Source organism: Streptomyces longisporus (assembly GCF_039532765.1).
GTDB lineage: Bacteria > Actinomycetota > Actinomycetes > Streptomycetales > Streptomycetaceae > Streptomyces > Streptomyces longisporus.
In genome coordinates this window covers 1-228490 of the sequence record NZ_BAAASG010000002.1, presented here as the reverse complement: position 1 = coordinate 228490, position 228490 = coordinate 1, and the positions used below count along the sequence as shown (strand labels likewise).

Sequence of the window (228490 nt, the reverse complement as noted above, 5' to 3'; positions counted from 1 at the left end):
CGTACTGGTCGCCTACGGAACGACGAACGGATCGACCGCGCAGATCGCCGAGGCCGTGGCCGAGGTCCTGCGCAAGGAGGGACTGACGGCCACCGCACTGCCGGCCGGGGCCGTCGTCGACCTGACGGGGTACGACGCCGTCGTGGTCGGCGGCGGGCTGTACGCCGGACGCTGGCACAAGGACGCCCGCCGGTTCGTGCGCCGGCACCGCCGCGCACTGGCCGAGCGCCCGCTGTGGTTCTTCAGCAGCGGCCCGCTCGACGCCTCGGCGTCGGAGCGGGACATCCCGCCCGTGCCGGGTGTGCGCCGCGCGATGACCCGGCTCGACGTCAGGGGACATGTCACCTTCGGCGGCTGCCTGCAGGAGGGCGCCAAGGGCCGGATCGCCAAGATGATCGTGCGTAACGGAAAAGGTGGGGACTTCCGCAACTTCCCGGAGATCGAGGCATGGTCGGCGCGTGTCGCCGGCGAACTGGTGGCGGAAGGGGCGAAGAGCTGAACGGCGGCCGACGCATGGAATGCGATGCGGGCAGCTGAGGGGCACGGCCTCGTGGCGCGTGGCCGGCGCGAGTCGCGCACCATCAGGTCAAGCGTCCCGGACTCTTGACTCGGTAGGTGCCCGCACCCATCCTCGTCCCATGTCTTGCGCGGGTCATGACAACCTTATGGATTGGTCAACCGCGCGATCCCGCCGACCGAGGGACGTGGGCCGTGACGCCGACTCGACGCTCGTACCGCAGACGCAAGAACGTCACCGTGCTGTCGCTGCTTCTCTTCCTCCTGACCCTGACCTTCGGCCCCACGCCGAGTTCCGCGGCCGCAGACGACTGGTGGATCCCGGCCTCGCCCCCGGCCCCGGACGCCCAGATCAACGTCACCGGTGAGCCCTTCACCGGCACCGATTCCGCGGGCGACGTACGCGGATTCGTCGACGCGCACAACCACCTGTTCTCCAACGAGGCCTTCGGCGGGCGGTTGATCTGCGGGAAGGTGTTCTCCGAGGCCGGGGTCGCCGACGCGCTCAAGGACTGTCCCGAGCACTACCCCGACGGCTCCCTCGCGGTCTTCGACTACGTCACCCACGGCGGCGACGGCAGGCACGACCCGGTCGGCTGGCCGACCTTCAAGGACTGGCCGGCGTACGACTCGATGACCCATCAGGCGAACTACTACGCCTGGCTGGAGCGGGCCTGGCGCGGCGGGCAGCGGGTGCTCGTCAACGACCTCGTCACCAACGGCATGATCTGCTCGGTCTACCCGTTCAAGGACCGCAGCTGCGACGAGATGACCTCCATCCGGCTGCAGGCGAAGCTCACGTACCAACTGCAGGACTACATCGACAAGATGTACGGCGGCCCCGGCAAGGGCTGGTTCCGCATCGTCACCGACAGCGCACAGGCCCGTGAGGTGATCAAGCAGGGCAAGCTGGCCGTCGTCCTCGGCGTGGAGACCTCCGAGCCGTTCGGCTGCAAGCAGATCCTCGACATCCCGCAGTGCAGCAAGGCCGACATCGACAAGGGGCTCGACGAGCTGTACGGGCTCGGGGTGCGCTCGATGTTCCTGTGCCACAAGTTCGACAACGCCCTGTGCGGCATCCGCTTCGACTCGGGCGGCCTCGGAACCGCCATCAACGTCGGCCAGTTCCTGTCCACCGGCACCTTCTGGCAGACCGAGAAGTGCACCGGCCCCCAGCACGACAACCCCATCGGCACCGCCTCCTCCGCCGCGGCGAAGGACCTGCCGAAGGGCGTGGACATCCCCTCGTACGACTCCGACGCCCAGTGCAACAAACGCGGCCTCACCGACCTCGGCGCCTACGCCGTGCGCGGCATGATGAAACGCAAGATGATGCTGGAGATCGACCACATGAGCGTCAAGGCGGTCGGCCAGGCACTGGACATCTTCGAGGCCGCGTCCTACCCCGGCGTGCTCTCCTCGCACAGCTGGATGGACCTGAACTGGACGGAGCGCGTCTACTCCCTCGGCGGCTTCGTCGCCCAGTACATGCACGGCTCCCAGGGGTTCGTCGCGGAGGCCGCCCGCACCAAGGCGCTGCGCGACAAGTACCACGTGGGCTACGGCTACGGCACCGACTTCAACGGCATCGGCGACCACCCGGCCCCGCGCGGCGCCGACGCCCCGAACAAGGTTACGTACCCCTTCAAGAGCGCCGACGGTGGCTCGGTCATCGACCGGCAGACCACCGGTGAGCGCACCTTCGACTTCAACACCGACGGCGCAGCCCACGTCGGCATGATCCCCGACTGGATCGAGGACATCCGTCTCAACGGCGGCCAGGGCGTGGTGAACGACCTGATGCGGGGTGCCGAGTCCTACCTCGACACTTGGGGAGCGACCGAGCAGCACCAGGCGTCGGTCGACCTCGCCAAGGGCGCGGCGGCCACCGCCAGTTCGTCCGAGTGGAACCCGTTCACCAGCTACCAGCCGGCCCGGGTCGTCGACGGTGACGACGGCACCCGCTGGGCCAGCGACTGGAGCGACGACCAGTGGTGGCAGGTGGACCTCGGCGCAACCCACCGGGTCGGCCGGGTCACGCTGGCCTGGGAGCGCGCCTACGGCAAGTCGTACCGCATCGAACTGTCCACCGACGGCACCGAATGGCAGACCGTCTGGTCCACCACCTCCGGCGACGGCGGCCTGGACACCGCGCGCTTCACCGGCACACCGGCCCGCTACGTCCGCATCCACGGCCTGCAGCGCGGCACCGGCTGGGGATACTCGCTGTACGAAGTGGGCGTCCACAGCGCCTGAGGTCCCTCACCACCCCCGAGGACACACATGGCACGCATGCCGTCGGCCGAGCGGCGCAGACAGCTGACGGAAGCGGCGATCAGGGCGATGGCCCGGGACGGCGTCGCCAGGACGACGACCCGGTCCATCGCCGCCGAGGCGGGCGTGTCCCTGAGCGTCTTCCACTACTGCTTCGACTCCAAGCAGGCCCTGGTCGAGGCCGTCATCACCGCCCTCACCGACCACTCGGTGACCGTGGTGAAGCAGGCCCTTCGGCCCAGGGCCACCCTCGTGGAGACCGTCCGGGCCGGCTTCCAGGCCTACTGGGACCACGTCCGCTCCCACCCCGAGGAGCACATGCTCACCTACGAACTCACCCAGTACGCGCTGCGCGAGCCGGGTTTCGAGCACCTGGCGCGACGGCAGTACGAGCTCTACGGCGCCGCCTACACCGAGCTCATCGACGGGTTGCGCCGCACCATGGATCTCCAACTCGCGGTCCCGGCAACGGTGCTGGCCCGCTACCTGGCCGCCATGACCGACGGTCTGACGCTCAACTACCTCGTCCTCGGCGACGAGTCGGCCTGGACCGACATCCTCGACACGGTCACCACCCACATCGCGAACCTCGTCCACGACGACGCCGGCCGGTCCTAGCCTCAGCAGATCCGGGGCAGCTGCTCGCCCAGCGGCATGTCCACGATGCGCCGGGCGCCGACCAGCGTCCGCAGGGTGACCCGCCCGCGCGGCCCCTCCCGCAGCACCTCGCCGATCCGCACCGCCTGCGCCCCCTCCGGCAGCGACCGCAGGGCGGCCAGCGCCCCTTCGGCCGCGCCGGCGTCGACGAAGGCGACCAGGCAGCCCTCGTTGGCGACGACCAGAGGGTCCAGCCCGAGCAGGTCGCAGGCGGAGGCCACCGCCTCCGGCACCGGGACGGCATTCTCCTCGATCTCCACGGCGACGGACGAGTCCCGGGCGATCTCGTTCAGTGCGGCGGCCAGCCCGCCCCTGGTCGGGTCGCGCAGCACATGGATCGCGGCGCCCAGCGGCGCCAGGGCGCCGACCAGCCGGTGCAACGGCCGTGTGTCGGAGGCGATGTCGCTCTCGAAGCCGAGCCCCTCCCGGGTGCTGAGCACGGTCGTCCCGTGCAGCCCGACCGGCCCCGACAGCAGCACCACATCACCCGGGCGGCCCGACGCGGCCGACGGGCATAGCAGTTCGTGCCGCTGCCCGACGCCCGTGGTGTTGATGAACAGCCGGTCGGCCGCACCACGGCCCACGACCTTGGTGTCCCCGGTGATGACGGGCACGCCCACGTCCTGCGCCGCCTTGCCCAAGGAGGCCATGACGGAGCGCAGTTCGGCCAAGGGCAGGCCCTCCTCGACGATGAGGGACACGGACAGCGCGAGCGGCCGGGCGCCCCGCATGGCGAGGTCGTTGACCGTGCCGTGCACGGCGAGGGAGCCGATGTCCCCGCCGGGGAAGGACAGCGGGCTGACGACGAAGCTGTCGGTGCTCATCACCAGGCCGGGATGGCCGGGCAGCAGCGCGGCATCCTCCAGAGGGCCCGTGCCGCCCACGGCGGGCAGGACGAGCCGGTCGAGCAGCTCCGCCGTCAGGCGTCCGCCGGCGCCGTGGCCCAGCAGGACGACCTCGTCCTCGTGGTTCGGGGTGGGGCACTGGATGCTCATGCCGTGCTCCTCGTCGCAGTGCGTCCGGCCGCGTGGAAGGCGGCGCAGGTGCCCTCGGACGACACCATCGGCGCGCCCAGGGGGTGGCGGGGGGTGCAGCGGGTGCCGTAAGCGGCGCAGTCGGTGGGCAGCCTGGCCCCGGTGAGGATGGCGCCCGCGATGCACTCCGCGTCCTCGACGGGGCACAGCCCGCCCACGTCGAAGCGGTGGGCGGCGTCGAACTGCCGGTACTGTTCGGCGAGTTCGAGACCGCTGTCGGGCAGTGCCCCGATACCACGCCAGGCGCGGTCGGTGACCCGGAAGACCGCCCGGACGGCGTCCTGGGCGTCGGTGTTGCCGGAACGGCGCACGGCGCGCACGTACTGGTTCTCCACCTCGGCCCGGCCGGCCTCCAGCTGTCGTACGGCCATCAGGATGCCCTCGAGCAGGTCCAGCGGCTCGAAGCCGGTGACCACGATCGGCACCCGGTAGCGGGCGGCGATCGGCTCGTACTCGGTCCAGCCCATGACCGCGCACACATGCCCCGCCGCCAGGAACGCCTGCACCTCGCAGTCGGGGTCGTCGAGCAGCGCCGTCATGGCGGGCGGCACGAGGACATGGCTGACCAGCATCGAGAAGTTCGTCAGCCCGAGGTGGGCCGCATGCAGTACGGCCATCGCATTGGCCGGCGCGGTCGTCTCGAAGCCGACCGCGAGGAACACCACCTCCCGGTCGGGCCGGTCGGCGGCCAGGCGCACCGCGTCCATCGGGGCGTACACCACCCGTACGTCCGCGCCCCGCGCCCGCAGCGACAGCAGGTCGGTGTCCGTGCCGGGCACGCGCAGCATGTCGCCGAAGCTGGTGAGGATCACGCCGGGCCGGGCGGCGATCGCCATGGCCCGGTCCAGCGTCTCCAGCGGGGTCACGCAGACCGGACAGCCGGGCCCGTGGATCATCCGCATCCCGGCGGGCAGCAGCTCGTCGATGCCCTGGCGCACCAGCGTGTGCGTCTGCCCGCCGCACACCTCCATGATCCGCCAGGGCCGGGTGGCGGTCTGCCGCAGCTCGTCCAGCAGCCGCCGGGCGAGGACGGGATCGCGGTATTCGTCGAGGTACTTCATCGGCCCTCCGCGTGCGTCATCGATGCGAGAGATCGAGCCGGATGTCCACGACCCCCTCCACCGCCCGCACCGCCCGCGCCACCACGGGCACGAGCATCCGGTCGGGCAGACGGCCGCCGAGCGTGACCACGCCCTCCTTCACGCTCACGGTCAGGGGGGTGAGGACCGGGAGCTGGCCCAGCACGCTGTGCCGGATCTCGTCGGCGATCTCCTCGTCGTCCCGGAGGAAGACCTTGAGCAGATCACTACGGCTGACCACGCCCTGGAGCAGGCCGACCCCGTCCACGACGGGCAGCCGCTTGACATGCCGGCGGGCCATGATCCGGGCGGCCTCGGCCAGCGAGGCGTCGGCGTGCACGGTCACGGCCGGGGTGCTCATCAGCTCGCCCGCGGTGATCGCGCCGGCCTTCCTCCGGACTTCCGGATCACCCTCCTCGGTGTCCCGGAACTCCTCCTTGGCCATCAGATCGGCCTCGGAGACCACCCCCACGACCCGGCCCTCGCCCGCCAGGACCGGCAGGGCGCTGACCTTCCACTGGTCGAGCAGTTCGACGATCTCCTTGAAGGGCGCCTCACTGCCGACGGCGACGACGGTGTGCGTCATCACATCGCTCACGGTGTACGGAGATTCAGGCATCGCAGCCTCCCGAAATGTCGTGCGGGGTGTCCGATGAGGTACGGACGACCGTCAGGTCGAGGAAGTGGGTGGAGCACGAGATGCACGGGTCGTGATTGCGGATCGCCCGCTCGCACAAGGCCGTCAACTCGGCGTCGTCCGGGTCGCGTTCGCCGATCGCCCGCTGGGTCAGCCGACGCAGGTCGTCCTCGATCGCGCCCTGGTTCTGTGCCGTCGGCGGCACCAGCAGCGCACTGGTCACCAGACCGTCCGCGTCCAGTTCGTAGCGGTGATAGAGGAGTCCGCGGGGCGCCTCGGTGGCGCCGTGGCCGACGCCCGCGACCGGAGGTACGTCCGTGTACGGCTGTGAGGGCGGCTCGTAGGCGTCGATGATCCGCAGCGCCTCCGCGACGGCGTACACGCTCTCCACCGCCCGCACCAGGATCGACCGGAACGGATTGCGGCACACCGCGCCCTCGCGCGGATCGCCCAGCCCCGCCTCGACGGCCGCCTCCAGCGCCACCGGCGACAGCCGTGCACCGCCGATCGCGAACCGGGCGAGCGAGCCGGTGAGATGCAGCCGGCCGTCCAGTCGCGAGTGCAGCGCCGTGGAGTGCTCCACATGGGTCTCGGTGACATGCCCGGTGAACTCCCGCACGGGGAAGGAAGCGGTGGAGCCGTCCGCGCGCAGCACCGTCGGCGTACCGCCTTCGATGGCATAGGTGTCCGGGGCGGCCAGCGCCAGCAGGTCGGCCTCGACCTCGGCATCCGGGAACTCGAAGCCGGCCACCCAGCGCACGGTCTCCCACGCATCGTCCAGCGCCTGCTTCAACTGCTCGGCGAGCGGCCTCAGTTCGGCACGCGTCGGCACCCGGTGGAAGCCGCCCAGCCGTACGTTGACGGGGTGCACGGCCCGCCCGCCGATCAGCTCCATCAGGGAGTTGCCCGCCTTCTTGAGCCTGAGTCCGCGCTCGACGTCCGCCCGGTGGGTGCGGGCCAGCTCGATCGCGCTCGCACGGCCCAGGAAGTCCGGGGCGTGCAGCAGATAGATGTGCAGGACCTGGCTCTCGATCCACTCCCCGCAGTACAGCAGCCGGCGCAGGTCCCGGATCACCGGGTCGACCGTCACCCCGCACGCGTCCTCGATCGCCGCGCACGCGCTCATCTGATAGGCCACCGGGCAGATCCCGCACACCCGCGCCGTGATGTCCGGCGGCTCGGTGTACGAACGCCCGCGCAGGAACGCCTCGAAGAAGCGCGGCGGTTCGTAGATCTCCAGCCGTGCGTCGGTGACCGTGCCGTCGTGGACGTTCAGACGCAGGGCGCCCTCGCCCTCGACCCGGGACAGCGAGCCGACGTGCAGGACACGGGATCCGCGGTGCGTCACTTGCCCAACTCCTCTTCGAAAGCCGCCGTGTTGAAGGTGTGCAGGAACCGCTCCACGTCGTCCTCGTCGAGGCCGTCGCGGCGCAGCAGCGGGATCAGCGCGGGCAGGTTCACCGACCCGGACGGGCCGAAGCAGCCGAAGCAGCCGCGGTGGTAGGCCGGGCAGAGCGCACCGCACCCGGCGTGCGTGACCGGACCGAGGCACGGCGTGCCGTGGGCGACCGTCACACAGACCGTGCCGCGCCGCTTGCACTCGAAGCACACGCTGTGGTTCGGCACGTCCGGCCTGCGGCCGGCGAGGAACGCGGTGATCACCTCGATGAGCTGCCTGCGGTCGATCGGGCAGCCGCGCAGCTCGAAGTCGACGTCCACATGGGCCGAGACGGGGGTGGAGGTGGCGAGGGTGGAGATGTACTCGGGGTGTGCGTAGACCGTGCGCCGGAACTCGTCGACGTCCGCGAAGTTCCTCAGAGCCTGGATGCCGCCGGCCGTGGCGCACGCCCCGATGGTCACCAGGTGGCGCGAGGCGGCGCGGATCGCCCGGATCCGCCCGGCGTCCTCGGCCGTGGTGATCGAGCCCTCGACGAGGGAGAGGTCGTAGGGGCCCTCTTCCACCGCGCTGGAGGCCTCCAGGAAGTGCGAGATGTCCACCTCGCCCGCCAGCGCCAGGAGTTCGTCCTCGCAGTCCAGCAGGGTGAGCTGGCAGCCGTCGCAGGAGGCCAGCTTGAACACCGCGAGCCGGGGCCTTGTCCTGGTGGCGGTCATCTCACAACTCCCTTACGGAGAGAAGGGGTTCCGCGCATCCCCAGTCCACGACGGGACCCGCCCGGCACACCAGCAGGGGACCGAGCTGGCAATGGCCGCAGTGCCCGGTCGCGCACCGCATGTTCCGCTCCAGCGAGACCTGGATGCGGTCGCGGGGCACACCGCGGTGGGCGAGTTCGCGGGCTGTGGCCCGGATCATCGGCTCGGGACCGCACACGTACGCCGTCGTCTCCTGCGGCTCGAACTGCGCCCGCCCGAGCAGCTGGGTGACCACGCCGACGTCGCCCCGCCAGTCGACCTCGGGCCGGTCCACCGTGACGCCGGTGTACGCGGTGGCCCAACTGACCACCTCCGCCCGGGCGATCAGGTCGCTCGGGGTGCGCGCACCGATCAGGACGTTCACACGCCCGTACGCGGCCGGCTCGGCCAGCACCGCCAGGATCAGCGGCCGCAGCGGCGCGAAACCGATGCCGCCCGCCACGACCACGACGTCACGTCCGCGCGCCCGCGCCGACTCCCAGCCGGTGCCGTAGGGGCCGCGGATGCCGAGGACATCACCCACCCGGGCCGCGCACAGCCCGTCGGAGACCGCGCCCACCGAGCGGATCGTGTGCGCGAGGCCGCCGGTGGCCTGCACGGAGCTGACGGACACCGGAATCTCGCCACGCCCGAAGGAGTGCACCATCGCGAACTGCCCCGGCAGGAAGTCGGGGAGTGGGGTGGCCACCGGTTCGAACCGGAGCGTGACCGTGTCGGCGGTCTCCGCCCGGCGGGCGACCACCCGGTGGGGCACCGGCAGCGCGGTCATCGCTCGTCCTTCGTGTCGTAGATGCCGTACAGGTCGACCAGCCGGGCGCGGGCCGCATTGAGCCGGTGGGCCAGCACCCGCCCGACCCAGTGCTCCACGGCACGCCCGAACCCGGGGTCGTCCAGGCACATCAGACGGACGGCGACGGCATCGAACTCGTAGGCCTGCAAGGGCGTGACGGCCCCCGCGCCGAGCTGCCACACGAACGGCTCGTACAGCCAGGACCAGCCGAGGAGATCGCCGACGCCGAGCGTCTCGACGACCGGCGGGCGGCGGCCGGGAACGTGGATGTCGAGGGCGGCCGTCCCACTGCGGATGATCCAGAACCGGTTCGCGTGCCCGCCCTCCTCGAAGAGGCGGCTGCCCTGCGGGAAGGTGGCCTCGCGGCCGACCCGCAGCAGCCGCTCGCGGTGCTCGGCGGGCAGGGCGTGGTTCATGCGCAGGGCGATCGAGGGGGGCATCAGTCCGACTCCGTTCCGCGTTCGGCCTGCAGCGCGGCCACTTCCTCCGTGATGTCGATGCCGACCGGGCACCAGGCGATGCAGCGCCCGCAGCCCACGCATCCGGTCGTGTCGAACTGGTCGTGCCAGGTCGAGAGCTTGTGGGTGAGCCACTGCCGGTAGCGGCTGCGGGGCGTTTGGCGCACCGAGCCGCCGTGCAGATACGAGAAGTCCAGGTCGAAGCAGGAGTCCCAGCGCTGCCAGCGCTCGGTGTGGTCACCGGTCAGATCGGTGACTTCCTCCGTGGTGGTGCAGAAGCAGGTCGGGCACACCATGGTGCAGTTGCCGCAGGTCAGACAGCGCTCGGCGACGTCGTTCCAGCGTTCGGCGTCCAGGCTCGCGCCCATCAGGGAGCGCAGGTCGACCGGGGGCAGTGAGCGGCCCATCCGGTCGCGGGCCGCGTCCACCGAGGCGCGGGCGGTGGCCTCCGTGACCAGGTCGGCGCCGTGGTGCGGAACCCGGTCCAGCAGCCGGGCGCCTTCCTCGCTGCCCACACGCACCACGAAACGGTGCCCGCCCTGGTCGACCACCTCGGTGAGTGCGAGGTCGTAGCCGGGGTCGGCGGCGGGTCCTCCACCGGTGGAGACGCAGAAGCAGGTGGCGCCGGGCTCGGTGCACTCGGCGGCGATCAGCAGCGCACCTCGGCGCCGCTTCCCGTAGCCGGTGTCCTCGTAGCGGCCGCCGGTCAGCACGCGGTCCTGGATGGCGATGGCCCGCAGGTCGCAGGGCCGGACACCGAGGAAGGCGTATGCCGGGGCCGCGGGCTCGTGCGCGGTGAACGTCACCTCGCCCTCGGCCGTCCGGTCGGCGCTCCACAGCTGCTCACGGGACGGATGCAGGAAGTTCTTCCAGGACTGCGGGCCCGCGCTGTGCGCGAAGACGGCGCCGTCCTCGCGGGGCACCAGGCGGTACCGTCCGGCCTCCAGCTCGACACCCCAGCCGTACGGCAGGGCATCCGCGGAGGTCAGCTCGGACAGCACGATCGCACCGTCGCGGACGGTCGGCCCGACGACGGTCCGTCCGTCCGCCACCAGCACCGCGACCAGGGCACTGAGCCCGTCCCGATCGAGCACGGCCGGGGCTGCGCTCATGTCGTTCCTCCTCGTCGCTGACTCCACTCTCAGCTTCTGACGGCGCCCGCCGCGTCAGGCAGGGGCCAACTGGCCCAGCCGCACAAGCCGACCGGACCTGCGGCGCCCCGAAAGGGGCGCGGGGCCGTATCGATGTGCGGCTCCGCCGCGTGGGCGGGCTCAGCCACAGACGGCTCGCGGCCGGCACCTGGCTTGCGGCCGGCATGTGGGCTGCGGTCGGCACGTGGCTTGCAGGAACGCCAGGCAGTGGGCCCGCCGGATGCAGCGCCGGGCCGAGCGTGCCTCGCGGCGCGCCCACCGCGGGCGGCGGCCGGCACGTGGCTCGCGGCGGAGACATGGCCTGCCGCCCATCGCTCCGCCGGCCGAGCACTAGGGAAGGGCCTCGCCCAGTTCCCCCTCAACGGCCCCCGCCATGGCCCGCAGCACGTCCAGCGTCCGTCGAGCCTCCGCTTCGTCGACCAAGGTGATCGCAAATCCGACGTGCACGATCACGTACGCGCCCACATCCGCCTCGGGCGTGCAGCTCAGACAGACCTCGCGCCGTATCCCGCCGAAATCCACCGTGGCCATCCGCAGCCCCGCATCGTCGTGGATCTCCACAACCCGTCCCGGGATGCCCAGGCACATGTGTGCTCACCTCTCTCCGGCCAGCCGTGCGGCGGCGACCGCCGCCTGGCCGTAACTGATGCCGCCGTCCCCGACCGGGACCTGACCGCCGACCAGCACCCGCAGCCCCTGTGCGTGCAGCCGCCGCCTCACCTCCGTCAGCAGACGGCGGTTGACGAAGCAGCCACCGCCGAGACACACCGTGCGCGGCGCGCCCTCGGCCACCGCGCGCGCGACGAGCTCCGCGGTGACGATCCCGAGCGTCATATGGAAGGCCGCGGCGAGCCGCGCCACCGGCTCCCCGTCCAGCCGCCGCTCCAGCAGATCGGCCAGCGTCGGCGCGGAGTCGTACACCCACAGACCCTGCGCCCGGACCACCCGATGGGCCAGGGCCGCGGCGTGCTCGGCGCCCGCGGCCGCTTCGAGCAGGACGGCCGCCTCGCCCTCGTAGCCGGCCCGGTCGCACAGCCCCAGCAGTGCGGCGACCGTGTCGAAGAGCCGTCCGGCGCTGGAGGCGCGCGGGCAGTTCACGCCCCGGGCGACCATCGCGCGTACGGCGGAGACCTCGGCCGGATCGAGCCGGTCCGTGAAGGCGCGGGTGAGCCAGGGATACGGACGCGGCGAGCCCAGCGTCTCGGCGCCGAACAGCTGGCCCAGCGCCGTGCGGGAAGGATGGCGTACCGCCGCGTCGCCGCCGGCCAAGGGCGCGGTCGCGAACCTGCCCACGCGACGGTAGCCGCTCAGATCGGCGACGAGGATCTCGCCGCCCCACAGCGTGCCGTCGTCGCCCAGTCCCAGGCCGTCGTAGGCGACACCGAGGAAGTGCCCCTGCACGCCGTGCTCGGCCGCGCAGGCGGCCACGTGCGCGTGATGGTGCTGCACCGCGATGCGGCGCAGCGGCTGCGCCTCGGCCCACTGCGTGGACAGATAACCGGGGTGCAGGTCGTGGGCGAGGACCGCGGGTTCGATGCCGGTGAGGCGCTTGAGGTGCTCGTACGACGCCAGAAACGCCTCATGGGCGGCCACATCGGCCAGATCTCCGGTGTGCGGACCGAGATGGGCCCGGCCGTCGGCGGCCAGGGTGAAGGTGTGCTTGAGCTGGGCGCCGGCCCCGGCGACCGGCTCACGCACGGACAGCGGCAAGGGGGCGGGGGCCAGCCCGCGGGCCCGGCGGACCGTGATCCGGATCCGCCCGGTGAACTGCACCACCGAGTCGTCGTAGCGGGAGCGGATCGGCCGGTCGTGGGTGAGGAAGCCGTCCGCGACACCGGCCAGCGTGCGCCGGGCGTCGGTGTCGTCGACGGCGATCGGCTCGTCGCTGAGGTTGCCGCTGGTCACCACGAGAGGACGTGCCAGCTCGTCGAGGAGGAGGTGGTGCAGGCCGGTGGTGGGCAGGAACAGTCCGACGCGGCCCAGGCCGGGGTGCACCTCGTGGGCGAGCGGGGCAGTGCCGTGCCACCGGCGCCGGGCGAGCAGTACCACCGGGCGCTCCGGGGACGTCAGCGCCTGCTCCTCCGCGGCGCCGATCCGCGCCAGGCGGGTGGCCGTGCCGAGGTCACGGACCATGACCGCGAACGGCTTCGTCGGACGGTGCTTGCGGCGCCGCAGCTCCGACACGGCCGCCGGATCGCCCGCGTCGCACACGAGCTGGTAGCCGCCGAGCCCCTTCAGCGCGACGATCCCACCCGCCTCGACGGTCTTCACCGCCGCCCGCAGCGCCTCCTCACCGCGCAGGTCCTCCCAGGCCAGCCGGGGACCGCAGGCGGGGCAGGCGACGGGTTCGGCGTGGAAGCGCCGGTCGCGCGGATCGGCGTACTCGGCGGCGCACCGGGCACACAGCGGGAAGCGGCGCATGCTGGTGCGGATCCGGTCGTAGGGCAGGTCCTCGATGATCGTGGCGCGCGGCCCGCAGTCCGTGCAGTTGATGAACGGGTAGCGGTGGCGGCGGTCGCGAGGGTCGTGCAGCTCGGCCAGGCAGGCTTCGCAGATCGCCGCGTCGGGCGGGATCTCGCGCGGCGCCGCGTCCATGCCTACGGGTGCGCTGTGTCGTACCTGGAAACCCCGGCCATACGTCTGCTCAGGTGTGCCCTCGCCGCTCAGCCGGACGCGGCGCACCCGGGCGAGGGCCGGCGCGTCGGTGCGCAGCCGGATCGCGAACTCGTCAATGGTGCCCGGCGGTCCCGTGACCTCGCCCTCCACGTGCCCGTTGACATTGGCCACCCAGCCGTCCAGGCCGAGCGCGGACGCGGTGCGGTACACGAAGGGGCGGAAGCCGACGCCCTGGACGATCCCCTCCACATGGAAGCGCCGCACGGTCATGCCGGCCTCCCGGCCGCGGTCTTCCGGTACCGGTCGAGCTCGGACTCGACGGCCCGGCCGAGGGGTTCCACGGCGTCCTCGACGGCGGGGGAGAGGCCGGTGCCCAGCGCGCTCTCGGCGCCCTCCACGGCGTACACGACGAGGTGCGCGGGCAACACGCCAAGCGCACGGGCGAGTTCGACGGCCTCGCCGAGACCGAGGCCGTGCGAGCTGGTCGTCTGCGGCTGCGCCAGGAGACCGCCCGCGAGTTCGAGGCGGTGCACACGGCCGGGCACGCCCGGGTGGGCATGGGCGGCGTCCACGACCACCGCGAGATCCGCGCCCTCCCACAGCCCGATCAGCCGTCCGGGCTCGCCGTCGCAGGTCGCGAGCACGGTCCCCGGCGGCAGCGGCCGCTGGGCGGCCCGTTCGCGCAGCCGGGCGAGCACGGCCCAGCCCACGCCGTCGTCGCGCCGGAACTCGTTGCCGACGCCGATGACGGCGATCCGCGCACGCGTCCTCATGGTCCTCACGGTGCGCCGACGCCATCCGGTCCTACAGGGGCCGAACGACCCAAGCGCCGGGGCCGACCCTCCCCCGATCATGCGGGGACGACGGCCACCGGGCGACGGGAGCGCTCCAGCAGCTCCCGGAGGGTGGCACCCGGGGCGGAACGCCGCCCGACCACCACCAGCTCGGCACCTTCCGAGGCGTGGACCAGGGCCTCCACCGGGGGGAACAGCATGACGTCCTCGAGGACGTCGACGTCGGGGTACTTCGTGCGCCACGGCCGCAGCACGTCGGACAGCAGCTGCACCTCCTGGTCCTCCCAGGTGGCGCGGTCCTCCTCCAGCACGGGGAAGGGCGAAGCGGCAGCGGCCGCGGGCAGCTTCCAGGCGTACACCGCATGCAGCCGTGCACCGCGCAGCCGGGCCGCCTCGAAGGCGAAGTCGAGCGGGCCGCCGACCGGGTCCCGGACGTCGACGCCGACGGTCACGCCGGCGGACGGGCGCGGCGGACCCTGGCCGTCGAGCGGACCGGGCACCAGGACCACCGGCCCGGCGGACCCCTCCGCCAGGCGCGCTGCGGTGGCGCCCACCGTGCTCCCGGCGCCACCGCCCTCGCCACGCCGGCCGAGCACGACCAGCTCCGCCTCCTCGCCCACAGCACGCAGGACGGGGGCGGGCATCCCGGTGTGGCTCTCGCCGCGCACCCGCAGCGCCGGGTGCCGCTCGACGAGTTCGGCCACCACGTGGTCCGCCACGGCCGCCGGACGGTACGGCCACTGCTCCACCGGGTCCAAGGGGGCCGGCGGTACCACGTGCACCACCCGCAGGGGCAGCCCGCGCAGCAGCGCCTCGCGTGTCGCCCACTCGGCCGCGGCACGGCTGCATGCCGACCTGTCGACACCGGCGATGATCACTCGTTGCATGGTGTGCCGCCTTCCGAGCGGGGATCTCCCCACCCTCGCCGTCCGCCCCCCGGCGTGCGCAGGGGCCGAACGGACCCGGTTGGAGACCTGGCGGCCCATACCCGCCGGTAGGCCACGGTACGAAGCTGGCAGCGAGGAGCAGACCGAGCGCAGGAGGTGCGCACCATGCTTCCGCCCGTCATCGCCGGAGTCGACGGATCCGCCGAGAGTCTCGCCGCCGCCGAGTGGGCCGCCCGGGAGGCGGTACGCCGCGACCTGCCGCTGCGGCTCGTGCACGCCTGGAACTGGCACCCCCGCCAGGAGGACGGCGAGATCGCCACCGCAGCACAGCGCCACCTCGCCCAGCGGTCCCTGCGCCAGGCGGAGGACCGCATCCGCCGCACCTGCTCCGCCGTGAAGCTCGACCAGGAGCAGGTCGAGGGCCCCGCGACCGCCGCCCTGCTGAAGGCGGCCGAACAAGCCGCCCTGCTGGTGGTGGGTTCGCGCGGTCTCAGCGGCTTCACCGGGTTCCTGGTCGGTTCGGTCGCCCTGGGTGTGGTGGCGGGGGCCGGCAGGCCCGTCGTCCTCGTCAGGGCCGGTGAGGAGGCCGCCGACGAGCATCTGCCGGACGACGACGGCGCCGGGTCCACCCGCACCGGATACCGGGACGTCGTCCTCGGCATCGACCTCGCCGACCCCTGCGACGAGGTGATCGAGTTCGCCTTCGAGGAGGCCCGGCTGCGGCGCTCGCGGCTGAAGGTCGTGCACGCCTGGCAGCAGCCCTCACCCATCGGGCTCGGCTCCGGGGACATCGGCCTGGTGAACCGCCCGGACCGGGCCGAGGAGTGGCTCGGCTTCCTGACCGCCGTCCTCCAGGTGTGGCGCGAGAAGTACCCCGGGGTCCAGGTCGTCGAGACCGTGACCGAGGGCCGCGCGGCCTCGGTACTGGTGCGGGCCGCGTCCGGGGCGAGCCTGCTCGTCGTGGGCCGCCGCAGGACCGGGCGGCCCACCGCCCCCCGTACCGGCCCGGTCGCCCACGCCGCCATCCACCACGTCGGCTGCCCCGTGGCCGTCGTACCCCATGACTGAGAGGCCGCGATGACCAAGCCGACGAAGTACGTGTACGGATTCGCCGAGGGCGGCCGCGACATGGCGGCCCTGCTCGGCGGCAAGGGCGCCGGACTCGCCGAGATGACCCGGATCGGCCTGCCCGTCCCGCCCGGATTCACCGTCACCACCGACGCCTGCAAGGTCTACCTGGCCACGGGCGAGGAACCGCCCGAACTCGGCGTCGAGGCCGCCCAGGCCCTGGCCGGTCTGGAGCGGGCCATGGGACGGACCCTCGGCGCCCCCGACGACCCCCTGCTGGTGTCCGTGCGCTCGGGCGCCCGCTTCTCCATGCCCGGCATGATGGACACCATCCTCGACATCGGGCTCAACGACCGGTCGGTCAACGGGCTCGCCAAGGCCTCCGGGCAGGAGCGGTTCGCCTGGGACTCCTACCGCAGGCTCATCCAGATGTTCGGGCACACCGTGATGGGCGTGGACGGCGACCTGTTCGAACAGGCCATCGCCGCGCTCCCCCAGTCTCGCCTTCGCTCGACCGGGGGAGCCCCCATGGCGGACGACCACGACCTCGACGTCGGCGAACTCATGGCGCTCACCGAGGAGTTCAAGGCCGTCATCCGCAAGGAGACCGGCGAGGACTTCCCGCAGGACCCGGCCGACCAGCTCGCCCGCGCCGTCCGCGCGGTCTTCGACTCCTGGAACACCGAACGCGCCCACGTCTACCGCCACCGCGAACACATCCCGGAGGACCTCGGCACCGCCGTCAACGTACAGGCCATGGTCTTCGGCAATCTGGGCGCCGACTCCGGCACGGGCGTCGCCTTCACCCGCGACCCCGCCACCGGAGAACGCGGCATGTACGGCGACTATCTGCCCGACGCGCAGGGCGAGGACGTCGTCGCAGGCGTGCGTGACGCGCTGCCCCTGCGCGAGCTCAGGTCCCTCGACCCCCGGGCCTACGTCGAGCTCGGCGACCATCTGCGCACCCTTGAGAGGCACTACCGCGACCTGTGCGACGTCGAGTTCACCGTCGAACGCGGCAAGCTGTGGATCCTGCAGACCAGGGTGGGCAAGCGCACCGCAGAGGCCGCCTTCCGCATCGCCCACGACCTGCGCGAGGAAGGGACGATCAGTGCCGACGAGGCGCTGGCCCGTGTGAACGGCGCCGAGCTGTCCCGGCTGATGTTTCCCCGCTTCGACGTGAAGACCACCGACGTGCCCCTCGCCCACGGCGTGCCCGCCTCGCCGGGCGCCGCGGTGGGTGCCGTCGTCTTCGACTCCACCGAGGCCGTACGGCGTGCCGCAGCCGGCGAGCCGGTGGTCCTCGTCCGCCGCGAGACGACCCCCGACGACCTGCCCGGCATGATCGCCGCACAGGCCGTGCTGACCAGCCGCGGCGGCAAAACCAGCCATGCCGCGGTCGTCGCGCGCGGCATGGGCAAGGTGTGCGTGTGCGGCGCGGAGGAGCTGGCCGTGGACCCGCTCGCGCGGCAGTTCACCGCTGCGTCCGGAGCAGTGGTCCGCGAGGGCGACGTCGTCTCCGTCGACGGCACGGCGGGCACCGTGCACCTCGGTGCCCTGCCGCTCACCGCCTCCCACGTCGGACGCGCCCTGGAGACCGGGACCGCCACGGATGCGCTCACCGAGGCCGTGCTGGGCGCTCTGGCCCGCGCCGACTCGGGGCGCCGCCTGCAGGTGCGGGCCAACGCCGACACACCCGAGGACGCCGTCCGCGCCCGCGCGCTGGGCGCGCAGGGGATCGGGCTGTGCCGCACCGAGCACATGTTCCTCGGCGAGCGCAGGGAACTGGTCGAGGCGATGATCCTGGCCCGCGACGACCTCGCACGCGAACGGGCGCTGGACGCCCTGCTGCCGCTGCAGCGGGCCGACTTCACCGCCATCCTCGAGGCGATGGACGGGCTGCCGGTGACGATCCGGCTGATCGATCCGCCGCTGCACGAGTTCCTGCCCGACCGCACCGAACTGGCCGTCCGCCTGGCCCGCACCGAGCACCCGGACCCGCACGAGAGGGAACTGCTCGCCGCCGTGGAGCGGATGCACGAGCAGAACCCGATGCTGGGCCTGCGCGGGGTCCGCCTGGGTCTGGCCGTGCCGGGCCTGATGGCCATGCAGGTGCAGGCGATCGCCGAGGCCGTGGTCGAGCGGCTGCGCGTGGGCGGCACCCCGCGGGCCGAGATCATGATCCCGCTGGTCGGCACGGTCGAGGAACTGAGGCTGGCCCGCTCCGAGGCGGAACTGGTGCTCGGCGAGGTGGAGACCGAGACCGGTCTGAGGCTCGACTGCCCGATCGGCACGATGATCGAGCTGCCACGCGCCGCGCTCACCGCCGGACGCATCGCAGAGGCGGCCGACTTCTTCTCCTTCGGCACCAACGACCTCACCCAGACCACCTGGGGCCTGTCCCGCGACGACGCGGAGGCGTCCTTCTTCCCGCTCTACATCGACAAGGGCGTCTTCTCCGTGTCGCCCTTCGAGACGATCGACCAGGAGGGCGTCGGCCGGCTGGTGGAGCTCGGCGTCGAGGCGGGCCGCGCCGTCAACCCCCGCCTGGAGACCGGGGTGTGCGGGGAGCACGGCGGTGACCCCGACTCGATCCACTTCTTCCACCGCGTGGGACTGGACTACGTCTCCTGCTCGCCGTTCCGGATCCCGGCGGCCCGGCTGGAGGCGGGCCGTGCGTCCCTGATGGACACCACCGGTATCAGCGACAGCCGGTGACGCGTTGTCCGGTGACGGGGCGGAGGATTTTGCCCACGGGGCCCGGCAGTGTGGTCGTGGTGACGGGCAATGAATTACCGAATGGATAACATTGCCCAGTTATGGGGTGAATTGCCTCTCGCGTCTCGACCTCAGGAGGACCCTATCGCCGCGACGAGTTCGGCAGCGGCCGTGTCCGCGCCGGGGAATCAGCCCCCTGAGGCCGACCAACTGCAGAGGATGCTGCGCCGCCCCGAGTACCGCAGGGCGCTGGTGTTCTGCGGGCTGATCGGTCTTCCGGTGGCGCTCCTCGCGTTCTGGTTCCTCGTGGCGCTCCACCAGCTGGAGCAGCTGATCTGGACCGACTGGCCCAAGGACCTGGGCTGGAAGCAGGCGCCCTGGTGGTGGGCGCTGCCCTTGATGGCGGTGGCCGGGCTGACCGTGGGTCTGGTGGTCGCCCGGCTTCCTGGGCGGGGCGGGCACATCCCGGCGGGCGGTCTGCACGCCGGCGGGATCACCGAGAAAGCGCTGCCGGGTGTCCTCGTGGCCGCGCTCGTCGGACTGCCACTCGGGGTCGTACTGGGTCCCGAGGCGCCGCTGATCGCCCTGGGCGGCGGTCTGGCGCTGCTCTTCGCGAGTCTGGTCCGGGCGCCCCGGACCGAGGCGAGCACGGCGTTGCTCGGCGCGGCCGGGGCCGCGGCGGCCATCTCGGCGCTCTTCGGGAACCCGGTGGTGGGGGCCGTGCTCCTGATGGAAGTGGCCGGGATGGGCGGGCCGCAGCTGTTCGCGGTGATGCTGCCGGCCCTGCTGGCCAGCGGAGTCGGGGACCTGATCTTCACCGGGTTCGTGCACTGGACCGGCCTGGAGACCGGGAGCCTGGACATCGGGCTGCCCAGTCCGCCACCGCTCGACTGGGCGGACGTCCTGTGGGTCCTGCTGATCGCGCCGGCCCTCGCCTTCCTCATCCACTGGGTCTTCGTGGGCGGGAGGTTCGTGGCCGGCTTCGTGACGACCCGGACTGTGCGGAACACCACCCTGTGCGCGCTGGGAGCGGCGGCATGCATCACTCTCTACGCCATCTCCACCGGCCGTTCGCCGGCCGAGGCCGCCCTGTCCGGGGAGTCCGTCCTGTCCGTCCTGGCGCAGCACCCGCACGCCTGGCCGGTGGGCGCCCTGGTCGCGGTGCTGGTGTTCAAAGCCCTCGCGTACGCCTTCTGCCTGGGCAGCCTGCGCGGCGGACCCGTCTTCCCCGCCCTGTTCCTGGGCGGGGCGGCCGGTGTCCTGCTGTCGCCGCTGCCCGGTCTGGGGCTGGTGCCGGCGATGGCGGTCGGGATGGCGGCGTCGGTGACCGCGGCCCTGCGGGTGCCCGTGAGCAGCGTGGTCCTGGTCGTGCTCCTGCTGGGCAACGTGGACACGGCGGCGCTGGTGGTGCTGGCCGCCGTGGTGTCCTTCGTGGTGGTTCAGCTGCTGCCGCAAGGGCCCGGTATCCCCGCGTTCGGCGAGCCGCCCACCGGTCGAGCGTCTCGCACAGGGCGTCGCGGCCACCCTGAGTGAAGACGGGTGAAGGCCTGCGGAAAGTCGCCCGGGAACGGTAGGCGCTCCTCGTTCCCGGTGCCCGTTCGGACGTGGTGACCGTCAGCGGGTGCCCGGGCCGCCGCTGCCGAAGGCTCCGCTGTTGCCCTCGCTCCAGCGCTTGCGCTTTTGCGACGCACTGGTCCTGCTCGGCGTATTGCCGTGACCGGGCAGCTCGTGCGGGGTCAGCCGGTGCTCGCTGCGGGGGATCTCGGCGGGTTCGCGGTTCTCCCGTACCTCGCGCACCGGGCCGTCGTCCGGCAGCTGCGGCTGATCCTCCGGGCGTGGCGGAGCGGGTTCGCGGCGACGGATGCGGGCGCCCAGGAAGAAGGCACCGATCAGCAGGGCCACGACCGCCACCCCCACGACGACCAAGCCGATTCCGAGTGCGCCGCGGCCTGCGGCGATGTCCATCCATGAGGTGCTCATGGGCTCGCGGGTACCCATGGGACCCGGCGCCAACCGAACCGACCCGGCCGGACCTCGGTACCCGTGTTTGAGGCGACAGGCGAAGGCAACCCGCCAGGTGTGACTTCTTCGACGACCCAGCAGGAGCTCTTCCGGTTCCTGGAGGACCGCTTCGCCTGCGCGCAGGCGTGCACCGAGTGCGCACGCGCGTGTGCTCTGCGCGCGAGCCTCGTGGACCCGGACGGCACGGAGGAGCAGGAACAGGTACGACGCAAGGGCATCATGTGCGCGGAGGTGTGCGACGCGACCTGCCGTGTGCTGTCCGAGCAGAACCGATTGGACGAGTCCGCCATCCGCATCCAGGTGGAGTGGTGCCGCACCGTGTGCCTGGAGTGTGCGCATGCCTTCGACCGGCTGCCGGGTGCCGAGGACGGCGCGAAGGCCTGCCGGCAGTGCGCCGAGGCGTGCACGGAATTCCTCGCCACGCTGAACTGACGATCACAGCGGGGCGCCGACCGGCTGCCCGAGGCGCACGTTCCAGCGCCCGGACCTGCCGCTGAGTTCGATCGCCGTCAGCGGCGGGACGTCGGCGCGCCAGAACGCCGAATCCGGCGCCCCGAGCGCCCGGACCACGGCGGCCCGTACGGCCTCGGGCTCGACCACCGCGAGGGTGCGGCCCTGTGTCTGCGCGACCGTCTCCAGCCAGTCCGCCACCCGGTCGCACAGCGCCGCCACCGACTCCCCGCCGTGCGGTGCGGCCCCGGGGTCCGACAGCCAGCGGGCCAGCGCCTCCGGCTCCCGTTCGCTCACCTCCGTCAGCGTCGCACCGCGCCAGCGGCCCGCGTCCAGTGCCGTCAACTCCGGCGCCTCCACGGCGTCGAGGCCGAGAGCGACGGCCGTCTCGCGGCAGCGCACGGTGGGGGAGACCCAGACCCGTTCCGCCGCCGGCAGCGTGCCTGCGGCTGCCTTTGCCTGCCGCAGTCCCGAGGCGTCCAGCGGGCACCCGTCGTCGAAGCGGGCCTCCCTGAGGGCCGCGGTGATCGCAGGTGAGATCAAGATCACTCGGCTCGTCAAATGTCCACTCCCGCGCTCGGCATCGCTTCGAAATCCTTGAACTGACCATGATCCGGCGGCGAAAACGGCTCACCAGGGGCGCTCACGGCCGTCCCGTGCGCCCTTGGCCCCACCTCCGCTTCGCGGTACCTTCTCGTGGATATTGACGACGGCACAGCGGAAGCCGGTGGAATTCCGGCACGGTCGCGCCACTGTATGCCGGGCACGCACCCTGGGTGTGTGCCGGGCGAGTCAGACCCGCCCCGTCGTCGCGTGCACCACCGAGACGGGACGCGAGTTCCCCAGGAGGGCCTGCCATGGCGCAGTCTGTCGCTCAGCCGACCATCACCCCCACCGCCGTACCGGCAAAGCTGCCGATCGGCGCGATCGTCCCCTGGGCGGTCTTCTTCGGCATCCTGATGCTGGTTCTGCTCTACTTCGTCGGCGCCGAGCAGGGCGCCACCTCCGTGATGAGCGGGGACAACGTCCACGAGTGGGTGCACGACGCCCGCCACCTGCTCGGCTTCCCCTGCCACTGAGGGCGGCGAGAGAGCACGGCCGCCCATGAACTCGGCAACCGTCCGCAACCTCCTGGTGCGCGGCATGCTCGCGGGACTCGCCGCGGGCCTGCTCGCCCTCGTCGTCGCCTACTTCCTCGGTGAACCGCGCGTGGACGCGGCCATCGCCTACGAGCAGGCGCACTCCCACGAGCACGGCGTCGAAGCCGTCAGCCGCACGATGCAGTCCACCGCGGGCCTGTCCACCGGTGTTCTGGTCTACGGCGTCGCGTTCGGCGGCATCGCCGCCCTCGCGTACTGCTTCGCGCTCGGCCGCATCGGCCGCTTCGGGCCGCGCGCGAGCGCGCTGCTCCTGGCGGCCGCCGGGCTGATCGCCGTGTACGTCGTGCCGTTCCTGAAGTACCCGGCCAACCCGCCGTCCGTCGGCGACCCCGACACCATCGGCAAACGCACCACGCTGTACTTCCTGATGGTGGTGCTGAGCGTGCTGCTGGCCGTCGCCGCCGTCATCCTGGGCAGGCGCCTCGCGCCCCGCCTGGGCAACTGGAACGCGACCCTCGCCGCAGGGGCGTTCCTGGTCCTCACCATCGGGCTCGCGTACGCGTTCCTGCCGTCCTTCAACGAGGTCCCCAGGGACTTCTCCGCCACCCTGCTCTGGCAGTTCCGACTGGCGGCCCTGGCCGTCCAGTTGACCCTGTGGGCCTCCTTCGGGCTGGTCTTCGGGGTGCTGGCGGAGCGGGTGCTCGTCCCGAGGCCGGTGCGGGCGAACGGCGCCGCCCAGCCAACTCCCGTTGCCCACTGACCGGTTCCACCAGGTCACTCGGCAAAGGGCCCCCGGTCGTCGACCGGGGGCCCTTTCCCTGTCCCTCGCCATTCCCAATTTCTGGAACACGTTCTACGGTGTGCGCCGTCAGGACCGGCCTGCGAAGCCTGGAGGCGCCGTGCACCTCGAATACACGCCCGAGCAGCAGCGGCTGCGCACTGAACTGCGCTCGTACTTCGCCGAGTTGGTGCCGGACAACGCCTACGCCCGGCATGGCGACCCGGCCGCCCAGAAACGTTTCTACCGCGAGACCATCCGGCGCCTGGGCGCCGACGGCTGGCTCGGCGTGGGCTGGCCGAAGGAGTACGGCGGGCGCGGGCTGACCGCGATGGAGCAGTTCATCTTCTTCGACGAGGCCGCGCAGGCCGGTGTACCGCTGCCGCTGATGGCGCTGAACACCGTCGGCCCTACGATCATGCAGTTCGGCACGGACGAGCAGAAGGAGTACTTCCTGCCCAAGATCCTCGCCGGCGAGATCGACTTCGCGATCGGCTACAGCGAGCCCGACGCGGGGACGGACCTCGCGTCCCTGAAGACGCGCGCCGTACGGGACGATGGGGGCACCTCCCGCTCGAGTGAATTCGAGAGCGGGGGAGAGTACGTCGTCAACGGGCAGAAGATCTGGACCACCAACGGCGACACCGCGGACTGGGTGTGGCTGGCGACCCGCACCGACCCCGATGCCCCGCCCCACAAGGGCATCACCATGCTCCTCGTCCCCACCACCGACCCCGGCTACTCCTGCACCGTCATCAACACCCTCGCCTCGCACGACACCACGGCGAGCTACTACGAGAACATCCGCGTCCCCGTCTCCCGCCGCGTCGGCGCCGAGAACCAGGGCTGGCGGCTGATCACCAACCAGCTCAACCACGAGCGCGTCACCCTCGCCGCCCACGGCACCATGGCCATCCGCGCCCTGCAGGACGTGCAGCGCTGGGCCACGGAGACCAAACTCGCCGACGGCCGCCGCGTCATCGACCTGCCCTGGGTGCGCCGCCGCCTCGCCCAGACCCACACCAGACTCGACGCGATGAAGCTGCTCAACTGGCGGATGGTGCACGCCGTCCAGAACGGCACCCTCACCCCGCAGGACGCCTCCGCGGTCAAGGTCTACGGCTCCGAGGCGCGCCGGGACGCCTACGCCTGGCTGATGGAGATCGTCGGCGCGGCGGGCGCGCTGAAGGAGGGCTCCGCGGGTGCGGTCCTGCACGGCGAACTGGAGCGCGGCTACCGCTCCGCCGTGATCTTCACCTTCGGCGGCGGCAACAACGAGATCCAGCGGGAGATCATCTCGTGGATCGGTCTGGGGATGCCCAGGGTCCGGCGTTAGCCTGCAGAGGTGACGGACATCCAGGCAGGCGACCCCGGGCTCTTCGGACCGTCCTCGGTGACCTGGCAGATGCACGGCGACCCGATGATGTGGGTCGCCGGAGTCCGCGCGCTCTACCTCCAGGCGCTGCACCCGCGGGCCGTACGAGGCGTCATGCAGAACTCCACTGCGTTTAATCGTCAAAAGAGTGGCCGCAACGACGCGTGGGGCCGGCTGATGCGCACCGCCAACTTCGTCGGCACCATCACCTACGGCACCACCGAGGCCGCCGAACGGGCCGGCGCCCGCGTCCGGAAGATCCACACCATGCTGTCGGCGACCGACCCGGACACGGGGGAGCGGTACGGCGTCGACGAACCCGAGCTGCTGCTGTGGGTGCACTGCGCCGAGATCGACTCCTATCTGCAGGTCGCGCGCCGCTCCGGCTTCCCGCTCACCGACGCGCAGGCCGACCGCTACATCGGCGAACAGCGCGCCGGCGCCCGCCTGGTGGGCCTCGACCCCGACGTCGTACCGGCCAACCAGGAGGAGATGGCCGCCTACTTCGAGAAGGTACGGCCCGAACTCGCTGTCGGACCAGAAGCACGCGAAGTGGACGACTTCCTGCTACGCCCGCCGACGCACCCCCTGCTCGTCCCCGCGCGCGAGGTGTTGTGGCGGCGCGTGGCCCGACTGGCGTACGCCGCCCTGCCGCCGTACGCCCACGAGCTGTACGGCAGACCCGCCCCGAAACCCGACACCGTCACCCTCCAACTGCGTGCCACAGGCAACCTGCTTCGCTGCATTCCCGCACGTCTGCGCTGGCAACTCCCGCCCAAACACATCCTGCGTGCCATGTCACGGCTCGGCCCCGGCTCCCGCCCGGCACCGTACAAACTCGGACGATAGCTCGCCATACTGGACGAGCCAGGGGTGGGCGGGACGAAAAGTAACGGGGGCGATCGCAGCAGATGGGGGACAGCAGGCTGATCCAGGGCCGGTACCGGCTGCTCGACCTGATCGGGCGGGGCGGCATGGGCGAGGTGTGGCGATCGCGCGACGAGTCGCTCGGCCGGCATGTCGCCGTGAAGTGCCTCAAGCCCCTCGGCCCGCACCACGACCAGTCCTTCACCCGGGTCCTCAGGGAACGCTTTCGCCGCGAGGCCCGCGTGGCCGCCGCCCTCCAGCACCGCGGGATCACCGTCGTGCACGACTTCGGGGAGTACGACGGCATCCTCTACCTGGTGATGGAACTCCTGGAGGGCCGCAACCTCTCCCAGCTCCTGGAGGACAACAAGCACCACCCGCTGCCGGTCGGCGACGTCGTCGAGATCGCCGACCAGGTCGCCTCCGCCCTCGCCTACACCCACCAGCAGGGCATCGTGCACCGCGACCTGAAACCCGCCAACATCATGCGGCTGGCGGACGGCACGGTGAAGATCTGCGACTTCGGCATCGCCCGCCTCGGCCACGACATCGGCTTCACCTCGCGGCTCACCGGCACCGGCATCGCCATGGGCACCCCGCACTACATGTCGCCCGAGCAGATCGGCGGCTCGGAGGTCGACCAGCGCAGCGACCTGTACTCGCTGGGCTGTGTCCTGTACGAGATCGCCACCGGGGTCCCGCCGTTCGACCTCGACGACGCCTGGGCGATCCTCGTCGGCCACCGCGACACCCCACCCCGGCCGCCGCGCAGTCGGCGGGCCGAGCTCCCCGAATACCTGGAGAAGATCATCCTGGACCTGCTGGCCAAGCTCCCCGAGCAACGCCCGCACGACGCACGGGAGCTGGGCCGCCGTATCACCGCGGGCCGCACGACACCGGCGTACGTACCGACCGTCGTGACCCCGCAGCCGGTGCTCCGACCGCCGGAGCAGGTCCCCTCCCGCGAGCCCCGGCTGCCCTCCTGGACGCGCGGCATGACCACCGGCCACAAGGCGACCGGCGCCGGCCTCGGCGCCACGCCTCCGGACGCCGGAGCGGGCCTCACCGGTGAATGGATTGCCCGGCCCGCGGGCGGACGGGGCGAGGGCCCCGCCCCCGACCGGCCCCCCGCGCCCTCCGCGCAGGTCCTCACCGCCCTCGCCGGACGGCACAACGCCGGGCTCAGCCTGGGACGCCTCGGCCGCTGGGCGGAGGCCGGCGAGGTGCACCGCGCGGTCGCCGCCGAACGCGCCCACCTCCTCGGCCCCGACCACCCCGACACCCTCGCCAGCCGCTACGAGGTCGCCTTCACGCTCAGCCGCACCGGCCGCGCCGCCGACGCCCTGCAGGAGTACAAGTTCGTGGCCGCCGCGCGAACCCGCGCGCTCGGCGCCGACCACCCCGACACGCTCGCCGCCCGTCAGGAAATGGCGTACGTGCTGGGCCAGTTGGGGCGTCACTTCGACGCTCACCAGGTGTACACCGCCGTGCTCGCCGCACGGGAGCGCGGCATGGGCCCCGACCACCCCGACACCCTGCGCTGCCGCCACAACCTCGCCTTCAACCTCAGCAGACTCGGCCGCCTGGAGGACTCCTACCGCATGGCCTGCGAGGTGGCCGCCGCCCGCGCCCGCGTGCTGGGGCCCCAGCACCCCGACACCCTCGTCACCCGCTACGAAGTCGCCTACGCGCTCGGCCAGTTGGACCGCTGGCCGGAGGCCCTGCAGACCTACCGCGAGGTCGCCGAGGCCCGCGCCCAGGCCCTCGGCCCCGACCACGCCGACACCCTCGCCGCCCGCTACGAGGTCGGCATCAGCCTCGGCCGCCTGGGCCGCAGCGCGGAGGCGCTCACCCTCTACCGCGACCTGATCGACGACCGCACCCGCGTCCAGGGCCCCACCCACCCCGAGACCCTGCGGGCCCGGCACGGCCTCGGCGTCAACCTCGGCCGCCTGGGCCGCTGGGAGGAGGCCCTCGCCGAGTCCCGCGACGTCTGCGCCATCCGCGAACGCGTCCTCGGCCCCGACCACCCCGACACCCTGGTCAGCCGCCGCGAGGTCGCCGTCGGCCTCGGCTGGCTGGGCCGCTGGTCCGACGCCCTCACCGAATACCGCCGCGTGGCCGCCGCCCGCGAACGCGTCCTCGGCCCAGACCACCCCGACACCCTCGCCAGCCGCAACGACGAGGCCCACTGCCTGGAACAACTCGGCCGCGCCGCCGAAGCCGTCGAGCTGTACCGCCGAGTGGCGGTACTGCGCCAGCAGCGGGCGCCGGGCGGGCGCTGACGGGGGCCCGATCTTCGGGGCTGGTTGTCGATGGGCGGCTGGGCTTCCGTGGTCCTGGGCCGGCCGGGCCGCGGGTCGAGCACCGTGGTGTGGCTGCCGCTCGCGGACATGTCCGGGGCCCCGGCTGGCCCGCACGCTGGCGGGCCGCGACGACGTGGCCCGATTGCCCGGAGCAGCTTGGCCGTGGTGCGGAGGCCGTCGAGGTGTACCGCCGAGTGGCGGTACTGCGCCAGCAGCGGGCGTCGGGCGGGCGCTGACGGGGCCCCGATCTTCGGGGCTGGTTGTCGATGGGCGGCTGGGCTTCCGTGGTCCTGGGCCGGCCGGGCCGCGGGTCGAGCACCGTGGTGTGGCTGCCGCCCGCGGACATGGCCGGGGCCCCGGCCGGCCCGCACGCTGGCGGGCCGCGACGACGTGGCCCGATTGCCTGGAGCAGCTTGGCCGTGGTGCGGAGGCCGTCGAGGTGTACCGCCGAGTGGCGGTACTGCGCCAGCAGCGGGCGTCGGGCGGGCGCTGACGGGGGCCCCGATCTTCGGGGCTGGTTGTCGATGGGCGGCTGGGCTGCCGTGGTCCTGGGCCGGCCGGGCCGCGGGTCGAGCACCGTGGTGTGGCTGCCGCTCGCGGACATGGCCGGGGCATCGGCCGGCCCGCACGCTGGCGGGCCGCGACGACGTGGCCCGATTGCCTGGCAGCCCGGCCGTGGTGCGCAGGCCGTCGAGGTGTACCGCCGGGTGGCGGTAGTGCGCCGGCAGAAAGTGTCCGGCGGACGCTGACGGGGTCGCTGGGTGGGCCGTGCACCGTGGTGTGGCTGCCGCCTGCGGATATGGCCGGGGCCCCGGCCGCCCCCGCACGCCAGCCGGTCGCAGCGACGTGGCCCGTGGCCTGGCAGCTTGGCCGCGGTGCGGAGGCCGTCGAGCTGTGCCGGGCGGGTGGCGGTACTGCGTCGGCAGCGGGCGTCGGGCGGACGCTGGCGCGCCTCGGGACCTTCGCGGCCTTGGTCGGCCGGGCCGCGGGTCGAGCACCGTGGCGTGGCTGCCGCCCGCGGACATGCCCCGGGCCCGACCACCCCGACACCCTCGCCAGCCGGAACGACGAGGCCCGCTGCCTGGAACAGCCGGCGCCGAAGCCGTCGAGCGGTACCGCGCCGGCGGCGCGCGTCCGGCGGGCGCCGACCCCGTCGCCGTACACCTCTGGCCGCTGACGATCATCGCGTGTTACCAAGAACCATGGCTGCACACGAGGGACACCGGACATACGACGCTGTGATCGTCGGCGGGGGCCACAACGGCCTGGTCGCCGCCGCCTACCTGGCCCGGGCCGGACGGTCCGTACTGGTTCTGGAGCGGCTGGGCCACACCGGAGGCGCCGCCGTCTCCACCCGCCCCTTCGCCGGCGTCGACGCACGGCTGTCGCGCTACTCCTACCTGGTCAGCCTGCTGCCGAAGAAGATCGTGCGCGACCTCGGCCTCGACTTCCGTATCCGGGCCCGCACCATCTCCTCGTACACCCCCGTGGAACGGGACGGCCGCCCCACCGGGCTCCTGGTCGGCGGCGGCGAGCGGCGCACCCGGGAGGCCTTCGCCCGGCTCACCGGCTCCGACCGCGAGTACGAGGCCTGGCAGCGCTTCTACGGCATGACCGGCCGCGTCGCCGAGCGGGTCTTCCCGACCCTCACCGAACCGCTGCCCACCCGCGACGAACTGCGCCGCCGCATCGACGACGAGGAGGCCTGGCGCACGCTCTTCGAGGAGCCCATCGGCACCGCGGTCGAGGACCGCTTCGCCGACGACCTCGTACGGGGAGTCGTCCTCACCGACGCCCTCATCGGCACCTTCGCCGACGCCCATGACCCTTCATTGGCCCAGAACCGCTGCTTCCTCTACCACGTGATCGGCGGCGGCACCGGAGCCTGGGACGTGCCCGTCGGCGGCATGGGCGCCCTGACCGACGCCCTGGCCACCGCGGCCCGGGACGCGGGTACCGCCATCGCCACCGGACACGAGGCCGTACGCATCGACACCGACGGCCAAACCGCCGAGATCACCTACCGCACGGCGGACGGGGAAGGCGTCGTAGCCGCCCGGCACGTCCTCGTGGGCGCTTCCCCGCAGGCCCTCGCCGAGCTGACCGGCGACACGCCCCCGACCCCCGCCGAGGGCGCCCAGCTCAAGGTCAACATGCTCCTCAAGCGGCTGCCGAGGCTGCGCGACAGCTCCGTAGACCCGCGCGAGGCGTTCTCCGGCACCTTCCACATCGCCGAGGGCTACCAGGAGCTCGCCGCCGCCCACGCCCAGGCCGCCTCCGGACAGCTCCCTGCCGCGCCGCCCTCGGAGATCTACTGCCACTCCCTCACCGACCCGACGATCCTCGGCCCCGACCTCGTCGACCGGGGCTACCAGACCCTCACCCTCTTCGGTCTGCACACACCCGCCCGGCTCTTCGAACGCGACAACGACGCCGTACGCGAAGAACTCCTGAAGTCCACCCTCGCCCAACTCGACGCCCACCTGGCCGAACCTCTCGCCGACTGCCTGGCGACCGACGAGGACGGCCGCCCCTGCATCGAGGCGAAGACCCCGCTCGACCTGGAGCGCGACCTTCGCCTGCCGGGCGGCAACATCTTCCACCGCGAACTTTCCTGGCCCTACGCCCAGGACGGCACCGGCCGCTGGGGCGTGGAGACCCGGCACGCGAACGTGCTGCTGTGCGGGGCGGGCGCGGTGCGGGGCGGGGGCGTGAGCGGAGTGCCGGGGCACAACGCGGCGATGGCGGTGCTGGAGGCGACGGGCCGGTGAAGGGCTCGGCACAGGACTTCTACGACTCACTCGCCGCCGACTACCACCGCATCTTCCCGGACTGGGACGCGAGCATGACCCGCCAGGCCGCGGTCCTGGACGCTCTCGTCCGCAGGGAACTCGGCGCCGAACCGCACCGGTTGCTCGACTGCGCCTGCGGTATCGGCACCCAGGCGATCGGACTCGCACGCGCCGGCCACCAGGTCGTCGGCAGCGACCTGAGCCCCGTCGCCGCCGCGCGGGCCGCAGTCGAAGCCGCGGCCCGCGGCGTCGCGCTGCCCACCGCCGCGGCGGACATGCGCCAACTCCCCTTCGCGCCGGGCGCCTTCGACGTGGTCGTGTGCGCCGACAACTCGCTCGCCCACCTGCTGTCGGCGCGGGATGTGGCGGCGGCCCTGCGCGAGATGCGGCGGGTGCTGACGCACGACGGCCTGCTCCTGCTCACACTCAGAGACTACGACGACCTCCGCCGAACCCGGCCCGTCTCCACCCCGCCCCAGCTCTCGCACGGCTCGGACGGCCGGTCGATCACCTTCCAGCTGTGGCACTGGCACGCCGACGGCGAACGTTACGACCAGGAGTACTTCCAGCTCGTGCCGGAAGGAGGGGGCTGGGAGGTGCGGGTCCGCCGCATCACCTCCTGGGCCCTCACCCGCAGCGAGGTGACCGAAGCCGCGACCGCGGCCGGCTTCACCGACGTCACATGGCACATGTTGGACGCCAGTGGTTTCTACCAACCCGTCCTGACTGGAAGGGCGTCGGCCCCGACGCCCTGTTGATCAATCGGGACGGCCTGCGGGTCACCCACACGGTCGCGCTCTTCGGCGGTGGTGGAAGCCGATCTGCGTGCCGCGCCGGAGCGACTGCCGGATGGCGTGCCGGGGCTGGTACGCGGCGGGGAGGAGATCGGGCTGCCGGGCGGCCTTCGGCCGGTCCGTGCGGCAGGGCGGGAGCTGATCGTGGTCGCGCCGACGCAGGGGATGATTCCGGCTCTGTTGCCGCGCGTCCTCGCCCTGGGCACAGAGCCGGGCACGGATCTGCTCCTCAGGGGCGGGCCTGAACACCCATGCCGCCGGAGACGGTGAGATTGTCGCCGGTGATGTAGCCGGCGGCGTCCGAGGCGAGGAAGGCCACGGCTTCGGCGATGTCGGCGGGAGCGCCGACGCGGCCCAGCGGGACGTCCCGAGCCCAGGAGTCGATCATTTCCGGGGAGACCCCCAACTTGCCGTAGGCAGGGGTGTTGATCAGTCCCGGGCTGACGGCGTTGACGCGGACGCGGCGGGGGGCGAGTTCGAGCGCGAGGGACCGGATGAGGGGCAACAGTGCTCCCTTGGCGGCTGTCGTGGCGGCTCCGATCCCCTCGCCGGCGCCCACGGTGATCACGACCGAGGCGCCCTCGCTCAGGAGCGGGAGCGCCTTTTGCAGCGTGAAGAAGGTGCCCTTGACGTTGATGTCGAAGAGGGCGTCGAAGGCGTCTTCGTCGGTTGACTCGATCGGGCCGGGGCGGGAGATGCCCGCGTTCAGGAAGAGCAGGTCAAGGGAGCCCAACTGCCGGTGTGCCTGGTCCATCGCATGGTCGATGTCAGGCAGGGACCGTGCATCGGCCCGGACGACCAGGACTCCTTCGGGGAGTGCGGCGGTGGCGACATTGTCGACGCCGGTGACCATGACGCGGTAGCCGCGAGAGTGGAGCAGTTCAGCGGTCGCCTTGCCGATGCCGCTGGTTCCGCCGGTGATCAGGGCTGCAGGTGCAGACATGATGCGTTCCTTTGCGTGCTCTGGGGAGGTAGGGGTGATCGGCGAACGGTGCGGCCCGTGGAGCGTCGGCCCATGTCTCGGCGACCATGTGTGACAGCGTACGCCTACTTGGCAGTGACTGCCAAAGCTCAGGTGAGCGTCAAGCTGGCAGTGCTGGGCTAACCTGGTGCGGTGAAGCAGGAAGCCAAGACAACGACGGGCGCACCGACCACGCTGTGGGACCGGACGCGGCAGCTGGCCACCCAGGAGATCCTTGAGACGGCTCTGCGCCTGTTCACCGAGCAGGGCTACGACGAGACGACCATCGCCCAGATCGCCCGAGAGGCCGGCGTCTCCCAGCGCACCCTCTTTCGCTACTTCGGCACCAAGGAAGACCTTCTCGGCGGCGACCAGGACCGGTTCGGGCAGGTCCTGACGGACACGATCAGCGCACAGCCCGCCGACGTCGGCGTCTGGGAGGCGCTGCGCGCAGGGATCGCCGCTGTGCTGTCACTGCACGACAGCCGCGAGCGGGCCCTGGAGCGGTTCCATCTCCTGCACAACACCGCCTCGCTGCGTGCCGGTTGGCTGGAAAAGCGGCTGCGGTTCCAGGAGGACCTGCTGCCGCTCGTCGAGGCGCGCATGGACGCCGCCGGCGGCAGCGCGGATGCGAGGGCCCGCGCGATGATCGCGACGGCGTTCGCGTGCCTCGATGCCGCATCCATGACGTGGGTCGCGAACGATGGCAGGGGCGACATCATGGACCTGTACGACGAGTGCCTGGCCGCAGTGCGGGGCTGATGCTCGCCCCCGAGGCGGGGCGTTCCGGCTCCGGGCGGCGGCATGGTGAGCACGGCAGAGGCGCGCCCGGCTGCGCAGCCGTGGGCGGTTGACCCGCGGCCAGTCCTCGCACCGGTCGTGGCCGGACCACAACAGGCCCGGCTGCACACGACGTTCGAACCCTCAGTCCTAAGGGACTGTTAGGACTTGGTTCACGATATTGAGTGGCCCCGTGTTGCCGTCGAACCTGTGATCTCCCCGGCCGCAGACAAGGGAGTTCCGATGGCCACACAGAGCACGACCGAGCGCGCGCAGAAGCCGCGCCACGACGAACGCAGGGTCGTCAGCAACATCCTGCGCGGATCGATCGGCAACCTGATCGAGTGGTACGACTGGTACGCGTACACCGCGTTCAGCGTCTACTTCGCCGCCGTCTTCTTCCCTTCCGGCGACCAGACCGCCCAACTGCTGAACACCGCCGCGGTGTTCGCCGTCGGCTTCCTGATGCGGCCGATCGGTGGTTGGGTGCTCGGCCGCTACGCCGACCGCCGTGGCCGGCGGGCGGCCCTGACTCTGTCGGTGACCCTCATGGCCGCCGGTTCGCTGATCGTCGCACTGACCCCGTCGTACGGCTCGATCGGGGCCCTCGCGCCGGTGTTGCTGGTGACCGCGCGGCTGCTGCAGGGCCTTTCGGTCGGCGGTGAGTACTCGACCTCGGCCACCTACATGTCGGAGGTGGCCTCGCCCGGCCGCCGCGGCTACTACTCCAGCTTCCAGTACGTCACCCTCATCGCCGGCCAGCTGACGGCTCTGGGCCTGCAGATCATCCTGCAGCAGGTGCTCAGCACCGCCCAGCTGGAGGCCTGGGGCTGGCGGATCGCGTTCGTCGTCGGCGCCGCGGGAGCGGTCGTCGTGCTCTGGCTGCGGCGCGGGATGGACGAGTCGGAGAGCTTCGAGCGTGTCGCCGCCGGGGGCGAGGAGAAGGAGAAGGGCGGCCCGGCGCGGGGCAGCGTACGGCTGCTGCTGTCCTACCCGCGCCAGTGCCTGACCGTCGTGGGGCTGACCATGGGCGGCACGCTGTTCTTCTACACGTACACCACGTACCTGCAGAAGTTCATGGTCAACACCAGCGGTATCGCCAAGCCGACGGCGGCCTGGATCAACTTCTTCGCGCTGCTCGTGTTCGTCGTGCTCCAGCCGGTCGTGGGCCTGCTGTCCGACCGGGTGGGGCGCCGTCCGATGCTGATCGCCTTCGGGGTGCTGGGTGCCGCCGTGGTGGTGCCCTCGCTCACCCTCCTCTCCCACACCAGCGATCCCGTGTACGCGTTCCTGCTCATGGTGGTGCCGCTGGCCGTCAGCTCGCTGTACACCTCGATCAGCGCGGTGGTGAAGGCCGAGTTGTTCCCGACCTCGATCCGGGCGCTCGGTGTCGGCCTGCCCTACGCGCTGACCGTGGCCGTGTTCGGTGGGAGCGCCGAGTACGTCGCCCTGTGGTTCAAGAACGCCGGGCACGAGAGCTGGTACTTCTCCTACGTCACCGCCTGCGTTCTGGTCTCGCTGCTCGTCTACATTCGGATGCGCGAGACGTCGGACGGATCGCCGCTGGACGAGGATGTCTCCCGGTCGTAGGGCCGACGGGACGAAAGGAGGTGACTGTGCGCGTGCTACTGGCCGAGGACGACGACGGTGTGGCCGGTGCGCTGACCGAGGTCCTGTACGAGCACGGTCACCTGCCCACCCGGGTGCGGCGCGGCGAGGAGGTCCTCGTCCGCCACCGCCAGGCCGACCTGCTGCTGCTCGATCTCGGCCTGCCCGATCTCGACGGCTTGGAGGTGCTGCGCAAGTTGCGCACGGTCAGCGGTCTTCCGGTCGTGGTCCTCACCGCGCGCGGCGACGAGCGGTCGGTGGTGCGCGGGCTGCGGCTGGGCGCCGACGACTACCTGGTCAAGCCGGTACGGCTGGCCGAGCTGCTGGCCCGTATCGAGGCCGTCACCCGCCGCGCCACGACACCGGCCGCTCCGGCGCCGCGCACGGTCCGCGCCGCTGACGTCGAGGTCGACCTCGACGCCCGCCGGGTGACGGTCGGCGGCGCCGAGGTGCGGCTGACCACGAAGGAGTTCGCGGTCCTCGCCGCGCTGGCGGCCCGGTCCGGTACCGCGGTCAGCCGCCAGCAGCTGATGGACGAGGTGTGGGGTGACGCCTACCTGGCCGTGTCCCGCTCGCTCGACGTCCACCTCACCCAGCTGCGGGCCAAACTCGGCCGTCCCGAGGTGCTCACCACCATCCGGGGCTTCGGCTACCGGTTCGGCGGCTGAACCGGGGTCCTGCCATGCGTACCCGGGTACTGACCGTCGTCCTGGCCTTCGCCGTGCTCGCGGTGGCCGGCTTCGCCCTGCCGCTGCTGGGCGTGACGGCGTCCCAGCGCACCCAGCAGCTCGTCGCGGCGCGCACCGCCGATCTCGACCGCTTCGCATCGCTGGCCGAACAGGCCGCCGAGGGCGGCGACACCGGCACACTGAAAGCCGAGGTGACCCGCTACACCGAGCTGTACGGCGAGGCAGTGGTGGTCGTCGACGCCCGCCGCGCCCCGGTGGTGCAGACGGGCGGCATGCGGGCGGCCGCCCCCGCCGTCGCCCGCCTGATCGACGCGGCGCTGCGCAACCAGCGCGTCTCGCCCGGAGGCACGCTGCGCCCCTGGTCCCGCGGCCCGGACCTGCTGGCCCGCCCGGTGGGCACCGGCACCCGGGTGTCCGGGGCCGTCGTCCTGCGCGCCTCGGTCCGGGCCGCCGCCGACGACATCGCCCTGCGCTGGGCGCTGGTCCTCGCGGGCGCGGGCCTGTGCGCCGTGGCCTGCGTGCTGCTCGCCCGCGCCGCCACACGGTGGGTGGTACGCCCCCTGCACCGGCTCGACCGCGCGGTCGGCGCGCTGGCGGCCGGGCTGCCCGCCGAGCACGCACGGGCCGGCGGCCCACCGGAACTGCGCCAACTGGCCACCGGCTTCAACCGCATGGCCGACGCGGTGACCACGGCACTGGAACAACAGCGCCGTCTGGTGGCCGACACCTCGCACCAGCTGCGCAATCCGCTCGCCGCACTGCGCCTGCGCATCGACTCGCTCCAGTCCCGCCTGCCCGCCTCCGCCACCCGCACCTACAGCGGAGTCACGGCCGAACTCGAACGCATGGAACACCTCCTCGACGACCTGCTGGCCCTCGCGAACGCCGAACACCGTGCCGGGGAACTGTCCGTCACGGACGAGCGCGGAGCATGCTGCGACGCGACGGCGGTTGCTGCCGCCCAGATCCGGCTGTGGCAGCCGGTGGCCGAACAGGCCGGGATCCGCCTGGAGTTCACCCCCGGCCCGCCCCTCCTCATGGCCTGCACGGAGGGCGAACTGGCCCAGGTCGCCGACATCCTCCTCGACAACGCGATCAAGTACGCCGGTGACGGCGCCCGCGTCCGGACGCGCTGCTTCACCCAGGGCACGGACGCGGTGTTCGAGGTACGCGACGACGGTCCTGGCCTCGCGGACGGGGAATCCGCGCTGGCGGGCACCCGTTTCTGGCGCTCGGAGCGCCATCGCGACGTACGCGGCAGCGGCCTCGGCCTGGCGATCGCCGGGCAGCTGATGACCGGCCGCGGCGGACACGTCGAGTGTGCGGCGGCCGAGCCGCACGGCCTGCTGGTCCGGGTCGTGGTCCCCAAGGAGCAGAAGGGGGCCAGGACATGACCGCAGAGCAAGGACGCGGCATACGCGGCGCGCAGGCATACGGCCCCACCGCCCGCCGCACGGCTCTGCGGGCCGCGCTCGGTACGGCGTGCACCGGACTGCTGGCAGGCGCCGCGGCAGCCGACGCACGGCACGCCGACCGCGGCGCGGAAGGCCGCCTGCGGATCGCGACCGGCGAGGCGGACGGGTTCTACGCGGCCTTCGGCCGACTGCTCGGCGAGCAGGCCACGGCGGTGTACCCACGGCTGTCCTGCGAGGTGGTCCAGAGCGAGGGCAGTGTCGCCAACGTGCGGCTGCTCCAAGCGCGCCGCGCCGAGGTGGCGCTGGCCCTTGCCGACATCGCGTGGGCCGCGTACGGCGGCTCCGCCCCGTTCGGCCGCCGTGTCCCGCTGCGCGCCATCGGCCGCGTCTACGAGAACTACGTCCAGCTGGCCGTGCGCGCCGACGCGAGCGTGCGCAGCGACGCCGAGCTCGCGGGGCGCACCGTCTCCCTGGGAGCGCCCGCATCCGGCGGTGCCGTCCTCGGCGACCGCCTGCTGCGCGCGGCGGGCCTCGCGCCGGGCACCGACGTACAAGTCCGCCACCTGCTGATGCCGCAGGCGGCGCGCGCGATGCGGGACGGCGCGGTCGACGCGCTCCTGGTGGCAGGCGGCGTGCCCCTGCCCGTGCTGACCCGCCTCGGCACGCTCCCCGGCATCCGCCTGCTGCCGCTGGCCGATCTGCTGCCCCGACTGCGCACCGGCCCGGGACCGGCCGGCTCGGGTCTGGAAGCGGTGACGGTGCCTGCGGGTGCGTACCGGGGTACGCCGGAGGTGGCCACCATCGGCGTGGCCAACCTGCTCCTGTGCCGCCCCGACCTGCCCGCGCCCGTCGCCGCCGCCCTCACCCGCGTACTGGTCCGCCGGGCCACGCGCCTCGTGCCCACCACGGCGCTCGGCACCCAGTTCCTCGACGTCCGCAGCCTGATCTCCACCGGGGAGGTTCCCCTGCACCCCGGGGCCGTCGCCGCATACCGGGAACTGCACGGTTAGCGCGTCGCGGAGGAAGCCGGCGCAGACGGCGGCAGACAGTGCCGGCCGGCAGCGGGAGTGCCGGCCCCGACAGGCTGTTGATCATGAGTGTGTGAGTGAGATCTCGTTGTCCGTGGCCAGCGGATCTGCCTAGTCTCCGGGGGTCCGTCCCGGGTGGCCTTCGCCGCCGGAACGCCGAGTCCTGCGAAACACAACTGCGGTCCGCCCAGGACAGCTCACCTCGCAGGCGCCGTTGAGGAAGCCCCCACCATGCGCCAGTCCATCTCTCCCGCCCGCCTGGGCACAGCCGGAGCAGCAGCCGCGCTGTTGCTCCTGCCGGTCGCCCCCCAGGCCTTCGCGGCCCCCTCCGTCACCCAGGACAGCCTGACGCCGTCCACCATGACCGCGGGCGTCGCCGCGTCCGCCAAGCTGACCGTGCACTCCGCCGGCTGCTTCACGGCCAAGACGCTCGGTGTCGGTGTCCGGGATGCGGCCGGAAAGAACCTGGACTTCCCGGGGAACGCCTCGAATGTCCGTATATGCCCGAGTGGTGTGAAGTTCACCAGCGGCTCGCGCACCCTGCCGGCAGGCACGTACACGATCTTCGGCTTCTGGCAGGAGTCCGGCGGAGCCTGGCACAACCTGCCCTCGCACAAGCTGACCGTCAACAAAGCCTCGACCGCGACGTCGAGCAGCGGTGGCTCGCCGGTCTCCGGTCAGTCCCTGGTCTGGTCCGACGACTTCTCGGGCGGCATCGCCTGGGGCTCGAAGTGGGTCGGCGACAACAGCTCGTCCTACGCCTACGGCAACCACAACCCGGACGACAACAAGCTCGACTGGCTGGACCAGAGCAAGGTCACCACGTCGGGCGGCGTCGCGACCTTCACCGCCCAGCCCTCCTCGCACACCCTGGAGAACGGCAAGCAGGCCTGGGACACGGGCCTGCTCACCACCGAGGGCTCCAGCGGGGGCTTCCAGGTGAAGACCGGTGACTACGCCGAGACCCGGATCAAGATGCCCTCCGGCTCCGGCGCCTGGCCCGCCCTGTGGACCTGGAAGGACGGCAACGGCGAGATCGACTCCTTCGAGTACCACCCGGACAACCCGAACCTGCTGGAGCTGACCAACCACGTCACCTCGGGCTCCGACTACTACACCGACTCCGCCGCGGTCGCGCCCGGCCAGTGGGTCACCATCGGCACCCACTACGGTGCGAGCTCGGTGGACTGGTACGTCAACGGCAAGAAGGTCTACTCCGACGGACACGGCGTGGGCAGCAACTTCTCCGCGTATCTGATCCTCAACCTGTCGGTGAGTGCCGGCGAGTACCACCCCGCGCCCTCCGGCTCGACGCCGCTGACCATGCAGGCGGACTACGTGAAGGTCTACCGCTGATCAGCAGTCGACGGACAGGGTGAACGGCGTACGGTCGTTGCGCGGATCACGGTCGTCGACGCTCACCACCTGGACGTGCCCCTCGGCCCTGGTGCCGGGGGGCACGTCCGCGTCCACCCGGACCGGAACCAGCGCGGTGGCCGTCCGCAGCCGCGCAAGACCCGCCCCGAAGGTGCAGCGCACCAGGCGTCCGCGGGCCTCGGCGCGGCAGTCCTCGGGGAAGTACGGCCCCTCGGCGGTGAAGCCCGCCGGCAGCCTCACGACCACGGTGAACGCCGACGCGGTCTGCTCCGGCCCGCTGTTGGCCACGAAGGCGTGCACCACGGTACGGCCGCCGGGCGGCGCGGCGGCCGGGTCGAGCCGGACCACCTCCAGGTCGGAGTTCGAGGGCGTGGCGGCCAGTCCGGTTGCGCACATCACCACTGCGCCGACCGCGCATGCGGTCGCCACCCTTGTGGCCATCGACGCCTCCCACGTTCCGTGCGTTGATCAACGCTCACGGTAGCGGGGTGGCGTGGGATTCCCCGTGAGGGACGCCGTCAGTCGGTCGACTCCACCCAGCCCGTCGCGGCGATCCGCGCCGAGTCCGCCGGGCGCGCCTCGTCGAACAGGACGGTGTCCGGCGACTCGACGCGGATTCCGTCGACGTATGCACCGCGGCCGACGTACAGATGGTCGGTCGTGTACCGCCAGCGCAGCGTCAGCTGCGTGTGCGCCGGGAGATCGGCCGCCAGGCGGTGCCAGACGCGGCCCGACCAGCCGGTGACCGAGCCCGACGGATGCTCCTGCGACTCCTCGCCGCAGCGCCCGGTCGTGAAGGGGAGCGGCTGCCAGGTCGTGCCGCCGTCCGTCGTGGCCTCCAGGACGAGGACGTCCGAGGCGGGTTCGGTGTCCCACCACAGGGCGGAGGTCAGTCGTACCGCACCGTCCGTCGTGTCGAGCGTGGGCAGGGTGAGCGTGGCGGTCGTGGCGTTCGCCATGCCCGAGAACCACGCCGTACGTCCGTGTGCCGGGCGTACCGGTACGGCGCGTGCCAGGTTGTTGCCGGCGGCGACCCGGGGAGCGGATCCCGAGCGCCAACTGCGCACCGGGTGGACCGAGTTGCCGAGCACGACGAGGAAGGAGTCGGTGGTCGGGTCGAGCACCAGGGAGGTGCCCGTGAAACCGGTGTGCCCGGCGGTGCGCGGGGTGGCCATGGCGCCCATGTACCAGTGCTGGTAGAGCTCGAACCCGAGGCCGTGTTCATGGCCGGGGAACGCGGTGTTGAAGTCGGTGAACATCAGTTCCACGGACTCCGGCCGCAGGATGCGCGCCCTGCCGTAGCAGCCGCCGTTGAGCAGCGTCCGGCCGAGCACGGCCAGGTCCCAGGCACAGGAGAACACCCCGGCGTGTCCGGCGACCCCGCCGAGGCTGTAGGCGTTCTCGTCGTGCACCTCGCCCCACACCAGCCCCCGCTCCAGGCCGGACCAGGGGCCGCGCTGGTCCTCCGTGGCCGCGATCTTCGGCTTCCAGGAGGCGGGCGGGTCGTAGCGGGTGCGGTCGAGGCCGAGCGGTCCTGTGATCTCCTCGTGAAGGAGGGTGTCGAGCGTGCGGCCGGTGATCCTCTCCAGGACCAGCTGGAGAGAGATCAGATTGAGATCCGAGTAGAGGTACTTGGTGCCGGGCGGATTGATCGGGGCTTCGTCGAAGACGAGTTGAAGCCTCGCCTCGTGCGTCGGCGCCTTGTACAGCGGGATCCAGTCACGGAACCCCGAGGTGTGGGTGAGGAGCTGACGGATCGTGATGTCCTGCTTGCCGGCCGCGCCGAACTCCGGGAGGTAGGAGGCGACCGTCCCCTCCAGCTCCAGCGCGCCCCGTTCCAGCTGTTGCACCGCCAGCAGCGAGGTGAACAGCTTGGACACCGAGGCCAGGTCGAAGACGGTGTCCTCGGCCATGGGGATCTGCCGGTCGGGCGGGAACTCGATGCCGGTGTCGGTCTTCTCGTCGTACGCCGCATAGCGCACCGCCATCCCGATGGACCGGTGCAGCGCCACGGTGCCGCCCCGCCCGGCGAGCAGCACGGCGCCCGCATACCAGGGGTGCTTGGGGGAGGGGCCGAGGAACGCCTCGGCGTCCACGACCAGTTGGCGCAGATGGGCGGGGAGCAGGCCGGCGCGTTGCGGGCTGCCGTGGCGCAGCGTGGGGTGGTGTCTGGAGGCCGTGGCCGCCGCGGCCGGTCCCGCGGGAAAGGGGGCGATGGCCAGGGCGCCGCCCAGGGCGAGGGCGGCCCGTCCGATCTGGCGACGCGTCGGCATCCGGCAGTCGCTCGCGTCTCTCTCCGCTGCGTCGTCGGTCACCCGAGAAACACTCGTGTCGGTGGTGAAGCCTGTCAACAAGGCCTGCCGACCAATAAATCTGACGGTGTATCAGAAAAGCTCTTCCGTCGGCCGGAGGACTGCGGCATTCTGCGCCCATGCAGACGGAGCTGAGCAAGAAACTGGGAGTCGAGCACGCCATTTTCGGCTTCACGCCGTTCCCCGCCGTCGCCGCGGCCATCAGCCGGGCCGGCGGGTTCGGAGTGCTCGGCGCGGTCCGCTACACCGCCCCCGACGAGCTCAAGCGCGACCTCGACTGGGTCGAGGCCCACGTCGACGGCAGGCCGTACGGCCTCGATGTCGTCATGCCCGCCAAGAAGGTGGAGGGCGTGACCGAGGCGGACGTCGAGGCGATGATCCCCGAGGGGCACCGGCAGTATGTGAAGGACACCCTCGCCAAGTACGGCGTCCCGGAGCTGGCCGAGGGTGAGGCGTCCGGCTGGCGCATCACCGGGTGGATGGAGCAGGTCGCCCGGAGTCAGCTGGACGTCGCCTTCGACTACCCGATCCGGCTGCTCGCCAACGCCCTCGGCTCCCCACCCGCCGACGTGGTCGCCCGTGCCCACGAGCGGAACGTGCTCGTCGCGGCCCTGGCGGGCAGTGCCCGGCACGCCGTCAAGCACCAGGAAGCCGGCATCGACATCGTCGTCGCACAGGGCTACGAGGCCGGCGGGCACACCGGCGAGATCGCCTCCATGGTGCTCACCCCGGAGGTCGTCGACGCCGTCGATCCACTGCCCGTACTGGCAGCGGGCGGCATCGGCAGCGGGCAGCAGGTGGCCGCCGCGCTCGCCCTCGGGGCCCAGGGCGTATGGCTGGGCTCCCTGTGGCTGACCTGCACCGAGGCCGACCTCTCCTCGCCCGCGGTGACCCGGAAACTGCTCGCCGCCGGGTCCGGCGACACCGTCCGCTCCCGCGCGCTGACCGGGAAACCCGCACGCCAGCTCCGTACCGAATGGACCGACGCGTGGGACGACCCGGCGGGACCCGGCACCCTCCCCATGCCCCTGCAGGGCCTGTTGGTCGCCGAGGCCCTCACCCGTATCCAGAAGTACGAGGTCGAACCCCTGCTCGGCACCCCGGTCGGCCAGATCGTCGGCCGCATGAAGAGCGAACGCACCGTTCAGGCCGTCTTCGACGACCTCACCCGCGGCTTCGAGCAGGCCGTCGACCGCATCAACCGCATCGCCGGAAGGAGCGGCACATGACGAGTACGCCCCCCGCCGGATTCTGGGCCCAGGCCGCCGCCGATCCCGACCGCACGGTCCTCGTCGCACCCGACGGCGAGCAGTGGACCGCCGGACGCCTGCACGCCGCCGCCAACCAGCTGGTGCACGGCCTGCGCGCCGCCGGGCTGGGACGCGGCGACGCCTTCGCGGTCGTGCTGCCCAACGGCGTCGAGTTCTTCACCGCGTATCTGGCCGCCAGCCAGGCCGGTTTCTATCTCGTCCCGGTCAACCACCATTTCGTCGGCCCGGAGATCGGCTGGATCGTCGCCGACTCCGGCGCCAAGGTGCTCATCTCCCACGAGCGGTTCGCGGGGCCCGCCCGTCATGCCGCCGACGAGGCCGGGCTGCCGGCCACCCACCGGTACGCCGTCGGCACCGTCGAGGGCTTCCGCCCGTACGCCGAACTCCTCGACGGACAACCGGAGTCGGCGCCCTCCGACCGCGAGCTCGGCTGGGTCATGAACTACACGTCGGGCACCACCGGCCGCCCTCGCGGCATCCGCCGCCCGCTCCCCGGCAAGACCCCTGAGGAGGCCTATCTCGGCGGCTTCCTCGGCATCTTCGGCATCAAGCCGTACGACGACAACGTTCACCTCGTCTGCTCCCCGCTCTACCACACCGCCGTACTCCAGTTCGCGGGCGCGTCCCTGCACATCGGCCACCGTCTCGTCCTGATGGACAAGTGGACGCCCGAGGAGATGCTCCGGCTGATCGACCGCGAGAAGTGCACGCACACCCACATGGTCCCGACCCAGTTCCACCGCCTGCTCGCGCTGCCGGAGGACGTGCGCCGCTCGTACGACGTCTCGTCCATGCGGCACGCCATCCACGGCGCCGCCCCCTGCCCCGACCACGTGAAGCGGGCGATGATCGACTGGTGGGGCCACAGCGTGGAGGAGTACTACGCGGCCAGCGAGGGCGGCGGGGCCTTCGCCACCGCCGAGGACTGGCTGAAGAAGCCCGGGACCGTCGGCAAGGCCTGGCCCATCAGCGAGCTCGCGGTCTTCGACGACGACGGCAACCGGCTGCCGCCCGGCGAACTCGGCACCGTCTACATGAAGATGCACACCGGCGGCTTCGCCTACCACAAGGACGAGGCCAAGACGAAGAAGAACCGCATCGGCGACTACTTCACCGTCGGCGACCTCGGCTACCTCGACGAGGACGGCTACCTCTTCCTCCGCGACCGCAAGATCGACATGATCATTTCGGGCGGGGTCAACATCTACCCGGCCGAGATCGAGTCGGCCCTGCTCGCCCACCCCGCCGTCGCCGACGCCGCCGTCTTCGGCATCCCGCACGACGACTGGGGCGAGGAGGTCAAGGCGGTCGTTGAACCTGCCCCCGGCCACGAGCCGGGTCTCGCCCTCGCCGCCTCGATCCTCGATCACTGCGCCGAGCAACTCGCCGGCTACAAGCGTCCCAAGAGCGTCGACTTCATCACCGAGATGCCCCGCGACCCCAACGGGAAGCTGTACAAACGGCGGCTGCGGGACCCGTACTGGGAGGGGCGCACCCGTCCCGTGTGACCCCGGGTATGACTGGCCGTCTGCCGGAACCGGGGCTGGACCCTGTCCCGCGCGGGATGCGCGGGACAGGGCTGCGCGATCAGCGGTGCTCGCTCACCCGGAGCACCCGCAGCGCGGGCGAGGACAGGACGTCCTTCTCGCAGAAGCGGGCCGTCACCCACTTCCCACCGGACAGCAACCGGGTCTGGTCGCTGTAGTGCGGCGAGTTCGGGTTCGACGACTGGGAGTACGTCAGCAGGGTGCGGGCCACCGGGCAGCCGCTGCCGTCCCAGCCGACGGCCTGCAGATGGCTGGAGCCGAACGGCACCTGCGTGTACGCCCCGCTCGCCGCGTCCCACGTCGGCTCGATCACGTTCCACACGCCGAGCCGGTTCGAGCCGCCCGGTACCGCGAGGCGTTCGCCGCCCCGTAGGACGTACTGGTGGTCACCGAGCCGGGCGTCCAACGGTGTACCGGAGCCGCGCAGTTCCGCCACCGCGTCGGCGAGGGCCGTGGTGAAGCCGGGGAGGGCGGTGTCGAGGGTGTTCGGCGTGTGGACCGGGTCCGCGGCCGAGAACGGCACCTTCCAGAGCCGGCCCGCGGGCACCGCGGCGGTCAGCTTCCGCCAGAAGCGGTCGAAGAAGAGGGCACCCCGGCTGTCGGTGTCCATGGTCCGGTCCCAGGAGGCCAGCACCTTGCAGGCCTCGCTGACGTCGACCGCCTTCCCGTTGCTCGCGGTCGCCGTGCCGCCGGGCAGCGCGGCACACGCCTTCGCCGCGTCGGCCGCGGCCAGCGCGCCCGCGGGCGCCCGGTTCGCGAACTGCTGCTTCTGCAGGTCGCGGACGGTCAGCCCGCCGCGTTCGGCCATCGCCGCCACGTCCTCGATCGCGCCGCGGGTGCGCAGCGAGCGCGGTGTCCCCACGTCGCCGAAGATCCGCTCGTAGCCGGTGAGCGGCCGGTCGGTGTTGGCCAGCCAGGCGCTGTCGTTGGAGTTCTCCGCGTACGGGGCGTCCTTGAGCGTGGGCATGCGGGCGGGCCCGAAGATGCCGGGCTGCACGGCGTTGGGGTCGCTGCCGATCGCACAGTCGCCGCGCGAGCCGTCGAGGACCGCGAGACCGGCCTGCGGGTAGGTGAGTTTGCCGAGGTCGGTGGAGCAGCGGGCCGCCAGGTCGTCGGTGATCCGGGGCAGCACCTGCGACTGGGTGTAGAGGGAGTGCCCCGCGGAGTCCGCGGCGACGGTGTTCACCCACGGCAGGCCCTGATGCCGGTCCAGGGAGGTCAGGACGTCCGCCGTGGAGCGCGCCTTGGCGAAGCCGAGCGAGGTGTCGGCGAAGCGGAAGTTGGCGGCGTTCGGGTCGTTGAGCGCGTACGCCGTCGTGGCCGTCCACGGCAGCGGCGGATCACCCTTGGGGTCGGCCACGACCGGACCGTAACGCGTCCACCACTGGGTGCGCGTCAACGGAGCGCCGTCCTGGACCGCCACGGTCACCGTCCGCTTCGTCATCGGCTCCCGCTTGCCGTCCACCAGATAGACGGTGGGGTCGGCGGGGTCGAGGGTCAGCCGGGTCAGGCTGAACGGGACGCCGGTCGCGACGGTGTGGCTCCATGCCACACGTGAGTTGTAGCCGATCGAGACGACCGGCGAGCCGAGGAGGGAGCCGCCCGCGACGTCCAGCTCGCCCGGGATGGTCTGCTGCGACTGCCAGAACCGGCGCCCGCCCTGCCACGGGTAGTGCGGGTTGCCCAGCAGCAGACCGCGGCCGTTCGCCGTCGTGGCACCGCTGAAGGCGACCGCGTTGGAGCCCATGTCCGCGCTCGCGGACCGCTCCCGCACCGACTTGATCAGCGCCTTGGCGTCGACCTTCGCGCCGGGTGCCGTGGCGCCGGTGGGAGGCTGCGCCCCGGTGATCTCGTCCACGGAACCGCCCTGGCCGCCGAGAATCACAATGGCGTAGAAGCGGGCGGCCACGTCCGTCGAAGAGACCGGCCGCACCCAGGGCTTGCCCTGACACGCCGGGTCGGTGATCCGGTTCTGCGCCAGCCAGGCGTTGTACCCGGCGGCGAAGCCGTGCAGCATGTCCTTCACCTGGCGGCTCGGGCCCCCCGGCGCCGGTTCGGTGAGGAGCTTCTCCACGGTCCGGGTCTGCCGTACGCCCCGGAAGTACAGGTCGCTGGAGAGATTGTCGGAGGCCGACGACAGCGAGCGGTCGGTCGCCGCGTCGGGGCCGAAGTAGCGCGAGCGTTCGCCGCGCACGGTCACGAAACCGTCGGCGAGCAGACACACCTGGTCTGCGGCCTGCGCCCAGCCGGTGCCGAAGCCGAGGTCCGCGTAGTTCTTCGCGACGATGTGCGGGATGCCGTACTCGGTGTAGCGGATGACGGCGGACAGATCGCCGTGCGAGGGATGGTCCTGGCCGCTCGGGTGCTCGGCCGCGGCGGCCTGCAGCGCGGTCGAGGCGGTGAGTAACGCGACGGCCGCGACGACCAGTCGTCTGAAACGGGTACGCAAAGTGCCTCCCAATGTCATGGGGGAAGGAGGGGTTGAGCCTCCGACGGGCGGGTGCGTGAGCCTCCCGGGTGCTTGACCTGCCCCGGCCACGCGCCGAGGATCATCAGTCATGACGCAGGGACACGGCAGCACGGTTGACGGGGTGCTGCGGCGCAGCGCCCGACGCACACCCGCGCGTATCGCGGTGGAGTACGGCGACCGCAGGTGGACGTACCAGGAACTGGACGAGGCCGTCTCCCGCGCGGCGAGCGTCCTGCTCGAGCAGGGGCCGGCTCCCGGCGACCGCGTCGGCGCCTACGGCCACAACTCGGACGCCTATCTGATCGGCTTCCTCGCGTGCGCCCGCGCGGGCCTGGTCCATGTGCCGGTCAACCAGAACCTGACCGGTGACGACCTCGCCTACATCGTCGGCCAGTCAGGCAGCTCGCTGGTCCTCACCGACCCCGACCTGGCCGGTCGACTCGCCGACGATGTACGGACGTTGCCCCTGCGGGACGCCGACGATTCACTGCTGGCCCGCCTGGCTTCGGCCCCCGCCTACGACGGGCCCGAGCCGCGCACCGAGGACCTGGTACAGCTGCTGTACACCTCGGGTACGACGGCCCTGCCCAAGGGCGCGATGATGACGCACCGCGCCCTGGTGCACGAGTACCTGAGCGCGATCACCGCCCTCGACCTCAGCGCCGGCGACCGTCCCGTGCACTCGCTCCCGCTCTACCACTCCGCGCAGATGCATGTGTTCCTGCTGCCGTACCTCGCGGTCGGCGCCACCAACATCATCCTCGACGCGCCCGACGGCGACCGGCTCTTCGACCTCATCGAAAGCGGCCGCGCGGACAGCCTGTTCGCCCCGCCCACGGTGTGGATCGGCCTGTCCAACCGCCCCGACTTCACCACCCGCGACCTCGGCGGACTCCGCAAGGCCTACTACGGCGCCTCGATCATGCCGGTGCCCGTCCTGGAACGGCTGCGCGAACGACTGCCGAAGCTCGCCTTCTACAACTGCTTCGGCCAGAGCGAGATCGGTCCCCTGGCCACCGTCCTGGCACCCGACGAGCACAAGGGCCGCATGGACTCCTGCGGCCGCCCCGTCCTGTTCGTCGACGCCCGCGTGGTCGACGAGGACGGCAAGGACGTCCCCGACGGCACACCCGGCGAAATCGTCTACCGCTCCCCGCAGTTGTGCGAGGGCTACTGGGAAAAGCCCGAGGAGACCGCAGAAGCCTTCCGCGACGGCTGGTTCCACTCCGGAGACCTGGCGGTGCGGGACGCGCACGGCTACTACACGATCGTCGACCGCGTGAAGGACGTCATCAACTCCGGTGGCGTACTGGTCGCTTCACGCCAGGTCGAGGACGCCCTCTACACCCACGAGTCCGTCGCCGAGGTCGCCGTGATCGGCCTGCCCGACGAACACTGGATCGAGGCGGTCACCGCGGTCGTCGTCCCGCGCGGCGAGGTGACCGAGGACCAGCTGATCGCCCACGCCCGCGAGAAGCTGCCCCACTTCAAGGCACCGAAGCGGGTGGAGTTCGTCACGGAACTGCCGCGCAACGCCAGCGGCAAGATCCTCAAGAGGGAACTGCGGGACCGCTTCTCCGGCTAGCGCGACCGCCACAGGTCGCGCAGCAGCGCGATCTCGGCCATGTGGTGGATGAACTCGAGGTTGGCACCCCACAGCACGCTGATGAACGGCTCGTCCGGGTCGGAGCCGTACGGATACTGCGAGAAGCCGACCGTGTCGAGTTGCGCGTCGGTGATCGCGGCGACGCTGTCCCGCCAGCGGTCGATCAGCGCCCAGAACCGCTCCAGGGCCAGGGCGGCGGAAGGGGTGAAGTCGACCAGCAGCTTCGGCTCCTGCCGCCGCTCACCGAAGGTCCACTCCCACTGGCCCGCGAAGCAGAAGTGCAGGTGCCCCAGCCGCCACGCGATGGTGGGGACCGGCACCTCGTCGGGCTCCGCCGGCCCGGTGTGAGCGAGCACCTCCTGGACCCGCTCGACGCTCACACTCCAGTCCTCGGCGATCTTGGCGACGGACATGCCGGCGGCGGCCTGCCGGGCCACCTCGTCGTACTCGTTCGCCGGGATGTCCGGGGCCCCCTGGTCGAGCACCCACGCACCGGGCCCGAACGCCCTGGGCGTCGTCGCCTCGCCCCGCCGCCGGATCGACCAGCCGCCGGGCGCGGGCTCCCACAGGTACTCCTCGTCGCCGAGCCCCCTCAGCCGCACCTGAGCCATCTCCCTGGCGCGGTCGAACTGGTCGATGAGCAAGCCCAAACGGTCGGTCCGCACGCCCGGGATCTGCATACCGGCTCCCCTCGCGGTCGCATGTCGCAGCTTCGTCGTGCGGCCGGATCCTGACGAGGCGGCTCACGACGGGCGAACGATTTCCGCTGCGGTCCGCCAGCGCCCCTTCCGGGTTCGTTGCGCGCCCCCGTCAGCCGTGCTTGGCTCGCCCGATGAACCTTCTGCTGACGGCGAGCGGCCTGCGCAACGAGACGCTGCGGGACGCGCTGCGGGACATGCTGGGAAAGCCGTTCGGATCGGCGAACATCGTGTACGTTCCCACCGCGTCGGTCGCCGAGCCCGGGGACCACGGCTGGTTCGTCCAGGGCATGAACCGGCTGTACGGCCTCGGCTGGCGGGAGTTCGACGTCCTGGAACTGAACGGCCTGCCCCGCCGGCTGGTCCTCGACCGGCTGCTCCACGCCGACGTCATCCACGTCGAGGGCGGCAGCCACTACCACCTCGCGCGCAGCATCACCGGCAACGGCCTGGCCGACGGCTTCCTTCAGGCGCTGGAGAGCCGGGTCTACGTGGGGGTCAGCGCCGGATCAATGATCTTCAGCCGTAATCTCACCGCCCACTCCGCCGATGTCATCGGGGACACTCCGGACCTCCACGTCCTCGGCGCGACGACCGTGGAGCCGCCGTTCGGCCTCTTCGACTGGTACCTCAAGCCCCACCTGTACTCGCCGGATTTCCCCGAGCGGGACGACGCCTGGGCTGATCGCATCGCTGCTCGCGCGGACTTCCCGATCTACTTCATCGACGACGACACGGCCGTTCGCGTCAGGGACAGCAAGGTGGACGTCGTCTCCGAAGGCCGGTGGCGGTTCCATCCCTGACGCAACGCGTGGCGGACCCTACGGCGAGCCGCACAGGAGCACAGCCGGCGGGGCGCTACCGCAGGTCCACGATCCGCCGGATCTTCCCCACCGACCGCTCCAGCGACTCCGGCTCCACGATCTCCACCGCGACCGACACCCCGATACCGTCCTTCACCGCCGTCGCGATCGCCTGCGCAGCGGCCTCCCGCACCTCGCGTCCGGCGTCGGGCCGGGCCTCCGCCCGCACCGTGAGGGCGTCGAGACGGCCCTCCCGGGTCAGGCGCAGCTGGAAGTGCGGCGCGACACCGGGGGTGCGCAGCACGATCTCCTCGATCTGCGTCGGGAAGAGGTTCACGCCCCGGAGGATCACCATGTCGTCGCTGCGCCCGGTGACCTTCTCCATCCGCCGGAACACCCGGGCCGTGCCCGGCAGCAGCCGCGTCAGGTCGCGCGTGCGGTACCGCACGACGGGCATCGCCTCCTTGGTCAGCGAGGTGAACACGAGTTCGCCCTCCGCGCCGTCCGGCAGCACCTCGCCGGTGATCGGGTCGACGATCTCGGGGAAGAAGTGGTCCTCCCAGATGTGCAGCCCGTCCTTGGTCTCCACGCACTCCTGCGCCACCCCCGGGCCGATCACCTCGGACAGCCCGTATATGTCCACCGCGTCGATCGCGAACCGCTCCTCGATCTCCCGCCGCATCTCCTCGGTCCACGGCTCGGCCCCGAAGACCCCCACGCGCAGGGAGGTGCCGCGCGGATCGACGCCCTGGCGCTCGAACTCGTCGAGGAGCGTGAGCATGTACGACGGCGTCACCATGATGATCTGCGGTTCGAGGTCCTGGATCAGCTGGACCTGGCGGGCCGTCATACCGCCGGAGGCGGGGATGACCGTACAGCCGAGCCGTTCCGCCCCGTAGTGTGCGCCCAGACCGCCGGTGAACAGGCCGTAGCCGTACGCCACATGCACCTTGTCGCCGGGCCGGCCACCCGCCGCCCGGATCGAGCGGGCCACCATGTCGGCCCACAGGGAGAGGTCGTTGTCCGTGTAGCCGACGACCGTGGGGCGCCCGGTGGTGCCGCTGGAGGCGTGGATCCGGCGGATGCGGTCCTGTGGCACGGCGAACATGCCGTACGGGTAGTTCTCGCGCAGGTCCGCCTTCGTGGTGAACGGGAAACGGGCCAGGTCGGCCAGGGAGCGGCAGTCGTCCGGACGGACGCCTGCCTTGTCGAAGGACTCCCGGTAGAAGGGGACGTGCTCGTACGCGTGCCGCAGTGAGGCCCGCAGCCGCTCCAGCTGCAGCGCCCGCAGCGCACCGGCGTCGAGCCGTTCCCCCGAATCCAGCAGCTCCGTCGCATCCACCATGGGGACGTCTCCTTCACCAACCGCAGCAATACGGGCGACCGATCATTCGGTCGAGCTGTTCGGGATCAGTAATTCAGGCCACGTCGGGGCAGGCAAGAGGGCGGCCCGCATTTTCTGCTGCGCCCAGCACAAGTGCGTTGCGGCACCGGGCCCTGGGGCAGGAAGATCAGCGCATGCCGATCTTCACCGCAGCCGACGGGACCGAGCTGGCCTACCACCTCAAGGGCGAGGGCGAGCCGCTCGTGGTCCTGCCGGGAGGCCCGATGCAGGCCTCCTCCTACCTCGGAGACCTGGGCGGGCTCGCGGCGCACCGCCGGCTGGTCCTCCTTGATCTGCGCGGTACCGGCGACTCGGCGGTACCGGGGGATCCGGCCACCTACCGGTGCGACCGGCTCGTGGACGACGTGGAGTCGCTCCGCGCCCACCTGGGCCTTGAGCGGATGGACCTGCTCGCCCATTCGGCCGGTGGCAGCCTGGCGATGCTGTACGCCGCGCGGCACCCGGAACGGCTGGCGCGGCTGGTCCTGGTCACCTGCACCCCGTGGGCACTGGGAAGGCGGCCCAGCGCCGAGGACCGGCTGGCCGCGGCCCGCCTGAGGGGCGGCGAGCCGTGGTTCGAGGACCTGTTCCCGGCATTCGAGGCATGGCTGGCGGGGAAGACCGACTTCGACCCGGCGTTCGCCCCCTTCTTCTACGGCCGCTGGGACGACGCGGCGTCGGAGCACGATGCCCGCGCCGAGTTCAACGACGATGCCGCCGACGTCTACGGCTCCGCCGGCGCCTACGATCCGTCGGCGACCAGCGCCGCACTCGCCCGAGTGGCCGCACCGGTCCTCGTCCTCGCCGGCGAGCTCGACGGCGGCCCCCGCCCCGAGCTGGCGCGCACCGTCGCCGACGTGTTTCCGAACGCCGAATTCACCGTCCAGCCAGGTGCGGGGCACTATCCATGGGTGGACGACCCAGAGTGGTTCGCACGCCGGGTCGCCGGGTTCCTGGACCGGGACGCAGCCGTTTTGCCTTCGGCGGGATAGCAGCTCGGCCCCCATGTAGCCGCGCTCGAGTTGCGGGATGCACCGGCTGCCGTGACATTTGAGGTGGAGTGAAGAGTGCGAGGGGCCCTGTCCTCTTCCGAGAGGACAGGGCCCCACGCACGCCCGCTTCGCTCAGCGGCGCGAGCTCCACAGGTGCACATAGCAGCCGGAGCTCCGGCCGCCGTCGCCCTGGAGGTTGTCCAGGAGGCTGTTGCCGGTGATGGTCACGACCCTGGCGGCGCACGGCCCCCGACGGACGCAGCGTGCAGCTGCGCAACGGCACCGCATGCCACGCCATCTGGGCCGCTCCAGCCGTCTCCACCTCGGCGACCGGGTTGAACTCACCCTGCCCGGCGTCCGCCGCGAGGCCGGCCGGGGTCACGGCTTGTGCGGTCCGGCCGTGGCAGCGCTTCGACGCCGCCGTAGCACCACATGACCGCCCATCAGGCTCAGCGCCAGGACGGTGAGTCCCACACCGCCCGCCACCTCGAAGCCGGCCGACCCCGTGCCGCCGCCGACGCCCGCGTTCACCCCTCGCTGCGGAACCGGCGTGGAGGTTGCCGGCGCCGGGGTGAGCGTGGCGGAGGTGACCGTGGGCGAAGGCGAGGGCCCGTGCGGCAGGCCCTCGCGGGCGATGTCGTCGTGGTCCGCGTCCAGACGGAACGGATCGCTCGGATTGGCGTCGAGTACCGCCTGCGCCTCTTCCCGGAACCTGAAGTCGCCGCAGTCCACGTCGGTCTGTGCATGGGCCACGAGGAGGGCCAGTGCTGCTGTGCGGTGATCCGCTCACCGTCACCGCGACCCTAGGGACGGCACCCCGCCCCGGCCCGTCGTGCTGAGCCGTCCGAAGGACCCATGCCCGAACCGTCGTCGGCCGGCGGCTCACCCGCCCTGCGGCCCGTACGCCGTCATGAAACGGTCCCGGAACTTGTTCATGGTCCACTCCGGGGCGTTGTCCGCGGGCTTGATCCCGTCCGTCCAGCCCCAGTTCGAGACGCGGTCCAGGACCTTCGGGTCGCGGGCGACGATCGTCACCGGTACGTCCCGGTTGGCGGTGCCCCCGGTGACCGTGGGGACGGGCTGGTGGTCGCCGAGGAAGACGAGGACGGTCTTGTCGTCGCCGTAGCGCTGCATCCACTCGGTCAGGCTGTCCAGGGAGTACTGGATGGCCTTGCGGTACTCGGTGCGCACGCGCTTGGCGCTCTTCCAGACCTCCGTGGGATTCGTGCCCTCCTTCTTGATCTTGTAGAAGATCTTGCCGTCCCCGAGGTCCTTCCAGTCGATCATGTGGGCGATGGGCGACCAGGGGTTGTGGCTGGAGGCCAGGATGATCTCCGCCATGATCGGGTCGCGGTTCTTCTTGCCGTGCTCCAGCTTCTGGAAGGCCTCCAGGCTGAACTGGTCCGGCACCGGCGTCCAGCTGAAGTACGGGCCCTGGTAGCCGAGGTGCGTGGAGTCGTAGATGTGGTCGAGGCCGAAGTACTTGCCCTCGGGCCAGGTCTTGCGGACGCCCGGCACGATGCCGACCGTGCGCCAGGCGCCGGTCTTCTGGAAGTAGCTGGTGAGGGTGGCGCGGTTGCTGGTCGTCAGGGTCCGGTACCGCTGCTGGTTCTTGATCCACAGCCCGGACAGGAACGTCGAGTGGGCGAGCCAGCTGCCCGCTCCCGTCACGGGCGACCTGAGCCAGCCGCTGCGCGCCGCGAAGCCTGCCGCCTTGAGCCGGGCGTCGCCCGCCTTGAGCGTCGCGTCGACCTCCGGTCCCATCGTGGGGTCGTCGATCGCCACCCTGCCGTAGCTCTCGATGAAGGTGAACATGACGTCCTTGCCGCGCAGCCCGGTCAGCAGCTGGCCGGCCGGGGTCTTCGCGTAGGCGTCGACCGCCATCTGCTTCTTGAAGACGTCCGCGTCACCGAGGCCGTCGCGGACGTACTGCACACGGTTGGCGAGGTACTGGGCGTAGCCATTGGTGGCGAGCGTGACACCACCGAACTGCACGCCCAGGGTGAAGCAGAGGATCCACACGACGCCGAGGACCAGCGTGGAGCGTACGGCGACGGGCCGGTGCCGGGCCAGCACGTTGGCCAGCCGCACCATCGCGAGCGCGCTCAGCGTGAGCACGGCGATGACCAGGACGATCACCCCGACCACCGCGAGCACCTCACCCGATCGCCCGAACGAGTCCTTCACCCAGTCCGCGCCATCGCTCAGCAGCACCCAGTCGAAGACCAGGTCGAACGGCCGGGCCAGGGTCTGACGGAAGCCCATGTCGAGGCACTTCAGAACACCGGACAGCCCGACGAACACCCCCAGGACCACGGCCGTGATCCGCCGCCCCCTCGACGGCAGCACGAGCAGGACGGCCGCGAGGAAGATCACCTCGACGGGGAGACGGAAGAACGACTGGACAGTGATCCAGTCCAGGCGGTTGGGCACGAGGAGCACGACGAACATCAGCGCAGCGGCCAGGACGGTCGTACCCACGTGTACGGCAACCGCCGTGCGGGGGTAGCGACGGCGCCAGCCGAACCAGCCCGGGCGGGCGGAGGAGGCGGCGGCGCCCGTCGGGTCGGGCTCGTCGGTGGTGGTCGACGTGGAGGCGTCCGCTTGCTCGTCGGCGGAACCCTCGCCGGTCGAAGCCGCGTCCGGGACGACGTTCTCGGTCGGCTCCTGCCCGTCCGCGCCGCCGCCCGTCTCCTCCGCTGCAGAGTCGCCGGTCGGCTCGTCCGCCTCGGTCCGCTTCGTCGTCGGCCCGGGCGTCTCGTCCGCCGCGCCCGTCGCCACCACCTCCGCCGGCTCCCGGTCCGCCGAGGGCCCCGGCTCCGGGTCGGTCGCCACGGGAGCGGTCGAGGCCTCCTCGGCTCTGGTCCTGTCCGGTGCGTCCGCGTCCGTCTCCGGCAGTTGACGAGGGGGCGTGAGGTGCGACACCCGTGGGTCCTTCCGTGCGAAACCGCTGCTGGCACGGCGGACCGGGCCTGCAGGGCCGAGCCGCCAACCTCGCGTACGGCCCTACGTCACCCTCCGTTCAAACGCCCGGGTCAACCGCGCGCAAAGAGTACGCCCGCCGCCCCGGCCGGCCCACCGCGGGGCCCTGGGCTTGCGTCTAGCGGTCCGCCGCGACCGCCACCTCCCGAGCCCACCGGTAGTCGGCCTTGCCGCTGGGCGACCGCCGTATCGCCTCGGTGATCACCAGTTGCCGGGGGATCTTGTAACCGGCTAGATGGGTACGGCAGTAGGACTGCACGTCCTCAAGCGAAGGCCGTGGCGCGCCCTCGCGCAGTTGCACCACCGCCGCCACGTGGTTGCCCCACTTCGCGTCCGGCACCCCGGCCACCAGTGCGTCGTACACGTCGGGATGGGACTTCAGGGCCTGCTCGACCTCTTCCGGATACACCTTCTCGCCCCCGGTGTTGATGCACTGCGAGCCACGGCCGAGGACCGTGACCACGCCCTGCTCGTCCACCGTCCCCATGTCGCCGAGCAGCACCCACCGCTCGCCGTCCTTCTGGAAGAAGGTCTCGGCGGTTTTCTTCGGGTCGTTGTAGTAGCCGAGCGGGACGTGGCCGCACTGTGCGACCCGGCCCACCTCGCCCGCGGCGACCGGCTCGTGGGTGGCCGGGTCGACCACCTGCGTACGGGAGTTGACCCGGATGCGGAAGGACTGCCCGGCCCCGGAATCGGCCGTCGCCGTGCCGTTGAAGCCGGACTCGGACGAGCCGTAGTTGTTGAGCAGCATGGCGTTCGGAAGCAGTTCCTGGAACTGCCGGCGCACCGTCTCGGAGAGCACCGCCCCGGACGAGGACACGCTGAACACCGACGAGCAGTCCGTGCCCTTCATGGGCCCGGCCAGGGCGTCGATCAGCGGCCGCAGCATCGCGTCGCCGACCAGCGAGATGCTGGTGACCTTCTCCTTCTCGACCGTCCGCAGCACCTCCTCGGGCACGAACTTGCGGTGGATCACGACCCGTTGCCCGAAGTTGAAGCCGATGAACGAGGTGAGGGTGGAGGTGCCGTGCATCAGCGGGGGAGTGGGAAAGAAGGTGATCCCCGAGCCACCGGCAGCGACCCGCTCCGCGAGCTCCTGCGGCTTCCTGACCGGCTCACCGGTCGGCGCGCCCCCGCCCAGACCGGAGAAGAACAGGTCCTCCTGACGCCACATCACGCCCTTGGGCATCCCGGTGGTGCCGCCGGTGTAGATGATGAACTGGTCGTCGCCCGAGCGCGCCGGGAAGCCGCGTTCCGGCGACCCGCCCGCCTCGGCCTCGGCGAACGACACGGCGGCGACCCCGTCCTGCGCCCCGCCCACCCGTATCAGATGCCGCAGCTTCGGGCACTGCGGCAGCGCCGCCGCCACCCGCCCGTCGAACTCCGCGTCGAAGACCAGCGCCACCAGATCGGCGTCCCGATACAGGTACACCAACTCTTCTTCCACATAGCGGTAGTTGACGTTGACGGGGACGATCCGCGCCTTCAGGCACCCGAACACGGTCTGCAGATACTCGATGCCGTTGTAGAGGTGCAGCCCGAGGTGCTCGCCCGGCCGGATCCCGGCGTCGATCAGATGGTGGCCGATACGGTTCGCCGCCGCGTCCAGCTCCTCGTACGTCAGACGCCGCTCCGCGCCCGTGCCCGGGTGATCGATGTACACCAGGGCCTCGCGCTCCGGCACCACGTCGACGACCGACTCGAACAGGTCGGCAAGGTTGTACTCCACCGCTCCTCCTGACCCCGGCAGCCATGACGAAGAACAGCCATGACGAAGAAAGGCGCATCCGTCGGTTCGCCGGTCATCAGAGCAAAGGGGGCGGCAACTGTGAAGGGTCCGCGCGAAGAAATCTGACTGCCTGTCAGAAAACCCTTGAAGTGGCTCCCCGCCTACTGCAACCTGTTCTCGTTCTTTGAGAGGGGAGATGGGTGATGGGTGGGACCGAACACCTCACCGTGCAGCGCGAAGGCGCCACACTGGTGCTCACGCTCAACAGGCCGGACGCCAAGAACGCGCTCTCGCTGTCCATGCTGGTCGGTCTGTACGACGGCTGGATCGAGGCCGACGAGGACGACGCCGTCCGCTCGGTCGTGCTGACCGGTGCGGGCGGCGCGTTCTGCGCAGGCATGGACCTCAAGGCCCTCGCCGGCAAGGGAATGGAGGGCGAGCACCACCGGGACCGCCTCAAGGCCGACCCGGACCTGCACTGGAAGGCGATGCTGCGCCACCACCGCCCCCGCAAGCCGGTGATCGCCGCCGTCGAGGGCTACTGCGTCGCGGGCGGCACGGAGATCCTCCAGGGCACCGACATCCGTGTCGCGGGAGAGTCGGCGACGTTCGGGCTCTTCGAGGTCAAGCGGGGGCTTTTCCCGATCGGCGGCTCGACGGTGCGCCTGCAGCGCCAGATCCCGCGCACCCACGCCCTGGAGATGCTGCTCACGGGCCGCCCCTACACCGCCCGGGAGGCCGCCGACATCGGCCTGATCGGCCATGTGGTGCCCGACGGCACCGCGCTCGCCAAGGCCCTGGAGATCGCCGAACAGATCAACGCCTGCGGTCCGCTCGCCGTGGAGGCGGTCAAGGCGTCCGTGTACGAGACCGCCGAGATGACGGAGACGGACGGGCTTGCCGCCGAACTCAAGCGGGGGTGGCCGGTCTTCGACACGGCCGACGCCAAGGAGGGGGCGCGTGCCTTTGCGGAGAAACGCCCGCCCGTCTACCGGCGCGCGTAAATGCGCCGGCTTGGGCCGGTTCGGAGACTGCGGGCCCGCTGTGGCTGGTCGCGCCCACGCGGCGGAGCCGCACATGTCACAGCCCCGCGCCCCTGAAGGGGTCGCGTCCTGACCGTCGTTCTCTCAAGGAGGCAGCCCGATGCCCGAAGTCCTCAAAGCCCCCCTCACCGTTGAATTCCCCTTCACCCGCTCCCTCGGTCCTGTGCAGAGTGCCTTTCTGACCGGTCTTCGGGAGCGGGTCGTCCTCGGGGTGAGGACCGGTGACGGCCGTGTCCTCGTCCCGCCCGTGGAGTACGACCCCGTCAGCGCGGAAGAGATCCGTGACCTGGTCGAGGTCGCGCCCACCGGCACGGTCACCACCTGGGCCTGGAATCATGAACCCCGGCGCGGACAGCCCCTCGACACTCCCTTCGCCTGGGTCCTGGTCCGTCTCGACGGGGCCGACACCGCCCTGCTGCACACCCTTGACGTCCCAGGGCCGGACGCCGTCCGCACCGGCATGCGCGTCCGCATCCGCTGGGCCGAAGCGCGCGAAGGCGCCATCACCGACATCGCCTGCTTCGAGCCGTACGACGGCGAACCGGACCGGACCGCGGGGCACAGCGGCGAGTTCGAGGACGCGATCACCGGCATCGTCGCCCCCGCCCGTCTCGACTACACCTACTCGCCCGGTCGCGCCCAGACCGCCTACATCAACGCCCTCTCCGAGCGGCGGACGGTGGGCGAGCGCTGCCCCTCCTGCCGCAAGGTGTACGTGCCGCCCAGGGGCGCCTGCCCCACCTGTGGCGTCGCCACGTCGGAGCAGGTCGAGGTGGGACCGCGCGGCACGGTCACCACCTTCTGCATCGTCAACATCAAGGCGAAGAACCTGGACATCGAAGTCCCGTACGTCTACGCCCACATCGCCCTCGACGGCGCCGGCCTCGCGCTGCACGGCCGTATCGGCGGCATCCCCTACGACCAGGTGCGCATGGGGCTGCGCGTCGAACCGGTGTGGACCGAAGGTGCCCGCTACCCCGACCACTACCGGCCCACCGGCGAACCCGACGCGGAGTACGACGCCTACAAGGAGCTGCTGTGATGCGTGACATAGCACTGGTGGCCTTCGCCCAGACCGACCACCGGCGCACCAGCGAGGAGTTCTCCGAGGTGGAGATGCTCATGCCGGTGCTGCACGACGTCCTCGACCAGACCGGTCTGAAGACCGCCGACATCGGCTTCACCTGCTCCGGCTCCAGCGACTACCTGGCCGGGCGCGCGTTCTCCTTCACCCTCGCCCTCGACGGCGTCGGCGCCTGGCCGCCGATCTCCGAGTCGCACGTGGAGATGGACGGCGCCTGGGCCCTGTACGAGGCGTGGACGAAACTCCTCACCGGGGACGCCGACACCGCCCTGGTCTACTCGTACGGCAAGTCCTCACCCGGCTCCGTACGCGACGTCCTGACCCGGCAGCTCGACCCGTACTACGTGGCACCCCTGTGGCCCGACTCCGTCGCCCTGGCCGCCCTCCAGGCACAGGCCCTGATCGACGCGGGCGACACCGACGAGCCCGCGCTCGCCGCAGTCGCCGCCCGCAGCCGTGCGGACGCCGCCGCCAACTCCCATGCCCAGCTGCGGGGACCGGTGCCGCAGGGGGACTACCTCGTACGACCCCTGCGTACCGGTGACTGTCCGCCGATCGGTGACGGTGCGGCCGCCGTGATCCTCGCGGCGGGGGAGCGGGCCCGGCAACTGTGCGAACGGCCCGCCTGGATCCGCGGCATCGACCACCGCATCGAGGCGCACGGCCTCGGTGTCCGCGACCTGACCGACTCGCCCTCCACCCGTCTGGCCGCTGAGAAGGCCGGCGCCTTCGAACGACCCGTCGACACCGCGGAGTTGCACGCGCCCTTCACCTCCCAGGAGGTCGTGCTGCGCAAGGCACTGCGGCTGGGCGACGACGTGCGGGTCAACCCGTCCGGCGGGGCCCTCGCCGCCAACCCGATCATGGCCGCCGGGCTGATCCGCATCGGTGAGGCCGCCGCCGGCATCCACCGGGGCGACTCCGACCGGGCACTCGCCCACGCCACCTCCGGTCCCTGTCTGCAACAGAACCTGGTCGCCGTACTCGAAGGGGATCCCCGATGAGCAAGGAGCCCGTGGCCGTCGTAGGCGTCGGCCAGACCAAGCATGTGGCGGCCCGGCGGGACGTGTCGATCGCCGGGCTGGTCCGGGAGGCCGCCCAACGTGCGCTCGACGACGCGGAGTTGACCTGGGCGGACATCGACGCCGTCGTCATCGGCAAGGCGCCCGACTTCTTCGAGGGCGTGATGATGCCCGAGCTCTACCTCGCCGACGCGCTCGGCGCGGTGGGCAAACCGATGCTGCGGGTGCACACCGCCGGATCCGTCGGCGGCTCGACCGCGCTCGTCGCCGCCAACCTGGTCGCGGCGCGTGTCCACGGCACCGTGCTCACGCTTGCCTTCGAGAAGCAGTCCGAGTCCAACGCCATGTGGGGCCTGTCCCTGCCGATCCCCTTCCAGCAGCCGCTGCTCGCCGGGGCCGGCGGCTTCTTCGCCCCGCATGTGCGTGCGTACATGCGACGCACCGGCGCGCCCGACACGGTCGGCTCCCTGGTGGCGTACAAGGACCGGCGCAACGCGCTGAAGAACCCGTACGCCCACCTGCACGAGCACGACATCACCCTGGAGAAGGTCCAGGCCTCGCCCATGCTGTGGGACCCGATCCGCTACTCCGAGACCTGCCCGTCCTCCGACGGCGCCTGCGCCATGGTGCTGACGGACCGGGCCGGCGCGGCACGCGCGCCCCGGCCGGCCGCGTGGATGCTGGGCGGTGCCATGCGTAGCGAGCCCACCCTGTTCGCCGGCAAGGACGCCGTGTCGCCGCAGGCCGGCAAGGACTGTGCCGCCGACGTGTACCGGCAGGCCGGCATCGCCGATCCGCGCCGCGACATCGACGCCGTCGAGATGTATGTGCCGTTCTCCTGGTACGAGCCCATGTGGCTGGAGAACCTCGGCTTCGCCGACGAGGGCGAGGGCTGGAAACTCACCGAATCCGGGGTGACCGAGCTGGACGGGGACCTGCCCGTCAACATGTCGGGCGGCGTCCTGTCGACCAATCCCATCGGCGCCTCCGGCATGATCCGCTTTGCCGAGGCGGCGCTCCAGGTGCGCGGGCTGGCCGGAGAACACCAGGTGGAAGGGGCCCGGAGGGTCCTCGGGCACGCCTACGGGGGCGGATCGCAGTTCTTCTCGATGTGGCTCGTGGGGAGCGAACCGCCGGAGTCGTAAAAGACTCCGGAAAGGTCCCCCTCACGTGGCCTGTTGGCATCAGAAACCGATCGCTAGGCTGGCCGCGGACGACGAATCGGGAGGAGCACGGACGTGGCCGAGAGCACCATCCAGCAGCACCCGCTTGCGGGCTGGGACAAGCCTGAGCTGGACCTGAGCAACGCCGATTGGCACTCGAGCAGCCGTGGCCTGGGGGATGTCCAGATCGCTTTTGTCGAGGGATTCATCGCGATGCGCAACAGCGGCCGCCCGGAAAGCCCTTCCCTGATCTTCACGCCCGCGGAATGGGGCGCGTTCGTGTCGGGGGCGCGGGAAGGAGAGTTCGACCTGACGTGACCCGGCGGCCGTACGGCTGAGCCGACGGGCCGATCCGGGGGTGTTCCACCCGTCTTTGCGGACACGCGACCTTGAGCGCCCTTCCCGGGCCGATGCCTGAGCGAGGCTGGCCCCGGGAAGGGAAGGTCGTCTCCCGGAGATGAGGAACCCATGAGCAGCACCTTGCCGGTCATCGCGGCGGTCGACGGTTCGGACGACAGCCTGCGCGCCCTGGACTGGGCCCTCGACGACGCACGCCGACGCGCGGTGCCGCTGCGGGTGGTCCATGTGCGGCAGTACGCCGCCTGGGCGCAGCCCGACATCCTTGCCGCCGGACCGCCTCAGCCGGGCGACGACCCGGTGCTCGGCCAGGTGCGCACGTATCTGAAGGGGCGGACCGACCTGCCGGCCGTGGAGTACCACGGCCTTGAGGGGGTGCCGGGCGCCCTCCTGCCGGAACTCGGCGCCGGCGCCCAGCTGTTGGTGCTCGGCTCCCGAGGGCGCGGCGGCTTCGCCAGTCTGCTGCTCGGCTCCAACGGCATGGCCGCCGCCCGCGATGCCGAGTGCCCCGTCGTGGTGGTGCCCCGGCCCGGCCGTGAGGTGCACGGCGGCGTACCGGTCGAGCCCGGGCCGCGCGTGGTCGTCGGACTGCAGGTGGACAGCCCCGACGAGGCGACCCTGGCGTTCGCCTTCACCGAGGCCGGGCTGCGCGGCGCCCGCCTCCATGTGGTCGCCGCCTATATGTGGCCCGTGCAGACCTGGACCACCCCCGGCGAACTCGCTCCGCCGATGGTCGACCAGAACGCCATCGAGAACCAGACCTGGACCCTCGCCGAGGGCTTCCTCACCCCGCACCGCTCAAGACACCCCGACGTCCCCGTCGACACCTATGCGATGCCGGGCGACGCGGCAGGTCAGCTGGTCGCTGCCTCCAAGGACGCCAGGCTGGTCGTCGTGGGCCGCCACCGCCGCCGTCTGCTGGCCCCCGCCCGCATGATGGGCTCGGTCGCCCAGGCGGTCCTGCTGCACGCGGCGGCCCCGGTGGCGGTGGTACCGCCGGTCATGGGGGAGGAGGGAGGCTGACGCCGGCCTGGTCCCGAGGTGGAATTTACCGCCGGCGGTGCGCGGGTGCGGTGCCGGTCCGTGGGGGCTTGTCGCGCAGTTCCGCCCGCGGCAGCGGCTCGTGGCTGCGACAGCTCCGCGCACCCGGCCCTGACGGCCTGCTGGGACTTGTAGAGAGGCGAGGGCCGCGTCGATATACCCCCAGGGGTATTTCAGTAGCGCAGGCGAACACCTCAGGCCCGCTCAGCAGCCGACGTAGATCCGCCACGCGCCATCCTCCGCGGGCGCTGCACGAGCCATCCTCCACGGGCGCTGATGGATACCGGCGAACCTACCCTTGGCCGCATGCAGGAATCGCTCACCAGGGACACCCGCCTCGCTCTCGACCTCGCCCTCACCGTCCGCCACGACGGACGGGGCGGCGTCGCCGACGACCTGGCGGACCCCGCAGGGCTCACCACCTGGATCCGCGCCCACCCCGAGATCGTGCCGGACGCCGCCGCCTTCACCGCCGACCGGGCGAGCCTCACCGCCGTACGCGACCTGCGGGCGGCCGTCCGCGCCCCCTTCGCCCACGCCGTACGCCCCGCCGAACTTAGCCGCGCCGACGCGGCCCGTCTGCTGCCCGTGCCCGAAGCCGTCGCACGCCTCAACGCCGCGGCCGCCCGCACCCCGACCGTCCCCGTGCTGCACTGGCCCGAGGGCGCCGAACCCGCCGTCCACGCGAGGGCGGCCGACGGCGCGCACGACCTCACCGCGGCCCTCGCCCAGGCCACGATCGCCTTCCTCGCCGGCCCCGACCGGCAGCGGCTGCGCGCCCGCCACGCGCCGCGCTGCATGCGCTGCTTCCTCAAGGAGCACCCGCGCCAGGAGTGGTGCAGGCCCTCCTGTGGAAACCGCGCAGGCGTGGCCCGCCACCACGACCGGCACAAGACCGTCCAGGGGGCGTGAGGGCTCAGCCGACCTGGATGTTCTTGTTCATCCCGAGCTGCTTGTGACCCGGGATCGGGCAGTACAGGTCGTACTTGCCCTTCTTGAAGGTCACCGTCAGGTTCGCCTCCTGGCCGCTCTGGATGTTCTTGGTCTTGGCGTCCTGCACGCCGGGGCCGTCGATGGACAGGGCGTGCGTGATCTTGCCCTTGTTGTCGGCGACGAAGGTGTAGGTGCCCGGTGTGAACGACGACCGGGACAGTTTCAGCCCGTACTCGGTCTCGGTGACCGTCACCTGGGTCCCCGAGCCGGCCTTGCTCGCGCCGGCGGAGGCACCGGAGGAGGCGCCGGAGGAAGCCGAGCCACCTCCCCCGCCCCCGCCCCCGCCCCCGCTGGAGCAGGCGGCCAGAACGAGAGCGGCGGCGAAGGCCGACGCCGTCACTCCGAGTGCCGTACGCGTCGTACGGGCCCTGCGTGCCGTGAGTGCCATGTGGCTCATCCCCTTCCGGGTCTGCCCGCCACCCGTCGGGCTTGTCCGCGTCTGCCACGGGAGACCCTCTATGGGGGATACGGACGGAGATGCCCCGGTGTTCAGGGCAGACTCCGCGGCGGCGGAATCAGTCCCTGTAGCGGTTCGGTCAGAAATCCACAGACCGGGTCGCGCGACCCCCGCGAGGCGTACGCTGAGGTGCCTGTAGGTCACGGAGCGCGCCCGCTCCCCGCGCGGGCGCACCACCGTGGCAGGGGGTAGGCCATGGGGCAGCGCAGCGTGCGGAGCAACCGCACCATCTTCGAACGCGAGAGTGAACTCGCGGCAGTGGACGAGGCGTTGGGTGAGCTCACCGGGCTGCGCAGGGACGGCGCCGAACCGTCCGACCGCGCCCGCGGCGCGCTCCTCGCCTTCGCCGGGCGCGCCGGCATCGGCAAGACCACCCTCCTCGCCGAGGTCCGCCGGCGCGCCGCCGCCCGCGGCTGCACCGTGGTGTCGGCCCGCGGCGGCGACCAGGAACAGCGCGTCGCCTTCCATGTCGCCCGCCAGCTGCTGCAGCCCCAACTGGCCGGGTCTGCGGAGACCGATCTGCGGGCCTCGCTGGGCAGTTGGTACGACATCGTCGGCCCCGCCCTCGGCCTGTGCGCCCCGACCGACGGCGCCCCGCCCGACCAGCAGGGCCTGCGCGACGGCCTCGACTGGGTGCTCACCCATCTCGCCGTGCTGCGTGCCCCGATGGTCCTGGTCCTCGACGACGCCCACTGGGCCGATTCCGAATCCCTGCGCTGGCTCGCCGCGTTCGCGCCCCGAGCCGAACAGCTGCCCCTGCTGGTCGTCGTCGCCTACCGGCCCGACGAACTCCCCGACCACGCCGAGTCGTTCAAGGGACTACCGGGGCGCGCCGGTGGCCGCCCCCTCGACCTGGAACCGCTGAGCGCCGCCGCCGTCGCGCGCCTCGTACGGGAGACGCTCGGTGCGCACGCCGACGACGCGTTCTGCCGTGAGTGCTGGGCCGTCACCGCAGGCAACCCGTTCGAGACGGTCGAACTCGTCGCCAAGGTGCGCGACCGCGGCCTCACCCCGACCGAGACCGGCGCCCATCTGCTGCGCGACCTCGCCGCCGCCGTCAAGGGCAGCGGCCTCATCGCCCGCCTCGAACGCCTGGGCACCTCCACCGTGCGTTTCGCCTGGGCCTGCGCCGTCCTCGGCACCGAGATCCATCCGCTGCTCGCCGCCGCCGTCGCCGGACTCGGCCACGAGGAGGCCGCCGACGCCGCCGACGCCCTGCGCGGCGCCCGCATCCTCACCGGCGCCGAGACCCTCGAGTTCGTCCACCCCCTGATCGCCACCGCCGTCTACCGGGCCATCCCGCCCGGCGTCCGCGTCGCGCTGCACGGCCAGGCCGCCTGGTGTGTGATCAACGAAGGACAGGGGCCCTCGGCCGCCGCCCGCCACCTCCTGGAGACCCACCCCGACGGCGACAACTGGGTCGTCCAGCAACTGCGCGCCGCAGCGGAGGAGACCCTCCGCGCCGGCGCCCCCGACGCCGCCCGCAGCTACCTCGCCCGCGCCCTGCGGGAGCCCCCGCCCTACGAGGACCGCGCCGCCGTCCTGTACGAACTGGGCTCCGCCTCCCTGCTCACCGAGCCCGCCACCACCGTCAACCACCTGCGCGCCGCCCTGGAAGAACCCATCGCCGACGCCCCGCTGCGCCAGCACATCGTCTACCGGCTCTCCCAGGTCCTCGCCCACAGCGACCGCCTGGCCGAGGCCTCCGACACCCTGGCCCGCGAGATCCGCGTCACCGACGACGCCCGCGTCAAGCTGCGCATGACCGCCGAACAGTTCATGTGGGACGCCTTCCGCGCCGACGAGCCCGACCACCCCTCCCGCTCCCGTCGCCTGACCAGGCTCGCCGACCGCCTCACCGGCCGCGACCTCACCGAGCGCTACATCATCGGCCTGCGCACCTGGGACGCGGTCCTGCGCGGCGAACCCGCCCGTGTCGCCCTCCACCACGCCGAACGCGCCCTGGCCGGCGGCCTCGGCTGGGCCGAACCCGACCGCGGCTTCGAGGTGCCCGTCCTGGTCGCACTCGCCTTCATGTACGCCGACCGGCCCGGGCGGACGGAGGAGCTGTTCGCGACCGGCATCGCAGACTTCGAACGTCAGGGCTGGCGCGGCGCCCACCTCTCCTTCGCCTACACCCTCCTCGCCTACGTCCGCTACCGCCGCGGCCGGCTCTCCGAGGCCCAGGACTTCGTCATGGCGGGACTCCGGCTCGCCGAGCGCGTCGGCCCCGGCACCCCCGCCCACTGGTACGCCGTGGGCATCCTCATCGAGGTCCTCCTCGCCCGCGGCCGCATCACCGAGGCCGCGCAGATCGCCGAGGACTACTCCTTCGAGGCACCCTTCCCGGCCGCCGTCGTCTTCCCCGACGCCCAGACCGTCCACGGCGAACTCCTTCTCGCCCGCGGCCTCACCAAGGAAGCGGCCGAGGAGCTGGCCGCAGCCGGCCGCCGCCTGGAACCGCGCGGCATGCGCAACCCCGCCTGGTGCCCCTGGCAGCTCCACCTGGCCCGCGCCGAGAGCCACGACACGCCCGAACGCGCCGTCGCCACAGCCCTCGAGGCGCTCGCCCGTGCCCGCCAGTTCGGCACACCGTCCGCCATCGGTCAGGCCCTGCGCACGGCTGCCGAGGTCTCCTCCGGCTCGGCCCGCATCAAATACCTGGAGGAGTCCGTCGCCCACCTGGAGCGCTCCCCGGCCGCCTACGAACTCGCCTGCGCACTCGTAGCCCTGGGCATCGAACTCCGCCGCACCGGCCGCCCCCGAGACGCCGCCGAACACCTCTACCGAGGCCTCGACGCCGCCGTCCAGTGCAGCGCCGACGGCCTCGCCGAAACAGCCCGGGACGAACTGGCCGCAGCAGGCCTGCGTCCCCGCCGCCTCCACAGCACCGAGACGGACACCCTGACATCCCGGGAACGGACGGTCGCGACGCTGGCCGCCGAGGGCCGCACCGAGGCGGAGATCGCCGAGCAACTGCACCTGGACATGCCAACGGTCGTCCGCCTCCTCTCCGCCGTCTACCGAAAGATGGGCACAGAGATCACGGGCTTGGGCGCCGCGCTGGGCCCCGGACAGCCGGCGCCAGGGGTGACGCCCCAGGGCTAGTCCTGCGGTGCCAAGGTGCGCACGACGTCGAACTCGTTGCCCTCGGGGTCGGCCATGACCACCCAGTTGCGGTCCGGTCCCTGGCCCACGTCCACCTTGACGGCGCCGAGAGCGAGCAATCTGGTCACCTCGTCCGCGGTGCTGCCGTCGATCGGGCTGACGTCGAGGTGAAGCCGGTTCTTGACGGTCTTGCCCTCGGGCACACGGATGAACAGCAGGGTGGGAGGCATCTGGCGGGCCCGGATCTCCTCGACGGTCGGCACCCAGGAGCCGATCTCGACCTTGCCCTCGCTGCGATCGATCACCTTGAAGTCCAGCACCTCGCACCAGAAGGCCGCGAGCCTCTCCGGATCATGGCAGTCAACGGTCAACTCGGTGAACCTGCTTGTCATGCTTCTCCCAGACAGTGCGAACGAGGCTCAGCGTCGGCCGCCCGCCCCTCAGATCAGCGATCCTATTGACCACGGACTTCGAGAGGGCTTGATCTGGAGGAAACTGCTCAGCGACCCGCCCCCGAACCACGACCGCCCCCGCCCCACCAACCGCCAGGGTCCACGTACCATTGGCGGCATGTCGTTCCTCCGCCGCCGCAGCGCCACCCCCGCCGGGCCCGACTTCGACGTCCTGGCCATGGACCCGGGCGACTGGCCCGGCAATCTGGGCGCCGGCCTGCTGCCCGCCCCCGACGGCACCTGTCAGGGCGTCTTCCTGCGCTACGACCTGTTCGGCGGCCGCGGCCCCGCGATGATCATCGGCAATCTGCCCGAGGGCTCCCCGGCCCGCGAGACCGCCGAGGACGAGATCCCCTTCGAGGTGGCCCAGCTGCTGCTCGCGCTGGAGAACGAGGAGGAGGTGAGCGTCGTCGGGGTCGAGGACATGCCGGTCATGCAGGGCGACAACCTCCTGATCGTGCGCCGCCTCAAGCTCTCCGAGACCCGCATCTCCTGCGTGCAGTTCGACCGCAGTGACAACGTCCTGGTGACCATCGCCGCCTGGGACCGCCCCATCACCGACGACCTGTACGCCCTGCTGAAGCCGCTCCCGGCGGAGCTGTTCCAGCAGGGCTGACACCGGCTACCGGCGGGACCGCACCACCTGCACGTCCGCGGCCCGTACGAACGCCACCCGGTGTCCGAACTGGATCTCGTAGTAGAGGTCCTTGCCGACCACGACCCGGTGCGAGTCGGTGGTGAAGGTGACCGCGTAGTAGTACTCGCCCGGCACCTTGTCGCCGACCACGTACTTCTGCCCCTTCGGCAGTGTGTACGGCAGCGGCGACACCGCCTGCGCGGGCACCTCGGCCGGGTAGGCCGAGGCCTCCGGGTAGGCCCGCCCGTACACCGCCACGCTGTCCAGACCCGGCTTCGGCGTGACCACGTAACCAGACGCGTCCACCGCAGTCGGGTGCTTCCTGGGGTTCTTGAACCAGGCCTTCTGACCCAGATACCAGATCGCCGTCCAGTCGCGGTAGTGGCCCGCCACCGCGAACTGCTGGCCGGTGGAGGCACGGGAGCCCACGTCATTGACGTCGATCGTCGAGTCGGCGTTCTTGTGCAGACCCACGTCCTTGATCAGGGCCGAGCGCTCGTCGTGATCGGAGTACAGCCGCACCTCGCTGGAGCCGTGCACCGCGCAGGGCTCGTCCTTGGTGACGCAGCCCGTGTACTCCGGCTGGTTGGCCTCGTAGTCGGGCCGGATCGTCACCAGTCCGCCGCTCTTGCCCGCGGTCTTCCGGAAGGGATGGCCCAGCAGCTCGAAGTAGTGCCGCCAGTCCCAGAACGGGCCGGGGTCGGTGTGCATGCCCGGGATGGTCGACGTCGTCGGGCCCGGCACATTGTCGTGGCCGAGGATGTGCTGCCGGTTCAGCGGGATGCCGTACTTCGCCGCCAGATACCGCACCAGGCGCGCCGAGGCGCGGTACATCGCCTCCGTGTACCAGGCGTCGGGCGCGGCGAGGAAGCCCTCGTGCTCCAGGCCGATCGACTTGGCGTTGATGTACCAGTTGCCCGCGTGCCAGGCCACGTCCTTGGCCTTGACGTGCTGGGCGATCAGACCGTCCGTGGAACGCAGGGTGTAGTTCCACGACACGTAGGTGGGGTCCTGGACCAGCTTCAGGACCCCGTCCCAGGTGCCTTCGGTGTCGTGGACGACGATGTATCTGATGCTCTGCGAGGCGGGCCGGTCGCCCAGGTCGTGGTTGCCGTAGTCGTTGTCCCCGAACTCCTCGTACGGCGCCGGGATCCACTGGCAGGACACCGACTTCGGGCATTCCGTGCCGTCCGCCGAGACGGTGCGCAGGCCGGACTTCTCCAGCTGCGCGGTGTCGGGGGCGAGGTCCGGCTGGGCGGTCAGGACGACGTGCTCCCCGGCGTCCGTGGTGCGCTGCTCGCCGGTGCGCATCACCTCGTACACGTCGTTCGCGTAGGCCGCCGCCGTCGAGGTGTCGTCCGCCCCCGAGAAACGGGCCACCGCCCCGTACCACTGCGCCGGGTCCGCGCTGAGCGGCTCGCCCAGCTCCTTCTGCTCGGCGGCCAGCAGCGCGGCACCGCCCGCCACATTGGCGGCCGGGTCCGTACGAAGCCGCTCGGCGCTCAGCCCGGTCAAGCCGGCCGCCTTCGGCAACGTCTTGAGCCGGGGCGGGAGTTCGGAGTTCTCCGGCACCTTGGTGTCCGGGTGCAGGGCGGCGCGGGCGGTGTCCCCGCGGGCGTCCCCCGTGCCGTCGCTATGGCGCGCGGTGCGGGCGATCGCCGTATGGGCATCGGTGAGGTGCATCGGGCCGTAACCGCCCGACACGCTCGGCGCGCCCCCGTGCGCGTCCCATCGGGACTGCAGATACGACACGCCCAGCAGCACGCTCTGCGGCACGTGGTACTCGGCGGACGCCGAGGCGAACGCCTGTTGCAGCCGGTCCTCGGCGGGCCGGGCGTCGGACGGGGCCGCGCCGAGCAGCGGCAGCAGCAGGGCCGCCGCGGCGAGAGCGCCGGCGGTTCTGCGGGCGCGTCTGTGGCCGGGTGCGGACGTGAGGTCGGTGGCAGATCCTCGCAATGCAGCCTCCTGGGACGAACGAGCGTGGCGGGGCGTGCAGGGCCGAGCGGTGGGTCAGTGGTACCCGCTGGCCGACGATCCGTCAATCATGCCCAGAGGCAGGAGATTTCCCATGTCAACACGAGCGTGGAGGACTTTCCCGGCGACGGTGTGCGGGCCTGCGGGGCGTCAGTGGCTTACACCAATGGCCCTGCGCGCAGACTTTTCCGGAAGGTCTGCCGCACGGGTGCGGACATACGAAGGTCCGCGGTACGCCGTCCTGGCGCACCGCGGACCTTCGTCCCCGTCAGCGAGTGCCGACCGCCGCGCGAACGGCCCGACGGGCCAGCTGGCAGTCGTCGTGCAGCCGCCTGAGCAGCAGCCGCTGTTCCTCGCCGGACGGCGCAGCACCCGGGTGGGCCACTCCCGGTGCCGCCGGGGTCGTGTCGTGCATCGAACGCTGCACGGCCGTTTCGTAGGTACGGATCTCACGGGTCAGCACGAGCATCAGGTTCACCAGGAACGCATCCCGCGAGGCCGGGCCCGCCGACTGCGCGATCTGGCTGATCTGACGGCGGGCCACCGGGGCGTCGCCGAGCACCGACCACAGCGTCGCCAGGTCGTAGCCCGGCAGGTACCAGCCCGCGTGCTCCCAGTCCACCAGCACTGGACCGGCCGGTGAGAGCAGGATGTTCGAGAGCAGTGCGTCGCCGTGGCAGAACTGGCCCATGCCCTGCCGGCCCGCCGAGTGCGCGATGCCGTGCAGCAGCTTCTGCAGGTCGCCCATGTCGCGGTCGGTGAGCAGTCCCAGTTCGTGGTAGCGGGAGATACGGGCCGCGTAGTCGAGCGGGGCGTCGAAGGTGCCCGCCGGCGGCCGCCACGCGTTCAGTCGGCAGATCGCGCCGAGGGCCGCCCTGATGTCCGCCCGCGGCGGTGCCTCGACCGGGTGCCGCTGCAGTGCCGCGACCCGTCCGGGCATCCGCTCGATGACCAGTGTGCAGTTGTCCGGGTCCGCCGCGATCAGCCTCGGCACCCGAACCGGAGGGCGGTGCCGGACGAACGAGCGGTATGCCGCTATTTCATGGCGGATCCGCTCGGCCCATGCGGGGGAGTGGTCCAGTAAACACTTGGCGACGGCCGTGCTGCGCCCCGTCGTACCGACCAGGAGCACGGACCGGCCGCTGCGGCGCAGCACCTGCACCGGAGCGAACTCGGGACAGATCCGGTGCACCGACGCGATCGCCGTGCGCAGCTGGGCGCCCTGGGGGCCGGACAAGTCGAGTCTCCCGCTGAGCGGTTGGGTGCCGAGACCCGGCACGCGCCGCGTCCGGGCCGCGCCGAGCGCGGGGGCCGCCGGACGCGCGGCGGGATCGAGGTAGGGGCCGCTGCCCGCCGGGCGGGAATGCAGCGACCGGGGCGGGGCGGACACGGAGGACGATGCTGCGTACATGGGCGAAACAGATCCCTTCGTGTGCCTGCGACGACAATGCGCTGCCCGGCCCGGCGCCCCGGGTGCACCCTGGGGAATGCATCCCTTGTTCCAGAAGGCGACCGGGTCGGGGTGGCGCTTTCCTACCTGACACCCGATGCCCAGTGGCACACCATCTGGCGAACCCTGGCGAACCCTGGCGAATAGTCGCCCGGCAACTTGCACCGGGCTACTGTCAACTCAGCCGAGAACCTGGGGGCTTGACGTGAGCGGACAACCCAACACCCGCCTTGCGGACCTGTTCGGCCTGGCCGGCTGGTCCAAGGGTGAACTCGCGAGGCTGGTCAACCGGCAGGCGGCGGCCATGGGCCACCCCCAGCTGTCGACCGACACCTCCCGCGTGCGGCGTTGGATCGACATGGGAGAGATCCCGCGCGATCCGGTGCCGCGGGTGCTGGCGGCTCTGTTCACCGAGCGTCTCGGCCGTGTCGTGACCATCGAGGACCTCGGTCTGGTCCGGCACGGGCGTGCGGGGAAACGGCAGGACGCCGGGAGTGTGGAACATCCCGACGGTGTGCCGTGGGCGCCCGAGCGGACCGCGGCGGTCCTCACCGAATTCACGGGAATGGACCTCATGCTCAACCGACGCGGCTTGGTGGGCGCGGGTGTCGCGCTCACCGCAGGATCCGCACTCAGCAGCGCCATGTACGACTGGCTGCACACCGATCCGACCCTCTCCGCCGACGCTCCCGACTTCGACAATCCCCTGCACGCCGACCCCGCCGGGTTCGACCGCTATGAGGCAGCCCCCATCGGGTCGCAGGAGATCGAGGAACTGGAGCGCTCGGTCGAGGTGTTCCGGGCCTGGGACGCCGCCCGCGGCGGCGGGCTGCAGCGCAAGGCAGTCGTGGGCCAGCTCAACGAGGTGGGCGGCATGCTCGCCTACCGTCACCCCGACCATCTCCAGCGACGCCTGTGGGGCGTCGCCGCCAATCTCGCCGTCCTCGCGGGCTGGATGTCGCACGACGTCGGCCTGGAGCCCACCGCCCAGAAGTACTTCGTCATCGCCGCCCATGCCGCAAGAGAGGGCGGCGACCGGCCCCGCGCCGGAGAGGCACTCTCCCGGGCGGCGCGCCAGATGGTGCACCTGGGCCGGCCCGACGACGCACTGGACCTGATGAAGCTCGCCCAGTCCGGCTCCGGCGACGAGGTGCTGCCGCGCACCCGGGCGATGCTCTACACCATCGAGGCCTGGGCGCAGGCCTCCATGGGCAAGGGCCAGGCGATGCGCCGCACCCTCGGTCGGGCGGAGGATCTCTTCGTCTCCGACCGGGGCGATGTGCCGCCGCCGAGCTGGATGCAGATGTTCAAGGAGGAGGACCTGTACGGCATGCAGGCCCTGGCCTACCGCACCCTGGCCGAGCACGAGCCGGGAGCGGCCGTGCACGCCCAGCACTACGCGGAGAAGGCGCTGGCGCTCAGGGTCGACGGACGGCAGCGGTCGAAGATCTTCGACTTCCTGTCCATGGCGTCGGCGTGCTTCATCGCCGACGACCCCGAACAGGCCGACCGCTATGCACGCCTCGCTCTGATGTCGATGGGATCCAACTCCTCCCACCGCACCTGGGACCGGCTGCGCCAGATGTACCGGCTCACCGCCGAGTACTCCAGCTACCCGAAGATCAACGAGCTGCGGGAGGAGATCAAACTCGCGTTGCCCAGGACGGCGAAGGGCGGCAACAGCGCACGGGCATAGGGGGCCTGTGCAGCTTTCGCTGCTTCATCTCACCGGGTCACCCGGGCGGTTCACCTCACCTTGGCGACGAGCAGGCACGCATCGTTCTCGCGGTCGGCCTCGCCGTACTCCTCCACGACCATCCGTACGCAGTCCTGCGCGGTCGCTGCCTCGCCGAAGCGGGGGGCCAGATCGAGGAGTTGTTCCCCGCTCACGGTCTCCTTGCTCCTGCGCCCGGGCACCAGCCCGTCGGTGTGCAGCAGGAGCAGGTCGCCCGGCTCGAGGGTCTCCTCCGCCTGCTGGTAGGAGGCCTGCGAGCTCGCGCCGAGCAGGACGCCGTTCGGTGCATGCAGCCTGCGCCCCGTCCCGTTGCGGAACAGCAGCGGGGCGGGGTGTGCTGCCTGTGCCCAGGTCAGGGTGCGGGTCTCGGGGCGGTAGCGGCAGCAGACGGCGGTGCCGAGGGCGGGTTGCACGGTGGCGTCGAGTAACTGGTTCAGCCAGGACATCAGTTGCCCGGGCTCGGTGCCGGCCATCGCCATGCCGCGTACGGCGCCCAGCAGCGTCGCCATGCCCGAGGCGACGGCCACGCCGTGTCCGGTGAGGTCGCCGACGCTGAGCAGGGTCTGGCCGTCGGGCAGTTCGAGCGCGTCGTACCAGTCGCCGCCGATCAGGGCACTGGTCGAGGACGGCAGATGGTGCGCCGCCAGGTCCAGTGTCTCGGGCCGTTGCTGCGGGAGCCGCAGGGAGCCGCGCCATGGCGGCAGCACGGCCTCCTGCAGCTCGACCGCGAGCCGGTGCTCGGTCTGCGCGCGGTGCTGGTGGCGCTGCAGCGAGTCACGGGTCTCGCTCACCGCCTTCTGGCTGCGGCGCAGTTCGCTGACGTCCCGCAGTACGGCCCACATCGAGGCGGTGCTGCCGTCAGTGTCGAGCACGGGCTCGCCCATCATGTGCACCGTGCGCACCTCGTCGTCCGGGCGCACGATGCGGAACTCGCCGTCGATGGGCTTGGCGTCGACGAGGCAGTCCGTGACCATCGCCGTCAGCTTCGCGCGGTCCTCGTCCAGTACCAGGGAGGGCAGTTCGTCGAGGGTGAGTGCGGGGGTGGCGGGGTCGCGGCCCAGGATCTGGTAGAGCTCGCCCGACCAGGTCGCCTCGTCCGTCAGCAGGTTCCACTCGGCGCTGCCGACCCGGCTGAGCAGTGAGTCGTGCCGGGGTGCGCAGGGCACGGGCGGCGGGCCGTCGCGCAGCTGCCCCAAGTGGGTGTCGAGGTCGCTGAGTTGGTGCAGTGCCAGGTCGCACAGCGCCCGCTGCCACCGCTCCTGCGGGTCCGAGCCGTCGCCGCGGGCGTCCTGCCGTACGGCGTCCACATCGCCCTTGAGGCGCCGCGTCTGCGATATCAGCGCCTCGACCGAGCCGCGTCCTGGCGGCTGGGCGGCTGGGTGATCCGCAGAGAGGTGGGACGGCATGACGCACTCCGATGCGGGGACGGTACGACCGGGGCAGGCGGCTTGAAGGACCGTTACGACTGTGGCACAGCCCGCGACGCCCCGTAAGGGATTTGGCAACACACGATACGGTGGTGCTTCTGGCATATGCCACAGTCTTCACGGAGTGGTCGTGCGGTGCGAAAGGCGTACGTCGCAGGCCGGTCAAGTCGTAGGCAGCGTACGTGATTTGAAGGGTTGTTGTGAATTTCGGATGCGCGTTCAGCCGCGCGTTCGACGGCCACTTGTTCTATGTCTCGCCGAGTGACGCAGGTCACATAAATTCGCAAGCGCTTCCACGTAATGCAAACGCCTCCTGCGGGGTCGTACAAGCACACCGGAAATCCGGCCGACCTCCGACCGCAGTGGAGACCGACCATGGACCTCACCCTCGAGCAGCCCGCCCGCGGCCGTCTGATCACCGCCGACGAGCGGGAGCTCCCGGTTCCCGCGACGCTGCGCTATGCCGCCACGGACCCGTTGGCCGTGCACCTCGAATTTCCGCCCGAGGTCTCCCTGGACGGCACAGGAGTCACCTGGACCTTCGGCCGGGCCCTGCTGGAAGAGGGACTGCGCCGTCCCGCCGGCAACGGCGACGTGCACATCTGGCCATGCGGGCAGGCCCGTACCGTCATGGAGCTGCACTCTCCCTACGGCCTGGCCCTGCTGCAGTTCGACACCGCGGCCCTGCGCCGGTTCCTGCTGCGTACGTACGCCGTGGTGGCGGCCGGGCAGGAGGACGTCGGCGCGGCCGTCGAGGAGGGGCTGAACTCGCTGTTCGGCAATGTCTGAGGGCCGGTTCGCGGGCCGTCAGCGCAGTGCGGCCTCGCCCGCGCGGACGGCACGCAGGGCTCGTTCGACGCTCTGCTCGTTCTCGCCGACCGGGGCCACGTAGTCGAGGACGCCGCGCGCGGCGTCCTCCCCGAGGGTGCGGGTGATGACCCAGGTGGCGAGATACTGCGAGGCCAGACAGCCGCCCGCCGTGGCGATGTTCCCCGCGGCATGGAACGGCGCGTCCAGCACGGGTACGCCGCAGGCCTCGACGAAGGGCCGGCTCGTCCTGTCCGTGCAGGCGGGCATGGAAGCCAGCAGCCCGAGCCGGGCGAGCACCAGTGCGCCCGAACACTGGGCACCGATCAACTGCCGTGCGGGGTCGAGCGGCAGCCGGGAGATCAGCCGGTCGTCGGCGAGCACGTCCCGCGTCTTCACCCCGCTGCCGATCAGTACGACGTCGGCTTCGGTCACGAACTCCAAGGGGCGCTGGCCGGTCACCTCGATGCCGTTCATGGAGGCGACCACCGGCGCGGGCGTCGTGATGAAGGCCTCCAGGCCGTCCTTACGGCACCGGTTGATCAGCGCGGAGGCGATGAAACTGTCCAGTTCGTTGAACCCGTCAAAGGTGACCACGGCGACCTGCATGAACATCTCCTCGAGGCACGGCACCAGGAGCTCGCAGTCTCCCAGCGGTGCCGTGCCCGGGTCGCGGGCCAATCCGCGAGCGGTGGCCCGCCGTGAGGCGGGTGAGGTTCAGTAGCGCAGGATTCCTGCGATCCCGTGGGCGTCGCCCAGCATCCCGTCCGGGACGAAGCGGACGTCCGCGCCCGTCTCCAGGCACTGTTCGACGATCTCGTCCACGATGTCCTCGCGGGAGTCCAGATCGTCGCTCTCGGCCGGGATCAGATGGCCGTCGAGCACGTCGCGTACCGTCACGCGGTAGTTCTCCTCCACCGCGAGCAGCCGTACACGGCCCTCGCGGGCGCTCTGCCAGACCTCGTCGACACCCGCGGCGAACGCCTTGCGGCCGCGGGCCGATTCGAGTTCCCGGGCCACGGCCTCGGTGCTTCTGCGGGCCTCGGCGGCGACCTTCGGCCGTACCGCCTGCCACACGGCGTCGGGCGTGCCGTGTGCGAGACCGCCGTGCGGCACATGCACCGCCTCCTTGGTCACGCTGCCGACCTCGTCCATGGCGGACAGGGCCGCCTGCTCGCCCGTGACGTACAGCGGCCGCGGCTGTTCGCGCAGGACCATGCCCATCGCGGCGTCGGCCTCCCGCAGGAAGTGGCGGGTGTCCTCGTCGCGGAAGGTGCTCGGCATGTCGCCGATGCGCTCCTGCCGCTCGGCGTCGAAGTTCACCGGGCGCCTGGTCATGGGGAATCCGCCGGCCCGGTCCTCCGTGACGCGGTCGGTGCCGCCGCTCCACAGGGTGACCCGGTCGGAGGAGACCGACAGGACCCAGAACGGCCGTTCGGCTGCGTGGGCGGAGACGAGGTTGCGGGTCAGGAAGGTGTCCGAGAGCACCACGCGCTCCGGCACCGTGCGGGCGAGCGACCAGACCTGGTGCTCACCAGGGGCTGCGAAGATCACCAGGCCGTCCTCGGCATGCGCCAGATCCACCTCCTGAAGGGCCTGGTCGAGCTGACGGACCACCTCGGAGCGCCGTTCGCGGGTCACCGCGGGATCGGACTCCAGTTGCTTCTTGGCCTCGGCCACCACATTGCGCAGCCGGACCGGATCCTGGGCGTTTTCGGGCTCCCGGCGGTGTGTGGGCGTCAGCACCGACACGGCCGGATAGGCGCGCGGGCGCCGGAGCTCGGAGAGGGTTGAGGGACTCAGATCGTGCTCCATACCAAGCACGATAGGGCCGTTTCCCTCAAAGGGCATTAGGGGCGGCGATGCTGGGCAATCAGAACAATTCCGGCTTCCCGTCTACCGCTGCTCGCCGTTCGGCTCGATCACGGCGATGTTCCCCTGTGCCACGGCGCACAGGGTCTGCGCCCCGTCGGCGTCGATCGTGATCAGGTCGCAGCGGGTGACGACCCGGGTGCGGCCGGCCCGCACCACCTGGCCGTGCGCGCGCAGGATTTCGCCGATGGCGGGGCGCAGATAGTCGATGGTGAACCCGGACGTGATCAGCCCCGCGCCCGCGACGGTGCCCGCCGCGAGCGTCAGCGTGTTGTCGGCCGCGTAGGAGAGCACCCCGCCGTGCACGAAGCCGTACTGCTGGAGCAGCTCCTCGCGGATGTCCAGCTCGAGGGTGGCCTCGCCGTCCCCGAACTCCGTCACCCGGGCGCCCAGCAGTCTGCTGAAAGGCTGCTCCGCCAGGACCTTGCGGGCCAGGTCCAGATCCATCGCTCAGCTCACCTCTTCAGTTCACTTCACTAGTGAAGTGAGAGTGGCGCGGGCTCATGCCGTCTGTCAAGATCGGCCCATGTCCGAGCCTGATCAGCGTCTTTACTTCCTGCTGCAGCGGGCGGCGCACCAGCTGCGCACGACGGTCGACCGCCGCTGTCTGGCCGCCGCCGGCGTCACCACCGCCCAGCTCGGCGCGCTGTTCGCCGTACAGGACCAGCCAGGGCTCACCCAGCAGGACTTGGCCCGCATCCTCGGCCTGCGGGATTCCGCCGTCACGGCGCTTGTCGGACGGCTCACCGCGGCGGGTCTCCTGCTCAAGCAGCCGCATCTCCATGAACACCGGGCCGTGAGGCTGGAGTTGACCGCGGCAGGTGTCGCCGCCCTGCGCGCCGCACAGCCGGAGGTCGACCGTGTGAACGCGCAGCTGCGGGCGCTGCTCGGCGAGGACGGGTTCGTACGGACGGCGGGGGCACTGCAGCGGCTCGCCGGCTGGCAGAGCTGACACGTCAGGTGGCCGGGGTCTCGTCGTCCTCCGGACCGCACGAGCTGCCGGTGGGCGGCAGGCTGCCGTAGAGCAGGAAGTCGTCGACCTTGCCCTGAACGCACTTGGAGGACGCGTAACCGGTGTGGCCCTCGCCCTTGTTGTCGAGCACCACGGCCGAGGAGCCCAGCCGCTTCGCCGTCTCCACGGTCCAGCGGTACGGCGTCGCCGGATCGCCGCGGGTGCCGACGAGAAGCATCTTCGGGGTGTGGACGTCGTGCACACGGTCGCGGATGAAATCGGTGCCCTTGGGGCGGCCGTAGCACATCAGCAGTTCGGTGAGGCGGTAGCGGCCGAAGACCGGGGAGGCCTGCTCATACTCGGCGCGCAGTCGGCCGAGGTCCTTGACGATCTGGTCGGCGCCGGGGCGATCGGGATCGTCCGCGCAGTTGATCGCCATCAGCGCCGCAGGAAGGTTGTCGAGCGGGACGTCGTTCTCGTCGACCAGCCCGCCCCCGGAGTGCCGCCGGAAGGGGAGCGCGGCCCCGCCGGACGAGAAACCCAGCACCCCGCGCGCGTCGCCGTCCTCGACCAGTTGGGCGATCGCGCGTTCCAGCGACGGCCACAGGTCCTTGCTGTAGAGCGCCTGGCTGATCGCCCCCACGAGATCCTGCCCGGTGAATTCCGGGCCGAAGTCCGTCGGCAACGGGTCCTTGTCGAGGGAGCCGACGAGCTGGACGACCTGTTGACGGGCGGCGCGCGGATCCTGGCCGAACGGACAGGCGATGTCCTTGGTGCACCAGCTGATGAAGTCGTCCAGGGCCGTCTGCTGCCCCTCGGCGCCCGCCACTCCCTGCTCGGACATCGGTTCGGTCAGCGTGTCCACTCCGTCGAGGACCAACCGCCCGACCTTCTTGGGGAATTCGGCCGCGTACACGGCGCCGAGCCGGGTTCCGTAGGAGAAGCCGAGGTAGTTGAGCTTCTTGTCGCCGAGCGCCGCACGCATCACGTCCAGGTCGCGGGCGGCGTTCACCGTGCCGATGTGGGGGAGCACCGGACCCGAGTGCTTCGCGCACTCGGCGGCCGCCTCCTTCAGCTGCCGCAGCACGGCCCGCGGATCGTTGCTCTCCGCCATCCCGTCGGCCGCGGCCGAGGCCTCCTCGGAGCCGTCTCCGCAGCTGACCGGCGAGGACCTGCCGACCCCGCGCGGATCGAAGGTCACCACGTCGTAGCCGTTGGTGAGCCTCATGAAGTCCTCACCGCCGGAGGCGAGTTGGCTGACGCCTCCGGCGCCGGGGCCGCCGAAGTTCAGCAGCACCGAACCCCTCTTCTTGCCCGTCGCCCGGTAGCGGGCGAGGGCCAGGTCGAGCGTACCGGCCTTCGGGCTGGCGTAGTCGAGGGGGACGGTGACCTTGGCGCACTGAAGGTCCTTGGGCATGTCCTCGCCCTCGCACCCGGACCAGGTGAGCTTCTGCCGGTAGAACCGCGACAGGTCGGGCCCGGTGCCGTCCGATGCCGCCGTGGGCAGCCCTGCGGCCAGCAGGGACAGGCCTACGGCTCCGGTGACGGCGAAGCGCCGGACAGCGGGCCGCGTTGACAGCTTGACCAGCATCAATGCCTCCCGGGGCGCCCGCCGGGGACCGGGAGAACGGCGCCCTCGATCACGATAAGCGGATGCCGCAGGGTGCGCCTCCGGACGAGCGGGACCGCGCAGGATGCCTTATCGTGCGCACTTTCCCCGCGGATACGGCCGTCTTTGCCGCCCGTTCGACAACCGGGCCGCTCGATGGAGTGAAAGCCCGATAAGCCATAACTCGGATGGTTTCCCTCGCGTTCTATCCGGTGCGGGCCAGTGCCCGCTTCTCCGGCGCGGGTAGGTGCCCGCGACCATGTCTGGAAGGCAGGGAACCTATGAGAAGGGTTACCCGAAACGGTGTGATCGCCGTCGCCGCTGCCTCGGGAGCGATGGCCTTGACGGTTCCGGCGTATGCCGGAGCCACGGCGGACGGCGCGTCCGCCGACTCGCCGGGCGTGATCTCCGGCAACACCGTCCAGCTCCCGGTGCACGTCCCGGTCAACGTGTGCGGGAACACCGTGAACGTGGTGGGGCTCCTCAATCCGGCCGTGGGCAACAGCTGCAGCAACCAGAGCGCGGGCGGCAGGCACACCGCGGGCGGCTCCTCCACCGGTGGCAGCGCGGCCCACGGCAGCGGAAAGGATTCGCCCGGCGTGATCTCCGGCAACACGATCCAGCTCCCGGTCCACGCCCCGGTCAACGTCAGCGGGAACACGGCCGACGTGGTCGGCATCGGCGACGCGGCCGAAGGCAACCGGTCCGCGAACGCCTCCGGCGGCCACACCCACCACTGCACCAAGCCCGCACCGGTCAGGGCGCATCCGCAGCCCGCGACCGCCCGGCACGCCGCACCACGGCAGGCGCCGGCATCCCTCGCCCACACCGGCACCGACCCGGCACTGCCCGCCGCCGTGGCGAGCGCCGCCCTGGTGCTGGGCGGAGCCGCCCTCCGCCGCCGCTTCCGCCCACGCCCGCAGCGCTGAGCCCGCCCGGACGGCCAACGGCTCAATCACACCGTGACGCGCCCCGCAAGATCCGCAAGGATGCTGCGGGGCGCGGTCGATCACCGCGCCCCCTCGTCCGCCGTACCCCTCACGGAATGGAGCGCACGCATGACCTCCGCTGCCCTCGAAGACCTCGTCGTCACCCAGGCCGGACCCGAGGACTGGCCGGTGATCAGCGGATGGGCCGCGGACGAGGGATGGAACCCGGGAGCGGCCGACGAAGCGGCGTTCTTCGCGCAGGATCCCGACGGCTTCTTCCTCGGCCGGATCGACGGTGAACCGGTGTCGGCGATCTCCGTCGTCAACTACGGCCCCCACTACGCCTTCCTCGGCTGCTACCTCGTCCGGCCCGACCTGCGCGGCCGCGGCCACGGCCTCACCACCTGGAAGACCGCGCTGGCCCATGCGGGCAGCCGCACCATCGGTCTCGACGGGGTGGTGGCCCAGCAGGACAACTACCGCCGATCCGGATTCGAACTCGCCCACCGCACCGTCCGGTTCACCGGAACCGCCCCCGCGGCCGAGGCCCCGGCCGACGTGCACCATGTGCAGCAGACCGACCTCGCCGACCTCACCGCCTACGACAGCGCCTGCTACCCGGCCGACCGCCCCCGCTTCCTGGCCCACTGGCTCACCGGCACCGGACACCGTGCCCTCGTCCGCCGCACCGGCGACCGCGTCACCGGCTACGGAGTGATCCGCCCCGGCCACGACTCGCTCCGCATCGGCCCGCTCTTCGCCGACACCCCCGAGGACGCCCAGGCCCTGTTCACCGCCCTGACCGCCGAGGCGGCCGGAAGCGAGGTCGCCGTGGACGTGCCCGAGACCAACGCGCCCGGCATCGCCCTGGCCGAACGGGCAGGCCTCACCCCCTCCTTCGAGACGGCCCGCATGTACACGGGTCCGGTGCGCCCCTACGCCCAGGACCGCGTCTTCGGTGTCACCACACTGGAACTCGGCTAACGCGCCACCGCCGTGAGCAGCACCATCCCCGAGTCCCCGTAGTCCGGCAGGGTCGGGTCGGCGTCGACGCGGCTGACGGACAGGTCGCGGGTCATGGGGGTGAACACCCTGGTCACCGTGTCCGGGTCGACGGGGCAGCCCGGCCAGCGCGACACCGGCCCGATGCGGTAGGTGGGCATGTTCTCCATGAAGGCGGCCACCAGGTGCCCGCCGGGGACCACGCAGCGGACGAAGGCACGGCAGAAGTCCGTGAACTCCGCGTAGTCCTCGGTGGCGCCCTCGGCGACGAAGTGCATGGACGCCAGCTCGTACCCGGCCGGCTCCAGCTCCCTGACGTCCGCGTGGACGACGTTGACCTGCGCGAGCGCCCCGGCCAGCGTGCCCGGCAGATCGGGGTTGAGGCGTCGGCACAGCGCGTGGAACGGCAGCCAGCTGGCGTCCGGGCCGCACTGGATCTGGCGCTCCAGATAGGCGATGTTGCTCGCCCCTGCGTCGACGGCCTCGATCCGGCGGCTCGCGGCGGCCGCGAGGATCAGCGGATACAGGTTGGGTCCGGCCCCGAACTCCACCGAGCGCTCGATGCTGCCCGGAGGGAAGCGGCGGTAGAACGCCGAGTGGTGGGTGATGACCGCCGCGTCGGAGGGGTGCAGATCGCGGTAGTTCTCCGCGAGGTAGTCCGCGACCGGCCAACGGTCCCAGTCGACGTCGTCGTTGTGCGTCTTCATGGCCGTCTCAGACCTTCGCCCTCAGCGGGAACCGCGCGGCCAGCCGGGTCAGGGTGCCGTTCAGCCGCTCGATGTCCTCGTCCGAGTTCAGTGCCGTGATCTGGATCCGGAAGCCCACCCGGTCCCGCGGCACCAGCGGGTAGGCGGCCAGCGTCACGTAGATGCCCTCCTCCCACAGGAACGCCCCGACCGCGTCGAGGTCGTCCGCGTTCGCCAGCGGGATCTCGATGATCGGCAGCCGGTCCGTGTTCAGCGTCCTGACGTCCAGTCCGTCGAGGTGATCCAGCACCCGCGCGGTCCTGCGGTACAGCTCGGCGCGCAGCACGTCCCCACGGCGGTCGTTGACCTCCAGCCCGGCCAGTGCCGTGGCCAGGGAGGCCGTCGGCGAGGGACCCGAGTACAGATAGGGCCCCGCGGCCGTCTTCAGCCGGTTCTTCAGCTCGGTGGGCAGCGCGAGGAAGGCGAGCAGCGACGAGTACGCCTTCGAGAAACCGGCGGCCAGGACGATCCCGTCGTACGACTCGCCGGTGTGCCGTACGACGCCGTTGCCGCGCGAGCCGTAGGGGCACAGCTCCTCCGGGCCGCGGTCCCCGAGCACCCCGAAGCCGTGCGCGTCGTCCACATAGAGCGTGGCACCCCCGGCGCGGCAGACCGCGGCCAGCGTGGGCAGGTCGGGAATGTTGCCGGTCATGCTGTTCACGCCGTCCAGGCACACCAGTCGCGGCAGGCCCGCGGGTACCGAGTCCAGCAGGGTCTCCAGTTCGTCGGGGCGTTCCGCGTGGAAGCGGTGCAGGGTGGCGCCCTGGCCGCGGGCCACCACGCAGCCGTCGTACACCGTCCGGTGCGCCGTCGACTCCACGAACACATGGCCGCCCTCGGCCAGCACCGGGATCGTCGAGGCGTGGATCAAGGTCAGCGTGGGCAGCAGCAGGGTGTCCGGCGCGCCCAGCAGGTCCGCGAGCCGTGCCTCGATCTCCGGGTACAGGCGGGGGCTGCCCAGCAGCCGCGACCAGCTGGGGTGCGTGCCCCAGCGCCGCAGGGCGGGCTCCACGGAGTCGATGATCTCCGGGTCCCAGTCGAAGCCGAGGTAGTTGCAGGACGCGAAGTCGACCAGCCAGTGGCCACGGCTGCGGATGTGCCTGCCCCGCACCTCGTCCAGCACGGCGTCGCTCATCGGGCTGGTGCGCCGCAGGTGTTCGAGGTCCGCCCACAGTGCCGCCCGCCGCTCCCGGGACGCGGGCCGTGCCGCAGGTACGGTCACCTTCCTGGTGGCGCCGTCGACGGGCGCGTAGCAGCGGCCCTCGCTCTCGCGCAGCACGCGCTCGCTCTGCTCCACCGTCATCGGCTTGGCGAACAGATAGCCCTGCCCGAACCGGCAGCCCATGCCGGCCAGCAGATCGCGCTGCGCCGCGTCCTCGATCCCCTCGGCGATCACCTGCAGGCCCAGGGTGTCGGCGATCCGCACGATGCCCTCGACGAGCGCGACCTGCTGCGCGTCGCGCGCGATGTCGTCGATGAACGTCTTGTCGATCTTCAGCGCGTCGATGGGGAAGTCCCGCAGATAGCGCAGCGAGGAGAAGCCCGTCCCGAAGTCGTCGACCGCGATGTGCACGCCCAGTTCCTTCAGGGAGCGCAGCACCGACTGGATCTGGGTGTCGCGGCGCAGCAGCACCGTCTCGGTGAGCTCCAGCTGCAGCGAACCGGGGGCCAGGCCCGGCGTGCGCAGCGCCTGGCCCACCTGGTCCAGGAAGCCCACGTCGCGGAACTGGCGGGCGGACACGTTCACACTGACGTACGGCGGGCTGACGGGGCCGGGCAGCTGCTGCAGTCCCACGATGTCGCTGACCGCGTTCTCCAGGACCCACGCCCCCAGCACCCCGATGTGCCCGGTCTCCTCGGCCAGCGAGATGAACTGCTCGGGTGTGACGGGCCGGTGGGGTGCCTTCGGCCAGCGCACCAGCGCCTCGAAGCCGACGACCTCGCCCGCGGAGATGTCCACGACCGGCTGGTAGCGCAGGGCGAACTCGTGGCCGGCGACCGCCTGGGCGAGCCTGCTCTGCAGGTCGTGCCGCTCCACCATGCGGGTGTGCAGCAGCGGCTGGAAGCGCCGCCACTGCCGCTTACCGGCCGACTTCGCCGCGTACAGCGCGAGGTCGGCGTGGCTGAGCAGCTCCTCCGCGTCCGTGCTGTCGCGGGCCGTGGCCACCCCCACGCTGGCGGAGACCGTGACCGACTCGTCGGCGAGGGCGAACGGCCGGGTCAGCGTCTGGATCACCTGGGCGGCCAGCAGCTCAGCGTCCAGCGGTTCACGGGCGTCCTCCATCAGGACGGCGAACTCGTCGCCGCCGAGCCGGGCCGCGGTGTCGGTGCGCCGCAGCGTCTTGGAGAGGCGGTCGCCGACGGCGATCAGCAGGTGGTCGCCGGCCGAGTGCCCGAGCGTGTCGTTGACCTGCTTGAAGTCGTCCAGGTCGATGAAGAGCAGACAGGTCATGGACGACTCGCGGCGGCCGCGCAGCAGGGCGCGTTCGATCCGTTCGAGCAGCAGCGTGCGGTTGGGCAGGCCGGTCAGCGAGTCGTGGAAGGCCCGCTGGGTCAGCTCGTGCGCCAGCCGGCGCTGCTCGGTCACATCGCGCAGGGTGACGACGAGCCCGGCCACGGTCCGCTCGTCCCGGAAGTCGCTGCACCGCACCTCCACCTCGACGCGGCCCGCCCGGTGGCGTACCCACCAGTGGTCGTGGGTGGCGCGCGGCCCGGTGTCGCGCACGGCCGTCAGTTCCCGCGCCGCACGGTGCCGGTCCCGCGGGTCGACGAGGTCGGGCAGCGATTCGCCGACCACGTCGTTGGTGCCGAAGACGGTCGCCGCCGACGGGCTGGCGTACCGGATGGTGTTGTCGTCCTCGACGATGAGGATGACGTCCGAGGTGTTGCGCACCAGCGTGCGGAAGTACGCCTCGCTCTCCCGGCTGACGATCTCCTGGCGCAGGGCGATGCGCTCCATGGCGAGGCCTGCGTGCGAGGCCAGGATCTCCATCGAGCCCCGTGTCTCGTTGAGCGTCTCGGCCGGCCCGGCGACCAGCAGGACGCCGGGGACGTCTCCGTACGGGCGGTCGGGCGGGATCATGAGGCAGACCAGGACGGTTGCCTCGTCGTCGAGCTCTGTGCCGGTGTCCGTACCCAGGTCGCGGGCGTGCACGATCTGCGCGTGATACGGGGCCAGATCCGGCGCGCGTTCGGCGGGCAGCAGCAGGGTCCGGTGGCCGACCATGGTGCCCAGGAGCCGGTCGACCGCGGCCTCGCAGGAGCGGGCGACCTCCTGCTGCCGGACCGCCGAGACCAGCGAGGCGGCCGCCCTGCGCAGCGCCAGTTCCCGCGTCACCGCCTTGCGGTGGGCCACCACCATCCCTGCCAGCCGCAGGATCACCAGCAGGAAGAGCACACCGGAGAAGGCGGCGATCACGGACGCGTCGTGCGCCGAGCGCTTGAGCCCCTCGTACAGCAGGATTCCCGGCGCGATGAGCGTCACCACGGCCAGCATCACCAGCCGCCGCGACGGCGGCAGCAGGGAGCCCTGCTGGGGCAGGGCGGCGGTCAGCTGCACCATGTCCGGGTGCAGTGCGGCCTGGCCCCAGGCGGTGTAGAAGACGATCCAGCCCGAGTCCAGCACCGTGCCCGCCTGCCAGGTCTCGTTGAGCTGCAGGATCCCGTAGGCGATGTCGAAGCCGAGCAGTGTCACCGTCCCGACGACCAGGTACTGGACCGACCGGTTGTGCCGGTCGACCGGATTCGGCGTCAGCAGCCGTGCCAGCAGGGCCAGGACCAGGACATCGCCCAGGGGGTAGGCGATGCTGATGGCCCGCTGCTGCCAGGTCAGCCCCTCCACCGTGGTGAGCGGCTGCACCAGGTACACCCACACGGGCAGCGCCAGACCCGCGGTGATGATCAGGGCGTCGAGCAGGCTCGGCAGGTCGTGGCCCGCCCAGCGGTATCGGACCAGGCCGGACAGTCCGATGGCGAAGAGCGGATACGTGGTGAGGTAGGAGGCGTCCGCGGGGGAGGGGAACGGGTTGGAGGCGTGGAAGTACTCCTCCACGACGTTGTAGTAGGTGTCGCCCGCGATGAAGGTGAGCAGCGCGGCGGCGAGGACCCACCAGGGCCAGCGGTGTGCGGGCCGGTTGACCTTGCTGCCGATGAGCACGGCGGCGGTGCCCGAGAGGCCGATGACGGCCCACACGGGGGCGCGCGCGGCGGGCACCGTCAGGTAGACGGCCGTGGCGGCGGCCACCAGCGCTATATGTGCGGCCATCAGCCGCTTTGCCGGCAGCAAGGGCAAGCGCCTCCCCCCGTTGGAGGAGACCGGGCCGTCCACCTGGTCTGGTCGTCCTGGCTTGGTAGATCGTAGGCACCGCAGCCGGACGAGTGCATCTCGGGAGGAACGAGCCGCGACCACCGGGCGCTTCCCTCGGCGAGCACCGCGCGGTCACCACCGTGGCGTACGGCCCTGCGCGATCCGTGTGGACGGGAAGGCACGCCGGCGGGCCCAGCTTCTCCAGGGCCACACCGCCGGTCAGGGAACCGGCGGCGATGCCCTGTGTGAAGGCAAGGTCGACCCCGGAGGCGGCCATGAAGACCGGCGAACTCTCCCGCCGCACCGGCGTCCCCACCAGACTGCCGCGCTATTACGTGGAGCAGCGGCTGCTCAGCCCCGACCGCACCGAGAACGGCTACCGCGACCACGGCGAGCCCGCGGTGCAGGACGTCCGGCAGATCCGCGGGCTGCTGGATTCCGGCCTGACCACGGAGACGATCCGGGCGATCCTGCCCTACCTGTCCGGCCCGGACGAGATCCTGCAGCTGCCCGCCGAGCGCCTGACCCCCGATACCGCCGCACTGCTCCAGGCCCACCTCGACCGCATCCAGGCGCGTCGACTGCCTGGCCCGCAACCGGGGCCGGCTGAGCGCATACCTGGCCGCGATACGGCCGCAGGGGAGCCCGTAAAGCTGTTGCCGCAGCCGCCCCCGGATGCTGGAGTGAGCACATGGATCATGCCGGGGTGCTCGCCCTCTTCGACCGTGACATGCGCGAAGGCGCCCGGCCCGACGGCCCCGACGCACGCGTCGAGCGGGTCGGCAGCGTGGTCCGCCAGGTCTCCTCTGCCCACGGCTGGAACGGCGTCGTCTGGTCCGGTCTCGACGAGACGGGCGCCGACGCGGCGATCGCCGAGCAGGTCGCGTACTTCTCCGGCCTTGGCCGCGGGTTCGAGTGGAAGCTGTACGGGCACGACCGGCCGGTGGATCTGGGACAGCGGCTGAGGGCCGCCGGATTCGAGCCCGAGCCCGAGGAGACGCTGATGATCGCCGAGGTGGCGGGCCTCGACCTCGACGCAGGGCCGCCCGAGGGCATCCGTCTGCTGCCGGTGACCGACGCGGCCGGCGTCGACCTGGTGGCGCACGTGCACGAGAAGGCCTTCGGCACCGACGGCTCCCGCCTGCGCCACCAATTGCTGGCCCAGCTGACCGGGGAGCCGGACACGGTCCTCGCCACCGTCGCCCTTGCCGGCGACGAGCCGGTGAGCGCGGCCCGTATGGAACTCGTGCCCGGCACCCGGTTCGCCGGCCTGTGGGGCGGCGGCACCGTCGAGGCCTGGCGCGGACGTGGCATCTACCGTGCCCTGGTCGCCCACCGGGCCCACGCCGCCGCGCAGCGCGGCTACCGCTACCTCCAGGTGGATGCCTCCAGCCAGAGCCGCCCCATCCTCGAACGGCTGGGCTTCGAGCCCCTGACCACGACGACGCCCTACATCTACGTCCCGTAGCCGGGGGCGTATCGACCGCGATGTCACATCCACGGCCACCCGATTCGTCGCACGGTCATGACGACGAACCAGAAGAACCAGAGCATCCTCCTCGCCGGAGCCAGCGGCATCCTCGGCGGTCACATCACCCGCGCCCTGACCGAGGCCGGCCACAAGGTCACCGGCCTCGGCCGGGGACCGGCGAACGGCGTCCGGGCCGACATCATGGATCGCGACGCGCTGCTGCGCGCCGTCGAGGGACAGCACTTCGACACCGTCATCCACGCCGCGACCGCCCTGCGCAAGGCGCCCATGCGGCACCGCGACATGCATGCCACCGACGCCCTGCGCATCGCCGGCACCGCGCACCTCGTGGAGGCCGCGCAGGCCACCGGCGCCGACCGCTTCGTGAGCGAGTCGATGGTCTTCGGCTACGGCTACGGCGACTTCGGCGAGCATGTGATCACCGAGGACGATCCGTTCGGTCCGCGCGGCACCACGCCGGACCTGGAACGGCACGTCGAGGGCATGCGCATCAAGGAACAACTCACCTTCGAGGCCACCGGACTTGCGGGCATCTCTCTGCGCTTCGGCCTCTTCTACGGCCCCGGCGGCACCGACGCCATCCTGCCCATGCTGCGCAAGCGGCAGCTGCCCGCACCCGCCGACCACGGCCGGGTCCTGCCGTGGACCGAACTCACCGACGCGGCACGCGCGGTGGCCGCCGCCGTCGAACTCGGCCGCCCCGGTCAGGCGTACAACATCACCGACCGCACCCCGCTCGGGTTCAGGGCCCATGTCCTGTGCGTGGCGGAGCAGTTCGGTCTGCCCAGGCCGATGACGGTGCCGCTGTGGTTCACCAGGCCGATGTCGTACGCGCACACCATGTTCCTGACCAGCATGCGCGTGTCCTCGGCGAAGGCGGAGCGGGAACTGGGCTGGACGCCCCGCTACCCGTCCAGCAGCGAAGGGCTCGCCGCGCTGGCGGCCCGGCGGTGATACCAACTGGGGCCGAACGGCCCCTTGTCCAGGGCCGAACGGCCCCGCCTCACGGGCCATTCCGGCTGGAAACCTCTGGAGAGGAAACAGCCGCCCCGGGGGACAGCCTCCCGATGTGCCCGACTCTCCCGCTGAGGGTGCACGGTCGAGGCGGCAGGCCCGCCGATTGCCGAGGGGAGCCGCATCGGCGGGCCTGACTCCGGGCCCTCCCGCTGCCGACAACAGGCTACTTGGCCGGGGAGAGGATGCGGAACGCGCGATTCGGCTGGTCTCGCGAGCCGGGGAGCAGCACCGACGACACCCGGGCGAGGCGCGCAGGCCCCCGCCCGGGCTCGAAACGGCCGGTGTGTCACCGCGGTTTTCGGGTCAGCGGCGTGCCCTCGAACGGTCCAGGGCGGCGACGCCGAGCGCGGCGAGGCCGATCTGGATGAGCCACTCGATCCAGTCGACGCCCTTGGTGTCGGCCACGCCGAAGGCATGGGCGATCGCCGATCCGATCAGCGCGGCCACGATGCCGACGAGGATCGTCAGCACGATGCCGATGTGCTGGCGCCCCGGGACGACCAGCCGGCCGAGCACACCGATGATGATGCCGATCACGATGGCACTGATGATGCCTGAGATCTCCATCTCCGCCCCTCTTGGTCAAGGCCCCCGCACTGTCCGGATGCCCCCTGCCGCGGGGGACATTCCGTTCCGCTTCAACCACGGGTCAACGCCGGGTCAATCTCCGTCCGATGGCCCCGGTGACGCCTGTTCAGCTCCACTCCTGCCATGTACCGTTCAAGTGATCGGCCGCCGTGCGGCCGAATGTCTACGCGCGCAGATGCCTGGTTTCTACGCGCGTAGGTCCGGCCCCGCACCGCTCGCTCTTCCCCAACCCCACACGGAGGTACGCCGGATGCTCGCACTCACCAGATCCCGCCGAAGACTCACCACCGCCCTGGCCGCGTTCGGCCTGCTCACCGCCACCGCGGCCGCCCAGGCCACCGTCATCGCCACGCCTGCCCACGCGGCCACCACGCACCGCGTCCTGTTCGACGACGGCCACGCCGAGGAGGCCGGCAACGCCGACTGGATCATCTCCACCAGCAAGCCCGACCCGCTGGGCGAGAACTCCTCCCCGTCCGTCGAGACCGACTGGACGGGCGCACTGTCCTCTTGGGGCGTGGCCCTGCAGAAGACCGGCAGCTACAGCCTCAAGACCGCCACCAGCGCCCTCACCTACGGCGGCTCGTCGGCCACCGACCTGTCGAACTTCGACACCCTCGTCCTGCCGGAGCCCAACACCCTCTTCACCACGGCCGAGAAGACGGCGATCATGACCTTCGTCAAGAACGGCGGCGGACTGTTCATGATCTCCGACCACACCGGAGCCGACCGCAACAACGACGGCTACGACGCGGTCCAGATCCTCAACGACCTGATGACCAACAACAGCGTCGACTCGACCGACCCGTTCGGCTTCTCCATCGACTCGCTGAACATCAGCTCCGACCACCCGGCCGCCATCAGCGACAGCACCAACCCCGTGCTGCACGGCTCCTTCGGCACCGTCACCAAGAGCCTCATCGCCAACGGCACCACCGCCACCCTCAAGCCCTCGGACAACTCCTCCGTCAAGGGCCTGCTCTACCGGACGGGTTATTCCGGCAACACCGGCGCCTTCTTCCTCACCAGCACCTTCGGCAGCGGGCGGGTCGCCTTCTGGGGCGACAGCTCGCCGATCGACGACGGCACCGGCCAGTCGGGCAACACCCTCTACGACGGCTGGAACGACTCCAGCGCCACCAACGCCGCCCTCGCCCTCAACGCCACCGCCTGGCTCGCCGGTGACGGCACCAGCAGCGGGGGCGGCGGCGGTGGCGGTGGCACCGGCACCTGCACCGCCGCCCAGCTCCTCGGCAACAGCGGCTTCGAGTCGGGCAACTCCACCTGGAGCGCCTCCAGCGGCGTCATCACCAACTCCAGCGGCGAGTCGGCCCGTACGGGCTCGTACTACGCCTGGCTGGACGGCTACGGCACCGCCACCACCGACACGCTTTCCCAGTCGGTGACCATCCCGTCCGGCTGCACCACCGCCGCCCTGAGTTTCTATCTGCACGTCGACACGGCGGAGACCAGCACCAGCACGGCGTACGACACACTCAAGGTCCAGGTGCTGGGCAGCTCCGGGGCCGTGCTGGGCACGCTGGCGACGTATTCGAACCTGAACGCCGCCAGCGGCTACACCCAGCGCAGCTTCAGTCTGGCGAGCTACGCAGGCCAGACCGTCACCCTCAAGTTCACCGGTACCGAGGGCTCCACGCTGCAGACGTCCTTCGTCATCGACGACACGGCGCTCAACGTCAGCTGACGCCCGTGGGGCCCGGCTTCCGTGCCGGGCCCCGCACGTCATGCGGCCGGGACCGTCCGCTCCGGTGTGTTCCACCCGGAGATCCGCAGCCGCGGCACCGACCCGTGCAGATCCGCCGTCCGGTAGGTGGCGGTCAAGGTGACCGTCTCGCCCGGCCAGAGAGCGACCTCGTTGTCCGACCACTCGACGGGCAGCACCGGCTTCCCCTGCGCGTCGACGAGATGGACGTCGGTGAACAGGGCCGGCGTCTTCCCGCTGCCGGTGTTGCGCAGGGTCACGGTCGTGGTCGCCGTGTCGCCCGACGCATCCGTCGACGCCGTCGCCGACACCGGCACCTGCGCCATGGAGCTGAGGCCCTTGAGGTCGGCGTAGCTCGTCGTCGGCGTGTAGTACCAATCGGTGCGGGCCCAGTCGAGGGTGTCGGGCCTGGTGGACAGCCAGTACACGTTCCGGCTGACCTCCTTGCCCGAGGAGTCGCTCAGCGTCAGACGCGCCAGATACGTGGTCGCCGGCCCGGTCACCGACGCCGGCAGGGTGAGCGCGGTGCTGTGCGCACCGTCCCCGCTCACCTTCACCCCCGTGACGGACTTGTCGTACGTCTGCGTGCCGTCGGGGTTGAACAGCGTGGCCCGGGCGGTGAGCCCGGAGGCGGCGGTGTGCCGGTTGTCGACGACGACCACCGAGCGGTCGTCGTAGGAGTACTGGACGTGCAGCGGCTCGTTCGCCTTCTTCGCCCCGAAGTAGGCGCCGCCCTGGTCGAGGTAGCGGTCCATCAGCTGCCAGTGCAGCGAGGTCCAGCCGCTGTTGAACATCCAGTACACGACCCCGGTCGACGGCTTCGACGAGTCGGTGGCATTGCGCTCGTACGCCTCGAACTGGGCACGGACGTTCTCGTACTGGGCGAGCTGCGCCTTGCGGACGTAGTCGGCCAGGCCCGTCGGGGCGCCGTAGCGGCCGGTGAGGGCGTCGTCGTAGAGCTTGAGGGTGCCGAAGGTCGACGACGGGGAGCGGTGGTACTGCTTGGCGTCCGGGTTCTTCCACAGGGTGTCGAGTTCGGCCGGGGTCATCATGCGGCGCAGGGTGTCGAGGGTGGGGATGTCGGGGCCCGCGCTGGTCTCGGAGTTGAAGCCGGTGGCGCCGCCCTCGCGTTTGGCATACCAGTAGTCCGGCGGGACCCAGTCGTAGGGGCCGGTCATCTTCATGCCCGAACTGCCCAGCTGTGGTGAGGAGTTGGCGGAGGCGGCGGCGACCACCGGGACCGGCCAGTCGGCGGCCTTCAGGGCGTCCAGGTAGTTCTTCTCGATCGTGGCGTCGGGTGCGAAGTCGCTGCCGATGAGGAAGGAGATCACACTCGGGTGGTCGCGCAGCCGGGCGGCCTCGGCGGCCATCGACGCCTTGGCGACCGGGTAGTCCGCGGCGCTCCACTTGTCGCCGGGCTCGCCGCCGTTGACCTGGCCCTCCCACTTGTCGCAGCACTCCCAGCCGGGCAGTGTGAGGATGCCGTAGCGGTCGGCGAGGTCGAAGAACTCGTCCGGTTCCAGGTGGCCTTCGAGGCGGATGGTGTTCAGGCCGAGGTCGAGGGCGTACTTGAGCCGGTCCTCGACGTACGTCCGGTCCCAGCGCAGGAACTCGTCCGGTGACCAGCCGCCGCCCTTGATCAGCAGCCTGCGGCCGTTGATGCGGTACTGGCGGGCCCCGTCGGAGTTCAGCGGCGCCTGCACGTCGCGGATGCCGAAGGTCTGCTGTGCGGTGTCCGAGACGGTGCCGGAGACGGACGCGGTGAGCTTCAGGTCGTACAGGGGCTGTCCGCCCATGCCGGCCGGCCACCACACCTTCGGCGAGGTCAGGTGGAGTGCGGGGACGTCGGACGGGGTGAAGCTGACGGTCTTGGTCTCGTGCGCGGCCAGCGTGAGGGTCTTCTCGAAGGTGGTCGTGCCGATGCTGCCGGAGACCGTGGTGGTCGCGGGCCCCCCGGAGTCGTTGCGGGCCTGCGCCTTCACCGTCAGGTCGGCCGAGGCGAGCGAGGGCACGTCCAGCCTGGTGACCACGTGGGCGTCGCGCAGGGCGATGGGGCCGCCGCGGCGGACGAGGACATCGCGGACGATGCCCATGTTCTGGTCGGGCGGTGGCTGAAGCCAGTCGATCCAGCCCATGGTCAGGTTCTTGTCCGGGTCGTTGGGCCGGATGCGGAAGGCAACGGTGTTCGTGCCGGAGCGGACGAGTGAAGTGACGTCCAGCTCATGGTGGGTGTAGGCGCCGGTGACGTCCTGCGCCGTGGCGACCTGGTGGCCGTCGACGTAGACGTCGGCCGCCGAGATCACGCCGCTGAGGTCGAGGTAGGTGCGCTCGGAGGTGTCGGCGACCGTGAAGTCCGAGCGGTACCACCAGGGGACCTGGAAGTCGCCCTTGGGGATCTTCTGCTGGTTCGTCGAGTAGAACGGGTCGGGGTACACGCCGTTCGCGAGCAGTGCTGCCAGGACGGTGGAGCGGGAGCCCGCCGGGTACCAGCCGGTCGCCGGGTAGCCGGGGGAGGAGATGTCGGCCGGCGGGTCGGAGACCTTCGTCGTCGACTGGATCGTGTAGCCCGTCAACGCGGTCGTGCTGCCCGGCTCGGAGGAGACGGAGGTGACCCGCCTCGGCGGGGCGGTCTCTCGGTCATGGGGTCCGGCCCAGGCGCTGGTGGCCAGGGAACCCAACAGACCCAGGACTACGGCGGCCGTGGCGAGACGCTGTCTGTTCACGGAGTCTCCAGCCCCTTCGTAAAGTTAGGAAACTTTACTAACGGCGGTCACGCTAGGGGTGTCGCGCGGACCCTGTCAATCACCGCGGCCCGTATCCGTGTTGGTCAGGAACCGGCCGAACGGCTCTCGAAGACCGTGTGCCGCGCCGTCCCGAGCGCCGTGGCCACCGCACCCAGCAACACCGCGTCCTCGCCGAGCCGGCTGGGCACGACCTTGGGCCGCAGCGGGGTGAGCGACCGGAGGTGCTCACGCACGGGACGCAGCAGCAGGTCCACGCTGTGGCCCACCCCGCCGCCCAGGACCACGAGATCCGGGTCGAGCACGGCAGCGGCCGCCGCCACCGTGTGCGCGATCCGTTCGCCCTCCAGTCGAACCGCCTTGACCGCGGCCTCGTTCCCCTGGCGGGCCGCGTCGAACACCGCCTTCGCGGTGAGCTGCCCGCTCATGCCGAACCGGCGCGCCGCCTCGACCACGGCCACCCCCGACACCGCGTCCTCCAGCCGCTCCGGCTTCTGCTGCCCAGGCCAGGGCAGGAACCCGATCTCCCCGGCCAGTCCGTGCGCCCCGGTGAACAGCCGCCCCTCGCTGACCACGCCCATCCCGAGACCGGTTCCGATCAGGATGTACGCGAACAGCCGGCTGCCCGCCCCGACGCCGTAGGTGTACTCGCCGAGCGCCGCCAGATTGGCGTCGTTGTGGACCTCCAGCGGGACGCCCAGCTCCTCGCGCATCCGGTCGAAGAGCCCGGCGCGCCCCCAGCCCGGCAGGTGCATCGCATAGCGCACCCGGCGCTGGTGCTCGTCGTACACGCCGGGCGTGCCCACCACCGCGTGCACCACCTCCTGGGCGGCCACGTCCGAGCCGTGGACCACCTGACGGGCCGTCGTCACCACCAGGTCCGCCATCGCGGCCGCGCTGCGGGCCCGGTTGCGCACGTCGGAGCGGGCGACGACGGTGCCGTCCAGGTCGGCGACCGCGACCCGCAGCCAGCTGCGGCCGACGTCGATGCCGAGGGCGTAGCCCGCCGCCGGGTCCGGTGCGTACAGGACGGCGGTGCGGCCGCGCTCCGGTGCGAGTGTGCCGACCTCGTGGACCAGCCCGGCCGCCTCCAGTGCGGCGAGTGCGCTGGAGACGGTCGGCTTGGACAGGCCGGTCTCCCGGGCCAGTTGGGCGCGCGAGGCGGCGCCGCCGCTGCGCAGCCGGTCGAGCAGCAGCCGCTCGTTGGTGCTGCGCAGCCGCCGGCGGTTCCAGGGCTGTTCCTGCTGGTCTGGGGCGTCACTGGCGGGCATCGCACCATTCTCACGTATGCGCGGGGCCGTTCGATGGAGCCTCTTGACGCATCAAGTAAGGCTCCTTAACTTTATCGGCCAACAGCCTCGCCGGGCGAGCCAAGGCCGGACAAGGTCAGCCATGGACAGCCCAGCGCCCGGTGCTTCAGGAGTCCTCATGTCCGGTAGTCCGCCACCCAACGGTGGTTTCGTCCGTCGCGTCGGCCTGTTCCAGGCCACCGCCATCAACATGAGCCAGATGTGCGGCATCGGCCCGTTCGTCACGATCCCGCTCATGGTCGCCGCGTTCGGCGGCCCGCAGGCCGTGATCGGGTTCATCGCGGGTGCGCTGCTCGCGCTCGCCGACGGGCTGGTGTGGGCGGAGCTGGGCGCGGCGATGCCCGGCTCCGGCGGGAGTTACGTCTACCTTCGCCAGGCCTTCCAGTACCGCACGGGCCGGCTGATGCCGTTCCTGTTCGTCTGGACGGCGATGCTGTTCATCCCGCTGATCATGTCGACCGGCGTGGTGGGCTTCGTCCAGTACCTCGGCTATCTCGCGCCCCACCTCGGGCAGACGTCCGGCGACCTGATCGGCCTCGGCATCATCGCCCTGGTCGTGTTTTTGCTGTGGCGGGGCATCGAGCACATCGCCCGGATCACCGCCGTGATGTGGGCCGTCATGATCGTCTCGGTGGCGCTGGTCATCCTGGCCGCCGCCACGGACTTCAGTGCGCACCTCGCCTTCACCTACCCCGCGCACGCCTTCGACCTGGGGAGCAACCACTTCTGGCTCGGCTTCGCCGGCGGCCTGACCATCGGCATCTACGACTACCTCGGCTACAACACCACGGCCTACATGGGCGCCGAGATCAAGGACCCCGGACGCATCCTGCCGCGTTCGATCATCTTCTCCATCCTCGGCATCATGGCGATCTACCTGCTGCTGCAGATCGGCACGCTCGGCGTGATCGACTGGCACCGCATGACCAACCCGGACGACATCGCGTCCACGTCGGTGGCCTCGGCGGTCCTGGAGAAGACCTGGGGCAAGGGCGCGGCGGACACCGTCACCGTCCTCATCCTGATCACGGCCTTCGCCTCGGTCTTCACCGGCCTGCTGGGCGGCTCGCGGGTGCCGTACGACGCGGCCCGCGAGCGCGTCTTCTTCCGCCCCTACGCCAAACTGCACCCCAAGCACCGCTTCCCGATGCTGGGCCTGGCGACCATGGGCGTGATCACGGCCGTGGGCTTCCTGATCGGCCGGCACACGGACCTGGCGACACTGATCCAGCTGCTGACGACGGTGATGGTGATCGTGCAGGCGCTGGCCCAGATCGTCGCCCTGACGGTGCTGCGCAGGCGCCAGCCGGCCCTGCAGCGGCCTTACCGCATGTGGCTCTACCCGGTGCCGAGCATCGTCGCGTTCGTCGGCTGGTGTGTGATCTACGGTTACGCGGACAAGAGCTCGCCGGGCCGCCATCCCATCGAGTGGTCGCTGGCCTGGCTGGCCCTGGGCTGCGTCGCGTATGTGCTCTGGGCGCGCTTCGAGAAGGTGTGGCCGTTCGGCCCGAAGGAGATCGCGGAGGAGTACCTGGCGGCCTCGGCGGTGTCGGATGCGGAGCCCGCGGGCGCGTGAGCCTGGCTGCCGCAATGCGATGAAACCAGGGGTCGGTCGGGGCTGGTCGCGCAGTTCCCCGCGCCCCTGAGGGGACGCGGGGCGCACGGGAAGTTCCGCGGTGTGCGTCAGCCGCGGCGCCCGGCGTGATGGACAGGGGCTGGGCCTGTCGACGCCGTCTAGCAGCGGCCGCTCGCGTGCGTGGCCGACGTGGCGGTCCTGGTCGTGGGCGCCAAGAGGCGATAGGCGCTGACGGCCGTGACGCCCAGCATGGCCGTGACGCCCAGCGTGGCCGTGACGTCGGCGGTACGTGCTTCCTCGGCTGAAGAACTGCGGTCCGGCCCCGCCGTCCTTGACATGCAGGTAATTGCCTGCATAACGTTGAGTGTGCGATCAGAGAGTGACTCCGGGATGGACAAGGTCTTCAAGGCGCTGGCCGACGAGACCCGCAGACGGCTGCTGGACCGGCTGCACGAGCAGAACGGTCAGACGCTCGGCGAGCTGTGCGAGCGCATCGCGATGACACGCCAGTCGGTGACCCAGCATCTGGGTGTCCTGGAGGACGCCAATCTGGTCGGCACGGTGCGGCGGGGGAGGGAGAAGCTGCACTACCTCAACCCGGTCCCGCTCCACGAGATCCAGGAGCGGTGGATCGACAAGTTCGAGCGCCCGCGCCTGAGCGCGCTGAGCGACGTCAAACGACGAGCCGAGGAAGCCACCATGAGCGACAAGCCCAGTTACGTCTACGTCACCTACATCCGCAGCACACCGGAGAAGGTCTGGGAGGCGCTCACCGACGCGGACCTGACCGCCGCCTACTGGGGCCACCGCAACGAATCGGACTGGCGGCAGGGCTCCCGCTGGGAACACGTCCGCACGGACGGCTCCGGTATCGCCGACGTCGTCGGCACCGTCGTGGAGAGCGAGCCCCCGACCCGCCTGGTCACCACCTGGGCCGACCCCCGGCACGAGGGGCAGGAGGACAAGCACTCCCGGGTGACCTTCGACATCACGCCGCACGAGGACATCGTCCGCCTCACCGTCACCCACGAGGACCTCTGGGACGAGGGAGCGCTGTCGGACGTCTCCCGCGGCTGGCCGGCGGTGCTGTCGAACCTCAAGTCGCTGCTGGAGACCGGCAGTCCACTGCCGCAGCAGCCCTGGTCGGTGCCCGGTCACTGAGCGGTGACGGGACGCGGGACGGCCGGTCCCGCACCGAGCGCGGACCGGCCGCCGATGCCGTCCCTTCTGGTCCGTTCCTACATCTGGTCCGTTCCTACGGCCTGGGGACGCTCCTCGCCGCCGCACCGGCGCACATCAGCCCCAGGATCACGGCGAGCGCGCCGATGATGATGTTGTTGAGGGCGACACCGGTGTCCGGGCTGGTGCCGACGACCCAGGGTGCAATGATCATCCAGACGCCCACCGCGCAGAATGCCCAGCTGAGGCCGTACATGCGCTCGGGGGCGCGGGTGAACCCGAGGGCCAGCAGGCCGATCGCGATGCCGACGACGAGGTTGTGCGTGACCAGCGGGGGCTGGCTCGTCGTGTAGTGGAGTATCCATGGGGATACGGCGCAGTACAGACCGAGCAGGAACACCGGTCCGTCCAAGAGCGTCACATCGCGACCGCCAAGCATGCGGGCATAGCGTTCCCGCATTTCGGAAACATCAGGGTGGGTGGTGATGTCCCCCCTGCTGGTGGGCGAGACGTTGGCCATGACTCGTCTCCTTTGACTCACAGACCTGACCGCGTCTGGTGCGGTATGCGGATAAGCGCCGCGTAAGTCCATTCTGCTCTTATTTCATCTTTATGTGTAGAGGTCGGCGGGGTGCCTGAGGCGGAGGGCGCCTGTGGGGCACCCCTCCGGCTCACGCACATGTCCGTGCAGATCGCGGGCATGCGGACCATAGAGGGGTTGACCGCATGTCTCGCAAATGGAGGTGGCTGCCGCTATGGGCGCGAAGGTGTTGGAGCGGTTTCCTGCGGGAGCTCCGCGCGGATCGTGGCCGGCGGAGGAGTACGCGGCGCGCTGCCGCGCCGAGGGCAGGAACGCGACGGTGATCATGGATCTCAAGTCGGATGCGTTCCTCGTCGTGGTGCCGGCCGACGAGGACTGACCCGGCGGACGCTCACGTCAGGGAGCCGCCCAACTCGCGCGCCCTGCGCACGAACACCTCATGGAGATCCTGCGCCGCCCGGGGCGCGGAAACGGCGCGGCGGCGCTGCAGCATCAGCAGAACCTCCGTCGAGTCGTCGCAGATCGGACGGTAGGTGATCGCGCCCCGTCGCTCCAGGGGGTCGCCGATGACACTGAAGTCCGGCAGAAGTGTGGCTCCCAGTCCTTCGGCCACCATCAGCTTGCCCATTTCGGCGCCGTCGGTGGAGAAGGAGAAGTCGGGGGAGCGGCCCCGCAGCAGACGGTGGGCATAGCGGTGCATGACATAGCCGGAGCGCATCGCGATCACCGGCTCCGGACCGTCGAGGACATCGTCCACCGTGACGGCGGACAGCGCGGCGAGCGGACTGTCCGGGCGCAGACACAACACCGGACGCCCGCGCAGCAGTTCGGTGCTCTCGAAGTCGGCGGGCAGATCGTCGCTGTCCAGATGGTTCACCAGACCGAGGTCGAAACCGCCCTCCAGCAGCGCCCGGTGGATCTCGGACTGCTGGGCGCCCACCACCTCCACCTGCGTCATCGGATGGGCCGCGCGGAAGGCCTGTACGGCCGGGATGAGCAGCGGCACCGTGGCGGCGTTCACCGTGCCGACCCTGACCATCCGGCTGATCCTGTGCTGCTCTCCCGCCGCGCTCCGCAGCCGGTCCACCGCGTCCAGCACATCGATGATGTGCGGCAGCAGTTCCCGGCCCTCCGCGCTCATCGTCGCCCCGGACCGCTTGCGCTCCAGCAGGTCGACCCCGAGTTCGCGTTCCAGATTGCGCACCGTCTCGCTCAACGCGGGCTGGGAAAGGCGGAGTTCTTCCGCGGCCCGGCGCAGTGAACCGAGCCGGGTCACGGCCGCGATGTATTCCAGTTGTTCCGTCCGCACGCCCTGCAGAATGCAGCCCGTTTCGCGGCGCGTTCAAGGGTTTCCCTGTCACACGTTCGTGAAATTCAATGGTCCGGGATGCGAGACCGGTCGGGTTTTCCTTGACGGCCCGCGGCGCCGACTGCCACGATCGACGGCATGAAGATGCGACTGGACCTCACGCGGCGACGCCATGTCGACCTCGCGCGCGTCTCCAGCGCCTCCTGTTGCGCCGCGGCCTGATCACCTCTCTGAATCCGCCGCCTTTTCCCTCTTCTCCGCCTGAATTCGCCGTGCCCCCGCACGGCTTGAATTCGGCGTGCCTGGAAACATTCCGCAACAGGAGTCACGCATGCCTGCCGCGCCCGTGAAATTCGCCTACTGGGTCCCCAACGTCAGCGGGGGACTCGTCACCAGCAAGATCGAGCAGCGCACCGACTGGGGATACGAGTACAACCGCGAACTCGCCGTCCTCGCCGAGAACAACGGCTTCGACTACGCCCTCAGCCAGGTCCGCTACATGGCCAGCTACGGCGCCGAGTACCAGCACGAGTCGACCAGCTTCAGCCTCGCCCTGCTCCTCGCCACCCAGCGCCTGAAGGTCATCGCGGCCGTCCACCCCGGCCTGTGGCACCCCGGGGTCCTGGCCAAGCTCGGTGCCACCGCCGATCATCTCTCGAACGGCCGCTTCGCCGTCAACGTCGTATCCGGCTGGTTCAAGGGTGAGTTCACCGCCCTCGGCGAGCCGTGGCTGGAGCACGACGAGCGCTACCGCCGCTCCGAGGAGTTCATCCGCGCCCTGCGCCAGATCTGGACCGAGGACCACACCGAACTCGCCGGTGACTTCTACCGGCTGCGCGACTTCTCCCTCAAGCCCAAACCGCTCAACACCGCCGAGCGCCCGCACCCGGAGATCTTCCAGGGCGGCAACTCCACGGCGGCCCGCGCCATGGCCGGCCGGGTCTCCGACTGGTACTTCTCCAACGGCAAGGACTTCGACGGGGTCACCGAGCAGATCGCCGACGTACGCAAGTCCGCCGCCGAAGTCGGCCGCCGGGCACCGAAGTTCGGCCTGAACGGCTTCCTCATCGCCCGTGACACGGAGGCCGAGGCCCGTGACACGCTCCGCGAGATCGTCGCCAAGGCGGACACCGAGGCCGTCGAGGGCTTCGGCGCCGCGGTGAAGCAGGCGGGACAGTCCACCGCCGACAAGAAGGGCATGTGGCAGGACTCCTCCTTCGAGGACCTGGTGCAGTACAACGACGGCTTCCGTACAGGGCTCATCGGCACTCCCGAGCAGATCGCGGAGCGCATCGTCGCCTACCGGAAGCTCGGCGTGGACCTCCTGCTCCTCGGCTTCCTGCACTACCACGAGGAGGTCGAGTACTTCGGCAAGCGGGTGCTGCCGCTCGTGCGTGAACTCGAGGCAGGGCTCCCGGACACGGAGCCCCAGTCCGTCCCCGTCCACGCCTGAGCGCCCCCACCGCGAAAGAGGTCATCAGCATGAGCACCGTCACGCCCGCCGACTGGACCACCCTCCCCACCCCGCGGACCGCCCAGGACTGGATCTCCCGCGCCGCCGAGGTCGCCGCCGTCCTCGCCACCGACGCCGTGGAGCGCGACCGCGCCGGAGCCACCCCGTACGCCGAGGTCCAGCTCCTGAAGGACGCCGGCCTCGTCACCCTGCTCGGCCCCACCGAGCACGGCGGCGCAGGCCAGGACTGGCCCACCGCCTACCGCGTCGTCCGCGAGGTCGCCAAGGCCGACGGCTCCATCGGCCAGCTCCTCGGCTACCACTACCTGTGGTTCTGGGCCGCCCGTCTGGTCGGCACCCGCGAGCAGTGGGAGCAGGTGGAGGCCGAGGCCAGCCGCGGCCGCTGGTTCTTCGGCGGAGCCGTCAACCCCCGCGACAAGGACGTCATCGTCACCGAGGACGGCGACGACCTCGTCTTCACCGGCCGCAAGTCCTTCTCCACCGGCAGCAAGGTCTCCGACGTCACCGTCCTCGAAGGCGTCCTGGAGGGCACGGACCACCACGTCTTCGCCATCGTGCCCTCCGACAGCGAGGGCCTGACCTTCCACGACGACTGGGACAACATCGGCCAGCGGCTCACCGAGAGCGGCGGCGTCACCCTCGACCGGGTGCGCACCCCCTGGTCCTCCGCGGCCGGCTACGTCGACAAACAGTTCCAGCCGCGCACGTACAACACGCTCAACGTCCCCACCATCCAGCTGGTCTTCGTCAACTTCTACCTGGGCATCGCGGGCGGCGCGCTGGAGACGGCGGCCACCTACACCCGCACCAAGTCCCGGTCCTGGCTGCACGGCGGCCACGAACGCGCGGTCGACGAGCCGTACGTCATCGACACCTATGGCGACCTCACCGCCAAGCTGTGGGCGGCCGAGGCGCTCGCCGACGCCGTCGCCGCCGAGGGGCAGAAGCTGCACGACGACCCGGACGCCGTCACGGAGCAGACCCGCGGCGACTTCGAGGTACGGGTGGCCGCCGTCAAGGCACGCGCCACCGACGTCGCCCTGGAGATCGCGAACCGTGTCTTCGAGGTCACCGGCGCCCGGTCCACCGCCACCTCCGAGGGCCTCGACCGGTTCTGGCGCAACATCCGCACCCACACCCTGCACGACCCCGTCGCCTACAAGCGGCGCGAGGTCGGCCGCTGGGTTCTCGAGGGCGAACTGCCCGAACCCACCTGGTACTCCTGACCCCTTCCCCAGGGCGCCCGCCGCGCGCGGGCGCCCCGCCTCCCCGCCACAGGAGGCCTCCCGCGCATCCCTGAAAGAGGACCCATGGCCACCGTCCTGTCCGTCTCCGGCAGCCCCTCCGCCTCCTCCCGCACCAACCGCCTGCTGCGTCACCTGGACAAGAGGCTGACCGCACAGGGCCACGAGGTGATCCCGCTCGACGTGCGCACCATCCCCGCCGAGGCCCTGCTCGGCGCGGACTTCAAGCACCCCGCCATCGTCGCGGCCACCGAACTGTTCGCGCAGGCCGACGGCGTCGTCGTCGGCACCCCCGTCTACAAGGCGTCGTACTCCGGGGTCCTCAAGGCGCTCCTCGACCTGCTCCCGCAGTACGCGCTGACCGGCAAGACCGTGCTGCCGCTGGCCACCGGCGGCTCGACCGCCCACGTCCTGGCCATCGACTACGCGCTGCGCCCGGTCCTGTCCTCCATGGGCGCCGGCCATATCGTGCAGGGCTGGTTCACCCTCGACAAGGACATCACCGTGCACGAGGACGGCCGGCTCACCGTGGCGCCGGGCGCCACCGAGGCCCTCGCCCAGGTCGTCGACCAGTTCTCCACGGCCCTGGGCCGCACCCGGCTGCTGGCCGCGGCGAGCTGAGCGCCGTGTCCGCCCATGTCATCGCCGACGACGCGGAAGCCCTCGCCGTCGCGGCCGCTCTGGCCGACGAGTTCCGCGCCGGTGCCCGCGCCCGGGACGCCGAACGCCGGCTCCCCCGCGAGGAGTTGGACCGGCTGTCCGCCTCCGGGCTGCTCGCGGTCACCGTCCCCGCCGAGCACGGCGGCGCGGACGTCAGCGCGCTCACCCTCGCCGAGATCTTCCGGCTGCTCGCCTCGGCCGACGGCAGCCTCGCCCAGATCCCGCAGAGCCACTTCGTCTACGTCAATGTGATCCGCCGTCAAGGCACCGAGCAGCAACGGAAGTTCTTCTTCGCCGAGCTGCTCGCGGGCCGCCGCTTCGGCAACGCCCAGTCCGAGGCGGGCACCAAACACGTCCAGGACATCCGCACCCGCCTCGAACCCCAGCCGGACGGCTCCTACCTCCTGACCGGTGTCAAGCACTACTCCACCGGGGCCCTCTTCGCGGACTGGATCCCGGTGCTGGCCCGCGCCGAGGACGACAACCTGCATGTCGCCTACGTGCCCCGGCAGGCCACCGGCCTGACGGTGATCGACGACTGGGACGGCATGGGGCAGCGCACGACCGCCAGCGGAACCGTGCGCCTGGACGGCGTCGAGGTGCCCGCCGACCGCGTGCTCCCGCACCACCTCACCTTCCAGGGGCCGCAACTGCACGGCGCCCTGGCCCAGTTGCTGCACGCGGCCATCGACGCAGGGATCGCGGCGGGAGCCCTCGCCGAAGCCGCCGAGTTCGTGCGCAACAAGAGCCGCCCCTGGTTCGAGAGCGGTGTCGACACCGCCGCCGAGGACCCGCTGCTCATCCAGCGGTTCGGCGAACTCGCCCTTCGGGTGCGGGCCTCGGAGGCCCTCCTGCGGGAGGCCGCCCGCGCGGTCGACGCGGCGCGCACCGACCTCACCGACGACACGGCGGCCGAGGCGTCCATCGCGGTCGCCGCGGCCAAGGTGCAGGCCGCGCAGACGGCGGTCGAGGTGGCGAGCGCCCTGTTCGAGGTGTCCGGCACCCGGGCGGCGCTCAACTCCCTGAATCTGCACCGGCACTGGCGTGACGCCCGCACCCACACCCTGCACGACCCGGCCCGCTGGAAGATCCAGCACATCGGCCGGTACGTCCTGAACGGCACCCGGCCCCCCCGCCACGGCCTCCTCTAGCGACACCAGCGACACCTCTGATCGGAGACCCCACGTGTCCCTCACCTTCCACTGGTTCCTGCCCACCAACGGCGACAGCCGGCACGTCGTCGGCGGCGGCCACGGCACCCCCGCCACCGCCTCCGGCCGGGACCGGCCGCCGACGGTGGCCTATCTGAGCCAGATCGCCAAGGCCGCCGAGGACCTGGGCTTCGTCGGCGCGCTCACCCCCACGGGCGCCTGGTGCGAGGACGCCTGGCTGACCACCGCGATGGTCAGCCGGCACACCGAACGCCTGAAGTTCCTGGTCGCCTTCCGTCCCGGCTTCGTCTCGCCGACGCTGGCCGCGCAGATGGCGTCCACCTTCCAACGGCAGAGCGGCGGACGGCTGCTCCTCAACGTCGTCACCGGCGGCGAGAGCCACGAGCAGCGGGCCTACGGCGACTTCCTGGACAAGGACGACCGCTACCGCCGTACCGGCGAATTCCTGGAGATCGTCCGGGCGTTGTGGGAGGGCAAGACCGTCGACCTGCACGGCGAGCACCTCCAGGTCGCGGACGCCAAACTCGCCCGGCTGCCCGACCCGGTCCCCGAGGTGTACTTCGGCGGGTCCTCGCCCATCGCCGGAGAGATCGCCGCCAAGTACGTCGACACCTATCTCACCTGGGGCGAGCCGCCCGCCCAGGTCGCCGAGAAGATCGCCTGGATCCGGGGGCTCGCCGCAAAGGAGGGCCGCACCCTGCGCTTCGGCATCCGGCTGCACGTCATCACCCGCGACACCTCCGAGCAGGCGTGGGCGGAGGCGAACCGGCTCCTCGACGGCTTCGACCCGCAGACCGTGCAGTCCGTCCAGGCCGGCCTCGCCCGCAGCGAGTCCCAGGGACAGCAGCGGATGCTCGCCCTGCACGGCGGCGGCAACCGCGACGGCCTGGAGATCCACCCCAACCTCTGGGCGGGCATCGGCCTGGTCCGCGGCGGCGCGGGCACCGCGCTGGTCGGCAGCCACGAGGAGGTCGCCGAGCGGATCAAGGAGTACGCGGCCCTGGGGATCGAGGAGTTCGTGCTCTCCGGCTACCCGCATCTGGAGGAGGCCTACTGGTTCGGCGAGGGCGTGCTGCCGCGCCTGGCCGCGCAGGGCGTGTGGCAGCACCCGTTCGCCCAGCCGGCCGCCCCCTCGGCACAGGTGCCGTTCGCGAGCTAGGCCCTCGTGCCGACCTTGCCGCCGAAGAAGACCTGCACCTGTCGCCGCCTCGTCGGGATGGTCGTCCTGCGGACCGGTGAAGGAGGAGTCCCTTCAAGATCAGGCCTCCTGGATCTCCGTGAGCGTGTCGAGATGCGCCCGCCGCACCACCGACGTCTGCCCCTGCACCAGCAGGAACATCCCCTCGCGGGCCAGTCGCTGGGCGGGATGGTGCACGTCCATCGTGCGGCCGCCACCGGCCACGACCGCCGCGGTCGTGGCCGCACGCATGAGGTCGTAGGACCGCGTCTTGAGCGCCAGCCGTTCCGCGACGCGCTCGTGCGGGACGGGGTGATCGGCCAGGTCGTAGGCCTGCCGCCGCACCTCGTCGAGGCGGCCGCGCAGCGCCCGGGCGGTCTGCGTCTCGCCGGCGGCCTCCAGCACGCGCAGCGCGGCGTACGCCACCCCGAAAACGGCCGGGGAGGCGTTCGTGCTCCGGGGCAGGTCGAGGAGGGCGAACTTCTCCTGCGGGGTGCGCAGCACCACGCTCTCCTCCGGTAGCCGGAGGCCGTCCAGCTCCAGCGAGACGGTACGGGCGGCGGTGAGCGCCGCCAGCTGCATCGGCTGCGAGGCGCGCAGCCCCGGCTGTTCGCGGGCGTCGGCGAAGGCGAAGACGATCTCGGCCGAGTCGGTCACGCCCGCGAGCAGCATCGCGTCGTTCAGCCCCCAGCCCGTGTACCAGGGCACCGTGCCGTCGAACCGCCAGCCGTCCCGCTCCGCCGTGGCCCGCACGGGCACCCGGGGGAAGGCACGCACATGGGCGTAGGCGATCCCGGCCAGCAGCTCACCGGAGGCCAGCGGACCCAACAGCCGTTCCCGCACCGGGAGTTCGGACCTTGCCAGCAGCCGTACGGGAGTGTGGTGCTGGGTCTGCACGAACCACGTCGAGCAGCACGCCCCGGCCAGGATCTCCTGAACCTCCCGCGCCACCGGGTCGGGGGCGCCCGCGCCGCCGTACTCGCGCGGCGCGCTCATACCCAGCAGCCCCGACCGCCGGACGGCCGCCATATGGCTCGCGGGCACCCCCTCCTGGTCGACGCGCGCCGCGTTGGGGGCGAGGAGGTCGTCGGCGAGAGACTGGGCGGTGGAGACGAGGGGGTGCGCTGCGGCGGTCATGCGGAAGATTCTCCCGATGTCGTCGTGCGCGGTGTCGATCCGGGGGTGTGCCGTTCGTGTAGGAGGTGAGAGAACGGCACCATGCCAAGGAGGACGTCATGCAGTACTACCTGCTCAGCGTGATCACACCGACCGACGGAACGCCGCCCGGGCCCGAGGCCATGGCGGAGATCGTCCGCAACCTCGACACCTTCCACGCGGAACTGCGCGAGGCCGGCGCCTGGGTCTTCGCCGGCGGGCTGCACGGCCCCGAGACGGCCACCGTGCTCCGGCCCCAGGGCGGCGACGTCCTGATCACCGACGGGCCGTACGCCGAGGGCAAGGAGTACCTGGGAGGCATCTGCCTGATCAAGGCCCCCGACCTGGACGCGGCCCTGGAATGGGGCAGGAAGGCGACTTGGGCGACCACTCTGCCCATCGAGGTGCGCCCGTTCATGCACCAGGTCGAGGAGTGATGTCCCCTTCCGTCGACGTCGAGGCCGTCTTCCGTGCGGAGTACGGCCGCGCTGTCGCCGTCCTCGTCCGCTTCCTCGGCGACATCGACCTCGCCGAGGAAGCGGTGCAGGACGCCTTTACGACGGCCGTGCAGCGCTGGCCGGAGACCGGCGTGCCGCCGAGCCCGGCCGGCTGGATCATCACCACCGCACGCAACCGCGCGATCGACCGGTTGCGCCGCGAGTCCTCCCGCGAGGCCCGCCACGCCGAGGCGGCCCTGCTGCACACCCCCGACGCACCGGCCGAGGAGGGCCCCGTGCGCGACGACCGGCTCCGTCTGATCTTCACCTGTTGCCACCCGGCGCTCGCCCCCCAGGCGCAGGTCGCCCTGACCCTGCGTCTGCTCGGCGGCCTCAGCACGCCGCAGATCGCACGCGCGTTCCTGGTGCCCGAGCCGACGATGGCCCAGCGCCTCGTCCGCGCCAAGGCGAAGATCCGCGACGCCCGCATCCCCTACCGCGTGCCCCGCGACGCCGACCTTCCCGACCGCCTGAAGGGCGTCCTGGCGGTCGTCTACCTGATCTTCAACGAGGGCTACGGCGGCAGCCCCGACCTGTGCGCGGAAGCCGTACGCCTCGGACGCCTCCTGTCCGAACTCATGCCGGACGAGCCCGAGGTCACCGGTCTGCTCGCGCTGATGCTCCTCGTCGACTCCCGTCGCCCCGCCCGGCTGGACGAGGACGGGGCGCTGGTACCGCTGCCGGAGCAGGACCGCGGCCGCTGGGACCGGAAGCTGATCACCGAGGGGCAGTCACTGGTCCGCCACTGCCTGCGCCGCAACCAGCCCGGCCCGTACCAGATCCAGGCCGCCATCCAGGCCGTCCACAGCGACGCCCCCACCGCCGACGCCACCGACTGGGGCCAGATCCGACAGCTGTACGACCAGCTTCTGGCCCTCGCGCCGAGCCCCGTCGTGGCCCTGAACCGAGCGGTCGCCGTCGCCGAGACCGAGGGACCCCGCCAAGCCCTGGATGCTGTCGAAGCGCTGGACCTCGACGGCTACCACGTCTTCCATGCCGTCCGCGCCGACCTGCTGCGCCGCCTGGGACGCGACACCGAGGCGGTACGTGCGTACGAGGCGGCCATCGCGCACTCGGAGAGCCAGGCGGAACGCACCTATCTGGAACGGCGGCGGCAGGAACTCGGCCGCACCTGATGTCCTCGCCCGCGCGGGACCCGGCTCGCCCGCACCTGACGCGCTCGTCGGCGTGTGACGGGTTCGCTGCGGAAAGTAGTCCTCGGACGCCGGGATTTATTTTGGTGTATGAAAGGTTGCCATATACACCTGACCCTGTCCGTTCCAGCAGCGAGGCACCGTGAACCACTCCACCCCCGAGCAGCCCGCCGACGTCGTGGCCCGGCTGCGCGCCACCTTCCGCACCGGCCGCACCAAGCCCGTCGAGTGGCGCACCGCCCAGCTGCGCCGACTGCGCGAACTGCTCGCGGACAACGGCCCCGACCTGGCCGCCGCCCTCCATGCCGACCTGGGCAAGAGCGCCACCGAGGCGCACCGCACCGAGATCGACTTCACGATCCGCGAGATCGACCACACCCTCGACCACCTCGCCGACTGGCTGCGCCCCGAAGCCGCCCCGGTCCCGGCCCACCTCGGCGCGGACGCGAGCGCCTGGACGCAGTACGACCCGCTCGGCGTCGTCCTCGTCATCGCCCCCTGGAACTACCCCGCCCAGCTCCTGCTCGCCCCGCTGGTCGGCGCACTCGCCGCGGGCAACGCCGTGGTCGCCAAGCCCAGCGAACTGGCCCCCGCCACCTCCGCCGCGCTCGCCCGCCTGCTGCCCGCCTACCTCGACACCGACGCGGTCGCCGTCGTCGAGGGGGGCATCCCGGAGACCACGGCCCTGCTGGCCGAGCGCTTCGACCACATCTTCTACACCGGCAACGGCGCCGTCGGCCGCATCGTCATGCGCGCCGCCGCCGAGCACCTCACCCCCGTCACCCTCGAACTCGGCGGCAAGTCCCCAGCGTTCGTCGACGGCGACACCGACCTCGGCGTCGTCGCCGACCGGCTGGCCCGCGGCAAGTTCCTCAACGCCGGGCAGACCTGTGTCGCCCCCGACTACGTCCTTACCGACCCGGCCACCGCCGCCGCCCTGGAGTCCGCGCTCACCCGTGCCGTCGAGGCGCTGTACGGCAGCGACCCGTCCGCATCCGCCGAATACGGCCGCATCGTCAACGAACGGCACTTCGACCGGCTCTCCGGCCTGCTCGACTCGGGCCGCGTCGTCGTCGGCGGCAGCAGCGACCGTACGACGAAGTACATCGCACCGACCGTGCTGGCCGACGTCGACCCCAAGTCGCCCGTCATGCAGGAAGAGATCTTCGGCCCGATCCTGCCGATCGTCACCGTGCCGGACCTGGACGCGGCGATCGACTTCATCAACGACCGCGACAAGCCCCTCGCCCTCTATGTCTTCTCCGAGTCCGAGGAGACCCGCGGCCGGATCGCCGCCGAGACGTCCTCCGGGGGTCTCGGCCACGGCCTTCCGCTGGCTCATCTCACCGTCTCGGACCTGCCGTTCCGCGGAGTGGGCGAGAGCGGCATGGGCAGCTATCACGGCCGCTACTCGATCGAGACGTTCAGTCACCGCAAGGCGGTGCTGCACAAGCCGCTGAGCTGAATCCGGCGAGAAGAACGCCCGGCCGTGCTGACGCGGCCGGGCTTCTTTCGCCCCGCAATATCGGGCGCTGCTTATATAAGTGGTGGCTGATATGGTGGCCGTATGCACGCCTTCGATGTGCTCGGGGACCCGGTGCGCCGGCGGATCCTGGAGCTGCTGGCCGGTGGGGAGATGACCTCGGGAGCGCTCTGCGAGGTCATCGGGGAGGAGTTCGGGATCTCGCAGCCCGGTGTGTCGCAGCATCTGAAGGTGCTGCGGGAGAACGGGTTCGCGACTGTCCGACCCGAAGGAACCCGGCGGCTGTACGCGGTCAACGCCGAGCCGTTGCAGGACATAGACGCGTGGCTCGACCGGTTCCGCCGCTTCTGGACCCCGCATCTGGACGCCCTGGCCACCGAGCTGGCGCGCGGCAAACGCGCACGCCGACTCCGGGATGCCGAAGAGACCCCCGAGGAGCACCGATGACCGACGTGACCCATGACATCAGCGACGTGCGCCGACAGGTCGGCCGACGCACCTTCAAGGCGGGCGAGGCACGCGTGGTGACCGTGACCCGGACCTATGACGCCCCGCTCGACGACGTGTGGGACGCCTGTACGAACCCTGAGCGCATCCCCCGCTGGCTCCTGCCCGTGGCGGGAGAACTGCGACTGGGGGGCCGCTATCAGCTCGAAGGCAATGCGGGCGGTGTGATCGAGCGCTGCGACCCGCCCAACAGCTTCTCCGCGACCTGGGAGTACGGCGGCGAGGTCAGCTGGATCGAGCTCCATCTGACCCCCGAGGAGGGCGGCACACGCTTCCGACTGGAGCACATCGCCCATGTCGACGACACGAAGTGGGCGGAGTTCGGCCCGGGCGCCGTCGGCGTGGGATGGGACCTGATGGTCCGGGGGCTCTCCCTGCACCTGGCGAGCGGTGGCGCGGCCGTCGACCCGAAGAAATTCATGGCCTGGATGGGCTCGGAGGAGGGCCGTCGCTTCATGACGTCCAGCAGCGAAGCCTGGTACGCGGCGAACGTCGACGGCGGCGAGGACGAGAAAACGGCGCGTGAGGCCGCGGACCGGACCACGGCGGCCTACACGGGTGCGGGGGAGGGCGGCGACCCGGGCGAAGAGGGCGCCAGCTGACCGCCTCTCCTGGTTGACCGCTGCCCTCAACTTCGCACACGTATCCGCAAAGTCCCCGCGTCGGGGCGCCCCGCGTGTGCGAGACTCCGCCGATGACCTCCCAAACGATCACCGCGGATGCCGCGGGCACGTGGAAACTCGGTGACCTGTCCGTCAATCGCATCGGCTTCGGAGCGATGCGGCTGACGGGCAGTGCCGCCTTCCATCACGGGATACCCAGCGACCGCGGGCGCTCGATCGCCGTGCTGCACCAGGCGATCGAGCTCGGCGTGAACCACATCGACACCGCGGCCTTCTACTTCTCCCGGCTGCGGTCCGCCAACGAGATCATCAACAGCGCGCTGGCCCCGTACCCGGACGACCTCGTCATCACCACGAAGGTCGGCCCCTACCGCGACTACTGGGGCGAGTGGGGTACTCCGGCCCGCCCCGACCAGTTGCGCGGTCATGTGGAGGAGAACCTGCGCCAGCTCGGCCGGGACCACCTCGACGTCGTCAACTTCCGGCGCACCGAGCAGGACTCGATCGCCGAGCACTTCGGCGCGCTGGCCGAGCTGCGCGAGGCGGGACTCATCCGGCACCTGGGCATCTCCGGCGTGGAGCCCCGCCACCTTGCCGAGGCGCAGGCCATCGCGCCGGTGGTGTGCGTGCAGAACCGGTACGGGCTCGAGCGCCACGACCCCGCCACCGACGAAGTCCTGCGCCTCTGCGGCGAACAGGGCATCGCCTTCGTGCCGTTCTTCGCCGTCGCCGGTTCGGGCGGGGAGAGGGGCGCGAGCACCGCTCACGACGAGGAAGTGCTCGCCGTCGCCCGCGCCCACGCCGCGAGCCCCAGCCAGGTCCGCATCGCCTGGACGCTGCACCAGGGCCCGCACGTCCTGGCCATCCCCGGCACCGGCAACCCCGACCACCTGGCCGAGAACGTGGCCGCAGGAGCGCTCCGCCTCACCGCCGACGAGCTGGAGCGACTCAACGCCTTGCACAGCAAGGCCGACTGAGGCCGAGGGGGCCCTCGGCGAGGGTCCCTCCTCCGCCGTGCCAAGTCGTCTCAGACCGCCCACACGCCGTCCCGCATCAGATGCCGCCCGGGCAGCTCATGCCCTCCTCGCCAGGCCTGCACGGCACGCGGCCGCACCCGGAAGAAGGCGTACGACGCGCTGTCGTTGCGCGGATCCCACCCCGTCTTCGCCACGAACGCGTCGGCCGCCGCGGCCGGCACGCCCTGCCCGGTGAACGTCTCCACGTCGCCGTCGACGAGCACCACGTCCTGCGTGTCGCCGAAGGCCAGCCGGGTGCGCCCGCCGTCGCGCAGATTGCGGCCCGTGGGGTTGGTGGCCCGGGTGGACATCCAGACCGACTCCCCGTCCCAGGCGAACCACAGCGCCACCAGGCACGGCAGCCCGCCCTCGTCGGCGGTGGCGACCCAGATGTCCGACTCGCGCGCCAGTCGGGCCAGTACGTCCTGCTTGCGCTGCCCGGCGCTGCGGGGCGGCTCGGTGATCTTCATGCCCGTGACGCTACCGGCGCGTCCCGCATCGCACCTCGGGCCGCAGCCCTAAGTCCGTAGGCCTCCTTCTCTCCTGGAACCGAACCCGCGCACCACCCGCCCCGCCGCCACCTTCTGCAGCAGCCCGTACGCCAGCACCGGCAGCAGGATGTGCGGACGGTCGGGCAGCGTCGTCGTGATGAGCACGGCACTGGCGCTGCTGTTGTTCATCCCGCAGGCCAGCGTCACGGACGCGCCGGCTCTCGCATCCAGCCGCAGGGCGTGGGCGGCGACCCGCCCGAGCGCGAAGGACAGCCCGCACACCGTCGCCGCGACGACCAGCGCGCCGGCCAGCAGCGCCGGGCGCGGATGACGCAGGAACGGCCCCAGCACGCCGCTGGCGTTCACATACGTCAGCAGCAGGGATGCCGGAAGAGCCACGGCGACGGCGGCGCCGACGAGCCCCTCCGAGGACCTCCTGGGCAGGAGCAACCGGCACAGCAGACCCGCGCCGCAGGGCAGCACGACCGAGGTGAGCGCGAACGCGTGCCCGGCGGTCTGCGCCGCGTCGGCCAGCCGGCCCGCGTACTCGCCGCGCAGCAACGGGCACAGCGCCGCCAGGGTCAAAGGCACGGTCAGCGGGCTGACCAGCGTGGAGGCGAGGACCAGTCCGACGGCCGTCGGCTGGTCGCCGTCCCCCTTGGCGGTCCACACCGTCGCCCCGGCCGCCACCGGCATCGAGACGATCAGGATCATCGCGGCGACCATGCCGCTGCCGCCGTCCTGGTCGGGGGAGTGCCGCAGCGCGAACGCGACCCCGGGGACGATCAACAACGGCGCCACCACATGCAGCACGAGCCCGGCGACCAGCGCGGCCGGGCGCCTCAGCAGCAGCCGCAGCTCACGCAGCGGCACCTGGAGGCCGGCGCTGAACAGCACGAGGGCGAGTAGTAACTGCGGTGTCTGCAGGGAGAGTTCAGCGAGACCGGGGATCCCGATCGGGTGCGGGTGCCGCAGCCACAGGCCGGGAGCGGGCAGCAGCGCCGCGGCCGCGTAGGCCAGGACGATCGCCGCGCCGAGATGGCGCCGGAGCAGGGCGAACGTGCGAGGTGGCCGGGGCGGTCGCGGCTGGTGGTCGGCGGTGGTCTTCGCGGGTCGAAGGCTCATGGCGGCGCTCTTCCGTCGTGGGGCTGGGGCGGAGAAGGAGCGCCGGTATCGCGAAGCGGCCCACCGGGGTGCTCGCGTGCGGGTGTGCGCGGGGCCCTGTGGTCATGGTGGGCTGCCCCTTTCGTGTGGTCGGTGCGGGCGCGACAGCATGCCGCGGCCGATTGACTACAGCCATGTAGACGGTCTACTGAACTGTAGACGACCGCGGTGACAGAGGCGGACTGGCGTCCCTTGGGTTTTACGTATAACCTCACCCGTCAACCACCCTCCGACCTCGCGAAAGGCCCCGATGAGACGCATCGCCCTGGTCGCCCTCGTCGTCGACGACTATGACGAGGCGATCCGCTTCTACACCGAGGCCCTCGGCTTCCGGCTCGTCGAGGACACCCCCCGCCCGGACGGCTCCCGCTGGGTCGTCGTCCAGCCCGGCGCCGAGGCCGGGGGCACCGCCCTGCTGCTGGCCCGTGCCAAGGACGAGGCGCAGCGCGCCCGGGTCGGGGACCAGACCGGCGGGCGCGTCGGCTTCTTCCTGCACACCGACGACTTCACCCGCGACCACGCCCGCATGCTCGCCGTCGGCGTGACCTTCCTGGAGGAGCCGCGCCACGAGCCCTACGGTTCGGTCGCCGTCTTCCAGGACCTGTACGGCAACCGCTGGGACCTGCTCCAGCCCGCCGGCTGACGACCCTCCGCCCCAACACTTCGAACCACCGCTCAAGGAAAGACCCGCCATGACTGCAACGCGCGTAGACGCCGAAGTGATCCGCCGCCTGCCCAAGGCCGTCCTGCACGACCACCTCGACGGCGGTCTGCGCCCCGCGACCGTGGTGGAGCTCGCGGCCGAGGTGGGCCACGCCCTGCCCACCACCGACCCGGACGAGCTGGCCGCCTGGTACGTCGAGGCCGCCGACTCCGGTGACCTGGTGCGCTACATCGCCACCTTCGAGCACACTCTCGCCGTCATGCAGACCCGTGAGGGCCTGCTGCGCGTCGCCGAGGAGTACGTCCTCGACCTGGCCGCGGACGGGGTCGTGTACGGCGAGGTGCGCTACGCCCCCGAGCTGAACACCCGTGGCGGGCTGACGATGGCCGAGGTCGTCGAGACCGTCCAGGAGGGGCTCGCCGCGGGCATGGCCAAGGCCGCTGCCGCCGGCACCCCGGTTCGCGTGGGCACCCTGCTGTGCGGCATGCGGATGTTCGACCGGGTCCGGGAGGCCGCCGACCTCGCGGTGGCCTTCCGCGACGCGGGCGTGGTCGGTTTCGACATCGCCGGTGCCGAGGACGGCTTCCCGGCCGCCGACCACCTGGACGCCTTCGAGCATCTGCGCCGCGAGAGCGTGCCCTTCACCATCCATGCCGGCGAGGCGTTCGGCCTGCCCAGCATCCACCAGGCGCTGCAGGTGTGCGGCGCCCAGCGACTCGGCCACGGCGTGCGCCTGACCGAGGACATCGTCGACGGCAAGCTGGGCCGGCTGGCGGGCTGGGTCCGGGATCGACGGATCGCCCTGGAGATGTGTCCCACCTCCAACCTGCAGACCGGGTGCGCCACGTCGATCGCCGAGCACCCGATCACGGCCCTGAAGGACCTCGGCTTCCGCGTCACCCTCAACACCGACAACCGTCTGGTGTCGGGCACCACCATGACCCGTGAGATGGCGCTGCTGGTGGAGCAGGCGGGCTGGACGGTCGAGGACCTGCGCACGGTCACGGTCAACGCGCTCAAGAGCGCATTCATCCCGTTCGACGAGCGCAAGGCCCTCATCGAGGACGTCGTCCTGCCGGGCTACGAAGCCGCGCTCTGAATCAGCCCCCGTACATAGGCGGCCTGTCCGATGTGCTGAAGGTCGTCGGACAGGACGCTCACCAGCCGCACGCCCAGGGTGACCGGCGGATCCCAGTTCTCGTCGACGATGCGCTCGAGGTCCTTGGCGGCCAGTTCGCGCAGGGCGGCGAGGGACTGCTCGTGCACGGCGTCGTAGTAGCCGGTCAGCAGGTCGCCCGAGTCGACCTGCACCTTGGCCACCTTGGCGGAACTGTGGCCGTAGCCCGTGTCGCGGCGCGGGAGGTCCAGTCCGAAGCGCTTCTCCCAGTCCTGGGCGAGCCAGACCTGGTCGAGCCCGAAGGCGTCGGCCACATGGTCGTCCTGGACCCGGGTGAGGTGCCAGACGAGCCAGGCGATGGAATTGCCGGCCTTGGAGGGGCGGGCGTTCAGGTCGTCGGGGCCGAGGCCCTCGACGGCTGCGTGGACTTCTTCCTGGATGCGGTTGAACCCGTCGATGAGGATGTCCTTGGCATGCATGCATCCACCATCGCGCATTACGGCCCGTCGTGCGTGCCCTGCTCCAGAAGCGCCATCAGCGCCCGGGCCGCGGGACTGGTCGCCTGCGGCGGCGGGAGCAGGGCCACCGTCTCGTAGACCGCCTCGCCGGTGCCCTTCACCGGCAGCGCGGTGAGCGCCTCCCGCTTGTGCCGGAAGTGCCGCGGCACGACCGCGATGCCGAGGTTCTCGTCGACCAGGTCCAGCAGGCTGTGCACGTCGTTCACCTCCAGCGCCACGGTGCGCCGTACGCCCGCCGCCGCGAACGCCGTGTCGGTGGTGCGGCGCGGCCCCCAGTCCGGGTGGAAGTCCACGAACACCTCCTCGCCGAGCTCCTCCGGCGTGACCGCCGCGCCGCCCGTCGCCAGACGGTGGGTGGGATGGCACAGCACCGTCATCGGCTCACCGGTCAGCGACACCGAGCGCAGCTGGTCGGTGTCCGCCTGCGTCCGGTAGGCGAAGGCCAGGTCCAGGCGCCCGGCCGCGACCTCCTCCGCCAGCGCGCCCGAGCCGGCCTGCCGCAGCCGTATCTCCACATCCGGATGCAGCCGCCGGAACGCGGCGAGCAGCCCCGCCACATGCACCCCCGCGATGCACTGCTCGGTGCCCAGCGCGAGCGTGCCGCGCAGCACGCCCTGCACGGCGGCGACCGCCTCGTGCGCGGACCGCACCTGCGCCAGGATCCGCTCCGCCTCACCGAGCAGCGCCCGCCCCGCCTCCGTGAGCGTGACCCTGCGGGTGGTCCGTACGAACAACGGGGTCTGCAACTCCCGCTCCAGCGCCCGGATCGAGGCCGACAGCCCCGACTGGGACACCATCAGCCGTTCTGCCGCCCGGGTGAAATGCTGGTCCTCGGCGACCGCGACAAAGTGCTGGAGATGGCGCAGTTCCATAATTGAGAAGCCTATCCGCTCAATCCCATCGCATTCTCCTGTTGGACCACTGCTCGCAGGTCGCGAAAGATATGGGGTGCCGGCTTCCCTCACCTTCCGGGAACCGGGAAACCGTGTGCCAACCCCTCTGGAGACGCGTTGTACACCGCACACCCCGACCGTTACGCGGACCTGCCCTACCGGCGCACCGGACGCAGCGGCCTCAAGCTCCCCGCGATCTCGCTCGGCCTGTGGCACAACTTCGGTCCCGACCGTCCGGTCGAGACCCAGCGGGCCATCCTGCGCCGCGCCTTCGACCTCGGCGTCACCCATTTCGACCTGGCCAACAACTACGGCCCGCCGCCCGGTGCGGCCGAGTCGGCTCTCGGTGAGTTCCTGAAGGCGGACTTCGCCGCGCACCGCGACGAGCTGGTCATCTCCACCAAGGCCGGCTACCTGATGTGGCCCGGCCCGTACGGCGAGTGGGGCTCCCGCAAGTACCTGCTGTCCTCGCTCGACCAGAGCCTTGCGCGGATGGGTCTGGACTACGTCGACATCTTCTACTCGCACCGCCCCGACCCGGAGACTCCCCTGGAGGAGACGATGGGCGCCCTGCACTCGGCGGTCCAGCAGGGCAAGGCGCTGTATGTCGGCATCTCCAACTACTCGGCGGAGCAGACCCGCGAGGCCGCCCGCATCCTCGGTGAGCTGGGCACTCCACTGCTGATCCACCAGCCGCGCTACTCCATGCTGGACCGTCGGCCCGAGCAGGAGGGCCTCCTGGACGCCCTGGACGAGCTGCAGGTCGGCTCCATCGTCTTCTCCCCGCTGGAGCAGGGCCTGCTCTCCTCCCGCTACCTCGACGGCATCCCGGAGGGCTCGCGGGCGGCGAGCGACAGCCCCTTCCTCAACTCGGACGCGGTCACCGCGGACCTGGTCGGCAAGCTGCGCGCCCTCGACGAGATCGCCAAGGGCCGCGGCCAGACCCTCGCCCAGCTGGCCCTGGCCTGGGTGCTGCGCGGCGGCCGGGTGACCTCCGCGCTGGTCGGTGCGAGCAGCGCGCAGCAGATCGAGGACAGCGTCGCGGCCACCCGCAACCTGGACTTCGAGGCCGAAGAACTGGCCCGCATCGACGCGATCATCCAGTCGTAGGGCCGTCGCCGTCCTCCCGGAGCCGGGCCGCCGTCGCTGGGAGGGCGGCCCGCTGCCGTACGGCACGGCCCATGTGGCTGTCCGCCGCGGCTCGGGCAGCGCCTCGACTGCTCGGCCCGGCGATGTGCGCTCATGCACGGCGACCGTGCCGCACCCGCTGCACTGGCGCATGCGCCTGACAGCCCGCCGGTGCCTTCCACAACGCCTTCGACCACCCGGCCGGCGCTGTGCTCGGTGCCACCGGGAGGACGTCAGGAGCTGAGCCGCTCCTCCAGGTGCACGGTGACCCGGTCGCCCTCGCCCTTCCCGATGGCCTTGCGGAGCTCGGCCCTCACCGGCAGTTTGTGCGTGCCGTCGCCCAAGGCCATGAAGGAGCTGCGGAAGGGGTGCCCGTCGATGGTGCCGCGGACCTTGACGAGTCCGCGGGTGCCGAAGAACTCGACGCTCTTCGGCCAGACGAGATAGGTCCAGCCGCCGTCGCTCGGGCTCTTGTGCAGGACGGCGGTGAACTCCTCGTCCAGCTCGGTGGTCGTGGTCATGATCGCTCCTCCGCTCGCGGTGGTCGCCTACCGAAGAGACCGCCGCGAGCGCGGAAACTCATCGCGCGGCTCAGGCCCCGGCGGGCACCCGGTCCAGGAAACCGAGCACCGAGCGGATACGGCCGTCCGCGTCCAGCGTGATCACGTCGAACCCGGCCACCGGCGCCGAGCCGTCGGCCTCGCTCACCAGCTCCCAGGAGAAACGCGCCGTGTCGTGGTGGCCGTCCACGGCGCCGGTGAGCCGGAAGGCGAAACCCGGGAACTGGCCGTGCGCCGCGGTGATCAGGGCCGCGATCTCCTCGTGGCCGCTGACGGCGGCAAGCGGGTCGGTGTAGGTGCCGTCCGTCGCCCAGGCGGCGGCGACCGCCTTCGCCAGTGCCTCCGGGTCGCCCGCGTTCCAGGCCTCGAAGTAGCGGGCGACGGCGTTCTCGTGACGGTCGGTGTTCGCGGACATGGGAAATCAGCCTCCATCGAGGTCGTAGCTGCTGGTCAGGACCCGGAGTCGCGGTTGCGGCGACCCGGTACGACCACCATGCCCGGCCCGCGCGGGACCGTCGATTACCCCTCGGGTAATGGAGCACTCGCTGGGTTTCGGCCAACTGCCCCTGTGAATATGCCAGGAGACTGGCCGGAAAGTCGTGGTGACAGTGGTTCAGTAGTGAACATACTCGACAGTCAAGGGACTTCACGGCGAGCGAAGACGCCATCACGCACAGCACATGAGCCGCACCGAAAGCGAGGCCGGCCGAGAGGCGAGCGAGCAGCGGGGGAGCGAACGTGCACGACGAGTTCTTATGCCATGTCACGGCTTACGGGACCTGCGGAGGCGAGCGTATCGGTGTGCCTTTGGGCACGTACCGGGCTCCCACGCTCGCCCTCGCCCTGTGGTGGCTGCGCGACCGCGCCAACTGGATCGCCGACCGTCTCGATCCCCAGCCGGAGGCGGAGCACTTCCCGCCGAGCTCGCTCGTCCCCGTCGCCGACACCGTGCCCGACGTACCGGCCGTACTGCGCTCGTGGTGCGCCAATCTCGCCCAACAGGAGCTGGTCGCCGACGAGTTGGCCGCGGGGCACCTGGTGCGGATCGCGACCAGTGACGAGACCACCGAGTACGAGTTGCTGGCCGAGTCCGTCGACGCCCTGCGGATGCAGCGGACCATCCCGGCGCTCGTCCTGCCCGTCGGCTGAGCGCCTGCGGCACCCGCCACACCGGGCGCACATGTGGACGAATCGGTAGAATTCTCGTCATGGCAGAGCGGCCGATGGCGCCGACTGCGCCCGAACTCGTCCTGGAGACCGAGGCGGGCTCCACGGTGATGAGCCCGGGCCGCGACTACCACGTCGGACGCGACCCGTTGAGCGACATCGTCATCGACGACGCACGGGTCTCGTGGCACCACGCGGTGCTGCGCCCCGAGGCCGACCACTGGACCATCGAGGACGAGAACAGCACCAACGGCACCTTCGCCGACGGCGCCCGCATCCACGAGCGGGGCGTGGGCCCCGGGAGCGTCATCCGCTTCGGCAACCCCTCCGACGGCCCGTGCGCCGTCCTCGTCAGCCCCCCGACACCGGTTCCCGAGCGTCCCTCCGCGGTGTCGATGCCCGGCCTGACCGGCACGTTCCGCCGGCCCACCACCGTACGGCCGCTGCCAGCCCGCACCGTTCGCATCGGCCGCGCCGCCGACAATGACCTGGTCGTCGACGACCTCGTGATCTCCCGGCACCACGCCGAACTGCGCGCCCTGCCCGACGGCAGCTACGAGATCGCCGACCTCGGCAGCCACAACGGCACCTTCCTCAACGGCTCGCCCGTCACCACTGCCACCATCGGCCCCGGCGACATCGTCGGCATCGGCCACTCCGCGTTCTGCCTCGTCGGCGACCAGCTGCAGGAGTACGTCGACACCGGCGAGATCTCCCTCGACGTGCAGGACCTCACCGTCGCCGTCGACCGCGGCCGCAAGACCCTGCTCGACCATGTGTCGTTCCCGGTGGGGGAGAAGTGCCTGCTCGCGGTCGTCGGCCCGAGCGGCGCCGGCAAGTCCACGCTGCTCAACGCCCTCACCGGGCAGCGGCCCGCCGACCATGGCACCGTCCTCTACGACGGCCGCGACCTCTACCGCGACTACGCCGAGCTGCGCCAGCGCATCGGCCTGGTCCCGCAGGACGACATCCTGCACGCCCAGCTGACCGTCCGCAGCGCCCTGTCCTACGCCGCCGAGCTGCGCTTCCCGCAGGACACCGCGAAGGCAGAGCGCCGGGCCCGGGTCGACGAGGTCATCCGTGAACTGGGCCTGGAGCAGCGCGCCGACCAGCCGGTGCACAGCCTCTCGGGCGGGCAGCGCAAGCGGGTCAGCGTGGCCCTGGAGCTGCTGACCAAGCCGTCACTGCTCTTCCTCGACGAACCGACCTCCGGCCTCGACCCGGGCATGGACCGCTCGGTGATGCACATGCTGCGCGGCCTCGCCGACGACGGCCGGACCGTCATCGTCGTCACCCACAGCGTCCTCAGCCTCGACGTGTGCGACCGGCTGCTGGTGCTCGCCCCCGGCGGCAGGATCGCCTACTACGGCCAGCCCGAGGACGCCCTCGCCTTCTTCGGCTTCGAGCAGTGGCCGGAAGCCTTCGAGGCCTTCGAACACGACGACCGCGACTGGGCCGGCGACTACCGCTTCTCGCCCTTCCACCGGCACTACATCACCGAGGCCACCGCCCAGCCCCGCGTGCCCCGCTCGGGCCCGGTCGTGATCACCCCGCCCGCCCGGCCCCGCAGCCGCGGCGCCCAGCTCGGCACGCTGGTGCGCCGCTACACCGCCGCGCTCGGCGCCGACCGCACCTTCCTCGCCATCATGATCGCCCTGCCGTTCGTGATGGGCGCGATGGCCCGCGCCCTGGCCGGCAGCAGGCTCACGCAGGCGACCGCGATGAACGCGCTGCTCATCCTGTGCGTCGGCGGAGTCCTCACCGGCGCGGCCAACGCGGTGCGCGAACTCGTCAAGGAACGCACCATCTACCGGCGCGAGCGGGCCGTGGGCCTGTCCAGATCGGCGTACCTGATGTCGAAGGTCGTCGTCCTGGGCACGATCACCGTGCTGCAGGCCGTGGTGCTCACCCTCGTGGCCCTCCTGGGCGTCGACCTCAACGCGCCCGGCGGTGAAGGCGTGTTGATGCCACCCCTTGTCGAAATCACCGTCGCCGTCGCCCTGCTGGCGTTCACGGCGATGACGCTAGGCCTGCTGGTGTCGGCGCTGGTGCGCAAGGAGGAGGTGACGATGCCGCTGCTGGTGCTGCTCGCCATCGTCCAGGTCGTCTTCTGCGGCGCCCTCCTGAAGCTCCACGGAGTGCCGGGCCTGGAGCAGCTGTCCTGGCTGGTGCCCTCCCGTTGGGCGCTCGGCGCGATGGCCGGCACCATAGGCCTGGCGCGGATCGTGCCCGGCGACCTGACCGGCGATCCGCTGTTCAAGCACGCGGCCGGGGTGTGGCTGCTGAACATCGCCATGCTGGTGGTGCTCGCCGCGGCCTTCTGCTTCGCCGTCTCCCGGCTGCTGCGCCGCCACGAACCCGCCGTGATGCGGAAGTCGTGATGGCGACCCCCGGCTTCCGGCCCACCCACGTCGTCCCCCAGCACGGCATGCCCGCCTGGGAGAACCCCGACCCGGCCCGCCCCACCGTGCCCCTCGACCCGCTGCTGCCGGTCCAGCTCGTCGAGCGGCGCGGCGACTGGGGGCATGTGCTGTGCGCCAACGGCTGGTCCGCCTGGGTCGACGGCCGCTGCCTGGTCGCCGTACCCCAGGACCCGCCCGCCGTCGGCGGCCCCCAGGCCCGCACCGCCGACCCGCGCCCCCTGCTCGCCCGCGCCGAACAGACCCTGGCCCGCTACCGCAGCGCGGTCGAGGAACTGGCCCGCGGCGGCCTCGACGGGGAGTCCTTCCGCGGCCGTACACAGGGACTGCGCATCGGGATCGTCGTCGACGGCGAGTCCGTGTGGCTGTACGACACGGAGCAGGGACGGTGGGTGTACGGCGACGGAAAGCACCTGAGCACGTACGCCACCGACGACGGACCCCGCGCCGCACCGGCCGGCCCCGGCCACGCCCCCACGCAGGTCGTGACCCCCGATGGCCCGTGACACGAGCCTGTTCTCGGGCCGGCCCTCCGAACTGATCGGCCGGCAGGTCGCCGGCTACCGCATCGAGCGCGAGATCGGCCGCGGCGGCATGGCCGTCGTCTACCGCGCCCGCGACCTGCGCCTGGACCGCACGGTCGCCCTCAAGCTGCTCGCCCCCGAACTCGCCCGAAACGACACCTTCCGCCTGCGTTTCACCCACGAGTCCCGGGCGGCCGCCGCGATCGACCACCCGCACATCGTGCCGGTCTACGAGGCCGGCGAGACGGACGGCGTCCTGTACATCGCCATGCGCTACGTCGAAGGCAGCGACCTGCGTCATCTCCTCGACCGGCGGGGCCCGCTCGCGCCCGTGCCCGCGCTGCGCATCGCCGCGCAGATCGCCTCCGCGCTGGATGCCGCCCACGACTACGGGCTGGTCCACCGGGACGTGAAGCCCGGGAACATCCTGGTCGCCCGCGGCACCGACAGCGACCACCCCGAGCACGCCTACCTCACCGACTTCGGCCTGACGAAGAAGTCGCTGTCCCTGACCGGTTTCACGACGGTCGGCCAGTTCGTCGGCACCCTCGACTACGTGGCCCCGGAGCAGATCTCCGGCCGGCCCGTCGACGGGCGCTGCGACGTCTACGGGTTCGCCTGCGTCGTGTTCGAGTGCCTGGCCGGCCGGCCGCCCTTCCGGCGCGAGGACGACATGGCCCTGCTCTGGGCCCACCAGTACGACCAGCCGCCGCCGCTGACGGAGTTCCGCCCCGACCTCGCCCCGGCCGTCGACACCGTGTTCGCCAAGGCCCTCGCCAAGAGCCCGGACGAGCGCCACGACTCCTGCCTCGCGTTCGTCGCCGCCCTGCGCGCTGCCGTGACCGGTGCCGCCCCGGGCACCGGCCACCCGCCGACGGAGGTGGACCAGCGGGTCGTACGCGCGGAGCGGGACCGGCCCCAGCCCCCACCGCGCTGGGCGGAGCCGGTCTTCCGGGGCCGGAGCTGAGCGCTCCGCTGGAAGAGGCGCGAGATGTCGTCGATCATCTGCGGCACCGTTGTGGCTGGTCGCGCCCACGCGGCGGAGCCGCATATCGGTACAGCCCCGCGCCCCTTCGGGGCGCGTCGTCAGGCCTCCTGGCCGAGCCCGCCCAGCGGTACGCGGCGTGCCACCACCTTGCGGCGGCAGATGCGCCAGCCCGTCTCCACACGTACCACGAGGTCCTCGTAGGTCACGGACCCGCACGAGCCGTCCGTCATGATCCCCAGCCCCTTGGAGCGGGCACGGACCCGGCCGTCGGCCGCCTCCTCGATCACCACGTTGGTCACGTGATGCGCCACCGGGTTCTTCGCGCCCAGCGCCAGCGCGGCCTCCTTGACGGCCGTCAGGCCGGTGACCTCGCCCTGGCCGAAGTCCGACAGGTCGTAGACGACGTCCGAGGTGAACACCTCGTCACAGCGGTCGAGTTCACCGCCGTCCACCAGATGGCCGTGCAGGGCGATCAACTCGGTGACGGCCAGCCGGTCTTCGAGAGCCAACGCCATGGCGTTTCCTTCCCCTCGGCACCTCGACTGACCGGACACTGCCACGGACGGCATCATGTATCCCACTCCTTTTCGGTCTTCCCCCGCCGCCGCCGCACCGGACGCGCCAGCAGCGCGCCGAGGAAACCGGTGACCAGCCCCCACAGCACGGCCAGACCCAGCGCGGTCCACACCTTCGGCTTCAGGAACAGGTCCCCGGACAGACCCCCGCCCAGGTCACCGACGCCGAGCAGGGACAGCCCGTAATGCGCGTCGATCCGGCCCACCAGGCAGATCATGAGCACCGTCAGCGCGAGGGCCACGGCCATGTGCAGGGCGTGCTGCCAGGCCCGCATCCGGGCCGGGGAGCGCGCCGCCAGCACGAACGCGGCGGCCAGCAGCAGCACCGCGTCGACGGCCACCAGCCACCAGACCCGCCCGTCGTGATCGGCGAGCGTGCCGAGGTTGAGCGTGGAGATCTCCTTGCTGCGCAGCACCTCGTCGAGCACATGCGGCATGGGCAGCCCGAACGGCCCCTGCACCCGCCCCGTCCAGGTGGCACCGAGACCGAGCGTGAGCGCCAGCCAGACCAGGTTCGGCAGACCCAGCAGGATCACCGCCAGGCTCTGCGCGGAATGGCCGCGGGTCACCGCGACGACCAGCGTGACGACGACACCCAGGACGACATACGCCAGCAGCAGCATGACCATGGCGTACGCGGCCGGGCGCACCGATTCCTGGAAGCGCAGCAGCCGCCCCGGCAGCGGCGCGCCGCGCGAGACCAGCAGCGCCAGCACCAGTACACCCGCCAGCCACAGCACACCGAAGAACAGGGTCAGCGCCACATCCGTCCTGAAGCCGACCTTCGGTGCGAGGCCGAACAGGTCGCCGATGTCGCCGAGGGTCCCGTTGCCGAGGTCGACCGCGAAGGTCTGCCGGGCGCCGAGGGCCAGGCCGAGCAGCGCCAGCAGCCACACCACGGCAATCCGCGCGGCCCACCCGGCCAGCTCCGGGCCGCCGGCGACCGCCCGGTGCCGCAGCGGCCGCAGGAAACCCGCCGCGAGGACGAGCGCCCCGGCCAGTGTCACCGACAGCGGGATCACCGTCAGGCCGGCCGCGGACCGTGCCAGCGCGCCGGCGTTCCCCGACAGCTCGATCGTGCCGCCGACGGCCGTCACCACCGTCGCCGCGACGACCCGCGGGAACGCACCGTCCGGGAGATCCGCCGCCCCGGCCGCCCACAACCCGAGGCCGGCCACGATGCCCATGACGATCAGCGCGGCCAGCACCCCGGCCACGGCCTGCACCCAGCCATGGCGGGCTACGGCCAGGTCGGAGGGGGTTCGCGGGCTCACCCTCGCCACGCTAAGCAGCGCCCGCGCGCCCCGCCCGCCGGGAGGGCCGTCCGCGTCGGCTTGCGGGCGCCACCGCACCGGAGCACACAATGGATGCGGCAGGTAACAAAGCGGCCCAACTCGGGGCAGGCCGCAGGAAACCGCATCGGGAAGAGGAACTCGTGAGCCTCGAACCGCCGTCCTCCGGACGCCCCACAGGCCCCCCTTCCGGCCCGCTCTCCGGCCCCTCCCAGCCGCCCTCGGGCCCGCCCTCGCAGCCACCGGGCAGCGCCGGCGGTACACCCTCGCCACCGCCCCGCCGGCCCTGGTGGAGGTCCGCACCCCGTGTCGCCGTGCTGACCACCGTGGTGGTCGCCGCCGTGATCCTGGCCGTCGTCTTCAGCCGGTCCGGAGGCGGCTCGGGCAAGGGCGGAGAGGTCTTCCTGCAGGCCGCGGGCAAGACCGGCCCCGAACCCTTCACGCAGTCGACGGCAACGGACAGCTCCGCCCCGGCCGTCCCCGCCTCTCCGGCCACCGGATCGGCGCCGGCGAACGCGGTACGGGCCGTGGGCGGCGGGGCGCCCGGACTGTACGGCGGCACCCGCAACGTCTCCAGCTGCGACGTGGAGCGCCAGATCAAGGCCCTCCAGGCGGCCCCGCCGAAGAACACCGCGTTCGCCTCGGTCGCCGGCGTCACCCCCGACCGTGTCCCTGCCTACCTCCGTGCGCTCACCCCCGTACAGCTGCGCATGGACACCCGCGTCACCAACCACGGCTACCGTGACGGCGCCGCCACGAGCTACCAGGCCGTCCTCCAGGCGGGCACGGCCGTCCTCGTCGACGGCCACGGCGTGCCGCGCGTGCGCTGTGCCTGCGGCAACCCGCTGACGCCGCCCGTCGCCCAGCAGACCACTCCGAAGCAGACCGGTGACAGCTGGCCCTCGTACCGCCCCTCGAACGTCGTCGTGGTCACCCCCGCACCGCAGATCATCAACATCTTCGTCATCTACGACCCCGACCACGGCGAATGGATCTCCCGGCACCGGGGCGACACCGGCCGCCACGACCACCGGACCCAGCCGCCGGCCAGGCCCTCCCCGTCGGTGAGCGTGTCCACGCCGACGGCGCCCTCGTCGCCGCCGTCCACGTGCGCCTCCTCGCCGAGCACGGGCACCGGTACGCCGAGCCCCTGCCCGTCGACGTCGACCTCGACCTCGACCTCACCGTCCGTTCCGTCGCCGAGCTCCGAATCACCCTCCACCGAGCCCGGGACGACCGAACCGGCGTCACCCGGGGACACCGGCACGTACAGTGCTCCAGGGCCGAGCACCACATGACCGGCGTTCCACGTGTTGGGGGACACATCAGCCCGGACGGGGACTGCCGGGCGCGGCTCGGGGTAGCAGGACTGATGCAGCAGCGTCCGGCCAGGCCGGCTTCCGAGAGAGACATGCATGATCGAGCACGTGGGCGGGGCAGTGATACCGACTGGTTTCGACGTGCCCGTGGAACCGCTACGGCGGGCGGCGCACTACACCGGCGAACCGGGATGCATCGCCGAGGCCCGGTCCTTCGCCGCGCACTTCGTGGGCCGGCTCCGCACCGAGTGGTGCGCCAAGATCGACGCCCGTATCGAGGACGAGGTGTTGCTGGTCGTGAGCGAGCTGGTCACCAACGCCGACCGGCACAGCAACGGGCCGTACATCCTGGAGCTCGAAGGTACCGACACCTCGATCACGGTGAGCGTCTACGACAGCAGCGCTGCCCTGCCGCGCCGCTTCCCTCGCGATCCCGAGCGCGTCGGCCGGCACGGCCTGGAGATAGTCAATGTCCTGGCGAGGCAGGTCACCGTGGAGCGGGTGCCGGTCGGCAAGCGGGTGTCGGCCGTCGTGAGCCTGACCAGCGCATGACCGCCGCGGTCGCCGTTGTCGGCGACCGCGGCGGTCACGGATGCGACCGGCTGCCCCTCAGGCGCAGCCGAGTTCGCCCAGCATTCCCTCGCGCAGTTGCGCGATGATCCGCTTGATCAGTCGGGACACATGCATCTGCGAGCAGCCGAGCCGTTCGCCGATCTCCGCCTGAGTGGCCTCCTCCACGAACCTCATGTGGATGATCTGTCGGTCCCGCTCGCCGAGTTCCGCCATCAGTGGGGCCAGCGACTGGAAGTCCTCGACGAGCCGCAGCCCGTCCTCCTCCACTCCGATGAAGTCGGCGAGCACCGCCTCGCCGCCCTCCGGCCCATCGCCGGTGAGCGCCGCGTCCAGGGAGGAGGAGTTGTAGCCGTTGGCCGCTATCTGTGCCTCGATCACCTCGTTCTCGGGGATGTTCATCAAGGTGGCGAGCTCGGGAACCGTCGGCTCCCGGTCCAGCCGGCTGGCGAGTTCCTCGCGCGCCTTGGCCAGCTCGACACGCAGCTCCTGCAGCCTGCGCGGCACATGCACCGCCCAGGTGGTGTCACGGAAGAAACGCTTGATCTCGCCGACGATGTACGGCAGCGCGAACGAGGTGAACTCGACCTCACGGGACAGCTCGAACCGGTCGATCGCCTTGATCAGGCCGATCATCCCGGTCTGGACGATGTCCTCCATGTCGTCGCCGCGTCCCCGGAACCGCCCGGCCGCGAACCGCACCAGCGAGATGTTCATCTCGATGAGCGTGTTGCGCGCGTACTGGAATTCGTGCGTGCCCTCCTCGAGCTCCGCGAGGCGCTGGAAGAACTGACGAGAAAGCTCCCGCGCGTCCCGCGGAGCCACGGTGCGTGGCTCCGCGATCCCCGGCAGTGGTCCATCACCCGTGCTGGTCCCGGCGGTCTTCGCGACGACCTCTGCCTTCGACCGTTCCACGGCGGTGTCCATTTCCTCTCCCACGAAGTCACGGTTCGACGTCGTCTACGTCGTGCCCTTCTGGACGGCGCGTACCCGCTCTGCGCCGGGACATGCCCGTGACCGGGATCGAATACAGACCGTCACCGCGGACTCCCCTCGGTGATTCCACCCAGAGCGGAACGCCGGTCCCTTCCCATCGAGGCGAGGGAACCTAGTCTGAAGCCGTGAGCAGCCAAGCGCCGAACGAAGCCGATGTCATTCCGCTGCGCCGCCCGCAGGGCGAGCGGCCCGCCGCCTCGCCTGCGCCGCCCAGGGAGCCCCTGTGGCGGGACCTCGTCGGCGACGTCCTGCGGCGTGAACGCCTCGCCCAGGAGCGCACCCTGAAGGACGTGGCCGATCAGGCCCGGATCTCCATGCCGTACCTCTCCGAGGTGGAGCGCGGCCGCAAGGAGGCCTCCTCCGAGGTCCTCGCGGCCGCCGCCCACGCCCTCGGACTGGGCCTCGGCGACCTGCTGTCGCGGGCGCAGGGCGAGCTCGTCCGGATCGCCGCCCGGCAGCCCGACCGGAGCCGCCGGACGTCCACTTCGCCGTACAACGGACTGTGCCTGGCCGCCTGACGGACGCTCGCGGGCCGGTGCCTCAGACGGCGGCGAGGCGCCGGCTCAGTACCTCGTCGGCCAGCCCGTAGCCCACCGCCTCCTCGGCGGTGAACACCTTGTCGCGGTCCATGTCCGCGCGCAGCATCGCGATGTCGTGCCCGGTGTGCCGGGCCAGCACCTGCTCGACCTGGGAGCGGATCCGGACCATTTCCTTGGCCTGGAGCGTGAGGTCGGAGATCATGCCCCGGCTGCCACCGGCGGCGGGCTGACCCAGCAGCACCCGCGCGTGCTCCAGCACGATCCGCCGCCCAGGGTCCCCGGCGGCCAGCAGTACGGCCGCCGTGGAGGCCGCCTGGCCGACGCAGACCGTCGAGATCGGCGCCTGCACGAAGGTCATCGTGTCGTAGATCGCCATCAGCGAAGTGAACGAGCCGCCGGGCGAATTGATGTAGACCGAGATCTCGTTCTCCGGCGCCGACGACTCCAGATGGAGCAGTTGCGCGATGACGACGTTGGCCACCCCGTCGTCGATCTCGGTGCCGAGGAAGATGATCCGCTCCGACAGCAGCCGGCTGAACACGTCGGAGGAACGCTCGCCGTGCGCCGTGCGCTCGACGACGTACGGAATGGTGTAGTTGCCCATGTCACAGCCCCATCCGTCGCTTCGAGGCGGCCGGGCGGACATCCGCGAGGGACTCCAGGACCCGGTCCACCATGCCGTACTCCCTGGCCTCCTCGGCCGTGAACCAGCGGTCGCGGTCGCCGTCACGGGCGATGGTCTCGGGGCTCTGGCCCGTGTTCTCGGCGATGAGCCGCTCCATGGTCCGCTTGGTGTGCTCCAGGTTCTCCGCCTGGATCTCGATGTCGGCGGTGGTGCCGCCGATGCCCGCCGACCCCTGGTGCATCATGATCCGCGCGTTCGGCAGGGCGTACCGCTTGCCGGGTGTGCCGCCGCACAGCAGGAACTGGCCCATGCTGGCCGCGAAGCCCATGGCGAGCGTCGAGACCTCGTTGGGGATCAGCCGCATCGTGTCGTAGATCGCGAGGCCCGCGTGCACGGAGCCGCCCGGGCTGTTGATGTACAGGCTGATGTCGGTGCGCGGGTCCTCCGTGGACAGCAGGAGCAGCTGCGCGCAGACCCGGTTCGCGGAGACCTCGTCGACCTGGGTGCCGAGGAACACGATGCGCTGGCCCAGCAGTTGGGCCGCGAGATGGTCGTCGAGGCGGCTGGGCGGGGTGTCGCCCTCCTCGGCGCGGGGCGCGAGCGTGGTGAGTGGAGTCATGGTCTCTCCCGTCGAGCGGTGATGCCGTCGACTCCACTCTTGGCCCTGCGCCGGCCCCGCAGGCGATTTCTCTGCCCGTGGCAGATTCGCCACGGGCAGAGCCCGCTCTCAGCCCTTCTGGCGCAGCTGCCGGAAGAACGCCCGCACGTCCTCGACCAGCAGGTCGGGCTCCTCCATCGCGGCGAAGTGGCCGCCCCGGTCGAGCTCCGTCCAGCGCACGATGTTCTCCGTGCGCTCCGCCTTGTGGCGCAGTGGGATCTGGAGCTCGGCGGGGAAGAGGGCGAGCGCGGTCGGTGCGGTCGACGGCTCGTCCGGCCGGGCGACACGGCCCGTGGCGTGGGCGCGCTCGTAGTAGATGCGGGCGGCGGAACCGGCGGTCCCGGTCAGCCAGTACAGCATCACGTTGGTGAGCATCCGGTCCCGGTCCACGGCCTCCTCGGGCAGCAGCGCCGAGTCCGTCCACTCCTGGAACTTCTCCACGATCCAGGCGAGTTGGCCGACGGGCGAGTCACTGAGGGCGTACGCCACGGTCTGCGGCCGGGTGGAGTGCAGGACGGCGTACCCCGTGCCCTCGCGCGACCATTCGCTCCACCGGCGCCAGGACAGCAGCGCACGCTCCTGCTCCTCCGTGCCGAGCTCGTCCAGCTCGTCCTGCGTCGGCTCGGTGGCCTGCTGCGCGCCCGGGAGCAGGTTGAGATGCACGCCGATCACCCGGTCCGGGTGGGCGCGCCCCAGCTCGCGGGAGATGGCGGCGCCCCAGTCGCCGCCCTGCGCGCCGAACTGCTCGTAGCCGAGCCGTCGCATCAGCTCGGCCCACGCGTCGGCGACCCGGCCCGCCTCCCAGCCGGTCTCGGCGGCAGGCCCGGACAGCCCGAACCCGGGGATGCTCGGTACGACGACATGGAACGCGTCGGCCGGGTCGCCGCCGTGCGCTGCGGGGTCGGCGAGCGGCCCGACCACGTCCAGGAACTCGACGATCGACCCGGGCCAGCCGTGCGTGATGATCAGTGGGGTGGCGTCCGGCTCGGGGGAGCGGACGTGGGCGAAGTGGACGGTCGATCCGTCGATCGTGGTGGTGAACTGCGGCCACTGGTTGAGCTGCGCCTCGGCGGCTCGCCAGTCGTAGGTGTTGCGCCAGTAGTGGTGGAGCTCGCGCAGGTAGTCGGCCGGCACGCCGTAGGCCCACCCGGTGCCGGGCAGCTCGTCCGGCCAGCGGGTGCGGTCCAGGCGTTCGTGGAGGTCGTCGAGGTCGCTCTGCGGGATGTCCAGACGGAAGGGTCGGATGCTGTCCGCGGTCCGTGCGGGCGAAGACGTCATGGCCGCGAGCCTAGTTCCGTACGGGGATGCGGCCACCCGGGTCAATCGGCCGTCCGACCGATGAGTTTCGCGGCGAGGATCAGTCGGTACAGGTGACCGCGTTCCACGCCCCAGGAGGTGCTCATGACCACCGACGGATTCACCACGTGTCTCTGGTTCGACGGCCAGGCGGAGGAAGCCGCGCACTACTACGTGTCGATCTTCAAGAACTCCAGCATCGGCCGGGTCGGCCGCAACGTCGAGGGAGGCGCGGGCCCCGCCGGCTCGGTGCTGGCGGTGGAGTTCACGGCCAACGGCCAGAAGTTCGTCGCGCTCAACGGCGGCCCGCAGTTCAAGTTCAACGAGGCGGTCTCCTTCCAGATCTTCTGCAAGGACCAGGAGGAGATCGACTACTACTGGACCAAGCTCACCGAGGGCGGCGGCGAGCCCGGCCCCTGCGGCTGGCTCAAGGACAAGTACGGCCTGTCCTGGCAGGTCGTACCGGACAGGCTCATCGACATGATCAGCGATGCCGACCAGGAGAAGGCGTCCCGCACCACCAAGGCGTTCATGGCGATGGGCAAGTTCGACATCGCCGCCCTGGAGCGGGCGTACGCGGGCGAGTGAGGATCGGTCCCGGGTGACGGCCGGTCCGCCCTCCGCGGGGTAGGGGACGGGCCGGCCGCATCTGCTCGTCGCTAGGCGGCGGGGGCCTGGGCGAGCGCCGCCACCTCGGGGGCGCTCAGCGTCCTGCCGTACACCCGGAAGTCGTCGACCGCGCCCTTCAGATACGGATCGGCGTACTGGGACCGGCCGACGTACCCGGTGCGGATGTGGTTGCCGAAGTGGCGCGGCTCCACGGTGACGCCCGTGTTGCGGCCGGCCTCCGCGCCGTCGACGTACAGGACCGCCGTCCCGCCGCCGTACGTCACCGCCACATGCACCCACCGGCCGGCGGGCAGCGGGTCGGCGTCGATGCGCTGCTCGCCGCCCGCGCCGCCGGCGGTGATCGCATAGCGCAGGGTGCCGTCGCCGCTGAGCGGGGTCAGGAACAGGTTGGCGGTGACGCCGGTGCCGACGTCGAAGATCCTGCTCCAGGCACCCGGCTGCCCGTCCAGGCGCACCCACGTGGCGAGGGAGTAGGCGAAGGCGCCCGCCAACAGGTCCTCGGCGAGGGCGACATGGCCGTCCGTGCCGTCCAGGGCCACGGCCCCGCCGATCCGCCCGGACGCCAGCCAGGAGGCGCCGCCCACCAGTCGGGCCGCCTTGCCGTTGCCGGTCGCGTCGGCCGCGGTCGTGCCCGAGGTCTCGTCGAAGCGGTGCCAGGCGGCGAACGCGGGGGGAGGCGGCGGGGGTGCGCCGGTGAGCCAGTACACCGAGTAGTGCTGGTGGTGGACGCGGGCGATCGGCAGCAGGGTCACCGCCTCGCCGTCGGCGCGGGCGGTGAAGCGCAGCGGGTTCGACGACGCCTGCTGTACGGAGCTCACGTCGAGGCGGGGCAGCCAGGAGTTCGCCCGGTCGCCGTACGCTCCCGCCAGGACCACCGGGCCGTGCAGCACCGCCTGCACATCGGGGTCGTCGGGGGTCGCCTCCACGGTCGTACGCATCGGCAGGGACACCTCGATCCGGTCTCCGGTGCGCCAGGCACGGTCCAGGGTGAGCCGGCTGCCGGGCTCCGGGCGGTCGGGCAGCGCACGGCCGTTGAGGGTGGCGCGGGCGCCGGAGGCCCAGGACGGGATGCGGATCCGCAGCCGGTGCGAGGCCTTTCCGGCGGTCACCGTCAAGGTGGTGGTGGAGCTGTCCGGGAAGCCGGTGGTCTGCCGCCAGGTGATGCCCTGCTCGCGCCACACGACCTGCGAGGGGATGAACAGGTTGACCAGCAGGTCGCGGTCGCCGTGCGTGTAGATCGTGTCGGCGAGCTTGGCGTGCGTCTCCATGCCGGTGCCGTGGTCGCAGGAGAAGTTGTCGTAGTCGGTGGAGTAGGCGTTCGGGTCGGTACCCATGAAGGACGGCTGGCGCTTGAACGAACCGGGCGCGAGACCGGTGTAGTAGATGTTGAAGCCGTGTGCGGAGTCCGGGTCCTGCTCGCCCAGCATCTGGTTGAGGAGGGTGCGTTCGTAGTAGTCGAGCAGATCGGTGCGGCCCGGGGTGTGGAAGTGCAGCAGCCGGGTCAGCTTCAGCATGTTGTAGCTGTTGCAGTTCTCGCAGGTGTTGTCGGACAGCTGCCCGGCGACCACGTCCGGTTCGTGGAAGGCCTCGCCGTTGCTGTTGCCGCCGATGACGTACGAGTGGTGGCCGGTGACGATCTGCCAGAAGTTCGCGGCGATGGTGCGATAGCGGTCGGGGCGGCCCTCCTCCCACAGCCGTAGCGCGCCGACCATCTTCGGGATCTGCGTGTTGGCGTGCAGTCCGGCGAGCCGGTCCTCGCCCCGGGCCAGCGGGTCGAACACCCGGGCGTGGGTGAAGCGCTCGGCGACGTCGAGCCACTTGCCGTCCCCGGTGAGGGCGTGCAGATCGGCGAGTACGTCGTTCATCCCGCCGAACTCGGTCTCCAGTACCCGCTGCATCTGCTCGTACGACAGTTTCGCGGTGCGTGCGTCGACCCACCGGGCCTGCTGGAGCACCACGTCCAGGGCCTGGTCGTTCCCGGCCAGCCGGTACTGCTCGACCAGCCCGGCCATGATCTTGTGGATCGTGTAGTACGGCGCCCATACGCCGGTCCCGGTCTCCAGCCGGTCGAAGAAGCTCTCCGGGAAGGCGGACAGATACCCCTTGGCGAACCCGGCTGTCGGCGAAGCGGCCTGGCACTTGGCGAGTTCGGCGACCAGGGTGCGGCCCTTGTCGCGCAGGGCCGTCTCACCGGTGCCCGCGTGGGCGAGGGCGAGCCCGGAGAGCAGATGGCCGGTGGAGTGGCCGCGCAGCTCCACGCTCGGTCCCTCCCAGCCACCGCAGGGCTGGGCACTGCTGGACAGGCCGACATTGGTACGGAAGGTGTGCAGCAGGCGGTCGAGGTCGACGAAGCGCAGATAGGCCGAGTTGCGGCGCTGGTTGTCCCGGAAGGGGCTGTCCAGCAGGGTCACCGCGGTGAGCGGGAAGGGCCGCACGACGGTGGCGGCGGCCCGGGCGGCTCCGGTGGCGGCGTGCGCGGTCCCTGTGCCGGCGAGGGCGAGGGCCGCCGAGGCGGTGCCGGTGGCCGCGAGGAACTGGCGTCTGCCGAGGGGTGGGGTCATCACCGTTGTCCTTTGCATGTCGAGGCGTCGGGCGGCGGTGTCCCTGCACCACCCTCTGCGGTTCGAAATACCGAATGTTGTGCGACATGCTGTGCGGTGGACACGCTAGGCGGCTGCTGTGTGATGTCAACAGCGCTCAACGGGACATGAGTTGCCGATGAGCCCGGAGCCCACCGTGCGGGCCATCAATCCCGACCGGCTCACCGCGTACGGGCTTGATCCCCGATCACCCGGGTGATCTCGCGGGCGATCCGCAGGATGCCGGGTGAACGCACCGGGCACGGCTTCGGCGTGGATGTCGTCGGTGCCAGGCAGAAGTGCAGATAGTCCTGGTCGAGGTGGAGGGCGGTGCGGTCGCGGCCCGGCTGGGTGCAGTAGTCGCGGTGTTCATGTTCGTAGGCCGTGCACGGCAGGTACTGGGACCAGGTGTAGCGGGCCCCGGCGGGGCTCACCGTCGCGCCCGCGTCGGCGACGAGATCGCCCGAGGCGGCGGCCTGCTGCTCGTACATCTGGTTCACGCGCCGGACCCGGTCGGGTGTGATCGGGTCCGGGCCCTGCAGCACCCACACGATCCGCGGACGTCGGCTGCCGCCCGCCGCGGCGATCTGCTCGGTGAGCCGGTGCAGGTCGGCCCGGTAGCGGGTGAAGTACTTCTGCGGCGAGGCGTTGTAGGTGATGCCGTCCATGCACCACGTGAAGCCCCACGCGTTGCCCCAGAACTGCATGACCACATAGTCCGGATGCTGCGCACGGACCAGTGCCGCCGCCTTGTCCGCGTCCGGCACCAGCGACTTCGCCCCGGTGCCCTCCAGGTAGTCGCACAGGGTGGTGCCCGAGTACGGAGCACTCGTGTACTTCGCCCTCAGGTCCCGGCGCAGCTGTTGCCCGAGCACGTTCTGGGCCTCCATCGCGAGCGAGTCCCCGAGGTAGAGCACGCGCGGCGCCACGGCGGGGGCGCCCGGGGAGGCCGGGGCCTGCTGATGGGTCGTCGATGCCGTAACTCCCGGAACGGCGGGGGAGGGCGGTGCCTGCTCCGGGGCGGACGACGGGTCGCCGCACGCGCCGAGCAGCAGCACTCCGGTCAGCAGCATCCCCACGATCCACGGCTTCCGCATACGGCAACTCCAGCCCCCGGCAACCGAAAACGGCTCCCCAGGCAAGCACAGGCGCGCCCAAGGCGGAAGACACCGGGGTGAGTTCAGGCGTCGTCCGGGCGCTCCGGCCGCTCCAGAAGGTCGAGCAGGTCGGTCAGCGGCAGCGGTTTGGCGAGGTGGGCGTCGAACCCGGCCGCCCGCGACAGGGCGCGGTCGCTGCCCTGGCTGAACCCGGACACCGCGATCAGCCGCATTCTGCCGCCGTCCGGCCGCGCCCGCAGGGTGCGTGCGACCGCGCAGCCGTCGATGTCCGGCAGGCCCAGGTCGCACAGGACGGCGTCGAAGGCGTGTGCCTCGGTGGCGGTGAGCGCGTCCTGGCCCGTGTGCACCGCCGTGACCCGGTGGCCCTGGCGTTCCAGCAGGGTGCGGTAGGTGGCGGCCAGATCCGTGTTGTCCTCGACGATCAGGAGGGACAGCCGGCGGGAGGAGCCGTGGACGGCCGGCGGCCGGGACGGGCGCGAGCTCACGGCGTCGGTGGTCGGCAGCAGCACCGTGAAGGTCGCGCCCTTGCCCGTTCCGTCGCTGTGCGCGCAGATGCGGCCGCCGTGCAGTTCCACCACCGTCCGCGCCACCGCGAGTCCGAGCCCCAGGCCCTCGGGGGTGTCAGGACCGGCCGGAGCGGCCCGCATGAACACCCCGAACAGTTCCTCGGCCTGGGCGGGGGAGAAGCCGATGCCGTCGTCCCGCACGGTCAGCCGGGCCTGCCCGTCGGCGGCCGTCAGGCCCACCTCGGTGCGGCCGCCCGGCCGGGTGTACTTCAGCGCATTGGACAGCAGGTTCGTCAGCACCTGGGCCAGCCGCAGCCGGTCGCCGTCCACCATGACCGGCTCGTCCGGCAGCACGACCGTCAGCGTGCGGTCCTCGTGCCCGAACAGGCCCTGGATGTCGGCGCACGCGCCCTGCACGACGGACCGCACGTCGACCGCATCGCACACCAGCTCCAGCCGCCCGGTCACCGCGCGCGTGCCGTCCAGCAGGTCGTTGCTCATCCGTGCCAGGGTGCTCAGCTGCCGCTCCAGGACCGACAACGCCGGATGCCCCTCCGGCATGTCGAGGGCCAGCAGCTCCGTGGCCGCGGTGGCGGCCGCCAGCGGATTGCGCAGCTCGTGCGAGAGCGTCGCGATGAACCGGTCCTTGGCCTGCTGCTCCTCCCGCAGCCTGCGGCCCGCCGCGTCCAGTTCGTGATTGGCCCGGCTGAGCTGCTCGTTCACCTCGCGGATCTCCCGCGCCCGTACGAACAGGTCGATCTCCATGCCCTCGGCCCGCATCTCCGCCTCGGCGACGGCCCGCCGCTGCTCCCGCCCCACCCGCCGCAGACGCACGAACTCGGTGACGTCCTCGACCCGGTGGATGATGTACCGCACCTGCCCGTCGGCACCGAGCACCGGCGTGTTGACCGGGCTCCAGTACCGCTCGGTGAAGCCGCCCTCCTCGCCCGCCGGGATGTCGTAGCGCTGCAGCGCCATCGTGTCCGTACGACCGCTCGCCACCACCGTCTCCAGCGAACGGCGCAGATTGGCGACGCCGTCGGCCGACGGGTCGTCCGGGTTGTCGGGGAACACGTCGAAGACGGGGCGGCCGACGATGCTCCGCTCGGTGCGGGTCGCCGTGAGATAGGCGCGGTTGACCTCGACGATCGTGAAGTCCGGGCTGAGGATGAGCAGCGGGGACAGCGTCGCGTCGAACAGGCTCCGGAAGTCCGGCACATCGGGCATGGTCGGACCTCCGCGGCCGAAGCGGTGACTCAGGGGTCGAGGCGGTAGCCGTAGCCCCGGACGGTGGTGATCCGCGGCGCGGGTGCGGGCAGGCCGGCGAGCTTGCCGCGCAGCCGGTAGACGTGCTCCACCACGGTCGCGGCCTGCTGCCAGGACGTGCCCCAGATCCGCTCCAGCAACTGCTCCGCCGAGAACACCCGGCCCGGTGCGGCGGCCAGCATCTCCAGCAGTGCGTACTCCTTGGGGCGAAGCATCAGCTGGACACCGTCGACGGACGCCCTGCGGGCGGCGGACTCGATACGCAGCGCGCCGACCTGCAGCACGCTCGGCATCTCCGGCGGCTGCGAGCGGCGCAGCACGGCGTGGATACGGGCCACCAGTTCCCGCTGCGAGAACGGCTTGACCAGGTAGTCGTCCGCACCGATCTCCAGGCCCGCCACTCGGTCGGCCTCCGCGCCGCGCCCCGTCACGACGATGACCGGCAGCCGGCTCGTGGACCGCAGCGCCCGCAGCAGCTCCAGGCCGCTGCCGTCCGGCAGTCCCAGGTCGAGAACGGCGAGATCGACACCGCCCTCGTACAGGGCGGCCTTCCCGGCGCGCGCGTCCATGGCCCAGGTGACCGTGAAGCCCGCGCGCTCCAGATAGGAACGGCACATCAGTGCGAAGTCGGGGTCGTCCTCGATCAGAGCGAGGTGCGGTCGCATGCCGCATCACCCGGACCGTCTGGCGTCCGCCCGTTGTGCCGCTGATGAGCGGGCGTTGATGCCCCGACCATGTGGCGAAGGTAGAACAGTAAATGCCCACGGTTCAAGGGGGAGCCGCTCGGGGGGGTTCCGGCACGGGCTCGTGCGATGCGGGGATGCCGCATTGATCGCACAGGCCCGTGCCGGCACGTGCGCCCCGGCGCGTGTCGGCCGCTACGGCGCGACCGAGGGGATCACACCCGGTCGGCGGCGATCAGCAGATACTGGAAACTGCCGTTCTTGTACGCGGTCAAGAACGTGTCCTCGATGCCCGTGACCAGGTGGTCCGCCTGCCGACGCAGTTCCCAGTAGGGGATGGTGTCGGCCGTGAGGTCCTGTACGTGGACGGGCACGAGACGGTGGCGGGCCATCGCCCGGAAGTACTCCGAGCGCGGGTGGATGTCGCAGATGTAGTGGGCGTTGATCTGGGACACCTCGCGGGACGCCCGGCCGTAGGTGTCGTTGTAGCAGCCGGTGATCACCACGTAGCGCCCGCCCCGGCGCAGCAGCCGGGAGTGCTCGGCGAACAGCAGCTCCAGCTCGACGTACATGGTCGACTCGTTGTTCCATGACGCCGCGTACGCACCGGTCGTGAAACCGGTGTCGAGCATGTTGCGGTGGTGGTAGCGCACCTGGGCGTCGATGCCCCGCTTATGCGCCTGCTCGTTCGCGAACGCGGCCTGCTTGGCGGAGATCGTCACGCCGTCCGCGTGGCAGCCGTACCGCAGATGCGCCACGACGCTGCCGCCGCCGCGTCCGCAGCCGGCGTCGAAGACGCGGTCGGCGGCGGTCAGCGGGCCGAGGTGGCCGGCGAGGAGCTCCGCCTGGGCGTGTTCCAGGCGGTGCAGTTCGGTGGTGATCCGTGCCCGCCTGAGGTCGGGGTCGGGCTCGTCGAGCACGGTCCAGTCGACGTCGCCGACGCCGTAGTGGTGGTGATAGAGGTCGTCGATCTTGCCCAGTTCGAGGTTGACCGGGTTCTCCTCGGCGTTCCAGTAGTCCGCGACGCGGTTCTGGTACGTGGACTGGGTCGGCACCGGTGCCGCCTTGGTGTCGGCGTGGGGGGCGATGGTCAACTAGGACTCCTCGTGATGCGTCTGACGAACTGTCAGCACAGCGGGCGTTACCAGTAGTTGGGCAGGTGGTAGCGGTGGGTGTTGGTGGCGTGCCACTCGTGGTTGCCGGCCACCCAGTCGGACAGGCCCCGGGCGTAGCGCTCCACGAGGGGCGAGGTGGCGGACAGGAGGGCGGACTCGTCCTCGAAGGCGGTCATGATCTCGTTGTGGATCTCGACGGCCTTCAGATAGGCGGCCTTCAGCCCGCACCGCTCATTCGCGGCGAGGACCTGGGGCAGGTTGAGGTGGGTGGGGTCGCTCGCCAGCTCCTTCGTGAAGGAGTACAGGTCGTTGACGATGGTGGTGGCGTTGCAGGCGAGTGCGGTGATGCGCTGGATCTCCGGGCGGGCATAGACGGCCTCCGGCAGCTCGTAGCCGTCGACCGCATCGATGATCGACAGACAGGGGCGGAAGTTGTTGAACTGCCGCATCACCAGGTACTCCCACACCTGCGGCACATACCGGATCTCCGCCCAGGCGGCCTCGGCGAGATAACCGAGGTGCAGCCGCGCCATGTCGTGCACGAACCGGTCGGTCTGGCTGGGGGTGGCGACTGCGGCGTAGTCCTTCATCGCCCAGTGGTACGAGCGCAGGGGCCCGTCGGCCTGCACTCCGTGCGCCCACTGCTCCTGCAGCGCGGGTGTGCTGTGGAAGGGGTCGAGCGCCGACTGGGCCAGGATCAGCCGGCCGCCGAGGCCGCGGCGGGCGCCGCCCCTGCCCTCGTCCTCCTCGCAGTAGCAGCTGTCGACGAGGTTCTCCGCCAGCAGGAACTTGCCGGCGGCGGTGAGGCGTTCCAGGTCGGCCGCCGCCGGATGCTGAAGCACCACGGCCCGGCCGAACTGGAAGCCCGAGAAGTCCCCCGACCATGCCTTCGGGAACAGATCGAGGCCGTGCGCCCAGGCCTCCAGCCTGCGGTCGACCTCCTCCACCTTCGCCGGGTCGGCGGGGGCGACCTGCCGGTACTTGAGGCCGGGGATCGCCCCGCCGCGCCGGGTGCGCACGGTGCGGGCCAGATTGGGCGGCCCCGGCAGCGAGGACGAGGCGGCGGACGTGCTCATCGCGTACTCCACCCTCAGTCGGCCGTCCGGCCGATCTGGACGTTCTCCAGGATCCCGGCCGCGTCCGGCACCAGGATGGCCAGCGAGTAGTAGGCGGTCACCAGGTAGCGGATGATCGCGGCCGTGTCGATGCCCATGAACCGCACGTTCAGGCCCGGCTGGAACTCGTCGGGGATACCGGTCTGGTAGAGCCCGATCACCCCCTGGTCGGACTCCCCGGTGCGCAGCGCGATGATGCTGCTGGTGTGATCGCGGCTGATCGGGATCTTGTTGCAGGGGAAGATCGGAACCCCCCGCCAGGCAGGGATCTCGTGCCCCTCGACACTCGCCGTGCCCGGCACCAGGCCGCGCCGGTTGCACTGCCGGAAAAAGGCCGCGATCGCCTTCGGATGGGCGAGGAACACCTTGGTCTTGCGGCGCATGGCCAGCAGTTCGTCCATGTCGTCCGGGGTCGGCGGCCCGGTGAAGGTGCTGACGCGCTGGCCGTAGTCGACGTTGTGCAGCAGCCCGAACTCCCGGTTGTTGACCAGCTCCCACTCCTGGCGCTCGCGGATCTCCTCGACCGTCAGGCGCAGCTGCTGCTCGGTCTGGTTCATCGGGTTGTTGTAGAGGTCGGCGACCCGGGTGTGGACCCGCAGCACCGTCTGGGTGAGCGACAGCTCGTACTCGCGCGGCGCGAGGTCGTAGTTCACGAAGCCGCCATTGAGCGTCGGCTCGCCGACATGGCCGGCCTGGACGGGAACATCCGCCTCGCCCTTGCGGTTCATCGGCAGCTTCTGCCGCGCCGCGAACGCCTCCAGATGTGCGGCGAGGGACGGCACCCGGTCCCTGAACTCCGTGACGACGTCCCAGGGCAGCACCAGCAGTACGCCGGCCGTCTCCGCCCGCACCGAGCTCAGCCACAGCGGGCTGGACTGCCCGATGGCCTCGTCGCCCATCTGGTCGCCGTCGGTGACGACCCCGGTGATCTCCTCCTCGCCGTACTTGCCCTCGGTGAAGCGGGTGAACTTGCCGTGCACGACGAGATAGGCCTCCGTGACCCGCTGCCCGGCCTCGAACAGCACCTGTCCCGCCCGCACCTCCCGGACCCGGAAGCGGGTGGCGACCTCCTTGAGGACCTCGGTGTCGGAGTAGCCGCGCAGCACCGGCAGTTCGGTGAGCGTCTCGGGGATGACCTTGATGTCGTCGGCGCCGTTCTGCTCGAACTGCACCCGTCCGCGGCCGATCCGCAGCTGCAGACGCCGGTTGACCCGGTAGGTGCCGCCCTTGACGTCCACCCACGGCAGCGTCCGCAGCAGCCAGCGCGAGCTGATGGCCTGCATCTGCGGTTCGGACTTGGTCGTCGTGGCGAGCTGACGCGCCGCCTGGGTACTGAGACTGGTCAGCTGCCCCTCGCCGTCGGGTGCGGGGGCGGGTTCCTCGGTGGCGGGTCCGGTGGCGCTTTCGGGGGCGGACACATTCCCTCCCTGGGGACGTACCTGGCGACGTACAGGAGTGAGCGGAGTGGTCGGGGTTGAAGGCGACGCCGCGGTGGACGACAGCCCGGCGTCGCATGTACAAGGCAAACAGCCCCGCGGATGCCCCGGTACGGCGCGAAGGGGGCGGTTTCACCTCCTGGCAACGCAAACCTCGCAAACGAGGCAGCACACCGAGGTCCCCGCACTCCCGCGCCCCTCACCCACTCCGTACGCCCCCGCTGTCGCAACGAGGGCTTCGAGGTGAGGAGTGCGGGTTCCGCCAAGAGGGGTGCCGGTCAGTCATCGGTCGATGCGGATGACGTTGATCGCGGTGGCGGTGAAGCCGTGGGCGAGGCGGGTCGCCGGAAGGTGCCGCAGCGAGCGCGGCGAAGGCCGCTGACGGGGAGGGCCTGGGAGATCGTGCCTTCGCCCCGGCCCGATGTCCCTGCCCCGGCGGCCGGACGGGGCTTGGCGCACGACGTCTGCTGCGGGCAGGAAAGGTAGTGCCCGGCGGAGAAGAACATCGGTGAGGATCTCACCGAAATCGCGGAGGTGTGGGGCAGGGGGCGTCACTGGCTGTCCCCCATGCCATCCGCCCAGTTCGCCCGTCGGCAAACCGAGTGCGCGCACGCAACCGACCACCGGCCCGACAGCGGCAAGTCAGCGCACTACAACACCTAGCCGGGTGCTGTGTGCTCAGTTCCGGACGCACGTCCAGGCAGCGCAGCCGGACACTGCGCTGCCCGGTGGCGCCGCCGGTACGGCCGGAAGATCTGAACCAGTTCCGGGAATCAGGCCGCGACGAGCTCCCGCTCGCGGTCCGGCGTCTTGAGCGTGGGCTTCTTGTTCGGCAGAGAGAGCCGGAAGACCTTGCGCCACGCGGAGAACACCTGCTGGGGCAGCGGCCCGGTGACGTACTCCAGCTCGTACTTCTCGAACAGTGCCCGCACCTTCACCGCGACCTCGGCATACCGGTTGCTCGGCAGGTCCGGGAACAGGTGGTGCTCGATCTGGTGCGAGAGGTTGCCGGTCATGAAGTGCATGGCCTTGCTGCCGCTGATGTTCGCCGAGCCCATCATCTGGCGCAGGTACCACTGGCCTCGGGTCTCGCCGTCGATGGACCGGCGCTCGAAGACCTGCACCCCCTCGGGGAAGTGCCCGCACATGATCACCGAGTGGGACCAGATGTTGCGGACCAGGTTCGCGGTGAACGTGGCGGCGAGCGTGGGGAGGAACGACGGACCCGACAGCAGCGGGTGGATCACGTAGTCCTTGAGCACCTGCTTGCGGATCTTGCGGCCCACGGCCCTGGCCCGCGCGCGGAACTCCGGGTTCTTGCGGCGGCGCTTGTGCAGATTCTTGCCGAGCTCCAGGTCGTACGCCGCGATGCCGTACTCGAAGAAGCAGGCGTTGATGAAGTTCCACAGCGGCTGGCCGAGGTGGAACGGCTGCCACTTCTGGTCCTCGTCGACGCGCATGATGCCGTATCCGAGGTCGTTGTCCTTGCCGATCACGTTGGTGTACGTGTGGTGCAGCTCGTTGTGGGAGTGCTTCCACTGGTCGGCCGGCGAGACGTGGTCCCAGTCCCAGGTGGTGGAGTGGATCTTCGGGTCGCGCATCCAGTCCCACTGGCCGTGCAGGATGTTGTGGCCGATCTCCATGTTGTCCATGATCTTCGCCACGGACAGCCCGGCGGTCCCGAGCAGCCACGCGGGCGGGAAGAGCGAGAACAGCAGTACGCCCCGGCTGACCAGCTCGAGCTTGCGCTGCGCCGAGATGACCTTACGGATGTACGCGGCGTCCTTCTCGCCGCGGCCGGCGATCACCTCGTCGCGGATCGCGTCCAGCTCGCGGCCGAGCTCCTCGATCTGCTCCGCGGTCAGGTGGGCGGTGGGGTCGATGGCGGTCAAGGTGCTCCTACCGTTCGATGTCGCAGGGGCCCGCGGCGGCGGACACGCAGGTCTGGATGAGGACGCCCGGCTCGGCCTCGGTGATCTCGCCGGTGCGCAGGTCGCGGACGGCGCCCGCCTTGAGCGGCGAGACGCAGCCGAAGCAGATGCCCATGCGGCACCCGGAGGGCATGAGCACGCCGGCTTCCTCGCCGACGTCCAGCAACGGCGTGGCGCCGTCCGCGTCGACTGTCTTGCCGGTGGCGCTGAACGTGACCTCGCCGCCGTCGCCGGCGACGACGATGCTGGGGCGGAAGCGTTCGGTGTGCAGGCGCTCCGGTACGCCGTGCTCGTTCCAGTGCTCTTCGGCGGCGTCGAGCAGGCCCGCGGGCCCGCAGGCCCAGGTCTCGCGCTCGGCCCAGTCGGGCACGAGTTCGTCGAGACGGGAGATGTCGACCATGCCGTCTGTGTCGGTGTGCACCTCGGTGAGCCGAAGCTTCTTGTCCGCGGCCAGGTCGTGCAGCTCGTTGCGGAAGATCACGTCTTGCGGCCGAGGCGCACTGTGGACCATGACGACGTCGTCGAACTCGCTGTCGCGCAGCATGCCCATCACGGGTGTGATGCCGCTCCCGGCCGTCAGGTAGAGCACCTTGGCGGGCGTGGCCCGCGGCAGCACGAAGTCACCGGTCGGCTGGTCGAGCTGGATCAGCGTGCCCGGCTTCGCCCTGCGCACCAGGTGGTTGCTGACCTTGCCGTCCGGGATCGCCTTCACGGTGATCGTGATGCGGCCGTCCGGGCGGTTCGTCGGCGAGGTGAGGGAGTAGGCACGCCACAGGCGCACCCCGTCGACGTCGACCCCGACCCGCACGTACTGACCGGCCCTGTGGCCGCGCCAGCCCCGACCCGGTCTGATCACGATGGTCGCGGCGTCACCCGTCTCGGGGCGCACGGCCTCGATGCGCCCCCGCAGGTCGGCGCCCGCACGCAGCGGGCTGACCAGGTCGAGGTAGTCCGACGGCAGCAGCGGCGTCGTGACCATCTCCAGCAGTTTCCACGCCCTACCGCGGAGGGCCGCACTCTTCATGACTCCAGCTTGCTGCGCCTCAGGGCGTAAAGTCCTGACCGCAGGACGTGAATCTGGTCGGTTCAATTGTTCGCAGGGAACAAAGACGTGAGCCATGCAATCCGGAGGGCCAGCGAATTGGCCCTGGACGAGACGACGGTCACCGCACTGCGGGCCGAGCTGAGGACCACCGCCGACGAGGTCGTCCAGGCGATCATCGACGAGGTCCCCTCCTACGCCAACGCCCTTTCGGGCAGCATGGGCGGCACCATCCGCCGAGCCGTCCGCACCGCCCTGGGGCACTACCTGGACCTCGCGAGCGGGAACGCCACAGGCGGCGACGCCAGCGACGCGGCCTACGAGCTGGGCCGCGGCGAGGTGCGCGACGGCCGTTCGATGGACGCCCTGCTCAGCGCCTACCGCGTCGGCGCCCGGGTGGCCTGGCGATGCCTGGCAGCGGGTGCCGTACCCGCGGGTCTGCCCGCCGCCGAGGTCGCCAAGTTCGCCGAGCTGACCTTCGCCTACATCGACGAGCTCTCCGCCGCGAGCGCCGCGGGCCACGCCGACGAACTGGCCGCCCGGGGCAGGGCCCAGGAGCGCCACCTGGAGCACCTGGCCCGCGACCTCCTCGCCGGCGCGAGCCCGGACGTGCTGCTGGCCGCTGTTCAGCGGGCCGGGTGGCAGCCTCCGGTCTCACTGACCGCGGTCCTGCTGCCCGCCGACCAGGCCCGGCCCGCCTACCGCGCGCTCGACCCGAGCACCCTCGTCCTCGACGATCTGCCGGACGCCACCGGTGTGCTGCTCGTCCCCGATGCCGACCGACCGCATCTCCTGCGGCAGCTGACCGACCGCACCGCCGTGGTCGGCCCGGCCCGGCCATGGACCCGTGCGTCCGCCTCCTACGCACGAGCCCTGCGCGCGCGCTCCCTCTCCACCGATATCCGCGACACCGAGGACCACCTGCCCGAGCTGGTGCTGAGCGCCGACCTGGACGCGTTCGCAGACCTGCGTGCCCGAGCCCTCGCACCGCTGCGGACCTTGCCCGTCGCGACCGCACGCCGGCTGGAGGAGACGTTGCGCGAGTGGCTGCTGCACCAGGGCAGGCGGGACGAGGTGGCGGCGGCGTTGTTCGTCCACCCCCAGACGGTCCGGTACCGGATGTCGCAGCTGCGGGAGCTGTTTCCGGATCTCGCATCCCCGCACCGGGTCCTCGAACTGACCCTGGCGGTCGGTCTTCGGGCCGGCTGACGGGTACTTCGACCGTCCCCGACCGCGTCCGCGCAGCCGAAGGAATCGTGGTCTCGTCGTTCCCGTTCAGTACGGCCGGGCGGCCTGCCGGTGGGCCGGGGCGAGGCGGGCCGTCTCGGACGCGGGGAAGCTGATCTTCTTCGGGTCTCCGTCCGAGGTGTACCGCTTGACCGTCCCGTCACCGAGCTTGTCCAGCCAGACCGTCGAGGTGAACTGGGCTTCCGGGCCGGTCGCCGCCTGGGAGCGGATTCGCGGGACGGCACCCGGGTCGAACGCGGTCGAGAAGGGGGAAGGGGCGGGGTTCGCTCCCACCAGGTAGACGCCCTGATGCCGGTAGTGCACACCGTCGGCGGTTCCCTGCAGCGCCAGTTGCCGGGTGTGGGGCATCGAACCGTTGGGAAGCGCCATCGACACCACCGACAAGCCGGGCAGGGCTTGGGTGATCGCCCTCTGGTTGTCGGCGATGGCCTTCTGGGCGGTGTCGTCGTCCACCGTCCCCAGCGCTGTGTGCCGCAGGGTGTGGTTGCCGACCTCGAAATCGTGTGTGACGAGCCAGTCCAATGACTTTCGGCCGCCTGGCTCGCCGAACGGGTCGGCGTTGACGAAGAAAGTGGCCACGGGACGGAATCCGGGGTGTTTCCGGGCGACGTCCAGCAGGATGTCCACCGCGGTGCCGGAGGCGGGCCTGCCATCCGTTTCCAGACGGAATTGAGTGGCGGTCGAGTCGTCGAAGGTCAGTACCACGGGGTGGGTACCGGCGGGAATGTCAATCAGGCCACTGCTGAACTCCCGTGCGGTCACAGGTACGTATTTCTCCCGTGCCAGCCGTTCCAGCTCGGCGCGGAAATCCTGCGGCGTGCGGTCGTACACACTCCGGGGCTCGGCCACCAGTTGGTGGTACATCAGCACCGGCACCGCACCGAGCTCGTCGGCCTGCACTGCCGCCGGGTCGGCGACCGTGGCCTGCCCGCCGACCTTGCGAGCCTGCACCGACGGCCCGTCCTTGCGCCCTTCCGGCGGGGATGGGACTGCCGAGCAGGCGGTGGCCAGAAGGATGACCGATGCGACGACGACCGCGCCGCCGCTTCGGTGGGATGGGCGCATGATGCCTCCGGATGTGAACGAGATGCTCCCCGCCGCTTCCAAGCCTCGGGCAACACCGTGACGCACACCCCGGCACGATGGGCCGAATGCATGATTACCCGCTCGAAACATCTCGGGTGGACGGCGTGGCGGCTATGTCATATCGCAAGGAACCCTCTTTCGAGAACGGCAGAGTGAACATGCGCGGAAAACGACTCCGAACGCGATTCACCGTCATAGCCATTGCCCTGCTGGTCCCGGTCTGCGCGGCGGTAGGGGCCTTCGCGATCCAGGCCTCCTCCAGCCGGCTCCAGGTCGAAGGTCTCAGCAGCAAGGGTGTGTTGGGCCGAGCCGACGTCCGCAATCCGCGCCTTGCCGTCACAGCCGAGGAAGGGGCCGACCTGGCCGGGCTGGAGGTGCGGCTCGACGGCAATCCGGTGCACACCCACCAAGCCGGCGGCCGCCTCATACTCGACATCCCCTCGTTCGCCGAGGGGAAGCACGAACTGACGGCCACCTCCCGCAGTGGCCTGCCCTTCCTGGACGACATGTCCCGGACGTTCACGGTGGACACCACCGCCCCGAAACTGCGGCTCTCGCCCACCCGAGCCACCGGGCCCGGCGCACCGGTGACGGTACGCGGCCGGGTCGAGGATGCCAGCGAGGTGAAGGTCTCCATAGCCGGTGCGCCCGTGACCGTCGGCGACGACGGCACGTTCTCCCGCCGGTTCGAAAAGCCCCCCGCCCGGATCGAGGTGGCGGCCACGGACGCGGCCGGCAACGTCACCCGCGACCACGTGAACGCGGTCGTGCCGTATCCCCTCACCCGGGCCGCGCACCTGACCGCCATCGGCTGGTCCGCAACTGAGGTCCGCAACCCGGTTCTCCAGCTGGTCAAGGACAAGAAGCTCAACGCCGTCGAGCTCGACATCAAGGACGAGAACGGCGAGGTCGGCTACGACTCCTCGGTGCCGCTGGCCCGCGAGATCGGCGCCGTGAAGAACCGCTACGACGCACACCAGGTGATCGAGACCCTGCACGGCATGGGAGCCCGCGTCATCGGCCGCATCGTTGCCTTCCGCGATCCCATCCTGGCCCAGGCGTCCCATCGGCAGGGCAAGGACCACCGCTTGGTCCAGGCCCCTGACGGCAGCCCCTACGACGGCGGCCACTACGGCACGCTCTCGTTCACCAACTTCGCCGATCCCGAGGTCCGCCAGTACAACATCGACCTGGCCACCGAAGCGGCCAAGCTGGGCTTCGACGACATCCTGTACGACTACGTGCGCCGCCCCGACGGGAAGCTGTCCACCATGCGCTTCCCCGGCCTGGGCGACCAGACCCCCGAACAGTCCATCGCCGAGTTCGTCGCCGACACCCAGCGCCGCATCCAGCCCGAAGGCAAATACCTCGGTGTCTCGGTGTTCGGCATCGCCGCCACCCGGCCCACCGAGATCGCCCAGGACATCCCCGCCATGGCCCAACACGCCGACTACATCGCTCCCATGGTCTACCCCTCGCACTGGGCCGCCGGTGAGTACGGGGTCGCCAGTCCGAATGAGAGTCCGTACGAGATCGTCGACCGGTCGCTGGCCGACTTCGCCAAGCAGGTCAAGGGGACCAGGGCCACGGTCGTCCCCTGGCTCCAGGACTTCTCCCTGGGTGTCCACTACGGCCCCACCGAAGTCGCCGACCAGATCAGAGCGGCGGCCGGGGACGGCATGAACTCCTTCCTGCTCTGGAACGCCGGAGCCACGTACCAGGAGGCGGCGCTGACCACCCTGCGGTGACAAGGACCTGGATCGCCGGCAGCGGGTCACAGGTCGTTCACCAGTACGGCCGCCCCGTCGAACCGCCCGGCCTTGAGGTCCCGCAGGGCCTCGTCGGCCCGTGTCAGGGGATAGGAGTGGGTGGTGGCGTGGACGCCATGGCGGGCGGCCAGAGTCAGGAACGCGCGGGCGTCCTCGCGGGTGTTGGAGGTGACGCTGCGTATCTGTTTCTCGTAGAACAGATCGGTCTCGTAGTGCAGGGGCGGTGTGTCGCTGAGGTGGATGCCCGCGATCGAGAGGGTGCCGCCGCGGTCGAGGGCCCGCAGCGCGACGGGTACCAGGTCGCCGACCGGTGCGAACAGGATCGCGCTGTCCAGGGGCTCGGGCGGCATGGCGTACGCGTCCTGCGCGGAGGCCGCGCCCAGGCCGAGAGCGAGCTGCCGCGCCGCCGCCCCGCGGGTCATCACGTGCACGGTGGCGCCCTCGGCCAGCGCCAGCTGCGCACTCAGGTGGGCGCTGCCCCCGAACCCGTACAGACCGAGCCGGCCGCCCGGCGGCAGCGCCGCCCGCCGCAGCGCGCGGTAGCCGATGATCCCGGCGCACAGCAGCGGCGCGAGCGCCACGTCGTCGACGGCCTCCGGCAGGCGGTGGGCGAACATGGCAGGCACAGTCGTGTACTCGGCGTAGCCGCCGTCCGCGTCCCAGCCGGTGTAGCGCGAGGACGGGCACAGGTTCTCGGCCCCGCGTGCGCAGTACCCGCAGGTGCCGTCCGTGCGCCGCAGCCACGCCACCCCCACCCGGTCCCCGGTGGCGAAACCGGCGACCCCCGCCCCGGACCCGGCCACCACGCCCACGACCTCGTGCCCGGGCGTCACCCCCACCCGGCGCACCGGCAGATCCCCCTCGCTGACATGCAGGTCGGTGCGGCACACCCCGCAGGCGCGCACCTGCACGAGCAGCTCGTCCTCACCCGGCACCGGCACCGGTTTCTCCACGAGCCGCAGGCCGTTCTCCTCGACCGGCCCCGCTGTCACCACCGACCACGCACGCATCGTCCCGTCCGCCATTTCGCACCCCGTCCGCCGCGTCGAAAGTGTGCCGAGGCCCCGCCCGTCCAGTCTGAAACGGACCCCGCCGTTCGGCGCGCGCTTCACCGCATGCATGGCTAGCGTGAGGAAACGGACCATCCACCGATTCGGGAGAGGGCCGCAGTCATGGCCGTACAACCTGAGGGAACCCCCTGTTGGGCCGATGCGATGTTCGGCGACGTCGAGGGAGCGAAGAGCTTCTACGGTGACGTCCTCGGCTGGACCTTCGGCGAGGCGTCGTCGGAGTACGGCAACTACACCCAGGCCTATGCGGACGGCAAGGCGGTCGCCGCCGTCGTACCGCCGATGCCGGGCCAGGAGGCCCCCTCGCAGTGGTGCCTCTACTTCGCCTCATCGGACGTCGCCGCCACCGCCGCCAAAATCAGGGAGAACGGCGGCGAGGTGCTGATGGAGCCCATGCAGGTGGGCGAGTTCGGCACCATGTGCATCGCCCGCGAGCCCAGCGGCGCCGTCTTCGGCCTGTGGCAGGGTGGCACTCACGAGGGCTTCGAGGCGACCGCCGTGCCGGGTGCCTACGGCTGGGCCGAGGTCTTCACCCGTGAACCCGAGAAGGCCGACGCGTTCTTCAGCGCCGTCTTCCCCTACACGGCGCAGCAGATTGTCGACGACAATGTCGACTTCCGCATGTTCAACCTCGGCGACAACACGGTTCTCGGCCGGATGAGGATGGGCGAGGAGTTCCCGCCCGAGGTGCCGTCCTACATCAATCTCTACTTCGTCGTCCCGGACTGCGACGACGCGGTCGCCAAGGCCACCAAGCTGGGCGGGGTCCTGCGCTTCGGGCCGATGGACAGCCCCTACGGCCGGTTCGCGGCGATCAGCGACCCGCAGGGCGCGAGCTTCTCGGTGATCGACATCACGAGGACCGAGGGAGAGATGCCCAAGACGAAGGACGTCTAGGACCTGCGAGGGCGTCTGCTGGACGGTGGTCGAGGTCCCCGTCCGCCCGTGGCATGATCGAGGCCATGCGTGAACGTGTGGTGGCCGCGTGCGACGGGGCTTCGAAGGGCAATCCGGGACCGGCGGGCTGGGCATGGGTGGTCTCCGAAGACTCCGAGACCCCGGCCCGCTGGGAGGCTGGACCGCTCGGCACAGCAACCAACAACGTCGCCGAACTCACCGCCCTGGAACGCCTGTTGGCGGCGATCGACCCTGGCGTCCCGCTCGAGGTCCGCATGGACTCCCAGTACGCCATGAAGGCCGTCACCACCTGGCTGCCCGGCTGGAAGCGCAACGGCTGGAAGACCTCCGCCGGCAAGCCGGTCGCCAACCAGGAACTGGTCGTCCGCATCGACGAACTGCTGGACGGCCGCACGGTCGAGTTCCGCTACGTGCCCGCCCACCAGGTCGACGGCGACCCGCTCAACGACTTCGCCGACCGCGCCGCCAGCCAGGCCGCCAAGGTCCAGGAGCCCGCGGGCAGCGACCTCGGTTCACCGGCGCCGCCGCCCTCCCCGGACACCCCGAAGGCGAGCGCCCCGCGCCGCAAGCCGGCCGCGTCCCGTACGGGCTCGTCGTCCCGCACCGTCAAGGCGAAGTTCCCGGGCCGCTGCCTGTGCGGCCGTTCCTACGCGGCCGGTGAGCCCATCGCCAAGAACGGGCAGGGCTGGGGGCACCCGGAGTGCCGTACGGCTCAGGCCGGTTAGGGCCGGAGCCGCACGGCACACCGTTCAAGGCCGGGCGCAGGTCAGGTGACCACGCCGCGCCACTCGCCGGTCTCCTGGCCGCGCGACTCGATGAACTTCTTGAAGCGCTCCAGGTCACCCTTGGTCTGCCGCTTCACGAAGCCGAGCTTGTCGCCGACCTGTTCGGTGATGCTGTCCGGATGGAAGTCCATCTGCAGCATGACCTTGGTGTGGTTGTCGTCGAGGCGGTGGAAGGTCACCGCCCCGGCCTGCCGGGCCTGACCCGCGACGGTCGTCCAGGCGACCCGCTCGTCCGGGATCTGCTCGGTGATCTCCGCGTCGAACTCGCGGTGCACGCCGTTGACGCTGGTCACCCAGTGCGTGAGCGTGTCGGTGCGCTGTTCGATGCGGTCCACGCCGTTCATGAACTCGGGGAACGTCTCGAACTGAGTCCACTGGTTGTAGGCGGTGTGCACCGGGACGCCGACCTCGATGGATTCCTCGACCTGCGACACGGGTGAACCCCTCCTTCGCTCTACATCGGTTGCGTCCGGCGCGGGTACCCGTGACCTGCGGAGCAAACCGCCTGCTGGGCCGTCAGTCGGTGTCGAAGGTGTAGTGGGCGGTGTGGTCCAGCAGATCGGCGGGGCGTACGTCGTTCCATGGCTTCATCGTCTCGTCGAGGTCGACCACGTCCGGTGTTCCGGCGGTCGGCAGATAGCCGGAGCCGGGGTGGCGCCGCTGCCATTCGGCCCACAACTTGTCGATGTAGGCGTGGTGGAGCCAGAACACGGGGTCGTTGGGGGAGACCCCGGTGGCCATCTGCCCGCCGACCCACACATGGACCCGGTTGTGCAGGTTCACGCCCCGCCAGCCCTCCAGGTGGTTGCGGAAACCGTCCGAGGCGCTGTTCCACGGTGGCATGTCGTATATCTCCGTGGACAGCACCGACTCGACCTCGGCCCGGGTGGGCAATTCCCGTACGTTCGCCCCCAGTTGGCGACGCAGGAAGGTACGGCCGTCGACTCGCACGTTGATCGGCCAGTTGCCGGCGGACGCGGCGAACGGGCCGTCCATCACCTGGCCGTCACGGGCGCGCCCGGTGCCGCCGAGGAAGTCCGGTGCCCACAGCGAGGAACGCGGCGAGCGGTCGGTGCTCCAGTCCCAGTAGGGCAGCGCGACCGAGGCGTCCACCGACTGCAGCGCGCTCTCGAAGTCCAGCAGGAATCTTCGGTGCCAGGGCAGGAAGGAGGGTGAACGGTGGCCGGTGCGTTCGCCGGTGTCGGTGTCGCCCAGGATGAAGGCGTTGTGGGTGGTGACGAAGGCGTCGTAGCGGCCGCTGCGCTTGAGTGCGACGACAGCGGAGACGAAGCGCCGCTTCTCGTCGGCGGTCAGGCTCGCCTGGTTCTTGCGGACGGTCATGGTGCGGGTGCTCCCAAGGTGCTTGCGGGACGGGTCAGTTGGCGGGCATGGGCATGGGCAGGGGGACGAGCCGGGCGCCCTGCAGCTCGTCGACGGCGGCACGTGCGGCCGCGTGCGGCGTGGGCACCGGGGCGTAGTGGCTGACGACGCTGATCCAGGTGCTGTCGGCGTTCTGCATGACGTGCAGTTCGACCCCGTCGACGAGGACGGTGTAGCCCATGCCGTGGTGGTGACCGCCTCCGGAGGCGGGCCGGCCCTGTATCCGGCGGCCCTTGTAGACCTCGTCGAACGGTTCGGGGGAGCCGGGGTGCTGGTGGTCCGCGGCGGTCGCGGCGGGGGCGGCGGCGGTGTGTGCGGCGGCGGCCGCGGTGAGGGCGGCCGCCGCGGTGAGCGCGCGGCGTCGGGTCAGGGTCGGCATGCGGGATCTCCGGGGTTCGTTCGGTTGACGACCCGGAATGCCTATCGGCCCCGCCGAGAGCAGGAGAAATCCGTCGGGAGCGGTTGGCTGCGATCAGGACAATTGCCGACATGTTGTACAAGGCTGAACGAAGATGATCTTGCCGTAGGAGGTGCCCCGGGACACCCGGAAGGGGGAATTCCTTCTCAGCGCACCACTGTTCCGGGTGGTCCTTGGCGGGCGGGTGTGCCATCAGTGGCCTGCCTCACCTCGGGAAGCTGACGCGATCCGGTTGCCCGACCTGTGCGCCCGCGGCGAGGGCGCCCGTGCCGCGGGATCGCCGCCCCTCTTGGGTGAATGGCAATTCACCGGCTAAGGTGAATTGCCATTCACCCGCACATTCGATGCATCGTCGCTGGAGTGCCGATGGACCAGCCAGGCCCGATAGCTCGCAGCTCCGGAACGAGGGCCCTGCGTGACCGCCTCACGATTCCGGTGCTGGCGTTCGGCGGCATCCTCATGGCCGTCATGCAGACCGTCGTCGTACCGCTCCTGCCCGATCTGCCGCGCCTGACGGGCTCCTCCGCCGGCACGGTCTCCTGGATGGTCACGGCGACCCTGCTGTCCGGCGCCGTGCTCACCCCGGTACTCGGCCGGGCCGGCGACATGTACGGCAAGCGCAAGGTGCTGGCCTCGGCCCTCGTCCTGATGACCGTCGGCTCGGTGATGTGCGCCCTGTCGTCCGACATCGTCGTCCTCATCGCGGCCCGCGCCCTGCAGGGCGCCGCCGCCTCCGTGGTGCCGCTGTCGATCAGCATCCTGCGCGACGAGCTGCCGCCGGAGCGCCGTGGCTCAGCGGTGGCGCTGATGAGCTCCACCGTCGGTATCGGCGCCGCCCTGGGCCTGCCGCTGGCCGCGCTGGTCGTGCAGTACGCCGACTGGCACACCATGTTCTGGCTGACCAGCGCCCTCGGCGCGCTCGGCGTGACGGCCGTGTGGTGGGCGGTCAAGGAGTCGCCCGTGCGGCAGCCCGGCCGCTTCGACATACCGGGCACACTGGGTCTGGCCGCAGGACTGGTGTGCCTGCTGCTGGGTGTCTCGCAGGGCGGGCAGTGGGGGTGGGTGAGCGCGCGAGTCGTCGGTCTCTTTCTCGGCGCCGTCGTCGTACTGGCCCTGTGGTGGTGGCAGCAGCTGCGCACCGAACTCCCGCTGGTCGACCTGCGGCTGGTGTCCAGGCCGCGCGTGGGCCTGTCGCACGTGGCCGCGCTGCTCACCGGGTTCGCCTTCTACGCCAACTCCCTGGTGACCGCGCAGCTCGTACAGGCGCCCAAGGCCACCGGGTACGGCCTCGGGCTGTCGATCGTGCAGACCGGCCTGTGCCTGCTGCCCGGCGGCGTCACCATGCTGCTGTTCTCGCCCGTCTCGGCCCGTATCTCCGCGGCCCGCGGCCCCCGCATCACCCTCGCCCTCGGGGCCGCGGTCATCGCCTGCGGCTACGCGGTGCGCATCGCCGACAGCCGCGACCTCTGGATGATCATCCTGGGAGCGACGGTGGTGGCCACCGGCACCACCCTCGCCTACTCGGCCCTGCCCACCCTGATCCTGCGCGCCGTGCCCGCCGAGCAGACCGCCTCCGCCAACGGCGTCAACGTCCTGATGCGCACCATCGGCCAGGCCGTCTCCAGCGCCGCCGTCGCCGCCGTACTGGTCCACCACACCAGCCTGGTCGGCGGAGCCCCCGTGCCCACGCTGCACGGCTATCTGCTCGCCTTCGGCATCGCCGGCGCGGTCGCCCTGACGGCCAGTGCCGCGGCCCTCACCATCCCCGGGGACGCGACGACGGGCGGGACACCCCGGGCCCGCGGGCGGACCCGGGATCCCCACGACGAGGCGATGGAGGGAGCATGAGTGCCGTGAGCACTCCCCCCACCACCTCCGCGCCCGCCCGCCGGGACGCCGAGGCGACCAAGACGGCCATCCTCAAGGCGGCCCGCCACCTGCTGGCCCGCCACGCCCACGCCGACATCACCCTCAAGGCGGTCGCCGAACGGGCCGGTGTCAGCGCGCCGTTGATCCTGAAGTACTTCGGCAACAAGGACACCCTCTTCGCCCGCGTCATGTCCTTCGAGACCGACGCCGAGGCCCTGCTCGACGCACCGCTGGACGAGCTCGGCCGGCACATGGTCCGCCATGTGCTGGTCAGCCAGTCGCAGCAGGGCGCCGACCCGCTCCTGCGGATCGTCTTCGCGCCCCTGCACGGCGCACAGGGCGACATCCTGCGCACCAACTTCCGCACCCAGGTCACCGACCGCCTCACCGAACGCCTCGACGGCCCCGAAGCGGGCCTGCGCGCCGAGCTGGCCGTCGCGAACCTGCTGGGCCTCGGGGTGATGTACGGCATCGCGCGCGGCACCCATGTGCGGGGCGCCGCGCTGGAGGAGATCGTGGCACGCTACGCGCCCGCGCTGCAGGTGCACCTCACACCGGGCGGAGGAACCCCGCGGCCGTAGTCACGAACCGCTCGGGACCGTCGGCCCGCGGGACATGACCGGCTCCCGGCCGCACCACAAGAACGGCACCGCTCAAAGCAGCAACCGGTCCAGAAACCCGTTGCCGAAGACGCGGTGGGGGTCGAGGCGGTCCAGGATGCCGGCCGCCTGCCCCCATGCCGCCTCGCCCAGCGACGCGGGCACCGTCGTGCCCAGCACCTGCTCGTCGCTCCAGGCGGCCTCGTCCGTGTAGGCCCAGCCCTTGGACCACTCGACCCGGGTGAGCGCGTGGTCCCCGTCGAACGTGCGCAGCAGGAACTGTTCGAGCTCGCGCAGGAAGGCCTCCGCGTACGGTGTGCCCGGCAGCGTCAGGACGTCCAGCCACACCGCCGTGTCCCACTCCGGGTGCGTGTCGCTCTGCCGCAGCGCCGACAGCAACGGGGCGCGGGCACCCTCCACTCCGGTGTCGGCCGGGTCGTCGAGGCCGGTCACCCGGATCTCCACCGAACCGTTCACCGGGAAGCGGCCCAGCGCCGCGTACGCGGTGAGCCGCTCCCGGTAGAAGGACGTGAACTCGGCGACGACACGCTGCACTTGGGCCCGCGTGGTGAGCACGGCGTAGCCGTTCGCGGTCACCCGCAGCGTCGTCGGCCTGATGTAGAGCAGGGTGTTCTTCGACGGCCCCCAGATGTCCGCCGACAGCGTCGCCACCAGCCCGAGCGCCGCCACGTCGTACTGTGCGTTGCCCAGCACCGGAGCCAGATACCAGGCCGCGTCCGAGGTCATCCGCCCGACAAGGTCCGCCACCACGGTCGGGACGTTGTCGGAGAACGGATAGTTGTACGGCGATGTCACATGCCGCGAGGTGAGCGGCCGCGTCGGCGCCACGCTCCACACCTTGAACCAGGGGAACTCGGTGAAGGCGAACCAGATCGCCTCCACCCGCCCCGACGTGTCGAGGTGACTCGCGAGGGTGCGCCCCTCTGCGCCGGGCGCCGCGAAGAGTTCGGCGGCCGGGATGTCCGTACGGCTCACACACCGCAGATTGGCGTTCGCGCCCACCCGCAGCACGACCTCCGTCACCAGCGCACGGCCCAGATGGGTGAGCAGCGCGGCACAGTCCGCCTCGTCGCGCTCGTACGTCCGCAGCACATACGCCCCGGCGCTCTCGTCCCACACGACCGCCGTCAGCGACAGGACCAGATTGCTGAGCGAGCCGTACGTGTGCCCGGGCAGCCGTTGCTCGCCCCGCGCCGGTACGGCGGTGCCGTGCGCGTCGACGGCGAGCGCGCCGCCCAGGGTGAGATCACCGGGGGCGGGTGCGGCGGTGACCCCCAGGCCGTGCGCCTCCAGATAGGTGAGCAGGGCCTCCATGGTGACGCCGGTGCCGGCGCGCACCGCGGTCGCCGAGTCCAAGGACAGGCCGGCGAGATGAGGGGCGGTGTCCACGAGGAGAACGGGAGCGTCCGAGGCGGTGCCCTCGGTGATCGTCAGCGGCGACCAGCCGTGCGCGGAACCCCGGGCTCGTACCCTCCAGCCGTGCCGCCAGGCCCAGTTGACGACCTCGACCGCCTGATCCGCGGCGGCCGGAGCGCAGGCCCACAGTCCGTCCGCGGTGATCTCACCGACCCAGTTGCGGTACGCCGAGCGGTACAGGGCGACATCCGCCGGGAAGTCCGGCAGCTCCTGCGCGGCCACCGCCGGATCGGCCGCGATCAGCACGGGAACGGCGGCCAGCGCGGCCGCGCCCGCAAGAAAGCCGCGACGGCTCAACGACGAGTTCTCCGCCGACCCAGACGATAAGTTGCTCGCTGAACAATCAGTCACGGGTTCACGCTAGGGGCCCGTTGACACATGCAGTGTTCCTGTCCAACGCCCGCACTCGTCCGGGTGAAAGTTTCACAGGTGTCGCTCCGGAGCGGTCGGTTCCGTGCACAGGCGTGATCAATGACAGACTGACGCCATGGACGAGCGCACATTCGGTAGGTCGGGTCAGCACGCATCCGTCGTCGGTCTGGGCACATGGCAACTGGGCGCCGACTGGGGAGACGTCGACGACAAGGAAGCCCTGGCGGTGCTGGAGGCGGCGGCCGAGTCGGGGGTGACCTTCTTCGACACCGCCGACGTGTACGGCGACGGGCGCAGCGAGCAGACCATCGCCGCGTTCCTCAGCGGCAGGCCGGACCTGCATGTGCTGGTCGCCACGAAGATGGGCCGCCGCGTCGAGCAGATCCCCGAGAACTACGTCCTCGACAACTTCCGTGCCTGGAACGACCGTTCACGGCGCAACCTCGGCGTCGACCGCATCGACCTCGTACAACTGCACTGCCCGCCCACGCCCGTGTACTCCACGGACGAGGTGTTCGACGCCCTGGACACCCTGGTCGAGGAGGAGCGCATCGCGGCCTACGGGGTCAGCGTGGAGACCTGCGCCGAGGCGCTGACCGCGATCGCCCGCCCGAACGTGGCGAGCGTCCAGATCATCCTCAATGCCTTCCGTATGAAACCGCTGCGCGAGGTCCTCCCGGCCGCGCAGGAGGCCGGCGTCGGCATCATCGCCCGGGTCCCGCTCGCCTCCGGTCTGCTGTCGGGCAAGTACACCAAGGACACCGTCTTCCCGGAGAACGACCACCGGACCTACAACCGGCACGGCGAGTCCTTCGACGTCGGCGAGACCTTCTCCGGCGTCGACTACACGACGGGCGTCGAGGCCGCCGCCGAGTTCTCCGCGCTCGCGCCCGAGGGCTACACCCCCGCCCAGCTGGCGCTGCGCTGGATCGTGCAGCAGCCCGGCGTGACCACCGTGATCCCCGGTGCCCGCTCACCCGAGCAGGCCCGCGCCAACGCGGCCGCCGCCAAGCTCCCACCCCTCACGGACGAGACACTCACCGCGATCCGCGACCTCTACGACCGCCGGATCAAGGAGCAGGTGGAAGCACGCTGGTAACCGCGCGATCGGCTCACGGCTCCAGGAGCAGCTGGCACTCCTGCTCCTGGTCGCCGGAGACCGAGCCCTGGTCCTGGGCCGTGAAGGCGTGCGCGAGCGTCTCCCGCGCCTGCGCCACTGCCGTGGGGGAACCCTGCACGGTCAGCGTCACCGCCCCGGACAGATGGCCGGCGGGACCGGGCTCGGACGGCCGGCCTGCCGGATCGTGTTCGAACCTCGCCGTGTGGACGGTGACCTCGTCGTCGGCGGGAAGCTCCTCCTTCGGCATCCCGAACGCGGGCTCCAGGACCCGCACGACCGCGCGTGCGTCGGCGGCGGTGCCGCCGCTGACGGTGACCGTGAGCTCGCTGCCGGACATGGTCGTCGGACTCCTCGGGTGGTCGTGGTACGCCATGCGCTCCGTGTAACCGCCTGGTGATCGCCCAAACAGGCTCCGATTGCGCACGGCCCGGTCAATCCCGCGTGAACAGGGAACCCGGGTCAGGTAGACATCCGGGGCGATCGAGCCGGGAGGAACCTTGCCGGCCACAAACAGCAGAGCAGAACTGAACGAGTGGGGACGGCACGAGACCGAGGAGGAGAGGGCCGACCGGAAGTGGGGTGAGCTGATCCAGGAGGTCAGGGTCGCCCAGACCGGGGTGCAGATCCTTTTCGGTTTCCTGCTCACCGTGGTGTTCCAGCAGAAGTACGACTCGCTGGCACACACTGACAAGATCATCTACATCGTGACCGTGATGCTGGGCGCCGCCGCGACCGGAGCGCTGATCGGGCCCGTGTCCCTGCACCGCCTGGTGTCCGGGCGGCGGGTCAAGCCGCAGGCCGTCGAGGTGGCCTCCCGGATGACCTTCGTGGGCCTGGCGCTCCTGCTCGCCACCATGACCTCCTCCCTGCTGCTGATCCTGCGGGTCGCCACCCACAACGGGGCCGTGTCCTGGCTCGTCACGGCAGTGGTCGCCTGGTATGCGCTGTGCTGGTACGCGGCGCCCCTGTGGACCCGGCGCCGCCATACGGAGTGACATCCAGTGCGTCGAGCCGCCGGTCGGGCCACGGCGGCGGCCGCAGGGCGTGCAGCCGCCGTCGCGGGACTCGGCCCCGCCCGGGGCGGGATCCTCAGCCCTTGTCGCCGCGCAGCGCGCTCAGGCACATCACGATGGCCTGCTGGAGTTCCTCCAGGCGCTGGACCATGTCGTCCTCGACGAAGTCCTGCACATCGTCGAAGGTCAGTTCCTCGAACGCCTTCGTCGCCTTCTGCAGGCTGCTGTAGAACTTCGTCCGCCGCTCCTGCACCCGCAGTTCGGGGTCGGCCTCCACGGCCTCGGCGACGAGGGACTTCATGGTGTCGTAGGCCTCGCTGGCCCACTCGCCGGTGTCCTCGTCGTCCTCGAGCTCGTCGATGAGCGACAGGTGCCGCTCGGCCTCCTGGCGCAGGTCGACCGGCGCGTCGATGGTCTGCCCCGCGGGCGTCTTGACCTGCCCCGACTCGGCGATCTGACGCACATAGCCGATCCGGTCGGCGGCCCGGCTCTCGGTGGCGACGGCCTTCTTCAGGTCGTCGGTACGCACGACGTCCCGCGCCAACTCGGCCTGCAGTTCCGGGTCCTCACGGACCCGGTCGAGCAGCGCCTGCCGGGCCGCCCGGGCGGTGGAGGGGTCGGCGAGGATCGCGGCGCGCAGGGCGGTGGGATTCTCGGCGACCTCCAGCGCCTTCGTCGGCCGGATGCCCTCCGCCTCGGCTGCCTCCGCGATGGCGGTGCCGCGCTCGGAGGTCGCGCTGTTGCGGGAGACGTAGTAGCTCAGCCACACGTCGGCGTCCGGCAGCTCCACCTCCTGGCCCGGCGCGAGCGCCTCGAAGTGCGGGACCATGCCGTCGTCGGCGGCCCGGTCCCAGGCCTTGTAGTACCGCATGACGCGCTCGGGGGAGCACCCGGCCAGCTCCGCGAACTCCTTCGCGGACACCTTCGGCGTCTCCTCCGCGCCCTGCCCACCGGGCCGTACGCTGCGCGCCACCATCAGGCCGAAGGCCCACCCTCCGGTCCGCGCGTACACCCCGAACTCGCGCGCGTCGCGCGCGACGAGGTCGGACAGCGGGGTGGGGGACGACTCGGACGGGACGATCGCTAGGGTCACGGACGACTCTCCTGTGCAAAGCTGGTCGGACTGCAAAAGTGCAGACCGGCAGCCTATCCGGACCCGTCCGCCGGACCTTCGCGATCAGCCGAAGGCGTCCCGCAGCGCCGGCAGCAGCGTCTTCTCGGCCCAGTCAAGATACGCCGGCTGCGACTCGCCGCCGATCTGCACCAGCGCGACCTCCCCGAAGCCGGCCTCGGCGTACGGGCGTACGGCCTCGACGAAGTCGTCCGGGTTGTCGCCGCACGGGATCGACGAGGCGACGTCGTCATGGGTGACGAACTGGGTCGCCGACTCGAACGCGTCCGGGTGCGGCAGTTCGGAGTTGACCTTCCAGCCGTTGCCGAACCAGCGGAACTGCGCGTGCGCGCGCTTCACCGCCGTGTCCCGGTCCGGGTCGTAGCAGACGGGCAGCTGGCCCACGCGCGGCTTGCCTTCACCGCCGTGCTGGTCGAACGCGCTCAGCAGACCCGCCTTGGGCTCGGTGGCGATGACCAGGTCGGCGTGCCTGCCCGCGAGGGCGCAGGACTGCTCGCCGGAGACGGCGATGCCGATGGGCGGCGGTTCGTCCGGCAGGTCCCACAGCCGGGCCGACTCCACGTCGAAGTGGGTGCCGCGATGGTTGACATGACCGCCCTTGAAGAGCGCCCGGATGATCTCCACCGCCTCCTCCAGCATCTCGTGGCGCACATCGACGGACGGCCAACCGCCGCCCACCACATGCTCGTTGAGGTTCTCGCCGGAGCCCAGCCCCAGCCGGAAGCGGCCCTCGGAGAGCATCTGCATCGTGGCCGCCTTCTGTGCCACCACCGCCGGGTGGTAGCGGACGCTCGGACACGTCACATACGTCATCAGCGGAATGCGCGAGGTCGCCTGCGCCGCCGCGCCCAGCACGCTCCACGCATACGGCGAGTGGCCCTGCGAGCGCAGCCAGGGGAAGTAGTGGTCCGAGGTCACGGAGAAGTCGTAGCCGGCGCCCTCGGCCCGCACCAGATGGTCGACGAGGTCACGGGGGCCGGCCTGCTCGGTCATCATCGTGTATCCGATTTGCACCATGCCCGCCGAGTCCCCGGTACAGACAGCGGAAAACAGCCCTCGATCCGTCGCCGTTGCGCGGGGAGGATGCCCTCATGAGCGCTCTCCCGCTGCCCGTCGGCAGCCCCGCCGCCCAGGGTGTCGACGCCGCCGGTGTCCACGCCTTCCTCGACGCCCTCGAAGCCGCTGCGGACATCGAACCGCACAGCCTGATGATCATGCGGCACGGCCGGCTCGTGGCCTCCGGCTGGTGGGCGCCGTACACCTGTGAACGACCGCACCTGCTGTACTCCCTCAGCAAGAGCTTCACGGCGACGGCCGCCGGGATCGCCGCCGGCGAGGGGCTGCTGCGCTTCGACGACCCGGTGATCTCGTACTTTCCCGAGTTCGACGCCGACATCACCGGTCCGCGCAGCCGCGCGATGCTGGTACGGCACGTGGCGTCGATGGCCAGCGGGCACGAGGCGGAGACCCTCGACCGGGCGCTCGCCGCCGACCGCGCGGACCTGGTGCGCGGCTTCCTGCTGCTGCCGCCCGAGCGGGAGCCGGGTACCGTCTTCGCCTACAACCAGCCCACCACCTACACCCTCGCCGCGATCGTCCAGCGTGTCACGGGTCAGTCGCTGACCGCGTATCTGCGCCCGCGGCTGCTGGACCCGCTCGGGGTGGGGGAGACGGCCTGGCTGCGCGACCGGGCCGGCCGCGAACTGGGCTTCAGCGGGCTGCACGCCACCACCGACGCGATCGCCCGACTCGGCCAGCTGTATCTGCAGGACGGGGTGTGGGAGGGCCGGCGCCTGCTGCCCGAGGGATGGGTGGCCGAGGCCACGCGCCCGCACATCGGCAACGGCGACGGTACGGCTGCGGGAGCGCTGTCGGACTGGCAGCAGGGCTACGGCTTCCAGTTCTGGACCTCCCGGCACGGCTACCGCGGTGACGGCGCGTACGGCCAGTTCTGCCTGGTGCTGCCCGAGCACGACGCCGTGATCGCGACGACGGCGGCGACCGAACAGATGCAGCAGGTGCTCGATCTTGTCTGGGAGCACCTGCTGCCCGCATTCGGCCCCGCACCGCTGCCGGGCCGCGCACACGAGGACACGGCGCTGCGGGAGCGGCTGACGCGGCTCGCGCTGCCTCCGGCCGCAGGGAAGTCCGGACCGCCGGAGCGGCCGTGGGACTGGGCGGGCGCCGAGTTCACGCCGCACGGGGGCGTCTGCGCGGACCAGCCGAAGCTGGCCGGGGTCGAGGTGACGAGGAGTGCGGACGGCTGGGCCCTGCGCCTCAGCGAGGACGGGCACGAACTCGGCGTGCAGGTCGGGGCGGGCGACTGGACCGTCACCGACGGGCCGCTGCCGACCGCGGTGAGCGGCGGATGGACCGACGCGGACACCCTCGCCGTGGACGTCGTGTTCCTGGAGACACCGCACCGGCTGACCGTCACGTGCTCGCTGCCGGAGCACACCTTCACAGCGCGGTGGCACACCACTCCGCTGCACAGCCCCCCGCTGCGTGCGCTGCGCGCTCCCCGGACCTCAGCCTGACGTCACCCGGAAGGTTTGCAGGAAGGTGTTCAGCGCCTGCCGGTTGGCGGCGTCGTTCCAGTCGGCGGCGGGAGTCGTCCAGCGCAGCGAGAAGCCGCGGCCGCCGCCGAGCAGGAAACCGCGCCCGAAGGTGCGCACCCGAGTTCCGTCGGCCTCCGAGAGCCACTCCATGTCGGCGGCCTTGTGGCCCTGGTACGTCGTGGCCTTGATCTCGCCGATCCGCTGGAAGCCGTCGTCCTTCTCCAGTTGGGGCTCGACGTCGTCGCGCCAGACGGCGACCGGGTCGGGGCCCACGACGGTGCTGTAGGTGATCGCGAGGGTGCGGGGATCGCCGTCCGCGCCGAAGGTCACGCGGGTCGAAAGGTCGCCGACCCGCGAGGTGTTCACCCGTTTCCAGCCCTTGGGGAGGGCGACGGAGAAGCCCTCGGGTGCGGTGTAGCGGTGGAAACCCGGCGGCAGCGCGCCGGCCGACGCGGCGGACGAGGGGGAGGGCGCGGACGTCGTCGGTGATGCGGTCGGCGTGGGCGATGCGGACGGGCTGGAGTTCCTGCCGTCGGTGCGGCTGTCCGACGGCGCGGCGGACGCGGTGGCGGAGACCGCCGGCTGGGGCGCGGTGTCCGTCGAGGACGTGCCGGTGCCCGGCAGCTGATCGGTGGCGGCCAGCACGGCGGCCGTCACGGTCAGCACGGCCAGTGCGGTCCCGATGGCCATGGTGCGTCTGCTCCAGCCGGGAGCCGCATGGCAGGCGGCGGTGTACACCCCGCGCAGCCGGGGCCGCGCCACGGTGGCCGAGAGCGTGTCGGGGTCCTCGGTCAGGACGCGGTTGAGGGCCTCGCGGACCACCGGGCGGGTCAGCCGCTCCCTGGAGTTCTTGCGGAGCAGCCCCTGCACGGTCGGGGTGAGGGGCCCGGCGTGCACGGGGCTGCGCAGCGGAAGCCGGTCCACGCCCTTCAAGGTGGCCTCGGGCCGGTCCCGGTCCCGGAACGGAGGGCGCCCCTCGACCATCGTGTAGAGGATCGCGCCCAGCGCCCACAGGTCGGCCGCCGGCCCGATGCGCTCGTCACGGGCCTGCTCGGGGGAGGCGTACGACGGTGCGGACAGCCTCGGTGCCAGGGTCGCGCCCGCCAGGCCGAAGCCGGTGACCACGATCCCGCCCCGCTCCTGCACATAGACCTGGCCCGGGCTGAGTTCGCCATGGGTGATGCCCTCGCCGTGCGCCGCCTCCAGCACATCGAGCAGCTCCAGCCCGATACGGGCCGCCCGCACATAGTTGAACGTGCCCTGCTGGGCGACGAGTTCGCTCAGGGGCGTCCCGTCGATCCACTCGGTCACGGTCCACAGCGTCCCGTCCTGCTCCACGGCGTCGACGACCGTCGCGACCGCGCCGGGGCACATCAGGCCCATGGTCTCGGACATGCGGATGACACGGGCGGTCGCCCGGGGCGCGGTCTCGGCGTCCGGGTCGTCCGGGAGCGCGATCTGGGTGAGGAGATAGGCCCGTCCGACGTTGACATCCTTGCCGTACCAGCAGATGCGGTTCGTCTCCTGGTGGACGACATCGACGAGCCGGTACCTTCCGGCGACCAACTCGTGCGTGAAGACATGTGCCTTGACCATGGCCATCCCTCGTCGTACCCCTGGCTCTCACCTTTCACAGAGGTACGGGGAGCGCGACGGTGTGTGTTCAAAGGATCCACAAATCATCGGCGCCCCCGGGCCGGAAACTCAGCGCAGCCCGAAGCGTTCGGCCCACCCCGTGACATCGGCGGTCGTCGCGTTGCCCCCGCACACGACCAGTCCGAGCCGTGCGCCCTCACCGACCCGCTGCAGGACCTGCCGGGCCGCGGGCAGCAGACAGCCGGCCGCGGGTTCGGCCCACACCTTGGCATGGTCGGCGAGGTCGAGCGTGCCCTGCACCGCTTCCCGGTCCGGAACCACGAGCACCTCGTGGACCAGCGCGGACACATGGTCGTAGGTCAGCTGCGAAACGGAGGGGGCGCTGAGCGTGCTCACGAGGGACGACAGGGCGACCGGCACCGGGCCCCCCGCCGCCAGCGCCTCCGACATGGCCTGGGCGCCCTCGGTCTCCACGCCCCAGATCCGCACCTCGGGCCGCCGGTCCCGCAGCGCCGCCGCCACACCGGAGATCAGTCCGCCGCCTCCGATGCTGATGAGCACGTCGGTGACGTCACCCGCGTCGGCGGCGAACTCCAGCCCGACGGTGCCCTGCCCGGCCACGACCACCGGATCGTCGAAGGGATGGACCAGCGTCAGCCCTTCCTGCTGCAGCCGCTTCATCAGCGCGAACGCCTCGTCCATGGCGTCCGTCAGCCGCACCGATGCTCCCGCGGCCTCGGCGATCTCGATCGCGCGGGCGGGTGCCGAGCGCGGCATGACCACCGTGGCCTTCACATCGAGGGCGGCGGCCATGACCGCGACGGCGATCCCGTGGTTGCCACCGCTGACCGCCACGACTCCGGCGGCCCGCTCGCCGGCACTCAGCGACAGCAGCTTCGCCGTCGCCCCGCGCACCTTGAACGAACCGGTGCGCTGCAGCAGTTCCAGCTTGACGGTGACCGGAACTCCGAGCAGCGCGGCCAGTCCCGGGCTCGGCAGCGTCGGCGTACGCACGACGTGCCCGGCGATGCGCTCGGCCACGGCTTCGACCTCGGAGATCCCGATCAAGACAGTCACCCTTCCCGGCACGGGGATACGAGGGTCCGTACCCCTTGGCACCCTGACGCCGGAGACGGCGTAGGTCAAACGCTTTGGCGTCCCATGGCGGGCGAGGGGCCGGCAGCGCCCACCTGGCGCGAGCGGGCCCCGCCATCCCGTCAGAGATCCCGCCGCACCAGATATTCCAGCAAGGACCGCAGCTCCTCCACCGGCCGTGCCGGCAGGGCGACGTCGGCGAGAGCCGCCTCCACTGCGGCGATGTGTGCCCGAGCCTCGGTCAGCGCCTCCGTCCGGCCACCCAGCGTGTCGATCAGCGTGGCCGACTCCGCGGGGTCCCCTCCCGCATCCAGGAGTGCGGCCAGTCGGCGGGACGCGGGGGCGCCGGAGTCGAGTGCGGCCAGCACGGGGAACGTCTTCTTCCGTTCCCGCAGATCGCCGTGTACCGGCTTCCCGGTGACCGCGGGGTCGCCCCAGATGCCCAGGACGTCGTCGACGACCTGGAAGGCGATCCCGAGGTGCCGCCCGGCACGGTCGAGAGCGTCGGCCACCGAAGGCGCCGCGCCGCCGAGCAGGGCACCGAGCGCGGCCGCGCAGCCGAGCAGCGCGCCCGTCTTGTGCTCGGCCATCGCCCGGTACTCCTCCGGCCGCACCCGCTGCGGCCCCCTCCACGGGCGCGCGGCGAACAGCAGGTCGTCCGCCTGGCCGCGCACCAGGTCACTCAGCGCGACCGACAGAAGCCGCACCGCCTGCGGCCCGCCCGGTGCCGCGGCGAGGGTCTCGACGGCCAGCGCGAACAGGGCATCACCCGCGAGGACGGCGGGTCCGGTGCCGTACGCCTTCCACACGGTGGGGCGGCGCCGTCGGGCCGCGTCGCCGTCCATGATGTCGTCGTGCAGAAGGGAGAAGGTGTGCACCAGCTCCACGGCGACCGCCGCGGGGACCCCGGCCCGCCCCTCTGCGCCCGCGGCCTCGGCTCCGAGCACGGCCAGCGCCTGCCGCACGCCCTTCCCGCCGGACGCGCCGGTCGGCGCACCGCCCACCTCGCACCAGCCGAAGGAGTAGGCGGCCATCTCGCCCACCCACGGATGCATGCGCCCCACGGCCTCCGCCAACGCGGGGCGTACCAACTCACGGCACCGGTCGAGGACTTGAGGTGCCTCGACAGGTGCTTGCAGCGTCGAGGGGAGTGCCGTCACCGAACGACCTCCGCGGCCACGCCGAACTCCTGCTGCGCCCGCGCCACCATCTCCCGCGCATGCCGCAGCCCGATCCGCTCCAACTCGCCTGCCAGCTCCGCCAGTTCGGCTGCCGTCTCGGCGCGGTCGCGGCCCAGCCGGGCCAGGGACTTGGCCAGCCCCAGCCGCGCCAGCGCCTGCCCGCGCGGCTCGCTCATCGCACGGAACTCCGCAAGAGCCTGCTCGTACAGGTCCCGGGCCTCGGCCCAGCGCCCCGCCCGGTACAGGACGTTGCCGCGCATCTTGTGGTTGTAGGCCAGCGCACTGGACAGCTTCATCGCCCGGCAGGCCCTCTCCGCCTCCGACAGCAGCGCCAGCGCCCGCTCGACGTTCCCGTCCCGCACGGACACGATGTCGGCGAGCCCGCGCAGCGCCCAGGCGTGGCCGCGCCGGTCATCGGCGCGCGCGGCTATCTCGGCCGCCTCCTCGAACAGGGCGTACGCGGTGTCGTACTCACCCGTGTTGCGGTGGATCTGCGCGATGCCCTCCAGCGCCCACACCGTGTGCCGCGCCTCGCCGCGCCGCCGTGCCTCCGCCAGCAGCTGCTCGTGCAGCCTGCGGACGGCCTCGTAGTCGCCCTGGATGCGTCCGGTCTCGGCGAGTCCCGCGAGGGAGTAGCCGCGTACGACGACGTCACCGCCGCGTTCGCCGAGTTCGGCCGCCAGCCCCAGCAGCCGCCGGGCCAGCGGGAACGCGCCGCGCTGCCGGGCCAGGGTGCCGCCGCTCCACAGCGCCCACGCCATCGCCGCCGTGTCCCCGGCCGCGCGGGCCGCACGGTAGCTCGCCTTCCACGCCCGGTCGGCGTCCCCCACCTGCCCCAGCCGGCGGTGCGCCTCGGCCACCGCGAGGCCGGACCGGGCCACCTCCCCTTGCCGCCCGGCGTGCTCGGCCGCTCTTAACTCCCGTGTGCCGGCGGCCAGTACGTCGGTGAGCGAGGAGTTCACGGAGAGGGTGTTGAGGGCGCCCTGGTATTCCGGGGCGAATGCCTTGCCGTACATGAATCCCTTTCGGTGGCCGGTATGCACACCATCTATACATTGCACGTATACATGGCGTGTATAGAGCGTCGAAAAATGGGCCCTGACCCGGGGGCCAGGGCGTCACCTGTTGGGGATCAAGACGTCGTCGACGCCGGAGAGGTTGCTCCTGAGGCGCAGATCACTGCGTGGGGCTCAGTGCTGCTGGGCCTTCTGCGGCGTCGCCTCGCTCGGCCGTACGACCACGTACCCGTCGCCCTGCAGCATCAGCTGCACGGCCTCCCCGCTGCCGCCGCGCAGCATCGATCCGATGGACTGCGAACGGTGCAGCGAGGTCTGCAGACCGGCCGTCCAGCCGACCACCGCGTCCGTGTCCACGTACACCGGGAACTGCGGCGAGACCGGGATGACCAGCGGATTGCCCTCGCACACCAGCCCCAGCCGGCCCTGACCGGTGAAGACACTGTTGAACAGGCCGCCGCCGGCGATTCCCGCACCCTTCACCGTCGCGATCCGGTACGCCAACGAGGCATCGAAACACAGGACGTTGCGGCCGTTGACGGTGAACTCGTCACCGGGGTCCACCTCGATGATGAAGCAGTTCTGCGCCTCGTGCGCGAACCAGGCCTCGCCCTGCCCGCGCACCGCCATCAGCGGCAGCCCCTCCCCGGTGACCGCGCGCTTGAGCATGCCGCCCACGCCCTGGCCCTTGCGCTCGAACTGGAGGTTGCCGCGGTAGGCGACCATCGCGCCCTGGCGGGCGAGCATCTCGCCGTTCACCGCGTATTTGATGCACTTGGCGTTCTCGACCGTCATGCCGGGCGCGGTGGCCGGCTGGACCATGTGCTCGCTGGAAAAGAGGGAACCCTTCATGCGGGCATCCTGTCCCGGAGGATTCCGTTCCGCCAAGATCGCGGGAAGGACCGGTTTCCGGTGGTCAGGCGCCGAACAACTGGGTCCAGTACATGCCGGCCGGGCCGCCGCCCGCGAAGCCGATCCCGATGTGGGTGAAGTCGGGCTTGAGGATGTTGGCGCGGTGGCCGGGGCTGTTCATCCAACCGTCGACGACCTCGGCGGGGGAGCGCTGACCGCAGGCTATGTTCTCGCCGATCGAGCGCCGTCGTGCCCCAGCCGCGGCGGCCCGGTCCCAGGGTTGGCTTCCGTCGGGTGATGTGTGCGAGTAGAAGGCGCGGGCCACCATGTCCGCGCTGTGTGCCTGCGCCGCGGTGGTGAGCAGGGGGTCGACGGCCAGGGGCGGCAGACCGGCGCCGGCGCGCTCCCGGTTGGTCAGGCCGACGACCTCGGCCGCCGTCCGCGCGAGGTCGCCCGGGGTGAGCGGCCTGGCCCACAGCGCGGTCCAGTAGACGTCGCCCGACCGGCCGTCGCCGACGCACGCCAGCCCGGCATGAAGGAAGACCGGGTCGCGCAGGATGCTTCCGGACTGCTCTTCGCTCAGGCAGTACCGGACGAACTCGGCGGGCGTACGCGGGCCGGAGACCAGGTGCTCGCCGACGGTGAGATACGTGTACCCGGCGGCCGTGACGCGCTGGTAGAGGGAGAGACCGTCGCTGCCCTCGACACCGAGGCGGCCCGCCGAGGCCATGGCGCCGGCATGGGCGCGAGCCGCCGAGGTGAGGCGGGCGTCGAGGGCCACGGGCGGTGAACCCGCCGCGGTACGGGCGGCGTTGACCAGGTCGAGAAAGCCGTCCGGGGCGGGGGAGTGGGAGCGGGCCCGGGGGAGCGGCGGTGTCGAGGACGTCGGCCGGGTTCCGGCGCGCGGTGCCGCCGGCGCCGACGGTGGGGGCGAGGACGTCGGCGTCGTGGCCGGGGCACTGCCCCCGTGCGCACCCCGCGTCGCAGAGCGGGGTTGCCCTGCTGGTGTCGCGGGCGCCGTCCCGGTCCCTTCGTCGAGGACGTCCACGCCGAAGTCCCGTGCAAGCCCGGCGAGCCCGTCGGCATAGCCCTGGCCCAGCGCCCGCAGCTTCCAGCCGCCGCCCCGCCGGTAGATCTCCGCGAGCAGCAGCACCGTCTCCTGGCCCGGGCGTGGCGGGGCGAAGCGGGCGAGCGGGCGGCCGCCGGGGGCCGACACGTGGAGCGTGGGTGCGGGCAGGCGGACCAGGGGAGTGCCGGGTTCGGCCGGGCTGACGACCACCGTGACCCTGGTGGCTGCCGGGCGCAGCCTCGGCGGGTCGACGGTGAGTGTGTCGCCGTCGAGCCGGGCGCCCGGGGCGCAGGGCTGGTTGTAGAACACGAAGTCCCCGTCGCCGCGGACCTTGCCTCCGTCGTCAGTGATCAGCGCGGACACGTCGAAGGGGCCGGGCACCCGGACGGTCAGGGCACCGTCCGGAAGGGGCATGTTGCCCCCGGGCACCAACTCGCTCATCCCGCCGCCCCGGTGTCGTCGCTCATCCCTGGATGGGCTCCACCGGACAACGTCCACCGGGGCGGCCCGGTTCCCACCGGCTCAGTTCCGGGCAATGCCCGGAGCGATGTCCTCGTAGCGTTCGACGGGCGGTGCGGCGCGCCGCACCTTCGTCTGCTTGCCGCAGAACGCGGACTCCATGGTGCCCTGCATCGTGTTGAGCACGGCGATGTTGTTGGACGTGGTGGCCACAGCCGCGAAGCTGCGGCGGCCGTCCTTCGTGGCGAACGCGTACGTGTAGTAGCCCTGGACGACGCCCGTGTGCCCGTACACCGAGACCCCGCAGGACAGGTCGCGGCGCCCCAGCCCCAGCCCGTACCCCTGGGTGCTGCTGACCGGCACCATGCGCTCCATCTGCCGCAGCTGGGCCGGTGACGTCAGCCGGCCGCCGAGCAGGGCGGAGAGGAAGGTGTTCAGATCCCGGGTGCTGGAGATGATCGCGCCCGCGGTCTGCGCCCAGGACATCGTCTGCTCGGTCGCGTCGACCAGGGGCGCGTCCTTCTGGTCCGGGGCGAGATAGCCCCTGGCGTGGCGGCCGGGGAGCTGCGTGCCGGGGTGGACGTAGAAGGTGTCGCGCAGTTTCAGCGGCTTGAAGATGCGGTTCTCGTACTCCGTCCGTACGGAGTGGCCGGTCAGCTTCTCGATGAGCATTCCGGCGACGACGAAGTTGGTGTTGGAGTACGAGAACGTGCCGGGGGCGCTGGTGCGCGGGTGCGACAGCGAGCGCTTGACGAGCTCGCGGTAGGTGAAGACCTTGCTGCGGACGTCCTGGAAGCCGGGGACCGTCTTGGCGAACATCGTGTTCGTGTAGTCGTACAGGCCGCTTCGGTGGCCCAGAATCTCGCGCACCGTGATGGTGCGGTCCGGCAGCAGCCCCGGCAGATACCGGTCGACCGGGGCGTCGAGTCTCAGCTTGCCCTCGTCGGCCAGCTGCAACAGCACGACGGTCGTGAAGGTCTTGGTGACACTGCCGATGCGGAACCGGTCGGCGGTGCTGATCGTCCGTCTGTTCCTGCGGTCGGCGACCCCCATGGCGGCCCCTTCGACCCTGCCGCGGTCGTCGAGCAGCGCGATCGCGCCCGGTGCGCCCTGTTTCAGCGCGGTGACGAGATGGCTTTGAAGGCCGATCAGGTCGGGCTTGGGCAGCGGCGCGGTGGGGGTGGCATACGAGGGGACCGCGAGCAGGGAGAGCACGACCGTTCCCAGGACCGTGCCCTTGGATGCGAGATGAGTCACATTCACGTGAGGCAACTTTCTTCCGTGTCGTCACATCTCCACAGTCGACGCACAGTTGGTCACCCACTGATCACTGAGCGATGTGGATTTGCAAAGTATTGCCATGTATCGCACGGAAAGCGATATTTTAGTCTTTACATGGACATGACTCGTCCGAAAGGGTTTCTTTCCGGGGCCCGACCAGCCCCCATGGCGCTCAACGGCGCCATGCGTCAAGGCGGTTGGTGATCCCGGCCGCCTTGCAAGGAAGGAACCCTCATCAGTGCGTAGACCGCACATACGCAGCATGGCGGTTGCCGTCGCTGTGACGACGGCCGCCACGGGCCTGGCCGGTACCGCCTTCGGCACCACCTCGGGGACGGGCCACACCGCTGCCACCGCCGGCACGTCGGCCGCGTCCGTGGTGGCCGCCGCCCGCGCCGCCGCCTTCGCCCACGCGTCCGCGACCGGCGTCTCCCAGGGCGACGAACTGCAGGCCGAGGACGTCATGATCGACCCGGAGGGCGCCCGGCACGTCCGGTTCACCCGCGCGCACCAGGGCATGCAGGTGCTCGGCGGCGACCTCGTCGTCCACCTCACCAGGCAGCTGACGTACACGGGTGTCACCCGGGCCGCCGGACACACCGTCAAGCCCGCCGCCGCCACCGCGGCCAAGCTGTCGGCCGCCGAGGCGCAGCAGAAGGCGGCCACGGCCGCCAAGGGCGACGCCGGCACCGCCGAGCTCGTCGTGGACGCCCGTGACGGCGCATCCGCCCTCGCCTACCAGGTGCGGGTCAGCGACAGCGGCACCGCCGAGGGCAGCGGCTCCCGGACGGTCGTCATCGACGCCGTCACCGGCAAGGTGCGCAGCAACACGCCCGACAGCGACGAGTTCCTCTCGCCGGCGCTGCTCGACACCCTGCGCGAGCGCGGCCAGAAGCTCGACCCCGCCACGGGCGCCGGTGCGCAGACGGCCGGACTCGCGGCCGCGTCGGCCTCGTCCGCGGCCACCCGCTACCCGTCGACGGCCCACGGCACCGGCAAGTCCCTCTTCGTCGGCACCGTCCCGCTGACGACCACCCGCACGGCCCGCACCAGCTACCTCCTCAAGGACCCGACCCGCTGGGGCACCGAGACCCGGGACGCCAAGGGCCGGGAGCTGGAGAACTTCGCCCGCGGCACGAAGATCACCACGACCAACGACGTCTTCGGCAACGGCAAGGTCACCAACCGCAACACCGCCGCCGCCGACGCCCAGTACGGCATCACCGAGACCCTGGACTTCTACAAGAAGACCTTCGGCCGCAAGGGCATCGAGAACAACGGCAAGGGCGCCCAGGCCATGGTCCACTTCGGCAACAAGGTGGCCAACGCGTTCTGGGACTCGACCTGTGACTGCATGCTCTACGGCGACGGCGACGGCGACACGTTCAAGAAGCCGCTGGTCGCCCTGGACGTCAGCGGCCACGAGCTGACCCACGGCGTCGTCGACGCCACCGCCAAGCTGGAGCCCACCCGCGTCGACGCGGAGGGCAACCAGTACGGCGAGCCGGGCGCGCTGAACGAGTCCCTCGCCGACATCTTCGGCTCCAACGTCGAGTTCTTCGCGAACAACGCGTCGGACAAGCCGGACTACCTCATCGGCGAGAAGATGGGCCTGGCCCAGAAGTTCCTGCGCCGCCTCGACCACCCCTCGCTCGACCGGCTCGAGGGCACCATCGACTACTGGTCGCCCGAGGCGTACGACGCCGAGGTGCACGCCGGCTCCGGCGTCTCCTCGCACGCGTACTACCTGCTCGCCGAGGGCAGCGGCCGGAAGACGATCGCCGGCGTCCAGTACGACTCGCCGACCTACGACGGCTCGACGGTCAAGGGCATCGGCCGCACCAAGGCCACGGCCATCTTCTACCGCGCCCTGACCCGCTACATGGTCTCCACGACCGACTTCCACGACGCGCGCAACGCGACGCTGAAGGCGGCCAAGGACCTCTACGGTGCCAACAGCACGGAGTACAACACGGTGGACCAGGCCTGGGCCGCCGTGAACGTGACCTCGGCCAATACCCCGGCCGCACACCGCTGACCGCGGAACGGTGACACCGGTCCGGGCGCCCCAGTCAAGTGGGGCGCCCGGATCCGGCACATCCACCCTTTCTGAAGGGCCCGGCTTCTGAAAAGCCCGGCTGTTGAAGGGCCCAGTCATCACTGCACTGCGGTGGCCGAACTCAAGTGCGACAATGCACGCAGCTGTGTCTCCCGCAGGTGAGCCCCAAGCCCGTCCAGCTGGAGGAGTGGATGTCCCCCGGAAACCTCGACGAGCGGCTCCGTCACTTGGAAGGGCATCGCCCGGTGAACGCCCGCTTCGCCCGGGCCGGCCGACTCGGCGCCCTTCTGCTGCTGGCCGGTGCCGTCCAGGCCACCCCGGTGCACGCAACCGACGAACAGGCCCCGTTCACCGTGGTGGGAGCGCCCGCGGACCGCCGTGAGGTCGTCACCTGGGGTGCGAGCGCCGAGCGCATGAACGACGCGGTCGCCGACCGTGGCTACCGGCTCGTCGTCCACACCAGCACAACCGGAAGCGACCTGCGGATCCGGCTCTCCAACGCCTTCGGCGACCGGCCGGTGACCTTCGACAGCGTCTACGCCGGTCTGCGGCAGCAGGGCGCCCGACTGGTCCCCGGCAGCAATCACCGTCTGACCTTCGGCGGCGCCCGTTCCGTCAGCGTCCCCGCGGGCGCCGCCGCCCTCAGCGATCCCCTCCCCGGCCGGCTGCCCGCCGCGACCGACCTCGTGGTCAGCATCCACTCACCGGACGCCGCAGGACCCGCGACCGGTCACTGGCTGGCCCTGCAGACGTCCTACAGGAGCGAGGGCGACCACACCGCCGAGGCCGGCGCCGCACACTGGACGCAGACGACCGGCTCGTGGTTCTACCTGGACGCCGTCTCCGTACGCCCGCCCGCCGGCACCGCAGCGGTCGTGGCCCTCGGCGACTCCATCACCGACGGCCGGCAGTCCACCACCGACCTCGACCGCCGCTGGCCGGACTACCTCGCCCGTCGGCTGCGGTCCTTTGCCGGCCACGTCGAAGGTGTGGCGGACGAAGGGATCTCGGGCAACCAGGTCCTCGCGGACGGCGGCGGCCAGAGCGCCCTGAAGCGCCTGCAGCGCGACGTCCTGTCCCAGCCGGGCGTCCGCACCGTCTTCCTCTTCGAAGGCGTCAACGACATCAAGGCCCGCACCGGAGTCACCGCCCAGGACCTGATCGCCGGCTACCGCGAGATCGTCGAGCGGGTGCACGCGGCCGGGAAGTGCGTCGTCGCCGCGACCGTCGCCCCGTACAAGGGCTGGCCGGAATGGGATCCGGCCGGCGAGAAGGTGCGGGGGGAAGTGAACCGATTCATCCGTAGCAGCGGCGAGTTCGACGCCGTCACCGACTTCGATCATGTCCTGCGCAGCCCCTCCGACCCCGAGCGCGTCCGTCCCGTCTTCGACAGCGGTGACCATCTGCACCCCGACGACAAGGGCATGCGGGCCCTGGCCGACGCCGTCGACCTGAGGAGCCTCGACTGCTCCGCCCGGCACTCAGGCGGCTGAGGTCAGCCCGATGCCGTCGGCTCCGCTGCGATCAGCCCCTGCCGGTAGGCGATGGCCACCGCCTCCGTGCGGCTCGAAGCACCCAGCTTGGCCAGGATGTTGGAGACGTGGACGCTGGCCGTCTTGCCGGTGATGAACAGCTCTTCGCCGATCTGTCGGTTGCTGCGGCCGCGGGCGAGCAGCCGCAGCACGTCCTGCTCCCGGGAGGTCAGCGGCGAGGGGCGCTCCCCGTCCGAGGGGGCGGTGGCCAGGCGGCCGCGGCGTATCAGGGCGTCGATCCGCTCCAGCAGGGGCGCCGCGCCGAGCCGCTCGGCCACCGCTCGCGCCTCGCGGGCCTGCACGGCCGCCTCCTCGCGCCGCTCGGCCGCCAACAGGGCCTCCACGAAGCGCGCTTGGCAGCGGACCCGCTCGTACACGTCCCCGAAGCCGAACGCGGTCACCGCCTTCTCCCAGGCCGCCGCGTCCGGCCCGGACACCGCCCGCAGCCACTCCGCCTCGGCGCGGGCCAGCCAGGCCATCCCCTCGGGCCCCTGCGGGGTGCCGTCCTCGCCGTTCAGGGCCGTCTGCCGGGCGAGCTCGACCAGTTCGTCCGCGGTGTCCTTCCAGCGGTGCCACTCGCCGCCGGACGAGCGCAGTTCCATGGCCGCGTCGGCGACCGCCGTCAGGGCGAGCCCCGCGAACCGCACCGAGGCAGCGGGGAGGTGGCCTGCCTCGTCGGTCAGCGCCGCGACCGTCGCGCGGACCCGCTCCACCGCCGCCTCCGGCTCGCCGCGCAGCACGGCGGCCTCGGTCAGCGCGATGCCCGCGACCAGCGTGGCCATCCAGTCGAAGGGCCCCTCCAGCAGCGCCCGCGCCCGCTCGACGGCGCCCATGTCCCCGCGGGCCAGCGCCACATACAGCGCGGGCCCCATCGCATAGCCGCCCGCCGGGGGCAGCACGTCCGCGTCGGCCGCCGCGGCCCGCACGCATTCGTCCCAGCGGCCCAGGGTGTACAGCGCCAGCAGATGCAGAAAACGCATCTCCAGCGGATACGGCGACGACAGCAGCCCGGCCCGCCGGGCGCGCTCCAGACCCTCGGTCACCCACGGCAGACAGCCCTCGAGGTCACCCGCCTCGAAGCAGCCGACGGCCAGGTTGAACAGGGCGCGCATCTCCACCGGCGCGTTCCCCGCCCGCCGGGCCAGCTCCCGGGCCTCCTTCAGCCGCTCAAGGCCCTCGACGGTGCGGCGGCCGCCGCCCTCCAGGATCGCCAGTGAGATGAGCAGGTCGGCCTGCGCGTCCGCGACCCGCAGCTGCTCGGCCATGCCCAGGGCCCGGTGGGCGACCCGCAGCGCCGTCTCGTCGTCCCCGATGTGGCGGGCCGCAAGGACATGCGTGGCCGCCGCCCACACCCATGTCCGGGTCGGTGGTTCGGCGGGGATCATGGCGAGTGCCTCGCTGCTGTAGGCGAACGCGGCCGCCAGGTTGTCGACCCTCATCAGATTGCCGGCCAGGGTGTACCGGACCCGGGCGGCGAGTTCGGAGTCCGTGTCCTGGTCGATGCCGGCGAGTGCGGCGCGGGTGAGGGACACCGCCCGGTGCGACTCACCGGCGTGCGCGGCCGCCGCCGAGGCGCGCAGGGTGAGCGTCACCCGGTCGATGCCGTCGCCCGCGGGCCGGGCCGCCGGGTCGACCGAGGCCCACAGGTCGAGGACGGTCTCCAGGTGCTGCAGCTCCTCGGCGGGTGCGCCCACCCGGTCGGCGTGCTCGGCCGCCTCCAGGGAGGCGGCGAGTGCCTCGGCCAGGTCATGACTCTCGCGGTAGTGGTGGGCCCGCTCGGCGGCGCTCTCCGCCGGGTGCCCGCGTCCGGCGAGCAGCCGGGCGAACGCGCCGTGCAGCCGGGCCCGTTCGCCGGGCAGCAGATCCGCGTAGACCGCCTCCCGGGCCAGCGCATGCCGGAAGGCGTAGGTGTCGGCGTCACCGGGGACCAGGAGCTGACGGCCGATGGCCTCGCGCAGGGCCGCCTCCAGCTCGTCCTCCGGCAGCCCGACCGCCTCGCGCAGCAGGTCGTGCTCCACGCGCCGCCCGGCGACGGCGGCGGTGCGCAGGACCTGCTGGGCGGTGTCGGACAGCTGCTCGATGCGGATGAGGAGGACGTCGGCCAGGCCGCTGGGGACACCGCCCGCCTCCGTGTCGGTGGCCGCGAGCAGCTCCTCCGCGTAGAAGGCGTTGCCCTCGGCGCGCTCGACGATCCCGCGGACCGTGGCCTCCGGCAGCGGGCGCGCCTGCCGCGCGCGCACCAGCCGGGTCACCTCGGCGTCCGCCATGGGGCGCAGCTCCAGCCGCTCCACGGCGGGCAGCCGTACCAGCTCGGCCAGGAGGGGGCGCAGGGGGTGGCGTCGGTGCAGATCGTCCGCCCGGTAGGAGGCGAACACCGCCAGCCGGTGCGTGGGCGCGCCGCCGGCCGGCCGCTGCAGGATGCCGCGGCTGAGCAGGAAGCGCAGCAGGTCCCGAGAGGACTGGTCGGCCCAGTGCAGGTCCTCCAGGACCAGCAGCAGCGGAGCGATCTCCGACAGGTCGGCCAGCAGCCCCGCCATGCCCTCGAACAGCCGCAGCCGCCCTCCGCCACTGTCCGAACGCGTGGCGGGGCTCCCTTCGTCCCGCACCGCGTCCGTCCCGGCACCCCGCAGCCGGTCCACCACCGGATGCCGGGCCAGCGCATCGGAGAACCGCTCGTCGGCCGCCAGCGCGCCCAGGATCTCGGTGAACGGCAGATACGGCAGCCCGACGTCACCGAGGTCGACGCAGTGTCCGGTGAGGACCGTCATCCCGGCCCGGGTGGCTCGTCCCGCAACCTCGTCCAGCACGCGGGTCTTGCCCACCCCGGCGTCCCCGGCGAGCAGCACGGCCCGGGCCTCCCCGCCCCGGGCACGCTCCAGCATTCCGTCGAGCCGGGCGATCTCCTCGTCCCGGCCGATCAGCGGCGTGGTGAACATGGTCTGCGGCACGGATCCATCCTGGCACGCGCCACTGACAAGTCCGCGGCGCTTCGGGAGCGCCCCAAAGGGGCGCGGGGCTGTATCGATTTGCGGCACCGCTGCGTCGGCGCGACCAGCCACGACGTACCCGCAGACAATTCACCGCATCACCGGCGGAGCGCTCAGCGCAGCGTCTGCGCCCAGTTCGCTGGCACCCGCCCGGCAGGGCCCGGCGCCGGCTGGTCCGCGGGATGGCTCACCGGGGGAGCGAGGTCGGGCCCGGACTCGTACAGCTCCTTGGTGTCGAAGTTCCAGAACCATTCCTCGCCCGGCTCGAAACTGCGGATCACCGGGTGGCCGGTCTCCCGGTAGTGGGCGGTGGCGTGCTTGGCGGGCGAGTCGTCGCAACAGCCGATGTGCCCGCACTGCGCGCAGCGCCGCAGATGGAACCACCAGCCGCCGACCGCGTCGCACTCGACGCACCCGCTGCCGCTCGGCGGGACGGCGGGGTCGATTCCGTTGCCACTGGTCATGCGGGCTCCTCCGGTGTGTCGTCGTCCGTCGCGGTCAGGGGCAGCAGGACCTGGAAGCGGGTGTCGCCGGGTTCGGACTCCACCTGGAGGGTGCCGTGGTGCTTGTTCACGACAATCCGCCAGGAGATGTCCAGACCCAGCCCGGTGCCCTCGCCCACCGGCTTGGTGGTGAAGAACGGGTCGAAGATGCGGCCGCGGATCTCCTGCGGCACGCCGGGCCCGGTGTCGCGGAACTCCACCAGCAGCCGGTCGTGGTCGCGAGCCGTCCGCACCGTCAACGTGCCTTCTTGGCCGGTGCTGTTGATGGCGTGGACCGCGTTGTCGATCAGGTTGGTCCACACCTGGTTCAGCTCCGCCGGGTAGGCCGGGATCTTCGGCAGGGTGCGGTCGTAGTCCTTGACGACCTCGATCCGTGAACCGATCTTGCCCGAGAGCATCAGCAGTGTGCTGTCGAGGAGTTCGTGGACGTCGGCACTCTGGTAGGGGGCCCGGTCGAGCTGCGAGTACTGCTTGGCCGCGTCGACCAGGTGCGAGATACGCGTCGTGGAGTCCTCGATCTCGTCCATCAACAGCTCGGTCTCGACCGTGTAGTTGAGCCAGCCGATCGCCCCGGGCAGGATCTCCGGATCCACGTCCGCCGCCACCTGGTCCAGCCAGTCGATGTCCAGACCGGCCTGCACGAACGTGGGCGCGAGCCGCCAGCCGTCCGGGATGCCGTGGTCGTCGAGCCAGTCGGTGAGGGCGTCCTCCCGGTCGGCGGCCTCCAGCGGGCTCAACGTCGGCGCCTTGGCGACGAGTTCGGCGGTGCGCTCCTGGACCTCGATGAGGTTGGCCAGGGCCTCGCGCGGATACGGGCCCGCGGAGATGACGCCCAGCTTGTGCCGCATCTTCGCGACCCGCTCGCGCAGCGTCGCGGTGGCCCGCACGGCCGCCGCCGCCGGATTGTTGAGCTCATGGGTGAGCCCGGCGGACAACGAGCCCAGCGCCAGCAGCCGTTCGCGCTGCCCGATGGCCCGCTGCGTGCTCTTCGAACCGAAGAACAACCCCTCCAGCAGATGGACCGCCATCGGGAACCACTCCTGCATGACGGCCGCGAACGTGTCCGCGGGCAGCACGAAGAACCGCGTCTGCTCCGTCACGCGCATGGAGTTGTTGTACAGCTGCCGGACCCGGTCCCCGAGGTAGGCCTGCATGGCGCCCGAGTACACGCCGGGCTGCGAGGTGCGGGTCACCTCGACGTCGTCACCGCCGACCCGGCGGGAGAGCACGACCGTACCCTCGATCATCACGAAGAAGCAGGTCGCGGGCTCGCCCTCGGTGTACACGGGCCCCGCCTCGAACCGCTCCACCCGCCCCTCGCTGCACAGCCGCCCGAGCTGCTGAGGGGTGAGCTTCTCGAACAGGAACAGCGAACCGATCTCCTGCGGGCTGCAGGGCATGACCTGCCCGCTCACGACTGCTCCAGATACCGGTGGACGAGCATCACGGCCATGGCTCCCTCTCCGACGGCGGACGCGACCCGTTTCGCGGACTCGGCGCGGGCGTCGCCCGCCACGAACACGCCGGGAATGTTGGTCTCCAGGTGATACGGCGGCCGGTCCAGCTCCCAGTCCGCCGGCGGGCGCCCGTCCGGGGTCAGATCGGGCCCGGCGAGGATGAACCCGTGCTCGTCGCGCAGCACCGTGCCGTCGAGCCAGTCGGTCAGCGGGGCCGCACCGATGAACACGAACATCCACTGCGCGTCGACGAGTTCCGTCTCGCCGGTCTCCGTGTCGCGCAGGGTGAGCTGTTCCAGCCGGCCGGAGCCGTGCGCGGACTCGACGACCGTGCGGGCGCGCACCGAGATGTTGGGCGCCTCGTTGATCTGCTGGATCAGGTAGTACGACATCGACGCGGACAGGTCCGGCCCGCGCACCAGCAGCGTCACCGACTTGGCGCCCCGGGACAGGTACATCGCCGCCTGCCCGGCCGAGTTGGCGCCGCCGACGATGTACACGTCGTGGCCCTGGCAGGAGGCCGCCTCGGTCAGCGCCGAGCCGTAGAACACCCCGCAGCCCGTCAGGTCGTTGCAGCCCGGCGCGTCGAGCTGCCGGTACGACACGCCGGTCGCCAGGATCACGCTGTGCGCGGCGACCGCCGAGCCGTCGGAGAACCGCACGGTCCGCGCGGCCCCGTTGACCTCGAGTCCCGTCACCTGGCGCGCGGTGAGGATCTCGGCGCCGAACTTCGCCGCCTGGCGCCGCGCCCGATCGGTCAGCTGCGCCCCCGACACGCCGTCCGGGAAGCCCAGGTAGTTCTCGATCCGCGAGCTCTGCCCCGCCTGCCCGCCGGTCGCCGACCGCTCCACGAGCACGGTCCGCAAGCCCTCCGAGGCCCCGTACACGGCGGCCCCGAGCCCGGCGGGCCCGCCGCCGATGACGACGAGGTCGTAGAAGTCCGCCGCCGGCGTGGTCGCCAGTCCCACCTGCGCGGCCAGCTCGGGCGCCTCCGGCTCGACCAGGGGCGTCCCGTCCGGGGTGATCACGAGCGGCAGCCGCTGCCCGTCCTGCCCGGCCGCCGCCAGCAGCCGCCTGCCCTCGGGCTCGTCCGCCGAGTACCAGCGGTAGGGCACCTGGTTGCGGGCCAGGAACTCCCGTACGTCCGAGGACCGCGCCGACCAGCGGTGCCCGACCACCTTCGTGCTGGGCACCGGCCGGAAGTCGCTGCAGCGCCAGGCCTCCAGCAGGTCGTCGAGAACGGGGTAGAGCTTCTCCTCGGGCGGGTCCCAGGGCTTGAGCAGATAGTGGTCCAGGTCGACGACGTTGATCGCGTCGATGGCCGCGCTGGTGTCCGCGTACGCGGTCAACAGCACCCGCCGGGCACCCGGATACACATCCAGGGCCTGCTCCAGGAACTCGATGCCGTTCATCTGCGGCATGCGGTAGTCGGCCAGGATCACGGCCACCAGGTCGCCGCGCAGCTTCAGCTCCCGCAGCGCGTCCAGCGCGGATTCGCCGGACTCCGCGCGCACGATCCGGTACGACTCGCCGTAGCGCCGCCGCAGATCACGGGCCACGGCCCGGGAGACTCCCGGATCGTCGTCCACGGTCATGATGACGGTCCGCGCTGCGTCGGACGCCTGTGCCATACGTCTCCCACCCCGAGTGGCCGGATGCTCGGCGCGGGGACCTCGTCACCGCGCCGGCTCCGCCCATCGTATGTTCGATCGTCCCGGTTCGCTCCGGGACGAGTCAGGCGGCCCGTGAGCGGAGCACGCAGAACTCGTTGCCCTCGGGGTCGGCCAGCACCACCCACGTCTGCTCGCCCTGTCCGACGTCCACGCGCCGCGCGCCCAGCGCCAGCAGCCGGTCCACCTCGGCGTCCTGGTCGTCGGGGCGGAAGTCGAGGTGCAGGCGGTTCTTGACGGTCTTGCCCTCCGGTACCGGGGCGAAGATCAGTCCTGGCAGTCGGTCCTTCTCGGGCCGGATCTCGAACTCGTCGGCCGCGTCGTTGACCACGACCCAGCCGAGCGCCTCGGCCCACCACCGGCCCAGCGCGACGGCGTCGGCCGCGTCGACGTTCACTTGCCCCCATTCCATGGCCATGGCAGGAGCGTAGTGAAGACTGGATCCGAGCGACCTGATCACGAGACTGGGAGGCAGCCGCATGACCCGCCCGATCACCGCAGGTGTCGACGGAACCGAGGAGAGCATTGCGGCACTTCACTGGGCGGCGCGGGAGGCGGTGCGCCGGGGGCTGGCGCTGCGCGTGGTGCAGGCGTGGCGTTTCCAGCCGTACGAGTCGATCGACGCGGCGGACCCGGGCACCCAGGCCGGCTGGGTGAAGGACGCGCTGGCCGAGGTTGTGCGGAGTGTCACCGCGCGCCATCCGGACCTCGACGTCACCACGGACGTCGTGGCGGGAGAGACGGTCGACACGCTGCTCGCGGCGGCTGCGGAGTCCGAGATGCTGGTGCTCGGCTCACGCGGGCACGGGCCCGTCGTCGGCTTCCTGCTCGGCTCCGTGGGGCAGCAGGTGATCGCCGAGGCGACGCGGCCCGTGGTGCTCGTGCGCGCGGGCGACCAGCCGACGGCCGAGGCCGCCGGACGGGAGGTGGTCGTCGGTCAGCAGGGCCAACCGGACGACAGCGCCGACGCCCTGCGGTTCGCCTTCGAGACGGCGGCCGCTCGCGGCGCCACCGTGCGTGCGGTGCGGGCCTGGACGCTGCCGCCGGTGTTCGCGTACAGCCTGGGCTCGATGCACCTCCTGGACGAGGCAGGAGGCCTGGAACCGTTCGAGGCGAAGGCACTGGCCGCCGCACTGCAGCCCTGGCGGGAGCGCTTCCCCGATGTGCATGTGATCGAGCACCTGGAGATCGGCAGTGCGGGCCAGGTGCTGCTGTCGGTGGCCGGACGGGCCCAGCTGATGGTCGTCGGCCGGCGCGCGCACCGCACGGCCGTCGGCGCCCGCATCGGCTCGGTGGCGCACGGCGTCCTGCACCACGCCGACTGCCCGGTGGCCGTGGTACCGCACGCCTGAGTCACTCCGGGGTGACCGGCTCCAGGGTCTCGCGCGCCTTGGGCAGCACGTTCTCGATGTAGTCCTCGACCGCCGTGTCCAGCCCTATGTCGTGCTGCGCCCGCTCGGACAGGTACCAGCGGTGTTCGAGCAGCTCGTGGTAGATCTCCGCCGGGTCCATCGCGCCGCGCAGTTCGAGGGGTACGGCGCGCACGGTGGGCCGGAAGACGTCCCGTACCCAGCGGTGGGCCAGCACCTCGGGGCGGGCCGCGAGGGGGTCGCCGGGCGCGTAGTCGTCCTGGGTGGCCATCCAGCTCTCCAGGTCGTTCAGCAGCCGCCGCGCCTGGTTCTCCTCCGCGTCCAGCCCGGTCAGTCGCAGCAACTGGCGCTGGTGGTGGCCGGCGTCGACGACCTTGGGGACGAAGGTGACGGTGTCCCCGTTGGAGGAGTGCTGGATCTGCATCTCGGCCACGTCGAAACCGAGCTCGTTGAGGCGGCGGATGCGGCGCTCGATGTAGTGGTACTTGCCGGCCGGGTACACGGACGTGCGGGTCAGCTCCTGCCACAGGTCCCCGTAGCGGGCGCAGATCTCCATGCCGAACTCGACCGGGTCGACGGACGGGTGCAGCGCCCCCGAGGCCTCCAGGTCCAGCAGCTCGCCGCTGATGTTCACCCGGGCGAGATCCAGGTCGTACTCGCGCTGTCCGCCGCTGAGCCGGGGATGCAGATCGCCGGTCTCGGCGTCCACGAGGTAGGCGGCGTAGGCGCCCGCGTCGCGCCGGAAGAGGGTGTTGGACAGTGAGCAGTCGCCCCATGCGAACCCGGCGAGATGCAGGCGCACCAACAGCACGGCCAGCGCGTCCATGAGGCGGTGCATGGTGGCCGGTCGCATCGTCGTCTCGAACATCGAGCGGTACGGCTGCGAGCCGCGCAGATGCCGGGTGATCAGCACCGGTTCCAGCGGGTCGCCGTCCTGGCCGGCGCGTCCGGTGACCACGGCCAGCGGGTCCACCGCGGGGATGCCCAGCCGGTCCAGGTCGCGCAGCAGCTCGTACTCGCGCAGGGCGGGCCGTTCGGCGAGTTCCTTGACGGCGATCACCTCGTCGCCGGCGCGGGCGTAGCGCACGACGTGGCGGGATATGCCGCGCGGCAGCGGGACGAGGTATTCGTCGGGCCACTCCTCCAGGGGCAGATGCCAGGGCAGGGCCAGCAGGAGCGCGGGGTGCTCCGGGTTCGTCGCGCTGATCTGCAGTGCCATGGCGTGCGTGTCCTTGCCTCGCGGGTGATCGTCACCTCACCTTAGAGGGCACGCTCCTTGGCCTGAAGTGCCGCTTCACGTACTGGACCGCGATGCACCGGGCCGTGTCCCGGCAGCAGCAGTTCGCCGTCCAGTGCGGCCAGGATGTCCAGCGAGGCCACGGCACGGGCCCGCTCGTGGTGGAACATGTCGGGCAGCAGCTGCGGCCCCTGGATCCGCGAGGTGGCGTGGCCGGTGGCCAGGGCGTCGCCCGAGATCAGCACCCCGCTGTCCGGCAGGTGGAAGGCCGCGTGGCCGTCGGTGTGGCCGGGCGTGTGCACCGGCACGGGGCGGCCCGGCAGGTCCAGCGGGCCCGCCGCCGGGAACGGCTCCGGGGCGGCGACCGGCACATGGGCCATGCCGCCGGCGCGCAGGGTGTGCACCGACCAGGGCAGGACCCCCGGCCGCCAGCTGTTCCTCACGACCTGCCCGACGGTTACCTGCTGGAGGAACTCCCGGCGCGCGTGCGGCACTTCGGCCTCGTGGAGATACACCGGTGTGCCGTAGGTGCAGCGCAGATACTCGGCGGATCCCAGATGGTCGTTGTGCGCATGGGTGATCAACACCGCCGCGACGGCCTCCGGCGCACCGCCCACCGCCTCCAGCGAGGCGAGCAGCTGCTCCCGGTCTCCGAGGTAGCCGGTGTCCACCAGGGTGATCTCGTCGCCCTCGGTGAGGATCACCCAGTTGGTGTTGCTGCCGTGTACCAGGTGAATGCCGTCGGCGACTTGCCGCACGTCTGCCTGCATGATTGCCCCGCGTGGTGAGGTCCCTGCCCGACGGCACAAGCAAAGCAGACCCGGCCCGCACCGGAAGCGGCAGGTCCACGCCAATCTGCGGACTCAGGGGTACATGCCGAAGGGCTGCCTCCGGCACCGTCCGCCGGAGGCAGCCCCCTGCGTGCAGCAGAAGCGGCCGCCTCTCCGCCTCACTGCACGCCGTGCGGGCGGAACTGGATGCTGATGCGCGGTCCCGCGGCGCGTGTGGTCTTCGGGACGCAGTGCTCCCAGGTCCGCTGGCAGGAGCCGCCCATCACGATGAGATCGCCGTGCCCCAGCGGGCGCCGCACGCTCTCCCCGCCCCCCATCGGACGCAGCATCAGGTCGCGGGGCGTGCCCACGGAGAGGATGGCGACCATGGTGTCCTCGCGGGCGCCGCGCCCGATCCGGTCGCCGTGCCAGGCGACGCTGTCCCGCCCGTCGCGGTAGTAGCAGAGCCCCGCCGTGGTGAACGGCTCGCCCAACTCGTCGGCATAGTGCGCGGACAGCGCCTCGCGCGCCTCGTCCAGCACCGGGTGCGGGAGTGTGTCGCCCGCACCGTAGAACGCGAGCAGCCGTGGTACGTCCACGACCTGGTCGTACATCTTGCGGCGCTCCGCACGCCAGGGCACCTCGGCGGCCAGCTGTTCGAACAGAGTGTCCGAGCCGGCGAGCCATCCGGGCAGGACGTCGATCCAGGCGCCGAGGCCGAGGTGCGTCCGGCGGATCCCGTCGAGGGAGCCGAGACGCAACTCGTCGGTCTGGTCGAACAGTGAGCCCTGGAGGTGTGTGTCCACAGATCCAGCGTACCCCTCTATTCGAAAATCTGTTCCTATCGGTCGGAGTGGCGCCAGGCCCACCTTCCGATACATCGATGTATCGGATACATTCCTGTATCGAACGGAGGTCGAAGAGATGCCGACCGAGCAGACGGCCCCACGTGTGACCAGGCGCCGGGTCCGCACCCGCGCCAACCTCCTCGACGCCGCCTTCGCCGTGTTCGCCGCCAAGGGCTTCGGGCGGGTCTCCATCGAGGAGGTCTGCGAGGCCGCCGGGTACAGCAGGGGGGCCTTCTACTCCAACTTCGACAGCCTGGACGAGCTGTTCTTCGCCCTCTACCGGCAGCGTGCCGACCTCATCGCGGACCAGGTCTCCGGTGCCCTCGCCCTGGACGGACCGGACCTGGACGTGCCCGCCGCAGTCGACCGCGTCACCGAAGTACTGCTCCTCGACCTGGACTGGCTGCTGGTGAAGACGGACTTCCTGGTGCACGCCGCCCGCGATCCCCAGGTCGCCGAGACCCTGCTGGAACACCGGGCGCGGCTGCGGCAGGCGGTCGCCGACCGGCTCGCCCGCGCGCACGGCCTCGCCCAACTGCCCGCCGTGCTCGGCGACATCGACGGCGCGGCGCACGCCGTGGTCGCCGCGTACGACGGTGTCACCACCCAACTGCTGCTGGACAAGGACGTCGACGGCGCCCGCGGCTGGCTCAAGCAACTGCTCACCGCGCTGCTGACCGACGGCAGCAACACCTCCCGATGAGATCCCCGAACCAGCCCCCTCAGCCAGACCACCCAACGAGCAAAGGAACCCTCGCCATGGATGCGGACGTCATCGTCGTCGGAGCGGGCCTCGCGGGCCTGGTCGCCGCGCACGAGCTCACCAGCCGGGGCCGCAGGGTCGCACTGGTCGACCAGGAGAACGCCGCCAACCTGGGCGGCCAGGCGTTCTGGTCCTTCGGCGGGCTGTTCCTCGTCGACTCCCCGGAGCAGCGCCGTCTGGGCATCAAGGACTCCTTCGACCTCGCCTGGAACGACTGGCAGGGCAGCGCCGGGTTCGACCGGGTCGACGACGAGGACTCCTGGGCGGTGCGCTGGGCCCGCGCCTACGTCGAGTGGGCGGCGGGCGAGAAGCGGTCCTGGCTGGACGGGCAGGGCATCAAGCTGCTGCCGACGGTCGGCTGGGCCGAACGCGGCGACCTGCGGGCCGACGGGCACGGCAACTCCGTCCCCCGCTTCCATGTCACCTGGGGCACCGGCACCGGCGTGGTGGAGCCGTTCGTCGACCACGCCAAGCAGGCCGCCCGCGACGGACTGCTGACCTTCTACCACCGTCACCAGGTCGACGAGCTGGTGATCGAGGAGGGCGCCGCCCGCGGAGTGCGCGGCACGGTGCTCGCCGAAGACCGCTCGCCCCGGGGCGTCGCCTCCAACCGCGACCGCATCGGTGACTTCGAACTCACCGCCCAGGCCGTCGTCGTCACCACCGGCGGCATCGGCGCCAACCACGACATCGTCCGCCGCTACTGGCCCGAGCGCCTCGGTACCCCGCCCACCGGGATGGTCACCGGCGTCCCCGCGTACGTCGACGGCCGTATGCTCGACATCAGCGCCGAGGCCGGCGTGCGCCTGGTCAACCGCGACCGCATGTGGCACTACACCGAGGGCCTGCAGAACTGGGACCCGATCTGGCCCGGCCACGGCATCCGCATCCTGCCCGGCCCGTCCTCCCTCTGGTTCGACGCCCTCGGCCGCCGACTGCCCGACCCCTGCCTGCCGGGCTACGACACCCTCGGCACCCTCAAGTACCTGCGCACCACCCCGGACATCGCGGACTACGACCACTCCTGGTTCATCCTCACCCAGAAGATCATCGAGAAGGAGTTCGCGCTGTCGGGCTCCGAGCAGAACCCCGACATCACCGCCAAGGACAAGGGCGCGGTCCTCAAGAACCGCCTCGGCAAGGGCGCCCCGGCCCCGGTCGACGCGTTCCTGCGCAAGGGCGCCGACTTCGTGACCGCACCCACCCTGGAGCAACTCGTCACCAAGATGAACGAGTTGACGGACAAGCCGCTGCTCGACGCGGACGTCCTGCGCCGCCAGATCGAGGCACGCGACCGGCAGATCGCCAACCCCTACAGCAAGGACTCCCAGATCCAGGGCATCCGCAACGCCCGCCGCTACATCGGCGACCGCCTCGGCCGCGTCGCCACCCCGCACCGCATCCTCGACCCGGCGGCCGGCCCGCTCATCGGCGTCAAGCTGCACGTCCTCACCCGCAAGACGCTCGGCGGCATCCAGACCGACCTCGACTCCCGCGCCCTGGGCGCCGACGGCAACCCGATCGACGGCCTCTACGCGGCCGGCGAGGTGGCGGGCTTCGGCGGCGGAGGCGTGCACGGCTACAACGCCCTGGAGGGCACCTTCCTCGGCGGCTGCCTCTTCTCCGGGCGGGCGGCCGGCCGGGCGGCGGCGAAGCAGACCGCCTGAGCGACGGGCGGGCGGCAGGGCCGGTCGGGGAATCCGACCGGCCCTGCCGCGTCCTCGCGTGAACGGCGCGCCGCTGCAAGGGCATTGACGCACGGCCACCTCCGCTGCTTCAGTGGCTGAGCCACTCATCCACTGCTTCGCTGCGAGGAGGCATCCGTGGAGGCACTGCCCCGCGAGACGATCGTGGACGTCCTTGAGGCCCGGCTGCGCGAGGACATCCTGGCCGGACGCCATCCGGCGGGCAGCTATCTGCCCCCGGAGCGTCAACTGGCCGACGGCTACGGCGTCACCCGCACCACCCTCAAACACGCCTTCGGCCGTCTCGTCCAGGCAGGCCTGCTGGAGACCCGGCACGGCGTCGGCACCAAGGTCCGCGACTACGCCCGGCTGGGCGGCGCGGACCTCCTGCCGATGCTCGTGCGGCACGACGCCAAATGGGTCCGCGAGATCTTCGAAGTACGGCGGTCCGTGGGCGCGTTGATCGCCGAGCGGGCGGCGGCCCGGGCCACCCGGGCCCACCACGCCGAACTGCGCCGTCTCCTGGAGGCCGTACGGGACGCGGACGGCGCGGACGCCGTACAGCTGGCCGACGTCGAGGTGCACCGGGCCCTCGCCCGCGCAACCGGAAACCGGGTCTACGTCCTGCTGACCAACACCCTCTTCAACGCCTACCTCCCCGTCCGCGCCGCCCTGCGCGGGCCCTTCACCGACGCCGGAACCGCCCACCGGCGCCTCGCCCCCGTGGTGGAGGCGGTGACGTCCGGCGACGGCCGCCAGGCCCACGCGGCCGCCGATGCCTATCTGCGCGACACCGAGCAGATCATGCTGGAGGGGCTGGTGTGAGGGTCACCTCGTTCACGGAGACCATGCTCGGCACGGTCCGGGTCGACGGCCGGGATCCGGTCCGCCGTATCCGCCTCGACCTGCGGGCCGAGACCGACCAGGTCCTGCGCCCGCACCGCACCACCCGGGCCCGGCTCGGCGGCCGTATACGCATCGGCGAACTGGCCGACGACCCGGACGCCACAGGCGAGTTGGAGATCTCACCGCTCGCCCGCCGCCGCATCCGCTACCGGCTGACGTTCACCGCCGACGGCCGCCTCATGGTCCTGGACGGCTGGAAGTCCGTGACCCCGCGCCATCCGGTGAGGTCGATGACCGTGCTGCCGTTCACGCTGTACGAGGACAGTGTGCGGGTCGGCGAGGGTACCCTCCGTTTCCCCGTCACCACCGGCCTGGCGCCCTTCCTCCTGAGCTTCCGCTTTCCCCGGCGGGAGGACCCGGCCCAGTACCTCGCACCGCGCTGGGACGGCGGCCCCGGCCGCACCGAGGTCTGGTACACCACCCTGACCGACCCCACCACCGGAACCGGCATCTGGCTCCACCACGAACTGGTCTCGCCCACCGACGGATCCGCGCCGCACACCCACGGCTGGGCCGCCGCCTTCCCACCCGACGGAGAGGTCCGCCACGTCCGCTTCGGACCTGCCCCCTGGGACAAGCCCACGTGCGGATTCACATCCCCCGGCGTCTCAGTCGCCCCGGGACGACTGACCGGAACCGCCGCGGACTTCCACTGGGATCTCACCGAGCATCCCCTGGCCGCACCCCTGTTCACCTTCCCCCGCTGGTCCTGGCGGCACCCCCTGCTCCCCGCCGCCCACATGCTCCCGGCGGCCCGGGCCACGTACGACGGAACCTTCAGCGACGGACAACAGACGCTGACCCTGCGCGGCGCCCCCGGTGCCTCCGCCCGTATCCACGGCCACGGCAACGCCCGCCGCTGGGCGTGGCTCCACGCGGAACTGGGCGACGGCGATGTGCTCGATGTGATCGCCGCGGTGTCCACACGGCCCGTGCTACGGCAGCTGCCACCGCTCGTCTTCCTGCGGCTGAGGCACCGCGACCGCACCTGGCCACGCCGGGCGGAGCGCTCCGCGGTGGGTCTGTTCGGCATCGGACGGTTCCGCGCCCGCATCGCACTGCCCGAGTGGACGGTGACCGGCCGCACGCTGCTGCGCCGCATCCGCGTCGAGGTCACCCAGCCGGCCGAGCGCACCCTCGCCCTGGACTACCGCGACCCGGACGGCGCCCCGGCGGTCTGCCGCAACAGCGAGAGCGCCGACGCGAAGATCCTCCTGGAGCGCTGGTGGGGCCACTGGCGCCCCGAAGCCACATGGACGCTGGAGGGCACCGTGCATGCCGAGGTGGGGGAGCGGTGAGCGGGCGGGGGCTGGTGGCCGCTCTGCTTGCCGATGCCGGTGACGAGGGGTGGCTCGCTCGGGTGCCCGGTCGGCTCGCGGTCCTGGACGGCGGGCGCCGTTTGATCGCTCTCGCTCTCGAAGCGTCGTGGATGCTGGAGGGCACCGTGCATGCCGAGGTGGGTGAGCGGTGAGCGGGCGGGGGCTGGTGGCTGCTTTGCTTGCCGATACCGGTGACGAGGGGTGGCTCGCTCGGGTGCCCGGTCGGCTCGCGGTTCTGCACGGCGGGGGCCGCTTGATCGCTCTCGCTCTCGAAGCGTCGTGGATGCTGGAGGGCACCGTGCATGCCGAGGTGGGTGAGCGGTGAGCGGGCGGGGGCTGGTGGCTGCTTTGCTTGCCGACGTCGGTGACGAGGGGTGGCTCGCTCGGGTGCCCGGTCGGCTCGCGGTTCTGCACGGCGGGCGCCGTTTGATCGCTCTCGCTCTCGAAGCGTCGTGGATGCTGGAGGGCACCGTGCATGCCGAGGTGGGGGAGCGGTGAGCGGGCGGGGGCTGGTGGCTGCTTTGCTTGCCGACGTCGGTGACGAGGGGTGGCTCGCTCGGGTGCCCGGTCGGCTCGACGCGTTCCTGGCTGCGCTGCCCGGGCCCGTACGGGCCGCAGTGCAGGGCGCCGCGCTCGCCGTCGACGCGTACGCCGTCCTGCACAGCGGGCGTCGGCTGGGCGCCGCGCTCGCCGTCGACGCGTACGCCGTCCTGCACAGCGGGCGTCGGCTGGGCGCCCTCACTCCCGACGAGCGCGAGACGGTGCTCGGCTCCCTTGCCGCGCGCCCCGGACTCGTACCGGCGCTGGATCTTCTCAAGGTTCCCGTGCTGCTCGCCGCGGCCACCGAGCGAACGCCCGCCCCGCGGGCGCCGATTGCACCCGAGGATCCACCCCTGGACTGCATCCCCGCCGCGGAGTGGCCCGCGCGGGCCACCGCGGACGCCGTCGTCGTGGGATCGGGCGCCGGAGGCGCCGTCGCCGCCCGTACTCTCGCGCGGGCGGGACTCGCCGTCGTCGTGCTGGAGGAGGGCGAGCACCACACGACGGCCTCCTTCGGCCGCCGGGCACCGCTGGACCGTTTCACCGATCTGTACCGGGACGGCGGAGCGACCGCCGCGCTGGGCGATCCGCCGCTGCTGCTGCCGGTCGGACGGGCCGTCGGCGGTACCACCGTCGTCAATTCCGGGACCTGCTACCGCACGCCGGACCACGTCCTCGACCGCTGGCGCAGCCGCCACGGCTTCCGCCTCGCCGACGGCTTTCCCGCACGGCTGGACGAGATCGAACGCACCCTGCGCGTCGCCACCCAGCCCCTCGACGTCCTCGGCGTCAACGGCCTGCTCGCCCTGGCCGGCGCCGAACGACTTGGCTGGCGGGCCGGCCCGCTGCGTCGCAACGCACCGGGCTGCAAGGGCTCCTGCCAGTGCGTGGTGGGCTGTCCCACCGGCGCGAAGCAGAGCGTGCAGCTGTCCGTGCTGCCCGACGCGTGCGCCCACGGAGCGCGCATCGTCACCGGGGCACGCGTGCTGCGGATCCTGCTCGACCACGACCGCCCCGGCCCGCCACGGGCAGCCGGGGTCCTGGCCCGACGGGCGGACGGCAGCGAACTGGAGATCCTCAGCCCCCTCGTCGTCACGGCCGCGGGCGCCCTGCAGACCCCGCCGCTGCTGCGCCGCAGCGGCCTGGGCGGTCATCCCCGCCTGGGCCGCAATCTCAGCGTGCACCCGGCCACCAGCGTCGCCGGCCGCTTCACGGAACCGGTCACCTCCTGGGAGGGCGTCCTGCAGAGCACCGGCGTCGAGGAGTTGCACGACCACGGGATCCTGATCGAGGCCACCGCCAGCCCGCCCGGCATGAGCAGCTTCGTCCTCCCCGGCCTCGGGCGCGCCCTGCGCCGTGAACTGGAAGGGGCCGACCGGCTGGCCGTCCTCGGAGCCATGATCGCCGACCGGCCCTCGGGCCGGGTTCTCGGCCAGGGCCGCACCCTCGTCCGCTACCGACTGGATCCACGCGACGGCGCCCGGCTGATCACGGCCGTACGCGCCATGGGCCGCATCCTCTTCGCCGCCGGGGCCCTGGAGGTGCTCACCGGCATCCCACGGGCGCCGCGCGCCCGCACGCTCCCGGAACTCGACGCGCTGCTGGCCGGGGTCACTCCGCGAGATCTGCACCTGTCGGCCTTCCACCCGGCAGGCACGGTCGCCGCGGGCGGCGCCCCCGAGCGGGCGCCGGCCGATACCGAGGGCCGGCTGCGGGGCGTCGACGGCGTCCTCGTCACCGACGCCTCCGTGCTGCCGGGCTGCCCGGAGGTGAACCCGCAACTGAGCATCATGGCGGCCGCCCTGGCCGTCACCGAGACCTACCTCGAACGCGAACCCAGCAGCCGGAGCAGCACCTCGGCATGACTCTGCTCGGGCTCCTTGGACGCGGTCAGCAGCGTCACGGGCCCCTTGGTCGCCAACTCCCGGACGTGGTCGAGGAGTTCGGCCGCCTCCGGGGCGTCCAGCTCCGCCTCGTAACGGTCGGCGAACTCCTCGTACGACCCCTCACCCGCGTGGTACCAGCGGCGCAGCTCGGTCGAGGGGGTGAGGGCCTTGGGCCACTCGTCCACGTGCGCGGCGTCCTTGGACAGGCCGCGCGGCCACAGCCGGTCGACCAGGACGCGTACACCGTCGTCCGGCTCGGGCGGTTCGTAGACGCGACGCACACGAACGCTCACGATCGGGCCTTTCTGGGTGGCGGGTGACCTCGAGCGTAGTGCGCGGGCGTCGGGTGACGCCGTATCACTTGACCCAAACGAGAAGGAAACCGTGCAGTGCTGCCCATAACCTGGGTTCATATGATCATCAGCCACCCCCCAAGGAGTGCATGTGAGGCAGTCCAGCCGTCACGCCGTCAGACCCACCACCGTCCTTCGCCGCGAGGCCCTGACCGCGGCCGTTCCCGTCGCCCTCGCGGCACTGCTCGCCGCCGCCGGACCCGCGACCGCCGGCACCGGTGGCGCACCGGGTGTCGGTGACCCGTACTTCCCGCTCGCCGGAAACGGCGGCTACCACGTCGACCACTACGGCCTGACCCTGCGTTACGACCCGACGAGCCGTCACCTCGACGGTGCAGCCGTCCTCACCGCCCGCGCCACCCAGGACCTGACCCGTTTCGACCTCGACTTCAAGGGGCTGAAGGTCACCGGCCTGACCGTCGACCACGACCGGGCCCAGTACCGCCGCGACGGCCAGGAACTCGTCGTCACCCCGCGCCGCCCCCTGCACAAGGACGAGGAGTTCCGCGTCGCCGTCACCTACAGCGGCATCCCCGAGCAGGTCACCGACCCCGACGGCTCGGCGGACGGCTGGATACGGACCGACGACGGCGCCTTCGTCGCCGGCGAGCCGCAGGGCGCCATGACCTGGTTCCCGGCGAACAACCACCCCAAGGACAAGTCCTCGTACGACATCACGGTCACCGTCCCCGAGGGCCGCACCGCCGTTGCCAACGGCGCATTGGTCGGACAGCGGACCGCGCACGGGCAGTCCACCTTCCACTGGCGCCAGATCGAACCCATGGCGGCCTACCTCGCCACCGCGACGATCGGGAAGTTCAAGGTCGAGCAGTACACCACCCGCGACGGCATCCGCGTCTACAACGCCGTCGACCCGCGCGAGGCGTCCCGGGCGGCACCCGTCCTGAAGAAACTGCCGTCCGTCCTGGAATGGGAGAGCAGGCTCTTCGGGCCCTACCCGTTCCGCAACGCCGGGTCGATCGTGGACCACGCGCCCAACGTCGGATACGCGCTGGAGACCCAGTCGCGCCCGCTGTACGACTCGGCGCCGGACCTGAGCACCCTCGTCCATGAGAGCGCCCACCAGTGGTTCGGCGACTCCGTGTCGCTGACCTCGTGGAAGGACATCTGGCTCAACGAGGGCTTCGCGACCTACGCCGAGTGGCTCTACAGCGAGCAGCACGGCGGCGACAGTGCCCAGAAGACCTTCGACGGCCTCTACCGCCACCCGGCGAGCGACCACCTGTGGGCGTTCCCGCCCGGTGACCCGGGCAGCGGCAAGAACATCTTCGACACCCCCGTCTACGAGCGCGGTGCCATGGCCCTGCACGAACTGCGCACCGCCGTCGGCGACCGCACCTTCTTCGGCATCCTGCGGGCCTGGGCGGCCGAACACCGCGACGGGCACGGGACGACCGCACAGTTCGTCCGCCTCGCGGAGCGGAAATCCGGCAAGGACCTCAACCACCTGTTCACCACGTGGCTGTACAGTCCCGGGAAGCCGAACGAAGCCTAGAACCTGACGAGTTCCTCACATGTGTCGGTCACAGTCGACCCGTGATCATGAATGGACCCCGTGTCGCCCTGCTGGCCGCGTCCCTGTTCCTCACGGGATGCGGCGGCGGGGCGGTGGCCTCGCCGGGCCACCCGTCCGGCGCCCCCAAGGCCACGACGAGCACACCGGACGTCGCCACCCTCGCCCCGCCCTCGCCGGAGATGTCCGTCCAGGCCGCCCCGCTGCACCTGCCGGGCCTGGGGCCCAGGACACTGGCGGCGATACCCGCCGACGCCCGCCAGGCAGTCGTCGTCACCGGACGCGGCAGGAACTCCCCGCTGTCCACGGTCGTCCTGTACGAGCGCACCGAGGCCGGCTGGCAGGCCGGCGCGAGCTGGCCCGCGCACAACGCCCTCAAGGGCTGGTCCGAGCACCACACGGGCGGCGACCTGCGCTCGCCCGTCGGCGTGTACGGCCTCACCGACGCCGGCGGGCTCCTCGGCAATCCCGGCACCCGGCTGCCGTACCACCGCTCCGGCGCCTTCACCTCACCGGGCACGGGCTTCGAAGGCGAGCCCCTGGCAGGCTCCTTCGACTACGTGATCGCCATCAACTACAACCGCGAGCCCGGTACCTCGCCCCTCGACTGGACCCGTCCCCTCGGCGCGGGCCGAGGCGGCGGCATATGGTTCCACGTCGACCACGGCGGCCCCACCCATGGCTGCGTCAGCGTCTCGGAGCAGCACATGAAGGACCTGCTGCGCACGCTCGACCCCGGCCTCCACCCCGTCGTCGTCATGGGCGACGCGACGGCCCTTGCCCGCTGAAGCGCCTAGGATCCGCCGCGTGTGCGCACATGTGCTGGTCGCCGAGGACGACGAGATGCAGGCCGAACTCATACGCCGCTCCCTGCTGGCGGAGGGCCACTCTGCCACGGTGGTCCACGACGGCGCGGCCGCCCTGGACGCCGCCCGCCGGCTCAGGCCCGACCTCGTGGTCCTCGACCTGATGCTGCCCGTGGTCGACGGGTTCGGCGTGTGCCGGGTGCTGCGCGGGGGCGAGGAGGACATACCCGTGCTCATGCTGACCGCACGGTCCGAGGAGGACGACGTGCTGCTCGGCCTGGAACTGGGCGCCGACGACTACATGACCAAGCCGTACAGCCCGCGCGAGCTGATGGCCCGCATCCGTACCGTGCTGCGGCGCAGCGGCCGGACGGCCGGCGTGCGGGAGGATCCCGTCGTACGGGCGGCCGGGCTCGCCGTCGATCCGGAACGGCACGAGGTGCGCTGCGACGACGTACCCGTGGAGTGCACACCGGCCGAGTTCCAGATCCTGCTCGCCATGGCGGCGGAGCCCGAACGGGTCTTCACCCGGCGCCAGTTGCTGCAGTGCACCCGCGGTTTCGACCGGGCCTCCACCGAGCGGGCCGTCGACGTCCACATCATGAACCTGCGCAAGAAGATCGAGGCCGACCCGCGCCGGCCGGTGCGGTTGCTGACCGTGTTCGGGGTCGGCTACAAGCTCAGCGGCGGCCGTCCGTGAAGCGCCGCATACCGCTGCGCAAGCGGCTGCTGGTGCGGCTGCTGATCGCGTCGGTGCTGATCGCCGTGTGCTCGGTGGCGGCGACGGCCTGGCTGGCGGTGGAGACCACCACCCGCGCCCTGCGTGAGGAACAGGGCCAGGACCTCGCCGACGACATGCGGATCCTCGCGGAGCTCAGCGGCTATGCGGCAACCCACCCCGACTGGAAGGGCGTCGGGGCCACCGTCCGGTCCCTGGCGGCCACCATGGGCCGGCGCATCGCCCTGACCACCGCCGACCGCACCCTCATCGCCGACTCGGCGCGCAAGGGCACCTCCCTGCCGCTCGGTGCCGCCGCCACCGTCGACCCCCTGCACACCGACACCTACACCGAGACCGGCGCACAGCTGACCGGGATCGACCCCCGAGCCGTGGGACCGTACCGGCTCACGGCGAAGGAGCGCGCCAGGCTGGACGCGTTGGCGGGCAAAATGCAGACGTGCTATCGCCGGTACGGCGTCGCTGCCAAGGTCGAACAGAGCCCGAGCGGCCGCCCCATGATCGTGAATTCCGACGGCAGCGAGGTCTCCGGCTTCGTGCCCGAGGAGTGCGGCTACTACGGACTGCTCAACCCCACCGCCACCGAGGAGAAGGCACTCGGCGCCCTGACCGACGGTGCACGCACCTGCCTGCAGCAGCACGGCCTGGACCCCGGCACCCCGCTCTACCTGATGCTCAGCCCCACCGGCAGGGCCCCCGCAGGCCGGTACACCATCGCCAAGTTCGCCAAGGCGGGCGACCCGAAGGCGATGGAGACGGCGCAGACCTGCACCGACGACGCCCTGCGCGCCCAACTCGACCCGTATGTCGCCCCCGTGGCCGAGCTGTACCTCGGCGGCGACGACACCACCCCGCCCCGTTTCGACATGTCCCCGGCCAACAAGGCCAAGATCGTCGGGGCGGCCGGTCTGGTCCTCGCCGTCACCCTCGCCGTCACGGCCGTCGTCGCCACCCGGCTCGTACGGCCGTTGCGGGCGCTGACCGAGGCGGCGCAGCAGCCACCGGACCGGCATGTGCGGGTGCCGGTGACCACGCGGGACGAGACCGGCATCCTCGCCGAGGCGTTCAACGACCTCACCGAGCGGCGCGCACGCCTGGAGGCCCAGCGCAAGGCGATGGTGAGCGACATCGCGCACGAACTGCGCAGCCCGCTGACCAACATCCGCGGCTGGCTCGAGGTCACCCGCGACGGCGTCGTCGACGCGGATTCCGCGCTGCTCGGCTCACTGCACGAGGAGGCGCTGGTGCTGCAGCGCATCATCGACGACCTTCAGGACCTCGCGGCCGCCGACGCCGGGACCCTGCGCCTGCACCGCGAACCGGTCCGCGCCGACGAACTGCTGGACCAGGTCGCCGCCGCCCACCGGGTGGCCGCCGACGCGGCCGGCGTCACCGTACGCACCGAACAGGACGGCAGCCCGTGGCTCGACGCGGATCCGGTGCGCATGCGGCAGGCGCTCGGCAACCTCGTCTCCAACGCGCTGCGGCACACGCCGGCTGACGGCAGCGTCACCCTGGCCGCCCGCCGCGACGGCGACGAGGTCGTCTTCACCGTGACCGACACCGGCACGGGTATCGCGCCGGAGGACCTGCCACACGTGTTCGACCGGTTCTGGCGGGCCGAGAAGTCCCGCAGTCGCCGCACCGGCGGCAGCGGCCTCGGCCTGCCGATCGTCCGTCACCTGGTCGCCGCACACGGCGGAACGGCGGTTGCCGCGTGCGAACCGGGCGCCGGGGCCGTGTTCACCCTGCGACTGCCGGGCGCCCCGGCTCCGAAGAGCTGAGGCGCCCGGACAGGCCCTAACCGTTGCGCGCGGCCGCGCGCCGGCGCCGCCTGCGCTGCATGGCGTGCCGTTCCGTCTCTCCGGTGCCGCCCCACACGCCCAGGATCTCTCCGTGGCCCAGCGCCCATTCAAGGCACTGCTCCCGGACCGGGCAGCGGGCGCACACCGCCTTTGCCTTCTCGGTCTGCAACAACGCGGGGCCTGAGGTGCCGATCGGGAAGAACAGCTCGGGGTCCTCGTTACGGCACGCGGCCTGGTCTCGCCAGTCGTCCATGAAATGTCACCTGCGATCGAAGTCGTACGTGCCCTCGCGAATGGCTTACTCGGTTTCGAGTCACCTGTCGATGCGCGAGTGAAACGACAGAAGTCGCGCAGATACGGTGCTCATTGCTCGCGCATGCCCCACGGGGAGCCGTAGGCGGTCAGCAGATCCAGGAAAGGGCGGGCCGGGAAAGCCTCCGGGCCGAGGACGCCCGAGCCGGACCAGGCGCCGCCGGCGAGGAGTTCGAGCGCGACGACCGGATTGACGGCGGTCTGCCACACCACCGCCTGGCTGGAGTACTCCGCCATGGACCACTGGTTGTCGACCACGTGGTACAGGTACACCTCGCGCGGCACACCGTCCTTGACGCCGCGCACCCAGGTGCCCGCACAGGTCTTGCCGTGCATCCGCTCGCCCAGCGTCGCCGGATCGGGCAGGCACGCGGCGACGACGTCCCGGGGCGAGACGGCAACCGGTCCGGAGGCGCTCGGCACGGTCACCGGCGCGGTGCGGTCCAGGCCCAGCAGATGCAGCGTCTTCAGCGTCTCGATGAACTCCCGGCCCAGCCCGTACTTGAAGGTGACCCGGCGCGCGTCCACCCGGCGCGGGACGAGCAGCACCTCCTCGTGCTCCACGTTCACGCACTCGACGGGACCGATGCCCTCGGGGAAGTCGAAGACCTCCGGCTCGCTGAACGGCTCGGTGGTGAACCAGCCGCGCCCGGCCTCGTAGACCACCGGCGGGTTGAGGCACTCCTCGATGGTGGTCCAGATGCTGAAGGACGGGGCGAAGTCGTAGCCGTCGACGGTGAGGTTCGCGCCGTCGCGGACGCCGATCTCCTCGATCTCGTCGAAGAGTTCGTCGGCGGCGTACCGGGCGAAGACGTCCGAGAGACCCGGCTCCACGCCCATGCCGACCAGGGCCAGCGCGCCCGCCTTCGCCCACTCCTCGGCCTGCGCGAACTGGTCGTCGCCGAGCTTGACCCCGCACTCCGCGTACGGCCGCTCGGGGTGCGGGTGCGACAGCGACATCGCCATGTCGAGGTAGGTGGCGCCGGCGGTGCGCGCCGCGCGGAACAGCGGCATCACGAAGCGCGGGTCGGTGGCGTTGAGGAGGACGTCACAGCGGTGCCGGACCAGCAGCTCCGCCACGGCCGACTCGTCGCCCGCATCGACGCGCTCGGCGCCGAAGCGGCCGTCGTCCAGGGCCGCGACCGCCGCCTCGGCCCGTGCCGGGTCGTAGTCGGCCACCACCATCGCCTCGAAGAACGAACGGCGGGCGGCGATCCGGGTGATTGCGGTGCCGACACCGCCGGCGCCGACAAGCAGGACACGCATGACAGATCTCCCTGTCCGGAGGATTGATGACGAGGGGCCCCGCCGGAGATACAACGCCGCCGCTTCACGTAAGGTCAATGGCGTTGGCATAAGGCGCGGGAGGTTGACATGCCCAAAGCGGTGGTGCCCGAGGACAAGCGGCGCAGGCGCCGGCCCACCAAGAGCGGCACGGTCCTGTCGGAGCGGCTGATCGTCGAGACCGCGCTGCGGATGCTGCGCGAACACGGCAGCGCGGGCCTCACCGCCCGCCGCCTGGGTCTCGCCCTGGACGCCGACCCGAGCACCCTCTACCGCTACTTCCGCGGCATGGACGAGCTCACCCTCGCCATCGGCGACGCGCTCATCGGCCAGGCCCTCGACGGCTGGCGCCCGACGGGGGAGTGGCGGGCGGACCTGCGCGCGGTCGGCCTGCGCATCCACGCCGCCTATCTCGCCCACCCGCAGGCCGCGGTGCTGACCACCAGTCGGGTCACCGGCCGGGCCAACGAACTGGCCGCCGACGAGGCCGTGCTGGACGTCCTGCGGACCGCCGGATTCCCGCTCCCGGACACGGTGCGCATCTACCACGCCTTCATCGACCAGACCCTGGCCTTCGCCGCCCTCGACGCCGCCTCCCTCGCCCTGCCCAGCGCCGCCCTGCGCGCCGACGAGGACATGTGGCGCTCGACGTACGCCCGGCTGCCCCGCAGCACCCATCCGCGGATCGCCGAGGCGGCGCCCCTGCTGGCGGCCCGCATGGTCGGCAGCGCCTATCCGACGGCACTGGAGATGCTGCTGGACAGCGCCGCGGCGCAGCTGGCGGCACTGGGTTCCTGACGCAATCCGCCCACTCGATTGCTTGATGCAAGTCACGTCTCTATAGTCGGTCGAGTCGATTGCATCAAACAATCGACGGCTCGGTGCCGGAGGCGGAACATGGAGCGTCGCTGGAAGGTCCTCGTCGTCACCTCGGCCGTGGTCTTCATGGCCCTGCTGGACGTCACCATCGTGAACATCGCGTTCACCGACCTCGGGCGGTCGTTCCCGCGCGATTCCCTCGCCGACCTGTCGTGGGTGCTGAACGGATACAGCGTGGTGTTCGCCGCCGCCCTCGTACCCGCAGGCCGCCTGGCCGACCGGTACGGACGCCGGCGGCTCTTCCTCGCCGGGCTGCTGCTCTTCCTTGCCGCGTCCGTGACGAGCGGCCTGGCCGCGTCGGTGCCGGTCCTCGTCGCGGCCCGGGTCGTGCAGGCACTGGGCGCCGCGACCGTGCTGCCGACCTCGCTGAGCCTGACGCTGCCGGAGTTCGCGCCCGAGCGGCGCGGCACCGCGATCGCCCTGTCCACGGCCGCGGGCGCGGTCGCCGCCGGTGTCGGACCCTCGCTCGGCGGACTGCTGGTGGACTGGCAGGGCTGGCGTGCGGTGTTCTTCGTCAACCTGGTCATCGGGCTGCCCGCACTCGTGGCGGCCGCACGGCTGTTGCGCGAGAGCCGCGACGAGCAGGCGACGGGCGTTCCCGACGTGCTGGGAGCCCTGCTGCTGGTCGGTGCCGTGGGCGGCCTCGCGCTGGGCATCGTCAAGGGCGCGGACTGGGGCTGGAGTTCGGGCGGAGTGCTCGCCGCCTTCGGGACCGCCGCCGTACTGCTGCCGCTGTTCGTCCTGCGGTCCGTCACCCACACCACACCGGTGGCCGACCTCGGCCTGTTCCGCCTGCGCTCCTTCACGGTGGCCACCGTCGGCACGTTCGTCTTCGGCGCCGGGTTCTTCGCCTCGCTGCTGTGCAACGTGCTGTTCTTGACCACCGCGTGGCACTGGCCGGTCCTGCGCGCCGGAACCGCGGTCACTCCGGGACCCGTGATGGCCGCGCTCATGGCCCCACTGGCCGGCCGGCTCACGGACCGCTACGGACCGCGCGTCGCCGCCGTGCCGGGCACCCTCCTCTTCGGCACCGGCCCGCTGCTCCTCGCGCTGACCGCCACGGCCCGACCGCACTACTGGCCACTCCTGTTCCCGGCGGCGGTCATCACCGGCGTCGGAGTCGGCCTGTCCCTGCCCGCGCTCGGCGGCGCCGCCGTCCTGGAACTGCCGCCGCCGAGCCTGGCCACCGGCATCGGCATGACGTCCGCCCTGCGTCAACTGGGCGCCGTCGTGGGCGTCGCAGCCCTGGTCGTCCTCCTCGGCACACCCGGACCCGAGGCCCTCGGCGGCTTCCGCCACGCCTGGCTCATGATCACCGGCGCGGGCTGGCTCGCCGCCGTCGTCTCGCTCGCCCTGGGCCGCGTCCGGGCACCGCGACCGGAGACCGACAAGGCCGGGGGACAGCGGCTCACGCCACTCAAGGAAGCACCATGACGTCACACAAGGAGAAGCCATGAAGGAGACCGACGCCCTGCGCCGTGCCGTGCGCTGGCCCGGCATTCCCGACCGGGTGACCGCCGTGCTCGCCCAGCAGCTGCTCGCGGCCCGCCAATTCCGCGAAGGCCACGACTACTTCACCGCCCTCAGCGCCGAACGTCCCGAATCGGCGCTGTCGGAAAGCCTGGCGGGAGTCTTCCAGGCCCGACTCGACGGACCGGACGAGAAGGCGATCGCCCGGCTCGACGCGGCCGCGGAACGCGGGCTCGGGCTGCCGCAGTACTTCAGGGGAACCGCCCTGGCGGGCCTGCCGGACTGCGCGGGCCGGGCCGACACGGTGATCGCCGACCTGGAGTTCGTGCTCGCCGTGCGGGACCGGTTCCCGGCCGGGTTCCTGCGCTCCGTCCACGCCGCCCTGGCCCGTGCCTACGCCTGCCAGGGCCGTCCGGAGGAAGCCCGGGCCGCGCGCGAGCGCCTCGGACACGCACCCGGCCTGTCACTCGTCACGGAGTACCTGGTCAGCGCCGAGGAGGGCCTGCGCATGACCGCGCCACGGCTGGTCGAAATGGCTCCGGGCGTGCACGTCGCCCAGGGCTACGACCTCGCCGACTTCGCGTTCGTCCGCACGGACGACGGCATCGTGGCGATCGACGCGGCGAGCCACCCCCGGCATGTCGAGGCGGCCCTGCGCGATCTGCGGGACGTCACCCGGGCACCGATCACCCATGTGATCCTCACCCACGCACACTTCGACCACATCGGCGGCCTGGAAGCACTCGCCGGCCCCGGAACCCAGGTCGTCGCGCAGGCCGCCTTCCCCGACGAACTTGCGCTCCAGGCCGTGAGCCCGCCGCCCTTCCCGGCCCTGCTGCCGGACGGCCAGGAGCGCCGTCCGCACGTCGTCCCCGACCGGCTCGTTAAGCAGCCCGAGACCCTGACCGTCGGCGGGCGGAGGTTCACACTCATCCCCGTCGCCGGAGGCGAGACCCGCGACGGCCTGCTCGTCCAACTGCCGGACGAAGGAGTGGTCTTCGTCGGCGACATATGCATGCCGTACCTGGGTGCGCCGTTCTTCGCCGAAGGATCGGCCGAGGGGCTGTTCGACGCACTGCAGACGGTCCAGGACCTGCGCCCTCGGCTGTTGATCCACGGCCACCCGCCGCTGACCGAGAACTTCACCGTCGAGGCGCTGCCCGGCCTGCTCGCCGCCCTGCGGGACCTGCACGCCGTCGTCGCGGACGACATCGTCGCGGGCCGGTCGCTGACCGACATGCTGGACCGCGACCACCTTCCCGAGGTACTGCGCGGGCATCCGGCCGCGATCCTCCCGTACCTGATCATGCGCGAGGGCTTCGTCCAGCGCGTCCACGACCAGCGAACCGGCTACTGGAAGGCGGACGGGGACGGGGTGGACCCCGTCGGCCGCGCGCAGTGGGCCGCGGCGCTGGACCTGCTGGCGGGCGGCCGGGCCGAGGCGTTCGCCGCGGCGGGTGAGCAACTGCTGGCGCGCGGGGAACCGGCCGCGGCGCTCAGGATCGTCGACTGCGCCCTGCTGAGCCACCCGGACGACACGCCGCTCGCGGAGCTGCGCGGACGGATCCTGCACGCCCTCGTCGAACGGCACCAGCTCCTCAGTCCGTTCAGGTTCGCCTACTACGCGGGGCTCGCGGGACTGACCGTGGAATCCGCCGGGTGAGCACCGGGCCCGGGCTGCATCTCGCAGTCGTACGGCCCGAGCGGCTTCCCACAGGCGGAGCAGGTGAGCCCGGGCCGCAGCCGGCCGCCGCAGCCGCGGTGCACGACCACCAGCGGCGGCCCCTGTGGCGCCCGGTGCCCGTCCCCCCACAGCAGCAAGGACATGATCACCGGCCACAGGTCCAGGCCCGCCGGGGTCACCACGTACTCGTACCGCTCCGGGCGCGTCTGATAGAGCCGCCGCTCGAGGATCCCGGCCTCGCAGAGCTTGCCCAGCCGGTCGGACAGCACGTTGTGCGCGATGCCGAGGCTGCCGCGGAAGTCCTCGAACCTCCGCGTGCCACGCAGCGCGTCCCGCACGATCAGCAACGTCCAGCGTTCGCCCACCACTTCGAGGGACCGGGCGATCGAGCAGACCTGACCTTCGTACGTACGAGGAAGCACGCCCCCATCGTACGTCGATTGCATCACGCAAGTCAGTGGGGGCGGCTGTCGGCCCCGCCCCGCAGCGCCCCGGCAGCCGCCTCCGTCACCGCCCGGGCGACCGCCGCGAGCGCCGGGGAGTCCAGCTTCCACTGCTGCCAGTACAGCGGGACGTCCAGGGCCCGGTCCGGCGCGAGGTGCACCAGACGCCCGGCCCGGAGCAGCGGCTCGGCCTGCACCTCGGGCACCAGACCCCAGCCCAGGCCCGCCGCGACGGACTCGGCATACCCCTCCGAGGTGGGCACGAAGTGCCGTACCGCACTTGCACCGCTCCTGTCGCGCCGCAGCCTGCGCACAAAGGCGTCCTGCAGATCGTCGCTGCGGTCGAAGGCCACCGTCGGCGCCACCGCCAGCGCCTCCCGCAACGGCCCGCCGAAATACTCCCGGGCGAAGTCGGGACTGGCCACCGGCACATAACGCATCCGCCCCAGCGCCCGCACACTGCAGCCCGTGACCGGCTCGGCGGACGACGTCACCGCCGCCATCACCAGCCCTTCCCGCAGCAGCGACGCCGTACGGGTCTCGTCCTCGCGACGCAGCTCGAAGCAGAGCCGCGGCTCGTGCCGCACCCGCGTCAACGCCGGCAGCAGCCAGGTCGCCAGCGAATCGGCGTTCACCGCGATCGAGACCCGGGTCGGTTCCCCGGCCCCGCTCATGCCGAGCTCCGCGCGCGCATCACGCTCCAGCCGCGCCAACTGACGGGCGAACCGCACGACGACCTCCCCCGACTCGGTCGGCCGCACGGGCTTCGTACGCATCAGCAGCACCCGGCCGGTGCGCTGCTCCAGCGCCTTCACCCGCTGACTGACCGCCGAGGGCGTCACATGCAGCGCCGCGGCCGCCGCGTCGAACGTGCCCTCGTCCACCACGGCCAGCAGCGTCCGCACCTGGTCGAGCGGCAGATCCGTCAGCTCGGTCTTCACGACGGCTAATGATACGTAAGAATCTTTAGCTGTACGCGCAGTGATCGGATCCGTAGCGTCCCTGCCATGACCCATGCTCTGACCGCCGCGGCCGCAGGCTTCGGCACCGGCCTCTCACTCATCGTCGCCATCGGCGCCCAGAACGCCTTCGTCCTGCGCCAGGGGATCCGCCGCGACGCGGTCCTCGCCGTCGTCGGCATCTGCGCCCTGTCCGACGCCGTCCTCATCGCACTCGGCGTCGGCGGCGTGGGCGCGGTGGTGGTCGCCTACCCGCAGGCGCTCACCGCGGTCGGCTGGATCGGCGGCGCCTTCCTGCTCTGCTACGGCGCCCTCGCCGCCCGCCGGGTGCTGAAGCCGGGCGGCGCCCTGCGGACCGAGGGGGAGACGACGGGCTCGCGCAGGCGGGCCGTGCTCACCTGCCTGGCGCTCACGTGGCTCAACCCGCACGTCTACCTCGACACCGTGTTCCTGCTCGGCTCCATCGCCGCCCACCGCGGCTCGCTGCGCTGGACGTTCGGCCTCGGCGCCGCCCTCGCCAGCCTGTGCTGGTTCGCCGCGCTCGGCTTCGGCGCCCGCGGGCTCGGCCGCTTCCTGGCCCGGCCGGCGGCCTGGCGGATCCTGGACGGACTGGTGGCCGCAACGATGCTCGCCCTGGGCGGCATGCTCGTTGCGAGGGCGTGAAGTCCGTGGTGTGAAGTCCACAGGCTGAGATCGCGCGTCCCGAACTCCCGGACGGTACTGGGATAGTGAACCCGGACCCGAAAGATGTATCGAGCAACCAGGAAGCCCGTGGACACCAGCGAGAGCAGTACCGAACCGCAGACACCGGACCCGGTCGCGGCCGACCCCCCTCGGCGCGGCTGGCGCCGGTGGGCCATGGACACCCGGCCGCTGCGCATTCCGGCCTACCGCCGGCTGTGGTCCTCGACGATCGTCACGGCCGTAGGCAGCCAGCTCACCGCGGTCGCCGTGCCCAAGCAGATCTACGACATCACCGGCTCCTCCGCCTGGGTGGGCGCGGCGAGCCTCGCCGGGCTGCTGCCGCTGATCGTGTTCGCGCTGTGGGGCGGCGCGGTCGCCGACAGCATGGACCGCCGCAAGCTGCTCCTGATCACCAACAGCGGCATCGCCGTCACCTCGCTGCTGTTCTGGCTCCAGGCCTTCACGGGGCTCGAGTCCGTGACCGCGCTGATGGTGCTGCTCGCGATGCAGCAGGCGTTCTGGGGCCTGAACGCCCCCGCCCGCAACGCCTCCATAGCCCGCCTGGTCCCCGAGGGCCAGCTGCCCGCCGCCAACGCGCTCGGCTCGACCGTCATGCAGACGGGGCAGGTGGTCGGACCGCTGCTCGCGGGTGCCCTGATCCCGGTCATCGGCCTGCCCGAGCTGTACCTGATCGACGCCCTCGCTCTCTGTGTCACGGTGTGGGCGGTCTACAAGCTGCCCTCCCTGCCGCCCCTGGCGGGCACGGAGAAGCGACGCGCGGGCGTACGGGAGATAGCGGAGGGCTTCCGCTACATCTCCGGGCACAAGGTGCTGCTGCTGTCCTTCCTCGCCGACATCATCGCGATGGTCCTCGGCATGCCCCGCGCCCTGTTCCCCCAGCTCGCCGCCGAGACCTACGGCTCCTACGGCGAGGGGCTCGCCCTCGGCCTGCTGTTCGCGGCGATCCCCATCGGCGCGGTGCTCGGGGGACTGTTCTCGGGCACGTTCTCCCGGGCCCGCCGGCACGGCTGGATGGTGATCGGCGCGGTCGTCGCCTGGGGCGCGGCGATCGCCGGCTTCGGGCTGAGCGGCAACCTGTGGGTCGCGGCCGCCTTCCTGGCCCTGGCCGGAGTCGCCGACATGGTCTCGATGGTCTTCCGCGGGGCGATCCTGCTGTCCGCCGCCACCGACGAGATGCGCGGCCGTATGCAGGGCGTCTTCACGGTCGTCGTCGCGGGCGGCCCGCGCCTGGCCGACGTCCTGCACGGCACCGCGGGCTCGGCCTTCGGCCCGCGCACGGCCGTGGCGGGCGGTGGCCTCCTCGTCGTCGCCGTGATGCTGACCCTGAGCGCCGCGATCCCGGCACTGCGCCGCTACCGCATCTGACCCCGCTCGGGGCGGCTGCACCACACCGTTCCCTGCAGCCGCCCTGATCTGCCGCAAAAGGTCTAGAGCGCGCTGCGTCCGCGGCCCGCGTGCTGTTCCATGAGCTTGCCCCGGGTCATCTCCAGCCGGTGCGCGAGGATCTCCGCGACGCTGCGCACCAGCGCGAGTCCGAGCTGGGTGTCCTGCTCGCACAGCCGCAGCACCGCCGCCGCGTCGAACTCGTAGGCGCGGACGGGGCTGAAGGCTTCCGCGCCGAAGTCCCATTCGTGCGGCGGGAACAGCCAGGACCAGCCCAGCAGATCGCCCGAGCCGAGGCTCGCCACGGTCACCCGCTGCAGCGAGTTGACCCGCTGGTCGAGCGAGACGGCCCCCGAGCGGATGACCCAGAAGCGGTCGGCTTTGCCGCCCGCCTCGAAGATCCGGGTGTCCTCCGGGAAGGAGACCTCCTGCGCGAGCGTCATCAGGCTCTGCCGCTGGGGCGGGGGAAGGGCGGTCAGCAGTTTTATTGCTTTGGTCATGACGCGGGGCTCCTCGCCGGGATCGGTTCGGGTGCTTTCCCTACGCTCATTTCAGCCGCTGCCGGCGCCCCGAGCACCTCGGCGGACAGCAGTTCCTGCCGAGAACCGCCATGACATGAAAAAGCCCTGGCTGGACGGGGGAGGCCAGCCAGGGCCGTAAGCGGTGGCGTCGGAGGACGGTACGGTCGACTCCGTCACCACGTATGAATGAACCGTAAACCATCTGCCGCCGTTTTGCTCACCCAGAAGCGGGTCACGTGACCGGTTTCACTCCTTGGGCTCTGCACCGGCCGCCACGACCCTGATCGTCTCGAGCTTCGGATCGCTGGGGTCCGGCAGGTACATCCCCGCCTCCAGACCGGTGCGCAGATACCGCAGCACGGGTTCGGTGAGCCGCTCGCCGGGCAGCATCGCCGGGATCCCGGGCGGGTACGGCGTGATCATCTCCGCTGCGACACGGCCTGCGGCATCCTCGGTGGGCACGTTCTCCGTGGGGCCGAAGAAGGCGTCCCGGGGCAGCATGGCCTGCGTCAGGCGCAGCTCGGACGGCGACGGCACGTCCACCCGCGGGCCCGGCCCGAGTCCCGGCGCGGCACGGGCCAGGTCCTTGAGCGCGTCGAGCAGTTCCCCCGTCGTCTGCCGGTCGTCGCCATGGGTGATCTGCGCTCCGATGCGGCGGTGGTCCACCAGATGGGCGTCCAGGCCCCGCTGCTCGCGCAGCCAGTCCGCGGCCCTGAACCCCGTGATGTCCAGCCCACTGATGTCGATGATCACCGGCAGCGGATCGAGGTCGTCGGCCAGGCCCGGAGCGCAGAAGTCCTCCCGGTCGTTGACGTGCATCCCGTCGATCTCCTCGACGGCGGCACGGACCTCGGCCGCGAGGTCCAGTGCGCCGCCCATCAACTCCCTGCCGTGCAGGGCCATCTGGCGGCGCCAGCCGTCGAGTCCGGCGTAGATCAGTACCGAGGGGCTGGTGCTGCCCAGCAGGTCGGCCCGCATCTTCAGCAGCTCCGGCGGGACGAGGTCGCCGCGGAGGTGGAAGACGGAGCCCTGTTCCAGGCCGCTGCCCATCTTGTGGATGCTCGTCACACAGATGTCCGCGCCGGCGTCCATCGCCCACGTCGGCAGATCGGGATGGAACGGCAGATGAGCCCCCCAGGCCTCGTCCACGACGAGGGGCACGGAGCGCCGGTGGCAGACCTCGGCGATCGACTGCAGATCTGCGCAACTGCCGTACGGCGTCGGGCTGGTGACCAGCGCGCCCTTCGCGTCGGGATGGGCCTCGAAGGCCGCCTCGAAGTCGTCCGGGGACGGCGGATGCGCCAGGTGGCGCTGCGGGTCCCAGCGCGGCTCGACCCAGACGGGCTCGATGCCCGACAGGATCAGCCCCGCCGCGACCGACTTGTGGGCGTCCCGGCCGACCAGCAGCTTCTCGTGCGGTCCCGCGACGGCCAGCATCGCCGCCTTGACGGACAGCGAACTGCCGCACGTGGTGAAGAAGGTGTGCTCGGCGTGCACGGCATCGGCCATCAGCTCCTCGGCGCGGACCAGCACCCGCCCTCGGGTGAGCCGGTCGTCCAGCCCGCCCGATGCCAGCACGTCACCCAGGAACACCGCATCACCCAGCACCTCCCGCACGGCGGGATCGGCGCCGCGGGCCTGCTTGTGGCCCGGAGGCGTGAACCCCAGCCGCCCGCGGCGGTGGTATTCGGCCAGTGCTTCCAGAATGGGCGCTCGGCTGTGATCGACTGTCATGCGCACCCGGGTTCCCGCCATCGGGCACCGCCAATCGGGCGCACACCGAGCCGTCGAGGCAAAAGCCCGCCCGGTCCGCCGGCCCTGTCAGCCGGTTTTGCCCGGGGTCAGGATCTCGTCCAGCACCCTGAGGACGGCTTCGTAGGCCAGCGTCCGTACGGCGGCCTCGCGCGCCGCCTCCGGCTCGTCCGCCCGCAGGCCCTCGTCCTGCTCCCGCCACCGGCGCTTCTCCTGCTGCGCGCAGGCCCGCGCACGCTGGATGCGGCGCAGCAGTTCGTCTGAGTCCACGACATCGGTCATGACATCCGCGTACCCCCCGATGGCCAGGGCACGTACTTTCCGCCGGGAGGTTTGGCGGGGCCCGCGCAGGTGAGCCGAACTAGGAGACCTGCGGTGCTCGCGCAGCGGAAAGCGGAATCGCTGCCGACGGGCGGGGGAAGCAGCCGTGTCCGAGAGGCGCTCGGTACGTGCCCGGACTGCGGCGGCCGCGGGTGAGGACAGGTCCGGCTTCCCTCCCCCGCACGAGGAGGCCGGTTCTTCACCGAATCAGGGAGCCAGGCGATGTGCGAGGAGCACGGGACCGAATCCGCCCTCGGGCGACTGGGCGCGCAACGGACCGGACCGCCGCGCTGCTGCAAACCCGCCGAGGCGCGCAGGGCGGTCGAGCGGGCAGTCACCGAACGCTGCAGGGCCACCCACACCGATTGCGACGAGGAGGCTCTGGGGGACGCCCTGCTCGTCGCCACCGAACTGACGACCAATGCGATCCTGCACGGCGGCGGCGTCACGGACTTCCGCGTCGACGTCCTCGGAACGGGCGTGCGCGTCTCGGTGAGCGACCGCAGCGACCGGCTGCCCGTCACGAGGCCTTCCCCGGATCCGCGGCGACGGCACCGCGTCGGCGGCCACGGCTGGCCCATCGTGTGCCGGCTGGCCCGGGACGTGCGCGTGTCGGAACTGCCCGCCGGCGGGAAGTGCATCACCGCCGTGGTCGCCTTCCGCTGAAGGCCTCGACGAGGGGCGGCGTTTGTTCCCAGGATCGCCGGGCATACGGATGTTCGTGCTTCGGACCGGAGGCGCGCCAGCGGGAGCCACATGGCTGTCCCGGGCCCTCCATCGGTCCGGGCGGCGGCTGTTCCCGCGGTAGTCCCTGAAACCCTCGTTCAGGAGCGAATCCGCATGCTTATCGACATGTCGACCAGCACTTCCGGCACGCAGGCCCGGACGACCGCCCCCACTCGGCGGCACGACGACGCCCCCGACACGGCGGACCTCTTCCTCCGCCTGGCCGCCCTCGAAGACGGCCCCGAGCGGGAGGCGGTCCGCGACGAACTCGTCACCGCCTGGCTGCCCATGGCCCACCGGATCGCCGGCCGCTTCCGCGACCGCGGCGAGTCCATCGAGGACCTCCGCCAGGTCGCGGCACTCGGCCTGGTGAAGGCGATCGACCGGTACGCCCCCGAGCGGGGAGCCTTCGAGAGCTACGCCGTGCCCACCATCACCGGCGAGGTCAAGCGGCACTTCCGGGACCGGATGTGGGCCCTCAGGGTGCCCCGCCGCATCCAGGAACTGCGCAACAAGGTGCGCGTGGCCCGCCGCGAGCTGACCCAGACCCCGGGCAGCTCCGAACCCTCCGCCGCCGACATCGCCGCCCACACCGGGCTCACCGAGGACGAGGTCAACTCCGGCCTCGAAGCCCTCGACAGCTTCAGCACCCTGTCGCTGGACGCCGAACTCTCCGGCGACGAGGACGGCTACAGCCTCGCCGACACCCTCGGCGCGGCGGACTCCGCGTACGACGTCGTCATCGACCGCGAGGCCGCCAAGGAAGGCCTGCGGCGCCTTCCCGAACGCGACCGCGCCATCCTCTACCTGCGCTACTTCGAGGACATGACACAGAGCCGGATCGCCGACCGGTTCGGCATCTCCCAGATGCATGTCTCGCGCCTCATCAGCCGCAGCTGCGCCCGGGTGCGGGCCGAGGCGCTCGGGCAGGCGGGCAGCAACGGGCGGGCGGCCGCGGCTTGAGCGGCCCGCAGCGAGGAGGAGGACCGATGCTGATCCCTCATCCTGCCGTCCTGCGCAGGCTTGTCGAGGAGTACGAGAGCGCGCTCGCCGAGGAGGCCGAACGCGGCGGCGGGGCGAGCCCACGGGTCGAGGACCTGGCCTACACCCTGTGCGTGTCGACCGGCACACGCAACGTGGGACGGGCCCTGGAAGCGGCCCACCGGCTGCTCGCGACCACACCCCCGCCGAGATCGGAGGCGCCGGAGATCGGGGTCCGGTGACACCAGGCATGGGAAAAGTCGACGTCCAGGTCGCCGGCCGGGCGGAGCACGGCCCGGTCATCGGGAAGCACATCTGCCCCGCGGAGCCCGGGAGGTGCCCGTGAACTCCAGTGCCATGGCGCGGACGCACAGGCTCGGCGCCGAGCGGGCGGCGCGCGGCTCGGTGACCGAGGGCGCCGCCCGGGCGGGACTCGCCGCCCGCGGGGTCATCTATCTGCTGGTGGGCGTCCTGGCGCTGCAGATCGCCTTCGGCGACAGCAGCCGGCAGGCGGACCGCGGCGGCGCCCTCGCCACGCTGGCCGGGCAGCCGTTCGGCACCGTGCTGCTGTGGGCGCTCGGCCTCGGGCTGGCCGGCATGGCGGTGTGGCGGCTGTCGGAGGCCGTCTTCGGCTCGGTCGGCCCGAAGGGCCGTAAGCCGCGAAAGCGGCTGCTCGCGGTCGTCCGCTGCGTCTTCTACGCGGTGGTGGCCTACTCGGTGCTGACGTTCGCCGCGGGCCCCCGCGGCGGCGGCAGCCGATCGAGTGACGCCCAGTCCCGTGACGTCACGGCCAGGGTCCTCGACCTGCCCGGCGGGCAGTGGCTCGTGGGCGCGGCCGGGGTCGGCATCATCGTGGCGGGCGTGTGGATCGCCGTACAAGCGGTACGGCGCGACTACCGCAAGCAGCTCAAGCTCGGTGAGATGACCCCCTGGGCCCGTCGGCTGGTGGACGTCACCGGCGTGGTCGGCGGCGCGGCGCGCGGCCTGGTGTTCGCCGCCGCGGGCGTCTTCGCCGTGCGCGCCGCAGTTGACTACGACCCGCAGCGGGCCAAAGGGCTCGACGACACCCTGCGCTCGTTCGCCCACACCCCACTGGGTCCGGCGTTGCTGGCCTGCGTCGCGGCCGGTCTCGCCCTGTTCGGGCTGTTCTCGTTCGCACTGGCTCGCTGGCGCAGGGTCTGACTCGCGGTACACGGGGAACACGGATCTGATGAGCGAATCCGAGTTTCCACCGGAGCACCGGCCCGTCGATCTCTACCTCGGCCTCCTGCGCACCCGGATGGACACGGAGGACTTCCGGCAGCTGCTGGGCGTGGTCGAACCGGTCCTGCGGGCGATCGAGGAACAGCGCATGCCCTCCGTGGACTTCGCGCTCGGCGAGGACCACGGGGAGGGGCTGTCCCAGGAGGTCCGTGACGAGGCCGCCCTGGTCATCGCCGCCGCCGTGACCGGCCGGCTCGACAACGAGGTCGTCGAGATCGACCTCGAGGGGACCGGCCCGATCAGAGTGATCACCGATGCGGACACCGCCTCGGACCCGGTGCGGCTGGGTGAGATCGCCGACTACATCCGGGAACGGCACCGCCAGGACGAGGAGCTGCGTGGCATCGCCGAGGTGAGCGGTCTGCCCACCGACTTCTGAGGGCGGGGCGCTCACCGCTTCGGCGTCGCCACCGGCACCTTCAGCGGCCGGGCCAGGCCCACCACCGCCTCGTCCAGGCGCTGCAGATGGCGCAGCACCCGGTCGGTGATGCGGCCGTAGCGCGAGCCGCCGGGCAGGTCGGACTCCAGGAGGGAGGCGATGCTCGCCCCCGTCTCGACCTCGACGGCGGCTCGCTCGTCGGCGACACGCGCGGCGATCGTCCCGATGTTGCCGAGGATGCGCTTGCCGGCCCGCCGCAGCCGCGGATCCGCCGCGATCGACGGATGCGTCGGCAGCAGCTCGGCCATCGCGGCCAGTGAACGCGCGTGGTACGCGCAGGTCTCCAACAGGGCGACGACATAGCGGACGGTGTTGCGCCGGGCCCGCAGCGGAGTGACCGGGTGGGTGAGCGGCTGGGTCGCGGTGCGCAGATCGGCCAGCGCCTGGTCGAGGTCGCGTGCCTTGTCGAGCAGCTCGGCCGGTTCCCCGCCGCTGAGCTGGTCGACGGCGGCCTCGGTGACATCGGCGAGCCGGTCCAGGGTGGTGACCAGGAGGTCGTTGGTACGGCGGTCGGTGTGCACCGGCAGGACGAACGCCGCCGCGATGATCCCGCAGGCCGCCCCCAGCGCCGTCTCCTCCACCCGCAGCACCAGCACCGACAGGCTGTAGGTGTGCAGCAGCGTGTATAGCAGGCCCAGCGCCGCGGTGACGAAGAAGGACATCAGCGTGTAGGACAGCGGGGCGGTGTAGAACATCGCGAACACGCACAGCAGCACCAGCGCGAACGCCGTCCACGTGTGGTGCCCGACCAGGCCCGCGAGCAGCAGACCGGCCACCACTCCGAGCACCGTGCCCAGCAGCCGCCGGTAGCCCTTGACCAGGATCTCTCCGGTCGAGGCGGTGTTGATGAACACGATCCAGCAGGTCAGCACCGCCCAGTACCAGCGCTGGCTGGAGAGGAACTCGCCGCCGACGATCGCCAGCGCCGATCCCACCGCGACCTGAACGGCAGCGCGCGTGGTGGGCCGCTCAAGGCCCGTCGGAGCCTCCTCGGCGGCCTCCTCGCCCGCGTCGATCGCCGCGTCCTCCGCGTCCAGCTCCTCGCGTGAGCGGGCCGTCGACGGGGTGTCGTCCGACTCGTCCTGCGGGCCGCCGAGCGCGATCCGCAGCCCGAGCACCGCACGCGCGGCCTCGCCGACACCGCGGAAGACGTCCTGTACGGCGGGAGAGGCCTTCGGCAGGTTCTCCTCGTCGCGGTAGCCGAGGAGCCGGTTGCGCAGCCGCGCCAGACCGGTTCCCAGGTCCTCGGAGACGGGTCGCAGGACCAGCAGGCGCAGTGCCTCCAGGTCGCGGCGCAGGGTCGCGGTCGACTCGTCCTGTACGGGCAGCCGGCCGCCCGGCGGGACGGGCGCGCCCGGCAGGTGCAGGGTCAGCGTGTCCGCCCGCTCGGCACTGCGGGCGGTCAGCAGCAGCAGTCCGAGACGTTCGGCGGCGATCTCGGCGTCCGCGATGCGGCGCTGCACGAGCCTGGCCACAGCCTGGTCGGAGGTGCCCTCCTCCAGCCGCCCCTGGATCATCATGGCGGTCTCGTTGAGCCGGGCGGTGCCGTCGCGCACGTCCTGAAGCGCCTTGTCGATCTCGTCCGGCCCGGCGTCGAGAAGGGCGAGCTGCGCGGTCACCAGCTGCGCCAGCCGGGCGCGGAAGGCCTCCCTCAGCCGCTGCAGGATGCCCGCGGGCGTCTCGGGCACGACCGCGAAGCGCACCACGGCACTGGAGGCGACGGCGACGGCCACGACGCCCCACAGCTGCGGCAGCGCCGACACGGTGGCCCCGACGAACAGGGACATGAAGTAGACCTGGAAGCCGATCAGCCCGAGCGCGGTGCCGCGGTCGCCGAAGCGGCGGGCGTAGACGGCGCAGAAGATGAGCGCGACGAAGAAGAGGTCGCCGCCCACCACCCGGGAGTGCAGCACCGCACCCAGCGACACGGAGGCCAGCGCCACCACAAGACCCAGCGCGAGCGTGACGGCCTGCCGGCCGCGCTGCTTCTCCCGGATGGCGAAGGTGGAGACCATCGCCGCGATGGCGCCCGCCACCAGATGGCGCACGTCGGCGCCCAGCACGGAGAGCACGGCCAGCGTGAGGGCGATGGCGCCGACCGTTCTCAGGCCCGCGGCCAGACGCAGCAACCCGGGATCGGAGGCCGCGACGAGATCGCGCAGCCGTGCCCGGACCGACCCTCCCGCTGCCCTCACGCCGCCGTACTCACTCCCGCTTCACGTCATGATCCGGATCTCAGCATGACACGGCGCGACCGGAGCGGCGCCACCCGTCTCACTCCCTGCGGTCCGTTCCCTCGACGTGCGCCCGCACCTCGTCCGGCGTCAGATAGGCGTTGGTGTACTCGAAGTCGTGCAGTTTGGCCGGCTTGCGGGCCTGGAAGCCGGTGCGGACGAAGTCGTCGCCGGCGATCGCGTTGAGCGTCCAGTTCGTGGCGACGCGGACCTTGGCGACGTTGGTGCGCAGTGCCGCCCAGTGGTAGCCGCGGGCCGCGACCTGGGCGGGCAGGCCGCGCAGTTCGATGCCGAGCGGCTTGGAGACGGCGTCCGTGCCGCCGAGGTCCACGACCAGACCGAGGTCCTTGTGGACGTAGGGCGTCAGGGGCTGGTTGCGCAGGGTCGCGATGACGTTGTCGGCGACCTTCTTGCCCTGCCGCATCGCGTGCTGCGCGGTGGGCGGGCACACCGCCGCCGCGTCGTCCTTGGCCCTGTCGGGCACCGCGGCGGCGTCGCCGAGCGCGAACACGCCGTCGTGGCCCGGCAGCTGCATCTCGGCGTTGACCGCGAGCCGGCCCCGCACGGTCTCCGCGCCGAGCGTGGCGATGAGGGGGCTCGCGACGACACCCGCGGTCCAGATCAGGGTGCGGGTGGGCACCACCCGGCCGTCGGTGAAGGTGACCTCCTCGGGACCCGCCTTCTCGATGGAGACGCCCAGCGAGACCTCGATGCCGCGCCGCTTCAGGATCTCCTGCGCACTGCGGCCGAGCTTGTCGCCCAGCTCCGGCATCAGCTTCGGGGCGATGTCGATGAGATGCCACTTGATCAGCGCCGGGTCGATGCGCGGGTAGCGCTTGACCGCGGCGTGCGTCAGCTTCTGCAGACAGGCGGCGGTCTCGGTGCCGGCGTATCCGCCGCCGACCACCACGAACTGCAGGCGCGAGGCGCGCTCCGCCGGGTCGTCGCTGGCGTCGGCCAGGTCGAGCTGGGAGATGACGTGGTCGCGGATGTAGGCGGCCTCGGCCAGGGTCTTCATGCCGTACGCGTGATCGGTGAGGCCCGGGATGTCGAAGGTGCGGGTGATGCTGCCGGGGGCCAGCACGATGTAGTCGTAGGGCTCGTTGACGATCTGGTCGGTGATCGTGCGGACGACGCAGACCTTGGCCTTCAGGTCGACGCCGATGGCCCCGCCCGGAATGATCCGGGTGCGGTACTTCTTGCTGCGCCGCAGCGAGACCGCGATCGACTGGGGCGTCAGCACGCCGGAGGCGACCTGGGGCAGCAGCGGCAGATAGAGCTGGTAGGCGAACGGCGTCACCAGTGTGACGTCCGCTTCGTCGGGCGCGAGTTTCCGCTCCAGCCGGCGTACGCACTCCACGCCGGCGAAACCTGCGCCAACCACCAGGATCCTGGGTCGTGTCACGGTGTCCATCCCTCTCTGCGGCTCCAGGCGGTCTGCATCCAACGCCCTTCGCATGCCCTGGATCGCTGCTTGCACCACATCGATCCCACCGTGGCCTCAGCCGTTCCGCCAGCTGGGTGCGGCAGGCAGACGAACGCGTCGAGCACCACCATGCCCGTCCGCGTGCCGAAACGCACTGGTCAGGAGTGAACCTTTTGGATCACGTGCGGCACAGAAAGTGGCGGGATTGTGTTCAGCCAGTGGTCAGCGGAACACGTTGTCGGCCTCGTCCCAGCTCGACAGTTCGTCGGGCACGGGCTGCCGGGGAGCGCGGGTGCGTGCCTGGTACATCGCGTCGATCTCGAACGCGTAGTGCCGCACGATCGCGTCCCGGCGCAGCTTCATGGACGGCGTCATGAGCCCGTTGGACATGTCGAACTGCTCCGGCAGCACCCGGAAGACCCGGATCGACTCCGAGCGCGAGACGGCGCTGTTGGCCGCGGCCACGGCCCGACCGATCTCCTCGCGCAGCGCATTCTCCTCGCGGGCCTCCCGGCTCGGCATGTCGCTCTGCAGGGACAGGGAACCGCGCCAGTACGCCAGGAACTTCGGGTCCAGGGTGATCAGCGCCCCCACGCAGGGCCGGTTGTCGCCGACGACGACCGCCTGGTGGATCAGCGGATGCATCCTCAACCGCTGTTCCAGGGCGGCCGGGGCGACGTTCTTGCCGCTGCTGGTGACGATGATGTCCTTCTTGCGGCCGGTGATCGTCAGATAGCCCTGCGCGTCGATCCGCCCGAGGTCGCCGGTGGCCAGCCAGCCGCCGCGCAGCACGGACCGCGTCGCCGCCTCGGCGTTGATGTAGCCCTGGAACACCGAGGGGCCGCGGACCAGGATCTCGCCGTCCTCGGCCACGGCGATCTCGTTGCCCGGCAGCGCCTGACCGACGGTTCCCGACAGCTCCCGGCCCAGCGGCTGCGCCGTGACGCCACCGGCGGCCTCCGTCAGGCCGTACCCGTCGTTCACATAGATCCCGATGCCCTCGTAGAAGAGGGTCAGTTCACGGCTGAGGGGCGAGCCGCCGGACGTCGCCCGCATCACCCGGCCGCCGATCGCGGCGCGCAGCTTGCGGTACACCGTCCGCTCGAACAGGGCGTGTTGCAGCCGCAGATCGAAACCGGGCCCCGAACCGCCGCCCAGCCGCTGCCGCTCCAGCGCCGCGGCGAAGTCCCTCGCCGTGTCCGCGGCCCGCTCGAACAGCGCCCCGCGGCCCGCCTCCTGGGCGACACGCAGGAAGTTCTTGTAGATCTTCTCCAGGAGCGAGGGAACCGCGCACAGATAGGTGGGCCGGAAGGACAGCAGGGACGCGGAGAGCGCTTCCTCGCTCATGTCGGGCTCGTGCGCCATCACCATGCCGCCGCGAATGCACAGGGTCTGCACCAGAAGGCCGTAGACGTGCGAGAAGGGCAGGAAGGCGAGCACCGAGGCCTGCTGCTCGCCCGGCGGGATCACGGTGTGCCCCCAGCCCGTCAGCAGGGTGTCGCAGGCGCTCGCCAGGTTGCGATGGCTGAGCGCACAGCCCAGCGCCCGGCCCGTGGTGCCGGAGGTGTAGCTGATGGCCGCCGTGGAGTCCGGCAGCACGATGCGGCGCAGCGAGTCGACCGTGGCCAGCGGGATGAACCTGCCGCGCTCCCGAAGGTCGCCCAGCGCCCCCGCGTCCAACTGCCAGACGTGGCGCAGCAGCGGCAGTGACCCGCACACGGAGCCGACCGTCATCACCGCCTGCTCGTCCTCCACCACCACGGCCACGCAGCCGGCGTCCCGCAGCACCCACTCCACCTGATCGCGCGAGGACGTCGGATACAGCGGTACGACCTCGGCACCGACCGCCCACAGGGCGTGGCTGAGCACGGTCCACTCGTACCGGGTCCGCGCCATGATCGCGACGCGGTGCCCCGGCGAAATGCCGGACGCGACCAGCCCCTTGGCCAGATCCACCACCTCGTCCCGCACCTCAACGGCGGTCAGCTCCTCCCAGGTGGCGGAGGACGGGGTGGGGCGGCGCGCCAGCATCGGCAGGGTGGGATTGAGGGCTGCCGTGTCGAAGACGGTGTCGGCCAGTCCGCCGGTCAGGGGCGAGACGGTGGGGGGAGCGAGGGCGAAGTCGCGCATGCGCTGCTCCTGAGCTGTACGGAGGGTGACCATGCCGACGAGTTCCGTTGTCGACGGTGCTCGAATCTAGCCCAGGTGGGTTCGGATGGTGACCGGAACCTGCGAAGTTGCGGATCCGTGATGATCAGGCCTGGGTGTGGCGCACGCAGCCCGTGACGACTTCCCGCAGATTGCCGTTGCGTGCCAGGAGTTCACGCTGAACCTGTGCGCCGGTGCCGCCCTTGAGCAGCCGGACGCAGGTCTCCCGGGCACGCTCCAGGTCGCCGGTATCGGCGAGCGCGCCGCCGATGTGTTCCAGCAGCGCCCGCACCACGCTCTCGGCGGACTGCCGCCGCATGGTCACGGGGTGCAGCAGCTCGTCGGTGAGACCGGAGCGCGCGGCCTGCCAGGCGGCCAGCCTCAGCAGGCTGACACTGTGGTCGAGGGGCGGGTGGCCGTCCCACCCCTCGCGGGCGGCGGTCTCCACGAGCCCCCGGGTCAGCGTGGCGACAAGGGCCGCCGTACCGGCGTGCAGGCAGACGTCCGCGACCCGGACCTCGACGGTCGGGTACTGCTGAGACAGACGCGCGTCGAAGTAGATCATTCCCTTGTCGAGGATCACCCCGCTCGCGACCATGTCCGCCACCCGGCCGTGATAGCGCTCGGCCGAGCCGAAGACCTCGGTGGGTCCGGCCGACGGCCAGCGCTGCCACACCCGGCTGCGATAGCTGTTGTAGCGGGTGTCCCTGCCCTGCCAGAAGGGGGAGTTGGCACTGAGCGCAGAGATCACCGGCAGCCAGGGCCGGATGCGGTCGAGGACCGCCACGCCCTCCTCGTCGGAGTCGACGGACACATGGACGTGGCAGCCGAGCACGAGTTGCTGCTGAACGGCGATGCCGTACTGCTCCTCCATCCACTGGTAGCGGCTTCCCCTGGTGACGGTGGGGCTGACGGGCAGGGGTGAGGTGGCGAGCGCGGCCACCGTGCACCCGATCTCCCCGGCGTGCCGGGCGGCCTCCCGGCGACAGCGCACGATCTCCTCGTTCAGGTCCGCCATGTCGGCCTGGGGATGCGTGTTGAACTCCAGCATCTGGTTGTACAGCTCTTTCTCGAACACGCCCTCGCACGTGTCGTCCCGCGCCGCACGGGCGAGCACGGCGGCGGACAGCGCCTTGGGCTCGCCCGTCTCCGGGTCCACCAGGAGGAGTTCCTCCTCCACTCCGACGGTGCGCACGTGAGACCGCCTTTCTGTGGCCGGGCTGCGGCTACGACGAGCACCGGGTACCCCGCCTGGCCGGTCACAGCAGCGGAGTCAGCCAGATCGTGGCGAGCGGCGGCAGGGTGAGCGTGATCCTCCCCTCCTCCACCTTGACGTCGTCGGGGTTGGTGACGTCACTGCCGCCGTAGCGCAGGGCGTCGGTGTTGAGGATCTCCCGCCAGGCGGGGACCTCGTCCGGCGCCCAGAGGCGGTAGTCGTGGCGCACGACGGGGGAGAAGTTGGAGACCGCGAGCAGCGGGCTGCCGTCGGCGGCGAACCGCAGGAACGCGAAGACGTTGTCCTCGGCGGCGTCCCCCATCACCCACTGGAAGCCGCAGGGCCGGGTGTCCTGCTGCCACAGCGCAGGGGTGCGGCGGTAGACGGCGTTGAGGTCGCGCACCAGGTCGCGGACCCCGCGGTGGTCGGGCTCGGCGCCGTAGCCGGGATCGACCAGCCACCAGTCCGGCCCGTGCTCCTGGGACCATTCGGAGCCCTGGGCGAACTCCTGCCCCATGAACAGCAGCTGCTTGCCCGGGTGGGCCCACATGAACCCCAGGTACGCCCGGTGGTTGGCCCGTCGCTGCCACCAGTCGCCCGGCATCTTCGACACCAGTGCCTGCTTGCCGTGCACCACCTCGTCGTGCGAGATGGGCAGGACGTAGTTCTCGCTGTAGGCGTACACCATCGAGAAGGTCATCTCGTTGTGGTGGTACTTGCGGTGCACCGACTCGTGCTCCATGTAGCCGAGGGAGTCGTGCATCCAGCCCATGTTCCACTTCAGGCCGAAGCCCAGCCCGCCGCTGTCGGTGGGGCGGGTGACCCCGTCCCACGCCGTGGACTCCTCCGCGATGGTCACCACGCCCGGTGCCCGGCGGTACACGGTCGCGTTCATCTCCTGCAGGAACGCCACCGCGTCCAGGTCCTCGCGCCCGCCGTGCACGTTCGGCGTCCACTGGCCCGAGTCGCGCGAGTAGTCCAGGTAGAGCATGGAGGCGACGGCGTCCACCCGCAGACCGTCGATGTGGAACTCTTCGCACCAGTAGACAGCGTTCGCCACCAGGAAGTTGCGCACCTCGATGCGACCGAAGTCGAACTCGTAGGTACCCCAGTCCGGGTGCTCGGCCCGCCGCGAGTCCCCCGGTTCGTACAGCGGATCCCCGTCGAACCGCGCCAGCGCCCAGTCGTCCTTGGGGAAGTGGGCGGGCACCCAGTCCATGATCACGCCGATGCCGGCCCGGTGCAGGGCGTCGATGAGGTACTTGAAGTCGTCGGGCGTACCCAGCCGTGACATCGGCGCATAGAAGCCGGTGACCTGGTAGCCCCAGGAACCGGCGAAGGGGTGCTGGGCGACCGGCATGAACTCCACGTGGGTGAATCCCAGACCGCTCACGTACGGCGGCAGCTGCTCGGCGAGCTGACGGTAGGTCAGCCCGTGCCGCCAGGAGGGGAGGTGGATCTCGTAGACCGAGAAGGGTGCCTCGTGCACCGGGAGGTCACCGCGGTGCGCCATCCACTCGTCGTCGCCCCACTCGTAGTGCGAGGCGTGCACGACCGACGCCGTGTCCGGCGGGACCTGCGCGTACCGCGCCATGGGGTCGGCCTTGAGGAAACGGCCGCCGTAGCGGGAGGTGATCTCGAACTTGTACAGCGCGCCCTCCCCGATGCCGGGCACGAACAGCTCCCACACCCCCGAGGCGCCCAGGGACCGCATCGGCAGGGCTGTCCCGTCCCAGCAGGTGAAGTCCCCGGCGACCCGGACCCCCTGGGCGTTCGGCGCCCACACCGTGAACCGGGTGCCGGTCACGCCCTCGTGCTCCATGGGCTCGGCGCCGAGCGCCTTCCACAGCTGCTCGTGCCGGCCCTCGCGGATCAGATGAAGGTCCAGTTCACCGAGGGCGGGCAGGAAACGGTACGGGTCGGCCGTCTCGTGCTCACCGTCCGCGTACGTCACCGCCAGCGTGTACGCCGGGATCGCCTCCAGGGGCAGTACGCCTGAGAACAGGCCGTCACCCTCAGAGGTCAGCTTCGCCCGCTTCCCGTCGACGACGACGCTCACCGCGCGGGCGTAGGGCCGCAGCGCCCGGAAGACGATGCCGCCCGGGACCGGGTGGGCACCCAGCAACGCGTGCGGGTCGTGGTGCCGGCCGGTGAGCAGACGTTCGCGTTCGCCGGGATCCAGGGCAGGCGCGGTCGTGCATGCGACGGTGAGCGGTCCGGACCGCTCGGGGAGCGAGGTGTCACGCAGGGCCACGGGTTCAGCCTCCTCTTACGGCGAGACGCTCGATCGCCGCCATCGGTACGGGGAGCCAGTCCGGCCGGTGCCGGGCTTCGTACAGGACCTCGTACACGGCTCGATCGGTCTCATAGGCACGCAGCAGTCCGTGCTTCTTGCGCGGGTCCCAGCCGGCCCGCTCGGCATAGCCCGCGCAGTAGGCCTCGCGGCAGCGGCGCGCCCACTCCGGGCGCCACGGGCGGCGCTGGCGGGCGGCGTAGTCGAAGGAGCGCAGCATGCCCGCGATGTCCCGCACCGGGGACTGGGTACTGCGCCGCTCGGCGAGTGGGCGGGACGGCTCCCCCTCGAAGTCGATGACGAACCAGTCCCGGCCGGCCCGCAGCACCTGCCCCAGGTGCAGGTCGCCGTGGATGCGCTGGGCGGGCGGCCCCGGATCGCAGGCGACGAGTGCGCCGAAAGCGGTGCGCAGCCGGGGCACGTACGGGCGCAGCGCCGGTACGCAGTGGGCCGCGGCGTCCAGGCGCTCGGTCATGGCCGCGGCCGTCCGCACGCTCTCGTCGTGTGCCCCGGCCGGGAAGGCGGCCGCCAGCGCGAGGTGCACCTCCGCGGTGGCCCGCCCCAGCTCGCGGGCCTGCACGGTGAACTCGTCGCCGGCGGCGAGCGCCTGCAGGGCCAGCGCCCAGCCGTCGGAGGCATCGGGCAGAAACGGCTGCAGCACCCCGAGTGTCGCCTGCTGCGGATGCGTCGTACGGAACCACGCCACCGGCGCCGGCACCCGTCCGCAGCCCTGCGCGGCCAGCGCGCTCGGCACCTCCAGGTCGGGGTTGATACCGGGCTGCACCCGCCGGAACACCTTCAGGATGAACTCGTCGCCGTACACCAGGGAGGAGTTGGACTGCTCGGCCTCCAGCACCCGCGGCACCAGCCCGGCGGGCACATGCGCGGACGGATCGGCCTCGAAGCGCAGCGGGCCCGCCGCACCGGGCTGCCGCAGCCGCTCCAGGAGCAGTTGCGCCGAACGGGGATCCTGCAGCGCGTCGTACACCGTCAGACCGGCCAGCGGGCCCTCCTCCGCCCTGCCGATCAGGGCCCGTCCGAGCCTCGGCGACACGTGCCGGCGCACGCCGAGCAGCAACTGGTAGCAGTCACCGGCCGGCGTGGCGCCGCTGGGCGCGGGCAAGCCGCTCTGACCGGTGTGCACCAGCAGGTGCAGACAGCCGGGGAACAGCTCCGTCATGGACAGCAGTCCGAGGTCCGTGACGGGCCGGTCCTTGCCCGCGAACCAGCGCTGCCGCGGCAGCCACTCGCGCAGCAGCCCGGCGAGCGAGGCCATGGGCCCGGCGGCGAGGCTGGGTCTGGGGCGGAGCGATGCGGTCTTCGCCATGGTGACGCGTCCTTTCCTCGCCTCACGCTCGAGGGCGGCGGCCGATGCGGGATGCGACTCGGGTGAGCCGGAACCAGTAGAAGCCGTGGCCGGCGAGGGTCAGCAGGTACGGCAGCTCACCGATGGCAGGGAAGCGCACCCCACCGATGAGCTCCACGGGGTGGCGCCCGTCGTAGGCCCGCAGATCGAGTTCGGTGGGCTGCGCGAACCGGGAGAAGTTGTTCACGCACAGCACCAGGTCGTCGCCGTACTCCCGCAGGAAGGCCAGCACCGCCGGGTTGGAGGACTGGAGTTCCGTGAAGGACCCGAGACCGAAGGCCGGGTTCTGCTTGCGGATCTCGATCATCCGGCGGGTCCAGTGCAGCAGCGAGGACGGGTCGGACATCGACGCCTCGACGTTGGTGACCTGGTAGCCGTAGACGGGGTCCATGATGGTCGGCAGGAACAGCCGTCCCGGATCGCAGGACGAGAAGCCCGAGTTCCGGTCGGGTGTCCACTGCATCGGGGTGCGTACGGCGTCCCGGTCGCCGAGCCAGATGTTGTCGCCCATGCCGATCTCGTCGCCGTAGTAGAGGATCGGCGAGCCGGGAAGCGACAGGAGCAGGGCGGTGAAGAGCTCGATCTGGTTCTCGTCGTTGTCCAGAAGCGGGGCGAGCCGGCGCCTGATGCCGATGTTGGCGCGCATACGCGGGTCTTTCGCGTACTCCGCCCACATGTAGTCGCGTTCCTCGTCGGTGACCATTTCCAGGGTCAGCTCGTCGTGGTTGCGCAGGAAGATGCCCCACTGGCAGCCCGCGGGGATGGCGGGGGTCTTGGCGAGGATTTCCGAGACGGGGTAGCGGGATTCCCGTCGTACCGCCATGAAGATGCGAGGCATGACGGGGAAGTGGAATGCCATGTGGCATTCGTCGCCGCCGTTCTGGTAGTCGCCGAAGTAGTCGACGACGTCCTCCGGCCACTGGTTGGCCTCGGCCAGCAGCACGGTGTCCGGATACATCGCGTCGATCTCCCGGCGGACCCGCCTCAGGAACGCATGGGTGGCGGGCAGGTTCTCGCAGTTGGTGCCCTCGGCCGCGTACAGATAGGGCACGGCGTCAAGGCGGAAGCCGTCGATTCCCAGGTCCAGCCAGAAGCGCAGGGCGGCCAGGATCTCCTCCTGGACCGCCGGGTTCTCGTAGTTGAGGTCCGGCTGGTGGGAGAAGAAGCGGTGGAAGAAGTACTGCCCGCGGACCGGATCGAAGGTCCAGTTGGAGACCTCGGTGTCGACGAAGATGATCCGCGCGTCGGCATACTGCTTGTCGTCGTCGGCCCACATGTAGTAGTCGCCGTAGGGGCCGTCGGGGTCCTTTCTCGACTCCTGGAACCACGGGTGCTGGTCGCTGGTGTGGTTCATGACGAAGTCGATGATGACGCGCATGCCGCGCTGGTGGGCGGCGTCGACGAATTCGACGAAGTCGGCGAGGTCGCCGAATTCGGGCAGGACCGAGGTGTAGTCGGAGACGTCGTAGCCGCCGTCGCGGAGCGGTGACTTGAAGAAGGGCGGCAGCCACAGGCAGTCGACGCCCAGCCACTGCAGATAGTCGAGCTTGACGGTGATGCCCTTGAGGTCGCCGATGCCGTCGCCGTTGCTGTCCTGGAAGGAACGGACGAGGACCTCGTAGAAGACGGCACGCTTGAACCACTCCGGGTCCCGGTCCTTGGCGGGAGTGTCCTCGAAGGTGTCCGGGACGGGCTGGTTGACAGTCATGTCGCTCTGAATCTCCGATCGGTGGCTACGCGGACGACTGCTGGACGTGGAGCACGTGTGCCGGGGCCCGCCCGGGATCCAGGCGCACATAGTTGGTTCTGCCCCAGTGATAGGTCTCACCCGTCAGTTCGTCGTGCGCGGACATGAATGCGTGCCACTCCAGACCGAGTCGCGGCATGTCCAACGAGACCGTGGCCTCCTGGGTGTGGTGCGGGTCGAGGTTGACGACGACGAGGACCGTGTCCCGGCCCGTGGTCTTGCTGTACGCGATGACCATGTCGTTGTCGGTGTGGTGGAAGCGTAGGTTCCTGAGGCGCTGAAGAGCGGGATGACGCCGCCGGATGGCGTTGAGCCGGGTGATGAGGGGGGTGATGGTGCGGCCTTCGCGTTCGGCCTTGTCCCAGTCGCGGGGGCGCAGCTGGTACTTCTCGGAGTCGAGGTATTCCTCGCTGCCCTCGCGCAGGGGGGTGTTCTCGCACAGTTCGTAGCCGGAGTAGATGCCCCAGGTGGGGGAGAGGGTGGCGGCCAGGATTGCGCGGAGTTCGAAGGCGGGGCGGCCGCCGTGCTGCAGGAAGGCGTGGAGGATGTCGGGGGTGTTGACGAAGAAGTTGGGGCGCATGTAGGCGGCTGCCTCGCCGGACAGTTCGGTGAGGTAGTCGGTGAGTTCCTGTTTGGTGGTGCGCCAGGTGTAGTAGGTGTAGGACTGCTGGAAGCCGATCTGGGCCAGGGTGTGCATCATGGCGGGGCGGGTGAAGGCCTCGGCCAGGAAGATCACGTCGGGGTCGGAGGTGTTGATCTCCGCGATGACCTTCTCCCAGAAGAGGACGGGTTTGGTGTGGGGGTTGTCGACGCGGAAGATCCGCACGCCCAGGTCCATCCACAGCCTGAGGACCCGCAGGGTTTCGGTGATCAGGCCGTCGAGGTCGGCGTCGAAGGCGATGGGGTAGATGTCCTGGTACTTCTTGGGCGGGTTCTCGGCGTAGGCGATGGTGCCGTCGGGGCGGTGGTGGAACCACTCGGGGTGTTTGTGGACCCAGGGGTGGTCGGGGGAGCACTGCAGGGCGAAGTCCAGGGCCACTTCCAGGCCATGCTGGGCGGCCTGGCGGACGAACCAGGCGAAGTCCTCCAGGGTGCCGAGCTGGGGGTGGACGGTGTCGTGGCCGCCTTCGGGGGAGCCGATGGCCCAGGGC

General features: G+C 71.3%; 203 protein-coding genes, 1 pseudogene and 1 riboswitch (1 of these 205 cut by a window edge). Of the genes and pseudogenes, 102 read left to right on the top strand and 102 right to left on the bottom strand.

The genetic code is table 11. From position 1 onward, the window contains the following. The 3 genes from ABD355_RS02600 to ABD355_RS02590 all read left to right on the top strand — a co-directional run. Window positions 1–499 carry the 3' portion of a flavodoxin domain-containing protein gene (locus ABD355_RS02600; protein ID WP_344398361.1) on the top strand. It extends 11 nt beyond the left edge of the window, so the window shows 499 of its 510 coding nt (coding positions 12–510); its start codon lies beyond the left edge, outside the window; the stop codon is at window positions 497–499. A gap of 212 nt (window positions 500–711) precedes the next feature. Beyond that, window positions 712–2772: a galactose-binding domain-containing protein gene (locus ABD355_RS02595; RefSeq protein WP_344398359.1), complete on the top strand. Its 2061-nt coding sequence runs from the start codon at window positions 712–714 to the stop codon at window positions 2770–2772. Between the two features lie 27 nt (window positions 2773–2799). Then, window positions 2800–3408: a TetR/AcrR family transcriptional regulator gene (locus ABD355_RS02590; RefSeq protein WP_344398358.1), complete on the top strand. Its 609-nt coding sequence runs from the start codon at window positions 2800–2802 to the stop codon at window positions 3406–3408. A gap of 2 nt (window positions 3409–3410) precedes the next feature. On the opposite strand, the gene hypE is transcribed toward ABD355_RS02590, so the two are convergent. From hypE to ABD355_RS02530, 12 genes are all read right to left on the bottom strand, one after another. Continuing rightward, window positions 3411–4442, bottom strand: a complete 1032-nt coding sequence (gene hypE, locus ABD355_RS02585; protein WP_344398357.1) for a hydrogenase expression/formation protein HypE — start codon at window positions 4440–4442, stop codon at window positions 3411–3413. Further along, window positions 4439–5542: a hydrogenase formation protein HypD gene (gene hypD, locus ABD355_RS02580; protein WP_344398356.1), complete on the bottom strand. Its 1104-nt coding sequence runs from the start codon at window positions 5540–5542 to the stop codon at window positions 4439–4441. Before hypD ends, hypE begins: the two co-directional genes overlap by 4 nt. Before the next feature lie 16 nt (window positions 5543–5558). Continuing rightward, window positions 5559–6179: a CBS domain-containing protein gene (locus ABD355_RS02575; RefSeq protein ID WP_344398355.1), complete on the bottom strand. Its 621-nt coding sequence runs from the start codon at window positions 6177–6179 to the stop codon at window positions 5559–5561. Next, window positions 6172–7545, bottom strand: a complete 1374-nt coding sequence (locus ABD355_RS02570) for a Ni/Fe hydrogenase subunit alpha (protein ID WP_344398354.1) — start codon at window positions 7543–7545, stop codon at window positions 6172–6174. The genes ABD355_RS02575 and ABD355_RS02570 overlap by 8 nt, the downstream gene beginning before the upstream one ends. After that, a complete protein-coding gene (locus ABD355_RS02565) occupies window positions 7542–8309 on the bottom strand; it encodes an NADH-quinone oxidoreductase subunit B family protein (protein WP_344398353.1) in 768 nt (255 codons plus the stop codon). The genes ABD355_RS02570 and ABD355_RS02565 overlap by 4 nt, the downstream gene beginning before the upstream one ends. A 1-nt stretch (window position 8310) precedes the next feature. Further along, window positions 8311–9117, bottom strand: a complete 807-nt coding sequence (locus ABD355_RS02560) for an FAD/NAD(P)-binding protein (protein ID WP_344398351.1) — start codon at window positions 9115–9117, stop codon at window positions 8311–8313. After that, window positions 9114–9578, bottom strand: a complete 465-nt coding sequence (locus ABD355_RS02555) for a Crp/Fnr family transcriptional regulator (protein ID WP_344398350.1) — start codon at window positions 9576–9578, stop codon at window positions 9114–9116. Before ABD355_RS02555 ends, ABD355_RS02560 begins: the two co-directional genes overlap by 4 nt. Beyond that, entirely contained in the window at window positions 9578–10708 is a 1131-nt protein-coding gene (locus ABD355_RS02550; protein WP_344398349.1) for a 4Fe-4S dicluster domain-containing protein, read from the bottom strand. The genes ABD355_RS02555 and ABD355_RS02550 overlap by 1 nt, the downstream gene beginning before the upstream one ends. Window positions 10709–11077: 369 nt before the next feature. Beyond that, window positions 11078–11335, bottom strand: coding sequence for a HypC/HybG/HupF family hydrogenase formation chaperone (locus ABD355_RS02545; protein ID WP_344398348.1), 258 nt, complete (start codon window positions 11333–11335; stop codon window positions 11078–11080). Window positions 11336–11341: 6 nt separating this feature from the next. Next, window positions 11342–13633, bottom strand: a complete 2292-nt coding sequence (gene hypF, locus ABD355_RS02540; RefSeq protein WP_344398347.1) for a carbamoyltransferase HypF — start codon at window positions 13631–13633, stop codon at window positions 11342–11344. Continuing rightward, window positions 13630–14136, bottom strand: coding sequence for a hydrogenase maturation protease (locus tag ABD355_RS02535; RefSeq protein ID WP_344398346.1), 507 nt, complete (start codon window positions 14134–14136; stop codon window positions 13630–13632). The genes hypF and ABD355_RS02535 overlap by 4 nt, the downstream gene beginning before the upstream one ends. A 77-nt stretch (window positions 14137–14213) precedes the next feature. Continuing rightward, a complete protein-coding gene (locus tag ABD355_RS02530; protein WP_344398345.1) occupies window positions 14214–15044 on the bottom strand; it encodes a universal stress protein in 831 nt (276 codons plus the stop codon). Between the two features lie 165 nt (window positions 15045–15209). Here ABD355_RS02530 and ABD355_RS02525 point away from each other — a divergent pair, with 165 nt between their 5' ends. The 3 genes from ABD355_RS02525 (at window position 15210) to ABD355_RS02515 (ending at window position 20363) form a co-directional block, all read left to right on the top strand. Continuing rightward, complete coding sequence (locus ABD355_RS02525; protein WP_344398343.1) at window positions 15210–16112, top strand: universal stress protein; 903 nt, start codon at window positions 15210–15212, stop codon at window positions 16110–16112. Window positions 16113–16121: 9 nt separating this feature from the next. Next, window positions 16122–18830, top strand: a complete 2709-nt coding sequence (gene ppdK / locus ABD355_RS02520; RefSeq protein ID WP_344398342.1) for a pyruvate, phosphate dikinase — start codon at window positions 16122–16124, stop codon at window positions 18828–18830. Between the two features lie 219 nt (window positions 18831–19049). Further along, entirely contained in the window at window positions 19050–20363 is a 1314-nt protein-coding gene (locus ABD355_RS02515; RefSeq protein WP_344398341.1) for a chloride channel protein, read from the top strand. 81 nt (window positions 20364–20444) lie between these two features. Here ABD355_RS02515 and ABD355_RS02510 read toward each other — a convergent pair whose 3' ends face one another. Next, a complete protein-coding gene (locus ABD355_RS02510; RefSeq protein ID WP_344398340.1) occupies window positions 20445–20810 on the bottom strand; it encodes a DUF6479 family protein in 366 nt (121 codons plus the stop codon). A gap of 99 nt (window positions 20811–20909) precedes the next feature. On the opposite strand from ABD355_RS02510, the gene ABD355_RS02505 reads away from it, so the two are divergent. Then, on the top strand, window positions 20910–21284 hold the full coding sequence (locus ABD355_RS02505) for a four-helix bundle copper-binding protein (RefSeq protein WP_344398338.1): 375 nt from the start codon (window positions 20910–20912) through the stop codon (window positions 21282–21284). Between the two features lie 3 nt (window positions 21285–21287). Here ABD355_RS02505 and ABD355_RS02500 read toward each other — a convergent pair whose 3' ends face one another. After that, entirely contained in the window at window positions 21288–21863 is a 576-nt protein-coding gene (locus tag ABD355_RS02500) for a histidine phosphatase family protein (protein ID WP_344398337.1), read from the bottom strand. A 132-nt stretch (window positions 21864–21995) separates the two neighbouring features. Beyond that, window positions 21996–22124, top strand: a riboswitch (cobalamin riboswitch). Between the two features lie 35 nt (window positions 22125–22159). Between ABD355_RS02500 and ABD355_RS02495 the strand changes: the two genes are divergently transcribed. From ABD355_RS02495 to ABD355_RS02465, 7 genes are all read left to right on the top strand, one after another. Then, on the top strand, window positions 22160–22381 hold the full coding sequence (locus tag ABD355_RS02495; protein ID WP_344398336.1) for a CbtB domain-containing protein: 222 nt from the start codon (window positions 22160–22162) through the stop codon (window positions 22379–22381). A gap of 25 nt (window positions 22382–22406) precedes the next feature. Further along, on the top strand, window positions 22407–23162 hold the full coding sequence (locus ABD355_RS02490; RefSeq protein ID WP_344398334.1) for a CbtA family protein: 756 nt from the start codon (window positions 22407–22409) through the stop codon (window positions 23160–23162). A gap of 139 nt (window positions 23163–23301) precedes the next feature. Continuing rightward, window positions 23302–24516, top strand: a complete 1215-nt coding sequence (locus ABD355_RS02485; protein WP_344398333.1) for an acyl-CoA dehydrogenase family protein — start codon at window positions 23302–23304, stop codon at window positions 24514–24516. Between the two features lie 69 nt (window positions 24517–24585). Beyond that, entirely contained in the window at window positions 24586–25404 is an 819-nt protein-coding gene (locus tag ABD355_RS02480; protein WP_344399026.1) for an oxygenase MpaB family protein, read from the top strand. A 62-nt stretch (window positions 25405–25466) separates the two neighbouring features. Beyond that, window positions 25467–27707: a serine/threonine-protein kinase gene (locus ABD355_RS02475; protein ID WP_344398332.1), complete on the top strand. Its 2241-nt coding sequence runs from the start codon at window positions 25467–25469 to the stop codon at window positions 27705–27707. A gap of 1223 nt (window positions 27708–28930) precedes the next feature. After that, entirely contained in the window at window positions 28931–30499 is a 1569-nt protein-coding gene (locus ABD355_RS02470) for a phytoene desaturase family protein (protein ID WP_344398331.1), read from the top strand. Then, window positions 30496–31278: a class I SAM-dependent methyltransferase gene (locus ABD355_RS02465; RefSeq protein ID WP_344398330.1), complete on the top strand. Its 783-nt coding sequence runs from the start codon at window positions 30496–30498 to the stop codon at window positions 31276–31278. The genes ABD355_RS02470 and ABD355_RS02465 overlap by 4 nt, the downstream gene beginning before the upstream one ends. A 265-nt stretch (window positions 31279–31543) precedes the next feature. Here the strand turns inward: ABD355_RS02465 and ABD355_RS02460 are convergent, their stop codons facing one another. Beyond that, complete coding sequence (locus ABD355_RS02460) at window positions 31544–32257, bottom strand: SDR family oxidoreductase (protein WP_344398329.1); 714 nt, start codon at window positions 32255–32257, stop codon at window positions 31544–31546. A gap of 171 nt (window positions 32258–32428) precedes the next feature. Here ABD355_RS02460 and ABD355_RS02455 point away from each other — a divergent pair, with 171 nt between their 5' ends. From ABD355_RS02455 to ABD355_RS02430, 6 genes are all read left to right on the top strand, one after another. Beyond that, complete coding sequence (locus ABD355_RS02455) at window positions 32429–33037, top strand: TetR/AcrR family transcriptional regulator (protein ID WP_344398328.1); 609 nt, start codon at window positions 32429–32431, stop codon at window positions 33035–33037. Window positions 33038–33298: 261 nt separating this feature from the next. Continuing rightward, window positions 33299–34645, top strand: a complete 1347-nt coding sequence (locus tag ABD355_RS02450) for an MFS transporter (RefSeq protein WP_344398326.1) — start codon at window positions 33299–33301, stop codon at window positions 34643–34645. Between the two features lie 26 nt (window positions 34646–34671). Next, the gene (locus ABD355_RS02445; RefSeq protein WP_344398324.1) at window positions 34672–35331 is read left to right on the top strand and encodes a response regulator transcription factor; all 660 of its coding nucleotides are present in this window, start codon (window positions 34672–34674) and stop codon (window positions 35329–35331) included. A gap of 14 nt (window positions 35332–35345) precedes the next feature. After that, window positions 35346–36746: a sensor histidine kinase gene (locus ABD355_RS02440; protein ID WP_344398323.1), complete on the top strand. Its 1401-nt coding sequence runs from the start codon at window positions 35346–35348 to the stop codon at window positions 36744–36746. Further along, window positions 36743–37777 (top strand): TAXI family TRAP transporter solute-binding subunit, encoded by a 1035-nt coding sequence (locus ABD355_RS02435; RefSeq protein ID WP_344398322.1) that lies wholly within the window; start codon window positions 36743–36745, stop codon window positions 37775–37777. The genes ABD355_RS02440 and ABD355_RS02435 overlap by 4 nt, the downstream gene beginning before the upstream one ends. 249 nt (window positions 37778–38026) lie before the next feature. Beyond that, window positions 38027–39151: a glycoside hydrolase family 16 protein gene (locus tag ABD355_RS02430; protein WP_344398320.1), complete on the top strand. Its 1125-nt coding sequence runs from the start codon at window positions 38027–38029 to the stop codon at window positions 39149–39151. Here the strand turns inward: ABD355_RS02430 and ABD355_RS02425 are convergent, their stop codons facing one another. Beyond that, window positions 39152–39613, bottom strand: a complete 462-nt coding sequence (locus tag ABD355_RS02425) for a hypothetical protein (RefSeq protein WP_344398319.1) — start codon at window positions 39611–39613, stop codon at window positions 39152–39154. It abuts the gene before it with no gap. 77 nt (window positions 39614–39690) lie between these two features. Then, window positions 39691–41445, bottom strand: coding sequence for a serine hydrolase domain-containing protein (locus ABD355_RS02420; RefSeq protein ID WP_344399025.1), 1755 nt, complete (start codon window positions 41443–41445; stop codon window positions 39691–39693). 158 nt (window positions 41446–41603) lie between these two features. On the opposite strand from ABD355_RS02420, the gene ABD355_RS02415 reads away from it, so the two are divergent. Together ABD355_RS02415 and ABD355_RS02410 are read left to right on the top strand one after the other, a co-directional pair. Further along, on the top strand, window positions 41604–42713 hold the full coding sequence (locus tag ABD355_RS02415; protein WP_344398318.1) for an NAD(P)H-dependent flavin oxidoreductase: 1110 nt from the start codon (window positions 41604–41606) through the stop codon (window positions 42711–42713). Beyond that, entirely contained in the window at window positions 42710–44263 is a 1554-nt protein-coding gene (locus ABD355_RS02410; protein ID WP_344398317.1) for an acyl-CoA synthetase, read from the top strand. Before ABD355_RS02415 ends, ABD355_RS02410 begins: the two co-directional genes overlap by 4 nt. Before the next feature lie 79 nt (window positions 44264–44342). Here the strand turns inward: ABD355_RS02410 and ABD355_RS02405 are convergent, their stop codons facing one another. After that, window positions 44343–46751 (bottom strand): penicillin acylase family protein, encoded by a 2409-nt coding sequence (locus tag ABD355_RS02405; RefSeq protein ID WP_344398316.1) that lies wholly within the window; start codon window positions 46749–46751, stop codon window positions 44343–44345. 109 nt (window positions 46752–46860) lie between these two features. Here ABD355_RS02405 and ABD355_RS02400 point away from each other — a divergent pair, with 109 nt between their 5' ends. Then, entirely contained in the window at window positions 46861–48357 is a 1497-nt protein-coding gene (locus ABD355_RS02400) for an acyl-CoA synthetase (RefSeq protein ID WP_344398315.1), read from the top strand. Here ABD355_RS02400 and ABD355_RS02395 read toward each other — a convergent pair. Beyond that, the gene (locus ABD355_RS02395; protein WP_344398314.1) at window positions 48354–49058 is read right to left on the bottom strand and encodes a DinB family protein; all 705 of its coding nucleotides are present in this window, start codon (window positions 49056–49058) and stop codon (window positions 48354–48356) included. The two genes, ABD355_RS02400 and ABD355_RS02395, sit on opposite strands and share 4 nt — an antisense overlap. A 152-nt stretch (window positions 49059–49210) precedes the next feature. On the opposite strand from ABD355_RS02395, the gene ABD355_RS02390 reads away from it, so the two are divergent. Continuing rightward, complete coding sequence (locus ABD355_RS02390) at window positions 49211–49879, top strand: Type 1 glutamine amidotransferase-like domain-containing protein (protein ID WP_344398313.1); 669 nt, start codon at window positions 49211–49213, stop codon at window positions 49877–49879. A gap of 55 nt (window positions 49880–49934) precedes the next feature. Here the strand turns inward: ABD355_RS02390 and paaK are convergent, their stop codons facing one another. Continuing rightward, window positions 49935–51224, bottom strand: a complete 1290-nt coding sequence (paaK, locus tag ABD355_RS02385; RefSeq protein WP_344398312.1) for a phenylacetate--CoA ligase PaaK — start codon at window positions 51222–51224, stop codon at window positions 49935–49937. A 173-nt stretch (window positions 51225–51397) separates the two neighbouring features. Between paaK and ABD355_RS02380 the strand changes: the two genes are divergently transcribed. Further along, complete coding sequence (locus ABD355_RS02380) at window positions 51398–52255, top strand: alpha/beta fold hydrolase (RefSeq protein ID WP_344398311.1); 858 nt, start codon at window positions 51398–51400, stop codon at window positions 52253–52255. Between the two features lie 378 nt (window positions 52256–52633). On the opposite strand, the gene ABD355_RS02375 is transcribed toward ABD355_RS02380, so the two are convergent. The 3 genes from ABD355_RS02375 to ABD355_RS02365 form a co-directional block, all read right to left on the bottom strand. Beyond that, window positions 52634–53008, bottom strand: a complete 375-nt coding sequence (locus tag ABD355_RS02375; RefSeq protein ID WP_344398310.1) for a hypothetical protein — start codon at window positions 53006–53008, stop codon at window positions 52634–52636. A 129-nt stretch (window positions 53009–53137) separates the two neighbouring features. Beyond that, window positions 53138–55180, bottom strand: coding sequence for a sulfatase (locus ABD355_RS02370; RefSeq protein ID WP_344398308.1), 2043 nt, complete (start codon window positions 55178–55180; stop codon window positions 53138–53140). A gap of 175 nt (window positions 55181–55355) precedes the next feature. Then, entirely contained in the window at window positions 55356–56966 is a 1611-nt protein-coding gene (locus tag ABD355_RS02365; protein WP_344398307.1) for an acyl-CoA synthetase, read from the bottom strand. A 203-nt stretch (window positions 56967–57169) separates the two neighbouring features. Between ABD355_RS02365 and ABD355_RS02360 the strand changes: the two genes are divergently transcribed. The 7 genes from ABD355_RS02360 to ABD355_RS02330 all read left to right on the top strand — a co-directional run bounded on the left by ABD355_RS02360 (window position 57170) and on the right by ABD355_RS02330 (window position 63588). Next, window positions 57170–57970, top strand: a complete 801-nt coding sequence (locus tag ABD355_RS02360; RefSeq protein WP_344398306.1) for a crotonase/enoyl-CoA hydratase family protein — start codon at window positions 57170–57172, stop codon at window positions 57968–57970. 139 nt (window positions 57971–58109) lie between these two features. Continuing rightward, on the top strand, window positions 58110–59051 hold the full coding sequence (locus ABD355_RS02355; RefSeq protein ID WP_344398305.1) for a Zn-ribbon domain-containing OB-fold protein: 942 nt from the start codon (window positions 58110–58112) through the stop codon (window positions 59049–59051). Further along, a complete protein-coding gene (locus ABD355_RS02350; protein ID WP_344398304.1) occupies window positions 59051–60097 on the top strand; it encodes a thiolase domain-containing protein in 1047 nt (348 codons plus the stop codon). The genes ABD355_RS02355 and ABD355_RS02350 overlap by 1 nt, the downstream gene beginning before the upstream one ends. Beyond that, the gene (locus ABD355_RS02345) at window positions 60094–61260 is read left to right on the top strand and encodes a thiolase domain-containing protein (RefSeq protein ID WP_344398302.1); all 1167 of its coding nucleotides are present in this window, start codon (window positions 60094–60096) and stop codon (window positions 61258–61260) included. The genes ABD355_RS02350 and ABD355_RS02345 overlap by 4 nt, the downstream gene beginning before the upstream one ends. A gap of 93 nt (window positions 61261–61353) precedes the next feature. Then, on the top strand, window positions 61354–61596 hold the full coding sequence (locus tag ABD355_RS02340) for a DUF397 domain-containing protein (protein ID WP_151478766.1): 243 nt from the start codon (window positions 61354–61356) through the stop codon (window positions 61594–61596). Window positions 61597–61746: 150 nt separating this feature from the next. After that, a complete protein-coding gene (locus ABD355_RS02335; RefSeq protein ID WP_344398300.1) occupies window positions 61747–62658 on the top strand; it encodes a universal stress protein in 912 nt (303 codons plus the stop codon). Between the two features lie 324 nt (window positions 62659–62982). Beyond that, a complete protein-coding gene (locus ABD355_RS02330; protein ID WP_344398299.1) occupies window positions 62983–63588 on the top strand; it encodes an ABATE domain-containing protein in 606 nt (201 codons plus the stop codon). A 4-nt stretch (window positions 63589–63592) separates the two neighbouring features. Here the strand turns inward: ABD355_RS02330 and ABD355_RS02325 are convergent, their stop codons facing one another. Further along, window positions 63593–64057, bottom strand: a complete 465-nt coding sequence (locus ABD355_RS02325) for a plastocyanin/azurin family copper-binding protein (RefSeq protein WP_344398298.1) — start codon at window positions 64055–64057, stop codon at window positions 63593–63595. A gap of 264 nt (window positions 64058–64321) precedes the next feature. On the opposite strand from ABD355_RS02325, the gene ABD355_RS02320 reads away from it, so the two are divergent. After that, window positions 64322–67234 (top strand): ATP-binding protein, encoded by a 2913-nt coding sequence (locus tag ABD355_RS02320; protein ID WP_344398296.1) that lies wholly within the window; start codon window positions 64322–64324, stop codon window positions 67232–67234. Here ABD355_RS02320 and ABD355_RS02315 read toward each other — a convergent pair. Continuing rightward, window positions 67231–67626: a VOC family protein gene (locus tag ABD355_RS02315; RefSeq protein WP_344398294.1), complete on the bottom strand. Its 396-nt coding sequence runs from the start codon at window positions 67624–67626 to the stop codon at window positions 67231–67233. The genes ABD355_RS02320 and ABD355_RS02315 overlap by 4 nt on opposite strands. A 178-nt stretch (window positions 67627–67804) precedes the next feature. Here ABD355_RS02315 and ABD355_RS02310 point away from each other — a divergent pair, with 178 nt between their 5' ends. Next, window positions 67805–68302 (top strand): hypothetical protein, encoded by a 498-nt coding sequence (locus tag ABD355_RS02310; RefSeq protein WP_344398292.1) that lies wholly within the window; start codon window positions 67805–67807, stop codon window positions 68300–68302. Window positions 68303–68308: 6 nt separating this feature from the next. Here ABD355_RS02310 and ABD355_RS02305 read toward each other — a convergent pair whose 3' ends face one another. Next, a complete protein-coding gene (locus tag ABD355_RS02305) occupies window positions 68309–70279 on the bottom strand; it encodes an N-acetylmuramoyl-L-alanine amidase (RefSeq protein ID WP_344398291.1) in 1971 nt (656 codons plus the stop codon). Between the two features lie 286 nt (window positions 70280–70565). Beyond that, window positions 70566–71708, bottom strand: a complete 1143-nt coding sequence (locus tag ABD355_RS02300) for a phosphotransferase (protein WP_099926375.1) — start codon at window positions 71706–71708, stop codon at window positions 70566–70568. Window positions 71709–71952: 244 nt separating this feature from the next. Here ABD355_RS02300 and ABD355_RS02295 point away from each other — a divergent pair, with 244 nt between their 5' ends. Beyond that, window positions 71953–73443, top strand: a complete 1491-nt coding sequence (locus ABD355_RS02295; protein WP_344398290.1) for a DNA-binding protein NsdB — start codon at window positions 71953–71955, stop codon at window positions 73441–73443. Between the two features lie 50 nt (window positions 73444–73493). Here the strand turns inward: ABD355_RS02295 and ABD355_RS02290 are convergent, their stop codons facing one another. Then, on the bottom strand, window positions 73494–74888 hold the full coding sequence (locus ABD355_RS02290; protein WP_344398289.1) for a PP2C family protein-serine/threonine phosphatase: 1395 nt from the start codon (window positions 74886–74888) through the stop codon (window positions 73494–73496). Between the two features lie 396 nt (window positions 74889–75284). Here ABD355_RS02290 and ABD355_RS02285 point away from each other — a divergent pair, with 396 nt between their 5' ends. Beyond that, window positions 75285–75698, top strand: coding sequence for an SsgA family sporulation/cell division regulator (locus ABD355_RS02285; protein ID WP_344398288.1), 414 nt, complete (start codon window positions 75285–75287; stop codon window positions 75696–75698). Between the two features lie 18 nt (window positions 75699–75716). On the opposite strand, the gene ABD355_RS02280 is transcribed toward ABD355_RS02285, so the two are convergent. The 3 genes from ABD355_RS02280 to ABD355_RS02270 all read right to left on the bottom strand — a co-directional run bounded on the left by ABD355_RS02280 (window position 75717) and on the right by ABD355_RS02270 (window position 78035). Then, entirely contained in the window at window positions 75717–76325 is a 609-nt protein-coding gene (locus tag ABD355_RS02280) for a type 1 glutamine amidotransferase family protein (protein ID WP_344398287.1), read from the bottom strand. Between the two features lie 108 nt (window positions 76326–76433). After that, window positions 76434–77531 carry a baeRF3 domain-containing protein gene (locus ABD355_RS02275; protein ID WP_344398286.1) on the bottom strand — a complete coding sequence of 366 codons (1098 nt, stop codon included), beginning with the start codon at window positions 77529–77531 and terminating at the stop codon, window positions 76434–76436. Between the two features lie 81 nt (window positions 77532–77612). Then, a complete protein-coding gene (locus tag ABD355_RS02270; protein WP_344398285.1) occupies window positions 77613–78035 on the bottom strand; it encodes a PaaI family thioesterase in 423 nt (140 codons plus the stop codon). A 79-nt stretch (window positions 78036–78114) separates the two neighbouring features. On the opposite strand from ABD355_RS02270, the gene ABD355_RS02265 reads away from it, so the two are divergent. After that, the gene (locus ABD355_RS02265) at window positions 78115–78540 is read left to right on the top strand and encodes a MarR family winged helix-turn-helix transcriptional regulator (RefSeq protein WP_344398284.1); all 426 of its coding nucleotides are present in this window, start codon (window positions 78115–78117) and stop codon (window positions 78538–78540) included. Between the two features lie 4 nt (window positions 78541–78544). On the opposite strand, the gene ABD355_RS02260 is transcribed toward ABD355_RS02265, so the two are convergent. Further along, complete coding sequence (locus ABD355_RS02260) at window positions 78545–80131, bottom strand: alpha/beta fold hydrolase (protein WP_344398283.1); 1587 nt, start codon at window positions 80129–80131, stop codon at window positions 78545–78547. Between the two features lie 299 nt (window positions 80132–80430). On the opposite strand from ABD355_RS02260, the gene ABD355_RS02255 reads away from it, so the two are divergent. Both ABD355_RS02255 and ABD355_RS02250 read left to right on the top strand, forming a co-directional pair. Further along, window positions 80431–81078 carry a chaplin gene (locus ABD355_RS02255; protein ID WP_344398282.1) on the top strand — a complete coding sequence of 216 codons (648 nt, stop codon included), beginning with the start codon at window positions 80431–80433 and terminating at the stop codon, window positions 81076–81078. Between the two features lie 129 nt (window positions 81079–81207). Further along, window positions 81208–82062 (top strand): GNAT family N-acetyltransferase, encoded by an 855-nt coding sequence (locus tag ABD355_RS02250; RefSeq protein WP_344398281.1) that lies wholly within the window; start codon window positions 81208–81210, stop codon window positions 82060–82062. Here ABD355_RS02250 and ABD355_RS02245 read toward each other — a convergent pair. Beyond that, window positions 82059–82787, bottom strand: coding sequence for a class I SAM-dependent methyltransferase (locus tag ABD355_RS02245; RefSeq protein ID WP_344398280.1), 729 nt, complete (start codon window positions 82785–82787; stop codon window positions 82059–82061). The genes ABD355_RS02250 and ABD355_RS02245 overlap by 4 nt on opposite strands. A gap of 7 nt (window positions 82788–82794) precedes the next feature. Further along, window positions 82795–87090 carry an aminotransferase class I/II-fold pyridoxal phosphate-dependent enzyme gene (locus ABD355_RS02240; RefSeq protein ID WP_344399024.1) on the bottom strand — a complete coding sequence of 1432 codons (4296 nt, stop codon included), beginning with the start codon at window positions 87088–87090 and terminating at the stop codon, window positions 82795–82797. A 278-nt stretch (window positions 87091–87368) separates the two neighbouring features. Here ABD355_RS02240 and ABD355_RS44570 point away from each other — a divergent pair. The 3 genes and pseudogenes from ABD355_RS44570 to ABD355_RS02225 form a co-directional block, all read left to right on the top strand. Continuing rightward, window positions 87369–87551: pseudogene (locus tag ABD355_RS44570) on the top strand (MerR family DNA-binding transcriptional regulator); the annotation flags it as partial. A gap of 272 nt (window positions 87552–87823) precedes the next feature. Then, window positions 87824–88600, top strand: a complete 777-nt coding sequence (locus ABD355_RS02230) for a GNAT family N-acetyltransferase (protein WP_344398279.1) — start codon at window positions 87824–87826, stop codon at window positions 88598–88600. A 57-nt stretch (window positions 88601–88657) separates the two neighbouring features. Continuing rightward, window positions 88658–89578 (top strand): NAD-dependent epimerase/dehydratase family protein, encoded by a 921-nt coding sequence (locus ABD355_RS02225; RefSeq protein ID WP_344398278.1) that lies wholly within the window; start codon window positions 88658–88660, stop codon window positions 89576–89578. A gap of 366 nt (window positions 89579–89944) precedes the next feature. Here the strand turns inward: ABD355_RS02225 and ABD355_RS02220 are convergent, their stop codons facing one another. Beyond that, a complete protein-coding gene (locus tag ABD355_RS02220; RefSeq protein WP_344398277.1) occupies window positions 89945–90208 on the bottom strand; it encodes a GlsB/YeaQ/YmgE family stress response membrane protein in 264 nt (87 codons plus the stop codon). A gap of 271 nt (window positions 90209–90479) precedes the next feature. Here ABD355_RS02220 and ABD355_RS02215 point away from each other — a divergent pair, with 271 nt between their 5' ends. Beyond that, the gene (locus ABD355_RS02215; protein ID WP_344398276.1) at window positions 90480–91934 is read left to right on the top strand and encodes a hydrolase; all 1455 of its coding nucleotides are present in this window, start codon (window positions 90480–90482) and stop codon (window positions 91932–91934) included. A gap of 38 nt (window positions 91935–91972) precedes the next feature. On the opposite strand, the gene ABD355_RS02210 is transcribed toward ABD355_RS02215, so the two are convergent. After that, window positions 91973–94675: a glycoside hydrolase family 2 protein gene (locus ABD355_RS02210; RefSeq protein ID WP_344398275.1), complete on the bottom strand. Its 2703-nt coding sequence runs from the start codon at window positions 94673–94675 to the stop codon at window positions 91973–91975. Between the two features lie 104 nt (window positions 94676–94779). After that, window positions 94780–95964, bottom strand: coding sequence for an ROK family protein (locus ABD355_RS02205; RefSeq protein WP_344398274.1), 1185 nt, complete (start codon window positions 95962–95964; stop codon window positions 94780–94782). A 157-nt stretch (window positions 95965–96121) separates the two neighbouring features. Between ABD355_RS02205 and ABD355_RS02200 the strand changes: the two genes are divergently transcribed. Further along, window positions 96122–97579, top strand: coding sequence for an APC family permease (locus ABD355_RS02200; RefSeq protein ID WP_344398273.1), 1458 nt, complete (start codon window positions 96122–96124; stop codon window positions 97577–97579). A 158-nt stretch (window positions 97580–97737) separates the two neighbouring features. On the opposite strand, the gene ABD355_RS02195 is transcribed toward ABD355_RS02200, so the two are convergent. Then, the gene (locus ABD355_RS02195; protein WP_344398272.1) at window positions 97738–97917 is read right to left on the bottom strand and encodes a hypothetical protein; all 180 of its coding nucleotides are present in this window, start codon (window positions 97915–97917) and stop codon (window positions 97738–97740) included. Between the two features lie 52 nt (window positions 97918–97969). On the opposite strand from ABD355_RS02195, the gene ABD355_RS02190 reads away from it, so the two are divergent. Further along, entirely contained in the window at window positions 97970–98740 is a 771-nt protein-coding gene (locus tag ABD355_RS02190; protein WP_344398271.1) for an ArsR/SmtB family transcription factor, read from the top strand. A gap of 94 nt (window positions 98741–98834) precedes the next feature. Here the strand turns inward: ABD355_RS02190 and ABD355_RS02185 are convergent, their stop codons facing one another. After that, a complete protein-coding gene (locus ABD355_RS02185) occupies window positions 98835–99278 on the bottom strand; it encodes an SPW repeat protein (RefSeq protein ID WP_344398270.1) in 444 nt (147 codons plus the stop codon). 235 nt (window positions 99279–99513) lie between these two features. Between ABD355_RS02185 and ABD355_RS02180 the strand changes: the two genes are divergently transcribed. Beyond that, window positions 99514–99678, top strand: a complete 165-nt coding sequence (locus ABD355_RS02180) for a hypothetical protein (protein WP_344398269.1) — start codon at window positions 99514–99516, stop codon at window positions 99676–99678. 12 nt (window positions 99679–99690) lie between these two features. Here the strand turns inward: ABD355_RS02180 and ABD355_RS02175 are convergent, their stop codons facing one another. Continuing rightward, window positions 99691–100608 (bottom strand): LysR family transcriptional regulator, encoded by a 918-nt coding sequence (locus tag ABD355_RS02175; RefSeq protein ID WP_344398268.1) that lies wholly within the window; start codon window positions 100606–100608, stop codon window positions 99691–99693. Window positions 100609–100746: 138 nt separating this feature from the next. Between ABD355_RS02175 and ABD355_RS44565 the strand changes: the two genes are divergently transcribed. From ABD355_RS44565 to ABD355_RS02150, 6 genes are all read left to right on the top strand, one after another. Continuing rightward, a complete protein-coding gene (locus ABD355_RS44565) occupies window positions 100747–100830 on the top strand; it encodes a putative leader peptide (RefSeq protein WP_350760414.1) in 84 nt (27 codons plus the stop codon). A gap of 109 nt (window positions 100831–100939) precedes the next feature. Next, window positions 100940–102061, top strand: a complete 1122-nt coding sequence (sfnG, locus tag ABD355_RS02170; protein ID WP_344398267.1) for a dimethylsulfone monooxygenase SfnG — start codon at window positions 100940–100942, stop codon at window positions 102059–102061. A 29-nt stretch (window positions 102062–102090) separates the two neighbouring features. Beyond that, on the top strand, window positions 102091–103308 hold the full coding sequence (locus ABD355_RS02165) for an acyl-CoA dehydrogenase family protein (protein ID WP_344398266.1): 1218 nt from the start codon (window positions 102091–102093) through the stop codon (window positions 103306–103308). An 84-nt stretch (window positions 103309–103392) separates the two neighbouring features. Beyond that, window positions 103393–103947 (top strand): NADPH-dependent FMN reductase, encoded by a 555-nt coding sequence (gene ssuE / locus ABD355_RS02160; RefSeq protein ID WP_344398265.1) that lies wholly within the window; start codon window positions 103393–103395, stop codon window positions 103945–103947. Between the two features lie 5 nt (window positions 103948–103952). Further along, window positions 103953–105137: an SfnB family sulfur acquisition oxidoreductase gene (locus ABD355_RS02155; protein ID WP_344398264.1), complete on the top strand. Its 1185-nt coding sequence runs from the start codon at window positions 103953–103955 to the stop codon at window positions 105135–105137. 34 nt (window positions 105138–105171) lie between these two features. Next, complete coding sequence (locus ABD355_RS02150; RefSeq protein ID WP_344398263.1) at window positions 105172–106317, top strand: LLM class flavin-dependent oxidoreductase; 1146 nt, start codon at window positions 105172–105174, stop codon at window positions 106315–106317. Window positions 106318–106416: 99 nt separating this feature from the next. Here the strand turns inward: ABD355_RS02150 and ABD355_RS02145 are convergent, their stop codons facing one another. After that, the gene (locus ABD355_RS02145; protein ID WP_344398262.1) at window positions 106417–107472 is read right to left on the bottom strand and encodes an acyl-CoA dehydrogenase family protein; all 1056 of its coding nucleotides are present in this window, start codon (window positions 107470–107472) and stop codon (window positions 106417–106419) included. A gap of 98 nt (window positions 107473–107570) precedes the next feature. On the opposite strand from ABD355_RS02145, the gene ABD355_RS02140 reads away from it, so the two are divergent. The 6 genes from ABD355_RS02140 (at window position 107571) to ABD355_RS02115 (ending at window position 112731) form a co-directional block, all read left to right on the top strand. Beyond that, the gene (locus ABD355_RS02140; protein ID WP_344398261.1) at window positions 107571–107927 is read left to right on the top strand and encodes a YciI family protein; all 357 of its coding nucleotides are present in this window, start codon (window positions 107571–107573) and stop codon (window positions 107925–107927) included. Further along, the gene (locus ABD355_RS02135; protein WP_344398260.1) at window positions 107927–109123 is read left to right on the top strand and encodes an RNA polymerase sigma factor; all 1197 of its coding nucleotides are present in this window, start codon (window positions 107927–107929) and stop codon (window positions 109121–109123) included. Before ABD355_RS02140 ends, ABD355_RS02135 begins: the two co-directional genes overlap by 1 nt. A gap of 160 nt (window positions 109124–109283) precedes the next feature. Further along, entirely contained in the window at window positions 109284–110606 is a 1323-nt protein-coding gene (locus ABD355_RS02130) for an aldehyde dehydrogenase family protein (RefSeq protein ID WP_344398259.1), read from the top strand. 102 nt (window positions 110607–110708) lie between these two features. Beyond that, a complete protein-coding gene (locus ABD355_RS02125; RefSeq protein WP_344398258.1) occupies window positions 110709–111071 on the top strand; it encodes an ArsR/SmtB family transcription factor in 363 nt (120 codons plus the stop codon). After that, window positions 111068–111733 (top strand): SRPBCC family protein, encoded by a 666-nt coding sequence (locus ABD355_RS02120; protein ID WP_344398257.1) that lies wholly within the window; start codon window positions 111068–111070, stop codon window positions 111731–111733. Before ABD355_RS02125 ends, ABD355_RS02120 begins: the two co-directional genes overlap by 4 nt. Window positions 111734–111825: 92 nt before the next feature. Further along, window positions 111826–112731 (top strand): aldo/keto reductase, encoded by a 906-nt coding sequence (locus tag ABD355_RS02115; protein WP_344398256.1) that lies wholly within the window; start codon window positions 111826–111828, stop codon window positions 112729–112731. A gap of 50 nt (window positions 112732–112781) precedes the next feature. Here the strand turns inward: ABD355_RS02115 and ABD355_RS02110 are convergent, their stop codons facing one another. Both ABD355_RS02110 and ABD355_RS02105 read right to left on the bottom strand, forming a co-directional pair. Further along, a complete protein-coding gene (locus ABD355_RS02110; RefSeq protein ID WP_344398255.1) occupies window positions 112782–113240 on the bottom strand; it encodes a pyridoxamine 5'-phosphate oxidase family protein in 459 nt (152 codons plus the stop codon). A gap of 48 nt (window positions 113241–113288) precedes the next feature. Then, window positions 113289–114386, bottom strand: a complete 1098-nt coding sequence (locus ABD355_RS02105; RefSeq protein WP_344398254.1) for a bile acid:sodium symporter family protein — start codon at window positions 114384–114386, stop codon at window positions 113289–113291. 289 nt (window positions 114387–114675) lie between these two features. Here ABD355_RS02105 and ABD355_RS02100 point away from each other — a divergent pair, with 289 nt between their 5' ends. Continuing rightward, window positions 114676–115068 (top strand): VOC family protein, encoded by a 393-nt coding sequence (locus ABD355_RS02100; protein WP_344398253.1) that lies wholly within the window; start codon window positions 114676–114678, stop codon window positions 115066–115068. Between the two features lie 49 nt (window positions 115069–115117). Then, a complete protein-coding gene (locus ABD355_RS02095) occupies window positions 115118–116188 on the top strand; it encodes an adenosine deaminase (RefSeq protein ID WP_344398252.1) in 1071 nt (356 codons plus the stop codon). On the opposite strand, the gene ABD355_RS02090 is transcribed toward ABD355_RS02095, so the two are convergent. Next, on the bottom strand, window positions 116170–116685 hold the full coding sequence (locus ABD355_RS02090) for a mycothiol transferase (protein ID WP_344398250.1): 516 nt from the start codon (window positions 116683–116685) through the stop codon (window positions 116170–116172). The two genes, ABD355_RS02095 and ABD355_RS02090, sit on opposite strands and share 19 nt — an antisense overlap. 17 nt (window positions 116686–116702) lie before the next feature. Continuing rightward, entirely contained in the window at window positions 116703–117596 is an 894-nt protein-coding gene (locus tag ABD355_RS02085; protein ID WP_344398249.1) for a LysR family transcriptional regulator, read from the bottom strand. A gap of 138 nt (window positions 117597–117734) precedes the next feature. On the opposite strand from ABD355_RS02085, the gene mgrA reads away from it, so the two are divergent. Further along, a complete protein-coding gene (gene mgrA, locus ABD355_RS02080; RefSeq protein WP_344398248.1) occupies window positions 117735–118727 on the top strand; it encodes an L-glyceraldehyde 3-phosphate reductase in 993 nt (330 codons plus the stop codon). Window positions 118728–118978: 251 nt separating this feature from the next. Here mgrA and ABD355_RS02075 read toward each other — a convergent pair whose 3' ends face one another. Further along, complete coding sequence (locus ABD355_RS02075) at window positions 118979–119266, bottom strand: DUF1905 domain-containing protein (protein ID WP_344398247.1); 288 nt, start codon at window positions 119264–119266, stop codon at window positions 118979–118981. Window positions 119267–119336: 70 nt separating this feature from the next. Then, complete coding sequence (locus tag ABD355_RS02070) at window positions 119337–119720, bottom strand: nuclear transport factor 2 family protein (RefSeq protein ID WP_344398245.1); 384 nt, start codon at window positions 119718–119720, stop codon at window positions 119337–119339. A 323-nt stretch (window positions 119721–120043) separates the two neighbouring features. On the opposite strand from ABD355_RS02070, the gene ABD355_RS02065 reads away from it, so the two are divergent. Genes ABD355_RS02065 through ABD355_RS02050 form a run of 4 tightly spaced genes read left to right on the top strand, consistent with a single transcriptional unit; the run spans window position 120044 to window position 124383 of the window. Continuing rightward, window positions 120044–120454: a hypothetical protein gene (locus ABD355_RS02065; RefSeq protein ID WP_344398244.1), complete on the top strand. Its 411-nt coding sequence runs from the start codon at window positions 120044–120046 to the stop codon at window positions 120452–120454. Window positions 120455–120513: 59 nt separating this feature from the next. Further along, window positions 120514–122853 (top strand): FHA domain-containing protein, encoded by a 2340-nt coding sequence (locus ABD355_RS02060; RefSeq protein ID WP_344398243.1) that lies wholly within the window; start codon window positions 120514–120516, stop codon window positions 122851–122853. Continuing rightward, on the top strand, window positions 122853–123398 hold the full coding sequence (locus ABD355_RS02055) for a hypothetical protein (RefSeq protein WP_344398242.1): 546 nt from the start codon (window positions 122853–122855) through the stop codon (window positions 123396–123398). Before ABD355_RS02060 ends, ABD355_RS02055 begins: the two co-directional genes overlap by 1 nt. Continuing rightward, window positions 123388–124383 (top strand): serine/threonine-protein kinase, encoded by a 996-nt coding sequence (locus tag ABD355_RS02050; RefSeq protein WP_344398241.1) that lies wholly within the window; start codon window positions 123388–123390, stop codon window positions 124381–124383. The genes ABD355_RS02055 and ABD355_RS02050 overlap by 11 nt, the downstream gene beginning before the upstream one ends. 119 nt (window positions 124384–124502) lie before the next feature. Here the strand turns inward: ABD355_RS02050 and ABD355_RS02045 are convergent, their stop codons facing one another. Together ABD355_RS02045 and ABD355_RS02040 are read right to left on the bottom strand one after the other, a co-directional pair. Beyond that, window positions 124503–124919 (bottom strand): nuclear transport factor 2 family protein, encoded by a 417-nt coding sequence (locus tag ABD355_RS02045; protein ID WP_344398240.1) that lies wholly within the window; start codon window positions 124917–124919, stop codon window positions 124503–124505. Window positions 124920–124972: 53 nt separating this feature from the next. Beyond that, on the bottom strand, window positions 124973–126253 hold the full coding sequence (locus ABD355_RS02040; RefSeq protein WP_344398239.1) for a streptophobe family protein: 1281 nt from the start codon (window positions 126251–126253) through the stop codon (window positions 124973–124975). Between the two features lie 161 nt (window positions 126254–126414). Here ABD355_RS02040 and ABD355_RS02035 point away from each other — a divergent pair, with 161 nt between their 5' ends. Together ABD355_RS02035 and ABD355_RS02030 are read left to right on the top strand one after the other, a co-directional pair. Then, window positions 126415–127569, top strand: coding sequence for a DUF6777 domain-containing protein (locus ABD355_RS02035; RefSeq protein ID WP_344398238.1), 1155 nt, complete (start codon window positions 126415–126417; stop codon window positions 127567–127569). A 117-nt stretch (window positions 127570–127686) separates the two neighbouring features. Then, window positions 127687–128142 carry an ATP-binding protein gene (locus ABD355_RS02030; RefSeq protein WP_344398237.1) on the top strand — a complete coding sequence of 152 codons (456 nt, stop codon included), beginning with the start codon at window positions 127687–127689 and terminating at the stop codon, window positions 128140–128142. A 57-nt stretch (window positions 128143–128199) separates the two neighbouring features. On the opposite strand, the gene ABD355_RS02025 is transcribed toward ABD355_RS02030, so the two are convergent. Then, window positions 128200–129087 (bottom strand): RNA polymerase sigma factor SigF, encoded by an 888-nt coding sequence (locus ABD355_RS02025; protein ID WP_344398236.1) that lies wholly within the window; start codon window positions 129085–129087, stop codon window positions 128200–128202. Between the two features lie 194 nt (window positions 129088–129281). Here ABD355_RS02025 and ABD355_RS02020 point away from each other — a divergent pair, with 194 nt between their 5' ends. Further along, window positions 129282–129674, top strand: coding sequence for a helix-turn-helix domain-containing protein (locus ABD355_RS02020; protein ID WP_344398235.1), 393 nt, complete (start codon window positions 129282–129284; stop codon window positions 129672–129674). A gap of 22 nt (window positions 129675–129696) precedes the next feature. Here ABD355_RS02020 and ABD355_RS02015 read toward each other — a convergent pair whose 3' ends face one another. The 3 genes from ABD355_RS02015 to ABD355_RS02005 form a co-directional block, all read right to left on the bottom strand. Next, window positions 129697–130299 carry a ClpP family protease gene (locus ABD355_RS02015; RefSeq protein ID WP_344398234.1) on the bottom strand — a complete coding sequence of 201 codons (603 nt, stop codon included), beginning with the start codon at window positions 130297–130299 and terminating at the stop codon, window positions 129697–129699. A 1-nt stretch (window position 130300) separates the two neighbouring features. After that, on the bottom strand, window positions 130301–130939 hold the full coding sequence (locus ABD355_RS02010) for a ClpP family protease (RefSeq protein WP_344398233.1): 639 nt from the start codon (window positions 130937–130939) through the stop codon (window positions 130301–130303). A gap of 108 nt (window positions 130940–131047) precedes the next feature. Continuing rightward, the gene (locus ABD355_RS02005) at window positions 131048–132256 is read right to left on the bottom strand and encodes an epoxide hydrolase family protein (protein WP_344398232.1); all 1209 of its coding nucleotides are present in this window, start codon (window positions 132254–132256) and stop codon (window positions 131048–131050) included. 123 nt (window positions 132257–132379) lie between these two features. Here ABD355_RS02005 and ABD355_RS02000 point away from each other — a divergent pair, with 123 nt between their 5' ends. Further along, window positions 132380–132862: a VOC family protein gene (locus ABD355_RS02000; RefSeq protein WP_344398231.1), complete on the top strand. Its 483-nt coding sequence runs from the start codon at window positions 132380–132382 to the stop codon at window positions 132860–132862. 71 nt (window positions 132863–132933) lie between these two features. Here the strand turns inward: ABD355_RS02000 and ABD355_RS01995 are convergent, their stop codons facing one another. The 9 genes from ABD355_RS01995 to ABD355_RS01955 form a co-directional block, all read right to left on the bottom strand. Next, window positions 132934–135465, bottom strand: coding sequence for a beta-L-arabinofuranosidase domain-containing protein (locus tag ABD355_RS01995; protein ID WP_344398230.1), 2532 nt, complete (start codon window positions 135463–135465; stop codon window positions 132934–132936). A gap of 200 nt (window positions 135466–135665) precedes the next feature. Continuing rightward, window positions 135666–136580, bottom strand: coding sequence for an SGNH/GDSL hydrolase family protein (locus ABD355_RS01990; RefSeq protein WP_344398229.1), 915 nt, complete (start codon window positions 136578–136580; stop codon window positions 135666–135668). An 83-nt stretch (window positions 136581–136663) separates the two neighbouring features. Further along, a complete protein-coding gene (locus ABD355_RS01985) occupies window positions 136664–138334 on the bottom strand; it encodes a hybrid sensor histidine kinase/response regulator (RefSeq protein WP_344398227.1) in 1671 nt (556 codons plus the stop codon). A gap of 29 nt (window positions 138335–138363) precedes the next feature. Beyond that, a complete protein-coding gene (locus ABD355_RS01980; protein WP_344398226.1) occupies window positions 138364–139038 on the bottom strand; it encodes a response regulator transcription factor in 675 nt (224 codons plus the stop codon). A 233-nt stretch (window positions 139039–139271) separates the two neighbouring features. Then, the gene (locus ABD355_RS01975; RefSeq protein WP_344398225.1) at window positions 139272–140150 is read right to left on the bottom strand and encodes a geranyl diphosphate 2-C-methyltransferase; all 879 of its coding nucleotides are present in this window, start codon (window positions 140148–140150) and stop codon (window positions 139272–139274) included. Window positions 140151–140197: 47 nt separating this feature from the next. Then, window positions 140198–141247: a family 2 encapsulin nanocompartment cargo protein terpene cyclase gene (locus tag ABD355_RS01970; protein ID WP_344398224.1), complete on the bottom strand. Its 1050-nt coding sequence runs from the start codon at window positions 141245–141247 to the stop codon at window positions 140198–140200. A 14-nt stretch (window positions 141248–141261) separates the two neighbouring features. Beyond that, the gene (locus ABD355_RS01965) at window positions 141262–142704 is read right to left on the bottom strand and encodes a family 2B encapsulin nanocompartment shell protein (RefSeq protein ID WP_344398223.1); all 1443 of its coding nucleotides are present in this window, start codon (window positions 142702–142704) and stop codon (window positions 141262–141264) included. A gap of 791 nt (window positions 142705–143495) precedes the next feature. After that, entirely contained in the window at window positions 143496–144614 is a 1119-nt protein-coding gene (locus tag ABD355_RS01960; protein ID WP_344398222.1) for a fatty acid desaturase family protein, read from the bottom strand. A gap of 7 nt (window positions 144615–144621) precedes the next feature. After that, window positions 144622–145677: a ferredoxin reductase gene (locus ABD355_RS01955; RefSeq protein WP_344398221.1), complete on the bottom strand. Its 1056-nt coding sequence runs from the start codon at window positions 145675–145677 to the stop codon at window positions 144622–144624. An 87-nt stretch (window positions 145678–145764) separates the two neighbouring features. Here ABD355_RS01955 and ABD355_RS01950 point away from each other — a divergent pair, with 87 nt between their 5' ends. Beyond that, window positions 145765–146904, top strand: coding sequence for a PucR family transcriptional regulator (locus ABD355_RS01950; protein WP_344398220.1), 1140 nt, complete (start codon window positions 145765–145767; stop codon window positions 146902–146904). Between the two features lie 66 nt (window positions 146905–146970). Here the strand turns inward: ABD355_RS01950 and ABD355_RS01945 are convergent, their stop codons facing one another. Continuing rightward, entirely contained in the window at window positions 146971–147894 is a 924-nt protein-coding gene (locus ABD355_RS01945) for a polysaccharide deacetylase family protein (protein ID WP_344398219.1), read from the bottom strand. A 293-nt stretch (window positions 147895–148187) separates the two neighbouring features. On the opposite strand from ABD355_RS01945, the gene ABD355_RS01940 reads away from it, so the two are divergent. Then, window positions 148188–149777: a putative glycoside hydrolase gene (locus tag ABD355_RS01940; protein WP_344398218.1), complete on the top strand. Its 1590-nt coding sequence runs from the start codon at window positions 148188–148190 to the stop codon at window positions 149775–149777. 26 nt (window positions 149778–149803) lie between these two features. Here the strand turns inward: ABD355_RS01940 and ABD355_RS01935 are convergent, their stop codons facing one another. After that, the gene (locus tag ABD355_RS01935) at window positions 149804–150808 is read right to left on the bottom strand and encodes a zinc-binding alcohol dehydrogenase family protein (RefSeq protein ID WP_344399023.1); all 1005 of its coding nucleotides are present in this window, start codon (window positions 150806–150808) and stop codon (window positions 149804–149806) included. A 162-nt stretch (window positions 150809–150970) separates the two neighbouring features. On the opposite strand from ABD355_RS01935, the gene ABD355_RS01930 reads away from it, so the two are divergent. Both ABD355_RS01930 and ABD355_RS01925 read left to right on the top strand, forming a co-directional pair. Further along, entirely contained in the window at window positions 150971–151765 is a 795-nt protein-coding gene (locus ABD355_RS01930) for a VOC family protein (RefSeq protein WP_344398217.1), read from the top strand. A gap of 53 nt (window positions 151766–151818) precedes the next feature. After that, a complete protein-coding gene (locus ABD355_RS01925; protein ID WP_344398216.1) occupies window positions 151819–152511 on the top strand; it encodes a ribonuclease H family protein in 693 nt (230 codons plus the stop codon). Between the two features lie 41 nt (window positions 152512–152552). Here the strand turns inward: ABD355_RS01925 and ABD355_RS01920 are convergent, their stop codons facing one another. The 3 genes from ABD355_RS01920 to melC1 form a co-directional block, all read right to left on the bottom strand. Further along, window positions 152553–153005 (bottom strand): SRPBCC family protein, encoded by a 453-nt coding sequence (locus ABD355_RS01920; protein ID WP_344398215.1) that lies wholly within the window; start codon window positions 153003–153005, stop codon window positions 152553–152555. 82 nt (window positions 153006–153087) lie between these two features. Next, window positions 153088–153912, bottom strand: a complete 825-nt coding sequence (melC2, locus tag ABD355_RS01915; RefSeq protein WP_344398214.1) for a tyrosinase MelC2 — start codon at window positions 153910–153912, stop codon at window positions 153088–153090. A 34-nt stretch (window positions 153913–153946) separates the two neighbouring features. Continuing rightward, on the bottom strand, window positions 153947–154330 hold the full coding sequence (gene melC1, locus ABD355_RS01910) for an apotyrosinase chaperone MelC1 (RefSeq protein ID WP_344398213.1): 384 nt from the start codon (window positions 154328–154330) through the stop codon (window positions 153947–153949). Window positions 154331–154735: 405 nt separating this feature from the next. Here melC1 and ABD355_RS01905 point away from each other — a divergent pair, with 405 nt between their 5' ends. Together ABD355_RS01905 and ABD355_RS01900 are read left to right on the top strand one after the other, a co-directional pair. After that, on the top strand, window positions 154736–156217 hold the full coding sequence (locus ABD355_RS01905) for an MFS transporter (protein WP_344398212.1): 1482 nt from the start codon (window positions 154736–154738) through the stop codon (window positions 156215–156217). Next, the gene (locus tag ABD355_RS01900) at window positions 156214–156819 is read left to right on the top strand and encodes a TetR/AcrR family transcriptional regulator (RefSeq protein WP_344398211.1); all 606 of its coding nucleotides are present in this window, start codon (window positions 156214–156216) and stop codon (window positions 156817–156819) included. Before ABD355_RS01905 ends, ABD355_RS01900 begins: the two co-directional genes overlap by 4 nt. Before the next feature lie 72 nt (window positions 156820–156891). Here the strand turns inward: ABD355_RS01900 and ABD355_RS01895 are convergent, their stop codons facing one another. Then, window positions 156892–158571, bottom strand: a complete 1680-nt coding sequence (locus tag ABD355_RS01895; RefSeq protein WP_344398210.1) for a cholesterol oxidase substrate-binding domain-containing protein — start codon at window positions 158569–158571, stop codon at window positions 156892–156894. Between the two features lie 190 nt (window positions 158572–158761). Here ABD355_RS01895 and ABD355_RS01890 point away from each other — a divergent pair, with 190 nt between their 5' ends. Further along, window positions 158762–159745 carry an aldo/keto reductase gene (locus ABD355_RS01890; RefSeq protein ID WP_344398209.1) on the top strand — a complete coding sequence of 328 codons (984 nt, stop codon included), beginning with the start codon at window positions 158762–158764 and terminating at the stop codon, window positions 159743–159745. 13 nt (window positions 159746–159758) lie between these two features. Here the strand turns inward: ABD355_RS01890 and ABD355_RS01885 are convergent, their stop codons facing one another. Beyond that, entirely contained in the window at window positions 159759–160103 is a 345-nt protein-coding gene (locus ABD355_RS01885; protein WP_344398208.1) for a hypothetical protein, read from the bottom strand. A gap of 160 nt (window positions 160104–160263) precedes the next feature. Between ABD355_RS01885 and ABD355_RS01880 the strand changes: the two genes are divergently transcribed. Next, on the top strand, window positions 160264–160761 hold the full coding sequence (locus ABD355_RS01880; protein WP_344398207.1) for a DUF6328 family protein: 498 nt from the start codon (window positions 160264–160266) through the stop codon (window positions 160759–160761). Between the two features lie 94 nt (window positions 160762–160855). Here ABD355_RS01880 and ABD355_RS01875 read toward each other — a convergent pair whose 3' ends face one another. Both ABD355_RS01875 and ABD355_RS01870 read right to left on the bottom strand, forming a co-directional pair. Further along, on the bottom strand, window positions 160856–161872 hold the full coding sequence (locus ABD355_RS01875) for a hypothetical protein (protein ID WP_344398206.1): 1017 nt from the start codon (window positions 161870–161872) through the stop codon (window positions 160856–160858). Between the two features lie 84 nt (window positions 161873–161956). Then, window positions 161957–162928 (bottom strand): LLM class F420-dependent oxidoreductase, encoded by a 972-nt coding sequence (locus ABD355_RS01870; protein WP_344398205.1) that lies wholly within the window; start codon window positions 162926–162928, stop codon window positions 161957–161959. A 74-nt stretch (window positions 162929–163002) separates the two neighbouring features. Between ABD355_RS01870 and ABD355_RS01865 the strand changes: the two genes are divergently transcribed. Further along, window positions 163003–164448, top strand: a complete 1446-nt coding sequence (locus ABD355_RS01865; RefSeq protein WP_344398204.1) for a serine hydrolase domain-containing protein — start codon at window positions 163003–163005, stop codon at window positions 164446–164448. Here ABD355_RS01865 and ABD355_RS01860 read toward each other — a convergent pair. The 7 genes from ABD355_RS01860 to ABD355_RS01830 all read right to left on the bottom strand — a co-directional run bounded on the left by ABD355_RS01860 (window position 164440) and on the right by ABD355_RS01830 (window position 173009). Next, window positions 164440–166071 (bottom strand): serine/threonine protein kinase, encoded by a 1632-nt coding sequence (locus ABD355_RS01860; RefSeq protein WP_344398203.1) that lies wholly within the window; start codon window positions 166069–166071, stop codon window positions 164440–164442. The two genes, ABD355_RS01865 and ABD355_RS01860, sit on opposite strands and share 9 nt — an antisense overlap. A 102-nt stretch (window positions 166072–166173) precedes the next feature. Beyond that, a complete protein-coding gene (locus ABD355_RS01855; RefSeq protein WP_344398202.1) occupies window positions 166174–167133 on the bottom strand; it encodes a threonine/serine dehydratase family protein in 960 nt (319 codons plus the stop codon). A 149-nt stretch (window positions 167134–167282) separates the two neighbouring features. Next, complete coding sequence (locus ABD355_RS01850; protein ID WP_344398201.1) at window positions 167283–168320, bottom strand: polyprenyl synthetase family protein; 1038 nt, start codon at window positions 168318–168320, stop codon at window positions 167283–167285. Continuing rightward, window positions 168317–169357, bottom strand: a complete 1041-nt coding sequence (locus tag ABD355_RS01845; protein ID WP_344398200.1) for a tetratricopeptide repeat protein — start codon at window positions 169355–169357, stop codon at window positions 168317–168319. Before ABD355_RS01845 ends, ABD355_RS01850 begins: the two co-directional genes overlap by 4 nt. A gap of 174 nt (window positions 169358–169531) precedes the next feature. Beyond that, window positions 169532–170209 (bottom strand): AIM24 family protein, encoded by a 678-nt coding sequence (locus tag ABD355_RS01840; RefSeq protein WP_344398199.1) that lies wholly within the window; start codon window positions 170207–170209, stop codon window positions 169532–169534. Window positions 170210–170273: 64 nt separating this feature from the next. Beyond that, window positions 170274–171719, bottom strand: a complete 1446-nt coding sequence (locus ABD355_RS01835) for a CAP domain-containing protein (protein ID WP_344398198.1) — start codon at window positions 171717–171719, stop codon at window positions 170274–170276. 81 nt (window positions 171720–171800) lie between these two features. Beyond that, entirely contained in the window at window positions 171801–173009 is a 1209-nt protein-coding gene (locus ABD355_RS01830; protein WP_344398197.1) for a serine hydrolase domain-containing protein, read from the bottom strand. Window positions 173010–173280: 271 nt separating this feature from the next. Between ABD355_RS01830 and ABD355_RS01825 the strand changes: the two genes are divergently transcribed. After that, window positions 173281–175056 carry a M4 family metallopeptidase gene (locus tag ABD355_RS01825; protein WP_344398195.1) on the top strand — a complete coding sequence of 592 codons (1776 nt, stop codon included), beginning with the start codon at window positions 173281–173283 and terminating at the stop codon, window positions 175054–175056. A 266-nt stretch (window positions 175057–175322) separates the two neighbouring features. Continuing rightward, the gene (locus ABD355_RS01820; protein ID WP_344399022.1) at window positions 175323–176570 is read left to right on the top strand and encodes an SGNH/GDSL hydrolase family protein; all 1248 of its coding nucleotides are present in this window, start codon (window positions 175323–175325) and stop codon (window positions 176568–176570) included. Window positions 176571–176572: 2 nt separating this feature from the next. Here the strand turns inward: ABD355_RS01820 and ABD355_RS01815 are convergent, their stop codons facing one another. The 5 genes from ABD355_RS01815 to ABD355_RS01795 all read right to left on the bottom strand — a co-directional run bounded on the left by ABD355_RS01815 (window position 176573) and on the right by ABD355_RS01795 (window position 183644). Beyond that, window positions 176573–179545 (bottom strand): helix-turn-helix transcriptional regulator, encoded by a 2973-nt coding sequence (locus tag ABD355_RS01815; RefSeq protein WP_425585701.1) that lies wholly within the window; start codon window positions 179543–179545, stop codon window positions 176573–176575. Window positions 179546–179709: 164 nt separating this feature from the next. Next, window positions 179710–180060, bottom strand: a complete 351-nt coding sequence (locus ABD355_RS01810; RefSeq protein WP_344398193.1) for a UBP-type zinc finger domain-containing protein — start codon at window positions 180058–180060, stop codon at window positions 179710–179712. Beyond that, window positions 180057–181514, bottom strand: a complete 1458-nt coding sequence (locus ABD355_RS01805) for an ATP-binding protein (protein WP_344398192.1) — start codon at window positions 181512–181514, stop codon at window positions 180057–180059. The genes ABD355_RS01810 and ABD355_RS01805 overlap by 4 nt, the downstream gene beginning before the upstream one ends. Next, complete coding sequence (locus ABD355_RS01800) at window positions 181511–183187, bottom strand: NAD(P)/FAD-dependent oxidoreductase (protein WP_344398190.1); 1677 nt, start codon at window positions 183185–183187, stop codon at window positions 181511–181513. Before ABD355_RS01800 ends, ABD355_RS01805 begins: the two co-directional genes overlap by 4 nt. Window positions 183188–183290: 103 nt before the next feature. Then, window positions 183291–183644 (bottom strand): VOC family protein, encoded by a 354-nt coding sequence (locus ABD355_RS01795; protein WP_344398189.1) that lies wholly within the window; start codon window positions 183642–183644, stop codon window positions 183291–183293. A 61-nt stretch (window positions 183645–183705) separates the two neighbouring features. On the opposite strand from ABD355_RS01795, the gene ABD355_RS01790 reads away from it, so the two are divergent. Then, a complete protein-coding gene (locus ABD355_RS01790) occupies window positions 183706–184578 on the top strand; it encodes a universal stress protein (protein ID WP_344398188.1) in 873 nt (290 codons plus the stop codon). 1 nt (window position 184579) lies between these two features. Here the strand turns inward: ABD355_RS01790 and ABD355_RS01785 are convergent, their stop codons facing one another. The 3 genes from ABD355_RS01785 to ABD355_RS01775 form a co-directional block, all read right to left on the bottom strand. Next, window positions 184580–185815: a DUF4032 domain-containing protein gene (locus ABD355_RS01785; RefSeq protein WP_344398186.1), complete on the bottom strand. Its 1236-nt coding sequence runs from the start codon at window positions 185813–185815 to the stop codon at window positions 184580–184582. 41 nt (window positions 185816–185856) lie between these two features. After that, the gene (locus ABD355_RS01780) at window positions 185857–186603 is read right to left on the bottom strand and encodes an MBL fold metallo-hydrolase (RefSeq protein ID WP_344398184.1); all 747 of its coding nucleotides are present in this window, start codon (window positions 186601–186603) and stop codon (window positions 185857–185859) included. Between the two features lie 179 nt (window positions 186604–186782). Then, the gene (locus ABD355_RS01775) at window positions 186783–187409 is read right to left on the bottom strand and encodes an alpha-ketoglutarate-dependent dioxygenase AlkB (RefSeq protein ID WP_344398182.1); all 627 of its coding nucleotides are present in this window, start codon (window positions 187407–187409) and stop codon (window positions 186783–186785) included. 118 nt (window positions 187410–187527) lie between these two features. Between ABD355_RS01775 and ABD355_RS01770 the strand changes: the two genes are divergently transcribed. From ABD355_RS01770 to ABD355_RS01740, 7 genes are all read left to right on the top strand, one after another. After that, entirely contained in the window at window positions 187528–188154 is a 627-nt protein-coding gene (locus ABD355_RS01770; protein ID WP_344398180.1) for a TetR/AcrR family transcriptional regulator, read from the top strand. 56 nt (window positions 188155–188210) lie between these two features. After that, window positions 188211–189881, top strand: coding sequence for an FAD-binding dehydrogenase (locus tag ABD355_RS01765; RefSeq protein WP_344398179.1), 1671 nt, complete (start codon window positions 188211–188213; stop codon window positions 189879–189881). Window positions 189882–190037: 156 nt separating this feature from the next. After that, complete coding sequence (locus tag ABD355_RS01760) at window positions 190038–190724, top strand: FadR/GntR family transcriptional regulator (RefSeq protein ID WP_344398177.1); 687 nt, start codon at window positions 190038–190040, stop codon at window positions 190722–190724. Next, on the top strand, window positions 190721–192103 hold the full coding sequence (locus tag ABD355_RS01755) for a hypothetical protein (RefSeq protein WP_344398176.1): 1383 nt from the start codon (window positions 190721–190723) through the stop codon (window positions 192101–192103). The genes ABD355_RS01760 and ABD355_RS01755 overlap by 4 nt, the downstream gene beginning before the upstream one ends. Next, complete coding sequence (locus tag ABD355_RS01750; protein WP_344398174.1) at window positions 192100–192276, top strand: hypothetical protein; 177 nt, start codon at window positions 192100–192102, stop codon at window positions 192274–192276. Before ABD355_RS01755 ends, ABD355_RS01750 begins: the two co-directional genes overlap by 4 nt. Window positions 192277–192445: 169 nt before the next feature. Beyond that, a complete protein-coding gene (locus ABD355_RS01745) occupies window positions 192446–192622 on the top strand; it encodes a hypothetical protein (RefSeq protein WP_344398173.1) in 177 nt (58 codons plus the stop codon). Continuing rightward, the gene (locus ABD355_RS01740) at window positions 192619–194529 is read left to right on the top strand and encodes a GMC family oxidoreductase (protein ID WP_344398172.1); all 1911 of its coding nucleotides are present in this window, start codon (window positions 192619–192621) and stop codon (window positions 194527–194529) included. The genes ABD355_RS01745 and ABD355_RS01740 overlap by 4 nt, the downstream gene beginning before the upstream one ends. On the opposite strand, the gene ABD355_RS01735 is transcribed toward ABD355_RS01740, so the two are convergent. Then, window positions 194484–194843, bottom strand: a complete 360-nt coding sequence (locus ABD355_RS01735) for a DUF488 domain-containing protein (RefSeq protein ID WP_344398170.1) — start codon at window positions 194841–194843, stop codon at window positions 194484–194486. The two genes, ABD355_RS01740 and ABD355_RS01735, sit on opposite strands and share 46 nt — an antisense overlap. A gap of 208 nt (window positions 194844–195051) precedes the next feature. On the opposite strand from ABD355_RS01735, the gene ABD355_RS01730 reads away from it, so the two are divergent. Genes ABD355_RS01730 through ABD355_RS01715 form a run of 4 tightly spaced genes read left to right on the top strand, consistent with a single transcriptional unit; the run spans window position 195052 to window position 199766 of the window. Beyond that, on the top strand, window positions 195052–196419 hold the full coding sequence (locus tag ABD355_RS01730; RefSeq protein WP_344399021.1) for a M1 family metallopeptidase: 1368 nt from the start codon (window positions 195052–195054) through the stop codon (window positions 196417–196419). Window positions 196420–196460: 41 nt separating this feature from the next. Continuing rightward, window positions 196461–197225 (top strand): L,D-transpeptidase family protein, encoded by a 765-nt coding sequence (locus tag ABD355_RS01725; protein WP_425585692.1) that lies wholly within the window; start codon window positions 196461–196463, stop codon window positions 197223–197225. 19 nt (window positions 197226–197244) lie between these two features. Further along, the gene (locus tag ABD355_RS01720; RefSeq protein WP_344398169.1) at window positions 197245–197943 is read left to right on the top strand and encodes a response regulator transcription factor; all 699 of its coding nucleotides are present in this window, start codon (window positions 197245–197247) and stop codon (window positions 197941–197943) included. Further along, on the top strand, window positions 197940–199766 hold the full coding sequence (locus tag ABD355_RS01715) for a sensor histidine kinase (RefSeq protein WP_344398168.1): 1827 nt from the start codon (window positions 197940–197942) through the stop codon (window positions 199764–199766). Before ABD355_RS01720 ends, ABD355_RS01715 begins: the two co-directional genes overlap by 4 nt. A 16-nt stretch (window positions 199767–199782) precedes the next feature. Here ABD355_RS01715 and ABD355_RS01710 read toward each other — a convergent pair whose 3' ends face one another. Together ABD355_RS01710 and ABD355_RS01705 are read right to left on the bottom strand one after the other, a co-directional pair. Next, a complete protein-coding gene (locus ABD355_RS01710; protein ID WP_266964416.1) occupies window positions 199783–200040 on the bottom strand; it encodes a WhiB family transcriptional regulator in 258 nt (85 codons plus the stop codon). A gap of 110 nt (window positions 200041–200150) precedes the next feature. Next, complete coding sequence (locus ABD355_RS01705) at window positions 200151–201365, bottom strand: saccharopine dehydrogenase family protein (RefSeq protein ID WP_344398166.1); 1215 nt, start codon at window positions 201363–201365, stop codon at window positions 200151–200153. Window positions 201366–201473: 108 nt separating this feature from the next. Here ABD355_RS01705 and ABD355_RS01700 point away from each other — a divergent pair, with 108 nt between their 5' ends. The 3 genes from ABD355_RS01700 (at window position 201474) to ABD355_RS01690 (ending at window position 205395) form a co-directional block, all read left to right on the top strand. After that, window positions 201474–202181 carry a TetR/AcrR family transcriptional regulator gene (locus ABD355_RS01700; RefSeq protein WP_344398165.1) on the top strand — a complete coding sequence of 236 codons (708 nt, stop codon included), beginning with the start codon at window positions 201474–201476 and terminating at the stop codon, window positions 202179–202181. 99 nt (window positions 202182–202280) lie between these two features. Further along, entirely contained in the window at window positions 202281–203696 is a 1416-nt protein-coding gene (locus ABD355_RS01695; RefSeq protein WP_344398164.1) for a DHA2 family efflux MFS transporter permease subunit, read from the top strand. A 19-nt stretch (window positions 203697–203715) separates the two neighbouring features. Next, complete coding sequence (locus tag ABD355_RS01690) at window positions 203716–205395, top strand: MBL fold metallo-hydrolase (protein WP_344398163.1); 1680 nt, start codon at window positions 203716–203718, stop codon at window positions 205393–205395. Here ABD355_RS01690 and ABD355_RS01685 read toward each other — a convergent pair. Both ABD355_RS01685 and ABD355_RS01680 read right to left on the bottom strand, forming a co-directional pair. Next, window positions 205353–205838, bottom strand: a complete 486-nt coding sequence (locus ABD355_RS01685) for a winged helix-turn-helix transcriptional regulator (protein ID WP_344398162.1) — start codon at window positions 205836–205838, stop codon at window positions 205353–205355. The two genes, ABD355_RS01690 and ABD355_RS01685, sit on opposite strands and share 43 nt — an antisense overlap. 32 nt (window positions 205839–205870) lie before the next feature. Beyond that, entirely contained in the window at window positions 205871–206800 is a 930-nt protein-coding gene (locus ABD355_RS01680; RefSeq protein WP_344398161.1) for a LysR family transcriptional regulator ArgP, read from the bottom strand. A gap of 66 nt (window positions 206801–206866) precedes the next feature. Between ABD355_RS01680 and ABD355_RS01675 the strand changes: the two genes are divergently transcribed. After that, complete coding sequence (locus tag ABD355_RS01675) at window positions 206867–207481, top strand: LysE/ArgO family amino acid transporter (RefSeq protein ID WP_344398160.1); 615 nt, start codon at window positions 206867–206869, stop codon at window positions 207479–207481. 108 nt (window positions 207482–207589) lie between these two features. Then, window positions 207590–208888 carry an MFS transporter gene (locus tag ABD355_RS01670; RefSeq protein WP_344398159.1) on the top strand — a complete coding sequence of 433 codons (1299 nt, stop codon included), beginning with the start codon at window positions 207590–207592 and terminating at the stop codon, window positions 208886–208888. Between the two features lie 62 nt (window positions 208889–208950). Here the strand turns inward: ABD355_RS01670 and ABD355_RS01665 are convergent, their stop codons facing one another. From ABD355_RS01665 to ABD355_RS01655, 3 genes are all read right to left on the bottom strand, one after another. Beyond that, on the bottom strand, window positions 208951–209406 hold the full coding sequence (locus ABD355_RS01665) for a cyclic nucleotide-binding domain-containing protein (protein WP_344398158.1): 456 nt from the start codon (window positions 209404–209406) through the stop codon (window positions 208951–208953). 267 nt (window positions 209407–209673) lie between these two features. Further along, window positions 209674–211161 (bottom strand): aminotransferase class I/II-fold pyridoxal phosphate-dependent enzyme, encoded by a 1488-nt coding sequence (locus tag ABD355_RS01660; RefSeq protein ID WP_344398157.1) that lies wholly within the window; start codon window positions 211159–211161, stop codon window positions 209674–209676. Between the two features lie 87 nt (window positions 211162–211248). Further along, the gene (locus ABD355_RS01655) at window positions 211249–211461 is read right to left on the bottom strand and encodes a hypothetical protein (protein WP_344398155.1); all 213 of its coding nucleotides are present in this window, start codon (window positions 211459–211461) and stop codon (window positions 211249–211251) included. 261 nt (window positions 211462–211722) lie between these two features. Here ABD355_RS01655 and ABD355_RS01650 point away from each other — a divergent pair, with 261 nt between their 5' ends. The 5 genes from ABD355_RS01650 to ABD355_RS01630 all read left to right on the top strand — a co-directional run bounded on the left by ABD355_RS01650 (window position 211723) and on the right by ABD355_RS01630 (window position 214849). Next, on the top strand, window positions 211723–212166 hold the full coding sequence (locus ABD355_RS01650; RefSeq protein ID WP_344398154.1) for an ATP-binding protein: 444 nt from the start codon (window positions 211723–211725) through the stop codon (window positions 212164–212166). Between the two features lie 174 nt (window positions 212167–212340). Next, window positions 212341–213189, top strand: coding sequence for a SigB/SigF/SigG family RNA polymerase sigma factor (locus ABD355_RS01645; protein ID WP_344398153.1), 849 nt, complete (start codon window positions 212341–212343; stop codon window positions 213187–213189). A 26-nt stretch (window positions 213190–213215) separates the two neighbouring features. Then, window positions 213216–213449 carry a DUF5133 domain-containing protein gene (locus tag ABD355_RS01640; RefSeq protein WP_344398152.1) on the top strand — a complete coding sequence of 78 codons (234 nt, stop codon included), beginning with the start codon at window positions 213216–213218 and terminating at the stop codon, window positions 213447–213449. A gap of 100 nt (window positions 213450–213549) precedes the next feature. Continuing rightward, the gene (locus tag ABD355_RS01635; RefSeq protein ID WP_344398151.1) at window positions 213550–214389 is read left to right on the top strand and encodes a DUF1206 domain-containing protein; all 840 of its coding nucleotides are present in this window, start codon (window positions 213550–213552) and stop codon (window positions 214387–214389) included. Window positions 214390–214417: 28 nt separating this feature from the next. Beyond that, the gene (locus ABD355_RS01630; protein ID WP_344398150.1) at window positions 214418–214849 is read left to right on the top strand and encodes a hypothetical protein; all 432 of its coding nucleotides are present in this window, start codon (window positions 214418–214420) and stop codon (window positions 214847–214849) included. 11 nt (window positions 214850–214860) lie between these two features. Here the strand turns inward: ABD355_RS01630 and ABD355_RS01625 are convergent, their stop codons facing one another. The 8 genes from ABD355_RS01625 to ABD355_RS01590 form a co-directional block, all read right to left on the bottom strand. Continuing rightward, window positions 214861–217104 carry an FUSC family protein gene (locus tag ABD355_RS01625; protein ID WP_344398149.1) on the bottom strand — a complete coding sequence of 748 codons (2244 nt, stop codon included), beginning with the start codon at window positions 217102–217104 and terminating at the stop codon, window positions 214861–214863. A gap of 79 nt (window positions 217105–217183) precedes the next feature. Continuing rightward, window positions 217184–218557 carry an NAD(P)/FAD-dependent oxidoreductase gene (locus ABD355_RS01620; protein WP_344398147.1) on the bottom strand — a complete coding sequence of 458 codons (1374 nt, stop codon included), beginning with the start codon at window positions 218555–218557 and terminating at the stop codon, window positions 217184–217186. Between the two features lie 234 nt (window positions 218558–218791). Continuing rightward, the gene (locus tag ABD355_RS01615; protein ID WP_344398146.1) at window positions 218792–220699 is read right to left on the bottom strand and encodes an AMP-dependent synthetase/ligase; all 1908 of its coding nucleotides are present in this window, start codon (window positions 220697–220699) and stop codon (window positions 218792–218794) included. Window positions 220700–220823: 124 nt separating this feature from the next. After that, complete coding sequence (locus tag ABD355_RS01610) at window positions 220824–221912, bottom strand: glutamate--cysteine ligase 2 (RefSeq protein WP_344398145.1); 1089 nt, start codon at window positions 221910–221912, stop codon at window positions 220824–220826. Window positions 221913–221976: 64 nt separating this feature from the next. Then, the gene (glgB, locus tag ABD355_RS01605) at window positions 221977–224187 is read right to left on the bottom strand and encodes a 1,4-alpha-glucan branching enzyme (protein ID WP_344398143.1); all 2211 of its coding nucleotides are present in this window, start codon (window positions 224185–224187) and stop codon (window positions 221977–221979) included. A gap of 4 nt (window positions 224188–224191) precedes the next feature. Then, window positions 224192–225553 carry a maltokinase N-terminal cap-like domain-containing protein gene (locus tag ABD355_RS01600; protein ID WP_344398142.1) on the bottom strand — a complete coding sequence of 454 codons (1362 nt, stop codon included), beginning with the start codon at window positions 225551–225553 and terminating at the stop codon, window positions 224192–224194. Between the two features lie 22 nt (window positions 225554–225575). Continuing rightward, a complete protein-coding gene (gene treS / locus ABD355_RS01595) occupies window positions 225576–227300 on the bottom strand; it encodes a maltose alpha-D-glucosyltransferase (protein WP_344398141.1) in 1725 nt (574 codons plus the stop codon). Between the two features lie 25 nt (window positions 227301–227325). Next, a partial coding sequence (locus ABD355_RS01590) for an alpha-amylase family protein (RefSeq protein WP_344398140.1) occupies window positions 227326–228490 on the bottom strand: 1165 nt, incomplete at its 5' end.

What these genes read in the sequence shown, in the direction of transcription:
- ABD355_RS02590 (WP_344398358.1), top strand. Translation starts at nt 2,800, where the DNA reads ATGGCACGCATGCCGTCGGCCGAGCGGCGCAGACAGCTGACGGAAGCG.
- hypE (WP_344398357.1), bottom strand. Translation starts at nt 4,442, where the DNA reads ATGAGCATCCAGTGCCCCACCCCGAACCACGAGGACGAGGTCGTCCTG.
- hypD (WP_344398356.1), bottom strand. Translation starts at nt 5,542, where the DNA reads ATGAAGTACCTCGACGAATACCGCGATCCCGTCCTCGCCCGGCGGCTG.
- ABD355_RS02575 (WP_344398355.1), bottom strand. Translation starts at nt 6,179, where the DNA reads ATGCCTGAATCTCCGTACACCGTGAGCGATGTGATGACGCACACCGTC.
- ABD355_RS02565 (WP_344398353.1), bottom strand. Translation starts at nt 8,309, where the DNA reads ATGACCGCCACCAGGACAAGGCCCCGGCTCGCGGTGTTCAAGCTGGCC.
- ABD355_RS02560 (WP_344398351.1), bottom strand. Translation starts at nt 9,117, where the DNA reads ATGACCGCGCTGCCGGTGCCCCACCGGGTGGTCGCCCGCCGGGCGGAG.
- ABD355_RS02555 (WP_344398350.1), bottom strand. Translation starts at nt 9,578, where the DNA reads ATGCCCCCCTCGATCGCCCTGCGCATGAACCACGCCCTGCCCGCCGAG.
- ABD355_RS02550 (WP_344398349.1), bottom strand. Translation starts at nt 10,708, where the DNA reads ATGAGCGCAGCCCCGGCCGTGCTCGATCGGGACGGGCTCAGTGCCCTG.
- ABD355_RS02545 (WP_344398348.1), bottom strand. Translation starts at nt 11,335, where the DNA reads ATGTGCCTGGGCATCCCGGGACGGGTTGTGGAGATCCACGACGATGCG.
- hypF (WP_344398347.1), bottom strand. Translation starts at nt 13,633, where the DNA reads ATGACCGTGCGGCGCTTCCATGTGGAGGGGATCGTCCAGGGCGTCGGC.
- ABD355_RS02535 (WP_344398346.1), bottom strand. Translation starts at nt 14,136, where the DNA reads ATGAGGACGCGTGCGCGGATCGCCGTCATCGGCGTCGGCAACGAGTTC.
- ABD355_RS02530 (WP_344398345.1), bottom strand. Translation starts at nt 15,044, where the DNA reads ATGCAACGAGTGATCATCGCCGGTGTCGACAGGTCGGCATGCAGCCGT.
- ABD355_RS02525 (WP_344398343.1), top strand. Translation starts at nt 15,210, where the DNA reads ATGCTTCCGCCCGTCATCGCCGGAGTCGACGGATCCGCCGAGAGTCTC.
- ppdK (WP_344398342.1), top strand. Translation starts at nt 16,122, where the DNA reads ATGACCAAGCCGACGAAGTACGTGTACGGATTCGCCGAGGGCGGCCGC.
- ABD355_RS02515 (WP_344398341.1), top strand. Translation starts at nt 19,050, where the DNA reads ATGCTGCGCCGCCCCGAGTACCGCAGGGCGCTGGTGTTCTGCGGGCTG.
- ABD355_RS02510 (WP_344398340.1), bottom strand. Translation starts at nt 20,810, where the DNA reads ATGAGCACCTCATGGATGGACATCGCCGCAGGCCGCGGCGCACTCGGA.
- ABD355_RS02495 (WP_344398336.1), top strand. Translation starts at nt 22,160, where the DNA reads ATGGCGCAGTCTGTCGCTCAGCCGACCATCACCCCCACCGCCGTACCG.
- ABD355_RS02490 (WP_344398334.1), top strand. Translation starts at nt 22,407, where the DNA reads ATGAACTCGGCAACCGTCCGCAACCTCCTGGTGCGCGGCATGCTCGCG.
- ABD355_RS02480 (WP_344399026.1), top strand. Translation starts at nt 24,586, where the DNA reads ATGCACGGCGACCCGATGATGTGGGTCGCCGGAGTCCGCGCGCTCTAC.
- ABD355_RS02475 (WP_344398332.1), top strand. Translation starts at nt 25,467, where the DNA reads ATGGGGGACAGCAGGCTGATCCAGGGCCGGTACCGGCTGCTCGACCTG.
- ABD355_RS02470 (WP_344398331.1), top strand. Translation starts at nt 28,931, where the DNA reads ATGGCTGCACACGAGGGACACCGGACATACGACGCTGTGATCGTCGGC.
- ABD355_RS02460 (WP_344398329.1), bottom strand. Translation starts at nt 32,257, where the DNA reads ATGTCTGCACCTGCAGCCCTGATCACCGGCGGAACCAGCGGCATCGGC.
- ABD355_RS02450 (WP_344398326.1), top strand. Translation starts at nt 33,299, where the DNA reads ATGGCCACACAGAGCACGACCGAGCGCGCGCAGAAGCCGCGCCACGAC.
- ABD355_RS02440 (WP_344398323.1), top strand. Translation starts at nt 35,346, where the DNA reads ATGCGTACCCGGGTACTGACCGTCGTCCTGGCCTTCGCCGTGCTCGCG.
- ABD355_RS02435 (WP_344398322.1), top strand. Translation starts at nt 36,743, where the DNA reads ATGACCGCAGAGCAAGGACGCGGCATACGCGGCGCGCAGGCATACGGC.
- ABD355_RS02430 (WP_344398320.1), top strand. Translation starts at nt 38,027, where the DNA reads ATGCGCCAGTCCATCTCTCCCGCCCGCCTGGGCACAGCCGGAGCAGCA.
- ABD355_RS02425 (WP_344398319.1), bottom strand. Translation starts at nt 39,613, where the DNA reads ATGGCCACAAGGGTGGCGACCGCATGCGCGGTCGGCGCAGTGGTGATG.
- ABD355_RS02420 (WP_344399025.1), bottom strand. Translation starts at nt 41,445, where the DNA reads ATGCCGACGCGTCGCCAGATCGGACGGGCCGCCCTCGCCCTGGGCGGC.
- ABD355_RS02415 (WP_344398318.1), top strand. Translation starts at nt 41,604, where the DNA reads ATGCAGACGGAGCTGAGCAAGAAACTGGGAGTCGAGCACGCCATTTTC.
- ABD355_RS02410 (WP_344398317.1), top strand. Translation starts at nt 42,710, where the DNA reads ATGACGAGTACGCCCCCCGCCGGATTCTGGGCCCAGGCCGCCGCCGAT.
- ABD355_RS02400 (WP_344398315.1), top strand. Translation starts at nt 46,861, where the DNA reads ATGACGCAGGGACACGGCAGCACGGTTGACGGGGTGCTGCGGCGCAGC.
- ABD355_RS02395 (WP_344398314.1), bottom strand. Translation starts at nt 49,058, where the DNA reads ATGCAGATCCCGGGCGTGCGGACCGACCGTTTGGGCTTGCTCATCGAC.
- ABD355_RS02390 (WP_344398313.1), top strand. Translation starts at nt 49,211, where the DNA reads ATGAACCTTCTGCTGACGGCGAGCGGCCTGCGCAACGAGACGCTGCGG.
- paaK (WP_344398312.1), bottom strand. Translation starts at nt 51,224, where the DNA reads ATGGTGGATGCGACGGAGCTGCTGGATTCGGGGGAACGGCTCGACGCC.
- ABD355_RS02380 (WP_344398311.1), top strand. Translation starts at nt 51,398, where the DNA reads ATGCCGATCTTCACCGCAGCCGACGGGACCGAGCTGGCCTACCACCTC.
- ABD355_RS02360 (WP_344398306.1), top strand. Translation starts at nt 57,170, where the DNA reads ATGGGTGGGACCGAACACCTCACCGTGCAGCGCGAAGGCGCCACACTG.
- ABD355_RS02355 (WP_344398305.1), top strand. Translation starts at nt 58,110, where the DNA reads ATGCCCGAAGTCCTCAAAGCCCCCCTCACCGTTGAATTCCCCTTCACC.
- ABD355_RS02350 (WP_344398304.1), top strand. Translation starts at nt 59,051, where the DNA reads ATGCGTGACATAGCACTGGTGGCCTTCGCCCAGACCGACCACCGGCGC.
- ABD355_RS02345 (WP_344398302.1), top strand. Translation starts at nt 60,094, where the DNA reads ATGAGCAAGGAGCCCGTGGCCGTCGTAGGCGTCGGCCAGACCAAGCAT.
- ABD355_RS02335 (WP_344398300.1), top strand. Translation starts at nt 61,747, where the DNA reads ATGAGCAGCACCTTGCCGGTCATCGCGGCGGTCGACGGTTCGGACGAC.
- ABD355_RS02330 (WP_344398299.1), top strand. Translation starts at nt 62,983, where the DNA reads ATGCAGGAATCGCTCACCAGGGACACCCGCCTCGCTCTCGACCTCGCC.
- ABD355_RS02325 (WP_344398298.1), bottom strand. Translation starts at nt 64,057, where the DNA reads ATGGCACTCACGGCACGCAGGGCCCGTACGACGCGTACGGCACTCGGA.
- ABD355_RS02320 (WP_344398296.1), top strand. Translation starts at nt 64,322, where the DNA reads ATGGGGCAGCGCAGCGTGCGGAGCAACCGCACCATCTTCGAACGCGAG.
- ABD355_RS02315 (WP_344398294.1), bottom strand. Translation starts at nt 67,626, where the DNA reads ATGACAAGCAGGTTCACCGAGTTGACCGTTGACTGCCATGATCCGGAG.
- ABD355_RS02310 (WP_344398292.1), top strand. Translation starts at nt 67,805, where the DNA reads ATGTCGTTCCTCCGCCGCCGCAGCGCCACCCCCGCCGGGCCCGACTTC.
- ABD355_RS02300 (WP_099926375.1), bottom strand. Translation starts at nt 71,708, where the DNA reads ATGTACGCAGCATCGTCCTCCGTGTCCGCCCCGCCCCGGTCGCTGCAT.
- ABD355_RS02290 (WP_344398289.1), bottom strand. Translation starts at nt 74,888, where the DNA reads ATGCCGTCCCACCTCTCTGCGGATCACCCAGCCGCCCAGCCGCCAGGA.
- ABD355_RS02285 (WP_344398288.1), top strand. Translation starts at nt 75,285, where the DNA reads ATGGACCTCACCCTCGAGCAGCCCGCCCGCGGCCGTCTGATCACCGCC.
- ABD355_RS02280 (WP_344398287.1), bottom strand. Translation starts at nt 76,325, where the DNA reads ATGCAGGTCGCCGTGGTCACCTTTGACGGGTTCAACGAACTGGACAGT.
- ABD355_RS02275 (WP_344398286.1), bottom strand. Translation starts at nt 77,531, where the DNA reads ATGGAGCACGATCTGAGTCCCTCAACCCTCTCCGAGCTCCGGCGCCCG.
- ABD355_RS02270 (WP_344398285.1), bottom strand. Translation starts at nt 78,035, where the DNA reads ATGGATCTGGACCTGGCCCGCAAGGTCCTGGCGGAGCAGCCTTTCAGC.
- ABD355_RS02265 (WP_344398284.1), top strand. Translation starts at nt 78,115, where the DNA reads ATGTCCGAGCCTGATCAGCGTCTTTACTTCCTGCTGCAGCGGGCGGCG.
- ABD355_RS02260 (WP_344398283.1), bottom strand. Translation starts at nt 80,131, where the DNA reads ATGCTGGTCAAGCTGTCAACGCGGCCCGCTGTCCGGCGCTTCGCCGTC.
- ABD355_RS02255 (WP_344398282.1), top strand. Translation starts at nt 80,431, where the DNA reads ATGAGAAGGGTTACCCGAAACGGTGTGATCGCCGTCGCCGCTGCCTCG.
- ABD355_RS02250 (WP_344398281.1), top strand. Translation starts at nt 81,208, where the DNA reads ATGACCTCCGCTGCCCTCGAAGACCTCGTCGTCACCCAGGCCGGACCC.
- ABD355_RS02245 (WP_344398280.1), bottom strand. Translation starts at nt 82,787, where the DNA reads ATGAAGACGCACAACGACGACGTCGACTGGGACCGTTGGCCGGTCGCG.
- ABD355_RS02240 (WP_344399024.1), bottom strand. Translation starts at nt 87,090, where the DNA reads ATGGCCGCACATATAGCGCTGGTGGCCGCCGCCACGGCCGTCTACCTG.
- ABD355_RS02230 (WP_344398279.1), top strand. Translation starts at nt 87,824, where the DNA reads ATGGATCATGCCGGGGTGCTCGCCCTCTTCGACCGTGACATGCGCGAA.
- ABD355_RS02225 (WP_344398278.1), top strand. Translation starts at nt 88,658, where the DNA reads ATGACGACGAACCAGAAGAACCAGAGCATCCTCCTCGCCGGAGCCAGC.
- ABD355_RS02220 (WP_344398277.1), bottom strand. Translation starts at nt 90,208, where the DNA reads ATGGAGATCTCAGGCATCATCAGTGCCATCGTGATCGGCATCATCATC.
- ABD355_RS02215 (WP_344398276.1), top strand. Translation starts at nt 90,480, where the DNA reads ATGCTCGCACTCACCAGATCCCGCCGAAGACTCACCACCGCCCTGGCC.
- ABD355_RS02205 (WP_344398274.1), bottom strand. Translation starts at nt 95,964, where the DNA reads ATGCCCGCCAGTGACGCCCCAGACCAGCAGGAACAGCCCTGGAACCGC.
- ABD355_RS02200 (WP_344398273.1), top strand. Translation starts at nt 96,122, where the DNA reads ATGTCCGGTAGTCCGCCACCCAACGGTGGTTTCGTCCGTCGCGTCGGC.
- ABD355_RS02195 (WP_344398272.1), bottom strand. Translation starts at nt 97,917, where the DNA reads ATGTCAAGGACGGCGGGGCCGGACCGCAGTTCTTCAGCCGAGGAAGCA.
- ABD355_RS02190 (WP_344398271.1), top strand. Translation starts at nt 97,970, where the DNA reads ATGGACAAGGTCTTCAAGGCGCTGGCCGACGAGACCCGCAGACGGCTG.
- ABD355_RS02185 (WP_344398270.1), bottom strand. Translation starts at nt 99,278, where the DNA reads ATGGCCAACGTCTCGCCCACCAGCAGGGGGGACATCACCACCCACCCT.
- ABD355_RS02180 (WP_344398269.1), top strand. Translation starts at nt 99,514, where the DNA reads ATGGGCGCGAAGGTGTTGGAGCGGTTTCCTGCGGGAGCTCCGCGCGGA.
- ABD355_RS44565 (WP_350760414.1), top strand. Translation starts at nt 100,747, where the DNA reads ATGAAGATGCGACTGGACCTCACGCGGCGACGCCATGTCGACCTCGCG.
- sfnG (WP_344398267.1), top strand. Translation starts at nt 100,940, where the DNA reads ATGCCTGCCGCGCCCGTGAAATTCGCCTACTGGGTCCCCAACGTCAGC.
- ABD355_RS02165 (WP_344398266.1), top strand. Translation starts at nt 102,091, where the DNA reads ATGAGCACCGTCACGCCCGCCGACTGGACCACCCTCCCCACCCCGCGG.
- ssuE (WP_344398265.1), top strand. Translation starts at nt 103,393, where the DNA reads ATGGCCACCGTCCTGTCCGTCTCCGGCAGCCCCTCCGCCTCCTCCCGC.
- ABD355_RS02145 (WP_344398262.1), bottom strand. Translation starts at nt 107,472, where the DNA reads ATGACCGCCGCAGCGCACCCCCTCGTCTCCACCGCCCAGTCTCTCGCC.
- ABD355_RS02140 (WP_344398261.1), top strand. Translation starts at nt 107,571, where the DNA reads ATGCAGTACTACCTGCTCAGCGTGATCACACCGACCGACGGAACGCCG.
- ABD355_RS02135 (WP_344398260.1), top strand. Translation starts at nt 107,927, where the DNA reads ATGTCCCCTTCCGTCGACGTCGAGGCCGTCTTCCGTGCGGAGTACGGC.
- ABD355_RS02125 (WP_344398258.1), top strand. Translation starts at nt 110,709, where the DNA reads ATGCACGCCTTCGATGTGCTCGGGGACCCGGTGCGCCGGCGGATCCTG.
- ABD355_RS02120 (WP_344398257.1), top strand. Translation starts at nt 111,068, where the DNA reads ATGACCGACGTGACCCATGACATCAGCGACGTGCGCCGACAGGTCGGC.
- ABD355_RS02115 (WP_344398256.1), top strand. Translation starts at nt 111,826, where the DNA reads ATGACCTCCCAAACGATCACCGCGGATGCCGCGGGCACGTGGAAACTC.
- ABD355_RS02110 (WP_344398255.1), bottom strand. Translation starts at nt 113,240, where the DNA reads ATGAAGATCACCGAGCCGCCCCGCAGCGCCGGGCAGCGCAAGCAGGAC.
- ABD355_RS02105 (WP_344398254.1), bottom strand. Translation starts at nt 114,386, where the DNA reads ATGAGCCTTCGACCCGCGAAGACCACCGCCGACCACCAGCCGCGACCG.
- ABD355_RS02100 (WP_344398253.1), top strand. Translation starts at nt 114,676, where the DNA reads ATGAGACGCATCGCCCTGGTCGCCCTCGTCGTCGACGACTATGACGAG.
- ABD355_RS02095 (WP_344398252.1), top strand. Translation starts at nt 115,118, where the DNA reads ATGACTGCAACGCGCGTAGACGCCGAAGTGATCCGCCGCCTGCCCAAG.
- ABD355_RS02090 (WP_344398250.1), bottom strand. Translation starts at nt 116,685, where the DNA reads ATGCATGCCAAGGACATCCTCATCGACGGGTTCAACCGCATCCAGGAA.
- ABD355_RS02085 (WP_344398249.1), bottom strand. Translation starts at nt 117,596, where the DNA reads ATGGAACTGCGCCATCTCCAGCACTTTGTCGCGGTCGCCGAGGACCAG.
- ABD355_RS02075 (WP_344398247.1), bottom strand. Translation starts at nt 119,266, where the DNA reads ATGACCACGACCACCGAGCTGGACGAGGAGTTCACCGCCGTCCTGCAC.
- ABD355_RS02070 (WP_344398245.1), bottom strand. Translation starts at nt 119,720, where the DNA reads ATGTCCGCGAACACCGACCGTCACGAGAACGCCGTCGCCCGCTACTTC.
- ABD355_RS02060 (WP_344398243.1), top strand. Translation starts at nt 120,514, where the DNA reads ATGGCAGAGCGGCCGATGGCGCCGACTGCGCCCGAACTCGTCCTGGAG.
- ABD355_RS02055 (WP_344398242.1), top strand. Translation starts at nt 122,853, where the DNA reads ATGGCGACCCCCGGCTTCCGGCCCACCCACGTCGTCCCCCAGCACGGC.
- ABD355_RS02050 (WP_344398241.1), top strand. Translation starts at nt 123,388, where the DNA reads ATGGCCCGTGACACGAGCCTGTTCTCGGGCCGGCCCTCCGAACTGATC.
- ABD355_RS02045 (WP_344398240.1), bottom strand. Translation starts at nt 124,919, where the DNA reads ATGGCGTTGGCTCTCGAAGACCGGCTGGCCGTCACCGAGTTGATCGCC.
- ABD355_RS02030 (WP_344398237.1), top strand. Translation starts at nt 127,687, where the DNA reads ATGATCGAGCACGTGGGCGGGGCAGTGATACCGACTGGTTTCGACGTG.
- ABD355_RS02025 (WP_344398236.1), bottom strand. Translation starts at nt 129,087, where the DNA reads ATGGACACCGCCGTGGAACGGTCGAAGGCAGAGGTCGTCGCGAAGACC.
- ABD355_RS02015 (WP_344398234.1), bottom strand. Translation starts at nt 130,299, where the DNA reads ATGGGCAACTACACCATTCCGTACGTCGTCGAGCGCACGGCGCACGGC.
- ABD355_RS02010 (WP_344398233.1), bottom strand. Translation starts at nt 130,939, where the DNA reads ATGACTCCACTCACCACGCTCGCGCCCCGCGCCGAGGAGGGCGACACC.
- ABD355_RS02005 (WP_344398232.1), bottom strand. Translation starts at nt 132,256, where the DNA reads ATGACGTCTTCGCCCGCACGGACCGCGGACAGCATCCGACCCTTCCGT.
- ABD355_RS02000 (WP_344398231.1), top strand. Translation starts at nt 132,380, where the DNA reads ATGACCACCGACGGATTCACCACGTGTCTCTGGTTCGACGGCCAGGCG.
- ABD355_RS01995 (WP_344398230.1), bottom strand. Translation starts at nt 135,465, where the DNA reads ATGACCCCACCCCTCGGCAGACGCCAGTTCCTCGCGGCCACCGGCACC.
- ABD355_RS01990 (WP_344398229.1), bottom strand. Translation starts at nt 136,580, where the DNA reads ATGCGGAAGCCGTGGATCGTGGGGATGCTGCTGACCGGAGTGCTGCTG.
- ABD355_RS01985 (WP_344398227.1), bottom strand. Translation starts at nt 138,334, where the DNA reads ATGCCCGATGTGCCGGACTTCCGGAGCCTGTTCGACGCGACGCTGTCC.
- ABD355_RS01980 (WP_344398226.1), bottom strand. Translation starts at nt 139,038, where the DNA reads ATGCGACCGCACCTCGCTCTGATCGAGGACGACCCCGACTTCGCACTG.
- ABD355_RS01970 (WP_344398224.1), bottom strand. Translation starts at nt 141,247, where the DNA reads ATGAGCACGTCCGCCGCCTCGTCCTCGCTGCCGGGGCCGCCCAATCTG.
- ABD355_RS01955 (WP_344398221.1), bottom strand. Translation starts at nt 145,677, where the DNA reads ATGAAGAGTGCGGCCCTCCGCGGTAGGGCGTGGAAACTGCTGGAGATG.
- ABD355_RS01940 (WP_344398218.1), top strand. Translation starts at nt 148,188, where the DNA reads ATGCGCGGAAAACGACTCCGAACGCGATTCACCGTCATAGCCATTGCC.
- ABD355_RS01935 (WP_344399023.1), bottom strand. Translation starts at nt 150,808, where the DNA reads ATGCGTGCGTGGTCGGTGGTGACAGCGGGGCCGGTCGAGGAGAACGGC.
- ABD355_RS01930 (WP_344398217.1), top strand. Translation starts at nt 150,971, where the DNA reads ATGGCCGTACAACCTGAGGGAACCCCCTGTTGGGCCGATGCGATGTTC.
- ABD355_RS01925 (WP_344398216.1), top strand. Translation starts at nt 151,819, where the DNA reads ATGATCGAGGCCATGCGTGAACGTGTGGTGGCCGCGTGCGACGGGGCT.
- melC2 (WP_344398214.1), bottom strand. Translation starts at nt 153,912, where the DNA reads ATGACCGTCCGCAAGAACCAGGCGAGCCTGACCGCCGACGAGAAGCGG.
- melC1 (WP_344398213.1), bottom strand. Translation starts at nt 154,330, where the DNA reads ATGCCGACCCTGACCCGACGCCGCGCGCTCACCGCGGCGGCCGCCCTC.
- ABD355_RS01905 (WP_344398212.1), top strand. Translation starts at nt 154,736, where the DNA reads ATGGACCAGCCAGGCCCGATAGCTCGCAGCTCCGGAACGAGGGCCCTG.
- ABD355_RS01900 (WP_344398211.1), top strand. Translation starts at nt 156,214, where the DNA reads ATGAGTGCCGTGAGCACTCCCCCCACCACCTCCGCGCCCGCCCGCCGG.
- ABD355_RS01890 (WP_344398209.1), top strand. Translation starts at nt 158,762, where the DNA reads ATGGACGAGCGCACATTCGGTAGGTCGGGTCAGCACGCATCCGTCGTC.
- ABD355_RS01885 (WP_344398208.1), bottom strand. Translation starts at nt 160,103, where the DNA reads ATGTCCGGCAGCGAGCTCACGGTCACCGTCAGCGGCGGCACCGCCGCC.
- ABD355_RS01870 (WP_344398205.1), bottom strand. Translation starts at nt 162,928, where the DNA reads ATGGTGCAAATCGGATACACGATGATGACCGAGCAGGCCGGCCCCCGT.
- ABD355_RS01865 (WP_344398204.1), top strand. Translation starts at nt 163,003, where the DNA reads ATGAGCGCTCTCCCGCTGCCCGTCGGCAGCCCCGCCGCCCAGGGTGTC.
- ABD355_RS01860 (WP_344398203.1), bottom strand. Translation starts at nt 166,071, where the DNA reads ATGGCCATGGTCAAGGCACATGTCTTCACGCACGAGTTGGTCGCCGGA.
- ABD355_RS01845 (WP_344398200.1), bottom strand. Translation starts at nt 169,357, where the DNA reads ATGTACGGCAAGGCATTCGCCCCGGAATACCAGGGCGCCCTCAACACC.
- ABD355_RS01840 (WP_344398199.1), bottom strand. Translation starts at nt 170,209, where the DNA reads ATGAAGGGTTCCCTCTTTTCCAGCGAGCACATGGTCCAGCCGGCCACC.
- ABD355_RS01835 (WP_344398198.1), bottom strand. Translation starts at nt 171,719, where the DNA reads ATGAGCGAGTTGGTGCCCGGGGGCAACATGCCCCTTCCGGACGGTGCC.
- ABD355_RS01825 (WP_344398195.1), top strand. Translation starts at nt 173,281, where the DNA reads ATGGCGGTTGCCGTCGCTGTGACGACGGCCGCCACGGGCCTGGCCGGT.
- ABD355_RS01815 (WP_425585701.1), bottom strand. Translation starts at nt 179,545, where the DNA reads ATGTTCACCACGCCGCTGATCGGCCGGGACGAGGAGATCGCCCGGCTC.
- ABD355_RS01810 (WP_344398193.1), bottom strand. Translation starts at nt 180,060, where the DNA reads ATGACCAGTGGCAACGGAATCGACCCCGCCGTCCCGCCGAGCGGCAGC.
- ABD355_RS01800 (WP_344398190.1), bottom strand. Translation starts at nt 183,187, where the DNA reads ATGGCACAGGCGTCCGACGCAGCGCGGACCGTCATCATGACCGTGGAC.
- ABD355_RS01795 (WP_344398189.1), bottom strand. Translation starts at nt 183,644, where the DNA reads ATGGCCATGGAATGGGGGCAAGTGAACGTCGACGCGGCCGACGCCGTC.
- ABD355_RS01790 (WP_344398188.1), top strand. Translation starts at nt 183,706, where the DNA reads ATGACCCGCCCGATCACCGCAGGTGTCGACGGAACCGAGGAGAGCATT.
- ABD355_RS01785 (WP_344398186.1), bottom strand. Translation starts at nt 185,815, where the DNA reads ATGGCACTGCAGATCAGCGCGACGAACCCGGAGCACCCCGCGCTCCTG.
- ABD355_RS01780 (WP_344398184.1), bottom strand. Translation starts at nt 186,603, where the DNA reads ATGCAGGCAGACGTGCGGCAAGTCGCCGACGGCATTCACCTGGTACAC.
- ABD355_RS01770 (WP_344398180.1), top strand. Translation starts at nt 187,528, where the DNA reads ATGCCGACCGAGCAGACGGCCCCACGTGTGACCAGGCGCCGGGTCCGC.
- ABD355_RS01765 (WP_344398179.1), top strand. Translation starts at nt 188,211, where the DNA reads ATGGATGCGGACGTCATCGTCGTCGGAGCGGGCCTCGCGGGCCTGGTC.
- ABD355_RS01710 (WP_266964416.1), bottom strand. Translation starts at nt 200,040, where the DNA reads ATGGACGACTGGCGAGACCAGGCCGCGTGCCGTAACGAGGACCCCGAG.
- ABD355_RS01705 (WP_344398166.1), bottom strand. Translation starts at nt 201,365, where the DNA reads ATGCGTGTCCTGCTTGTCGGCGCCGGCGGTGTCGGCACCGCAATCACC.
- ABD355_RS01700 (WP_344398165.1), top strand. Translation starts at nt 201,474, where the DNA reads ATGCCCAAAGCGGTGGTGCCCGAGGACAAGCGGCGCAGGCGCCGGCCC.
- ABD355_RS01695 (WP_344398164.1), top strand. Translation starts at nt 202,281, where the DNA reads ATGGAGCGTCGCTGGAAGGTCCTCGTCGTCACCTCGGCCGTGGTCTTC.
- ABD355_RS01690 (WP_344398163.1), top strand. Translation starts at nt 203,716, where the DNA reads ATGAAGGAGACCGACGCCCTGCGCCGTGCCGTGCGCTGGCCCGGCATT.
- ABD355_RS01675 (WP_344398160.1), top strand. Translation starts at nt 206,867, where the DNA reads ATGACCCATGCTCTGACCGCCGCGGCCGCAGGCTTCGGCACCGGCCTC.
- ABD355_RS01665 (WP_344398158.1), bottom strand. Translation starts at nt 209,406, where the DNA reads ATGACCAAAGCAATAAAACTGCTGACCGCCCTTCCCCCGCCCCAGCGG.
- ABD355_RS01660 (WP_344398157.1), bottom strand. Translation starts at nt 211,161, where the DNA reads ATGACAGTCGATCACAGCCGAGCGCCCATTCTGGAAGCACTGGCCGAA.
- ABD355_RS01655 (WP_344398155.1), bottom strand. Translation starts at nt 211,461, where the DNA reads ATGACCGATGTCGTGGACTCAGACGAACTGCTGCGCCGCATCCAGCGT.
- ABD355_RS01650 (WP_344398154.1), top strand. Translation starts at nt 211,723, where the DNA reads ATGTGCGAGGAGCACGGGACCGAATCCGCCCTCGGGCGACTGGGCGCG.
- ABD355_RS01645 (WP_344398153.1), top strand. Translation starts at nt 212,341, where the DNA reads ATGCTTATCGACATGTCGACCAGCACTTCCGGCACGCAGGCCCGGACG.
- ABD355_RS01640 (WP_344398152.1), top strand. Translation starts at nt 213,216, where the DNA reads ATGCTGATCCCTCATCCTGCCGTCCTGCGCAGGCTTGTCGAGGAGTAC.
- ABD355_RS01630 (WP_344398150.1), top strand. Translation starts at nt 214,418, where the DNA reads ATGAGCGAATCCGAGTTTCCACCGGAGCACCGGCCCGTCGATCTCTAC.
- ABD355_RS01620 (WP_344398147.1), bottom strand. Translation starts at nt 218,557, where the DNA reads ATGGACACCGTGACACGACCCAGGATCCTGGTGGTTGGCGCAGGTTTC.
- ABD355_RS01615 (WP_344398146.1), bottom strand. Translation starts at nt 220,699, where the DNA reads ATGCGCGACTTCGCCCTCGCTCCCCCCACCGTCTCGCCCCTGACCGGC.
- ABD355_RS01600 (WP_344398142.1), bottom strand. Translation starts at nt 225,553, where the DNA reads ATGGCGAAGACCGCATCGCTCCGCCCCAGACCCAGCCTCGCCGCCGGG.
- treS (WP_344398141.1), bottom strand. Translation starts at nt 227,300, where the DNA reads ATGACTGTCAACCAGCCCGTCCCGGACACCTTCGAGGACACTCCCGCC.